At 54.3% G+C, this 230686-nt stretch carries 223 protein-coding genes, 3 tRNA genes, 1 pseudogene and 1 riboswitch (2 of these 228 cut by a window edge); of the genes and pseudogenes, 135 read left to right on the top strand and 92 right to left on the bottom strand.

Annotation, left to right across the window (positions count from 1 at the left end; translation table 11 throughout):
- Together fumA and ACN9MQ_RS14335 are read right to left on the bottom strand one after the other, a co-directional pair.
- A protein-coding gene (fumA, locus tag ACN9MQ_RS14340; RefSeq protein WP_426020960.1) for a class I fumarate hydratase FumA crosses the window boundary here: on the bottom strand, positions 1-1512 show its 5' portion. It extends 138 nt beyond the left edge of the window; the window shows 1512 of its 1650 coding nt (coding positions 1-1512); it begins with the start codon at positions 1510-1512; its stop codon lies beyond the left edge, outside the window.
- Between the two features lie 55 nt (positions 1513-1567).
- On the bottom strand, positions 1568-3076 hold the full coding sequence (locus tag ACN9MQ_RS14335) for an anion permease (protein ID WP_426020961.1): 1509 nt from the start codon (positions 3074-3076) through the stop codon (positions 1568-1570).
- Between the two features lie 611 nt (positions 3077-3687).
- Between ACN9MQ_RS14335 and ACN9MQ_RS14330 the strand changes: the two genes are divergently transcribed.
- Both ACN9MQ_RS14330 and ACN9MQ_RS14325 read left to right on the top strand, forming a co-directional pair.
- The gene (locus tag ACN9MQ_RS14330; protein ID WP_049023026.1) at positions 3688-6468 is read left to right on the top strand and encodes a flavocytochrome c; all 2781 of its coding nucleotides are present in this window, start codon (positions 3688-3690) and stop codon (positions 6466-6468) included.
- A 65-nt stretch (positions 6469-6533) separates the two neighbouring features.
- Complete coding sequence (locus tag ACN9MQ_RS14325) at positions 6534-7496, top strand: FAD:protein FMN transferase (protein WP_063924789.1); 963 nt, start codon at positions 6534-6536, stop codon at positions 7494-7496.
- Here ACN9MQ_RS14325 and dcuR read toward each other — a convergent pair.
- On the bottom strand, positions 7477-8196 hold the full coding sequence (dcuR, locus tag ACN9MQ_RS14320; RefSeq protein WP_014170753.1) for a two-component system response regulator DcuR: 720 nt from the start codon (positions 8194-8196) through the stop codon (positions 7477-7479). The genes ACN9MQ_RS14325 and dcuR overlap by 20 nt on opposite strands.
- Positions 8193-9809 carry a sensor histidine kinase gene (locus ACN9MQ_RS14315; protein ID WP_020883323.1) on the bottom strand — a complete coding sequence of 539 codons (1617 nt, stop codon included), beginning with the start codon at positions 9807-9809 and terminating at the stop codon, positions 8193-8195. Before ACN9MQ_RS14315 ends, dcuR begins: the two co-directional genes overlap by 4 nt.
- A gap of 164 nt (positions 9810-9973) precedes the next feature.
- Between ACN9MQ_RS14315 and ACN9MQ_RS14310 the strand changes: the two genes are divergently transcribed.
- Entirely contained in the window at positions 9974-10837 is an 864-nt protein-coding gene (locus ACN9MQ_RS14310) for an N-acetylmuramic acid 6-phosphate etherase (protein ID WP_422712545.1), read from the top strand.
- Between the two features lie 56 nt (positions 10838-10893).
- Here the strand turns inward: ACN9MQ_RS14310 and ompC are convergent, their stop codons facing one another.
- Positions 10894-12060, bottom strand: coding sequence for a porin OmpC (ompC, locus tag ACN9MQ_RS14305; protein ID WP_044867871.1), 1167 nt, complete (start codon positions 12058-12060; stop codon positions 10894-10896).
- 352 nt (positions 12061-12412) lie between these two features.
- Here ompC and ACN9MQ_RS14300 point away from each other — a divergent pair, with 352 nt between their 5' ends.
- From ACN9MQ_RS14300 to ACN9MQ_RS14290, 3 genes are all read left to right on the top strand, one after another.
- Entirely contained in the window at positions 12413-13114 is a 702-nt protein-coding gene (locus ACN9MQ_RS14300; protein WP_426021112.1) for a phosphohydrolase, read from the top strand.
- A 61-nt stretch (positions 13115-13175) separates the two neighbouring features.
- Positions 13176-14591 carry a DNA cytosine methyltransferase gene (locus ACN9MQ_RS14295; RefSeq protein ID WP_073396069.1) on the top strand — a complete coding sequence of 472 codons (1416 nt, stop codon included), beginning with the start codon at positions 13176-13178 and terminating at the stop codon, positions 14589-14591.
- Positions 14572-15063: a very short patch repair endonuclease gene (locus ACN9MQ_RS14290; RefSeq protein ID WP_073396068.1), complete on the top strand. Its 492-nt coding sequence runs from the start codon at positions 14572-14574 to the stop codon at positions 15061-15063. The genes ACN9MQ_RS14295 and ACN9MQ_RS14290 overlap by 20 nt, the downstream gene beginning before the upstream one ends.
- Here ACN9MQ_RS14290 and yedA read toward each other — a convergent pair.
- Positions 15035-15949, bottom strand: a complete 915-nt coding sequence (yedA, locus tag ACN9MQ_RS14285) for a drug/metabolite exporter YedA (RefSeq protein WP_020883329.1) — start codon at positions 15947-15949, stop codon at positions 15035-15037. The genes ACN9MQ_RS14290 and yedA overlap by 29 nt on opposite strands.
- Before the next feature lie 178 nt (positions 15950-16127).
- On the opposite strand from yedA, the gene ACN9MQ_RS14280 reads away from it, so the two are divergent.
- The 3 genes from ACN9MQ_RS14280 to dgcQ all read left to right on the top strand — a co-directional run bounded on the left by ACN9MQ_RS14280 (position 16128) and on the right by dgcQ (position 19074).
- Complete coding sequence (locus tag ACN9MQ_RS14280) at positions 16128-17039, top strand: DUF808 domain-containing protein (RefSeq protein WP_020883330.1); 912 nt, start codon at positions 16128-16130, stop codon at positions 17037-17039.
- A gap of 78 nt (positions 17040-17117) precedes the next feature.
- Positions 17118-17300 carry a YodC family protein gene (locus ACN9MQ_RS14275; protein ID WP_014170745.1) on the top strand — a complete coding sequence of 61 codons (183 nt, stop codon included), beginning with the start codon at positions 17118-17120 and terminating at the stop codon, positions 17298-17300.
- A 73-nt stretch (positions 17301-17373) separates the two neighbouring features.
- Positions 17374-19074: a cellulose biosynthesis regulator diguanylate cyclase DgcQ gene (gene dgcQ, locus ACN9MQ_RS14270; RefSeq protein ID WP_073396066.1), complete on the top strand. Its 1701-nt coding sequence runs from the start codon at positions 17374-17376 to the stop codon at positions 19072-19074.
- Here the strand turns inward: dgcQ and ACN9MQ_RS14265 are convergent.
- Together ACN9MQ_RS14265 and yodD are read right to left on the bottom strand one after the other, a co-directional pair.
- Positions 19059-19859 (bottom strand): mannosyl-3-phosphoglycerate phosphatase-related protein, encoded by an 801-nt coding sequence (locus ACN9MQ_RS14265; protein WP_073396065.1) that lies wholly within the window; start codon positions 19857-19859, stop codon positions 19059-19061. The two genes, dgcQ and ACN9MQ_RS14265, sit on opposite strands and share 16 nt — an antisense overlap.
- A 302-nt stretch (positions 19860-20161) precedes the next feature.
- Complete coding sequence (yodD, locus tag ACN9MQ_RS14260; protein WP_008500310.1) at positions 20162-20389, bottom strand: YodD family peroxide/acid resistance protein; 228 nt, start codon at positions 20387-20389, stop codon at positions 20162-20164.
- A gap of 129 nt (positions 20390-20518) precedes the next feature.
- On the opposite strand from yodD, the gene dsrB reads away from it, so the two are divergent.
- The gene (dsrB, locus tag ACN9MQ_RS14255; RefSeq protein WP_020883333.1) at positions 20519-20707 is read left to right on the top strand and encodes a protein DsrB; all 189 of its coding nucleotides are present in this window, start codon (positions 20519-20521) and stop codon (positions 20705-20707) included.
- Positions 20708-20811: 104 nt separating this feature from the next.
- Here the strand turns inward: dsrB and rcsA are convergent, their stop codons facing one another.
- From rcsA to fliF, 14 genes and pseudogenes are all read right to left on the bottom strand, one after another.
- Positions 20812-21435, bottom strand: coding sequence for a transcriptional regulator RcsA (gene rcsA, locus ACN9MQ_RS14250; protein ID WP_008500313.1), 624 nt, complete (start codon positions 21433-21435; stop codon positions 20812-20814).
- A gap of 278 nt (positions 21436-21713) precedes the next feature.
- Positions 21714-22515, bottom strand: a pseudogene (fliR, locus tag ACN9MQ_RS14245) (flagellar biosynthetic protein FliR).
- A 7-nt stretch (positions 22516-22522) separates the two neighbouring features.
- On the bottom strand, positions 22523-22792 hold the full coding sequence (gene fliQ / locus ACN9MQ_RS14240; protein WP_008500315.1) for a flagellar biosynthesis protein FliQ: 270 nt from the start codon (positions 22790-22792) through the stop codon (positions 22523-22525).
- Between the two features lie 9 nt (positions 22793-22801).
- Positions 22802-23539: a flagellar type III secretion system pore protein FliP gene (fliP, locus tag ACN9MQ_RS14235; protein ID WP_008500316.1), complete on the bottom strand. Its 738-nt coding sequence runs from the start codon at positions 23537-23539 to the stop codon at positions 22802-22804.
- Positions 23539-23913 (bottom strand): flagellar biosynthetic protein FliO, encoded by a 375-nt coding sequence (fliO, locus tag ACN9MQ_RS14230; protein ID WP_025203802.1) that lies wholly within the window; start codon positions 23911-23913, stop codon positions 23539-23541. Before fliO ends, fliP begins: the two co-directional genes overlap by 1 nt.
- Before the next feature lie 2 nt (positions 23914-23915).
- Positions 23916-24329 carry a flagellar motor switch protein FliN gene (gene fliN, locus ACN9MQ_RS14225; RefSeq protein ID WP_014170738.1) on the bottom strand — a complete coding sequence of 138 codons (414 nt, stop codon included), beginning with the start codon at positions 24327-24329 and terminating at the stop codon, positions 23916-23918.
- The gene (gene fliM, locus ACN9MQ_RS14220) at positions 24326-25330 is read right to left on the bottom strand and encodes a flagellar motor switch protein FliM (RefSeq protein ID WP_014170737.1); all 1005 of its coding nucleotides are present in this window, start codon (positions 25328-25330) and stop codon (positions 24326-24328) included. The genes fliN and fliM overlap by 4 nt, the downstream gene beginning before the upstream one ends.
- Before the next feature lie 4 nt (positions 25331-25334).
- Positions 25335-25805, bottom strand: coding sequence for a flagellar basal body-associated protein FliL (gene fliL, locus ACN9MQ_RS14215; protein WP_020883336.1), 471 nt, complete (start codon positions 25803-25805; stop codon positions 25335-25337).
- 106 nt (positions 25806-25911) lie between these two features.
- The gene (gene fliK / locus ACN9MQ_RS14210; RefSeq protein ID WP_025203803.1) at positions 25912-27156 is read right to left on the bottom strand and encodes a flagellar hook length control protein FliK; all 1245 of its coding nucleotides are present in this window, start codon (positions 27154-27156) and stop codon (positions 25912-25914) included.
- Complete coding sequence (fliJ, locus tag ACN9MQ_RS14205; protein WP_014170734.1) at positions 27153-27596, bottom strand: flagellar export protein FliJ; 444 nt, start codon at positions 27594-27596, stop codon at positions 27153-27155. The genes fliK and fliJ overlap by 4 nt, the downstream gene beginning before the upstream one ends.
- A 21-nt stretch (positions 27597-27617) precedes the next feature.
- Complete coding sequence (gene fliI / locus ACN9MQ_RS14200; RefSeq protein WP_032678467.1) at positions 27618-28988, bottom strand: flagellar protein export ATPase FliI; 1371 nt, start codon at positions 28986-28988, stop codon at positions 27618-27620.
- Positions 28988-29695, bottom strand: a complete 708-nt coding sequence (gene fliH, locus ACN9MQ_RS14195) for a flagellar assembly protein FliH (protein WP_063858311.1) — start codon at positions 29693-29695, stop codon at positions 28988-28990. Before fliH ends, fliI begins: the two co-directional genes overlap by 1 nt.
- On the bottom strand, positions 29688-30686 hold the full coding sequence (gene fliG / locus ACN9MQ_RS14190) for a flagellar motor switch protein FliG (RefSeq protein WP_014170730.1): 999 nt from the start codon (positions 30684-30686) through the stop codon (positions 29688-29690). Before fliG ends, fliH begins: the two co-directional genes overlap by 8 nt.
- Positions 30679-32358 carry a flagellar basal-body MS-ring/collar protein FliF gene (gene fliF, locus ACN9MQ_RS14185; RefSeq protein WP_014170729.1) on the bottom strand — a complete coding sequence of 560 codons (1680 nt, stop codon included), beginning with the start codon at positions 32356-32358 and terminating at the stop codon, positions 30679-30681. Before fliF ends, fliG begins: the two co-directional genes overlap by 8 nt.
- 228 nt (positions 32359-32586) lie before the next feature.
- On the opposite strand from fliF, the gene fliE reads away from it, so the two are divergent.
- From fliE to yedD, 3 genes are all read left to right on the top strand, one after another.
- Entirely contained in the window at positions 32587-32898 is a 312-nt protein-coding gene (fliE, locus tag ACN9MQ_RS14180) for a flagellar hook-basal body complex protein FliE (protein WP_014170728.1), read from the top strand.
- 244 nt (positions 32899-33142) lie between these two features.
- A complete protein-coding gene (locus ACN9MQ_RS14175; RefSeq protein WP_108648140.1) occupies positions 33143-33655 on the top strand; it encodes a DUF4823 domain-containing protein in 513 nt (170 codons plus the stop codon).
- A gap of 155 nt (positions 33656-33810) precedes the next feature.
- Positions 33811-34224: a lipoprotein YedD gene (yedD, locus tag ACN9MQ_RS14170; protein WP_020883340.1), complete on the top strand. Its 414-nt coding sequence runs from the start codon at positions 33811-33813 to the stop codon at positions 34222-34224.
- A gap of 64 nt (positions 34225-34288) precedes the next feature.
- On the opposite strand, the gene amyA is transcribed toward yedD, so the two are convergent.
- The 4 genes from amyA to fliD form a co-directional block, all read right to left on the bottom strand.
- Positions 34289-35776 (bottom strand): alpha-amylase, encoded by a 1488-nt coding sequence (gene amyA, locus ACN9MQ_RS14165; protein WP_113656023.1) that lies wholly within the window; start codon positions 35774-35776, stop codon positions 34289-34291.
- Between the two features lie 64 nt (positions 35777-35840).
- Positions 35841-36203: a flagella biosynthesis regulatory protein FliT gene (gene fliT, locus ACN9MQ_RS14160; protein WP_014170725.1), complete on the bottom strand. Its 363-nt coding sequence runs from the start codon at positions 36201-36203 to the stop codon at positions 35841-35843.
- A gap of 5 nt (positions 36204-36208) precedes the next feature.
- The gene (fliS, locus tag ACN9MQ_RS14155; RefSeq protein WP_113656022.1) at positions 36209-36613 is read right to left on the bottom strand and encodes a flagellar export chaperone FliS; all 405 of its coding nucleotides are present in this window, start codon (positions 36611-36613) and stop codon (positions 36209-36211) included.
- Between the two features lie 13 nt (positions 36614-36626).
- The gene (fliD, locus tag ACN9MQ_RS14150) at positions 36627-38045 is read right to left on the bottom strand and encodes a flagellar filament capping protein FliD (protein ID WP_020883342.1); all 1419 of its coding nucleotides are present in this window, start codon (positions 38043-38045) and stop codon (positions 36627-36629) included.
- 365 nt (positions 38046-38410) lie between these two features.
- On the opposite strand from fliD, the gene ACN9MQ_RS14145 reads away from it, so the two are divergent.
- From ACN9MQ_RS14145 to sdiA, 16 genes are all read left to right on the top strand, one after another.
- Complete coding sequence (locus tag ACN9MQ_RS14145; RefSeq protein ID WP_028013689.1) at positions 38411-39247, top strand: flagellin; 837 nt, start codon at positions 38411-38413, stop codon at positions 39245-39247.
- 163 nt (positions 39248-39410) lie between these two features.
- Positions 39411-40829 (top strand): hypothetical protein, encoded by a 1419-nt coding sequence (locus ACN9MQ_RS14140; RefSeq protein WP_073396060.1) that lies wholly within the window; start codon positions 39411-39413, stop codon positions 40827-40829.
- Between the two features lie 27 nt (positions 40830-40856).
- Positions 40857-44192 carry a bifunctional class I SAM-dependent methyltransferase/glycosyltransferase gene (locus ACN9MQ_RS14135; RefSeq protein ID WP_073396058.1) on the top strand — a complete coding sequence of 1112 codons (3336 nt, stop codon included), beginning with the start codon at positions 40857-40859 and terminating at the stop codon, positions 44190-44192.
- A 3-nt stretch (positions 44193-44195) separates the two neighbouring features.
- A complete protein-coding gene (locus ACN9MQ_RS14130) occupies positions 44196-45350 on the top strand; it encodes a DegT/DnrJ/EryC1/StrS family aminotransferase (RefSeq protein WP_032680748.1) in 1155 nt (384 codons plus the stop codon).
- Positions 45351-45362: 12 nt separating this feature from the next.
- Positions 45363-46061: a WbqC family protein gene (locus ACN9MQ_RS14125; protein ID WP_032680749.1), complete on the top strand. Its 699-nt coding sequence runs from the start codon at positions 45363-45365 to the stop codon at positions 46059-46061.
- 1 nt (position 46062) lies between these two features.
- Entirely contained in the window at positions 46063-47025 is a 963-nt protein-coding gene (locus ACN9MQ_RS14120) for a glycosylase (RefSeq protein WP_032680750.1), read from the top strand.
- Positions 47019-47984: a hypothetical protein gene (locus ACN9MQ_RS14115; protein ID WP_032680751.1), complete on the top strand. Its 966-nt coding sequence runs from the start codon at positions 47019-47021 to the stop codon at positions 47982-47984. The genes ACN9MQ_RS14120 and ACN9MQ_RS14115 overlap by 7 nt, the downstream gene beginning before the upstream one ends.
- Positions 47981-48433, top strand: a complete 453-nt coding sequence (locus ACN9MQ_RS14110) for a GNAT family N-acetyltransferase (protein WP_032680752.1) — start codon at positions 47981-47983, stop codon at positions 48431-48433. The genes ACN9MQ_RS14115 and ACN9MQ_RS14110 overlap by 4 nt, the downstream gene beginning before the upstream one ends.
- Positions 48430-49167 carry a class I SAM-dependent methyltransferase gene (locus ACN9MQ_RS14105; RefSeq protein ID WP_032680753.1) on the top strand — a complete coding sequence of 246 codons (738 nt, stop codon included), beginning with the start codon at positions 48430-48432 and terminating at the stop codon, positions 49165-49167. The genes ACN9MQ_RS14110 and ACN9MQ_RS14105 overlap by 4 nt, the downstream gene beginning before the upstream one ends.
- Before the next feature lie 148 nt (positions 49168-49315).
- On the top strand, positions 49316-50035 hold the full coding sequence (locus tag ACN9MQ_RS14100; protein WP_014170714.1) for an RNA polymerase sigma factor FliA: 720 nt from the start codon (positions 49316-49318) through the stop codon (positions 50033-50035).
- A gap of 54 nt (positions 50036-50089) precedes the next feature.
- A complete protein-coding gene (gene fliZ / locus ACN9MQ_RS14095) occupies positions 50090-50641 on the top strand; it encodes a flagella biosynthesis regulatory protein FliZ (RefSeq protein ID WP_008500339.1) in 552 nt (183 codons plus the stop codon).
- Between the two features lie 86 nt (positions 50642-50727).
- Positions 50728-51528, top strand: coding sequence for a cystine ABC transporter substrate-binding protein (tcyJ, locus tag ACN9MQ_RS14090; protein WP_020883350.1), 801 nt, complete (start codon positions 50728-50730; stop codon positions 51526-51528).
- Between the two features lie 107 nt (positions 51529-51635).
- On the top strand, positions 51636-52622 hold the full coding sequence (dcyD, locus tag ACN9MQ_RS14085; RefSeq protein ID WP_020883351.1) for a D-cysteine desulfhydrase: 987 nt from the start codon (positions 51636-51638) through the stop codon (positions 52620-52622).
- Positions 52623-52642: 20 nt separating this feature from the next.
- On the top strand, positions 52643-53311 hold the full coding sequence (gene tcyL, locus ACN9MQ_RS14080; RefSeq protein ID WP_014170710.1) for a cystine ABC transporter permease: 669 nt from the start codon (positions 52643-52645) through the stop codon (positions 53309-53311).
- Positions 53308-54060, top strand: a complete 753-nt coding sequence (gene tcyN, locus ACN9MQ_RS14075; protein ID WP_014170709.1) for an L-cystine ABC transporter ATP-binding protein TcyN — start codon at positions 53308-53310, stop codon at positions 54058-54060. Before tcyL ends, tcyN begins: the two co-directional genes overlap by 4 nt.
- Before the next feature lie 221 nt (positions 54061-54281).
- A complete protein-coding gene (gene sdiA, locus ACN9MQ_RS14070; protein ID WP_014170708.1) occupies positions 54282-55004 on the top strand; it encodes a transcriptional regulator SdiA in 723 nt (240 codons plus the stop codon).
- Positions 55005-55070: 66 nt separating this feature from the next.
- Here sdiA and ACN9MQ_RS14065 read toward each other — a convergent pair whose 3' ends face one another.
- Positions 55071-55295: a DUF2594 family protein gene (locus ACN9MQ_RS14065; protein WP_003859644.1), complete on the bottom strand. Its 225-nt coding sequence runs from the start codon at positions 55293-55295 to the stop codon at positions 55071-55073.
- Complete coding sequence (locus tag ACN9MQ_RS14060) at positions 55282-55362, bottom strand: hypothetical protein (protein WP_418251707.1); 81 nt, start codon at positions 55360-55362, stop codon at positions 55282-55284. Before ACN9MQ_RS14060 ends, ACN9MQ_RS14065 begins: the two co-directional genes overlap by 14 nt.
- A 399-nt stretch (positions 55363-55761) precedes the next feature.
- Between ACN9MQ_RS14060 and uvrY the strand changes: the two genes are divergently transcribed.
- The 6 genes from uvrY (at position 55762) to ACN9MQ_RS14030 (ending at position 59298) form a co-directional block, all read left to right on the top strand.
- Entirely contained in the window at positions 55762-56418 is a 657-nt protein-coding gene (gene uvrY / locus ACN9MQ_RS14055) for a UvrY/SirA/GacA family response regulator transcription factor (protein ID WP_013096026.1), read from the top strand.
- The gene (gene uvrC / locus ACN9MQ_RS14050; protein WP_426020963.1) at positions 56415-58247 is read left to right on the top strand and encodes an excinuclease ABC subunit UvrC; all 1833 of its coding nucleotides are present in this window, start codon (positions 56415-56417) and stop codon (positions 58245-58247) included. Before uvrY ends, uvrC begins: the two co-directional genes overlap by 4 nt.
- Before the next feature lie 56 nt (positions 58248-58303).
- Positions 58304-58852, top strand: coding sequence for a CDP-diacylglycerol--glycerol-3-phosphate 3-phosphatidyltransferase (gene pgsA, locus ACN9MQ_RS14045; RefSeq protein WP_014170706.1), 549 nt, complete (start codon positions 58304-58306; stop codon positions 58850-58852).
- Positions 58853-59004: 152 nt separating this feature from the next.
- A tRNA-Gly gene (locus ACN9MQ_RS14040) sits at positions 59005-59080 on the top strand.
- 46 nt (positions 59081-59126) lie between these two features.
- A tRNA-Cys gene (locus ACN9MQ_RS14035) sits at positions 59127-59200 on the top strand.
- A gap of 11 nt (positions 59201-59211) precedes the next feature.
- Positions 59212-59298: transfer RNA gene (locus tag ACN9MQ_RS14030), tRNA-Leu, on the top strand.
- A gap of 269 nt (positions 59299-59567) precedes the next feature.
- Here ACN9MQ_RS14030 and fucO read toward each other — a convergent pair.
- Both fucO and fucA read right to left on the bottom strand, forming a co-directional pair.
- The gene (gene fucO, locus ACN9MQ_RS14025; protein ID WP_073396050.1) at positions 59568-60716 is read right to left on the bottom strand and encodes a lactaldehyde reductase; all 1149 of its coding nucleotides are present in this window, start codon (positions 60714-60716) and stop codon (positions 59568-59570) included.
- A gap of 27 nt (positions 60717-60743) precedes the next feature.
- A complete protein-coding gene (gene fucA, locus ACN9MQ_RS14020; protein ID WP_020883353.1) occupies positions 60744-61391 on the bottom strand; it encodes an L-fuculose-phosphate aldolase in 648 nt (215 codons plus the stop codon).
- Between the two features lie 543 nt (positions 61392-61934).
- On the opposite strand from fucA, the gene fucP reads away from it, so the two are divergent.
- The 5 genes from fucP (at position 61935) to fucR (ending at position 67780) form a co-directional block, all read left to right on the top strand.
- A complete protein-coding gene (fucP, locus tag ACN9MQ_RS14015; protein ID WP_426020964.1) occupies positions 61935-63245 on the top strand; it encodes an L-fucose:H+ symporter permease in 1311 nt (436 codons plus the stop codon).
- Between the two features lie 30 nt (positions 63246-63275).
- Positions 63276-65051, top strand: coding sequence for an L-fucose isomerase (gene fucI / locus ACN9MQ_RS14010; protein ID WP_426020965.1), 1776 nt, complete (start codon positions 63276-63278; stop codon positions 65049-65051).
- Between the two features lie 101 nt (positions 65052-65152).
- Entirely contained in the window at positions 65153-66571 is a 1419-nt protein-coding gene (fucK, locus tag ACN9MQ_RS14005) for an L-fuculokinase (RefSeq protein ID WP_113656015.1), read from the top strand.
- Between the two features lies 1 nt (position 66572).
- Positions 66573-66995: an L-fucose mutarotase gene (gene fucU, locus ACN9MQ_RS14000; protein WP_020883358.1), complete on the top strand. Its 423-nt coding sequence runs from the start codon at positions 66573-66575 to the stop codon at positions 66993-66995.
- Positions 66996-67051: 56 nt separating this feature from the next.
- Complete coding sequence (gene fucR, locus ACN9MQ_RS13995) at positions 67052-67780, top strand: L-fucose operon activator (protein ID WP_113656014.1); 729 nt, start codon at positions 67052-67054, stop codon at positions 67778-67780.
- Positions 67781-67971: 191 nt separating this feature from the next.
- On the opposite strand, the gene ACN9MQ_RS13990 is transcribed toward fucR, so the two are convergent.
- Both ACN9MQ_RS13990 and ACN9MQ_RS13985 read right to left on the bottom strand, forming a co-directional pair.
- The gene (locus ACN9MQ_RS13990; RefSeq protein WP_014170703.1) at positions 67972-68199 is read right to left on the bottom strand and encodes a hypothetical protein; all 228 of its coding nucleotides are present in this window, start codon (positions 68197-68199) and stop codon (positions 67972-67974) included.
- A 57-nt stretch (positions 68200-68256) separates the two neighbouring features.
- The gene (locus ACN9MQ_RS13985; protein WP_044868437.1) at positions 68257-68451 is read right to left on the bottom strand and encodes a hypothetical protein; all 195 of its coding nucleotides are present in this window, start codon (positions 68449-68451) and stop codon (positions 68257-68259) included.
- 125 nt (positions 68452-68576) lie between these two features.
- Between ACN9MQ_RS13985 and ACN9MQ_RS13980 the strand changes: the two genes are divergently transcribed.
- Entirely contained in the window at positions 68577-68747 is a 171-nt protein-coding gene (locus ACN9MQ_RS13980) for a YnfU family zinc-binding protein (RefSeq protein WP_305961753.1), read from the top strand.
- 297 nt (positions 68748-69044) lie between these two features.
- Here the strand turns inward: ACN9MQ_RS13980 and ACN9MQ_RS13975 are convergent, their stop codons facing one another.
- Entirely contained in the window at positions 69045-69263 is a 219-nt protein-coding gene (locus tag ACN9MQ_RS13975; protein ID WP_014170702.1) for a cold shock domain-containing protein, read from the bottom strand.
- Between the two features lie 285 nt (positions 69264-69548).
- Between ACN9MQ_RS13975 and cspF the strand changes: the two genes are divergently transcribed.
- Complete coding sequence (gene cspF / locus ACN9MQ_RS13970; protein ID WP_426020966.1) at positions 69549-69761, top strand: cold shock-like protein CspF; 213 nt, start codon at positions 69549-69551, stop codon at positions 69759-69761.
- A 92-nt stretch (positions 69762-69853) separates the two neighbouring features.
- Here cspF and ACN9MQ_RS13965 read toward each other — a convergent pair whose 3' ends face one another.
- The 5 genes from ACN9MQ_RS13965 to ACN9MQ_RS13945 form a co-directional block, all read right to left on the bottom strand.
- Complete coding sequence (locus tag ACN9MQ_RS13965; RefSeq protein WP_014170701.1) at positions 69854-70570, bottom strand: ABC transporter ATP-binding protein; 717 nt, start codon at positions 70568-70570, stop codon at positions 69854-69856.
- Positions 70567-71442: an ABC transporter ATP-binding protein gene (locus ACN9MQ_RS13960; RefSeq protein ID WP_014170700.1), complete on the bottom strand. Its 876-nt coding sequence runs from the start codon at positions 71440-71442 to the stop codon at positions 70567-70569. Before ACN9MQ_RS13960 ends, ACN9MQ_RS13965 begins: the two co-directional genes overlap by 4 nt.
- The gene (gene livM, locus ACN9MQ_RS13955; RefSeq protein WP_020883360.1) at positions 71439-72713 is read right to left on the bottom strand and encodes a high-affinity branched-chain amino acid ABC transporter permease LivM; all 1275 of its coding nucleotides are present in this window, start codon (positions 72711-72713) and stop codon (positions 71439-71441) included. Before livM ends, ACN9MQ_RS13960 begins: the two co-directional genes overlap by 4 nt.
- A gap of 11 nt (positions 72714-72724) precedes the next feature.
- Complete coding sequence (locus tag ACN9MQ_RS13950; protein ID WP_025203827.1) at positions 72725-73639, bottom strand: ABC transporter permease subunit; 915 nt, start codon at positions 73637-73639, stop codon at positions 72725-72727.
- 100 nt (positions 73640-73739) lie between these two features.
- Entirely contained in the window at positions 73740-74861 is a 1122-nt protein-coding gene (locus tag ACN9MQ_RS13945; RefSeq protein ID WP_044858178.1) for a branched-chain amino acid ABC transporter substrate-binding protein, read from the bottom strand.
- A 425-nt stretch (positions 74862-75286) separates the two neighbouring features.
- Between ACN9MQ_RS13945 and ACN9MQ_RS13940 the strand changes: the two genes are divergently transcribed.
- Complete coding sequence (locus ACN9MQ_RS13940; RefSeq protein ID WP_121339408.1) at positions 75287-75955, top strand: YecA family protein; 669 nt, start codon at positions 75287-75289, stop codon at positions 75953-75955.
- A 31-nt stretch (positions 75956-75986) separates the two neighbouring features.
- Here ACN9MQ_RS13940 and tyrP read toward each other — a convergent pair whose 3' ends face one another.
- Positions 75987-77198 (bottom strand): tyrosine transporter TyrP, encoded by a 1212-nt coding sequence (gene tyrP / locus ACN9MQ_RS13935; protein ID WP_032678446.1) that lies wholly within the window; start codon positions 77196-77198, stop codon positions 75987-75989.
- 247 nt (positions 77199-77445) lie between these two features.
- On the opposite strand from tyrP, the gene ACN9MQ_RS13930 reads away from it, so the two are divergent.
- A complete protein-coding gene (locus ACN9MQ_RS13930) occupies positions 77446-77787 on the top strand; it encodes a hypothetical protein (RefSeq protein WP_333060673.1) in 342 nt (113 codons plus the stop codon).
- 53 nt (positions 77788-77840) lie between these two features.
- Here the strand turns inward: ACN9MQ_RS13930 and ftnA are convergent, their stop codons facing one another.
- The 3 genes from ftnA to ACN9MQ_RS13915 form a co-directional block, all read right to left on the bottom strand.
- Positions 77841-78338: a non-heme ferritin gene (gene ftnA, locus ACN9MQ_RS13925; protein WP_014170693.1), complete on the bottom strand. Its 498-nt coding sequence runs from the start codon at positions 78336-78338 to the stop codon at positions 77841-77843.
- Positions 78339-78540: 202 nt separating this feature from the next.
- The gene (gene yecR / locus ACN9MQ_RS13920; protein ID WP_086463542.1) at positions 78541-78879 is read right to left on the bottom strand and encodes a YecR family lipoprotein; all 339 of its coding nucleotides are present in this window, start codon (positions 78877-78879) and stop codon (positions 78541-78543) included.
- 103 nt (positions 78880-78982) lie between these two features.
- The gene (locus tag ACN9MQ_RS13915) at positions 78983-81136 is read right to left on the bottom strand and encodes an HD domain-containing phosphohydrolase (RefSeq protein WP_426262641.1); all 2154 of its coding nucleotides are present in this window, start codon (positions 81134-81136) and stop codon (positions 78983-78985) included.
- 249 nt (positions 81137-81385) lie between these two features.
- Here ACN9MQ_RS13915 and ACN9MQ_RS13910 point away from each other — a divergent pair, with 249 nt between their 5' ends.
- The 3 genes from ACN9MQ_RS13910 to ACN9MQ_RS13900 all read left to right on the top strand — a co-directional run bounded on the left by ACN9MQ_RS13910 (position 81386) and on the right by ACN9MQ_RS13900 (position 82619).
- Positions 81386-82024 (top strand): RpiB/LacA/LacB family sugar-phosphate isomerase, encoded by a 639-nt coding sequence (locus ACN9MQ_RS13910; protein ID WP_020883367.1) that lies wholly within the window; start codon positions 81386-81388, stop codon positions 82022-82024.
- A 150-nt stretch (positions 82025-82174) separates the two neighbouring features.
- Positions 82175-82258 carry a stress response protein AzuC gene (azuC, locus tag ACN9MQ_RS13905; protein ID WP_014832437.1) on the top strand — a complete coding sequence of 28 codons (84 nt, stop codon included), beginning with the start codon at positions 82175-82177 and terminating at the stop codon, positions 82256-82258.
- Positions 82259-82367: 109 nt separating this feature from the next.
- A complete protein-coding gene (locus tag ACN9MQ_RS13900; RefSeq protein ID WP_014170688.1) occupies positions 82368-82619 on the top strand; it encodes a DUF2766 family protein in 252 nt (83 codons plus the stop codon).
- A 49-nt stretch (positions 82620-82668) separates the two neighbouring features.
- On the opposite strand, the gene ACN9MQ_RS13895 is transcribed toward ACN9MQ_RS13900, so the two are convergent.
- Both ACN9MQ_RS13895 and ACN9MQ_RS13890 read right to left on the bottom strand, forming a co-directional pair.
- Positions 82669-84012 (bottom strand): anaerobic C4-dicarboxylate transporter, encoded by a 1344-nt coding sequence (locus ACN9MQ_RS13895; protein ID WP_020883368.1) that lies wholly within the window; start codon positions 84010-84012, stop codon positions 82669-82671.
- A 176-nt stretch (positions 84013-84188) separates the two neighbouring features.
- On the bottom strand, positions 84189-84692 hold the full coding sequence (locus tag ACN9MQ_RS13890) for a non-heme ferritin-like protein (protein WP_020883369.1): 504 nt from the start codon (positions 84690-84692) through the stop codon (positions 84189-84191).
- A gap of 506 nt (positions 84693-85198) precedes the next feature.
- Here ACN9MQ_RS13890 and ACN9MQ_RS13885 point away from each other — a divergent pair.
- The 6 genes from ACN9MQ_RS13885 to otsA all read left to right on the top strand — a co-directional run bounded on the left by ACN9MQ_RS13885 (position 85199) and on the right by otsA (position 92022).
- Positions 85199-85756, top strand: a complete 558-nt coding sequence (locus ACN9MQ_RS13885; RefSeq protein WP_032679709.1) for a DJ-1 family glyoxalase III — start codon at positions 85199-85201, stop codon at positions 85754-85756.
- Positions 85757-86072: 316 nt separating this feature from the next.
- Positions 86073-87062 (top strand): arabinose ABC transporter substrate-binding protein AraF, encoded by a 990-nt coding sequence (araF, locus tag ACN9MQ_RS13880; RefSeq protein ID WP_020883371.1) that lies wholly within the window; start codon positions 86073-86075, stop codon positions 87060-87062.
- A 71-nt stretch (positions 87063-87133) separates the two neighbouring features.
- Entirely contained in the window at positions 87134-88648 is a 1515-nt protein-coding gene (gene araG / locus ACN9MQ_RS13875) for an L-arabinose ABC transporter ATP-binding protein AraG (protein ID WP_426020968.1), read from the top strand.
- A gap of 14 nt (positions 88649-88662) precedes the next feature.
- Positions 88663-89643, top strand: coding sequence for an arabinose ABC transporter permease AraH (gene araH / locus ACN9MQ_RS13870; protein WP_014884358.1), 981 nt, complete (start codon positions 88663-88665; stop codon positions 89641-89643).
- A 176-nt stretch (positions 89644-89819) separates the two neighbouring features.
- Positions 89820-90623: a trehalose-phosphatase gene (otsB, locus tag ACN9MQ_RS13865; RefSeq protein WP_014170681.1), complete on the top strand. Its 804-nt coding sequence runs from the start codon at positions 89820-89822 to the stop codon at positions 90621-90623.
- Complete coding sequence (otsA, locus tag ACN9MQ_RS13860; protein WP_014170680.1) at positions 90598-92022, top strand: alpha,alpha-trehalose-phosphate synthase; 1425 nt, start codon at positions 90598-90600, stop codon at positions 92020-92022. Before otsB ends, otsA begins: the two co-directional genes overlap by 26 nt.
- A gap of 15 nt (positions 92023-92037) precedes the next feature.
- Here the strand turns inward: otsA and uspC are convergent, their stop codons facing one another.
- Positions 92038-92466 carry a universal stress protein UspC gene (gene uspC, locus ACN9MQ_RS13855; protein WP_014170679.1) on the bottom strand — a complete coding sequence of 143 codons (429 nt, stop codon included), beginning with the start codon at positions 92464-92466 and terminating at the stop codon, positions 92038-92040.
- A 796-nt stretch (positions 92467-93262) separates the two neighbouring features.
- Between uspC and flhD the strand changes: the two genes are divergently transcribed.
- The 6 genes from flhD (at position 93263) to cheW (ending at position 98692) form a co-directional block, all read left to right on the top strand.
- Positions 93263-93613, top strand: a complete 351-nt coding sequence (gene flhD, locus ACN9MQ_RS13850; protein WP_020883374.1) for a flagellar transcriptional regulator FlhD — start codon at positions 93263-93265, stop codon at positions 93611-93613.
- Between the two features lie 2 nt (positions 93614-93615).
- Entirely contained in the window at positions 93616-94194 is a 579-nt protein-coding gene (gene flhC / locus ACN9MQ_RS13845) for a flagellar transcriptional regulator FlhC (RefSeq protein ID WP_014170677.1), read from the top strand.
- Positions 94195-94317: 123 nt separating this feature from the next.
- Positions 94318-95205, top strand: a complete 888-nt coding sequence (gene motA / locus ACN9MQ_RS13840; protein WP_008500417.1) for a flagellar motor stator protein MotA — start codon at positions 94318-94320, stop codon at positions 95203-95205.
- Positions 95202-96131 (top strand): flagellar motor protein MotB, encoded by a 930-nt coding sequence (gene motB / locus ACN9MQ_RS13835; protein ID WP_014170676.1) that lies wholly within the window; start codon positions 95202-95204, stop codon positions 96129-96131. Before motA ends, motB begins: the two co-directional genes overlap by 4 nt.
- Before the next feature lie 4 nt (positions 96132-96135).
- The gene (gene cheA, locus ACN9MQ_RS13830) at positions 96136-98169 is read left to right on the top strand and encodes a chemotaxis protein CheA (RefSeq protein WP_309163794.1); all 2034 of its coding nucleotides are present in this window, start codon (positions 96136-96138) and stop codon (positions 98167-98169) included.
- A gap of 19 nt (positions 98170-98188) precedes the next feature.
- Positions 98189-98692, top strand: a complete 504-nt coding sequence (gene cheW, locus ACN9MQ_RS13825) for a chemotaxis protein CheW (protein ID WP_014170674.1) — start codon at positions 98189-98191, stop codon at positions 98690-98692.
- A 189-nt stretch (positions 98693-98881) separates the two neighbouring features.
- Here cheW and ACN9MQ_RS13820 read toward each other — a convergent pair whose 3' ends face one another.
- Positions 98882-100141 carry a dicarboxylate/amino acid:cation symporter gene (locus ACN9MQ_RS13820; protein ID WP_025203835.1) on the bottom strand — a complete coding sequence of 420 codons (1260 nt, stop codon included), beginning with the start codon at positions 100139-100141 and terminating at the stop codon, positions 98882-98884.
- Positions 100142-100571: 430 nt separating this feature from the next.
- Here ACN9MQ_RS13820 and ACN9MQ_RS13815 point away from each other — a divergent pair, with 430 nt between their 5' ends.
- The 16 genes from ACN9MQ_RS13815 to ACN9MQ_RS13740 all read left to right on the top strand — a co-directional run bounded on the left by ACN9MQ_RS13815 (position 100572) and on the right by ACN9MQ_RS13740 (position 119073).
- Positions 100572-101144, top strand: a complete 573-nt coding sequence (locus ACN9MQ_RS13815; protein ID WP_020883378.1) for a spore coat protein U domain-containing protein — start codon at positions 100572-100574, stop codon at positions 101142-101144.
- Between the two features lie 12 nt (positions 101145-101156).
- Complete coding sequence (locus tag ACN9MQ_RS13810) at positions 101157-101705, top strand: Csu type fimbrial protein (RefSeq protein ID WP_426020969.1); 549 nt, start codon at positions 101157-101159, stop codon at positions 101703-101705.
- A 16-nt stretch (positions 101706-101721) separates the two neighbouring features.
- Complete coding sequence (locus ACN9MQ_RS13805; RefSeq protein ID WP_014170669.1) at positions 101722-102483, top strand: fimbrial biogenesis chaperone; 762 nt, start codon at positions 101722-101724, stop codon at positions 102481-102483.
- Complete coding sequence (locus ACN9MQ_RS13800; protein WP_426020970.1) at positions 102459-104843, top strand: fimbria/pilus outer membrane usher protein; 2385 nt, start codon at positions 102459-102461, stop codon at positions 104841-104843. Before ACN9MQ_RS13805 ends, ACN9MQ_RS13800 begins: the two co-directional genes overlap by 25 nt.
- Positions 104840-105802 (top strand): Csu type fimbrial protein, encoded by a 963-nt coding sequence (locus ACN9MQ_RS13795; RefSeq protein ID WP_020883381.1) that lies wholly within the window; start codon positions 104840-104842, stop codon positions 105800-105802. The genes ACN9MQ_RS13800 and ACN9MQ_RS13795 overlap by 4 nt, the downstream gene beginning before the upstream one ends.
- Positions 105803-105886: 84 nt before the next feature.
- Positions 105887-107551, top strand: coding sequence for a methyl-accepting chemotaxis protein II (tar, locus tag ACN9MQ_RS13790; RefSeq protein ID WP_020883382.1), 1665 nt, complete (start codon positions 105887-105889; stop codon positions 107549-107551).
- A gap of 44 nt (positions 107552-107595) precedes the next feature.
- On the top strand, positions 107596-109197 hold the full coding sequence (gene tap, locus ACN9MQ_RS13785; protein WP_049023828.1) for a methyl-accepting chemotaxis protein IV: 1602 nt from the start codon (positions 107596-107598) through the stop codon (positions 109195-109197).
- 19 nt (positions 109198-109216) lie between these two features.
- Complete coding sequence (cheR, locus tag ACN9MQ_RS13780) at positions 109217-110083, top strand: protein-glutamate O-methyltransferase CheR (protein WP_014170664.1); 867 nt, start codon at positions 109217-109219, stop codon at positions 110081-110083.
- Positions 110080-111129, top strand: a complete 1050-nt coding sequence (locus tag ACN9MQ_RS13775) for a protein-glutamate methylesterase/protein-glutamine glutaminase (RefSeq protein ID WP_014170663.1) — start codon at positions 110080-110082, stop codon at positions 111127-111129. The genes cheR and ACN9MQ_RS13775 overlap by 4 nt, the downstream gene beginning before the upstream one ends.
- 17 nt (positions 111130-111146) lie before the next feature.
- Entirely contained in the window at positions 111147-111536 is a 390-nt protein-coding gene (gene cheY, locus ACN9MQ_RS13770; RefSeq protein ID WP_000763862.1) for a chemotaxis response regulator CheY, read from the top strand.
- Between the two features lie 13 nt (positions 111537-111549).
- Positions 111550-112194: a protein phosphatase CheZ gene (gene cheZ, locus ACN9MQ_RS13765; protein ID WP_013096065.1), complete on the top strand. Its 645-nt coding sequence runs from the start codon at positions 111550-111552 to the stop codon at positions 112192-112194.
- A 275-nt stretch (positions 112195-112469) separates the two neighbouring features.
- Entirely contained in the window at positions 112470-113618 is a 1149-nt protein-coding gene (gene flhB, locus ACN9MQ_RS13760; protein ID WP_014170659.1) for a flagellar biosynthesis protein FlhB, read from the top strand.
- Entirely contained in the window at positions 113611-115689 is a 2079-nt protein-coding gene (flhA, locus tag ACN9MQ_RS13755) for a flagellar biosynthesis protein FlhA (protein ID WP_014170658.1), read from the top strand. The genes flhB and flhA overlap by 8 nt, the downstream gene beginning before the upstream one ends.
- On the top strand, positions 115689-116081 hold the full coding sequence (gene flhE, locus ACN9MQ_RS13750) for a flagellar protein FlhE (protein ID WP_049023826.1): 393 nt from the start codon (positions 115689-115691) through the stop codon (positions 116079-116081). Before flhA ends, flhE begins: the two co-directional genes overlap by 1 nt.
- Positions 116082-116345: 264 nt before the next feature.
- Positions 116346-117929 (top strand): MFS transporter, encoded by a 1584-nt coding sequence (locus ACN9MQ_RS13745; RefSeq protein WP_426262640.1) that lies wholly within the window; start codon positions 116346-116348, stop codon positions 117927-117929.
- 4 nt (positions 117930-117933) lie between these two features.
- A complete protein-coding gene (locus ACN9MQ_RS13740; protein ID WP_032680772.1) occupies positions 117934-119073 on the top strand; it encodes a glycoside hydrolase family 88/105 protein in 1140 nt (379 codons plus the stop codon).
- 34 nt (positions 119074-119107) lie between these two features.
- Here ACN9MQ_RS13740 and argS read toward each other — a convergent pair whose 3' ends face one another.
- Complete coding sequence (gene argS, locus ACN9MQ_RS13735) at positions 119108-120841, bottom strand: arginine--tRNA ligase (RefSeq protein WP_014170653.1); 1734 nt, start codon at positions 120839-120841, stop codon at positions 119108-119110.
- Positions 120842-121080: 239 nt separating this feature from the next.
- On the opposite strand from argS, the gene ACN9MQ_RS13730 reads away from it, so the two are divergent.
- Positions 121081-121641 (top strand): VOC family protein, encoded by a 561-nt coding sequence (locus ACN9MQ_RS13730; protein ID WP_014170652.1) that lies wholly within the window; start codon positions 121081-121083, stop codon positions 121639-121641.
- A 76-nt stretch (positions 121642-121717) separates the two neighbouring features.
- The gene (cutC, locus tag ACN9MQ_RS13725; RefSeq protein WP_121339431.1) at positions 121718-122461 is read left to right on the top strand and encodes a copper homeostasis protein CutC; all 744 of its coding nucleotides are present in this window, start codon (positions 121718-121720) and stop codon (positions 122459-122461) included.
- 177 nt (positions 122462-122638) lie between these two features.
- On the opposite strand, the gene cmoB is transcribed toward cutC, so the two are convergent.
- The 5 genes from cmoB to ACN9MQ_RS13700 are packed head-to-tail and all read right to left on the bottom strand — an operon-like array spanning position 122639 to position 126219.
- Positions 122639-123610 (bottom strand): tRNA 5-methoxyuridine(34)/uridine 5-oxyacetic acid(34) synthase CmoB, encoded by a 972-nt coding sequence (cmoB, locus tag ACN9MQ_RS13720; RefSeq protein ID WP_020883389.1) that lies wholly within the window; start codon positions 123608-123610, stop codon positions 122639-122641.
- Positions 123607-124350, bottom strand: coding sequence for a carboxy-S-adenosyl-L-methionine synthase CmoA (gene cmoA, locus ACN9MQ_RS13715; RefSeq protein ID WP_020883390.1), 744 nt, complete (start codon positions 124348-124350; stop codon positions 123607-123609). Before cmoA ends, cmoB begins: the two co-directional genes overlap by 4 nt.
- A gap of 40 nt (positions 124351-124390) precedes the next feature.
- Positions 124391-124786: an MAPEG family protein gene (locus tag ACN9MQ_RS13710; protein WP_020883391.1), complete on the bottom strand. Its 396-nt coding sequence runs from the start codon at positions 124784-124786 to the stop codon at positions 124391-124393.
- Between the two features lie 51 nt (positions 124787-124837).
- A complete protein-coding gene (locus ACN9MQ_RS13705; RefSeq protein WP_040017790.1) occupies positions 124838-125656 on the bottom strand; it encodes a DUF72 domain-containing protein in 819 nt (272 codons plus the stop codon).
- The gene (locus tag ACN9MQ_RS13700; RefSeq protein ID WP_032678431.1) at positions 125653-126219 is read right to left on the bottom strand and encodes a hydrolase; all 567 of its coding nucleotides are present in this window, start codon (positions 126217-126219) and stop codon (positions 125653-125655) included. Before ACN9MQ_RS13700 ends, ACN9MQ_RS13705 begins: the two co-directional genes overlap by 4 nt.
- 264 nt (positions 126220-126483) lie before the next feature.
- On the opposite strand from ACN9MQ_RS13700, the gene aspS reads away from it, so the two are divergent.
- From aspS to ruvB, 6 genes are all read left to right on the top strand, one after another.
- Positions 126484-128271 (top strand): aspartate--tRNA ligase, encoded by a 1788-nt coding sequence (aspS, locus tag ACN9MQ_RS13695; RefSeq protein WP_032678430.1) that lies wholly within the window; start codon positions 126484-126486, stop codon positions 128269-128271.
- A gap of 1 nt (position 128272) precedes the next feature.
- The gene (gene nudB / locus ACN9MQ_RS13690) at positions 128273-128716 is read left to right on the top strand and encodes a dihydroneopterin triphosphate diphosphatase (protein ID WP_014170644.1); all 444 of its coding nucleotides are present in this window, start codon (positions 128273-128275) and stop codon (positions 128714-128716) included.
- A gap of 27 nt (positions 128717-128743) precedes the next feature.
- On the top strand, positions 128744-129484 hold the full coding sequence (locus tag ACN9MQ_RS13685) for a YebC/PmpR family DNA-binding transcriptional regulator (protein ID WP_014170643.1): 741 nt from the start codon (positions 128744-128746) through the stop codon (positions 129482-129484).
- Between the two features lie 34 nt (positions 129485-129518).
- The gene (gene ruvC, locus ACN9MQ_RS13680; protein WP_025203848.1) at positions 129519-130040 is read left to right on the top strand and encodes a crossover junction endodeoxyribonuclease RuvC; all 522 of its coding nucleotides are present in this window, start codon (positions 129519-129521) and stop codon (positions 130038-130040) included.
- 80 nt (positions 130041-130120) lie between these two features.
- The gene (gene ruvA / locus ACN9MQ_RS13675) at positions 130121-130732 is read left to right on the top strand and encodes a Holliday junction branch migration protein RuvA (RefSeq protein WP_020883395.1); all 612 of its coding nucleotides are present in this window, start codon (positions 130121-130123) and stop codon (positions 130730-130732) included.
- 8 nt (positions 130733-130740) lie between these two features.
- On the top strand, positions 130741-131751 hold the full coding sequence (ruvB, locus tag ACN9MQ_RS13670; RefSeq protein WP_014170640.1) for a Holliday junction branch migration DNA helicase RuvB: 1011 nt from the start codon (positions 130741-130743) through the stop codon (positions 131749-131751).
- 39 nt (positions 131752-131790) lie between these two features.
- Here the strand turns inward: ruvB and znuB are convergent, their stop codons facing one another.
- Positions 131791-132576, bottom strand: a complete 786-nt coding sequence (gene znuB / locus ACN9MQ_RS13665) for a zinc ABC transporter permease subunit ZnuB (protein WP_014170639.1) — start codon at positions 132574-132576, stop codon at positions 131791-131793.
- Positions 132573-133328, bottom strand: a complete 756-nt coding sequence (gene znuC, locus ACN9MQ_RS13660) for a zinc ABC transporter ATP-binding protein ZnuC (protein ID WP_014170638.1) — start codon at positions 133326-133328, stop codon at positions 132573-132575. Before znuC ends, znuB begins: the two co-directional genes overlap by 4 nt.
- A 77-nt stretch (positions 133329-133405) precedes the next feature.
- On the opposite strand from znuC, the gene znuA reads away from it, so the two are divergent.
- The 3 genes from znuA to lpxM all read left to right on the top strand — a co-directional run bounded on the left by znuA (position 133406) and on the right by lpxM (position 136776).
- A complete protein-coding gene (znuA, locus tag ACN9MQ_RS13655) occupies positions 133406-134350 on the top strand; it encodes a zinc ABC transporter substrate-binding protein ZnuA (RefSeq protein ID WP_025203849.1) in 945 nt (314 codons plus the stop codon).
- A gap of 15 nt (positions 134351-134365) precedes the next feature.
- The gene (gene mepM / locus ACN9MQ_RS13650) at positions 134366-135685 is read left to right on the top strand and encodes a murein DD-endopeptidase MepM (RefSeq protein WP_014170636.1); all 1320 of its coding nucleotides are present in this window, start codon (positions 134366-134368) and stop codon (positions 135683-135685) included.
- A gap of 119 nt (positions 135686-135804) precedes the next feature.
- Positions 135805-136776: a lauroyl-Kdo(2)-lipid IV(A) myristoyltransferase gene (lpxM, locus tag ACN9MQ_RS13645; protein WP_025203850.1), complete on the top strand. Its 972-nt coding sequence runs from the start codon at positions 135805-135807 to the stop codon at positions 136774-136776.
- Positions 136777-136832: 56 nt separating this feature from the next.
- Here the strand turns inward: lpxM and pyk are convergent, their stop codons facing one another.
- Positions 136833-138275 (bottom strand): pyruvate kinase, encoded by a 1443-nt coding sequence (gene pyk, locus ACN9MQ_RS13640; RefSeq protein WP_020883399.1) that lies wholly within the window; start codon positions 138273-138275, stop codon positions 136833-136835.
- 124 nt (positions 138276-138399) lie between these two features.
- A complete protein-coding gene (locus ACN9MQ_RS13635; protein ID WP_025203851.1) occupies positions 138400-139269 on the bottom strand; it encodes a MurR/RpiR family transcriptional regulator in 870 nt (289 codons plus the stop codon).
- Positions 139270-139626: 357 nt separating this feature from the next.
- Here ACN9MQ_RS13635 and zwf point away from each other — a divergent pair, with 357 nt between their 5' ends.
- From zwf to kdgA, 3 genes are all read left to right on the top strand, one after another.
- Positions 139627-141102, top strand: coding sequence for a glucose-6-phosphate dehydrogenase (gene zwf, locus ACN9MQ_RS13630; RefSeq protein ID WP_020883401.1), 1476 nt, complete (start codon positions 139627-139629; stop codon positions 141100-141102).
- Between the two features lie 234 nt (positions 141103-141336).
- Positions 141337-143148 carry a phosphogluconate dehydratase gene (gene edd, locus ACN9MQ_RS13625; protein WP_014170631.1) on the top strand — a complete coding sequence of 604 codons (1812 nt, stop codon included), beginning with the start codon at positions 141337-141339 and terminating at the stop codon, positions 143146-143148.
- A gap of 39 nt (positions 143149-143187) precedes the next feature.
- Complete coding sequence (gene kdgA, locus ACN9MQ_RS13620; RefSeq protein WP_020883402.1) at positions 143188-143829, top strand: bifunctional 4-hydroxy-2-oxoglutarate aldolase/2-dehydro-3-deoxy-phosphogluconate aldolase; 642 nt, start codon at positions 143188-143190, stop codon at positions 143827-143829.
- A gap of 41 nt (positions 143830-143870) precedes the next feature.
- On the opposite strand, the gene purT is transcribed toward kdgA, so the two are convergent.
- Positions 143871-145049, bottom strand: coding sequence for a formate-dependent phosphoribosylglycinamide formyltransferase (gene purT / locus ACN9MQ_RS13615; protein WP_426020971.1), 1179 nt, complete (start codon positions 145047-145049; stop codon positions 143871-143873).
- A 170-nt stretch (positions 145050-145219) separates the two neighbouring features.
- Here purT and ACN9MQ_RS13610 point away from each other — a divergent pair, with 170 nt between their 5' ends.
- The gene (locus tag ACN9MQ_RS13610; RefSeq protein WP_020883404.1) at positions 145220-145870 is read left to right on the top strand and encodes a tellurite resistance TerB family protein; all 651 of its coding nucleotides are present in this window, start codon (positions 145220-145222) and stop codon (positions 145868-145870) included.
- 85 nt (positions 145871-145955) lie between these two features.
- Positions 145956-148016 (top strand): oligopeptidase B, encoded by a 2061-nt coding sequence (gene ptrB / locus ACN9MQ_RS13605; protein WP_426020972.1) that lies wholly within the window; start codon positions 145956-145958, stop codon positions 148014-148016.
- Here ptrB and exoX read toward each other — a convergent pair.
- From exoX to ACN9MQ_RS13590, 3 genes are all read right to left on the bottom strand, one after another.
- Positions 148013-148675, bottom strand: a complete 663-nt coding sequence (exoX, locus tag ACN9MQ_RS13600; protein WP_014170626.1) for an exodeoxyribonuclease X — start codon at positions 148673-148675, stop codon at positions 148013-148015. The genes ptrB and exoX overlap by 4 nt on opposite strands.
- Before the next feature lie 24 nt (positions 148676-148699).
- Positions 148700-149350, bottom strand: coding sequence for a carbon-nitrogen hydrolase family protein (locus ACN9MQ_RS13595; protein WP_032680779.1), 651 nt, complete (start codon positions 149348-149350; stop codon positions 148700-148702).
- A gap of 109 nt (positions 149351-149459) precedes the next feature.
- Positions 149460-149690, bottom strand: coding sequence for a DNA polymerase III subunit theta (locus ACN9MQ_RS13590; protein WP_013096102.1), 231 nt, complete (start codon positions 149688-149690; stop codon positions 149460-149462).
- 138 nt (positions 149691-149828) lie between these two features.
- Between ACN9MQ_RS13590 and yobA the strand changes: the two genes are divergently transcribed.
- From yobA to ACN9MQ_RS13575, 3 genes are read left to right on the top strand one after another with little or no spacing between them, the layout of a single operon-like run.
- Positions 149829-150200: a CopC domain-containing protein YobA gene (gene yobA / locus ACN9MQ_RS13585; protein ID WP_020883407.1), complete on the top strand. Its 372-nt coding sequence runs from the start codon at positions 149829-149831 to the stop codon at positions 150198-150200.
- Position 150201: 1 nt separating this feature from the next.
- Entirely contained in the window at positions 150202-151071 is an 870-nt protein-coding gene (gene copD / locus ACN9MQ_RS13580; protein WP_032680780.1) for a copper homeostasis membrane protein CopD, read from the top strand.
- Positions 151072-151087: 16 nt separating this feature from the next.
- Positions 151088-151426: a YebY family protein gene (locus tag ACN9MQ_RS13575; protein WP_014170622.1), complete on the top strand. Its 339-nt coding sequence runs from the start codon at positions 151088-151090 to the stop codon at positions 151424-151426.
- A gap of 406 nt (positions 151427-151832) precedes the next feature.
- On the opposite strand, the gene ACN9MQ_RS13570 is transcribed toward ACN9MQ_RS13575, so the two are convergent.
- Positions 151833-152774, bottom strand: a complete 942-nt coding sequence (locus tag ACN9MQ_RS13570) for a VirK/YbjX family protein (protein ID WP_426020973.1) — start codon at positions 152772-152774, stop codon at positions 151833-151835.
- 167 nt (positions 152775-152941) lie between these two features.
- Here ACN9MQ_RS13570 and pphA point away from each other — a divergent pair, with 167 nt between their 5' ends.
- Positions 152942-153586: a protein-serine/threonine phosphatase gene (gene pphA / locus ACN9MQ_RS13565; RefSeq protein WP_181216027.1), complete on the top strand. Its 645-nt coding sequence runs from the start codon at positions 152942-152944 to the stop codon at positions 153584-153586.
- A gap of 34 nt (positions 153587-153620) precedes the next feature.
- Here pphA and ACN9MQ_RS13560 read toward each other — a convergent pair whose 3' ends face one another.
- The 4 genes from ACN9MQ_RS13560 to yebS all read right to left on the bottom strand — a co-directional run bounded on the left by ACN9MQ_RS13560 (position 153621) and on the right by yebS (position 159370).
- On the bottom strand, positions 153621-153860 hold the full coding sequence (locus ACN9MQ_RS13560) for a YebV family protein (RefSeq protein WP_020883412.1): 240 nt from the start codon (positions 153858-153860) through the stop codon (positions 153621-153623).
- Positions 153861-153965: 105 nt separating this feature from the next.
- On the bottom strand, positions 153966-155408 hold the full coding sequence (rsmF, locus tag ACN9MQ_RS13555) for a 16S rRNA (cytosine(1407)-C(5))-methyltransferase RsmF (protein ID WP_025203859.1): 1443 nt from the start codon (positions 155406-155408) through the stop codon (positions 153966-153968).
- A gap of 76 nt (positions 155409-155484) precedes the next feature.
- Positions 155485-158118, bottom strand: coding sequence for a PqiB family protein (locus tag ACN9MQ_RS13550; RefSeq protein WP_020883414.1), 2634 nt, complete (start codon positions 158116-158118; stop codon positions 155485-155487).
- On the bottom strand, positions 158087-159370 hold the full coding sequence (gene yebS / locus ACN9MQ_RS13545) for a membrane integrity lipid transport subunit YebS (RefSeq protein WP_020883415.1): 1284 nt from the start codon (positions 159368-159370) through the stop codon (positions 158087-158089). Before yebS ends, ACN9MQ_RS13550 begins: the two co-directional genes overlap by 32 nt.
- Before the next feature lie 132 nt (positions 159371-159502).
- Here yebS and ACN9MQ_RS13540 point away from each other — a divergent pair, with 132 nt between their 5' ends.
- From ACN9MQ_RS13540 to htpX, 4 genes are all read left to right on the top strand, one after another.
- The gene (locus tag ACN9MQ_RS13540) at positions 159503-160000 is read left to right on the top strand and encodes a GAF domain-containing protein (protein ID WP_014170613.1); all 498 of its coding nucleotides are present in this window, start codon (positions 159503-159505) and stop codon (positions 159998-160000) included.
- 96 nt (positions 160001-160096) lie between these two features.
- The gene (proQ, locus tag ACN9MQ_RS13535; protein WP_014170612.1) at positions 160097-160783 is read left to right on the top strand and encodes an RNA chaperone ProQ; all 687 of its coding nucleotides are present in this window, start codon (positions 160097-160099) and stop codon (positions 160781-160783) included.
- 19 nt (positions 160784-160802) lie between these two features.
- Positions 160803-162851, top strand: a complete 2049-nt coding sequence (gene prc, locus ACN9MQ_RS13530; RefSeq protein ID WP_020883416.1) for a carboxy terminal-processing peptidase — start codon at positions 160803-160805, stop codon at positions 162849-162851.
- A gap of 193 nt (positions 162852-163044) precedes the next feature.
- Positions 163045-163926 carry a protease HtpX gene (gene htpX / locus ACN9MQ_RS13525; protein WP_014170610.1) on the top strand — a complete coding sequence of 294 codons (882 nt, stop codon included), beginning with the start codon at positions 163045-163047 and terminating at the stop codon, positions 163924-163926.
- A 48-nt stretch (positions 163927-163974) separates the two neighbouring features.
- On the opposite strand, the gene ACN9MQ_RS13520 is transcribed toward htpX, so the two are convergent.
- A complete protein-coding gene (locus tag ACN9MQ_RS13520) occupies positions 163975-165348 on the bottom strand; it encodes an MFS transporter (protein WP_063858486.1) in 1374 nt (457 codons plus the stop codon).
- A 178-nt stretch (positions 165349-165526) separates the two neighbouring features.
- On the opposite strand from ACN9MQ_RS13520, the gene kdgR reads away from it, so the two are divergent.
- Positions 165527-166318, top strand: coding sequence for a DNA-binding transcriptional regulator KdgR (kdgR, locus tag ACN9MQ_RS13515; RefSeq protein WP_014170608.1), 792 nt, complete (start codon positions 165527-165529; stop codon positions 166316-166318).
- 64 nt (positions 166319-166382) lie between these two features.
- Here kdgR and ACN9MQ_RS13510 read toward each other — a convergent pair whose 3' ends face one another.
- Positions 166383-166622 (bottom strand): YobH family protein, encoded by a 240-nt coding sequence (locus ACN9MQ_RS13510; protein ID WP_020883418.1) that lies wholly within the window; start codon positions 166620-166622, stop codon positions 166383-166385.
- Positions 166623-166781: 159 nt separating this feature from the next.
- Here ACN9MQ_RS13510 and mgrB point away from each other — a divergent pair, with 159 nt between their 5' ends.
- The 7 genes from mgrB to rlmA all read left to right on the top strand — a co-directional run bounded on the left by mgrB (position 166782) and on the right by rlmA (position 172015).
- Positions 166782-166925 carry a PhoP/PhoQ regulator MgrB gene (mgrB, locus tag ACN9MQ_RS13505; RefSeq protein ID WP_014170606.1) on the top strand — a complete coding sequence of 48 codons (144 nt, stop codon included), beginning with the start codon at positions 166782-166784 and terminating at the stop codon, positions 166923-166925.
- Positions 166926-166999: 74 nt separating this feature from the next.
- A complete protein-coding gene (locus tag ACN9MQ_RS13500) occupies positions 167000-167290 on the top strand; it encodes a YebO family protein (protein ID WP_049023015.1) in 291 nt (96 codons plus the stop codon).
- Positions 167291-167313: 23 nt separating this feature from the next.
- The gene (locus ACN9MQ_RS13495) at positions 167314-168303 is read left to right on the top strand and encodes an MBL fold metallo-hydrolase (protein ID WP_426020974.1); all 990 of its coding nucleotides are present in this window, start codon (positions 167314-167316) and stop codon (positions 168301-168303) included.
- Positions 168304-168828: 525 nt separating this feature from the next.
- Positions 168829-168945 carry a DUF2627 domain-containing protein gene (locus tag ACN9MQ_RS13490; protein ID WP_032611517.1) on the top strand — a complete coding sequence of 39 codons (117 nt, stop codon included), beginning with the start codon at positions 168829-168831 and terminating at the stop codon, positions 168943-168945.
- 39 nt (positions 168946-168984) lie between these two features.
- Positions 168985-169194 (top strand): transcription antiterminator/RNA stability regulator CspE, encoded by a 210-nt coding sequence (gene cspE / locus ACN9MQ_RS13485; protein WP_001062678.1) that lies wholly within the window; start codon positions 168985-168987, stop codon positions 169192-169194.
- Between the two features lie 231 nt (positions 169195-169425).
- Positions 169426-171132, top strand: a complete 1707-nt coding sequence (gene ftsI, locus ACN9MQ_RS13480; RefSeq protein ID WP_252068424.1) for a peptidoglycan glycosyltransferase FtsI — start codon at positions 169426-169428, stop codon at positions 171130-171132.
- 67 nt (positions 171133-171199) lie between these two features.
- Entirely contained in the window at positions 171200-172015 is an 816-nt protein-coding gene (rlmA, locus tag ACN9MQ_RS13475) for a 23S rRNA (guanine(745)-N(1))-methyltransferase (RefSeq protein WP_426020975.1), read from the top strand.
- On the opposite strand, the gene mntP is transcribed toward rlmA, so the two are convergent.
- The 5 genes from mntP to manX all read right to left on the bottom strand — a co-directional run bounded on the left by mntP (position 172012) and on the right by manX (position 176164).
- A complete protein-coding gene (gene mntP, locus ACN9MQ_RS13470; protein WP_014170601.1) occupies positions 172012-172578 on the bottom strand; it encodes a manganese efflux pump MntP in 567 nt (188 codons plus the stop codon). The genes rlmA and mntP overlap by 4 nt on opposite strands.
- Before the next feature lie 10 nt (positions 172579-172588).
- Positions 172589-172778, bottom strand: a riboswitch (yybP-ykoY riboswitch).
- Between the two features lie 198 nt (positions 172779-172976).
- The gene (locus tag ACN9MQ_RS13465) at positions 172977-173435 is read right to left on the bottom strand and encodes a DUF986 family protein (protein WP_426020976.1); all 459 of its coding nucleotides are present in this window, start codon (positions 173433-173435) and stop codon (positions 172977-172979) included.
- 54 nt (positions 173436-173489) lie between these two features.
- Positions 173490-174341 (bottom strand): PTS mannose transporter subunit IID, encoded by an 852-nt coding sequence (locus ACN9MQ_RS13460; protein WP_006810994.1) that lies wholly within the window; start codon positions 174339-174341, stop codon positions 173490-173492.
- 12 nt (positions 174342-174353) lie between these two features.
- The gene (gene manY / locus ACN9MQ_RS13455) at positions 174354-175154 is read right to left on the bottom strand and encodes a PTS mannose transporter subunit IIC (RefSeq protein WP_014170599.1); all 801 of its coding nucleotides are present in this window, start codon (positions 175152-175154) and stop codon (positions 174354-174356) included.
- A gap of 47 nt (positions 175155-175201) precedes the next feature.
- Entirely contained in the window at positions 175202-176164 is a 963-nt protein-coding gene (gene manX, locus ACN9MQ_RS13450; RefSeq protein ID WP_014170598.1) for a PTS mannose transporter subunit IIAB, read from the bottom strand.
- Between the two features lie 265 nt (positions 176165-176429).
- Between manX and ACN9MQ_RS13445 the strand changes: the two genes are divergently transcribed.
- The gene (locus tag ACN9MQ_RS13445; protein ID WP_410172475.1) at positions 176430-176639 is read left to right on the top strand and encodes a protein YoaL; all 210 of its coding nucleotides are present in this window, start codon (positions 176430-176432) and stop codon (positions 176637-176639) included.
- Positions 176627-178186 carry a CNNM family cation transport protein YoaE gene (gene yoaE, locus ACN9MQ_RS13440; RefSeq protein WP_014170597.1) on the top strand — a complete coding sequence of 520 codons (1560 nt, stop codon included), beginning with the start codon at positions 176627-176629 and terminating at the stop codon, positions 178184-178186. Before ACN9MQ_RS13445 ends, yoaE begins: the two co-directional genes overlap by 13 nt.
- Positions 178187-178192: 6 nt before the next feature.
- On the opposite strand, the gene ACN9MQ_RS13435 is transcribed toward yoaE, so the two are convergent.
- The 4 genes from ACN9MQ_RS13435 to pabB form a co-directional block, all read right to left on the bottom strand.
- Positions 178193-179791: an EAL domain-containing protein gene (locus ACN9MQ_RS13435; protein WP_138013966.1), complete on the bottom strand. Its 1599-nt coding sequence runs from the start codon at positions 179789-179791 to the stop codon at positions 178193-178195.
- Positions 179792-179932: 141 nt separating this feature from the next.
- Entirely contained in the window at positions 179933-181297 is a 1365-nt protein-coding gene (sdaA, locus tag ACN9MQ_RS13430) for an L-serine ammonia-lyase (protein ID WP_032680789.1), read from the bottom strand.
- A gap of 184 nt (positions 181298-181481) precedes the next feature.
- Entirely contained in the window at positions 181482-182060 is a 579-nt protein-coding gene (locus ACN9MQ_RS13425; protein WP_014170594.1) for a CoA pyrophosphatase, read from the bottom strand.
- A 3-nt stretch (positions 182061-182063) separates the two neighbouring features.
- The gene (gene pabB / locus ACN9MQ_RS13420) at positions 182064-183413 is read right to left on the bottom strand and encodes an aminodeoxychorismate synthase component 1 (RefSeq protein ID WP_426020977.1); all 1350 of its coding nucleotides are present in this window, start codon (positions 183411-183413) and stop codon (positions 182064-182066) included.
- Between the two features lie 61 nt (positions 183414-183474).
- On the opposite strand from pabB, the gene ACN9MQ_RS13415 reads away from it, so the two are divergent.
- A complete protein-coding gene (locus ACN9MQ_RS13415) occupies positions 183475-183657 on the top strand; it encodes a YoaH family protein (protein ID WP_020883426.1) in 183 nt (60 codons plus the stop codon).
- Positions 183658-183663: 6 nt separating this feature from the next.
- On the opposite strand, the gene ACN9MQ_RS13410 is transcribed toward ACN9MQ_RS13415, so the two are convergent.
- Positions 183664-184008 carry a RidA family protein gene (locus ACN9MQ_RS13410; protein WP_014170591.1) on the bottom strand — a complete coding sequence of 115 codons (345 nt, stop codon included), beginning with the start codon at positions 184006-184008 and terminating at the stop codon, positions 183664-183666.
- 131 nt (positions 184009-184139) lie between these two features.
- On the opposite strand from ACN9MQ_RS13410, the gene ACN9MQ_RS13405 reads away from it, so the two are divergent.
- From ACN9MQ_RS13405 to rnd, 5 genes are all read left to right on the top strand, one after another.
- A complete protein-coding gene (locus ACN9MQ_RS13405; protein ID WP_014170590.1) occupies positions 184140-186050 on the top strand; it encodes an ATP-dependent DNA helicase in 1911 nt (636 codons plus the stop codon).
- A gap of 66 nt (positions 186051-186116) precedes the next feature.
- The gene (tsaB, locus tag ACN9MQ_RS13400; RefSeq protein WP_014170589.1) at positions 186117-186812 is read left to right on the top strand and encodes a tRNA (adenosine(37)-N6)-threonylcarbamoyltransferase complex dimerization subunit type 1 TsaB; all 696 of its coding nucleotides are present in this window, start codon (positions 186117-186119) and stop codon (positions 186810-186812) included.
- Between the two features lie 37 nt (positions 186813-186849).
- Complete coding sequence (locus ACN9MQ_RS13395; RefSeq protein ID WP_020883430.1) at positions 186850-187431, top strand: Slp family lipoprotein; 582 nt, start codon at positions 186850-186852, stop codon at positions 187429-187431.
- 202 nt (positions 187432-187633) lie between these two features.
- Positions 187634-189319 (top strand): long-chain-fatty-acid--CoA ligase FadD, encoded by a 1686-nt coding sequence (gene fadD / locus ACN9MQ_RS13390; RefSeq protein ID WP_032669980.1) that lies wholly within the window; start codon positions 187634-187636, stop codon positions 189317-189319.
- Positions 189320-189402: 83 nt separating this feature from the next.
- Positions 189403-190518 carry a ribonuclease D gene (gene rnd / locus ACN9MQ_RS13385; RefSeq protein ID WP_426021113.1) on the top strand — a complete coding sequence of 372 codons (1116 nt, stop codon included), beginning with the start codon at positions 189403-189405 and terminating at the stop codon, positions 190516-190518.
- Positions 190519-190596: 78 nt separating this feature from the next.
- Here rnd and minE read toward each other — a convergent pair whose 3' ends face one another.
- The 3 genes from minE to minC are packed head-to-tail and all read right to left on the bottom strand — an operon-like array spanning position 190597 to position 192413.
- Positions 190597-190866 carry a cell division topological specificity factor MinE gene (minE, locus tag ACN9MQ_RS13380; RefSeq protein WP_008500504.1) on the bottom strand — a complete coding sequence of 90 codons (270 nt, stop codon included), beginning with the start codon at positions 190864-190866 and terminating at the stop codon, positions 190597-190599.
- Positions 190867-190869: 3 nt separating this feature from the next.
- Positions 190870-191682 (bottom strand): septum site-determining protein MinD, encoded by an 813-nt coding sequence (gene minD, locus ACN9MQ_RS13375; RefSeq protein WP_014170584.1) that lies wholly within the window; start codon positions 191680-191682, stop codon positions 190870-190872.
- A gap of 23 nt (positions 191683-191705) precedes the next feature.
- Positions 191706-192413: a septum site-determining protein MinC gene (gene minC / locus ACN9MQ_RS13370; protein WP_020883433.1), complete on the bottom strand. Its 708-nt coding sequence runs from the start codon at positions 192411-192413 to the stop codon at positions 191706-191708.
- Between the two features lie 124 nt (positions 192414-192537).
- On the opposite strand from minC, the gene ACN9MQ_RS13365 reads away from it, so the two are divergent.
- The 3 genes from ACN9MQ_RS13365 to ACN9MQ_RS13355 all read left to right on the top strand — a co-directional run bounded on the left by ACN9MQ_RS13365 (position 192538) and on the right by ACN9MQ_RS13355 (position 194057).
- Positions 192538-192813 (top strand): YcgL domain-containing protein, encoded by a 276-nt coding sequence (locus ACN9MQ_RS13365; protein WP_020883434.1) that lies wholly within the window; start codon positions 192538-192540, stop codon positions 192811-192813.
- Positions 192814-192860: 47 nt separating this feature from the next.
- The gene (locus ACN9MQ_RS13360; protein ID WP_020883435.1) at positions 192861-193520 is read left to right on the top strand and encodes a fumarylacetoacetate hydrolase family protein; all 660 of its coding nucleotides are present in this window, start codon (positions 192861-192863) and stop codon (positions 193518-193520) included.
- A gap of 93 nt (positions 193521-193613) precedes the next feature.
- Positions 193614-194057 carry a YcgN family cysteine cluster protein gene (locus tag ACN9MQ_RS13355; RefSeq protein WP_020883436.1) on the top strand — a complete coding sequence of 148 codons (444 nt, stop codon included), beginning with the start codon at positions 193614-193616 and terminating at the stop codon, positions 194055-194057.
- Between the two features lie 27 nt (positions 194058-194084).
- Here the strand turns inward: ACN9MQ_RS13355 and dsbB are convergent, their stop codons facing one another.
- Positions 194085-194615, bottom strand: coding sequence for a disulfide bond formation protein DsbB (dsbB, locus tag ACN9MQ_RS13350; RefSeq protein WP_020883437.1), 531 nt, complete (start codon positions 194613-194615; stop codon positions 194085-194087).
- A 143-nt stretch (positions 194616-194758) separates the two neighbouring features.
- On the bottom strand, positions 194759-196297 hold the full coding sequence (nhaB, locus tag ACN9MQ_RS13345) for a sodium/proton antiporter NhaB (protein ID WP_426262639.1): 1539 nt from the start codon (positions 196295-196297) through the stop codon (positions 194759-194761).
- A 201-nt stretch (positions 196298-196498) separates the two neighbouring features.
- On the opposite strand from nhaB, the gene fadR reads away from it, so the two are divergent.
- Positions 196499-197218, top strand: a complete 720-nt coding sequence (fadR, locus tag ACN9MQ_RS13340) for a fatty acid metabolism transcriptional regulator FadR (RefSeq protein WP_025203875.1) — start codon at positions 196499-196501, stop codon at positions 197216-197218.
- Positions 197219-197285: 67 nt separating this feature from the next.
- On the opposite strand, the gene ACN9MQ_RS13335 is transcribed toward fadR, so the two are convergent.
- The gene (locus ACN9MQ_RS13335) at positions 197286-198818 is read right to left on the bottom strand and encodes a SpoVR family protein (RefSeq protein ID WP_020883440.1); all 1533 of its coding nucleotides are present in this window, start codon (positions 198816-198818) and stop codon (positions 197286-197288) included.
- A 321-nt stretch (positions 198819-199139) separates the two neighbouring features.
- On the opposite strand from ACN9MQ_RS13335, the gene ACN9MQ_RS13330 reads away from it, so the two are divergent.
- Together ACN9MQ_RS13330 and dadX are read left to right on the top strand one after the other, a co-directional pair.
- Positions 199140-200438: a D-amino acid dehydrogenase gene (locus ACN9MQ_RS13330; protein WP_020883441.1), complete on the top strand. Its 1299-nt coding sequence runs from the start codon at positions 199140-199142 to the stop codon at positions 200436-200438.
- Between the two features lie 9 nt (positions 200439-200447).
- Positions 200448-201518, top strand: coding sequence for a catabolic alanine racemase DadX (dadX, locus tag ACN9MQ_RS13325; protein ID WP_040017760.1), 1071 nt, complete (start codon positions 200448-200450; stop codon positions 201516-201518).
- Positions 201519-201578: 60 nt separating this feature from the next.
- Here dadX and ACN9MQ_RS13320 read toward each other — a convergent pair whose 3' ends face one another.
- Together ACN9MQ_RS13320 and ldcA are read right to left on the bottom strand one after the other, a co-directional pair.
- Positions 201579-203312: a potassium/proton antiporter gene (locus ACN9MQ_RS13320; RefSeq protein ID WP_014170573.1), complete on the bottom strand. Its 1734-nt coding sequence runs from the start codon at positions 203310-203312 to the stop codon at positions 201579-201581.
- 96 nt (positions 203313-203408) lie between these two features.
- Complete coding sequence (gene ldcA, locus ACN9MQ_RS13315) at positions 203409-204323, bottom strand: muramoyltetrapeptide carboxypeptidase (protein ID WP_138614230.1); 915 nt, start codon at positions 204321-204323, stop codon at positions 203409-203411.
- Between the two features lie 107 nt (positions 204324-204430).
- On the opposite strand from ldcA, the gene emtA reads away from it, so the two are divergent.
- Positions 204431-205042, top strand: a complete 612-nt coding sequence (emtA, locus tag ACN9MQ_RS13310) for a membrane-bound lytic murein transglycosylase EmtA (RefSeq protein ID WP_014170571.1) — start codon at positions 204431-204433, stop codon at positions 205040-205042.
- A 37-nt stretch (positions 205043-205079) separates the two neighbouring features.
- Here emtA and ycgR read toward each other — a convergent pair whose 3' ends face one another.
- Complete coding sequence (gene ycgR, locus ACN9MQ_RS13305; protein ID WP_020883443.1) at positions 205080-205811, bottom strand: flagellar brake protein YcgR; 732 nt, start codon at positions 205809-205811, stop codon at positions 205080-205082.
- Between the two features lie 207 nt (positions 205812-206018).
- On the opposite strand from ycgR, the gene ACN9MQ_RS13300 reads away from it, so the two are divergent.
- Positions 206019-206273: a GlsB/YeaQ/YmgE family stress response membrane protein gene (locus ACN9MQ_RS13300; protein WP_010432765.1), complete on the top strand. Its 255-nt coding sequence runs from the start codon at positions 206019-206021 to the stop codon at positions 206271-206273.
- A gap of 111 nt (positions 206274-206384) precedes the next feature.
- Entirely contained in the window at positions 206385-208487 is a 2103-nt protein-coding gene (locus tag ACN9MQ_RS13295; RefSeq protein WP_426020979.1) for a TonB-dependent siderophore receptor, read from the top strand.
- Between the two features lie 72 nt (positions 208488-208559).
- Here the strand turns inward: ACN9MQ_RS13295 and ACN9MQ_RS13290 are convergent, their stop codons facing one another.
- Both ACN9MQ_RS13290 and ACN9MQ_RS13285 read right to left on the bottom strand, forming a co-directional pair.
- Entirely contained in the window at positions 208560-210245 is a 1686-nt protein-coding gene (locus tag ACN9MQ_RS13290) for an alpha,alpha-trehalase (protein WP_426262638.1), read from the bottom strand.
- A 362-nt stretch (positions 210246-210607) separates the two neighbouring features.
- Positions 210608-211564, bottom strand: coding sequence for an AraC family transcriptional regulator (locus ACN9MQ_RS13285; protein ID WP_182269112.1), 957 nt, complete (start codon positions 211562-211564; stop codon positions 210608-210610).
- Positions 211565-211679: 115 nt separating this feature from the next.
- Here ACN9MQ_RS13285 and ACN9MQ_RS13280 point away from each other — a divergent pair, with 115 nt between their 5' ends.
- Positions 211680-212867, top strand: a complete 1188-nt coding sequence (locus ACN9MQ_RS13280; protein WP_032678410.1) for an MFS transporter — start codon at positions 211680-211682, stop codon at positions 212865-212867.
- A gap of 70 nt (positions 212868-212937) precedes the next feature.
- Here ACN9MQ_RS13280 and gap read toward each other — a convergent pair whose 3' ends face one another.
- Together gap and ACN9MQ_RS13270 are read right to left on the bottom strand one after the other, a co-directional pair.
- The gene (gene gap, locus ACN9MQ_RS13275; RefSeq protein ID WP_426262637.1) at positions 212938-213948 is read right to left on the bottom strand and encodes a type I glyceraldehyde-3-phosphate dehydrogenase; all 1011 of its coding nucleotides are present in this window, start codon (positions 213946-213948) and stop codon (positions 212938-212940) included.
- 78 nt (positions 213949-214026) lie between these two features.
- On the bottom strand, positions 214027-215007 hold the full coding sequence (locus ACN9MQ_RS13270; protein ID WP_014170563.1) for a GlxA family transcriptional regulator: 981 nt from the start codon (positions 215005-215007) through the stop codon (positions 214027-214029).
- Positions 215008-215172: 165 nt separating this feature from the next.
- On the opposite strand from ACN9MQ_RS13270, the gene ACN9MQ_RS13265 reads away from it, so the two are divergent.
- Together ACN9MQ_RS13265 and ACN9MQ_RS13260 are read left to right on the top strand one after the other, a co-directional pair.
- The gene (locus tag ACN9MQ_RS13265) at positions 215173-216144 is read left to right on the top strand and encodes a fatty acid desaturase (protein WP_426262636.1); all 972 of its coding nucleotides are present in this window, start codon (positions 215173-215175) and stop codon (positions 216142-216144) included.
- Positions 216137-216889, top strand: a complete 753-nt coding sequence (locus ACN9MQ_RS13260; protein WP_153852551.1) for a phosphate/phosphite/phosphonate ABC transporter substrate-binding protein — start codon at positions 216137-216139, stop codon at positions 216887-216889. Before ACN9MQ_RS13265 ends, ACN9MQ_RS13260 begins: the two co-directional genes overlap by 8 nt.
- Positions 216890-216906: 17 nt before the next feature.
- Here the strand turns inward: ACN9MQ_RS13260 and ACN9MQ_RS13255 are convergent, their stop codons facing one another.
- Both ACN9MQ_RS13255 and ACN9MQ_RS13250 read right to left on the bottom strand, forming a co-directional pair.
- On the bottom strand, positions 216907-217809 hold the full coding sequence (locus ACN9MQ_RS13255; RefSeq protein ID WP_153852550.1) for a LysR family transcriptional regulator: 903 nt from the start codon (positions 217807-217809) through the stop codon (positions 216907-216909).
- 23 nt (positions 217810-217832) lie between these two features.
- Entirely contained in the window at positions 217833-220121 is a 2289-nt protein-coding gene (locus ACN9MQ_RS13250; protein WP_426262635.1) for an FdhF/YdeP family oxidoreductase, read from the bottom strand.
- 1002 nt (positions 220122-221123) lie between these two features.
- Between ACN9MQ_RS13250 and ACN9MQ_RS13245 the strand changes: the two genes are divergently transcribed.
- The 8 genes from ACN9MQ_RS13245 to tssB form a co-directional block, all read left to right on the top strand.
- Positions 221124-221618: a hypothetical protein gene (locus ACN9MQ_RS13245; RefSeq protein ID WP_014170557.1), complete on the top strand. Its 495-nt coding sequence runs from the start codon at positions 221124-221126 to the stop codon at positions 221616-221618.
- Positions 221619-221641: 23 nt separating this feature from the next.
- A complete protein-coding gene (tssJ, locus tag ACN9MQ_RS13240) occupies positions 221642-222145 on the top strand; it encodes a type VI secretion system lipoprotein TssJ (protein WP_426262634.1) in 504 nt (167 codons plus the stop codon).
- Between the two features lie 28 nt (positions 222146-222173).
- Positions 222174-223517 (top strand): type VI secretion system baseplate subunit TssK, encoded by a 1344-nt coding sequence (gene tssK / locus ACN9MQ_RS13235; protein ID WP_020883454.1) that lies wholly within the window; start codon positions 222174-222176, stop codon positions 223515-223517.
- Between the two features lie 17 nt (positions 223518-223534).
- On the top strand, positions 223535-224773 hold the full coding sequence (locus tag ACN9MQ_RS13230; protein ID WP_020883455.1) for a DotU family type VI secretion system protein: 1239 nt from the start codon (positions 223535-223537) through the stop codon (positions 224771-224773).
- A gap of 2 nt (positions 224774-224775) precedes the next feature.
- On the top strand, positions 224776-228396 hold the full coding sequence (gene tssM / locus ACN9MQ_RS13225) for a type VI secretion system membrane subunit TssM (protein ID WP_221716816.1): 3621 nt from the start codon (positions 224776-224778) through the stop codon (positions 228394-228396).
- Positions 228397-228412: 16 nt separating this feature from the next.
- Positions 228413-229129, top strand: a complete 717-nt coding sequence (tagF, locus tag ACN9MQ_RS13220; protein ID WP_020883457.1) for a type VI secretion system-associated protein TagF — start codon at positions 228413-228415, stop codon at positions 229127-229129.
- Positions 229130-229140: 11 nt separating this feature from the next.
- A complete protein-coding gene (gene tssA, locus ACN9MQ_RS13215) occupies positions 229141-230157 on the top strand; it encodes a type VI secretion system protein TssA (RefSeq protein ID WP_020883458.1) in 1017 nt (338 codons plus the stop codon).
- Positions 230158-230232: 75 nt separating this feature from the next.
- On the top strand, positions 230233-230686 hold the 5' portion of the coding sequence (gene tssB, locus ACN9MQ_RS13210; RefSeq protein WP_008502644.1) for a type VI secretion system contractile sheath small subunit. Its footprint extends 71 nt past the window's final position; only the first 454 of its 525 coding nucleotides appear in the window; its start codon is at positions 230233-230235; the stop codon falls past the right edge of the window.

Below are 230686 nucleotides of genomic sequence, written 5' to 3'. Positions count from 1 at the left end.
GGCCACGCACTCCAGACGCTTGATGCTGTTTTGTGCCAGTACCGCCGCCGGGCCGCCGATGCTGCCGAGGTAGAAACCGCCGTGCTTATGACAGGCATCGGTCACCTGCTGGCTACGGTTGCCTTTCGCCAGCATGATCATGCTCGCACCGTGAGACTGCAGCAGGTCGACGTACGAATCCATCCGTCCTGCCGTGGTTGGGCCGAGAGAGCCTGATGCATAGCCTTCCGGAGTCTTGGCCGGGCCTGCGTAGTAGATTGGATGGTCTTTGACGTACTGCGGCAGTTCTTCACCGTTGTCGAGCAGCTCTTTCAGCTTCGCGTGGGCAATGTCGCGCGCCACGATGATGGTGCCGTTCAGTGACAGGCGGGTTGAGACCGGGTGCGCAGAAAGCTGGGCCAGGATCTCCTTCATCGGCTTATTCAGATTGATGCTGACCACGTCGCCTTCACCCTGTTGACGCAGGGATTCAGGAATATACTGGCCCGGATTGTGCTCCAGTTTTTCAATCCAGATACCGTCGCGGTTGATTTTGGCTTTGATATTGCGGTCAGCGGAGCAGGAGACGCCCATGCCGATTGGGCAGGAGGCGCCGTGGCGCGGCAGACGGATCACGCGGATATCATGGGCGAAGTATTTCCCGCCAAACTGCGCGCCCAGGCCGAGGTTCTGTGCTTCCTGAAGCAGTTCCTGTTCGAGCTGAACATCACGGAACGCCTGACCGTGTTCGTTGCCTTCGGTGGGCAGCGCGTCGTAATAGCGCGTTGAGGCGAGCTTAACGGTTTTCAGCGTCGCTTCAGCCGAGGTTCCCCCAATCACGAAGGCAATATGGTAAGGCGGGCAGGCCGCGGTACCCAGGGTACGCATTTTCTCAACCAGGTAGTTTTTCAGCTTCGCCGGGGTAATCAGCGCTTTGGTTTCCTGATAGAGATAGGTTTTATTCGCGGAACCGCCGCCTTTTGCCATGCACAGGAATTTATACTCGTCCCCGTCGACGCAGTAGAGATCGATCTGCGCAGGCAGGTTAGTGCCGGTATTGACCTCTTTATACATATCCAGCGCGGCATTCTGGGAATAACGCAGGTTATCTTCGATGTAGGTGTTATAGACACCCTGACTCAGCGCGGCTTCGTCACCGCCACCGGTCCAGACGCGCTGGCCTTTTTTACCCATGATGATCGCCGTGCCGGTATCCTGGCAGGTGGGCAGCACGCCTTTGGCCGCGATTTCAGAGTTGCGCAGGAACTGCAGGGCAACGTATTTATCATTTTCGCTGGCTTGTGGGTCGTTAAGAATAGCGGCAACCTGTTTCTGATGCGAAGGGCGCAGCATAAAGGCGGCATCGTGGAAGGCCTGCTGTGCCAGCAGCGTCAGCGCTTCGGGTTCCACTTTCAGGATCTCCTGACCCTCAAATTCGGCAACAGAGACATGTTCTTTGGTCAGCAGATAGTATTCGGTATCGTCGTGTGCAAGAGGGAAGGGGTTCTGGTAGTAAAACGGTTTGTTTGACATAGCGTATTGCTCCAAAAAAATAAAACCGCCGGAGGGGTAGTCCGGCGGTCAGGGATCAGAACATCATGGACATCCATGGATAACCAATCAGCAGCAGGGCCGCCAGGAAGATGGCACCAAAGATGGTGCCGAGGCGCCAGTAGTCTTTGGTTGGCAGGTAGCCGCTACCGTAGTAGATAGGGCTAGGGCCGGTACCGTAAGGGGTGATAATCCCCATGACACCCAGGGAGGTCACCATCAGCAGGACGAACACCTCCATATTCATGCCCGGAATGGTAGAGGCGATGGTCAGCATCGCTGGCAGCAGCGCCGTGGTGTGTGCGGTGGTGCTGGCAAACAGGTAGTGCAGCAGGTAGAACGCCAGCAGCAGTACGATGGTGGCAACACCCGGCGAGATACCGCTCATCAGCAGACCGCCTTCTTTACCCAGCCAGCTAATGAAGCCCGTGGAGGAGAGGCCATCCGCCAGTGCAACCAGGGTGGCGAACCAGACGAAGGTGTTCCAGGCGGCTTTATTCCCGGTGATATCGTTCCACTCCAGCACCCCGGTCCACAGCATCAGACCCACGATTAACAGTGCAGCCATTGCCGGTTCAATCCACGCGGCGGCGAAAATCCACATCAGCAGCGCGCAGCAGACGAAAATCAGCAGCAGGATTTCGTTACGGGACAGTTTGCCCAGTTTTTCCAGTTCACGGGTCGCCCACAGTGGCACTTCGTTGTTCACTTTAACTTCAGGCGGGTAGAACCAGTAGGCCAGCAGCGGCATGGTCAGAATCAGCAGCACGCCCAGCGGCAGGAATGCGATAAACCAGGTGCCCCAGGAGATGTCGATCCCCACGGTGCTTTTCACCAGCGCCAGCGCCAGCAGGTTCGGCGCGAGGGCAGACAGGAACATTGAGCTGGTAATACAGGCCGCGGTGATCGCCACCCACATCAGGTAAGAACCAATTTTACGCGCGCTTGGATCGTTTGGTTTCGAACCATACAGCGGCGGCAGGTTAGCGATAATCGGATAGATGGTCCCGCCACTACGCGCTGTGTTGGAAGGTGTAAACGGTGCCAGCAGCAGGTCCGCGAAGGTGATAGCGTAACCGAGCGTCAGGCTGCGACGACCCAGATATTTCACCAGAATCAGTGCCAGACGGCGGCCGAAGCGGGTTTTGTCATAGCCTGCGGCAAACATGAAGGCACCGAAAATCAGCCATACGGTAGAGTTACCAAAACCGCTCACGGCCCATTTAAAGGAGGCACCCGCCAGTTTGAATTTCGGGTCAGCCAGCTGTTCCGGGCTGAACAACACCCACTGGCTGCAGAGCGCAATCGCCACGACGCCGGTCAGGCCAATGACCGCGCCTGGCAGCGGTTCGAAGATCAAACCGACAATCACGCCGACAAAGATAGCGAAGTAGTGCCACGCGTAAGGAGGAAGCCCTTCCGGGACCGGAACAAACAGTAACAGCACGGCAATGACAACGGGCAATGCCATCATTAGCAGACGTTTTGCCTTTCCGTTTGATGCGTGACTCGCCACAGGGGGCGTTACAGCAGTTTTTGTATTCATAGTTTCGCGTCTTAAGTTGTCAGGAATTCGGTTATGCGCTGAAATATTCATTTGCTTTTTTTAGTTTGTTTTTATTTTCTTTAGTTGCTAAAGGTGCGAATTTGCTATTTCAGTAATAGCGATTTAACGCATTTTTGATGCGCTAAATTAAAAATTGATGATATTTATATATTGCGCCTTTGACTGTCTCGATGCTTGATCGCGATCAAGAAAATAGAGTTGCGGTGGTGTTTTTGTTCAACTGAGAATAACCACTCTGGCGTATGTGGGTATTATTTATTTTGATATGGATTTTACTCAATGTTGTTAACATTTCAAATAACCATTTCCATATAACTCTATGTTTTTAATGGTTTATTGTAGATTCATTAGATCGTGAAAAAATCATTGATACGTTAACAGTGTTTAAAGGATTGTGAATGGAGTAATTAATATTGCTAACACCAATGTGTTATTAATGTTATTGAAGGGATTAAATAGTTTTTTAACTAACGTAATGGCTTTAGAAACTAAAAAAATCATTATATTAGTATTATGACATCGGAATAAAAAATCGAAATAAAACTGAGCCCGATAACGAATTCTTAATTTTAAAGTTTGGAGTTTCTATTATGAGCACTAACGAACGTATTCTAAGCCCCTTCACATTACCGAATGGTACCGAACTGAAAAACCGTTTGTTAATGGCCCCTATGACGACCTGTACCGGTTATTACGACGGTACGGTGACCAGCGAGCTGGTTGAGTACTATCGCGCCCGCTCAGGCAGTATTGGTACCATTATTGTTGAGTGCTGCTTTGTTGACGATCTCGGTCTCGCCTTCCCGGGTGCGATTGGCATTGATAACGACGAGAAAATCGCCGGGCTGGCGAAGATCGCTGAGGCGATTAAGTCCAAAGGCTCTAAAGCGCTGCTGCAGATCTACCACGGCGGCCGCATGGTTGATCCGAAACTGATCGGTGGCCGCACGCCGGTGGGGCCAAGTGCCGTTGCCGCGCCGCGTGACGGCGCCGCCACGCCGGTTGCCCTGACGGGAGAAGAAGTCGAAGGGATGATTGGTAAGTTCGGTGAAGCAGTACGCCGTGCGATTCAGGCGGGTTTCGATGGCGTTGAAATCCATGGGGCCAACACCTATTTGATTCAGCAGTTCTACTCTCCAAACTCTAACCAGCGTGACGACGAGTGGGGTGGCAGCCGCGATAACCGCGCGAAATTCCCGCTGGCCGTGCTCGACATCACCCATAAAATGGTGCGCCAGTACGCCGATGACGCCTTTATCATCGGCTATCGCTTCTCCCCTGAAGAGCTGGAAGAGCCGGGCATCCGCTTTGAAGACACCATGTACCTGCTGGAAAAGCTGGCCGCGCGCGGTGTGGATTATCTGCACTTCTCCGTTGGTGCAACCCTGCGTCCTTCTATTGTCGACACGCAGGATCCGACCCCGCTTATCGAAAAATACCGCGCAATGCGTTCTGACACGCTGGCGCAGGTGCCGGTCATGGGCGTCGGTGGCGTGGTCAATGCCGCGGATGCGAACGAGGCGCTGGAACATGGCTACGATCTTATCGCCGTAGGCCGCGCCACTATCGCCTACCCGGACTGGACAGACCGCATCGCGGCGGGAGAAACGCTGGAACTGTTTATGGACAGCACCCGACGCGAAGCGCTAAGCATCCCTGAGCCGCTGTGGCGTTTCTCGCTGGTGGAGGCGATGATCCGCGATATGAGCATGGGTGAATCGAAATTTAAACCGGGCATGTTTAGTGAGAATGTTCGGGACGATAGCAACGAACTGGTGATTAACGTCAGCCTGGAGACCGACCGCATCGCCGACATTGAACTGGCTTCTGGCCCGACCCAGGACGTTGAGTTTGTCACCAGCTTCGAAGAGATCCGCACCCGTATTCTGGATGCAAACACCCCGCACGTGGATGCCATTACCGGTGCAACCAGCCAGAGTGAAGCGGTCAAAAAAGCGGTGTCCAAAGCCATGCTGAAATCCAGCAAAGCGCTGGCAGCCGAAGAGGGTGTCGACCCGAACGAGACCCGAAGCGTTGACGTTGTGGTGGTCGGTAGCGGTGGCGCGGGTCTGGCCGCAGCAATCCAGGCGCATGACGAAGGCGCAAGCGTGCTGATTGTCGAGAAAATGCCCTCCATCGGCGGTAACACCATTAAAGCGTCTGCGGGGATGAACGCCGCGGAAACACGCTTCCAGCGGGTGAAAGGGATTCAGGACAGCAAAGAGCTGTTCTATCAGGAAAGCCTGAAAGGCGGTAAAAACAAGAACAACCCGGAACTGTTGCGCCGCTTTGTGGAAAATGCCCCGCAGGCGATCGAGTGGCTGGCGACCCGCGGCATTATGCTCAACGACATCACCACCACCGGCGGGATGAGCATCGACCGTACTCACCGTCCAAAAGACGGTTCTGCGGTGGGCGGCTATCTGATTAGCGGCCTGGTGCGTAACGTCAACAAACGCAACATCGAGGTCATGCTCGATACGTCGGTCAGCGACATTCTCTTCGAGAACGGCGAAGTCACCGGCGTACGTCTGACCACGGAAGAAAACGAAACCCTTACCGTAGCAACCAAAAGCGTCATTGTGGCTACCGGCGGTTTCAGCGCCAATAGCCAGATGGTGGTTAAGTACCGTCCTGACCTGGAAGGTTTCGTGACCACCAACCACAAAGGGGCGACAGGGGGAGGTATCGCGCTGCTGGAGCGTATTGGCGCCGGTACGGTCGATATGGGGGAAATCCAGATCCACCCAACCGTTGAGCAGAAAACCTCGTACCTGATTTCCGAATCCATCCGCGGTGGCGGGGCGATTCTGGTGAACCAGCAGGGGAACCGTTTCTTCAACGAGATGGAAACCCGCGATAAAGTCTCTGCACAAATTATCGCCCTGCCGGAGAAATACGCTTACATCGTCTTTGATGAGCATGTCCGCGCCAAAAACAAAGCGGCAGATGAGTACATCGCCAAAGGGTTTGTCACCAGCGCCAGCTCACCTAAAGCGCTGGCTGAAGCCCTGGGTATGGATTACCACGCTTTCCTGGCGACCCTGGAGCGTTACAACGGCTTTGTTGAAAAACAGCATGATGACGATTTTGGCCGTACGACCGCGCTGCGTGCGCCAATCAACGAAGGGCCATTCTATGCCATTCAGATTGCGCCAGGCGTGCACCACACCATGGGCGGTGTGACCATTAACACCGAAACCTGCGTACTGGACAGCAACCACAACGTGCTGCCAGGGGCATTTGCGGCCGGTGAAGTGGTCGGTGGTATCCACGGTGGTAACCGCATTGGGGGTAACGCGGTGGCAGATATCATTATTTTTGGTACGCTTGCCGGACATCAGGCGGCGATGCGCGCGAAAAGGGCGTAAGTCAGCCGTAAGGGTATGCCGGATACGCACCGTGTATCCGGCATTTCAACCAGGGAGCTTGTACCATGTCTTCTGACCACCGCGTCTACAGTTACTCCGCCGTTCTGATGGGATCGCCCATTCTCCTGAAGCTTTTCTCTCATGATGAAGCCCTCGCTTCTCGCGTTTTTAGACTGATTAAACAGTATGAAGACCTGCTGACCGTCAACCGTGCCAGCTCGCAGGTGATGGATATCAACCATGCTGCCGGCCAGCATCCTGTCACCGTCAGTCGCCCGGTTTTTGAGCTTATCCGCTGTGCGAAAGCGGCAAGCCAGCTCAAGGACAGCGCATTTAACCTGGCCATCGGCCCGCTGGTGAAACGCTGGAAAATCGGTTTTCGGGGAGATAGCGTTCCGCCTGCCGATGAAATCGCGTCGTTGCTCGCCATTACCCATCCTGAGGATGTGCTCCTTGATGAGGCCAGCAGCAGCGTGTTCCTGACCCGGGCGGGCATGGAGATTGATCTGGGGGCCATCGCCAAAGGCTATATCGCAGACAGAGTGCGCGATTACCTGCGTAAAGAGGGTGCTCAACTGGGGCTTATTAATCTTGGCGGTAATATCCAGACGCTGGGTTCACCGGAAGGAGGCTGGAGCGTGGGGCTCAAAAAACCGTTCGCCGGGGAGGCGCTGATCGGTACGATGACCGTAGAGAACATGTCGGTGGTGACATCGGGTACCTACGAACGCTTTTTTGAGCAGAACGGCAGGCGTTATCACCACATACTTGACCCGCGTACCGGCTATCCGCTGGATAACGAACTGGACAGCGTCACCATCATTTCGAAAAACTCCATTGACGGTGATATCTGGACCACGCTGATGTACGGCATGGGCGTCAGTAAAGGCTGTTCAGCGCTGCGTGCACGACCCGACATTGAAGCAATCTTCGTGACCAAAACAAAAGAAGTGGTGCTCTCTTCAGCGCACCACTTCCGCTTTACCTTGCTGGATAACAGCTACCGCGTTACTGACAGTACTGCTTGAGCAGTGCCGTCTGCTCGGGCTGCAGGCGATAGCGATACACCGGCCGCCCGGTGGCACCGTAGTGAATGCTGGTGAACAGGATGTTGATTTGCGCCAGCCAGATCAGGTATTTGCGACAGGACACGCGCGAGATATTGACCGCGTTTGCCAGATCATCGGTGGAAAACTCCGTCTCCGGGTGAGCATCAATCCACTGACAAATCGTACGCAGCGTTTGCGGCGTTAACCCTTTCGGCAGTTTTTTACTGTCCGCCAGTTCCGGCGCACCGCCGTGGATCAATCTGTCGACGTCGGCCTGCTCATAGTACTGATGCGATCCCATTAGGCTGTGCTTTGCCTTCCAGCCGTTCAGCGCCTCTTCAAAACGCGGGAACTGGAACGGTTTAATCAGATAATCCACCACACCGTAATGGATGGAGGTCTGGATGGTGGCGGCATCGGCGGCGGAGGAGATCATAATGACATCGATCGGCCGGCCTGAGGCACGGATGACGGGAAGGAGATCCAGCCCGTTATCCTGCTGCATATAGACATCCAGCAGCACCAGATCGACAGGCTGGCTGGGGTCGTTAATGATGGCCCTGGCCTGGTTGAGCGTGGAGGCGACGCCGCAGCAGCTAAAGCCTTCAACACGGTTGACATACAGACGGTTGAGGTCGGCCACCATGGCGTCATCATCGACAATTAACACATTTATCACGCGATATTCCTCTCGCTATCCCAGGGGATGTGAACAAAAAATTGGGTAAATACGCCAGGCTCAGACTCGACGGTAATATCTCCGCCCAGGTTCTGGATCTGCTGACGAGCAAGGAACAGCCCAACGCCGCGATTTTCGCCTTTGGTTGAGAAGCCCTTTGTAAAAACAGCCTCGAGCTGAGCCGGATCAATACCGGGGCCATCGTCGCTGACTTCGCAACTGAGCCAGCCATTCTGATAATGTAGCAGCAGGCCAATTTCGCCTTCCTGCTGTCCTTCCATCGCGTCGAGCGCGTTTTCAATGAGGTTACCCAGCACGGTAATCAGCACCGCAACCTGCTCTTCGTTGGCGGTATCCGGTATCTGGCACTCATCGGCCAGCGTCAGGGCGATCCCTGCTTCCTTAGCCCGGTTGATTTTACCCAGCAGGAACCCGGCTATCACCGGAGATTTAACTTTGCTCTGAATGGTACCAATATCGGTCTGATAATTATGCGCCGTCTGGATGATGTACTCTTCAAGTTTGTCGTAGCGCTTCATATGCAGCAGCCCGAGGATCACGTGCAGTTTGTTCATAAACTCGTGCGTATGGGAGCGCAGGGCATCGACATAATTGACCATGCCATCGATGCGCTGCATCAGCTGGCTGATTTCCGTTTTATCGCGAAAAGTGGTGATGGCACCAATAACCCGCTCCTGGCTTTTAACAGGCACCATGTTGCACAGCAAGAGTCGCCCGTTGCAGCTGATTTCCTGATCCTTGCGCGCAATGCCACTCTTCGAGACTTCCCGCAGGCTTGCCAGCAGGGGAGCACTGGCATTTTCGGTCTGTTTGCCGGAAGGCAGAAGCAATATTTCTCTGGCGGTGTGGTTGATCATTGTCACCCGACCCTGAATATCCACGGCCAGTACCCCTTCGCGAAGCGACTGCAGCATCGCTTGCCGCTGTTCGAACAGCGCAGAGATCTCATACGGCTCAAGGCCGAACAGGATACGTTTGAGCACGCGAACCAGGCCCCAGATGGCCAGCGAGCTCATCAATATACTGAATAATATGGTCCAGACGGCGTTAAGCCGCCCGCGGGCAATCTGATCTTCCACTTTTTTTAGGGAGATACCAACCACCACCACGCCGATCTGCTCGTGCTGGCTATCAAAGACGGGAGTGAAGACGCGAAGCGCTTCGGCGAGGGCACCCCGGTTAACGGCGACATGCTCCTTTCCTTCCAGCGCGGGCGTCAGGTCATCGCCGATAAAGTGCAGACCTAACAGGGCTTCGTTCGGGTGCGAGTAACGAATACCGCGCATGTCGGTGACGACGGTGAAGAGCAGGTCGTTGCGCCTGGTGACCGCCTGGGCGATGGGCTGAATAATATCCGCCTGGGGAGCCTGCATCAGACCGCGTTGAATTTCGGGACTGTCGGCCAGCGTTCGCGCGATACCAAGGGCCGTATCCTTAACATCATCGCGGGTGGCGCGGGTGATTTGGACGGAATAGAGCGCAAATACCAACAGCAGCACAGAACCGATAATCGCGCACACCATTAACGTGACCAGGGTGTTCAGTTTCATGGGGCGCTTGCGCGTCAGGGGGAAGGGCTGCAAATCGCTCATCAAAACTCCGCGATGATTAAGAAAGGGGTAATTATCGCCGATGACGCGCGTTTCTTAAAGCCATGTAAAGGCATGGATTCGGTCCTCTTTTCGTGACCCTCCTCGCAGGTCACCTGTCTAAAACACTTTATAGTGTAGGGGTACTCATAATAAGGAGGTTGTTTATGAGCATTACGCTTACCGGTTCGGTCAAGGAAAGACGGCACGCCAGCACGATGAATATCGATAGATTGTCCACGCTGGACATGCTGAAAGTCATTCACCAGGATGATGCCCTCATCTCCGCTGCAATAACCCCATGTTTAACAACGATCGCCCACGTGGTGGATAACGCCGCTGCGACCCTGAGTCACGGTGGACGTCTGGTCATTGTTGGCGCCGGCCCGTCAGGCCGTGTCGCGCAGCAGGCAGCCGATGAGTATGCCCCGGGAAAAACGCCAGTGATCGCCATAACGGCGGGAGAGGAGGCGGGCAGCTACGAGCGCGGTGTCGCCGACCTGCAGGCCATCAAATTTGGTGAACAGGATATGATGCTGGCGGTCACCGTCAGCGGCAAAACACCGTGGGTCTGGGGCGCGATGCGCCATGCGTGGTCGTTGGGTTCCCCGGTCGCGGCTATTACGGATGACGCGCAAAGTGAAGCCGCGCAGCTGGCGAGCATGGTGATTGCCCCGGAGCTTGGCGCGGACGCGATCGCGGGTTATATCAATACCAAAGCCGGGATCGCACAAAAAATGATCCTGACCATGATAACCACCGGCCTGGCGGTTCGAACCGGACGCGTGTTCAGCAACCTGCGCGTGGATCTGGATGCCAGCAACACCAAATGGTCTGAACGGCAAATTGCCATCGTCATGGAAGCGGGGGGATGCACCCGGTCAGCGGCGAAAGCCGCGCTGGAGAGCTGCAACCATAACTGTAAAACAGCGGTGCTGATGGTGCTGACAGGGCTGGATGCCTGGAAGGCGCATGAACTGCTGGCGCAGAACAACGGCTTTATTCGTCTGGCACTGCAGGAAGCTCCGTAACATTTCTCTGTTGAATAAAAAAAGCCCGCGATGCGGGCTTTTATCATAGTGGGAAGTTAGAATTGGTACGTCATACCTACGCCAACGATGTCATCTGTAGAGATGCCGTTTGCTTCGTAGAAGCTTTCGTCGTTGTCCAGCATGTTGATTTTGTAATCAACATAGGTGGAGAAGTTTTTGTTAAAGCTGTAGGTCATACCGACGTCGATATAGTTAACCAGATCCATGTCGCCATGCTGGCCCTGTGGGTTACCCGCATTGCCAGGATAAGTCATGTCCTTGCCTTTGGAGTAAACCCATGCCAGGGACGGACGCAGGCCGAAGTCGAACTGGTATTGTGCCACGGCTTCAAAGTTCTGCGTCTCATCCGCAATCCCGGTATCGCCATATGGCGTCATATTACGGGTTTGCGCATACATCATCGCCAGATAAACGCTGTTGGCATCATATTTCGCGCCAACGGTCCACACTTCCGCAGTCTTACCGCCGGCGAAACGTGCGCTGTCTTGTATACCCTTCGCTTCCTGCTCATTGGTACGGTCAGAAGAGGAGTAGGCCGCGCCTAAGGTCAGGCCAGACAGATCGCCGGAGAAATCATAGCTAGTGGACATACCGAAGCCATCACCGTTCTGGAAACGCACGTCGTTATGACCGTTCTTGGTCCCTTCCTGATCTTCTGTTGCGTCCTGACCTTCGTTTGCCCCCTGATACTGCAGCGCAAAATTCAGACCCTCAACCAGGCCGAAGAAATCGGCATTACGGTAAGTCGCCACACCGTTTGCACGGCCGACCATGAAGTTGTCGGTCCAGGTATAAGAATCGCCCCCAAATACGGGCAGCATATCGGTCCAGGCTTCAACATCATACACGACGCCGTAATTACGACCGTAATCGAATGAACCGTATTCGCCATATTTCAGGCCAGCGTACGCCAGACGGTTAAATGAAGTATCACCGGCATCTTCGGTATTATTGGCGTAGGTTTTATATTCCCACTGGCCATAACCAATAACATCGTTAGTGATTTGTGTTTCGCCTTTGAAACCAATTTGTACATAGGTTTCATCGCCATCATCCCCAGGGTGATCAGAGAAGGTATGACGCGCATCGATCTTACCGTACAGATCAACTTTATTGCCGTTTTTGTTATACATTTCAGCTGCATGTGCTGCGCCGGCCATTAATAATGCGGGTACGAGAATTGCCAGAACTTTTCTTTTCATTATATATTCCCTTTAAAGATAATTAATATGAATATATGTAATCACTCTCTGTCATTACAGAATTGATACTATTCTACGCAATGTCATTTTGGTTCAAAAATAAATGTAATTAAAATCGTAGAAATATTACAAAACATTTCTATCTGTCGCTTTATTTTTCTGGTGAATTAGAGTTTAGGATATATAGAAATAAATTATCATTAAGTATTTAGCGGCAGTATTATTTAATATCTCCAATTGATATTAAATATATTTCCTCGGGAATGCAGGGTACACGCGTCCCTGTCAGGACAAGCCGTGATAGCGGCGGGGAAAGTTGCTATTGTAGCCGTTTTAACAACAGGACGTGATGATGGAACTTACACAGTGGCAGTCTCGCTTTGAGCGTTGGCTCGATGAAAACCACGCGACCCACGACGCCGCGCATGATATTTCGCACTTTCGTCGTGTCTGGATGACGGCGCAAAAAATCATGGCGAACCAGGCGGTCGATTCACTGGTGGTACTGACCGCCTGTTATTTCCATGACATTGTCAGCCTGCCGAAAAACCATCCCCAACGCAGCCAGTCATCACGTCTGGCGGCCAGCAAGACGCTCGACATTCTGCGTCGCGATTTTCCGGATTTCGCCTCTGAACGCTATGCAACCGTGGAGCATGCCATTGAAGCGCACAGTTTTAGAGCCGCTATTGTGCCGCACAGTCATGAAGCCAAAATTGTTCAGGATGCTGACCGGCTGGAAGCGCTTGGTGCTATTGGTCTTGCGCGCGTCTTTGCGGTATCGGGGGCGCTGGGCGTGGCGCTCTTTAACGCTGAAGACCCGTTTGCCGACGCGCGTACCCTTAATGACCGCGCCTTTGCCCTCGACCATTTTCAGACCAAGCTGCTGCGCTTGCCTGATACAATGCACACAGACGTGGGGCGCGAACTTGCGCAACACAACGCCGATTTTCTCATCCAGTTTATGGCGAAATTAAGTGCCGAATTACAGGGCGACTGCCTGGGGCTGGATAGCCAGGTGCTGAGCCGCTTCCGTCGCAGTTTGAGCGAGTGAACTGTGGTAATCTGTTTCCAGTCTTTATTCTCCGGTTAAAAGAATGCAGGAAAATCGATCAGTGAGTGAGCCCGCGCCAGAGCAGGCTGAGAAATCAACGGCAACGGTGCAGGCTTTATTGCACCAGCTGCTGGATATCTATGATGCTAAAACGCTGGCGAATCAGCTGGTGGCGCACGGTGAGAGCCACTGGAGCCCGGCAATCCTGAAGAGACTGCTGACCAGCGAGCGGGCAGGGCAGCGTCTGAGTGAGGGCGAGTTTCGTTACCTGCAAAACCTGCTTCCGCGTCCTTCAGCCGCGCACCCGAACTATGCCTTCCGTTTTATCGATCTGTTTGCCGGCATTGGCGGCATTCGACACGGGTTTGAGGCCATTGGCGGGCAGTGTGTGTTTACCAGCGAGTGGAACAAACATGCGGTCCGTACCTACAAAGCCAACTGGTACTGCGATCCCCATGAACACCGTTTCAACGCCGATATCCGTGATGTTACGCTGAGCCACAAAAGCGGCGTGAGTGATGAAGAGGCGGCTGAGCACATTCGCCAGTCAATTCCGGCCCATGATGTCCTGCTGGCGGGTTTCCCGTGCCAGCCTTTCTCGCTGGCCGGCGTGTCGAAAAAGAATGCCCTCGGACGCGCTCACGGTTTTGCCTGCGATACGCAAGGCACGCTGTTCTTTGATGTTGTCCGCATTATCGATGCCCGTCGTCCGGCGATTTTCGTGCTGGAGAACGTCAAGAATCTCAAGAGCCATGACGGCGGAAAGACCTTCCGCATTATCATGCAAACGCTTGATGAGCTGGGGTATGACGTAGCGGACGCTCAGCATATGGGCGCGGATGACCCGAAAATCATCGACGGTAAGCATTTCCTGCCGCAGCACCGCGAACGCATTGTGCTGGTTGGTTTTCGCCGCGACCTCAACCTGAAGGGGGATTTTACCCTGCGGGATATTCCCTCTTTATATCCTGCGCGTCGCCCAACCGTGGCCGACCTGCTGGAACCAGTCGTCGACGCGAAATTTATCCTCACCCCGGTGCTGTGGAAATACCTCTACCGCTATGCGAAAAAACACCAGGCCAAAGGCAACGGTTTTGGCTTCGGGATGGTTAATCCGAACGATCCGCACTGTGTGACGCGCACGTTGTCCGCTCGCTACTATAAAGATGGCGCAGAGATCCTGATCGACCGGGGCTGGGATAAAGCGCTGGGGGAGAAAGATTTTGACGATCCCGATAACCAGCGTCACCGTCCGCGCCGCTTAACGCCGCGTGAATGCGCTCGGCTGATGGGGTTTGAGACCCCGCAGGGTTATACCTTCCGCATTCCGGTGTCGGACACCCAGGCTTATCGGCAGTTTGGTAACTCGGTGGTCGTTCCCGCGTTTGCGGCGGTGGCAAAACTGCTGGCCTCCCGCATCAGACAGGCCGTGGCGTTACGTGAGAGTGAGGCCGTCAATGACGGATGTTCACAATAAGGCGACGCGCAGTAAAAACATGCGTGCCATCGGCACGCGTGATACCGCCATTGAAAAGCGGCTAGCCGGGCTGCTGACCGAGGCGGGGTTTGATTTCCGCGTGCAGGATGCCGCGCTTGCGGGCCGTCCTGATTTCGTTATCGATGCGTATCAATGCATCATCTTTACCCACGGCTGTTTCTGGCATCACCACGACTGCTACCTGTTTAAGGTTCCCGCGACGCGTACGGATTTCTGGCTGGAGAAGATTGGCAAGAACGTCGCGCGGGACAACCGTGACCTTAGCACGCTTCTCGCGCAGGGCTGGCGGGTGTTGATTGTCTGGGAGTGCGCGCTGCGCGGCAGATTAAGACGTAACGATGCCGACCTGACAGTACGGCTGGAAGAGTGGATCTGCGGCGGCGGGCAGGCCGCGCAGATCGACACCCAGGGTATTCACCCGCTTACGGTTTCTCCACCTCACACGGCGTAACAACCGGCTTCGCAGGAAGCAGATATTTCCCCAGCGTTACCAGCACAACGGCAAAGACAATCACGCCCAGCGCCAGCCATTCCACGGGAGATAACGTTTCGCCCGCAAAGCTGGTGCCCAGCAGTACGGCAACCACTGGGTTCACGTAAGCGTAGCTGGTCGCGATCGCCGGCGAGACATTGCGGATCAAGAACATATAGGCGTTAATGGCGATGACAGAGCCAAATAGAGCCAGGTAACCCACGGCCAGGAAGCCCGAAAGGTCCGGCATGGCTGTCAGTTTTTCGCCCGTCAGCGTTGAGGCAATCAGCAGCACAATTCCCGCCGCGAGCATCTCAATCGCGCCTGCCATCATGCCGGTCGGTAGCTCAATTCGTGAACCGTATACCGAACCAAATGCCCAGCTCATCGAGCCGATCAGGATAATCACTGCGCCCCACGGATTTCCGCTCAGGTTACCGCCGCTGTTGAGCAGGATGATCCCGGCAAGCCCGATCCCAATCCCTACCCATTCGAGCTTGCGGGTGCGGATGCCGAAAAGACGGCTAAAGCACAGGGTAAACAGCGGGACGGTCGCGACCACGACGGCAGCAATTCCGGACGGCACGTTCTGGTGCTCGGCGACCGTCACAAATCCATTCCCTATGGCCAGCAGCAGCAGGCCAATCAGGGCGGCATTGAGCATCGGGCGAAGCGGAGGCAGCTTATGGCCCCGTAACAGCAGGAAGGCCATCAGTAACACGCCCGCCGAGAGAAAGCGTACGCCCGCCATCATGAGCGGCGGCCAGCTCTCCACGCCGATACGAATGACAAAGTAGGTGGAACCCCAGATGATATACAGCGAAAAAAGTGCCCCAATGAGCGGTAGCAGTTGCCGGAAACGCATAATCCCTCGCGACAAAATGAAAAGGTCGCTGACAGTAAACGCCAAAACTATCGGCCTGGCGAGCGCTTTAATTGTGTAGTTGATGTGAATTTTTTGTTGACGTGAGGTGCCTGTTTCCGGGTTTACACTTTTGCTCCATACTATTCACTTAATTACCAAAAAAAGAAGGAATGAGATTTTGGCAGGAAGTAGCTTATTAACATTACTGGATGATATTGCCACCTTACTGGATGACATTTCGGTGATGGGGAAACTGGCGGCGAAGAAAACCGCCGGGGTTCTGGGAGACGATTTATCGCTCAACGCCCAGCAGGTGAGTGGCGTTCGGGCCAACCGTGAATTACCGGTGGTATGGGGCGTAGCGAAAGGCTCATTCCTGAATAAGGTGATCCTGGTGCCGCTTGCGCTGCTGATCAGCGCGTTTATCCCATGGGCGATCACGCCGCTGCTGATGATTGGCGGCGCATTTTTATGCTTCGAAGGCGCTGAGAAGATCCTGCACTCGTTCGCCGCACGTAAGAACAGCGACACGCCGGAAATGCGCCAGCAGCGTCTTGAGGCGCTGGCCGCGCAGGATCCTAAAACCTTCGAGCGTGATAAGGTGAAAGGTGCCATTCGTACCGACTTTATTCTGTCGGCGGAGATCGTGGCCATTACGTTAGGTATTGTCTCTGAAGCACCGCTTCTGAACCAGGTCCTGATCCTCTCAGGGATCGCCATTCTGGTCACGGTGGGGGTGTACGGGCTGGTGGGGCTTATCGTTAAGCTGGATGATATCGGCTACTGGCTGGAAGAAAAATCGAGCGCTATCGCCAAAGGTATCGGCAAAAGCCTGCTGGTGACCGCGCCCTGGCTGATGAAGAGCCTGTCAGTGGTTGGCACGCTGGCGATGTTCCTTGTCGGAGGCGGTATTGTGGTTCACGGTATCGCGCCGCTGCACCATGCTATTGAACATTTCGCCTCGGCGCAGGGCAGCATAGTGGCGGCAATTCTGCCCACGCTGCTTAATCTTGTGCTGGGCTTTATCATTGGCATTATCGTGGTTGGGGCCGTAAAACTGGTCGAAAAAATCCGCGGAACGTCGCACTAATTGTTACCTGTTGCGGGGTGCAAAAAGATCATTCCTCGTCTAAATTGAAAACGTTTCACCCTGATACAGGAGGCAGGTATGGTCTTTTTGGTCAGTGATGAAGTTAAGCCTAAGAAGGGCGGCCCACGTATGATTGTCACCGGGTATTCCAGCGGTATGGTGGAATGCCGGTGGCACGACGGTTATAGCATCAAGCGGGAAGCGTTCCGTGAAGATGAGCTTCAACCGGGAGACGGGCAGCGCAAGCGAGACAAGGCTTAATGACATAACGCCCGGCTTTGCCGGGCGTTTTTACCTTCCGTATCCGGCGTCGGGCAGTAATCAGGGAGTGTGTGTGCAGCGCGAGACCTTTGTTGTAAGACGATCTTTTCTGCAATGGCTGCATATGCGTAGCAATCCGGGGTTAATTGTTAATCTCTGTTTTCTCATCGTACTGATATTTTCCACGCTCCTGACCTGGCGAGAGGTGGTGGTACTGGAAGATGCGTATATCTCCAGCCAGCGTAATCATCTGGAAACGGTAGCCACTTCGCTGGACCGGCAGTTACAGTACAGCGTGGATAAAATGCTGTTTTTCCGCAAAAGCATGCGCGATGCCATCCAGACGCCGCTGGCCTTTGATGTCCTGTATGAAGCGATTTCACGCTTTAACGCCTTTCGCACGCGCCCCAGCTGGCAGCTCGCCGTTGATAAAAAACGTACTCTCCCCATTAACGGCGTGTCGGATGCGTTCGTCGAAAAAACCACGCTGTTGAATCGTGACCCTGAGCGTATCAGCAATGAAATTTCTGCCGCCCTCGAAGTGGGGTATTTACTCCGACTGGCGTCCTCGGTGGGGCAAAGTGAAGAGCGGGTTATCTATGCGTCACGCGCCGGGTTTTACCTTGCGACGGACACGTCTGAACAGACGAGTGATATTAGCCAGCGCTATTACTATCTGGTTACCCAGCCGTGGTTTACCCAGCAGTCTGAACGTAACAATCGCGCTCGCGCGGTGCGCTGGTTTATCTCCAGCCCGTCGCCCTGGACCGGTGGTGAACGGATGATCACGGCCAGCGTACCGATCTATTTTGACCATTACTGGTATGGCGTTGTGGCGATGGATTTCTCATTGAAGACCATGAAACATCTGCTGGAAGAGGCAACGCAAGAGCGTACAGAGGGGGAATATCAGCTGTACGACACCCGGCTGAATATGATTGCCACGTCAGAAGAGGCCGGCAGCCTGGTGAACCGGTTTGACGAACGCGAAACGGCGCAGATAGCGCACGCAATCGAGAACGATACCGGCGGGGGGATCCGCCTCGGAAGCCGCTTTATCAGCTGGGAGCGGCTCGATCACTTCGATGGTGTGATTTTACGCGTTCATACCCTGCATGAAGGGGTGAAGGGGGACTTCGGCAGTATCAGTATCGTGCTGGCGCTGCTCTGGGCACTCTTCACCGCCATGCTTCTTATCTCGTGGCTGGTTATCCGTCGGATGGTCAGCAATATGTATACGCTTCAGCACTCTTTGCAGTGGCAGGCCTGGCACGATCCGCTCACCCGCCTGAATAACCGTGGTGCCCTGTTTGAGCGTGCCAAAATGCTGTCGGAAAAATGTCGGCAGCAGTCGCTGCCGTTCTCGGTGATTCAAATCGATCTCGACCATTTTAAAAGCATTAACGATCGCTTTGGCCATCAGGCCGGGGACAAAGTGCTTTCCCATGCCGCGGGCCTGATTGGCAGCGCACTGCGCAAGAATGATGTTGCCGGACGCGTGGGTGGGGAAGAGTTCTGCGTGGTACTGCCCGGCAGCGGGCTTGAAGAGGCGAGGGGGATTGCGGAACGCATTCGCTCACGCATCAACAGTAAAGAGATCCTGGTGAAAAAGAGCACCACCGTGCGTATCAGTGCCTCACTGGGGGTAAGCAGCGCCCAGGAAAAGGACAATTACGATTTCGAACAGCTGCAGTCAGTGGCGGATGCCCGGTTGTATCAGGCCAAGCAGTGCGGGCGCAACCGGGTGTTCTGGCACGATCAGGATAAGAAGTGATCCAGCCCTTCCTGCCAGCCCGCGGGGCCGGGCTGTTGCGTGTGGTACACCCGGGCGGGGTTATCGTCACGTAACGTGATGCCCTGCCGGTTAATGCCCTTGATCACCACGGCGTAGTCCACGCTGTCCAGCAGCGGGGCATCATTTGGACCATCGCCGAGCCCCAGGGTAACCGGCACGATGCCTTCCCGCTCACGGTACTGCTCAATCAGCCAGTAAACCGCAACGTCTTTACCGCAGCGAGCATCCAGAACATGCCAGAAGCGGGCACCCTGCAGGCATTTCAGGCCGCACTGCGCCAGCGCCTCGTCAAATTGCGCCATTTTTTCATCGCTGTCGCGCCAGATGAGCGTGACGGAGGCTTCGTGTCGGCGCGCGAGGGTCGAACGATAGCGCGTCAGCCCCGTCCACTCGCTGATAACCCGTTCGTCGACGTCATCAAAGGTGGTGAATTTAAAGCCCCGCTGCTGGCGAATCTGGTCGATCAGCGGGCGAATGTCACGGTGCGTCATCCCCCTGATGTGGCGTTGACCTGTCTCCCAGCGCACGTCGGGCTGAATCACCGCGCCATTCTCAGCTATGAAGGGCAACCCCTCCAGACCCAGATCCTGCTGGATATCCAGCATTTCTGCCGCGGTCTTGCTGCTGCAGAGAATAACCGGCACCTGGTTATCCTGGAGGGTGTCCAGCCAGGGCATGGCCGGTTGCCACTCGTACGTATGAATATCGAGCAACGAGCCGTCGAGATCGGAAAAGATCAGCAGGCTATCCTGCAGTGAAGGCATAACGACTCCTGATAACTGACAAACTGCCACCTAAGAATATTCCTAAAAAAATTCCTAATGCTTAAGTGAGGCAAAAGGGTATCTCTCCTGCCAAACCCGCATGCGGCGCATGTTGTCCCTCATAACTAAATTTATTATGTACCAAATATTATATTCGCCATGAGAATATATGCTTGTCATACAAAATGGTTGAGGATAGTGTTTTGTGTACATCAGATTTCCTGGTGTAACGAATTTTCAAGTGCTTCTTGCATAAGCAAGTTTTGATCCCGGCCATCCCCATGACCGGGATTTTTTTCGTCCTAACGATTTGCTTCAGACACGCTAAAATCGTGTATATCAAGCTCGAAGGCCTCCGCCAGTTCACGGTAGGTGTGATAATCCCTTCCGTTCACAATGACCCTGTCGGAATTGTCGTCTGAACGACGGACTTCTGACTCACTGATCTCATTAATGGCGGCCAGCAGGGCATCGACATCCACCTCAACCTCGCGTTTGATGGTGTCGCTGTACTCTTTGTCGGTCTTCATTACGGGGTACCTCATTTTGCCGTCTCCAACCGTAAGTATAGACTGCGCACAAAAACGCCATTCACACCGGGCAGCGATGCCAGTTAAGGCGTTTTGTTCTACACTGGCTCAAAACCAGAGGAGGAACGTATGAAGGTCAACGATCGGGTAACCGTTAAAACGGACGGTGGACCGCGCCGCCCGGGTGTGGTCCTGGCAATTGAAGAGTTTAGTGAAGGCACGATGTACCTGGTATCACTTGAAGACTACCCGCTCGGCATCTGGTTTTTTAACGAACTGGGACACCCGGATGGCATCTTTGTAGAGAAAGCGCAATAGCATGGCGTCGGGTGGCGACTGGCGCGCCCGACACTGTCCACAGAAGCAAAAATCTCTGGCCAGGCCAGAGATCAAAGGTAGGGTGCAAAGGGTTTTTTTAGCGACTAACGCATGTTGACGAAAATCCCGTTCGTCACATTATCGGTGAGGCGTACCACGTGATAGATCACTTGCTTATTATGCGTTTTAATTTTCCTTTTAATATTTCCTTTATGTGACGAAACGGTTTTGGCTTTAATATTCATCTGGTCTGAGATCTGAATAGTCCCTTGGCCTGCCATCCACATTCGCAGCATGCTTGATTCAGTCCTGCTTAATGATAGGGTGGGTAAGTTAACCGCTCCTACATTTTTAACTTCTTTATTCAAATAATCACCCAGAATGTCATCCAGCGACTCTGGTTTAATCGATTTAGAACTGATCAATAAATTTTTACGAACCAACAAATACTCATCGAAATGGATATTCGCGATCGCCATAAAAACAATAAACAGGGTTTTTGGATGCTGATTAATGATTTGCTTAATGTGCTGACTGTTGGCTGGATCGTGAATGAAACAGTCCTCATTAATAAACACCACGCCTGGTTTAAGTTCGTCACAAGCGGCTGCGAGTTCGTCAACGGTGTGTGCATCGTTGATGTCTCTCTTTCTTACCCCTCTGCTTGCCAGGTACCCGGTTAACCCTAGCCGGGTGTAGCTGCATAAATCCATAATGATCGTTGACATGGCATACCCTCACTCAATGCGTAACGATAATTCACCATCTGCCTGAGAGCTCATAACAGCCATACGGGATGGAAAAAATTAATAAACCTGTGAGCATGACAAAGACTTTCAGGCGGACTCACTATCCCGTAAAGTTACGTATAATTTGCCAGGAATCTTCTTAAAGTAAAGTAAATATTAAGTATTGTGAGGTGGTTAGAAACAATTAAACCGCGTCAGATATATCCTGGAAGATGTTTTTCACGTTTTATTTTAGGAATATCCTCAGAAAGACAATATCAACTGTGAGGGCTATTATTTACGCGGTAGCTCACTGACAATATCTGCTAACAGATTGAATATCTCGCCGAATAAGTGCTCACAGAAGGGGGCGATAAGGGGCATCAGTAATGACATTAATAAAATACCGACCGTCAGCGTCAGCGGAAAACCAATGACGAACACCGAGAGCTGCGGTGCCATTCGGTTGAGTAACCCTAAGGCGAGGTTCACGGTCAGCAGCAGGGTGATGATCGGCAGCGCCAGCATCAGGCCGTTCAGGAAAACAAGCCCGGCCGCACGCGTAAGCGCCAGAAACGCGTTGCTGTTCACCGGGTTTTCCCCAATCGGCAACGTATGGAAAGTATCCACCAGCATGGAGATGAGCCACAGATGGCCGTTGAACGACAGGAACAGCAGCATGGCGAGCAGATCGATAATGCGCGCCAGCACCGGCATGTTGAGGTGGCTACCGGGATCCACAAACGTGGCGAATGATAAGCCCATTTGCAGGCCAATCAGTTCGCCGGCGGTCCGCACGGCCGCGAAGGCAAGCTGCATGGTAAAGCCTACGGCCACGCCAATCATCACCTGTTGCAGTGCAACCCACACCGCTTTCGCCGAGAAGATCGGAATATCCACGGGCGGGAGAGAAGGGGCGACGATAATGGTGATGATAATGCCCAGCCCCACTTTGACGCGCTTGGGTATCGTTTTCTCACTGAGAATGGGGGCCGTTGTAATCAGCGCCAGGATACGCAGCATCGGCCAGAAATAGACGCCAAGCCATTGAACCCACTGGTCACTGGTGAAGTGCAGCATCGTCGGGTCAGCCGATGATGTACGGCAGATTGGTAAACAGGTTGCGCATATAGTCCAGCAACAGGTTCAGCATCCACGGCCCGGCAACGATAATCGCCACGAACACGGCAATGATTTTTGGGATAAATGACAGCGTCATTTCGTTAATCTGCGTGGCGGCCTGCAGGATACTGATAATCAGACCGGTCACCAGTGCGACAAGCAGTAACGGCGCGGCAACGGCTATCGCGATTTTCATCGCTTCCGTGCCCATCATCATGACCGATTCTGGCGTCATTACGGCTCCTTAACTGTAGAAACTCTGCGCCAGCGAACTGACCAGCAGTTGCCAGCCATCGACCAGGACAAAGAGCATGATCTTAAAGGGCAGGGCAATGGTGGCCGGGGGCACCATCATCATCCCGAGCGCCATCAGAACGCTGGCGATCACCAGATCGATAATCAGGAACGGAATAAAGATGGTAAAGCCAATCTGAAAGGCCGTTTTCAGCTCACTGGTGACATACGCAGGCAGCAGAATACGCATCGGAACGGCTTCCGGTCCCTGAAGCTCGCCGGTATTGGACAGGCGGGCGAAGAGTGCCAGGTCCGCTTCCCGGGTCTGGCGGAGCATAAACTCCCGCAGCGGCTGAGCCCCTTTATCGAGCGCCTCCTGCATGGAGATTTTATCTTCGCTAAACGGCTGGTATGCGTCGGTATAAATCTTGTCGATAACCGGCGACATAATGAAAAAGGTTAAAAACAGCGCCAGACCCAGCAGTACCTGGTTAGGCGGCGCGGACGGGGTGCCCAGCGCATTGCGCAGCAGACCAAAGACGATGATGATTCGGGTGAAGCTGGTCATCATCAGCAGGATCGCCGGAATAAACGTCAGCGAGGTGATGAAAACCAGCGTCTGCACCGGCAGAGACCAGCTTTGCCCGCCGCCTGCAAGAGGGGTTGAGACCAGACCGGGCAGTTGCGCGTAAACCGCAGGGGCAAACAGGCCGACGCCCGCAAGCGTAAGGGATAACAAACGGCGCATCAGGATCTCCCGGAACGCTTAAGCAAACTCTTCATGACGGACTGAAAATCCGCAGGGACTTCTGCGCGCTCGTCACCCGTTGCCGGGGCTGGCGGCAGTTTATGCAAGACGTTGATGCTGGAGGCAGTCACGCCCAGCACCAGCCGTGCATCTTCCACATCGACAACGACCACGCGCTCGCGTGGCCCCAGTGTCGTGCTGGCGCTGACCTTCAGACCGCGGGTGCCGGCGGTTTTACCCGCCAGGCCGAAGCGCTTCGCCAGCCATGCGGCGATAAGAATAAAGGCAATAATACCGAGCAACGCGCCACTCACCTGGAGCAGCGGAGAGCCGGGAACGGCAGAGGGCTGTGATATTGTTGCCTGGGTTTTCATGCTTAACGGCTCAGACGACGCATACGTTCAGATGGCGTAATAATGTCGGTGATGCGCACGCCGTATTTATCGGCAACCACCACGACTTCACCCTGGGCAATGAGATAACCGTTGATCAGAATATCCAGCGGTTCGCCGGCGAGACCGTCAAGGGCCACCACGGAACCCTGCGTCAGACGCAGCAGCTCTTTAATGGTCATGCGGGTGCGGCCCAGTTCCACGGTCAGCTTAACCGGGATATCCATAATCAGATCAATATCCTGCAGCGTACCGCTGACATCGCCGCCGCCGAGCTGCTGGAACACAGCATCCGCTGCACTTTTGGCCGGAGTCGTTTTTTGCTCGTTTAACGCGTCAGCCCACAGATCGTCCAGTGCTCCGCTGTTTTCATCGGACGGATTGTTCATGTCACTCATTTGGGCTGTTCCTCATTCAGCGAATTCAATATCGGGTTGATCAAGTGCTCAACGCGTAACGCATACTGACCGTTAATTGTGCCGTACTGACTTGTCAGCACGGGGACACCATCCACATGGGCAATAATGCGGTCGGGTTTTTCTATCGGCAAAACATCGCCGGGTTGTAATTTCAGGATCTGGGATAAGCGCAGCGGGATATCCGCGAAGCTCGCCACCAGCTCAAGCTGAGAATGCTGAACCTGACGCACCAGGTTTTCACGCCAGTTCTGATCTTCGTTGCGTGAGTTCTCAAGCGGCGGGTTGACCAGCAGTTCACGCAGCGGTTCGATCATGCTGAACGGTAGGCAGATGTTGAACTCACCGGTCAGGTTACCGATCTCCACATGGAACGGGGTATTCACGACGATATCGTTCGGGGAGGTGGTGATATTGGTAAATTTCACCTGCATCTCAGAACGTACGTACTCCACTTCCAGCGGGTTAATCGCTTTCCACGCGTCGCTGTAAGATTCCAGCGCCAGCTTCAGCATGCGGTTGATGACGCGCTGCTCGGTGTGGGTAAATTCACGCCCTTCCACTTTGGTTGGGAAACGCCCGTCGCCACCAAACAGGTTATCCACCGCAATGAACACCAGGCTTGGCGAAAACACCACCAGACCTGTGCCGCGCAGCGGTTTCAGGTGGATCAGGTTAAGGTTCGTTGGCACCGGCAGGTTGCGGGCAAACTCATGATACGGCTGGATGCGGATCGCACCGACCGTGATATCCGGGCTACGACGCAGCAGGTTAAACAGCCCCATACGGAACTGACGTGCAAAACGTTCGTTAATGATCTCCAGCGCCTGCAGACGTTCACGTACTACGCGGCGCTGGGTATTGGGATCATAGGGACGAATATCGCTATCGCCGCCAATACCCGGTTGCGGATCATCGTTCTTATCGCTGTCGCCGTTAAGAAGCGCGTCGATTTCTGCCTGAGAAAGAATACTGTCGCCCATGTCGTTACCGCAGTATGAAGGCTGTATACAGAACGTCAGTGACTTCCTGCTTGGGTTGACCGTTTACCAGCGGGGTCGCCAGCGTCTGTTTAATGGCGTCGACCAGCTTTTGCTTACCGTCATCGGTAGCAAGTGTAGAGGCGTCCTGACGAGAGAACAGCAGCAGCAGACGGCTACGCACTTCAGGAAGATAATCATTCAGGCGCGCACGCGTGGCTTCATCTTTCAGGCGTAACGTAATACCCACATACAGCACACGATCCGCATCACCCAGATTCACGGTGAAGGTATCCAGTGGGAAGAATACCGGTGCCGGCGGAGGAGGCGGTTCGGCTTTGGCTGCAGCGGTAGAAGGTTCCTGCTGCATACGCCAGTAACTATAGCCCGCGGTAGCGCAGGCGGCGAGCGTGATTAACACCAGCAGCGGGATCCAGATGGAACGCTTGCTTTTTTTGGTGATCGCGGAGTCAGTCATCTGATACGAGCTTCCTGTTTCGGTACAGCTTAATAAGGTGATTATCCCGTGTCCTGCTGTCGTCAAAGCGTGGAAAAGACGGGGATAATCACGCTACCTCGGGCGTTTAGGCAAAGATGTCTACGGCACTGTTGCCACGCGCCGCGGATTGCAGGGCGGCAGGGGCAGGCAGTAACTCATCGCTCTCCTCATTAAAACCGCCGGTATTACCGGAACGTGAAGCCTGTTGCTGCTGTTGAGAGGAGGACTGCTGCTGTCCGGCAAAGCTCTCGCTGCTGACACTGCTTTGCGCGAGCTGAATGCCACTCTCAGCAAGCGACGTGCGCAGGACCGGCAGTGCAGCTTCCAGGGCCGCACGCACGTGGCTGTGCGCCGACACCATTTGCAGCTGTGCCTGGTTATCATCCAGTTTCAGGGTAATCTGGACCTGGCCCAGATCTTCCGGGTGCAGACGCAACTCTGCGGTCTGCTGGCCCTGTTTCGTGAACAACGTAATGTGCTGACTCAGGGATTGCTGCCACTCCTGGGTTCCCAGCGGCTGGCTCAATACCGGTGCCGTGGCAACGGTTGCGGCAGCGTGGCTGGTGACGTTGCTGGAAATGACGGGCGCAAGCGTTGCGGTCGGGGCTGTTGAAGAGGGTGAACTGGCGAGATCCTGCTTCTCAGCGGCGGCGGCCACGATCGGGGTCGCCGGTGCGTTGACCGGTTGAGACGGATCGGCGTTTTGCGCCTGCGCCTGCGCCTGATAAGTCGACGCTTGTTGCGCTTTTTCATGGCCCGCCAGCAGGGTGCTCATGGACTGTTGACCTGCACCATTTTGCGAAAGCGCGGCAGCGTTCAGCGTTGATTTCGCCGTCACGCCAATACCTGTCGCGCCAGAGGCCACCGGCGTTGCCGTCTGCTGGTGGGGCAGCATCGCCATCAGCGCGCTCAACCCTGCCAGCTCTTCTTCGCTCAGCTCGCTTTTGCTGTCATCCTGCGTTTTCACCGCGCTCAGGGTCTTCAGGGCATCACCTTTTGAAACCGGCACCAGCCCGGAAACGAGGGTGTCCAGCGGGGTGGCTGCTGTCGGTTCATCGCCTGTCAGGGCTGGCTGACGCGAGAGCAGGTTGGCTATTTTGGCCTGCAGGGTGTTCTCTCCCCCGGCTTCCTGAGCAACTTTTGACAGCTTACTGCCGGCTGCTTTCAGGTCAGCCAGCGTCAGCGGCGCATCGTTGCCCTGGCCTGTTGCGTCCGTCAGGGCGCCAGCCAGCAGAGAAAGAAAGTCTTGTGCACCGTCGGTGCCTTTCCCTGTTTGCATGCCGCCCGACAGGTCGCTGTCGGTCATCAGCAGTTGTTGCAATGTGATCATTCCGGTTTCCTCATTGATGCGCGCTGGGCAAACTCATCCATTTTCTTCTGATCCAGACGGTTTTCCGCCAGGGTCGTTGCCGCGATCTGTCGGTCCTGTAAGGTCTGCCAGGCCTGCAGTCGCTGCTTTTTCTCGCGCCAGAAATTCAGCGCGGTGTCGACTTTCTGGGTCCACTGGTTAAGCTGCTGGCGATGCTGTTCAATCGCCTTTTCCAGCGTCTGAATAAACTGCTGATAGTTAATCCAGCGCTGGCTTCCAATGCCTTGTGTCATATCGGTATTGAGGTTGGTGCGATATTCATGCTGATAGTCGATTAACATCTTCAACTGCTCTTCAGCCTGCTGGCACCCGCGTCGCATTGCGCCAAGCTGCAATGCGGCATCATCAACTTCTTTCTCAGCCAGATCTTTCAGCGTTGATAACGCGCTGTTTTGCGCCATGACCTTCGCCCTCCACCTGTGTTACACCTGCGGGAAAATCAGCTCCAGTGCCTGGAGTGAGTCTTCCCAGTCGGCGCGTTCAAAAATACCTTGTTGCAGAAACGCCTCCAGCTGCGGCCACAGGCTAATCGCTTTGTCGAGCATCGGGTCGCTGCCTTTGGCATACGCCCCCACGCTCACCAGATCGCGGTTGCGCTGGAAGCTGGAGAGGAGTTGTTTGAAGTTACGCACGCGGGCGTAGTGCTTCTCTGTGATCAATGCCGTCATTGCACGGCTGATTGATGCTTCGATATCAATTGCCGGGTAGTGACCGGCTTCGGCCAGACGGCGCGATAACACAATATGACCGTCGAGGATCGCACGCGCGGAGTCGGCAATCGGGTCCTGCTGGTCATCGCCTTCGGTCAGAACCGTATAAAAAGCGGTGATTGAGCCGCCGCCGCTGATGCCGTTTCCTGCACGTTCGACCAGCGCCGGGAGCTTGGCAAAGACCGAAGGCGGATAACCTTTGGTCGCCGGAGGTTCTCCGATGGCGAGAGCGATTTCACGCTGCGCCATCGCATAGCGGGTCAGTGAGTCCATAATGAGCAGCACGTGCTGGCCGCGGTCACGGAAATCTTCCGCGATACGGGTGGCATACGCAGCACCCTGCATACGCAGTAACGGTGAGACATCCGCCGGTGCGGCGATGACCACCGAGCGGGCACGGCCTTCTGCACCGAGAATGTTTTCAATAAAGTCTTTTACTTCGCGACCACGTTCACCGATCAGACCCACGACGATGACATCGGCCTGGGTGTAACGTGCCATCATGCCAAGCAGGACGGATTTACCCACCCCTGAGCCGGCAAACAGGCCCATACGCTGCCCGCGGCCTACGGTCAGCAGGGCGTTAATCGGGCGCACGCCGGTGTCGAGGACATGTTCGATGGCGGTACGCTGAAGGGGGTTAAACGGCTGGGTGATCAGCGCGCCGGTTTCGGTAGTGTCCGGTGAGGGCAGGCCGTCCAGCGGTTTACCGCTTCCGTCCAGTACGCGGCCAAGCAGGGCAGGGCCAAGCGGGAGCTGTTTCCCGCTTTGCAGTCCATCGCCGCTGATGTTTTTCGCATACACGCGCGCACCGGGCAGAATGCCTTCAACTTCTTCAAGGGGCATCAGGAACAGGCGCTGGCCATTAAAGCCGACGACTTCGCTCTCAACTTCACGCGTCTCTTGTCCATCCTGACGCTCAATCACGCAGGTGGCTCCCAGCGGAAGCTGCAGGCCAGTGGCTTCCAGCACCAGGCCGGTGGCCCGCGTGAGTCGTCCGTAACGGCGAACGGACGGCAGCTGCGTCATCTTCGCTTCAAAATTATCGAGCGTGTTGAGCCAGCGGGTGAGGCGTGCAGTCATCAGACGACTCCCGGTGCTGCCAGGCGGCACAGTTCCTGCCAGCGGGTCGCAACGCTGGCATCCAGGTCGCCTTCATCGGCAGAGACCTTGCAGCCTCCGTGATGCAGCGACGGGTCGCCGCGCAGACGCCAGCCGTGCAGGCTCAGCGTCGCGCCCAGACTCTCTTCCACGCGCTGGAGGTCGTCCGGATGCACGCGCAGCTGCGGTTTCCCACTGAACAGCGGCTCCTGCTGAAGCAGGCCCTGAATTTGTTTAATCAGCGCGGTGTTGTCCACCGCCGGCGCGTGGCCGATCACCTGACGGGCGGCTTCCAGCGCCATCTGCATCAGCCTTGAGGCAATGACGCTGTCCAGCGCATCCAGCGTGTGCTGAAACTCGCTGACCAGCTGCTGCATACGGGCGTGAAGTGGAGCCTGTTGCTGGCGCGCCTGTTCAATGCCGTGTTCTAACCCTTTGGCCAGACCTTCCTGATACCCCTGATCGTGGCCTTTCTGGCGTCCTTCGTTCAGGCCAGCCGTGTAGCCCTGCTCATGGGCCTGCATCTGCAGCTGGGCCAGCATCTGCGCGCGCTGCTCTTCTTCGCTCAGCTCAGGCTGCTCGATGTCCGGGTCGCCCTCTTCGGGCGACAGCACGGCGGGTGTGAACTCTGACAGGGGAGGCGCCAGATCGTCGGGCGTCCAGCGCTTCCACGGCAGTTCATTAGACATAGGTGTCGTCTCCGCTGCCAATCACCATCTCGCCGGTTTCCGCCAGACGACGAACGATAAGCAGGATGGCTTTCTGTTCGTTTTCCACCTGAGACAGACGGACCGGGCCACGGTTGGCAAGGTCGTCGCGCAGGATATCTGCCGCACGCTGAGACATGTTGCGCAGGAACTTCTCGCGCAGCGGCTGCTCGGCACCTTTGAGGGCGATAAGCAGCGACTCGGAGTCCACTTCCTGGAGGAGACGCTGGATGCTGCGATCGTCCACTTCGACCAGGTTTTCGAACAGGAACATCTCGTCGATAATTTTCTGTGCCAGCTCGCCGTCGAATTCGCGGACGGCGGTAATGACCGCCTCTTCCTGCTGCGTTTTCATCAGGTTGATGATCTCTGCCGCCGTTCTCACGCCGCCCATTTTGCTGCGCTTGAGGTTCTGGCCATCGAGCAGGTTGTTCAGCACTTCGGTCAGCTCCGCCAGCGCGGCTGGCTGGACACCACCGAAGGTCGCGATACGCAGCATCACATCGTGACGCAGGCGCTCTTCGAACAACGCCAGAATATCGGCCGCCTGGCCACGTTTGAGGTGGACAAGAATGGTGGCGATAATCTGCGGGTGCTCGTCGCGGATAAGGTCGGCGGCACTCTGCGGCTCCATAAAGTTGAGCGTCTCAATACCGCTGGCGGTATCGCGCGTTTCCAGAATGTCTTCCAGCAGGCTGGCAGCACGCTCTTCGCCCAGCGCCTTGACCAGCACGGAGCGCAGATAGTCGTTGGCGTTGACGTTGAGCGCGGCAAACTGTTCGGCTTCCTGCTCAAATTCAGACAGCACTTCCGTCAGCTGTTTGTTAGAGATCTGGCGTACGTTTGCCATTGCCGCACTGAGAATCTGTACTTCGCGCTGGGAGAGGTGTTTGAACACCTCGGCCGCACGGTCTTCGCCAATGGTCATCAGCAGGATGACGCTTTTATCGGTGCCTGAAAGCGTGTTACTCATGTTCGTTACCCATCCACTGGCGGATGACCAGCGCCACGACGCGCGGATCGTTATCTGACATTTCGCGAATGCGCTGGCTCATGACCTCGGCGCCCATACGCTGGTTAGCACGGCGTTGCTGCATCTGTTCGTCTTTGCTGAGGCGAACTTCAACCGCATCTTCCACTTCCTGACGGGTACTGACCTGTTCGCGCGCCGCTTTTTCAGCTTCAGCACGACGCTGGAGCTGAGGACGAATGCCCTTACGCCACAGCAGCCACGCGACAATCAGAACCAGCAGCCAGCGACCTGCGGACAGCAGCTGATCGATAAACGCCTGCTGTTGCCAGAACGGCAGTTCGCCACCTGACTCTTCAACCGAGTTGAACGGTGAGTTCACCACGTTGAGCGTGTCGCCGCGCTTCTCGGAGTAACCCATCGCTTCACGGGTCAGGTCTTCAATCTGTTTCATCTGCTCGGCGGTCAACGGCAACGGCTTGCCATCCGCCAGCGTCTTGTAGTTCACCACCACCGCAACCGACAGACGCTGTACATCGCCCACGTTCAGTTTGGTGTGGCGGATAGTACGGTCCACTTCGTAGTTGGTGGTTTCGTTACGACTGCTGGTACGCGGACCGGCGGTGCTGGCTGTTGATGTGGTCTGCTGATTCGTTTGCTGACCGTTCTGCTGATTAGCCGGTGGCGTTGAGATTGGCGCCGCGTTAGCCGGTGCTGGCTGGTTAGACAATGCGCCCGGCACACCGCCTGGGTATGCACCGCCAACCTGTTCGTTTTCATTGACCTGACGAGAGCGCATTACCGCCTGAGCCGGGTTGCCATTCGGGCTGTATTGCTCTTCGGTCTGTTCTTTATTAGAGAAGTCAATCTGCGCGGTAACCTGTGCATGCACGTTGCTGTTACCGACGACCGGGCCAAGGATGGCTTCGATGCGACGCTGCACGCGACCTTCCACATCCGCGGCATATTTCAGCTGCGCGTCATTCAGATCGCGGCCTGCGGTATTGGACTGGGTCAGCAGATGACCACTTTGATCAACCAGCGTCACGTTACCCGGCGGGAGACCGGCAACGGCGCTGGAGACCAGATGGGTCACCGCGCTGATTTGTCCTTCATCCATTGCACGGCCAGGCTGGAGGTTAACGGTGACGGAGGCCGACGGGGATTTCTGCTCGCGGACAAACAGGGAGGGCTTAGGCATGGCCAGGTGCACACGGGCACTCTTCACCGGACCCAATGTTTCAATCGTACGGGCCAGCTCACCTTCCAGCGCACGCTGGTAGTTCACCTGCTCGCTGAACTGGCTGATACCGAATTTTTCCTGATCCAGCAGTTCAAAACCTACCGCACCGCCCTTTGGCAGTCCCTGTTGCGCCAGGCGCAGACGAAGTTCGTGCACCTTATCAGCCGGTACCTCCAGCGCACCGCCGTTATCCGCAAAGCGATAAGGGATGTTCATCTGGGTAAGCTGGGTGACGATGGCACCGCCATCCTGATCGGAAAGGTTACTGTAAAGCGTGCGGTAATCAGGGCTTTTCGCCCACAAGACCATCGCTACAAGGATCGCAATTGCGGCAGCGCCTGCCACGATCAACGGGATTTTAGGATTCGCGCGAAGGCGGTTCATCCACTCGAGTGATTTATTTTGTGGCGCTGTCGATGCTGTTGCACTCATTGCGCACCTCTTAAATCCTGGTGGTTTACGTTATTCGTGTAGAGAAACAAAACTGACTCCCGGGTCGGCAAACACGACAAAAGTTCCATATTGATGGCCCTGCCATTATTTGATGATTCAGGATTTTCTATGCGTCAAATAACCTGGTTTTTTCACGCTATTTACCGCCATTATCTTATTGACAAGCTGTTAGTCTTGACCCCGTAAAAAACCATTCAGGGGAGAGTCATGGCTATACAGGGTATTGAAGGGGTGATCAGTCAGTTGCAGGCAACGGCGATGACGGCCCGTAATCAGAATGTGGCAGAACAACCGAGCATCAGTTTTGCAGGACAACTGCACGCCGCGCTTGACCGTATCAGCGATACCCAGACCGCCGCACGTACTCAGGCGGAGAAGTTCACCCTCGGCGAGCCGGGCGTGGCACTGAATGATGTGATGACCGATTTGCAAAAAGCCTCGGTTTCCTTGCAGATGGGGATTCAGGTGCGTAATAAGCTTGTGTCTGCTTATCAGGAAGTGATGGGGATGCAGGTTTAAGTTATCTAACCTGATTCTATTTATAGTTAATTATTGCCCTCATACATGTTGTGGGGCATGGGCGGGGCAAAGCTAATGACATTTCGTTTTGGACAGGCGTCTCATCCGGTCATTTTTCGTCTTCCAAAGCTGGGCCCTCCCCGACACATATCATCAGTTTTGTTACGTCTTCATGATGCAAACATGTGTTTCACCTGGACTGGCCTGATAAAATGTAACTCCTTTATTTTACAGGGATAGAAAAGTGAAAAGTTTGTTTCTGTTTTTTTCTGCAATTTTACTGGCAGGTTGTTCCGCCAAATACAGCACAAATAATATTCAGGAGCGCACAGAATCCCTGTCAAAAGATGCTCCAGTTGCGATCTCTCAGCCAACTGACGGCGTATATGAAACACACACTTATTCTGGTTCTAGCAAAGCAACGGCGGATGCTGTAAAAGCGGCATTTTTGCGGTATTCAGATAATGTGACAGTTTTTAGTGACTGTGATGATCTCGCATGTCTGAAAAACCGGCATACACTCAGCCGGGGATATTATGTGGTCCCACAGATACTGCACTGGGAGGATCGTGCAACTGAGTGGTCAGGCATTCCAGACAAGATTGAAGTGAAAATCACTGTTTATAATGCTGAATCCAATAATCGTGTTGCATCAACCATTATCAATGGCAAAAGCAAGTGGGCTACCTTCGGTGGCGATCACCCACAGGATTTGTTGCCAGAACCTGTAAGCGCGTTTATCTCGAGTCTGTATTAATTCTCCCTCAAACTTTCATATAAAACCCCGTCTCAACGGGGTTTTGACAGGCTTCAGTAAAGTCCTCTTTCCTTATGTTAAGACCCTTCGATCTTCGCTGGCAGCCTAAGCGCTTTAATGCCACAATATTTTTTTCTTCGAATGCAGGAAAGATGATGAAAAAAATAGCAATTGCTGGCGCGCTGCTGGCACTGACCGGGTGCGTTCAGGTGGATAACTATCAGGAAGTGATCAAACACCCCGTCCCGGCGCATCTGGCAGGGTACTGGCAGTCAAAAGGGCCGCAGAGCAAAATGGTGAGTCCAGAGGCGATTGCCACGCTGGTGGTGACGGAGGAGGGCGATACGCTGGACTGCCGTCAATGGCAGCGCGTGATCGCTGTACCGGGTAAAATCATGCTGCGTTCAGACAGTTATTATAACGTCACCCGCAAGCTGGATATTTATCCGCTGGAGCGCGATGGCTCTGTTCTTGAGTATGATGGTATGGAGCTACAGAAGGTCGATCGCCCGACGGTAGAGTGCGCAGATTATCTGAGCAAAAATCCGCTTGAGAGTAAACTTCCGTAGTGCATGTTGCCGGGTGGCAGCTTCGCCTGACCCGGCATTCAATTCACGTCAGATGCTTTTACAACTACAACGCATCCTCAATCACCCACACGCTGACGCTTCCACCTTTGCAGGTAAAGGTACCTTCGCCATCCGCTGCGGTAGTGACCGTTTCTTCGCGATTGCCGAGAAAATCACGCCACGTTTTGTTGCCGTAGTTTTCACCCAGACAAATCACTTTCTCGCCGTCATCGCCATTCGACATCACCACCACACAGCCAGGATCGTCTTCGGTGCCGCTGCGGCTGAAGGCGATACAGTTTGGGTGATCGAAGAACAGCGTCTGCACGCCGTGGGCAAAACGCTGGCGGGCGAGGATCAGCTCGTGAAGCTGCTCGATGACCGGCATATCAATATGGTAGGTTTCGCCGTCACCGCCCGTATCGTCATAGCTGGCACCGAATAAATCCGGATAAAAGACGCTGGGCACTCCGTTTTCACGCAGCAGGATCAGGGCATAGGCCAGCGGTTTAAACCACGCTTCGACCGGCGCTTCCAGCGCCTGCAAAGGCTGAGTGTCATGGTTGGCAACCAGAGTTACTGCATGGAACGGATCGGCTTCGACCAGGGTGCCGGTAAAGATTTGGCTCATGTCGTATTCCCGACCCTGGCGCGATGCTTCGTGGAATTTCATCTGCAGGGGGGCATCGAACAGCATCGTCTTGCCATCGACCTGGTCAATATAGGCCTGCAGTTTATCCACTTCGTGGGACCAGTATTCCGCCACGATAAACAACGGTTGCGTTGCGACTTCCTGAACGTGCTCAATCCACTCCTTATAAAACCAGGCGGGAATGTGTTTGACGGCGTCCAGACGAAAACCGGCACAGCCAGTTTGTTCCATGACCCAGCGGGCCCAGTATTTGATCTCCTCGGTGACGGCATGGTTGCGAAAATCAATGTTTTCGCCCATCAGGTAATCAAAATTACCCATCTCATCATCAACCTGGTCGTTCCAGCCTTCACCGGTGTAGTCGTTGACGATTTTAAAAATGCCGTCTTCATCGGGGTTTTCAATATGGTCGACGCCGCTGAAGCATTTGTAATCCCAGATAAACTGCGAATATTGCCCGGCACGGGCAGGGAAGGTGTAGCGTGTCCAGGCTTCACACTCAATGATCTCATCGTCGATCTGCGTGCGATCCTGTTCGTTGACGCGCTGAACGCGGACGGGTTCTTTCTCGTCTGCGCCCATTTTGTGGTTAACCACCACGTCCAGGAGGACGGCGATCTCATTACTTTTGAGTGCGTCGATGGCCTCCAGCAGCTGAGCTTTGTCACCGTACTTGGTGGCGACGCTGCCTTTCTGGTCAAACTCACCGAGGTCGAAGAGATCGTAAGTGTCGTATCCAACCGAGTACCCGCCGGATGCGCCTTTACAGGCTGGCGGCAACCAGATCATATTGATGCCGATTTCGTTAAGATTGGGGGCTAACGCCGTGACCTCTCGCCACAATTCACCGCCCGCAGGGTAATACCAGTGAAAACATTGTAACAGGGTGGGGTTTTTCATCGTCCGTGCTCCAGAAGCCGTTTGGCAGACTTCTGGAGTATGGATCAAGAATCGCTAATGTGAATTAATGATTCATCTCTCCGGGAAATAATATGTTACCTGACAACTTCCCGTAGGTAACGTTAACGTTTTTTTGCTTGTTGGTTTGGGCAATAAGACCGCTCAACTCACTCATTCTTTCCTGCAACAAATCCTTGAGGAGGAGCTCATTCTGCAGCACCTGATTCAGTATCACCATCGCCTGATCCTGGATGTGTTTGCTGTCGGGCGGAAAAGGAGTCGTGCTGATCTCTTCAACCAGCGAAACGTATGCAACCTCCTGTTCGATGAGCTCATCCCATTTCCCGGATTGAGCAAGGCTCAGCATTGTATTGCTAAGCGCATAAAGAGCATGCCACTTTTTAAGGGATAAGCTGGAGTCGTTCATTAAAGTTAATCCTGCTTGGGAGTATAACCCGGGCCGATTTGCTTCCAGGCGTCGGAAATATTGAGCAGCAGAGCCTCGACTTCGGTAATCGCCTCGATGTCATTGCGCAGATTGGCATGTAACAAACGGCGTACCATATAGTCATAAAGCGCAGAAAGGTTGCGGGGGAGTTCTCCTCCCACCTCCATATTTAACCCAGCCTTAAGGCCATTTTCGATAATATTAATGGCCTTAGACAGGGCCTCTCCTTTTGCCGGGATGTCCCCCTGCTCAAGGAAAAGGCGCGCCCGGATAAGCGCGCTATGGATACCGTCGAACAACATGACAACCAACTGGTGCGGGCTGGCACTCAAGACAGCAGATTCAAGACCTACCTGCTGATAGGCTTGTACACCAGATTTGCTATACATATCGTTTCCTTTCTTACTTACTGCTGAACTGTTGGGTCAAATAAGTGGCCGTGCCGTTGAATTTTGTGACCAGCTTATCTAAATCGTTAAATTGCTTTTTATAGCGCGCCATCGTGGCTTCAATCGTCAATTCCATCGCGTCGTAACGTTTGCCGATGGATTTGAGCGTGGCGTTAATACCGTCCTTCGCATTCTGAATAACGCCTTCTTTGCCGACAGACGTGCTCAGCATATCGGTTAGCTTGTTATTCATCTGGGTAGCGAAACCGGTCGTTTTCCCGTCACCCACAAAATAGGCCTGTACACCAGCCGGATCGTCCGTGAGGATCTTGGTTAATTTCTTATCATCAATTTTCAGGTTGCCAACCGCGCCGTCCGCGCCTTTGACCGGGTCCTGGGTGATGCCAAGTTGGGCCATAATGGCATAGGAACCGCTCTGCACATTGGTCAATAAAGCACGCAGATCGGATTGTACTCCGCGGATAGTACTGTCACCCATCAGTACGCCGTTATTCGAAGACTGGGCGGTTGCACCCACCGCAGGTGGCTCATATTTCGTCAATGAGGCAATGGTGGACTGCAGAGAGTTATAGGCAGTTACCCATTCTGTAATGGCTTTTTTGTTATCGTCAGTAGAGCGGGTTACGGTCAGGGTTTCATCGGCCGTGCTCTGTGCTTTCAGGGTTAATGTTACCCCTGGAATGGCGTCAGTGATGGTATTGGTCTGGCGGACAATCTGGATACCGTTGACGTTAACGACGGCATTTTGTGATTTTACCTGTTCGGTAAGTGCGCCACTGCCAATGATGCCTTTCAGCGTATCGTCGCCGGTCACTGTTACCGTCATATCAGAATCGGTACCGGTGGTTTTGGAGGTCAGCATCAGACGATAGTCGCCATCATCCGCTTTCACCACACTTGCCGAGACACCGCCGTTGGCAGCGTTAATGGCTTTAGCGATCCCGTTCAGGGAGGTATCGCCATCGGCCAGGGTTACCGTCAGTGGTTTACTGTCAGCGCCTGCCTGGGTAATGGTAATGGTTCGGCTGTTGGTGCCCGTGGTGCCACCTAACTGCTTAGTATTGCTGTCGATAGTGCCTGGCGTGGTTGTCAGCACCTGGCCTTTAGCAATCTTGCTCACGTTGACTGTCACATCACCAACGTTAGCGCCGGAGGTACTGATAGCCGAAAATGCAGTATTGGTGCTGCTAATGGAGGTTGAGTTCCACGTATCTGTTTTTGCGAGCTTAGCAGCTGCGGTTTGCAGATTCGTCAGGGCGCTTTGTAATTTGCCGTAACCGGTAATCTGCGCGTCGTAGGTGGTTTTTTGCTTGGCAATAGCCGTCAATTTTGTTTCTTCTGCTGCCTGCAGCTTATCGTACAGATCTGACAGGCCGGGCATGCCCACCCCGAGATTACTGATAGTCGCCATGTAGTGTTCCTTCTTAATGGATGTTTCAGTCGTTTATCGGCCCGTTCGACGAAAAGTTTACGGCAAGCTTAAAAAATATATCGCTGAATAAGCGACCTAAATGACGCGTTTTAAATCAACAGGGTGCATGACGAAGAAATATACCGAAGAGAATAAGACGGTGATTTTTTGCGTTAATCTTTTATTCATCATGCACTCTGTAGCCGCTTTAGAGCAAAATAAATCTTTATAAAACAAATAATTAAATATTTTCTTCGATATTTTCTAAAGTCTGCTGTTCGAGCGTCGATAACCTTGTTGACGGTGAGAGACGCCGTGAGTGTTAGGCACCGACCCTAGAAACCATTTTTGAAGGAATTAAAATTATGGCAGTTATCAATACTAACCTGTTGTCCCTGACCACTCAGAACAACCTGAACAAATCTCAGTCTTCTCTGGGCACTGCTATCGAGCGTCTGTCCTCTGGTCTGCGTATCAACAGCGCGAAAGATGACGCTGCTGGCCAGGCGATTGCTAACCGCATGACCTCCCAGATTAAAGGTATGACCCAGGCGGCGCGTAACGCCAACGACGGCATCTCCCTGGTTCAGACCGCTGAAGGTAACCTGAACGAAATCAACACCAACTTACAGCGTATTCGTGAGCTGTCTGTTCAGGCTGCTACCGACACCAACGGTTCTTCTGACCTGACTTCCGTCAACACTGAAATCAAACAGCGTCTGGCTGAAATCGACCGTATCGCGGGCTCAGCTAACTTCAACGGTAAAAAACTGCTGGACGGCTCTGTATCTACCGCGCTGAAAATTCAGGTTGGTGCTGGTACTTCTGCTAACGACACCATCTCTGTAGACAGCAACGCGCTGATCAACGCGACCTCTGGTACCCTGAGCGCTGGTCTGAGCACTGCAATCTCCGATAACGCCTCTGCACAGGCTGTTATCTCTGCTGCTGATGCTGCAATCGCGAAAATTGATACCGCGCGTTCTAACATGGGTGCGATTCAGAACCGTTTCGAATCTACCATCAACAACCTGAACAACTCTATCAATAACCTGTCTGCTGCTCAGTCCCGTATCCAGGACGCTGACTACGCTACCGAAGTTTCCAACATGTCTCGCGCGCAGATCCTGCAGCAGGCTGGTACTTCTGTACTGTCTCAGGCAAACCAGGTTCCTCAGGCTATGCTGTCTCTGCTGCGTTAATCGCCGCGTCTGTTTCATAAAGGTTGCTGGAGACAGCAACCTTTTTTTTTGCCCGCCAGACAATCTCCGAAATAAGCCATTATTACCGGGGGTGTTCCTTCCATTATCTCGAATATTCCCTTGTACGATGGGTAAGAATCGCAATCTTACTAAGAGAATCGGGATGAACAAGTTCGAGCGTACACGATCGCTGCATCAGTATTACCGTGATGAATTTTCACGGCTAATCTTTTTGCCAGAAACGGATGCATTGCCTGCGCATGTTGTAACCGAAATCCTGCACTATAAAAATTCTGATATTGCCACGCTCGAACCCCAGATCATGGACGCAACGACCGATCTGGATGCACAAAAAGAACTCGCTGTTAAGCGCATGCTGTGCGCGATCGCTGCAGCAAACGCCGCGTTTGATTTTAAAAACCAGGGCAAGCCGACACCCTTTTCGCAAGAGCTGAGTGAAACCATTACCGGTTGGGTCGTAGAGGCGCTTCAGCATGACGACAGCATAAATCTTCTGGTAGCGGGTATTCAGGTTTTCTTCCGTATTAACGAAATTGACGCCGCCTTATTCCTGATTTCAAACTACTACGCGGTGGTGAGTCCATCCCCAACCGTGATGAAAATATTGCTGTTAGTGTGCCTGATGGAAGATGATTTTAATCAGATGCAGACGCTTATCCAGCAGCTGACCGCCGATCCTGAACATATTGGTGAAGACGCGTTAACGATGCTAATGATCGTCACGGGGATTCATAAACTGGGTGGCTGCCCTGAAACGTTCATCGATTTCTCCGCCCTGAATATGCCTGATTATGAGCCTGATTTTTCGCACTACGAGTGGCTTCTTCCGGCAGAGGAAAACGGAAAAACAACGGTTCTGGTAGCGTGCGACAAACGCTATTACTTCGATCACGCCCTGACGCTGTTAGGTTCGATCTTCCATACCAACGGCGACCAGCTTAACGTTCACCTGCATCTTTATAACCCTGATGATGAGACAAAGGCGCACGTTCATTCGCTGCACCAGCATTTTCCGGGAATGGTGATATCGGTGACAGCCGAAAAGATTGCGCCCGTTTTTGGTATCAATGTCTGGTACGCCTCAAGACGTTTTGTTTTCCTCAGCTATGCACTGAGCGTGTTCACCTCTCCAGTTATTGTTCTTGATGCAGATTGTCTCGTTCGTAAGAACTGGGCTGATATTAAGCAATATCTTCCTGATAAGGAAATTGTCCTCTCTTACAGTAACGGCGCACCGCCATGGGAGCAGGTTCCCGCCGGCTTTGTCTATACGGCTCCGGGGACGCTTTCGCGTAAATACCTGTCGCTTGTTGCGACATTTATTGACTGGAATCTACGCCGCGGCAATGCGGAGTGGTTCCTCGACCAGGTCGCACTTTCTGTCGCGCTGGATGCACTGCCTGCGGTTGAGCAGATGGCCATTCATCGCGAGCCGCTGGAGAAACTGATCGATATTCGCTACACCGACGCCACGTTCAGCTGGACAGTGACCACGCAAAAATCAGGCGGCGAAGCGTACCAGAACTACAAAGCTGCGATGCAACAAACCTATTTTGGCTAACCACTGAACTCATGGAACTTTCTCTGTATGTTGTATCCAGATAATCGATTCACGCTATCGGGTCTGCAGGCCGCCGCTGCCCTGTATCAGTTTCCTGCCGGGGCACCTGAGAATGCACGCGTCCTGGATTTAGGTTGCGGACAGGGCGAGGTGTTGTTATCCGCTGCGCTGGCCTGGCCTGATTGTGTCGGGATAGGTATTGATATTAACGAAGACGCTATTGCAACGGGGCAGAGGCAGGCGCAGCGTCTGGGTATCGTCAGTATTGAACTGGTTGCGGCGGGTCTTAACGATGTGCTGAGCGTGTCACCGGGTGAGTTCGATTACATTCTTATTCGCGGGGACTTTATTCCTGCAGGCATGCCAGAGCGTGACGCGCTGTTGCAGTGGTGTCGTCGCCACCTGTCGGCGTATGGCATTATTGCCATCCACCAGATTTTTACCCCGCCTGAATCCGCGGCACAATACGTTCAGGATGCGTTGGCCTTCCACGCACGCCTTGCGGGCCGGTCAGATGAGAAGGTTGCTTTTGCTCGTGGTATGCTCAGCTATCTGGCATTGACCCAGCCGGAAGGGGAGATCAAAGACTATGTGCTCGCGATGGAGCGCGTTGACGACACGACCCTTATTGAGAGCCTGGCAAGCGCCACGCACATCTCCGGGCAGTTCCTTCAGTTCACCGATACTCTCTCATCCTGCGGGCTGCGCTACGTGGGGGATGCGCTGCCTCAGTACGAAACGGGTGAGAGCTTTAGCGAGCAAATTCATCAGCTGCACGCACTGGTCTCATCTGGGCAGGCATCGATTGCCGCGCAGCAATATCTCGATTTTGCCGTCAACCGTCGCGAGCGCGTCAGCCTGCTTTCCCGTGATGATACTGTTAACGCGGCGGCGCTGGATTTTACCCGGTTAAACACGCTGCACTGGGCCGGTGATTTCAGACGTTGCCGCAACGATCGCGGCGAGATCGTCAATGCTCACACCAACGCTGAAGGGAAATTTTTCTCGACGCAAAATACCACGACGCTGCATATTCTCGATCTGCTTGGCGGCGCATGGCCGCTGAGCCTGTCATTTGATCAACTGGTGAGCAACGCTCGTCTTCCCGAAAAAGAGGGGGATGTCTCCCAGAGCGTACTTGAATCTCTAAAAGATCTCTTTCTCAACCAAATTCCGGGGCTCCACTGGGCGGGTTCACCGGGGCCTTACAATGTTCAGCCTGAAAGTGAACTCACGTTAATTGCTCCTCTTCTGGTAGGGCAAGACTTTGACATCATGCTTAATCTCTGGGGGGAGCGTGTGACCCTCAGTGACGACGAACGGGAGTTCGCGATTGCCGGCATGGATGTGAATCAGGCCAGAAGCCGAGAGTGCTTTTCTGCACTGAAGGCGAAAGGACTATTGAAAGGTACCCCTGAAGCTTGGCGCAAAGCACTGCAGCGTTTTTTGCGTCTGGGGGATGTCGACTACCTTAAAAGCAACATTGATACGCTTTTACTGCTTAATGTCGGATCGCAACAGGGCGGTTTACTTGTTGACGCGCAGATTATGGCAGGGGAGAGGGATGAACAGGATCCTGGCATCGATCTCATTTACCAAAACGTAAACGCGCTGATTGCCGCAGGTCTGGCGAAAGACGCGCGCGATTACATTACGGGACAGATTGAAAACGATCCTCATAATCTGCATCTGCTTCGCTGCTCTTCCCGTGCAAGCCTGCTGATGGGCGACTGGGACGAGGCTCTGTTGGCACTCTGCCAGCTCATGAGCCGCTACTCTGCCGGGCAGGATATCTGGTTCGACCTGGCAACCGTGCTGCAGAAAAAAGGTGAGCTGCATTATGCCGCCCGGATCCTGCAGGCGCTGCTGCGGTTGAATAAACATAATGCGTCATTCTGGAATACGCTGGCGGTGGTTTATCATGCGCGTCGCAATATGGCCATGGCTGAACGCTGCGCCAGGGAATCGTTGCGCTATAACGCCACGAATCCGCTGCATCTCGCGATGATGGGCATTATTCTCAGTGATAATCAGAAACTGACGGAAGCACGCTATTTCCTCGAGAAATCGCTCGAGTTTGCGCCGGGTGATTTTGACTGTTTCACCAGCCTGCTGTTTGTTCTTACCCACGATTTTTCTGTCTCGCCGGAAGTGCTTTTCAATCGCCATCTTGCCTATGGTGAACTGGTGACCGAGTGGGCGACAAACTTCGACCTGGCGCTGCCGTGGCAGGGTAGTAAGGATCCTGAGCGGCCGTTGCGCGTCGGCTTTGTCTCCGGAGACTTCCGTAACCATCCCGTAAGCCGCTTCCTGCGCCCGTTCTGGGACGGCATGGATCGGGAGCGGTTTTCCCTCTACGGATATAGTACGCTGGATAAAGATGATGCCGTCACGGAGCACTTCCGTAACACCTCGACGAAGTGGTTATCTGTTACCCATCTCAATAACGTTGAGCTGGCAAAACAGATCCACAGCGACGGGATTGATATTCTTTTTGATCTCTCGGGTCATACCACCGGGACGCGTTTACCCGCGTTTGCCTTTAAGCCTGCGCCGGTGCAAATCACCTGGCTCGGTTACCCGGGCACGACCGGGATGCGGCAGATGGATTACCGCATTATCAGCACCGGGTTTGTCAGGAATGCTGCGATAGACGCTCAGTTCACTGAAAAGCTGATCGCGATTCCACTCGATAACTTCTTTGAGCCGGATGCTTCCAGCCCTGACGTCAATGCCTTGCCAGCCCTAACGAACGGCTGGTTTACCTACGGTAGTTTCAACCGCCCGAAAAAATTGAATGACCAGGTCTTTACGTTGTGGGCGCGCATTCTGCTGCATAACGCCACGTCACGTTTGCTGATTGGTTTTATGGATGACGATGCGATGATCGCCCGCTACCGCAAAAAGCTCAATGCGCTGGGCGTATCGGATGAGCAGCTTATCTTCCGTAAAACGACGGGACTGGAATCGTATCTTCATATGCATCATGAGGTAGACATGTTGCTTGATTCCTTCCCGTACAACGGGGGAACCACCACCAGTCATGGCATATGGATGGGCGTCCCGACGCTTACCCTGGCAGGCGCAACCTATCCCGCGCGGCAGGGGCTGGAGATCTTGCATATCTACGGGCTGGATGAGTTTGTGGCGGAAAGTCAGCAAGACTATTTCGACAAGGCCGTTAGCTGGCAAACCCGACTGGAAACCCTCAGCGCTTTGCGTCAGAGCATGCGGAGCACAATCCCACTCCAGAGCCAGAGCAATGTGGCGATTCCTTTCCAGCAGGCCCTGCGCGGGGCCTGGCGAAAATGGTGTGCTGATGAAGCACCCCGCAGTTTCCAGGTATCAGGTACTGAGGATTAACTTATGAAAAATGTCTACGTTACCAGTCCACTTCTTCCGCCCCTTGAGGAGTTCATCCCTTACCTGGAGACCTTGTGGGAAAGTAAAATTTTGACCAACAGCGGGCAATTCCATCAGCAACTGGAAGAGGCGCTGGCGGCGTATCTTGGGGTAAAACATGTCTGCCTGTTCTCCAACGGCACGCTCGCGTTGCTGACGGCGCTTCAGACATTGCGTATAACCGGTGAAGTGATCACCACGCCATACTCTTTTGTCGCCACGTCTCACAGCCTGCTGTGGAATGATTTAACACCGGTGTTTGCTGATATTGACCCCGCCACTTTTAATATCGATCCGGATCGCATTGAAGAACTGATTACGCCTAAAACGACGGCGATCATGCCAGTCCACTGCTATGGTATTCCGTGCGATATGGAACGCATCCAGAAGATTGCCGATACCTATGGACTGAAGGTGATTTACGATGCGGCCCACTGTTTCGGCGTCAAACAAGATAACGCCAGCATTCTCAATTATGGCGATCTGTCCGTACTGAGCTTCCATGCCACAAAGGTGTTTAATACCTTCGAAGGGGGGGCCATTATTTGCCATGATGCCAAAACCAAGCAGCGCATCGATTATCTTAAAAACTTTGGTTTTGCCGATGAAACCATTGTGATGGCGCCGGGTATTAACGCCAAAATGAATGAAGTGCAGGCGGCCATGGGGCTGCTGCAGTTAAAGTATATTGACAGTGCGCTGCAGGAACGCGCGGTTATTTATCAACGTTACGTTGAACTGCTCGATTCCGCTCTTCCGGCGCTGGAGTACATTAAACCTGCCAGTAATATTGAATGGAATTACTCCTACTTCCCGGTACTTATTCGCGAAGATTCGGCGGTCAGCCGGGATGCTATCTATTCGGAATTACGCAAGCATAATATCTATGCCCGCCGTTATTTCTATCCGCTTATCAGCGCGTTCCCGATGTATCGCCACTTCCCGACGGCGAATGCACAACATCTCCCGGTTGCCGATGAAATTTCTCATGCGGTGCTCTGCCTGCCCATCTATCCCGGACTACTGGTGGCCGATCAACGTCGTATTATTGAGATTATCCAGGAACTCTTTATCAATGCCGCCCGTGCGGCAGAGCCTGCGCTTGTGGTCAATGGATAGGAAAGAAAACCGATGAAGCTGGCGATCATGCAACCCTATTTTTTCCCGTATTGCGGCTATTTCCAACTGATGGCGGCAGTGGATGCTTTCGTGGTGTATGACAACATCAAGTACACGAAAAAAGGGTGGATTAACCGTAACCGTATTCAGGTTCGCGGTGCGGAGTCATTAATCTCGCTGCCACTAAAAAAAGACTCGGACTTTCTGGATATCAGGGAGCGGCAGCTCTCAGCAGCATTTGACCGCAATAAGCTGTGCAATCAAATTGTCGGTGCGTATCGCCACGCACCCTCATTTTCCGCGGTAATGCCGATCGTTGAGGAGATTATTCAGAACCCGGAGGATAATCTTTTTAATTATCTGTGGCTGGGCCTGAACCGGTTGCGGGACTATTTTGGCTTCTCGTGTGAGCTAATTGTCTCGTCTTCGTTACCGGCGAATCACGCGTTAAAGTCTCAGGATCGCGTCATCGATATTTGTCAGGTGATGAACGTCCGTACGTATATTAACCCCCCGGGGGGCATGGCGCTCTATTCCCGGCAGGATTTTGTCGAACGCGGGCTTCAGCTGCAATTTATCCAGCCGCAACCGTGGCACTACCCGCATTCTGACGCGGCGTTTATTCCCTGGCTGTCCATTATTGACGTCATGATGTTTAACTCTCGCGATGAGGTGGTTCGTCGCCTGCAACTTGGTTATGAGTTAATTTAATATGTTTACATGGAAAAAATTGGGTAAGGTCTTTACCCCGCAGGAGGTGACTCATCTCCCTTGGCTTAAAGAGTTTGCTCAGGCCCCTGCGACGCTGATCTTTGATGATTTCGTGCGCGTCTATTTCTCCTGCCGCCCGCCTGCTGATGAACAGGGGAAATATGTCAGCTATTCCGCTTGGGTGGATTTGGCTCGTGACGATCTCTTCCAGGTATTGCGCTTTGCCCGTGAACCGATTCTCCCGCTGGGTGGATACGGAGAATTTGACGAATTTGGTACCTATCCCGTCTCCGTGATGCGCGATAAGGATGTGGTAAAAGCCTGGTATGCAGGCTGGACTCGCTGCGAATCGGTGCCGTTCAACGTGGCAATTGGCATGGCAGTAAGCCATGACCAGGGGGAGACCTTTGTTAAAGCGGGTCCGGGGCCAGCAATCGGTTACTCTCCGGATGAGCCGTTTGTAATGAGTGGGCCGAAAATTCGAAGATTCAATAACCAATGGCAGCTTTTTTATATTGCTGGTCGCAAATGGAAATGGGTGGATGGCCGCGCAGAGCCGGTCTACAAGATTCGCATGGCGACATCTGAAGATGGCATCAACTGGACGAAGCTGAATAAAGATCTGATCCCCAGCCGTATCGAAGAGGACGAGGCACAGGCCAGCCCGGATGTCTTTTACGCCAACGGCAAATACCATATGTTTTTTTGCTACCGCTACAGCGCCCATTACCGCGGAAAGCAGAACGGTTACCGCATCGGCTACGCGTGGAGTCTGGATATGATGTCGTGGCACCGGGATGATAGCAAAGCTGGCATTGACGTTTCTGCTTCCGGATGGGATGCAGAGATGATCAGCTACCCACACGTTTTTGAACTCGATGGCAATATTTACATGGCTTATCTGGGGGATCAGGTGGGCCGCTATGGCTTTGGCCTGGCACAACTTGAGGGCAAATTATGCTGACCCTGAAATGGCGTAAGCACGGGCTTATCTATTCGCCGTCACAGGTTCCTCCTCTGGCAAATGGGGTGGGTTTTGCCCAGTCTCCGCAAGCGCTGGTGTTTGATGACTTTGTCCGAATCTACTTTTCCACGCGTGAGCGGGAGGCGAATTCAGCAAAGTTTATTAGCCGTGTCTGCTATGTGGATATGGATAAATCTTTGCGGGAGGTGCTTCGTATCAGTCCCGAGCCGGTGATAGCATCTGCTGAGTTGGGCACATTCGATGAGCACGGTATTTTCCCTTGTAACGTTCTGCGTCATGAAGGAAAAATCATGGCATGGACAACGGGCTGGAATCGTCGCGTTTCGGTCTCGGTTGATACAGCCATTGGTTTTGCGGTAAGCACAGACAATGGCGAACACTTCACCCGTTTCGGTACTGGGCCCGTGATGGGCCCCTCATTGCACGAGCCACACTTAGTGGGGGATGCCTTTGTTATACATACCCGTGAACGTTTCCACATGTGGTACATCTTTGGAACGGGCTGGAAGAAGCGCACATCGGATTCGGTTCCGGATCGCATCTATAAAATTGCCCATGCGGAATCACACGATGGCATCCACTGGCAGCGTGACAGCCAGCAAATTATCCCTTCCGTACTGGGGGACGATGAATGCCAAGCACTGCCGACGGTGATTGAAATCAATGGCCGTTATCATATGGTCTTTTGCTTCCGTGAGTGTTTCGATTTCCGCACAGAGCAGGGGCGCGGCTATCGTCTGGGCTATGCCTGGTCTGATGATTTACACCACTGGCATCGTGACGACAGCCAGATGGCGTCGCTCGCGTCCGTGAATGACTGGGACAGCGAAATGCAGTGCTATCCCCATCTGTTCCGCTGCGATGAGAAAGTTTATTTGCTTTATAACGGTAACGCGTTTGGCAAAGCAGGATTTGGCCTGGCGGAACTGGTGTTATGAATTGCTGGGCGTTTTGCCAGAATCGCGCCTCACCGGAGGAGATCGTCGAACACTTTAATCAGTGTGACCCGCTTTTTGTCGCGTCTATTACCGAAATAATCGCGTTGCAGGACTATGCCAAAAAAATAGCGGAGCGGGCATGGCGAACCGAAGCCTGGCATAACAACACGCTCACCGGACTGGTTGCAGCCTATTATAACGCGCAGCGTCAGCAGGGATATATTACTCATGTTTCCGTTTTGCCTGACGCCCAGCATTGCGGTGTGGGTAGCAAGCTATTAATTCAAAGCATTGAACATCTACAGTCCCTGGGTGTAACGGAAATTAATCTTGAAGTCGATAAGAATAACGTGTCGGCACAACATTTATATCTAAAGCATGGATTTATCTTCGGCAGATCAAACGCTTCAAAGATAACCATGACTTTGCACAGTGAGATAACAACATGACCCTTCGTGATTACAATCTGGAAATCAAAGATACTGCCGATCATCAGTATGCCTATAACTTTGATTTTGATGTGATGCACCCTTTTATGATCCGTGCGTTCACACCATTTTTTAAGCCGGGTAATTTACTTGAACTTGGTAGTTTTAAAGGTGATTTTACCGCACGATTGACCGAAAAATTCAGCGACATCACCTGCGTGGAAGCCTCGGCAGAGGCGATGAATATCGCCAGTAAGCGCCTGGGGGAAAATGTCTCGTTTGTGCATTCCCGCTTTGAGGATGTTGAACTGCCGGAGCGTTATGACAATATAATTCTCACCCATGTGCTGGAGCATATTGACGATCCCGTTAACCTCTTAAAACGCATTAATAATGAATGGTTAACGGATGAAGGCCACTTTTTTCTGGTTTGTCCAAATGCGCATGCCGCCTCCCGACAGATTGCCGTAAAAATGAACTTAATCTCGCATAACAGTGCGGTGACGGAGGCTGAGTTTCAGCATGGCCATCGTTGTACTTATTCTCTGGATACTCTTGAAAGAGATGCCCGTCTTGCGGGACTTAACGTTGTTTATCGCACGGGTATTTTTTTCAAGGCGCTCGCTAATTTCCAGTGGGACAAACTTTTACAGACAGATATCATCTCAAAGCAATATCTTGAGGGGTGCTACGAGTTAGGCCATCAATACCCTGATTTATGTTCAAGTATATTCTTGCTATGTAAAAAAGGCTGACGTTATCCTTACCACAGGATGCATGTTATCCCTGCATGCATCGGTAACCCCCAAATAACCCCTTATTTTACCCACTATTCATCCAATTGAACGCCCTGCAGAATCGGATAATCATGCCGATAACTCAACTAACGCAGGGCTGTTTATCGTGAATTCACTCTATACCGCTGAAGGTGTAATGGATAAACACTCGCTGTGGCAGCGTTATGTCCCACTGGTGCGTCACGAAGCATTGCGCCTCCAGGTGCGTTTGCCGGCGAGCGTGGAACTTGACGATCTGCTACAGGCGGGCGGTATCGGGTTATTGAATGCAGTTGACCGATACGACGCTCTGCAAGGAACGGCATTTACGACTTACGCAGTTCAGCGTATTCGTGGTGCGATGCTGGATGAGCTGCGCAGCCGCGACTGGGTGCCGCGCAGTGTTCGCCGCAACGCGCGCGAAGTGGCGCATGCGATGGGGCAGCTGGAACAGGAACTGGGACGTAACGCTACGGAAACAGAAGTGGCGGAACGTCTTGGCATTGCTGTTGAAGAGTATCGTCAGATGTTGCTCGATACCAATAATAGCCAACTCTTCTCTTATGACGAGTGGCGAGAAGAGCATGGCGATAGCATCGAGCTGGTGACGGATGAGCATCAGCAAGAAAACCCGTTACACCATTTAATGGAAGGTAATTTACGCCAGCGCGTAATGGAAGCGATTGAGGCTTTACCTGAGCGCGAACAGCTGGTGTTGACCCTCTATTATCAGGAAGAGCTTAATCTCAAAGAGATTGGCGCTGTTCTGGAAGTGGGGGAGTCTCGGGTGAGCCAGTTGCACAGCCAGGCCATTAAACGTTTACGCACAAAGCTGGGTAAGTTATAGGTGATTGATTCACCTGAAAAATGCCGCACAACGTATTGACAACCAGGAGTTATCATGACGGTGCAGCAATCTAAAAGACGGCCTTTAAGCCGCTACCTGAAAGACTTTAAACACAGCCAGACGCATTGCGCCCACTGTAACAAGTTACTCGATCGTATCACGCTGGTTCGTCGAGGCGAAATCGTTAATAAGATCGCGATTTCACGCCTCGACACGTTGATGGATGAAGCAGCATGGCTCGAAGAACAAAAAGAGTGGGTGGCGCTTTGCCGTTTCTGCGGTGATCTCCACTGCAAAGAGCAAAGCGACTTCTTCGACATTATCGGCTTCAAACAATTCCTGTTTGAACAAACGGAGATGAGCCACGGAACCGTACGCGAATATGTCGTCCGCCTGCGCCGTCTCGGACAACATCTCACCGTGAACAACATCTCCCGCGATCTGCTGAAGACCGGCTATCTGGATGAGAATCTTGAGCCGTGGCTGCCTGCGACCAGCACCAACAACTACCGCATTGCGCTGCGCAAGTATGCACAATATAAGGTACAAATGCCGGGTGCCATAAAGCAGAAAGCCCACGCTGGAACAACTTCTGATATATATTAAAAAAGAATAAGATGTAGCGCAGTCGCCTTTGACCTTGCAGGTGATTTCTCTACACTACTCAAAAATTCCACTATATCGGGGTATTTATGAAATTAGCACTTCTGGGTCGTCAGGCGCTGATGGGTGTAATGGCAGTCGCGCTGGTCGCGGGTATGAGCGTGAAAACGTTCGCCGCAGAAAATCTGCTGAATAAAGTGAAAGAGCGCGGTACGCTGCTGGTCGGGCTGGAAGGAACCTATCCTCCGTTCAGCTTCCAGGGCGATGACGGTAAACTCACCGGTTTTGAAGTGGAATTTGCACAGGAACTGGCGAAACACCTTGGCGTGAAAGCCTCCATCAAACCGACCAAATGGGACGGTATGCTGGCGTCGCTGGATTCCAAACGTATTGATGTGGTGATTAACCAGGTGACCATTTCTGACGAGCGTAAGAAGAAGTATGACTTCTCCACGCCGTACACCGTGTCTGGTATCCAGGCGCTGGTGAAGAAAGGTAACGAAGGCACTATCAAAACGGCCGCTGACCTGAAAGGCAAAAAAGTCGGTGTCGGTCTGGGGACCAACTATGAAGAGTGGCTGCGCCAGAACGTTCAGGGTGTAGATATCCGCACTTACGATGATGACCCGACAAAATACCAGGATCTCCGCGTAGGTCGTATTGATGCGATTCTGGTTGACCGTCTGGCCGCGCTGGATCTGGTGAAGAAAACCAACAATACCCTGGCGGTAGCTGGTGATGCGTTCTCTCGTCAGGAATCCGGTGTAGCCGTTCGTAAAGGCAACGACGACCTGGTTAAAGCGATTGACTCCGCGATTGCTGACATGCAAAAAGACGGCAGCCTGAAAGCCCTTTCTGAGAAGTGGTTCGGGGCAGACGTCACGAAATAAGTCTTTGACGTTAAAAAAAGGCGCTTTTAAAAGCGCCTTTTTTATTTCTTACGCGTCTGCGTGCATAATGAAAAATATCACCTTGAGTCTGTGTTACCGGAGAACCCATGTCACTACAGAATTTAACGCGCTTTCCCCGCCTGGAGTTTATCGGCGCGCCGACTCCGCTGGAGTATCTGCCGCGATTTTCTGACTATTTAGGACGCGATATTTTTATTAAGCGCGATGACGTAACGCCGATGGCGATGGGGGGCAATAAGCTGCGTAAGCTGGAGTTTCTGGCCGCTGACGCCCTGCGTGAAGGCGCGGATACGCTCATTACCGCAGGTGCCATTCAGTCTAACCATGTCCGCCAGACCGCCGCGGTGGCTGCAAAGCTGGGTCTCCACTGTGTGGCATTGCTGGAAAACCCAATTGGAACGCACGCAGAAAACTATCTGACTAACGGCAACCGTCTGCTGCTGGATCTGTTTAACGTACAAGTCGAAATGGTCGAGGCATTAACCGACCCGACCGCACAACTTGATGAACTGGCGACGCGTCTGGAAGCGCAGGGTTTTCGTCCCTACGTTATTCCTGTCGGCGGCTCGAATGCGCTGGGCGCGCTGGGGTATGTGGAAAGTGCGCTGGAGATTGCCCAGCAATGCGAGGGAGCGGTCAGCCTCTCTTCTGTCGTTGTTGCTTCCGGCAGTGCAGGTACCCACGCAGGGCTGGCCGTAGGTCTGGAGCAATTATTACCCGATGTCGAGCTTATTGGCGTGACGGTATCGCGTAGCGTCGCGGACCAGAAGCCGAAAGTGGTCACCTTACAGCAGGCGGTGGCAGAGCAACTGGCGTTGAAGGCAACGGCTGATATCCAGCTCTGGGACGACTATTTTGCACCAGGCTACGGCACGCCTAATGAAGAGGGGATGGATGCGGTGAAATTGCTGGCGCGCCTCGAGGGTATCCTGCTTGATCCCGTGTATACGGGCAAAGCGATGGCCGGTCTTATCGATGGCATTGAACAGAAGCGCTTTAAGGATGAAGGGCCGATTTTGTTTGTTCACACCGGCGGGGCACCTGCGCTGTTTGCCTACCATCCTCATGTCTAAAATCAGGTCGAAAAATAATAATGCAAGAAAGTATTCAACTGGTTATTGATTCCCTGCCGTACCTGCTTAAAGGTGCGGTATTTACGTTACAGCTCAGTATTGGCGGGATGTTCTTCGGTCTGGTACTCGGGTTTGTGCTGGCCTTAATGCGTATGTCACCCGTCTTACCAGTACGCTGGGTGGCGCGTTTTTATATCTCTGTGTTTCGCGGCACGCCGCTTATCGCCCAGCTCTTTATGATCTACTACGGTTTACCGCAGTTTGGTATTGAGCTGGATCCGATCCCCGCGGCGATGATTGGTTTGTCGCTCAATACGGCGGCATACACCTCTGAAACGCTGCGTGCGGCAATCTCGTCCATTGATAAAGGGCAGTGGGAAGCGGCGGCCAGTATCGGTATGACGCCCTGGCAAACGCTGCGCAGAGCCATTCTGCCTCAGGCGGCGCGTGTGGCGCTTCCGCCGCTCAGCAACAGCTTTATCAGCCTGGTGAAAGACACGTCGCTGGCGGCCACCATTCAGGTACCGGAACTGTTCCGTCAGGCGCAGCTTATTACCTCGCGCACCCTGGAAGTGTTCACCATGTATCTGGCGGCCTCGCTGATTTACTGGGTAATGGCGACAGTGTTATCCGCCTTGCAAAACTATTTCGAAAACCAGCTTAACCGCCAGGAGCGTGATCCAAAATGAGTGCTATCGACGTTAAAAACCTGGTGAAAAAATTCCACGGTCAAACGGTGCTCCACGGGATTGATCTGGAGGTTGAGCAGGGTGAAGTGGTCGCCATTATCGGCCCGAGTGGTTCCGGGAAAACAACGCTGCTGCGCAGCATCAACCTGCTTGAACAGCCTGAAGAAGGCACGATTCGGGTAGGGAACATTACGATTGATACCGGCAAATCCATCAGCCAGCAAAAAGGTCTGATTCGCCAGTTGCGCCAGCATGTGGGCTTTGTTTTCCAGAACTTCAATCTCTTCCCACACCGGACGGTGCTGGAGAACATCATTGAAGGCCCGGTCATTGTAAAAGGGGAAGCCAAAGAGGACGCGACGGTTCGCGCGCGCGAGTTGCTCGCAAAAGTCGGGCTGGCCGGTAAAGAAACCAGCTACCCGCGCCGCCTGTCAGGTGGTCAGCAGCAGCGTGTGGCGATTGCACGCGCGCTGGCGATGCGCCCGGATGTGATCCTCTTTGATGAACCGACCTCTGCGCTCGACCCTGAGCTGGTGGGAGAGGTGCTGAACACCATCCGCCAGCTGGCACAGGAGAAACGCACAATGGTTATCGTTACCCACGAGATGAGCTTCGCTCGTGATGTGGCGGACCGCGCCATTTTCATGGATCAGGGAAGGATCGTGGAGCAGGGGCCGGCAAAACACTTATTTGCCAACCCACAGCAGCCGCGAACCCGTCAGTTCCTTGAAAAATTCCTTATGCAGTAGAATTTTTGCACTAATTTGCTCCAGAAAATTCATCTGGGGCAAATTATTCTCCCCCTGCGCCCGACACCGTGTTTTTTTATTCCGCTCAGGCCCAATAAACCTTATCAAACGTAAAGTTAATTGTGCTGTTGCCGATATTTTGTAGTTAGAAATAAGTTTTATGTGTTAGGTTATATTCACCATAATAATGAATATCATTTCAGAGGCTTCATTTAGTAAGTATGAAGGATTCAGACTTTTTCACCTGGCGACGGGAATGCTCCCTCCGGTTTCAGAAATTGACCTGTGCCGACGAGGTATATCAGGAACTTCAGCGACAAACTCAGGCGCTAGAATTTGATTATTACGCACTCTGCGTACGCCATCCCGTGCCTTTTACGCGGCCTAAGATTTCTGTGCATACCACTTATCCGCCACAGTGGCAGGCGCAATATCAGTCGAAGAATTATTTCGCCATTGACCCGGTGTTAAAACCGGAGAATTTCATCCAGGGGCATTTACCCTGGACTGACGAATTATTCGCGGATGCTGAGGAATTATGGCATAGCGCACGGGAGCACGGCTTACGTACAGGAATAACGCAGTGTCTGATGCTGCCGAATCATGCTCTCGGTTTTCTGTCGGTTTCTCGTACTAGCATGCTGGAGAGCCCGCTAGACCACGAGGAAATAGAGCTGCGGTTACAACTGCTGGTGCAAGTGGCCTTAACATCGTTGATTCGATTTGAAGATGAGATGGTGATGCCGCCTGAGATGAAATTCAGCAAACGTGAACGGGAAATTCTTAAATGGACCGCGGAAGGGAAGACGTCGGCGGAAATTGCGATCATTCTCTCCATCTCAGAGAATACGGTTAACTTTCATCAGAAGAATATGCAGAAGAAATTCAATGCGCCTAACAAGACGCAGATCGCGTGTTACGCGGCGGCGACCGGGCTTATTTGAGTAGAGAGTACGTTCTGCGTGTCAGACGAGGCAACGGCTGAATGCACAGCATCCAGCCGTTTTTTATTACTGGCGGTAGGCTTGTTTAATTTGCTTAACGGTGTTGGCAAATACCGCGGATTCAGCCTGGTCTTCCATCTGCGCGATTTGTTTTTCCATTTTAATGATCACACGACCGGCGTCAGCCTGGCCCATCGCCTGTAGCATCAGCGTTAGCAGCGATTTCAGGCAGTTTACTTCCTGTGCCAGTTCCTGGTTATTCTCCGCAGTGGCAAATTCAGGTGTGCTCATTTATTTTCCTCATTATAAAACGGCGCTCGTGCGCGACGATGAAAGTCAAGGCGGCGGAGTATACCACAAGGCGCAGCAAAAAATGCAGCGGTTGTTTTTCGTACTTTTACACTGGATGTTTATTTGCGTAAACAACGCGTGCCGCCAAACTGTACGGCGTTAATAGCGACGAATTGTTTATACCCGGTTCGCTTGTCGTTAATTATTGTTACAAAAATTTAAGAGCTGTTTTTTTACGGACTCAGGCGACAGGTTTTTTGTAACTTTTTGAATACAGATGCTTAAAAAAAGCTGCACAAGCCCTGGTGGCGCGGGCTCTCTTTCCACGTTCTGTACAGCCTAATTTCCAAAAACGAGAGCGAAATCGAATAGCCGATTTTTTAACGTTTTAATCTTGTGAGGAAAACCGTTAATATAAACCAAATTATCACTCAGTAGCGTTATCCCTATTCTGGAGACATTTCCTTTGATCAACGTCCTTCTTGTTGATGACCACGAACTGGTGCGCGCAGGGATACGACGCATTCTTGAAGATATAAAAGGTATTAAAGTTGCTGGTGAGGCTTGTTGCGGCGAAGATGCCGTAAAATGGTGCCGCACTAATTCGGCCGATGTGGTGTTGATGGATATGAACATGCCCGGTATCGGTGGTCTTGAAGCAACTCGCAAAATCGCGCGTACCTTTGTTGATACAAAAGTCATCATGCTGACCGTGCATACTGAAAACCCGCTGCCCGCGAAAGTGATGCAGGCGGGCGCTGCCGGTTACCTGAGTAAAGGTGCCGCGCCGCAGGAAGTTGTCAATGCTATCCGTTCCGTGTTTGCCGGACAGCGTTACATTGCTTCCGACATTGCTCAGCAGATGGCCCTGAGTCAGATCGAACCCGAGAAAACGGAATCGCCGTTTGCCAGTTTGTCCGAGCGTGAACTACAGATTATGCTGATGATCACCAAAGGTCAGAAGGTAAATGAGATCTCGGAACAGCTGAATCTTAGCCCGAAAACGGTGAACAGCTATCGTTATCGCATGTTCAGCAAACTGAACATTCATGGTGATGTTGAACTGACTCATCTGGCCATCCGGCATGGTTTATGTAATGCGGAGACGTTGTTAAGTCAGTGAGTGATGTGTTCGATTCAAAAGCATTTCTGAAAACCGTAACCAGCCAGCCTGGCGTCTATCGTATGTATGACGCTGGCGGTACGGTTATCTACGTGGGGAAAGCGAAAGATCTCAAAAAGCGCCTCTCCAGCTATTTTCGCAGTAACCTTGCCTCCCGCAAGACCGAAGCACTGGTCGCACTCATACAGAATATTGATGTTACCGTCACGCATACCGAGACGGAGGCGCTGCTGCTTGAGCATAACTATATTAAGCTCTATCAGCCGCGCTACAACGTGCTGTTACGCGATGATAAATCCTATCCGTTCATCTTCCTGAGTGGCGATACGCACCCCCGGCTTGCTATGCACCGCGGTGCAAAACATGCCAAGGGTGAATATTTCGGCCCGTTTCCCAACGGCTATGCCGTCCGTGAGACGCTGGCGCTGCTGCAAAAAATCTTCCCTGTTCGCCAGTGTGAAAACAGTGTCTATCGCAATCGCTCGCGCCCGTGTCTGCAGTACCAGATTGGCCGCTGTCTGGGGCCATGCGTTGCCGGGCTGGTGAGTGAAGACGAGTATGCGCAGCAGGTCGAGTATGTGCGCCTGTTTTTAGCCGGGAAAGACGATCAGGTATTAACGCAGCTGATCGCCCGGATGGAGAAAGCCAGTGCAGCGCTGGAGTTCGAAGAGGCCGCGCGGATCCGCGACCAAATCCAGGCGGTGCGCAGAGTCACTGAGAAACAGTTCGTCTCGAACACCGGTGACGATCTCGACGTGATCGGCGTTGCCTTTGACGCCGGCATGGCCTGCGTGCATGTGCTGTTTATTCGTCAGGGTAAAGTGCTCGGGAGCCGCAGCTATTTCCCGAAAGTGCCGGGAGGGACGGAGCTGGGTGAGGTGGTTGAAACCTTCGTCGGCCAGTTCTATCTGCAGGGGAGTCAGATGCGCACGCTGCCATCTGAGATCCTGCTTGATTTCAATCTCGATGATAAAACGCTGCTGGCGGATTCGCTGTCAGAACTGGCTGGTCGTCGGGTTAACGTGCAGACCAAACCGCGCGGTGACCGCGCGCGTTACCTGAAGCTTGCCCGGACCAACGCGGCGACGGCGCTTACTACAAAACTGTCCCAGCAATCGACGGTCCACCAGCGTTTAACGGCACTGGCTACGCTCCTGAAGCTGCCGGAGGTTAAACGGATGGAGTGCTTCGACATCAGCCACACGTTGGGCGAGCAGACCGTGGCCTCCTGCGTGGTGTTTGATGCTAACGGCCCGCTGCGCGCGGAATATCGTCGCTATAACATCACCGGGATCACGCCGGGTGATGACTATGCCGCCATGAACCAGGTGCTGCGCCGTCGCTACGGTAAAGCCATCGAAGAGAGCAAAATCCCGGATGTGATACTGATTGACGGCGGGAAAGGGCAGCTCGGGCAGGCGAAAGCGGTCTTTGACTCACTTGATGTGAGCTGGGATAAAAACCATCCGTTGCTGCTGGGTGTGGCAAAAGGGGCCGATCGTAAAGCCGGTCTGGAGACGCTCTTCTTTGAACCGGAAGGGGAGGGCTTCAGTCTGCCGCCGGATTCTCCGGCACTGCATGTTATCCAGCATATTCGCGATGAGTCACACGATCACGCCATCAGCGGGCACCGGAAAAAACGGGCGAAGGTAAAAAACACCAGTACGCTTGAGACCATCGAAGGCGTCGGGCCAAAACGCAGGCAGATGTTGCTTAAATATATGGGCGGATTGCAAGGATTACTCAATGCCAGCATGGAGGAAATTGCAAAAGTGCCGGGTATTTCGCAAGCGCTGGCAGAAAAGATCTACTACTCGTTGAAACATTGAGGGCTCTGTAGCAACATAGAGCTAAATTTTACTGACAACAAACAGTTACCGTCATTATGCAATTTAATATCCCTACGTTGCTCACTCTTTTTCGCGTTGTGCTTATCCCGTTCTTTGTACTGGCATTTTACCTGCCAGTCGTCTGGGCCCCTTTTGCCTGTGCACTGATTTTCCTGGTGGCTGCGGTTACGGACTGGTTTGATGGTTATTTGGCACGCCGCTGGAACCAAAGCACCCGCTTCGGTGCCTTCCTCGACCCGGTCGCCGATAAGGTCATGGTCGCTATCGCGATGGTGCTGGTGGCTGAGCACTACCACACGTGGTGGGTAACGCTGCCTGCAGCAACCATGATTGGCCGTGAGATCATCATCTCTGCGCTGCGTGAGTGGATGGCGGAGCTGGGTAAGCGCAGCAGCGTCGCGGTATCGTGGATTGGTAAAGTGAAAACTACCGCGCAAATGGCCTCGCTGGTCTGGATGCTCTGGCGTCCAAACGCCTGGGTTGAGTGGGCGGGGATTGGGCTGCTGTGGGTTGCTGCGGTACTGACGCTGTGGTCTATGCTGCAATATTTAAACGCTGCCCGTGGCGATTTGCTTGATCAGTGATCGTTTCGACGTAATTTTCAGCAAACGATCCGGGGATGCAAAAAATAACGTTGACTCATACCGTCATATCAGTAGAATGCAACGCATCGAACGGCGGCACAGCTAGCCGGACGATAATGAAATCAAGTGGTTAGAAGTTAACTTGATGACATGCGGGAATAGCTCAGTTGGTAGAGCACGACCTTGCCAAGGTCGGGGTCGCGAGTTCGAGTCTCGTTTCCCGCTCCAGATTAAAGACATGCGCAATAGCGGGTGTCGCGTAAAAAAGTTTTACGGCGCGTTAGCAAAGCGGTTATGTAGCGGATTGCAAATCCGTCTAGTCCGGTTCGACTCCGGAACGCGCCTCCACTTTCTTCCCTGGCCGGATGGTGGAATCGGTAGACACAAGGGATTTAAAATCCCTCGGCGTTCGCGCTGTGTGGGTTCAAGTCCCACTCCGGCTACCATGGGAAAAAGCAGAATAATCAAAGCAATAAGCAGTGTCGTGAAACCACCGAAAGGTGGTTTTTTTGTGCCTGTTTTTCGCCGTATACCCTAGTTTCACCCTTCAACTTCGCCACAATAAGAGGGCAATCATGCCCAACAATGGCCATTAGCGATAGGATCTGTCGGCGTCGGTCGTCAGCTGCGAAATCACGGTTTTAAATACTGATGGCACTGTCTCTCTGCGTCACCCGGCCCAGAAGGGGCCTCTAAACCGGGTAACGCAGTCTCACTACCAGGCGGTATGGTACAGCTCGCTAATATCTGCCAGGCTCGCTTCCCGTGGGTTGCCGGCAGTACAGACATCATCATATGCCGCCTGGGCGAGCATCGGGATATCTTCTTTTTGTACTCCAGCCTCACGCAGATGGAGCGGGATGCCCACATCGTGATTAAGCCTGAAGACGGCATCCACGGCAGCATTGCGCGCGTCCGTAAGGCTCAGCCCTTCAACCTTCACGCCCATCGCCCGTGCAATATCGCGGAATTTATCGCCGGTAAAGTCAGCGTTGTAACGCATGATATGGGGCAGCAAAATGGCATTCGCCACGCCGTGCGGTGTGTCATAAAAAGCACCCAGCGGGTGCGCCATACCGTGAACCAGCCCCAGGCCAACGTTGGAAAAGCCCATGCCGGCAACATACTGGCCCAGCGCCATCGCCTCGACGGCATCTCGATCGCCCTTGACTGAATCGCGCAGTGCGCCGGCAATAATCTCAATCGCCTTGATGTGTAGCGCATCGGTCAAGGCCCATGCGCCCCGGGTGATATACCCTTCAATCGCATGGGTCAGCGCATCAACGCCGGTTGCTGCTTTCAGCACTGGCGGCATACCGTCCATCATATCTGCATCGATAAAAGCGACCTGCGGAATGTCGTGCGGATCGACGCAAACAAATTTACGCCGCTTCTCTTCATCAGTGATCACGTAGTTAATGGTCACTTCAGCCGCTGTTCCGGCTGTAGTGGGAATGGCCAGAACGGGTACGCTGGGGTTACGGGTTGGGGACAGGCCTTCAAGGCTACGAACATCCTTAAACGCCGGGTTATTGCTGATAATACCGATTGCCTTACAGGTATCCTGAGGCGAGCCGCCCCCGATAGCGATAAGGTAATCTGCGCCGCTGTTCTGAAAAACACCCAGCCCTTCCTGTACTATTCCGATTGTCGGGTTAGGAAGCACGCCGGAGTATATTTCCCAGGCCAACCCCGCTTCGTCCAGCTTATCCGTGACCTTCGCCACCACACCACACTGTATCAGCGTCCTGTCGGTGACAATCAGCGCTTTTTGATAGCCGCGACGCTTTACCTCATCGCAAAGCATCCCTGTCGCGCCCCGGCCAAACCAGGCCGTTTCGTTCAAAATCATTCTTTTCGCCATGGCATTTCTCCTGTTTGCTATGCGATGTCATTCTTCAATGCGCAGTCCGTAGGTTTTGAATTTTTCCAGTACAATGGCGATAGCATCGTCATCCAGTACCGGGACCGGATCCGTTATTGCCAGCGTGCAAAGGTACAGTTGTGCCAGTACTTCAACTTCATGCGCCAGCCACAGGGCTTTTTCCAGATTTGCTTCACAGGCAATTAAGCCGTGGTGCTGTAACAGCGTTGCTTTGCGGTTCCTGAGGGCAAAGGCGACATAATCGGACAGCTCGCGTGTCCCAAATGTGGCATATGGCGCGCAGGGTATGGAATTACCGCCTGCGGCGGCAATCATGTAATGAATGGCCGGGATAGGGCGGTTAAGAATAGACACGGCGGTACAGTGCACCGCATGGTTATGCACCACCGCCTGCGCATCCGGACGCGTCTGGTAGGCGGCCATATGGAAACGCCACTCGCTGGAAGGCAGTTTGCCCTGTTCATGCTGACCGTCGGCATCAATATAAACGATGTGTGACTCCGTCAGTTTTTCATAGGGGATCCCCGTTGGCGTTATCAATATCCCGTCCTGATAGCGCACGCTGACGTTGCCAGCCGTGCCCTGATTTAGCCCCAGGCGGGTCATTTCCAGGCAGGTATCAATAATCTGCCGCGCCAGTCTATTTCGTTCCATTTGTTACCTCTCTTGATGATCTAAAGCACCAGCAGAACAAGCCTGTTGTCCTGATGAATTAACCGTATATTTGCGCACCATCTTTATAGGGAATAACGCTAAAAAAAATCCGGTGGTTTCACTTTGTGATCACCGTCAATTAATAGTCTGGAATTGATCCTTATTCAATTAATTCATTTCGGTAAAAATGACCGATTCAGAAGATTTTTATTCAAACAGTCGTTTTGATGATTTTTACTGTGAAAATGCCCGTTTCCGGAGTAATACATTAAATCGGTCACTGGGGTTGTGGTTTTTAATGTTTATTTTCCCCGATGGGGGTTGTTTTTATTAAATTTAAAGTGATAACGATCACATAAAGATATCGCGTTGCCGTTAAATGTGATTGTCATCATATTCGCCCCCCTTTTTTACATGAAAATGCATTCACGAGATCATTCCGATCGCCAGATTCGCGCCAGTAAGAGTAAAGCACCTTTTTATTTTTACCGTCTGGCAAGAAAGGAAAGTCACATTCTGACGCTTCTGACTAACGAGGGTGTTATGGGAAATACAACAATACCAACGCAGAGTTTTCGTGCGGTCAATGCCGGGCAAGCCCAGCGTTACATTATTCCTTTCGCGTTACTCTGCTCACTTTTTTTTCTTTGGGCAGTCGCTAATAACCTGAATGACATTTTACTCCCCCAGTTTCAGCAAGCCTTTACCCTGACAAACTTCCAGGCTGGCCTGATACAATCTGCGTTCTATTTCGGCTACTTTGTCATTCCAGTTCCTGCCGGGATACTGATGAAAAAACTCAGCTATAAGGCAGGTATTATTACCGGGTTGTTTTTATATGCCATTGGTGCTGCATTATTCTGGCCTGCGGCTGAGTTAATGAATTATACATTGTTTCTAGTCGGTCTTTTTATTATAGCGGCGGGGTTAGGTTGCCTTGAAACTGCTGCTAACCCCTTTGTGACAGTGCTGGGGCCAGAGAGTGGTGGTCATTTCCGTCTTAATCTGGCGCAAACTTTTAATTCTTTTGGCGCTATTATTGCCGTTGTGTTTGGACAAAGCCTAATTTTGTCTCACGTGCCGCATCACTCTCAGGCGGTACTCGATAAAATGACGCCAGAACAGCTAAGCATTTATAAGCACAGCCTGGTGTTATCCGTACAAACGCCTTATATGATTATCGTGGCAATTGTATTGTTGGTCGCCCTGCTGATTATGTTGACCAAATTTCCGGTCCTTCAGAGCGATAATCACGTCGACGGCACACAAAGCACATTTTCTACCTCTCTTTCCCGTCTGGTCCGTATTCGCCACTGGCGCTGGGCGGTGCTGGCGCAATTCTGTTATGTCGGCGCGCAAACTGCCTGCTGGAGCTACCTGATCCGGTACGCTATTGAAGAGATCCCCGGCATGACGCCAGGTTTCGCCGCCAACTACCTGACCGGCACCATGGTGTGCTTCTTCATCGGTCGTTTTACCGGTACATGGCTAATCAGCCGCTTCGCACCGCATAAAGTACTGGCCGCTTATGCCCTGCTTGCCATGGTTCTATGCCTGGTCTCCGCCGTATTCGGCGGCCATTTCGGTCTACTGGCCCTAACGCTGTGCAGTGCATTTATGTCTATTCAGTACCCAACCATTTTCTCCCTTGGGATTAAGAACCTGGGTCAGGACACCAAATACGGCTCGTCATTCATCGTCATGACCATTATCGGCGGCGGGATTGTGACGCCGGTCATGGGCTTTGTCAGCGATGCTGCAGGCAATATCCCAACAGCAGAACTGGTTCCGGCAGTGTGTTTTGCCGTCATCTTCATCTTTGCCCGTTTCCGTTCGCAAGCGGCAACGAATTAAACCTGTATCCGAAAACGTGAGGGATCTGTCATGAAAAAAATCAGCTTACCGAAAATAGGTATCCGTCCGGTGATTGATGGTCGTCGTATGGGGGTTCGTGAGTCTCTGGAGGAGCAAACCCTGAATATGGCCAACGCCACCGCCGCGCTGCTCACTGAAAAGCTTCGTCACCCCAACGGCGAGCAAATTGAATGCGTCATTGCTGACGGTTGCATTGCGGGGATGGCCGAATCTGCCGCCTGTGAAGAAAAATTCAGCAGCCAGAACGTCGGCGTGACCATCACCGTGACGCCGTGCTGGTGCTACGGGAGCGAAACGATCGATATGGACCCCATGCGTCCGAAAGCCATCTGGGGTTTTAACGGGACTGAACGTCCGGGTGCCGTTTATCTGGCCGCCGCGCTGGCTGCACACAGCCAGAAAGGGATTCCGGCATTCTCTATTTATGGTCATGATGTCCAGGACGCCGACGACACCTCGATTCCCGAAGATGTTGCGGAAAAACTGCTGCGCTTTGCGCGTGCCGGTTTAGCCGTCGCCAGTATGAAAGGGAAAAGCTATCTCTCCATTGGGGGGGTGTCGATGGGGATTGCCGGTTCCATCGTCGACCCTAACTTCTTCGAATCCTGGCTGGGGATGAAGGTACAGGCAGTTGATATGACTGAACTGCGCCGCCGCATTGATCAGAAAATCTTCGATGAAACCGAACTGGAAATGGCGCTGGCCTGGGCGGACAAAAACTTCCGCTACGGCGAAGACCAGAACGCGCAGCAGTATAAGCGTAACGAAGCGCAGAACCGCGAGGTGCTGAAAGAGAGCCTGCTGATGGCGATGTGTATCCGCGACATGATGCAGGGCAACCCAGCACTGGCGGAAAAAGGGCGGGTGGAAGAATCGCTGGGCTACAACGCCATTGCGGCAGGCTTCCAGGGCCAGCGTCACTGGACCGATCAATACCCGAACGGCGATACCGCCGAAGCGTTGCTTAACAGTTCCTTTGACTGGAATGGCGTGCGTGAACCCTTTGTCGTCGCGACCGAAAATGACAGCCTCAACGGCGTAGCGATGCTAATGGGCCACCAGTTGACCGGCACAGCACAGGTGTTCGCCGACGTGCGCACCTACTGGTCTCCAGAAGCGGTAGCGCGCGTGACCGGTCAACCGCTCAGCGGTCTGGCTGAGAAGGGTATTATCCACCTGATCAACTCCGGCTCTGCGGCTCTCGATGGCTCATGCAAACAGCGCGGCAGCGATGGCAATCCAACAATGAAGCCATTCTGGGACATTAGCCAGCAGGAGGTTGATGCCTGCCTGGCGGCCACCGAATGGTGTCCGGCGATACATGAATATTTCCGCGGCGGCGGTTTCTCTTCTCGCTTCCTGACCGAAGGCGGCGTGCCGTTCACCATGACTCGCGTGAATATCATTAAAGGTCTTGGCCCGGTTCTGCAGATTGCAGAAGGCTGGAGCGTGGAACTGCCGAAAGAGATGCACGATCGGCTTGACGCCCGTACCAATTCAACCTGGCCGACCACCTGGTTCGCACCACGTCTGACGGGTAAAGGTCCCTTTACCGACGTTTATTCCGTGATGGCGAACTGGGGGGCAAACCATGGCGTGCTGACCATCGGCCACGTCGGCGCAGACTTCATCACCCTGGCATCAATGCTGCGAATTCCGGTCTGCATGCATAACGTGGAAGAGTCGAAGGTCTATCGTCCTTCCGCCTGGGCTGCGCACGGCATGGATAGCGAAGGCCAGGATTACCGCGCCTGTCAAAACTATGGCCCGCTGTACAAACGTTGAGTAACGTCTTTGCCCGGTAGCGTATGTTTACCGGGCCTGTAAAACACCGAATTGCAGGCCGGATAAGCGACACGTTAGCCGGCGACGTTTCAGGAGTTGTTATGAAACAAGAGGTTATTCTGGTTCTCGACTGCGGAGCGACCAATATCCGGGCCATTGCCGTTGACCGGCAGGGCAAAATTATCGCCCGTGCCGCTACGGCAAATGCCAGCGACATCGCCATAGAAAATAGCGCCTGGCACCAGTGGTCTCTCGAGGCCATTATGCAACGCTTCGCGGACTGTTGCCGCTCGCTGAAGACGAGTCTGGCAAACTGTCGCGTTCGCGGCGTCACGGTGACCACCTTCGGTGTTGATGGCGCGCTGGTCGATGAGCACGGCAGGCTGCTCTACCCAATCATCAGCTGGAAATGCCCACGCACTGCCGAAGTGATGAAAAATATTGGCCGCTTGCTGTCACCTCAGCGGCTTCAGGACATTTCCGGCGTGGGGGCATTTGGCTTCAATACGCTGTATAAGCTGGTGTGGCTAAAAGAAAATCACCCGCAGCTGTTGGAACAGGCACACGCCTGGCTGTTTATCTCGTCGCTGATTAACCACCGTCTGACCGGCGAATTCACCACCGACGTTACTATGGCAGGGACCAGCCAGATGCTGGATATTCAACAGCGCGATTTCAGCCATGAAATTTTGCAGGCGGCGGGTTTGCCGCGTCGGCTCTTCCCACGTCTGGTGGAAGCCGGTGAGCTCGTCGGTAATTTACAGTCTGATGCTGCCCAATGGCTTGACCTACCCGCCGGTATCCCGGTGATTTCCGCCGGACACGATACCCAGTTTGCGTTGTTTGGTGCAGGTGCCGCGGCGGATGAACCCGTCCTCTCCTCGGGAACATGGGAGATCCTGATGGTGCGCAGTGCGCAGGTCAACACGCCGCTGCTCAGTCGCTACGTCGGTTCTACCTGCGAACTGGACAGCCAGCCAGGGCTGTATAACCCTGGCATGCAGTGGCTGGCATCGGGCGTACTTGAATGGGTACGTAAACTGCTTTGGACCGAAGAGACGCCCTGGCAAACGCTGATTGAGACAGCCCGCCGCATACCCATGGGGTCCGAAGGGGTGAAAATGCACTGTGATCTCCTCGGCTGTCAGCATGCGGGCTGGGAGGGCGTCACACTCAACACCACTCGCGGTCATTTTTATCGCGCTGCGCTGGAGGGCCTCACCGGGCAACTGGCGCAGAATCTGCGCACGCTGGAAAAGATTGGTCACTTCAACGCGACTGAACTGCTGCTGGTCGGCGGTGGCAGCCGTAACATGCTGTGGAACCAGATCAAAGCCAATATGCTCGGCATCCCCATCAAGGTACTTGATGATGCAGAAACCACTGTCGCGGGGGCAGCCCTGTTTGGCTGGTACGGGATCGGAGAATTTACGAGCCCGGAACATGCCAGAGCGCAGATGCATTATCAGTACCGCTACTTCTTTCCGGAAACCGACTCTGCACCGATCGAGGGAGTTTGAGATGTTAAAAACGATTTCACCGTTAATATCACCTGAACTACTGAAAGTCCTGGCCGAAATGGGCCACGGCGATGAGATTATTTTTTCTGATGCCCATTTCCCCGCCCACAGTATGGGGCCGCAGGTTATACGCGCCGATGGGCTAAAGGTCAGCGAATTGCTGCATGCGATTATCCCGCTTTTTGAGCTCGACAGCTACGCGCCGCCACTGGTGATGATGGCTGCAGTTGAGGGTGACTCCCTCGATCCCCGTGTTGAGGCTCGCTATCGCGATGCGCTTTCACGTCAGGCACCCTGTCCGGCAATTACCCGCATTGACCGCTATGCGTTTTACGCACGTGCCAAAAAATCCTTTGCGATCGTTGTCACAGGGGAGTGTGCTAAATACGGGAATATTCTTTTAAAAAAGGGGGTAACGCCGTAATCTCATGCCGGTGCGCCCGCCAGCGCGGGCGTGTATCGAATGATGGGTGAGAAAAAATGAAAGAGGCACGTCAGCAAACGATAATCGACCTGTTGATTCAGCATCATAGTCTGACGACGGACGTTTTATCCACCCAGCTTAACGTCAGTAAAGAGACCATTCGCCGGGATCTCAGCGAACTGCAGGCGCAGGGAAAAGTGCTGCGCAACCACGGGCGGGCGAAATATATTCACCGGGAAAACCAGGACAGCGGCGATCCTTTTCATATTCGCCTTAAGAGCCACTTCACGCATAAAGCGGATATCGCCAGAGAGGCGCTGGAGTGGATTGAAGCCGGGATGGTCATTGCCCTGGATGCCAGCTCAACCTGCTGGTATCTTGCGCGTCAACTTCCTGACATCGATATTCAGATCTTTACTAACAGTCACCCCATCTGTCTGGAACTGGGCAAACGTGAACAGATTCAACTTATTAGCTCCGGCGGTAAACTCGAGCGTAAGTATGGCTGCTACGTTAACCCCTCGTTGATTTCACAACTTAAACTGCTGGACATCGACCTGTTTATCTTCTCCTGCGAAGGGATAGACAGTCATGGAGGGTTGTGGGATTCCAACAGGGTCAACGCTGGCTTCAAATCGCTGCTACTCAAGCGCGCTTCACAGTCTTTATTGTTGATAGATAAGAGTAAGTTTAATCGTTCAGGGGAGGCCAGAATTGGGCACCTGGATGAGGTAACGCATATTGTGTCTGACACACAACTGAATGAGTCAGGGCTGAGACAATAAGCCACCTGACACATTATGACGCAATTAAGTCTATTAGGGATGTGTTTGTTCGCGATAGCGTTAACGTATTATTCATTCCGTATAAGATTTTTAACGCGGGGAGGGTAAACAAAAGATGTTAGCAGCACAAATAAGAAGGGGATTACCCTTAAATAAGGGCATCTACAAGAACAGCCATACATTCAGAATAATTATAAATATTTCTTAGCCGCATCCAGAATTTCCTGAGAAGTCAGCTCCCTGTCCGACGCCACATATACCACTTCATGATCGCCGGTCAGAGAAGGAAAACCTGCGGACATTATCTGCAGGTTTATCGCTTCACCATTCGGATATTCCTGCCGTATGGATGTAATACCCTTAAGCACGGTGACAACATTGCTCGGTTTACCATTGAAAAAGACGATGACTTTCTTCATATCTCACCTTGTTGGTTGTTATCTGCTTAAGCACCTTCTCTGTGAAGGCGAGGGGGATCAGGACGGCGCGAAAATTTTTGTCTGGCCGTCAGGTCTGTCTGCGAATGTCATCGTCGATTTGCAGAAAATGCATTTAGCGCCATACGGATTTTTTTCAGACACATCAAAAATCGACGTTCTGTATTGGGAGCCATGACAACATGGGCATCTGAAGTGAATATTTAAGTTGATATCATTTACCTTTTTTAACATTAGCGGTATTTAATTTTCGAAAAAACGTTGCATTTGTACTTTCTTTGGTTTTTGCAATCATTCGGAAATAAAAGCAAGCAATCATCTTCGTGAACGTGTATGGTGACAGTCGTTTAAATCAGGAGATGCCTATGTCAGGACGTAAAAATACACAATTCCGTCGCAATTACTTAGTAAAATGTCCATGTCCAAACTGTTCAAAAGACTCTGAGCATAGTTTCAGCCGTGTACAAAAAGGGGCTCAACTTGTCTGCCCACACTGCAGCACTCTTTTCAAAACCGCTCAAAAATTCTAAAAATGCATTTGCCAGATGATGAATTTGCGTCTTTACAGACGATCTCATTTGGCAAAGCAACATTGAAGAAGTGATGCTTTTGGAGGTTGCCTGACCTCTTACGCACTTTGATATTTTACAAGCAGCTCGCTTCTGCTTTAAGACTCTTCGTGCAGCAGACCTGCACTTCATCACATCGGTCAGCACACTCTTTCTACGAGAAAAATATGCTGACCTGTTGCTCAGAAAAAGCCTTCTAATCCAGGACCCGTCTACTCAGGAAAAATCCATCATCGTGATCGCGGGTCCGTGATAACTTTATCTATCGCAAAGTATTACGCTTGCAGCAGCAGGGCCTTTTTCGCCACTCTGGATAGCAAATTCGACCTTCTGGCCTTCAAAGAGAGTTTTAAAATCATCACCCTGCAGAGCAGAAAAGTGCACAAACACATCTTTGCTACCATCGACAGGAGAGATAAAACCGAAACCTTTATCTTCGTTAAACCACTTAACCAAACCTATAATTCTTGAAGACATGCAGACTCCTTGTGAGTATTTGAAATGCTAAGAAACGTATAATATTAAACGTATGGACTCAAAAGGAGGGGATATCAGCGATAGCGCCTGGTTATGAGGACTGCCGGGTAAAATTTTTTACGCTCGTGTGTGGATTAAACCAACGACTTCATTAATGCATGAGGAGGGAGAATTAGCAATTTTTATTTTAGCCTTCCGGAAGGCTCACATAAAAAGTGTCACGCTGCATTAGCTTAAAATTAATTTGTGTGTATAGTTAATGCATGTTTTCTAAGAGGATCTTATTTGTCTCGTAAAATGACAGGAATTGTCAAAAGTTTTGATATGCACAGTGGCAAAGGCCTAATCATCCCTTCAGATGGTCGAAAGGACGTTCTTCTCCACATTTCAGCCTTTAATAACAACGAAAAAGAAACGCTCCTTCCCGGGATTCGCGTTGAGTTCTGTCGTATCAACGGACTCAGCGGACCGATGGCCGCAAATGTCTATCTTTCATAAATTATCAGCGAAGATGTTAATAGCGGTAAATTGAATCACCCGCGTCGTATCGCCTGACATATAGTTACATTTATGCGCGACACGCGTATGAATTACACTCCGCCTAAATAGGCTTTTCTTACCTCCTGGTTTCCCAGCAATTCCTCGCCGCTGCCGCTGAGGCGAATTTGCCCGTTGACCATGACGTAGCCACGGTCAGAAAGCTTCAGAGCATGATGCGCATTTTGCTCTACCAGAAAAATGGTCATGCCGTTGCGAGCCAGCTCGCGCAGCGTCTGGAAGATCTGCTTAACCACTATGGGCGCCAGACCCAGGCTGGGTTCATCCAGCAGTAGCAGTTTAGGGCGGCTCATTAGCGCGCGGGCGATGGCAAGCATTTGCTGTTCTCCGCCGGACATGGTCATGGCTCGCTGTTTACGGCGTTCTTTGAGGCGCGGGAACAATTCAAACATGCTCTGCATATCGTCGGCGGCAAATTGATTGCCGACAGGAATGGTCCCCATCAGCAGGTTCTCTTCAACCGTCATATCCGGAAAAATACGCCGCCCCTCGGGTGCCTGCGCTATGCCGCCGGAGGCCACATAGTGGGTAGATTTATGGCTGATGTCTTCGCCGCAAAACAGGATTTGCCCGTTACGAATACGCGGCTGGCCAAAAATAGACATCAGCAATGTCGATTTACCCGCGCCATTCGCGCCGATAAGCGCCACCGTTTCCCCTTTATGCACTTCGAGGGATACCTGCTTCAGCGCCTGAATCACGCCATAGAACACATCCACCTCGCGAAATGCCAGCAGCGGCTCATTCATAGAGTGACCTCGCTTTCATCGGTGCCCAGATAGGCGGCAATCACCTTTTCGTCATGCTGGATCTGCTCAGGTTTCCCCCGGGCAATCACATCGCCATGGTCGAGCACAATAATGTCGTCCGATATTTCCATCACCATCCCCATGTCGTGCTCAATCAGTAATACCGTTATGCCGTGGTTGTCGCGCAGAAAACGAATAATGTTACTCAGCTTATGTGTCTCTACCGGGTTCAGCCCGGCGGCGGGTTCATCCAGACAGATCATTTCCGGGCCGGTGCACATGGCCCGCGCGATCTCCAGGCGCCGTTGTTGACCGTACGACATCTCGCCCGCCAGGCGGTTGGCACACTCCACAAGATCGACCACCTCCAGCCAGTAAAAGGCCCTGTCCAGCGCGTCGTTTTCCGCCCGTCGGTACGCTGGCGTATTGAATACGCCAGCCAGCAGGTTGCGATTGACGCGCATGTGCTGGGCCACGAGCAGGTTTTCCACGACCGACATCTCGCGAAAAAGACGAATATTTTGAAAGGTGCGCGCAAGTCCGGCGCGGTTCACCAGGTGAGTGCCGCCGAACATTTTGTAGAACAGGCGTTGCCCAAACTGCGCAGGGTGGATCCAGTCTCCTGGCTGGAATTTTTGCCCGAGGATCTGAATGACGTTGGTCGTCTTATTGCGCGTATTGAAGAAAATATTGCCGCCGGAAGCCTTATAGAAACCGGTCAGGCAGTTGAAGACGGTGGTTTTTCCCGCGCCGTTTGGGCCAATAAGCGCAGTAATTGAACCGCGCTGCACGTCCAGGTTGACGTCGTTTAACGCCTTGATCCCGCCGAAATGCATCATCAGATGTTCAACGCTTAATATCGTTCCGTTCATGGCGCTACGCCCTTACGCACGGCAAACCCGCTGCGGTTAATGCGGATCAACCCGCGTGGACGCCAGATCATCATCACCACCATCAGCATGCCAAACAGTAAAACCCGGTACTCGGCAAAACTGCGCAGCAGCTCCGGCGTCACCGTGAGCACAAACGCCGCCAGCACCACGCCAAGCGTTGAGCCCATACCGCCGAGCACCACAATCGCCAGGATCAGCGCCGATTCAAAAAAGGTAAACGATGTCGGGTTGACAAAGCCCTGATAAGTGGCAAAAAACACCCCGGCGATGCCGGCAGTCGACGCACCCAGCGTAAAGGCCGAGAGCTTGACCAGCACATGATTTAATCCCATTGAGCGACAGGCGATTTCATCCTCCCGCAGGGCTTCCCATGCCCGACCAATAGGCATCCGCGTCAGACGATGCTTGATATACAGCACCAGCATCACCACCAGGAACAGGACCGTGTAGATAAAGATAAACTTCATGTTCGGGTTGTAGGTCAGATGGAAAAATTCGTGAAAGGGCACGCCTCCTTCTTTGGCACGGCGGCCAAACTCCAGTCCGAAAAAGGTGGGAGGTGGGGCAGAAACGCCGTTCGGGCCACCGGTGAAGGTCAGCCAGTTGTTGAGGATCAGGCGAATAATCTCCCCAAAGCCAAGCGTGACGATCGCCAGGTAATCACCGTGCATGCGCAGCACCGGAAAGCCGAGCAGGGCGCCGGCCGCGGCAGCCATAATTGCCGCCAGCGGCAGCATGCTCCAGAATCCTAATCCCAGATACTGATACCCCAGCGCCAGCCCGTAAGCGCCGATGGCATAAAAAGCGACATAACCGAGATCCAGAAGCCCGGCCAGACCGACCACAATATTCAGCCCGAGACCGAGAAGCACGTAGATAAGCCCAAGAATGGCGACGGTGAGAACGTACTTGGTGGCAACAAAGGGAAAGCAGATCGCAAGGGCGATAATCAGCGGGATTATCCAGCGCATGCGGCTTTTGTATTCCGGCGGCCGGACATAAACCCCCGCGCTGTCGGCTTCAAAACGTGCCTGGAAACGTGCACCCGGAGCGGTGCCTAAAAAAGCGCTCAGCAGAAAACGGCCCAGCATCACGATGCCGACTATCCATGCGAGCCGCTGTCCGGCGAAATTAAAGCTGTATCCGTCCAGCACCACGCCTGCAATCGGGCCAAAAATTATTAACGCAATCAGCCCGGAAAAAATGGCGTCCAGAATGCAGCGCTTAAGCGAAAAGCCGTGAGAGGTCATCGTATTCTCCTTCACACTTTGGCGACAATCGGGCGGCCAAGCAGACCCTGAGGACGAAAAATCAGGATCAAGACCAGCAAGCCAAACGAGAACACATCTTTATAATCTGAGTTCACCATGCCGGAAAATTGCGCCTCGGCGACGCCCAGAATCAACCCGCCGAGCATCGCACCGGGCAGGGAGCCAATCCCGCCGAGCACCGCTGCGGTAAACGCCTTGATGCCAATGACAAATCCGACGTAGAAATCGAAAGTGCCGTAATTCATGGTGATGAGCACACCCGCCAGACCGGCCATCGCCGCGCCAATCACAAAGACCAGCGAAATGATTCTGTCGGTGTTAATGCCCAGAATGGAGGCCATTTTGCGGTCCTGCTGCACCGCACGGCACATCCGCCCAAGCCGGGTATTGTTGATTATCCATGTCAGCAAGAGCATGCCGGCGAACGAGGCAACCAGAATAAACACTTTGGTGTAGGTTATCTGAACGAACCCCTCACCGATATGCAGGCGAAGTACGCCATCCAGCATCGTGGGCACCCCTTGCTGACGTGGCCCCTGGCTCAGCTGCGCGTAGTTTTGCAAAATCAGAGACATCCCGATGGCGGAGATAAGCGGTGCCAGACGGGTGGAGTTGCGTAGCGGCTTATAGGCAATGCGCTCGATAGTCCAGCCGTAAACACCGGTCACCACAATCGTGAAGATCAGCGTACCGAGGATAAGCAACGGGAACGACTGCAGGCCGAAGAAAGAGAGCAGCGCCAGGCCAATGGCGCAGAGGTAGGCGGAGATCATATACACTTCGCCGTGGGCGAAATTAATCATACCAATGATGCCATACACCATGGTGTAGCCGATGGCGATTAATCCATAGACGGAGCCCAGCGTTAAGCCATTTATTAACTGTTGCAGGAAGAATGTACTCATCATAGCGCGCTCGTTATTTTAAGCTGCGCGGCACGCGCAGCCTGATGTTTATTACGCGCCGACAGGCGAACCTGCCGGCGTTGAGCGTGACTCCGTCCCGTTACTGAACTTCCTTATATTTTCCGTTATCGTCCCACTGATACACCACGTAGTCAGACACTTTCAGATCGCCTTTGCTGTCCCAGGCTTTTTTGCCCATAACCGTGTCGACGGCATTGGCTTTCAGCCATTCGCTGGCCTTGGCCGAGTCTTTACCGCCCGTAGCCTTGAAGGCTGCGGCAATGGCCTGAACGGAGGCATAAGAGTAGAGGGTGTAACCTTCAGGCTCGAATTTTCCGGCGCGGAATTTCTCAATGACCGCTTTCCCATCCGGGATCAGACGCGGGTCTTTACCAAAAGTCATATAAATACCCTTGGTATATTGCGGTCCACCCGCCGCGGTCACCATCTCTTCGTTGACGATACAGTCGCCGGAGAAGAATTTCGCCTGCACGCCCTGTTCACGCATCTGGCGAACCAGCGGGCCGGCTTCCGGGTGACAACCGCCGAAGAACACCACATCCGGCTTTTGTGCGCCGATTTTAGTCACCAGCGCGTTAAAGTCTTTCTCACCACGGGATAAGCCCTCATACATCACATCCTGAACCCCGCGCTTCGCCAGCGCAGCTTTGGTGGCGTCTGCCAGCCCCTGACCGTAGGTGTCTTTGTCATGGATGATGACCACACGTTTGGCTTTCAGCTTATCGATAATGAAATCGCTGGCGACCTGGCCCTGCTGGTCATCGCGACCACACATGCGGAACATATCGGTCATGCCTCGTTCGGTAATGAGCGGGTTGGTCGAGCCGGGGGTAATGGCAAGGATCCCCGCGTCGCTGTACACCTCGGAGGCGGGCATTGTGGAAGAGGAGCAGAAATGGCCGACCACCGCGTTGACTTTATCCTGGTCGACCAGACGGTTGGCGACGGCCACGGCTTGTTTCGGCTCGCAGGCATCATCCCCCTGAACCAGCTTAATCTTCTCGCCGTTAATGCCGCCTGCGGCGTTAATGTCTTCAGCGGCCTGCGTTGCACCGTGCCAGTACTGATCGCCATAGGTGGCGTTTGGACCGGTAAACGGCCCGGCCACACCAATGACAATATCTGCATGCGCAGAAAATGCCGTCACCAGACAACCGGCCAGCACGATAGAAAGGGGAGTTCTGATAAATTTCAGCGACATTATTATGTTCCTTAGCAAAGAGGTTTTTGCACCACGGCGTAAACCCGGACGCCGACGGCGCAGCCAATCCAAAAACACGAGCAAGAACAAAATGCACTAAACGAACAAGATCCAGACAACGCCTGCGTAATACGGCGAGGTTTCCCTGCGCAGGTTCGCGCGAAGAACATTAAGCAAAATCGTTGCCAGAATGGTTAACCCATTGAGCGGGTTGTGACATGTTTGAGTATAGAGTGCGGTGATATGGCACCTTGTGGGACGCGATGAAATTACAGCGGAGATCACATATCGTTAACAACAAAGCCCATAAGTTGTGCAATGGTCACGATTTGCACGTTTTTGCAGCAATAAAGACCTAAACTTCAGATAGGAAAGCCGTGAGATATGTGTCAGGATCTTTTCCTTTTTTATCAGGAGTGTCAGCGATGACTGAAGGCCCATTGAATGAAAGCGAAATGGCGTGGCTTGAAGAGACATTAATGTCTTACGGTCATGACGATGCGTCCGTGATTGACGTGTCTGAACTGGACGGCATGCTTACCGCAGTCCTTTCCGGCCCTGTTGTCGTTGAGCCAGATATCTGGCTGGTGGCCGTGTGGGGTGGCGAGAAATACATTCCGCGCTGGAAAAACGATCGTGAAATGCACCGTTTTATCGATCTCTGCTTTAAGCATATGAACGACATTGCTGAGCGCCTGAGCGAATACCCGGATCAGTTTGAGCCGATGTTTGGTTACAACGATGTCGACGGCGAGAGCTATACCGTTGTTGAAGAGTGGTGTTATGGCTATATGCGCGGTGTGGCGCTGACGGACTGGTCAGCCTTACCGGAAGCACTGAAGGCCGATCTTGATGCGATTGCGCTGCACGGTACAGACGAGAACAGCGAGAAGCTGGATGAGCTGAGCGAAGACGAATATAAAGCCAGCATTGAGAGCATTCAGCCTGCGGCTCTGCGTTTGTACAATTACTGGGTGGACAACCCACAGCAGCCGGAAGCAAAAAAACCGATTGTTAACGGCACAAAGGTCGGGCGTAACGATCCGTGTCCGTGCGGCAGCGGTAAGAAGTTTAAGAGCTGCTGTTTGCACTAATAAAAAGGGGCTGATTTCAGCCCCTTTTTTGTTAACCCACTTCCGGCAGCATCCCTGCGGCTATCAAGCATTGCACCAGAATAATCATCACTCCGCAGGCAAACACCATGCACAGCAGCGGTTTGCCGCCCATGACGCGGTACCCTTGCTGAGGATGCTGCTGGCGGCTCTTCCAGGCCAGCAGGGAAGGGAGCAGCAGGGCCAGCACGGATAACGCCACACCTGCATACCCCAGCGCCATCACGAACCCACGCGGGTAAAACAGCGCGAACGCCAGAGGAGGCAGGAAGGTGACTGCCCCCGTCTGTAAGCGTCCTGCGGCAGTATTGCGACGCTGGAACAGATCGGCCAGGTAATCAAACAGGCCGAGCGCCACACCCAGGAATGAGGTGGCCAGCGCCAGGTCGGCAAACAGATGGACCGCCAGCTCAACGTGCGGGGAGGTGACAACCTCACGCAGTGCCAGCAGAAAGCCGTTAAGGCCAGCGTGTTCCGCCATCAGCCCGGTAAAGGTCGACGCGTCAATGCTCCCCAGCGTCACCAGTTGCCAGAAAATATAGGCAATCAGCGGGATGGCGCTCCCCACCATAAAGACGCGGCGTAGCTTACGGATATCGCCGTTCATATAGCTCACGATGCTGGGCACGCTGCCGTGGAAGCCAAACGAGGTGAAAATAACCGGGATCGCGGACAGCGCCAGCCCTTTTTCCAGCGGCAGCGTCAGCAGATTGACCTTGTGAACATGCGGTGCCAGCAGAACCAGCATCACAATCAGGAACAGTATCTTGGCGCTGAACAGAAAACGGTTAAACAGATCGACCAGCGAAGTCCCCACACAGACCACCCCCCCGCCAATAAGCGCAAAGAAGATAACGCCCGTTGAAGGCGTGATGTCAGCGTCGAACCAGTCGTTAACGCTGGAGGCGATTAACTCGCCGGCGCCGCTGATATAGGCCGCGGTCAGGGCGTACATCAGGAACATCATGCTAAAGCCGGTTATCCACTGGCCATAGCGTCCCAGGTAGCGTGCCGCAAGAGAACCCAGGCCGGTATCCGCGGGCACATGCTGATAAACCTCAAGCAACAGCAGGGCGGTGTAGCACATCAACGCCCAGAGTGTGCCAAGCAGCAGCAGTGTCATTCCAAATCCAACGCCTGCGGCAGCCAGAGGCATCGCCAGCATTCCTGCGCCAATCGTCGTTCCGGCGACGATAAAAATACTTCCCAGGGTTCTGTTTTTCACGCATTCCTCTACAACGATTCGTAATCGCGACAAATTCTGCGGCGCAGAGTAAGGGAAAAGCCCCGCTTCGTCAAATGACCGTTACAGTTGGTGTAATGAATTATTTACGATATTTTTCGACTTTAAGTGATTTACCCGCACCTGCCCCTTTGGGAGGGGATACCTACTTCGTAAGGGCACTATTTTTGCCGAAAAATCAGGCGTAATTTAAACAATAACTATAAGTTTTCAAATAAAGTGAGGGCAGATGGCGGAGAATAATCCCTTTACTGCGGCGTGGAGCCGGGGCGGTAATTTACTGTGCCATGGTCACTGGATAATCAGCTGGCAGAACCAGGCCCTGCAGCTTCCTGAATCGCGTCGTGAAAAGGATATGGGCACCTGGGCTATTTATTCGATCATCGATCCTGAGGACGACACCTTTGCGCAGGGGCTAAAAGAAGATGAGTGGATCATTGAAAACGTAGACTGGCTGACAGATGTTTTTTTTGATGCCGGTATTCCGCTGGAGACGGCTAACTACCGGTATTTTTACCAGGCGGTCAATGCGCAGGACTGGCGGTGTACAAGCTGTGCGGGGTGTATGTAAATCTGTGCGCGGAGAATAAAAAGTGCGGCGCTGAAAACAGCACCGCAGCAATATTATTTCTGTGTATCGAGGGTAGAAAGTTCTTTATCGATAAAGTAAAGACCTTCGCCTGTTTTCCCCACCAGAGACAATTTATCCAGCACGGATTTAAACAGTTTCTCTTCTTCGTGTTGCTCTGCCACGTACCACTGCAGGAAATTAAAGGTCGGATAATCCTGGCCGATCATAGCCGCATGAACCAGTTCGTTAATTTTTTGCGTAATCAGCTGCTCGTGCTCATAGGTCGCACGGAACAGCTCATCAAGCGAATTATACTCGGCAAACGGGGACGCAACGTTATCGATGCGCGGCAGGCTGCCCGTGTCAGTCAGATAATCAAACAGACGCTGCATGTGGGTCATCTCTTCCTGCGCGTGGCGGCGCAGGAAGGCGGCAGCGCCTTCAAAACTGTGGTAGCTGCACCAGGCGCTCATCTGCTGGTAGAGAAGGGATGAAAAAAGCTCAAGGTTCATTTGCGCATTGAGCTTGTCGATCATTTCAGTTTTCAGCATGGTGACGCTCCGGGTTATTAATTCTGGTTCACAATGAGCGACACTATAATTTGTTATTTAATTATTTGCAAAACGTAAAATAATTATTTCTTTATTTAAAATACGAATGGGAATAAAACGCATTGCCGATTTTATATTTTATTAATGAGAATTGTTTTTGTTCGTAATGAAATACACTGCCAGTCAATACTGGCAGCACAGATTAATACCACGGGTTATTTGCTTTAGGGTTTACTGCAAAGCCCATGCATTTATACTGGATCGTCACGCTCTCATTGAGACACAGAGAGCCGCTGGTCAGGGTGCAGGTTTTAATGGGCTGGCCATAGGCAGAGGCGGTGGCATACCCCATGCTCTGACACGCTTTAGCTGCGGTGCCGTTATTAACATACTCATCGGAATAGGCGTTTTGCAGCATTGCTTGCCCGTAGTCGAGGCGGACGATGCCGTTTGGCGCGTCCAGGGCGCTGACCTCAGCCTGGCGATTAATGTTACAGCCCGCCAGCAGCAGGATCGTACCGGCGACGAAGACTCTTTTCATGGTTCGCTCTGAGTGAGTGGAAATACGATATCGTACCTGCAGATGTGAGTCGCAATGCGAGGAATAGCCGGGCAATCTGCGCTTTCTCTTTGCGACGGGCCGTTTAGTCGGCCAGGCTGTCAAAAATGGTTTTAAACTTAAGATGATGCAGGCGAAACAGCGCAATAAGCTGCGGGTCAAAATGGCGGCCGTCACCTTCCAGAATGATTTTGCAGGCTTGCTCGTGCGTGAATCCCGGCTTATAGACCCGCTTTTGCCTCAGGGCATCATACACATCGGCCAGCGCCAGAATGCGGGCTTCCAGCGGGATCTGTTCTCCCCGCAGCCCCTGCGGATATCCGCTGCCATCCCATTTTTCATGATGGAAATGGATAATATTCTCCGCAACTGCGCCCAGCTCTAAGCCCTGAATAATCCGCCACCCTTTCACGGTATGAAGTTTCATCTCGGCAAACTCGTCCTGGGTCAGCGGGCCTTGCTTACGCAGAATACGCTCCGGCACGGCAATTTTTCCGACATCGTGAAGTGAGGCAAAATGTTCTATCTCACGGGTCATTTTGCGCGAAAGCCCAAGCTCACGCGCCATTAAGCCGCAATATCGGGCGACGCGCTGAATATGGCTGCCGGTCTCGTCATCGTGCGCGCGGTTTACCTTCTCCAGCGCCTGCACCATATTGCGGTTAACCATTCGGTTCTGGCGTAAATGGCGACGCATCATGATCAGCATACCGATGCTGAACAGGGCCACGATCAGCAAAATCACGCTGATAATCTTCAGCGTGTTTTTAGAAAAATCGGGTAAGTAACTCTGCTCATCCTGACGTTCTATTTGTGTGCGGTATTCTGACAGGCGATGAACCTGAGTCAGCAGATTAAAGAGCGGATGCTGCGGGTCCACCCACGGGCCAATAATAAATTCAGAGCGGGTGACCCCCGCGACTTTCAGCACCCCGCGAAACAGTTCGTTGCCGCGAAGCGTGGACTCCAGCGAACTGAGGTCGCCCAGAATATAGTCAATCTCATCGTTCTCAATCGCGTCGATAAGACCGTCAATGGTTGGCCGGGTCACGATGATCACATCGCTGCCAAAACGCTGGCGTAAATAGGCTGCGGCAAACGAACCGTCGAGTACGCCGACGCGCTGGCTGCGAATACTCTCTTCGTTCCACAAGAAGGGCTGACTGCTGCGATTGTAATAGGCGTTGTGCCAGGCGATGTCGGGGCCGATACGACCCTGTGCATGCGCACTGTCGCTTCGATCAACGATATCAATCAATCGAACCGCCCACTGCTGTCGCGGAAGACTCGAATAGTGATCGATAAAATTGACATCAACCTTCATGCCCAGTAAATCGCGCATGTCGTTAATCATATCAATGGCTGTGCCGTGGTAGCCCTTGCTGTCCCGCCAGATAAGCGGGGCAAAATTCTCGTTTTTGGGCAGGTTGATCTGCAGGCGGTTATGCGCGATCCAGGTTCGCTCCTCCTCTGACAGGGTGATACGGCTTAGCAGGTAATTGCGCTTGCTCTCTTCCAGCATCGTGTTGATTCCGCCGTTGCGATACCAGGTGCCAATCAGCGCATTGATTTTATCCCGCAGGGGAAGCAGATCAGGGCTGAAGGCGAGGACGACAGGAATGCGTAGCTCAGGAAAGGGCCGGGAGACCAGATAATAGCGCTGGGTATTCTCCATCTCCGGAGCGTCATTAATATAGAAATCAGCCTGGTTGTCGCTCAGCAAGCGAAAAGCTTCATCGCTGGTGGCGACGAGGCGCAGAGAACGAAATTTAAGGTCGGGATAACGTTGTTGCACGCTGTCGAGCGTCGCGTCGTCTTTACGGAACAGCACCCGGGCATGGCTGAGCTGTTCGGCTGTTGTCACCGTCATCGATGGACTGGCTGCCACCACGTCGTTATCAAACAAACGTGCTGAGAGAATTTTGGTTCTGGCTCGCTTCTCCGTGCGCAATACCCCGGCATACACGCCATACTCATTTTGTGCAAAACGCTGGCTAATATCGGCACCGGAGAGCGGCCGCAGCTGCAGCTGCGTACCCGCCTGTTTATTGATGGCCTTAATCAGTTCAGGATAAAAACCCTGCCACTCTCCTTGCGGTGTGCGCCAGAATTCGAAGTTGTTAGCATCAAAGATCCAGACCGGTACAGGCTCTTCTGCCCGGGCAGGGGGGCAAACAAGCAACAGACCCGTCAACGCGAGTAGAAAGAGGGAGCGAAGCATCCGGCAGCGCTGATTCACAGGTCAACCCCATACGGTTTTAGCGTGTACTTTTTTGCAGTCTAGCTAACGGGCTGAAGCGGCAACAGGTTTGCTTTAACTTTTTAATGCACGTTTGGCGTACGGTCTCATTCTCGCTAAATTGTGAACCTGTCTTTGTTTTTTAAAACAACCTTTCATTTAATTTGAAAGGTTGTTTGTTTGATAGTAGGGTGAACAGGTAAAGGTATCCATAGCGGGATCTCCCGCCACGCATTCAGGAGAGATGAAATGAAAATTGCACTGATGATGGAAAACAGCCAGGCCGCGAAAAACCCAGTGATACTGAAAGAGTTGAAAACGGTAGCCGATGAAAAAGGGTTCCCGGTTTATAACGTGGGCATGAGCGACGAGAATGACCATCACCTGACCTATATCCATCTGGGGATTATGGCGAGCATTTTACTGAATGCGAAAGCCGTTGATTTTGTTGTGACCGGCTGCGGTACGGGGCAGGGGGCATTGATGTCGCTGAACATCCACCCGGGCGTCATCTGCGGCTATTGCATTGATCCTGCGGATGCGTTCCTGTTTGCTCAGATCAACAACGGTAACGCGCTCTCCCTGCCGTTTGCCAAAGGCTTCGGTTGGGGGGCTGAACTGAACGTTCGGTTTATCTTTGAAAAAGCGTTCACTGGTCGAAACGGTGAAGGTTATCCGCCCGAGCGCAAAGAGCCGCAGGTGCGTAACGCCGGTATTCTGAACCAGGTTAAAGCGGCGGTCGTGAAAGAAAACTATCTGGATACGCTGCGCGCAATCGATCCCGAGCTGGTGAAGACGGCCGTTTCGGGTCAGCGTTTCCAGCAGTGCTTCTTTGAGAATTGCCAGGACAAAGAGATTGAAGCTTTTGTTCGCGGGATCGTAGGCTGACGCTTTCAGGTGCCGTGAGCCCCACTTTTCAGGTTTGGCACGAAGAATAAAATTGTGATGCGCGTCACAAAAATATTGATTTTTGTGACGATGGTCATATTATAAGCACATTGACGATAAAGTTGTATAACAAGTTAATGGAGCTACCTGATGAAACTTCGCAAAATCCTGAAAAGCATGTGGGCTAACTACTGCAACACTTTCAAAGACGTGCCACCGGGCGCAATGTTCTGATGAAAAAAACCTGCTTCGGCGGGTTTTTTTGTGCCCGTAAGCGACGAGAGGGAGATGAAAGGGCCTGCGTTTTGTTACTATGGCGGCCTTTAAATAAGGAGAAAGCCCCATGTCACAAAACCTGAGCGCCGATCAGGAGCTGGTGTCAGACGTTGTCGCCTGTCAGTTAGTTATCAAACAAATCCTTGATGTCCTGGACGTTATTGCGCCGGTTGAAGTGCGCGAGAAGATGTCCACGCAGCTGAAAAATATCGATTTCAACAGCCATCCCGCTGCGGCTGACCCGGTCACGCTTCGCGCTATTCAGAAAGCCATCGCGCTGATTGAACTGCGATTCACGCCGCAGGGCGAGTCTCACTAAAGCCCGCCTGACGCTAAAAAGGGCGACCGTTTGTCGCCCTTCGCTCACCTTAAAAGAACGTCTGTACCAGCAGATAGCTCGCCGCACACGCGCAGCTTACGCCAATTAATCCCGGCAGAATAAAGCTGTGGTTAATGATAAATTTGCCGATGCGGGTTGTGCCCGAACGGTCAAAGCCGATGCAGGCTAAATCGCTTGGGTAGGTCGGCAGGACAAAATAGCCGTAAGAGGCCGGGAAAAAGGCGATCAGCATTTTCGGGTCGATTCCCAGCATCAGTCCCATAGGCGCAACGGCCGTCAGGGCTGCCGCCTGGCTGTTTACCAGCTTCGATACCAGGAACAGCACAATCGCGTAGGTCCACGGATGACTTTTCACCACGCCTTCCAGCGCCAGCTTTAACTCATCAAGATGCGCCTGGAAAAAGGTATCGCTCATCCACGCCACCCCGAACACCGAGAAGATCGCGACCATACCTGCCTTAAACACCGCGCCGTTAGAAATGGCAGACGCATTGACCTTGCAGGCCATCAGCATTACGGCACCGGCAATTAACATCATCATCTGGATGACAAGGTTCATCGACAGCGCCGTCATTTTTCCTTTTATCTCAAATGCAGGGCGCAGGTCAGGGAATGCCCCCAACAGGACAACCACGGCAATGCCAGCGAAGAAAATCCACGTGGACCAGTAGGCCTGCTTTGGAAAACGTTGATTCATTAACGTTTCCGTCCCGCCGTAGATGAATTCACGCTGCTTCGGATCTTTGAGCTTTTCCTGAAACTCCTTATCGTCCGCTAACGCTTTCCCACGACGCAAACTCCACAGCGCAGCAATCGCCACACCAAACAGTGAGGCTGGAACCGAGACGGCGAGAATTTCCAGTATTCCCCACGCGTGGCCGAGCCCATGCTGCGCGCCCAGAATGGAGACCAGTGACACAACGGCCACGGAGACCGGCGAGGCCGTAATTGCCATCTGCGATGCCACTGATGCCACGGCCATTGGGCGTTCCGGGCGGATCCCTTTTTTCAGGGCGATATCCGCAATGATGGGAAACATGGTGTACACCACGTGTCCGGTCCCGCAGAGAAAGGTCAGCATCCAGGTGGTAAAAGGGGCGAGAAGCGTGATGTGTTGAGGATGTTTGCGCAGCAGGCGCTCAGCAAATTGCATCATGACGTTCAGGCCGCCTGCGGTCTGAAGCGTTGCGGCACATCCAATGACGGCGAGAATGGTCAGCATCACGTCAACCGGCGGTTTGCCGGGTTGCAGACCAAAGACAAAACATAAAATAAAAAGGCCAATACCGCTTATCAACCCAAGCCCCATGCCGCCGAAACGCGTACCTGTCAGCAGGCAGAGGAGGATGACAATAAACTCAATGGTGATCATGATGCTCCCTCGTCAATGATAATGTAATTAAATAAATCATTACATGTTGTGTGGTTAATCATTGAGAGCGAGATCTGATTTGTTAAATCTTAGCAAAAGCAGAAGGTTGGCGACGAGAAGGGGAACCTGCTCCCGGTAGGCCGAAAAGCGCGCCTGGCCGGGAGCAGGAAAAATGATCAGTGGTGCTGTACCGTCACAAGGTCAAGCAGATGACGGTCGGTTTGTTCCGGACATAAACCCGCCTGCTGCGCGTTGTGAATTTCGTCCGCCAGCGTTTTGAGCAGCATGCCGTCCTGCTGTTGCGCTTTATCCATATCGCGTAAGAATTTAAGGGTTTTGGTGTCGTGTTGTGCTCTGGCTTCATCGGCCAGCTTGTTAAGCGTGCTGCAACGCTGTTCGTACTGTTCCAGTGTTTTCTCAAACAATTCTTCCAGAGAAGAGTAGTTATCGTCGATCGTATCAAGCGCTTTTACGGTTGGGTTCGCCCCTGCGGCTTTCATGAAGTTAAAAACACGCATCATATGGGTGACGTTGCTTTGCGCCTGGCTGCGAAAAAAAGTGGCAGAGCCATTGAGACTGTTTTCGGAACACCACGAGCTGATATGCAGGTGCAGATTCGAGGCATAGAACTCGAGGTTCAACTGGGCATTGAGTTTTTGCATCATCGTTTGGGTAGTCATACTCATATCCTTATTGACTGTGGGACGTGATGTCCGCGGCTAACCTGACCCGGCAGGCACATCTAATGGAATGCAGAAATGGCATTTCTGCGGCGACAAAAGTCGATCGAATATTCACTTCCTGTGTTCGATATAAATAAGCATACCCTTGTATTCTGTCTAAGAAAACTCTTAATTAGGCTGTGTTTACCATACATTACAAAATTTAATATAGTACAGAAATGAAAACAGGTGGATATAAATTAACACATTAATAACTAATTGATTTTTATGTGTTTGTGTATTGTTTGTCTCGTTTTTTCAAGAGTGAAAATATTAAGGCAACAGAATCTTCTGTGACGATGTGAAAAACAGATCAATCAATCAGGATATATTATGAGGAATAAAATTGCGCTAAATCAATTTATCGCAAAAAGGCGAGTGTGTGATCGCCGTGCAAGATTGTTCTTAATGATTATGTAAAAATGAAATACTGTTTTATCTTGTTTCAAGCATTGAGGTCTATGATGGCAAAGGTTGCGGTGCTGTTGGCACCCGGTTTTGAGGAAGCAGAGGCGATTATCACCATTGATATTTTGCGCCGGCTGAACATCGACGTGGAAACTCTGGCCTGCGCGCAGTCGCGTGCAGTGGTCAGTTACCATAACATTCCCATGGTGGCAGACAGCACCTTATCAGAACGCAGCGATTCGCTTTACGATGCGATTGTTCTACCCGGGGGACCGCAGGGCAGCGCAAATCTGGCCGCGGATCCGCAGGTTATCCGTTTTATTTCTGCACATGACGCGCGCGGAAAACTGATTTGCCCTATTTGTTCAGCAGCGGCGCGCGTGCTGGGGGGAAATGGGCTGCTTCGGGGGCGTCGCTACGTCTGCTCCGGGGATTTATGGGAGACGGTAAAAGACGGTGAATATGTGGATGCACCGGTCGTCCAGGATAAAAACCTGCTCAGCGGCAAAGGTCTTGGTCATGCTTTTGACTTTGCGCTGGCCCTTGCTGCTCGACTGTTGGGTGACGAAACGCCCGTTCGCGATCACGCTGACCACATCTATTACGCCTGGTAAATTTCCCGCCGGATGCTAGAGCGTCCGGCGCTCAGGGACTTCTTAGCTGATCTTATGGATAATTCTGCTTAACCCCGTTTCATTTGTCCGACAATTCCTGCCGTTTTTATGTCATTTTCCGCTGAATTTATGTACGCAATTACTGTAATTCTGCGGTGTGATGGCGCTCTCTTATGGATGATTAATTTCCCGCTAAAACTATCACCAGCAATAACGCTTATGACGAGGTAAGCGCTAATGCCTTGTTTTAAGTCCGATTAAATAAGAAGCACGCAAATATTCCCTACAGAAAAGAATGCTAAAGCTGGAGTTTACCATGCACAAATTTACTAAAGCGCTGGCGGCCGTTGGTCTGGCTGCTGTTATGTCACAATCCGCTATCGCAGAGAATTTAAAACTCGGTTTTTTGGTAAAACAGCCAGAAGAGCCGTGGTTCCAGACTGAGTGGAAATTCGCCGATAAAGCCGGAAAAGATTTAGGTTTTGACGTCATTAAAATCGCCGTGCCTGACGGTGAAAAAACCCTGAACGCCATCGACAGCCTGGCGGCCAGCGGTGCGAAAGGTTTCGTTATCTGTACACCCGATCCAAAACTGGGGTCGGCAATTGCGGCTAAAGCGCGCGGTTACGACATGAAGGTTATTGCCGTTGACGATCAGTTCGTCAATGCCAAAGGCAAGCCAATGGACACCGTGCCGCTGGTAATGATGGCCGCGACCAAAATTGGTGAGCGCCAGGGTCAGGAACTCTATAAAGAGATGCAAAAGCGCGGCTGGGATGTAAAAGAGACGGGCGTCATGGCCATCACGGCTGATGAGCTGGATACTGCACGTCGTCGTACTACTGGTTCCATGGACGCTCTGAAAGCCGCCGGCTTCCCGGAAAAACAGATCTATAAAGTTCCTACCAAATCCAACGATATCCCCGGTGCGTTCGACGCCGCGAACTCAATGCTGGTTCAACACCCGGAAGTTAAACACTGGCTGGTGGTCGGTATGAACGACAACACCGTGCTGGGTGGCGTGCGTGCGACAGAAGGTCAGGGCTTTAAAGCTCCGGATGTGATCGGTATCGGTATCAACGGCGTTGACGCCGTCAGCGAACTGTCCAAAGCGCAGGCGACCGGCTTCTACGGCTCTCTGCTGCCAAGCCCGGACGTACACGGCTATAAATCCAGTGAAATGCTCTACAACTGGGTGACCAAAGGGGCTGAACCGCCGAAATTTACTGAAGTGACCGACGTGGTGCTGATTACCCGCGACAATTTCAAAGAGGAACTGGCGAAAAAAGGACTGGGCGGTAAGTAATACGCTGTGATTGCGCCCCTCATTCACCATGAGGGGCCAGACGTACACACTACAGGAATCACGGAGACGTTATGCGACAGTCTGATCCGTATCTCTCATTTCGCGGCATCGGGAAAACGTTCCCCGGTGTTAACGCGCTGACCGATATCAGTTTCGACTGCTATGCCGGCCAGGTTCATGCCCTGATGGGTGAAAACGGCGCGGGGAAATCCACGCTGTTGAAAATCCTCAGCGGCAACTATTCCCCTACGACCGGCACACTGGCCATTCGTGGCGAAGAGGTGGCTTTCGATGATACCACGGCGGCGCTTAATGCCGGGGTGGCCATTATCTATCAGGAACTGCACCTGATCCCAGAGATGACCGTGGCCGAGAACATCTATTTAGGACAGCTCCCGCACAAAAGCGGCGTGGTTAATCGTTCGCTACTTAATTATGAAGCAGGGCTGCAGCTTAAACATCTTGGGCTGGACGTCGATCCTCAGACGCCGCTGAAATACCTCTCCATCGGCCAGTGGCAGATGGTTGAAATTGCCAAGGCTCTGGCGCGTAACGCCAGAATTATTGCCTTTGATGAACCCACCAGTTCGCTTTCCGCACGTGAAATCGAAAACCTGTTCCGCGTGATCCGGGAGTTGCGCCAGGAAGGCCGCACGATTTTGTATGTTTCGCACCGTATGGAAGAGATATTTGCCCTGAGCGACGCCATCACCGTGTTTAAAGATGGCCGCTATGTGCGCACCTTTAGCGATATGGCGCAGGTGAACCATGACCAGCTTGTCCAGGCGATGGTCGGACGCGATCTGGGGGACATTTACCACTGGAAACCGCGTGAGTACGGCCCTGAACGCCTGCGACTGGATAATGTAAAAGCGCCGGGAGTACGCATGCCGGTTTCGTTATCGGTACGCAGCGGTGAAATCGTCGGACTGTTCGGCCTGGTGGGCGCAGGGCGTAGCGAGTTAATGAAAGGGTTGTTCGGCGGCACGCGCATTACCGCAGGCGTGGTGACTATTGACGGCGCAGCGGTGGATATTCAGAAGCCCGCCCACGCGATTAAGGCAGGCATGATGCTCTGCCCGGAAGATCGCAAAGCAGAGGGGATTATTCCGGTGCATTCGGTGCGTGACAACATCAATATCTCCGCCCGTCGCAAATTTATCCGCGCAGGATGCCTGATCAACGATAGCTGGGAATCGAGCAATGCCGATCACCACATTCGTTCACTCAATATCAAAACGCCGGGACCAGAACAGCTGATCATGAATCTTTCCGGGGGCAACCAGCAGAAGGCCATTCTGGGCCGCTGGCTATCGGAGGATATGAAGGTCATTTTACTGGACGAGCCGACGCGCGGTATCGATGTGGGGGCAAAACACGAGATTTATAACGTGATCTATGAACTGGCAAAACGCGGCGTGGCGGTGCTCTTCGCCTCCAGCGATCTGCCTGAAGTGCTTGGCGTCGCCGATCGCATTGTCGTCATGCGTGAAGGTGAAATTGCCGGTGAATTGCTTCATGAACAGGCGAATGAACAACAGGCGTTGAATCTCGCCATGCCTAAAGTCAGCCAGGCTGTCGCCTGAGTAAGGAGTTAATGATGTCCTCTGTTACTACATCCGGAGCGCCAAAGTCGGCGTTCAGTTTTGGCCGAATCTGGGATCAGTACGGCATGCTGGTGGTCTTTGCCGCCCTGTTTGTCGCCTGTGCGATCTTCGTTCCTAATTTTGCCACCTTTATTAATATGAAAGGGCTGGGGCTGGCCATTTCCATGTCCGGCATGGTGGCCTGCGGTATGCTGTTCTGTCTGGCCTCGGGCGATTTTGACCTGTCGGTGGCCTCGGTTATTGCCTGTGCCGGTGTCACCACGGCTGTGGTAATCAACATGACGGAGAGCCTGTGGATTGGCGTGCTGGCGGGTCTGTTACTGGGCGTGCTCAGCGGTCTGGTGAACGGCTTTGTCATTGCTCGTCTGAAGATTAACGCCCTGATCACAACGCTTGCGACCATGCAAATTGTGCGTGGTCTTGCCTATATCATCTCTGACGGTAAAGCGGTGGGGATTGAAGACGAGCGCTTCTTTACCCTCGGTTACGCTAACTGGCTGGGGCTGCCAGCGCCAATCTGGCTGACCGTGGCCTGTCTTATCCTGTTCGGGTTCCTGCTCAACCGGACCACGTTTGGCCGTAATACCCTGGCTATCGGGGGCAATGAAGAAGCCGCACGTCTGGCCGGTGTGCCGGTGGTGCGTACCAAGATTATTATCTTTGTTCTTTCCGGGCTGGTCTCTGCAGCCGCAGGGATTATTCTGGCGTCGCGAATGACCAGTGGCCAGCCAATGACCTCTATCGGTTATGAGCTGATCGTCATTTCAGCCTGTGTTTTGGGGGGCGTTTCCCTGAAAGGCGGCATCGGAAAAATCTCATATGTGGTGGCCGGTATCCTGATCCTGGGGACGGTAGAGAACGCCATGAACCTGCTCAATATTTCGCCGTTCTCTCAGTACGTCGTTCGTGGCCTGATCCTGCTGGCAGCGGTGATATTCGACCGTTACAAGCAAAAAGCGAAGCGTACCGTCTAAGGTTTTTCCTATCTTTATATTGCTCAACTAATAACCTTAGCTGACCCCCGAACCGCCTCGCCAGTTTTGCTGGCGGGGCGGTTGTCAAATGGCGAGCGACGTCACACTGTCTATACTTACATGGCTATGAAAGAGGTAAAGGCGTTTACCTCTCGTAAACCGTAAGGAGGAATAGGGTGGCTGACTTGTTAACTGCACCGCCTGTACTGCCCGGACACTATGCTTTCTTTTTTGATCTCGACGGTACGCTCGCCGAGATAAAGCCGCATCCTGACCTGGTGGCGATCCCCGCCACGGTTCTTCAGAAGTTGCATCAGCTCTCGCAGATGACTGAGGGAGCAGTGGCATTGATATCAGGGCGCTCGATGGCCGAACTGGACCAGCTTGCCAGGCCTTATCGCTTTCCGCTGGCCGGTGTACACGGAGCGGAGCGCCGCGACATCCATGATCAAACGCATATCGTTTCACTCCCCGACGCATTAATCCAGGCGCTACAGGTACAACTCTCGTCTGCGCTGGCAGAACTGCCCGGTACGGAGCTTGAAGCCAAAGGGATGGCCTTTGCCCTGCATTATCGCCAGGCGCCGCAGCACGAAGCGGCTGTGCTTGCGCTTGCGACCGCTATAGCAAATGCACATCCGGAGCTGGCGTTGCAGCCGGGTAAATGCGTGGTGGAGCTTAAACCTAAAGGGATCAATAAAGGCGCGGCGATTGCTGCGTTTATGGCGACACCGCCTTTTAACGGCAGGACGCCCGTTTTTATTGGGGATGACCTGACCGATGAGGCAGGGTTTCGTGTGGTGAATCAGGCCGGAGGGATCGCCATCAAGGTCGGGCCTGGTGAGACTGTCGCCGAATGGCGTCTGGCGGATGTCGCCAGCGTCTGGCAGTGGATATCTGACATCGCTAACCAGCAACAACAACAAATAGCGCAAAACAAAGGGGGAAACCATTATGGGTCGCTTAGTCGTCGTCTCTAACCGAATTGCACCGCCTGATGATAAAAAATCCAGTGCAGGTGGCCTGGCGGTTGGGGTATTAGGTGCCTTAAAAGCCGCCGGTGGGCTGTGGTTTGGCTGGAATGGTGAAATCAGTGAAGAACAGAAACCGCTCAAGAAAGTGACGCGCGGAAATATTACGTGGGCGTCGTTTGCGTTAAACGAAAAAGATTATGACGAGTATTACTCGCAGTTCTCCAATGCTGTGCTGTGGCCAGCGTTTCACTATCGTCTGGATCTGGTCAAATTCCAGCGCGAGTCCTTTGAAGGCTACACGCGGGTGAATTCGCTGCTGGCGGATAAACTGCTGCCTTTAATCGAGGAAGACGATATTTTATGGATCCACGATTATCACCTGCTGCCCTTCGCCAGAGAGTTGCGTAAAAGGGGAGTGAATAACCGGATTGGTTTTTTCCTGCATATTCCGTTCCCGACGCCGGAAATCTTTACCGCGCTGCCGCCGCATGAAGAGTTGCTGGATGCGCTGTGTGACTACGATCTGCTGGGCTTCCAGACCGAGAATGATCGACTTGCGTTCCTTGATTCTGTGTCCGGCAAAACGCGAGTGGTGACCAAAGGGGGGAAAACCCATACGGCCTGGGGCAAGACATTCCACACTGAAGTGTATCCCATCGGTATTGAACCTGAAGAGATTGCCGAGCAGGCTTCCGGTCCGCTGCCGCCCAAACTGGCGCAGCTTAAGAATGAACTCAAGCACGTGAAGAATATCTTCTCGGTGGAACGTCTTGATTATTCCAAAGGGCTGCCGGAACGTTTCCTGGCGTATGAAACGCTGCTGGAAAAGTACCCGCAGCATCACGGTAAAATCCGCTATACGCAGATAGCGCCCACCTCGCGCGGTGAAGTGCAGGCTTATCAGGATATTCGTCACCAGCTGGAGACGGAAGCAGGGCGCATTAATGGCCGCTACGGTCAGTTGGGCTGGACGCCACTGTTTTATCTCAATCAACACTTTGACCGTAAGATCCTGATGAAAGTGTTCCGCTATGCGGATGTCGGGCTGGTTACGCCATTACGGGACGGGATGAACCTGGTCGCGAAAGAGTACGTCGCCGCCCAGGACCCCGCCGATCCGGGTGTGCTGGTGCTTTCCCAGTTTGCCGGGGCCGCCAATGAATTGACGTCTGCGCTTATCGTCAACCCTTACGATCGTGACGACGTGGCGAATGCCCTCAACCGTGCGCTGACAATGCCGCTCACGGAGCGTATTTCCCGCCATGCCGAAATGATGGAAACGATCCGTAAGAACGATATTAACCACTGGCAGGCGCGTTTTATTCGCGATCTTCGTGATATTGCCCCGCAGAGTAATGAAGGCCATCTGCAAAAAAAGATCGCGACATTCCCTAAACTCGCCTGATTTTCCTCTGGGGGTTTAACGACCCCCAAGAGGCACTAACAACACATCCACCTGGCTTGACGCCACAATCGATTTCGCCGCACAGGCTGCGCGAGAAAAAAAGCTGTGGTTATGATTCCCGCATATTACTAAATCAATATTCTGCTTACTGCATATGCTGAGAATATGCGCATTAAGCTCCCCCGTCGCAATAATGGTGTCATATATGGGATATTGCGCCTTTTCTACCAGCTCTCGCATAAATTGCTGCGTTTCTTCCTGTAATACCTCACGAATATCTTCCAGCATGGGGGCAGCCAGTTGATTATACATCTCAGGCTCGGCCGCGAGGGTGATCAGGCTGATACGGGCATTGTGCGGTCTGGCAATGGAAACCGCCCGGGCGATGAGTTCATGGCTTTCGGGCGAAACCGCAACAGAAACAAGAAGATGGGAGTAACTCATAACGCACTCCTTAGGTGTCTGAAAGACAGCGTCTTAGTCACCATTACCGCGATTTCACCGGATCTGCAAGAGGTGTATACGACATAAGTGTGAAGCTAATCATAATTATTCATTAATTATTCTTATAAGAAGAATAACGGGAAAACGTGCCTAAATGAAAAAAATTAACAACTTAACCTGAATCACACTTTTTTACGTTTCTGGTGTTAAATCGTTTTAACGCGTTATAAACACATTTCTAATGATTACCATGTGAAACAATTGTTATGGGCGTTTTGCATAACTACATGTTTTTTATAGGTAATGAAAATGTGACCTTAAGATGGATTCGCTGTGACGCGCATCCGGTCGCTGACACGTTTCGAACCGCACATGTCATGCCACTTCTGCTCATACTCCTGCATGAGTATTCGCCCATAAAGAATAGAAAACAGTGTTGATCGTTCAAAAAATAACCAATTTACAAGTCATACTGATGGATTTATGGGAGATATTCACTTAAATTGTGTGACGTAGATCACATTTTTTTTAAATTTGGGGGTAGCTGCATTGTATGTGTCAAAACTGACGAGTAGAGTTTGCGTCGAATTAGGAAAAATCTTAGTTATTTGTAAGAAATGATAAAACGTGTAAGAGACGTAACCGCGTTTCAGCTGTTGCGCGTTTCAATGAATACAAACCTAAATTCGACTATGCATTTAGCCTTTTCTTTTTTATACCGGGTGATTTCCCGGCGACATCACGGGGTGCGGTCTTTCCGCATAAAAATAATAGTTGGTTATTCGGGATGGGAACAATGCATACATCCGAGTTGCTAAAACATATCTATGACATCAATTTGTCGTATTTACTGCTCGCGCAGCGTTTGATTAGTCAGGACAAGGCGTCCGCGATGTTTCGTCTGGGTATTAATGAAGAAATGGCAACCATGCTGGGTGGGTTAACCCTTCCTCAAATGGTTAAACTGGCGGAAACAAACCAACTGGTTTGCCAGTTCCGTTTTGACAATCCTCAGACTATCACGCGTCTGACGCAGGATTCCCGTGTTGACGATCTTCAACAGATCCATACCGGTATTCTTCTTTCCACTCGCTTGCTTACCGAAATCAGCCAGCCTGATGACGCAGCCCGTAAGAAAAGGGCCTAGCAATGAGCGAGAAAAGCATTGTTCAGGAAGCGCGTGACATACAGTTAGCAATGGAGCTGATTACGCTCGGTGCTCGTTTACAAATGCTGGAAAGCGAGACTCAGCTGAGTCGTGGTCGCCTCATCAAATTGTATAAAGAGTTACGTGGTAGTCCCCCGCCGAAAGGAATGCTGCCGTTTTCAACGGACTGGTTTATGACCTGGGAACAGAACATTCATGCCTCCATGTTCTGTAATGCCTGGCAGTATCTTCTCAAAACCGGTTTGTGTAGCGGCGTTGATGCCGTGATCAAAGCGTATAAACTTTACCTTGAACAATGCCCGCAGCAGGACGAGGGTCCTTTGCTGGCGCTCACCCGCGCATGGACGCTGGTGCGTTTTGTTGAAAGCGGAATGCTTGAGCTGTCGCGCTGTAACTGCTGCGATGGCAATTTTATTACCCATGCGCATCAGCCTGCAGGCAGCTTCGCCTGTAGTTTATGCCAGCCTCCATCCCGAGCAGTAAAAAGACGTAAACTTTCCCGGGAAGCTGCCGATATTATTCCACAACTGCTGGATGAACAGATCGAACAAGCTGTTTAACCCGAACGTGTGGGCAAGATTCCAGCAGCGGTAAGCAATTACCGCTGCTTTTTTTTACCCCGCAAACGGTAAACGCTACGAGCTGAACATCCTTGCCATAGTCACTAGCGGAAGGATGATGTCGTGCTTATCTTATTAGGTTACCTGGTAGTTCTCGGTACAGTTTTCGGCGGTTACATGATGACCGGCGGGCACCTTGGAGCACTCTATCAACCGGCTGAACTTATTATCATCGGCGGCGCAGGGGTAGGGGCTTTTATCGTTGGTAATAACGGTAAATCGATCAAGGGCACGCTGAAAGCTATTCCACTGCTGTTCCGTCGCTCTAAATACACCAAAAGCATGTATATGGATCTGCTTGCGCTGCTCTATCGTCTGATGGCGAAGTCGCGTCAGCAGGGCATGTTCTCGCTTGAGCGGGATATTGAAAACCCGAAAGAGAGCGAAATTTTTGCCAGCTACCCGCGCATTCTCGCTGACGCAATGATGCTGGATTTCATCGTCGATTACCTGCGACTGATCATCAGCGGCAACATGAACACCTTCGAAATCGAAGCGCTGATGGACGAAGAGATTGAAACGCATGAAAGCGAATCCGAAGTGCCGGCAAACAGCCTGGCGCTGGTGGGCGATTCCCTCCCTGCGTTCGGTATCGTCGCGGCGGTGATGGGCGTGGTACACGCGCTGGCCTCGGCGGATCGTCCTGCGGCAGAGCTGGGCGCGCTGATTGCGCATGCGATGGTGGGCACCTTCCTCGGTATTTTGCTGGCGTATGGTTTTATCTCTCCGCTGGCCAGCGTTCTGCGTCAGAAGAGCGCGGAAACGACCAAAATGATGCAGTGCGTGAAGATCACGCTGCTCTCTAACCTCAACGGTTATGCGCCACCTATTGCAGTTGAATTCGGCCGTAAAACGCTTTATTCCAGCGAGCGCCCGTCGTTTATCGAGCTTGAAGAACACGTGCGTGCGGTGAAAAACCCAAACCAACAGACGACAACTGAGGACGCATGAAAAATCAGTCCCATCCGATCGTCATCGTAAAAAAACGCAAGCACAAGGGGCATGGGCACGGCGCGCATGGCTCCTGGAAAATCGCGTACGCCGATTTTATGACCGCAATGATGGCATTCTTTCTGGTGATGTGGCTCATCTCCATCTCCAGCCCGAAAGAGTTGATCCAGATTGCCGAATATTTCCGAACGCCGCTGGCGACCGCCGTGACCGGTGGGCAGCGAATCTCTAACAGCGACAGCCCGATCCCTGGCGGCGGCGATGATTACACCCAGCAGAAGGGTGAGGTGAAGAAAGAGCCGAACATCGACGAGCTGAAAAAACGTATGGAGCAAGCACGCCTGAAGAAACTGCGCGGCGATCTCGATCAGCTGATTGAGGCGGATCCTAAACTGCGTGCCCTGCGACCACACCTGAAGATCGATCTGGTGCAGGAAGGTTTACGTATACAGATTATTGATAGCCAGAACCGCCCGATGTTCAAAACGGGCAGCGCGGAAGTTGAGCCATACATGCGCGACATTTTGCGCGGCATTGCGCCAGTGCTGAACGGTATTCCTAACCGTATCAGCCTGTCTGGACACACGGATGACTTCCCGTACGCCACGGGTGAGAAGGGATACAGCAACTGGGAGCTTTCTGCCGATCGTGCCAACGCCTCGCGTCGCGAGCTGGTGGCAGGTGGGCTTGATGATGGCAAGGTACTGCGCGTGGTCGGCATGGCATCAACCATGCGTGTCACTGACCGCGGGCCGGATGACGCCATCAACCGTCGTATCAGTCTTTTAGTGCTGAACCAGCAGGCGGAGCAGGCCATCCTGCACGAAAACGCCGAAAGTCAGAATGAGTCACTGGACGATTTAAAACAGCCTGGGGCCGTTCCTTCGGCTGCCGTTCCAACATCGCCACCAGCCAATCCGAGGTGATAGCGTGAGCATGGATATTAGCGATTTTTACCAGACATTCTTTGATGAAGCCGACGAATTGTTGGCCGATATGGAGCAACATTTGCTGGATTTGGTGCCTGAAGCACCGGACTCCGAGCAGCTCAATGCCATCTTCCGTGCGGCGCACTCGATTAAAGGCGGAGCCGGAACGTTTGGATTTACCATCCTGCAGGAAACGACCCATTTAATGGAAAACCTGCTGGATGAAGCACGACGCGGTGAGATGCAGCTCAATACCGACATTATCAACCTGTTTTTGGAAACCAAAGATATTATGCAGGAACAGCTCGACGCCTATAAAAGCTCGGCAGAGCCTGATGCCGCCAGCTTTGAATACATCTGCAATGCGCTGCGCCAGCTCGCGCTGGAAGCCAAAGGTGACGCAGCCGCAGCCGTTGTTCCGGCAGCCAAACTGAGCGTTGTTGATGCCGTTACCGCACAAGAGGCGGCCCCGGCCGCCGCTGCGAGTAAAGTGCGCGTGGTGCTGTCTCGCCTCAAAGAGAACGAAGTTGACCTTCTTGAAGAAGAGCTGAGTAACCTGGCGAAATTAAGCAACGTGGTGAAAGGCAAAGACAGCCTGAGTGCGACGCTGGAAGAGGGGATTAGCCAGGACGATATCGTGGCGGTCCTGTGCTTTGTTATCGAAGCCGACCAGATCGCGTTTGAAACCGAAACGGCGGCTGTTGACGTGCCAGCGGCAGAGGAAGAGGTGGCGGTTGTTCTTCAGGCGGCTGCGCCTGCCGTTGCGCCTGCGGCGCCGGTATTGAAAGCGGTGCCAAAAGATGCCGCTGCGCCAGGCCGTGGTGACAAACCGGCCGCGCGCTCCAGTGAATCCACCAGCATCCGCGTCGCCGTCGAGAAAGTTGACCAGCTGATTAACCTGGTGGGTGAACTGGTGATTACCCAGTCGATGCTGGCACAGCGGTCTAACGAACTGGACCCGGTGACCCACGGTGATCTGATCACCAGCATGGGACAGTTGCAACGTAATGCCCGCGACCTGCAGGAATCGGTGATGTCCATCCGTATGATGCCGATGGAATATGTCTTCAGCCGCTTCCCGCGTCTGGTGCGTGACCTGGCCAGTAAACTGAATAAACAGATTGAACTGACGCTGATGGGCAGCTCCACCGAGCTGGATAAAAGCCTGATCGAACGCATTATCGACCCGTTAACGCACCTGGTGCGTAACAGCCTCGACCACGGTATCGAACTGCCGGAAAACCGCATTGCCGCCGGAAAATCCCCGGTCGGGAATCTGATCCTCTCCGCCGAACACCAGGGCGGGAACATCTGCATCGAAGTGACCGATGACGGTGCGGGCCTGAACCGTGAGCGCATTCTGGCGAAAGCCATTTCGCAGGGAATGGCGGTCAACGAAAACATGACTGACGAAGAAGTGGGCATGCTGATCTTCGCGCCAGGCTTCTCGACCGCAGAGCAGGTGACGGACGTTTCCGGACGCGGCGTGGGAATGGACGTGGTGAAGCGTAACATTCAGGAGATGGGCGGCCACGTTGAGATCAAGTCTAAGCAAGGTTCCGGCACCACCATTCGTATCCTGCTGCCGCTGACGCTGGCAATCCTCGACGGCATGTCGGTGAAAGTGGCGGACGAAGTCTTTATTCTGCCGCTGAACGCAGTGATGGAATCGCTGCAGCCGCGTGAAGAAGATCTGCATCCGCTGGCGGGTGGTGAGCGCGTTCTTGAAGTGCGCGGTGAGTACCTGCCGCTGGTCGAATTGTGGAAAGTGTTCGAAGTGGATGGCGCGAAAACCGAGGCCACGCAGGGGATCGTGGTGATCCTGCAAAGTGCGGGTCGCCGCTACGCGCTGCTGGTTGATCAACTGATTGGCCAGCACCAGGTGGTCGTGAAGAACCTCGAAAGCAACTACCGCAAAGTGCCAGGTATTTCTGCCGCCACTATTCTGGGTGACGGTAGCGTGGCGCTGATCGTTGATGTGTCGGCGCTTCAGGGATTAAATCGTGAACAACGTGTGGCGTACACAGCCGCCTGATTAAGTAGAAGGTAATAACATGACCGGTATGAGTAATGTAACGAAACTGGCGGGCGAGCCATCAGGGCAGGAATTCCTGGTATTCACTTTAGGCGATGAGGAGTACGGCATCGATATCCTGAAAGTGCAGGAAATTCGTGGTTACGACCAGGTTACCCGCATCGCGAACACGCCTGCCTTTATTAAAGGTGTCACCAACCTGCGCGGCGTGATTGTACCTATCGTTGACCTGCGCGTGAAGTTCAGCCAGGGCGACGTGGACTATAACGAGAACACCGTGGTGATTGTCCTGAATCTGGGGCAGCGCGTGGTTGGGATCGTGGTGGATGGCGTATCTGATGTGCTGTCCCTGACGTCCGATCAAATCCGTCCGGCACCGGAGTTTGCGGTCACGCTGTCTACCGAGTATCTGACGGGGCTGGGAGCGCTGGGTGAGCGTATGCTGATTCTGGTGAATATTGAGAAGCTGCTGAACAGTGATGAGATGGCGCTGCTGGATATCGCGGCGAATCACGTGGCGTAATGTTTCTCTAAACGGTTCTGTGAGGCTTTCGTGGAACCGTTTCGTTCAGTCGGGCATTTCGGTTATCTGATTCGCCCGCTGCGGTGAACGTATTAAGGGGGCTATTGCAGCCCCCTTATCTTATTCACTTACTGCAGACGTAGTATTTTCTGCTGGTCTTATGGTGAACGAAACCATGCCGCCAACCCGTTATGCTTCCTGCTCTACCAGCTCAGTCTCCGCTTCACGCGCCCCTTCATTTTGCGACAGCATCGCAGTCGCAATACCGTTACCCAGCACGTTAATCGCTGAACGTCCCATATCCAGGAAATGATCGATCCCCATCAGCAGCAAAATACCCGCCACCGGAATATTGAAACTCGGGATGGTTGCCGCCAGCACCACCAGCGACGAACGAGGCACCCCCGCAATCCCTTTTGAAGCCAGCATCAGCGTCAGCATCAGCACGGTCACTTCGGTGAAGCTCAGGTGAATATTGTACGCCTGGGCGATAAACATCGAGGCGAAAGAGCAATACACCATAGAGCCCACCAGGTTAAAGGAGTAACCGATCGGCAAAACGAAAGAGGCGATATTGCGCGAGCAACCAAAACGCTCAAGCTGCTCCAGCGTTTTTGGATACGCCGCTTCTGAACTGCTGGTGGTAAACGCCACCAGCACTGGGTCCTTCAGCATGCTGACCAGGCGGAACACCTCTTTCTTCAGCACCATATAACCGACGGCCAGCAGCACCATGCAGGTGAGAAGGATTGCCACGTAGTAGCCGCCAATAAAGGAGGCGTAGTTCAGCAGAATGCCCAGACCCTGAGTGGCAATCACAGATGAGATAGCAGCGAAAATGGCCAGCGGGGCGACGTACATCACGTAACCCGTCACCTTCAGCATGATATGGGAGACCACATCCAGCGCGGCCACCAGCGGGGCATTGAATTTTTGCCCCAGCGACGCGCCGGCAATGCCGAAGAACATAGAGAAGACCACAATCTGCAGGATTTCATTGTTCGCCATCGCACCGGCGATACTGGTCGGAATGGTATGGGACAAGAACGCTTTCAGCGTCATCCCCCCCACCGCAAGGCCGGTGTCTACCGCCTCTTTCGGGATAGCCAGGTTCAGGCCGCTGCCCGGGCGCTCCAGCGTGACGATAAACAGTCCCACCAGAATGGAAAGCACGGATGAGCTAATAAACCACACCATCGCTTTGCCGCCCACGCGACCAATGGTGGAGGTTTCACCCAGTTTCATAATGCCCACGGTCAGCGTGCTGAAGACCAGTGGCGCAATAACCATTTTAATCAGACGCAGGAAAATATCGGTCAGCAGCGTGATGTTATCCGACCATGCTTTGATGGCATCCGCAGAGGCATACTCATGAATCGCCGCCCCTGAAAGAATACCCGCCAGCATGAATATCACGATGAAGAGTGTGAGTTTGTTTGCACTTGCCACGAAAAAAGACCCTCTATGCGCTTTGGTTGCCGTCTGCGCCGATGTATATAGATTTTTTATTACGACGCAGGAAATTATTCGGCACATAAATTGAAGTAAAGCGGAGGGAGATACAACTAGTTTTTAATTTTTATTAATTTTGTTGTTAACGCCTCGACGATATATTGTGATGCAGATCACATTTCGATGGATATATCCTCTGCATATACGAGAAATAAGGCATTCACAAAGTATTAACATCCTGTTTTATAAATAAATATTCAGTCAATAAGCCATTAGTCTTGCCCTCCGCGGCGCGGGTGGTCGAAGCGGTATCCATAAACTAAATTCTCAATAACCCCCGGAAGAGGAACGTTAAGTGGGGCTAACATCTTGAACAGCAAAAATAAAATGTGGCAAGCGAACGGAAATGTCTTCTGGAGGGTGGTAAATGAAAAGAAAACTCCTTTTGATCTGTGCAGGCACGTTGCTGACGGCGACAACAGCCCAACAGGCGCTGGCGGTGACCAGCAGCGGTACTATTGGCGCGACGTTAACCCTGACGAACGGTTGTCTGATAAACGGCTCGCCCACGCAAAATGGCATTAACTTCGGGACCCTGGATTTCGGCACCCATCCCGCAACGTTTTCCACCCTGACGACGCAGCTGACCGGTGCCAGCGGCGGTAACACGTTCACCATTCAATGTACGACCGCCAGCTATACGGTGGCGATCACCGGGAATACCAACTCCACCGCGCCGGGTACCGTTGTGGGGACGCCAGGCACGCCTGCGCGCTATCTGGTCAACACCACCAATGCTGCACAGGGTGTGGCTTACAGCCTGTATAGCGACAGCGGATTTAACAACGTCGTTGCCAACAACGCGGCACTGCCAATAGCGTCAACCGCCGGGGGCATCGACAGTTACACCCTTTACGGGCGCATTACCGGGGGCGGTAACAGCGTTACGGTCGTTCCGGGCACCTACACCGACACGATTAACGTCAGCGTCACCTACTAGTTTCACGCAGCCATGAAGGCATCCATTTTGCGTCTGCGCAACAGCGCGGAGGGGATCGTGCACCCTTTGTACGCGCTGATCGTCTCCCTGATGCTGGTGCCTGCGGCGGGGGCTGTGACGTCTCAGTCATTTAAGGTCAGCGCGACCATTGTGCCCGGGTGCGCGGTATCCACGGGCAGTGGAGGACTTTTCGGTACGCTCGATTTCGGTACCCACAACGGGGTGGAAAGTGCCCCGGTGAGCACCAGTTTTGTGCCTAACGGGGCCTTGTCCATCGCCTGCACGCCCGGCGTGGCGCTGAGTATGAGCATTAACGGCGGACAGAATTACTCCTCCGTTCGGCGTATGAAGCGCTCAGGGGGAACGGAAGTGGTGGGATATCGCCTTTACAGCAGCAGTTCGCTGGCGGCGAACAGCGAAATTGGCGTCAATCAGGCAATACCGGTGACCTATACCAACAGTAATAACATTGCGCTGCCGCTTTTTGGCGTGGCGCTGCTGACCGGGTTTAGCCCGGCAGGAACGTATTCTGATCAGCTCACCGTGACCTTGTCATGGTGATAAAGGGAGACAGTCGATGAAGCCATTTTTCAGACACCTTTGTCTGGTGAGTTTGTTGGGGGGAATGGCTGCGGCGACAGGCCAGGCGCAGGCGGCGGCAACCATTCTGTTGTGGCCCATCGATCCGTGGCTGTCAGCGGATGCCAAAGCCACTGAATTATGGATCCAGAATCAGGGGAACAGCGCAACGACAATGCAGGTCCGCATTGTGCGCTGGAAGCAGGAGGGCGGTTATGAACGCTACTCCGCACAGCAGGACGTGGTGGCCAGCCCGCCCATCGTCACCATTGGCAAAGGCAGTAAGCAGCTTATTCGTTTGATTAAGCAGGGTACGGTGCCGCTCGGCGTCGAACAGGCCTACCGCATTATTGTGGATGAAATCCCCCAGCCGGATGCCAAAGCCGAGCCGGCCATTGGCCTGAAATTGCAAATGCGCTACTCCATTCCTTTGTTCGTTTATGGACAGGGGATCCCGACCCTAAAAGAGGGGGCACATCATGCGCTGGTGGAGACCAAAAATCTGAGCTGGCGGGTGACGCAGGAGAAGGGACATCCTGCCCTGGAGGTCCGTAATCAGGGGGATGTGCACGTCAAACTCAGCCAGGTGGCGCTGGAGCAGGGCGGGCAGAAGCGGACGGTTGCAGACGGATTACTCGGGTATGTTCTTGCGGGCAGCACCCGCACCTGGTCAATCCCGGCCGGAATAGGTCAGCCAGACCGGCTGAGCGCGCAGATTAATGCCAGGGATACGCAATGGCAGTCGACGCCCGTCAACTGAAACCGGCGATGATGCTCCTGCTCTGCGTCAGTACCAGCACCTGGGCTGAGCCCGGCGATGACAGTTTACCGCCGCCGCCGCAGGCTCAGGCGTTGAACGGCGAAGCGGTCTTTCAGCTCTCGATTGTGTTGAATCACTACGACACCGGTATGGTGGTGCCCGTGACGCAGCGCGAGGGGGCATTCTTTATTTCCAGCGCCGACCTGCTGCGGGCAGGGCTTCCGCCGGAGCATGTGCCTGCCGGAGACGTGAACCTTTCTACCCTGCCGCAGGTGCGCGTAGAGTACGACAGCGCCGCGCAGCGTCTGCTGCTGGGCGTTCCGGCCGACTGGGTCGCCTCACGCGTGACCCCTTTCAGCGGACAAATGTCACAAAGCAAACCACACTTCGGGCGTGGAGCGCTGCTTAATTACGATCTCTACACCAACCATACGGAACATGTCGGCGGACAGGCCTCGCTCTGGCATGAATTCCGCTACTTCAATGAGAACGGCTCCTTTTCTTCAACCGGCTATGCCCGGGAAAATTTCACCGGAAACGACGGTCAGCAGGAAGGGTATGTGCGCTATGACACGACGCTTCTGATGACGAACGAGGACGAGGCCACGACCTGGACCGCCGGGGATGTGATCAGCGATGCCCTGAGCTGGAGCACCAGCGTGCGCATGGGCGGGATCAGCTACGGGCGGGATTTCTCCCTGCGTCCTGACCTCGTGACCTGGCCACTGCCAGAGTTCTCGGGCGAAGCGGCGGTTCCCACCTCGGTGGATCTCTTTATCAATGGCTATCGTTCCGGCTCGACCCAGCTTCAGCCGGGACCGTTCACCCTGACCAATCTGCCCTATATCAACGGAGCAGGGGACGCGGTACTGGTCACCACCGATGCGCTGGGGCGCCAGGTGAGTACCACGCTGCCGTTTTACGTCACCAGCGAATTGCTGAAACAGGGCCTGAGCGACGGGGCGGTGACGCTCGGCAGCCTGCGGCGTAATTACGGCATCAAGAATTTTGACTACGGCCCGGCGGCGGGTAGTGGGTCGTATCGCTATGGCGTTACGGACTGGCTGACGCTGGAGGGCCATGCCGAAGGAGCAGAAGCGCTGGCGCTGGGCGGGATGGGGACGGTGGTTAAATTGGGTCGGTTTGGCATCGTGAATACCGCGTATTCTCAAAGCCGCATGCGTGGAGATAATGGCGGGCAAATCAACTGGGGCTATCAGTACAGTACCAGTGAATTTAGTGTAGCGACACAGCATACGCGGCGCGATCGCGACTTTGGCAACCTCGCCCTCTACGACCAACCGACGGTCTATGACGAAAATGACCGGCCCATCGCCAGTTTTAGTCGCAACACCGACCAGTACTCTCTCACCTTTAACCTGGGCGAATATGGCAGTCTCGGTGCTGCCTGGATCGGCGTGGAGAGCTTTGACAACCAAAAAACCGAACTGCTGAATCTCTCCTGGAGCCGCAATTTGTGGGGGGCGAGCAGTATTTATCTGGCTGCAAGCCGCGATCAGCAGCGGGGAGACTGGACGGTGGCCATGTCGCTTCAGGTGCCGCTGGGAGAGCGTGACAGTGCCGCCGTAACCTATGAAAACACGCCAGATGCCGGCAGCACGCAGCGTATCAACTACAACCACTCCATGCCTTCCGACGGTGGCTTTAGCTGGAACATGGCATGGGCCAACCAGTCGAAAGCCAATGATTATCAGCAGGGAACGCTGGGCTGGCGCAATAACAACATCGAACTTCAGGGCGGTGGTTATGGCGAAAGGGGCATGATGACCTGGTGGGGAGAGGCGATGGGCGCGGTTGTGCTGATGGACGGCGAACTGTTTGCGGCAAACAAAATCAACGATGCGTTTGTGGTGATCAGCACCGACGGTCACCCGGACGTTCCCGTCAGCTATGAGAACCAGCCGGTCGGCAAAACGAACAATAACGGCTACCTGCTGGTCAGCGGGGTATCGGCTTATTACCCGGCCAGTTATCGCATTGATACCCTGAATCTGCCCGCGGATACCCGGCTGAAAGAGACAGAGCGGCGGATCGCTATTCGCCGCCACAGCGGTTATCTGGTCGATTTCCCGATGGAGCAGGAGCGGGTGGCAAGCGTTATTCTGCATGACAAGCAGGGGCAGGCTATCCCGGTGGGAAGCCAGGTTCGACGCGCCTCGCGCAACAATGCGGTGGTGGGGTATGACGGCATCGCCTGGCTGGAAAATCTCAGCGATGTGAACCCGCTTGAGGTGATTACGCCAGACGGAAAACACTGCTTGGCCACGCTGACCGTGGGGGCCAACCCGGAACATAAGCTGCAGACATACGGACCGCTGATTTGCCGGGAGGAACGGTGAAGCGCTTACTGCTGTTGATGCTGCTGCTGTTTTCCGGCGGCGGCTGGGCGGCGTGTACCGTCAGTACGGTAAATGCGTCATTTGGTAGCGTCACCTCGTTCGCGCTCAGCGGAACCGGGGAGGTCGAAACCACCGGCAGGCTGATTGTGGCATGCGACGCTGTGCTCAATCTTCTGACCAACGACTCGGTGACGCTGAACTACACCGCCGCGTCGGTTTCAGGCAACAGCCGTGCCACCATGAAACGCACCGACAATGCGGCCATCACGGATGTGATCCCCACCCGGTTGTGCGGGTTAACGGGGTGTTCGAGCAACAGCGAAGTGCAAATCAGCAAAGCTTATACTTGGAGCGGCAACACCCTGCTGGGATTACTGGGGTCAAAACAGTACAGCATTCCGCTTTATTTCCGCACCGTTGCCGGACAAAACGTCACGGCCGGGCCCTATCAGGTGCTGCTCACCTTCAGCATCAACTACAGCGTCTGTTCCGTGGGCGTGCTGGGCCTTTGCACCGTTCCCCAGACAGGCACGGCGACCACCAGTATTCTTCTCAACATGACCGTTACCAACGACTGCAGCGCCATGACCACGCCGGACGTCAACTTCAACAGTGCGCCGCTGGTGCAAAGTTTCCCCACTGTCTCGCAGGCGATTGCCGTCACCTGTACCAAAGGAAGCACTTACACTATCGGAATTAATAATGGTGCCAACGCGCTGAATAACGTTCGCCGCATGGTGAGCGGCAGTAACTACATGAGTTACGACATTTATAAAGAAGCCACGACCAACCGCTGGGGTGGCAGCGGTACCGAGCGCTGGACCAGCGCAACCTCCTCGCAGGTCAGTACCGACGGTTTATTGCGAACCTACAACTACACTGCCAAAGTCCTTACCAGCCAGTCTACGCCGCCTGCCGGCACCTATACCGATACGCTGATCGTTGACGTTGCGTTTTAACCCCGCGCTTTTCCCTTTCTCAAATGTAAAGTTCCTGTAGTCAGTGCCGATAACACCGTTAATAAATCTATGAGAAGGTGTTGTATGTTGAACCGTATCCGCGTTGTCACAATGCTTATGATGGTGCTGGTCATTTTCGCACTTCTTCAGCTTACCTCCGGCGGGCTTTTTTTCTCGTCACTTAAACAAAACCAGGACAGTTTCGCCGCCTCGAACGATCTCCGCGTACAGCAGAGTGAACTGACGTCAACGTGGGATCTGATGCTGCAAACGCGTATCAACCTGAGCCGCTCTTCCGCCCGCATGATGATGGATCCAAATAATCAGCAGAGCAGTGCGAAAACGGAACTGCTGAAAAATGCGCGGGCGACCCTTGCTGACGCCGCGAAACACTACGACGCCTTTAAGAAAATCACGCCACAGCCTGCCATGGCGCAGGTGAGCCAGAATATCGATGAAAAGTACAACGCCTACTATGCCGGTCTGACGGAGCTTATTCAGTTCCTGGAAAGCGGCAACATGGACGCGTATTTCGCGCAGCCTACCCAGGGGATGCAAAACGCCCTCGGTGCGGCACTCGGGGAATATGCCAAAGCCAGTGGCGACCTGTATCACTCGGCCTTTACGCAAAGCCAGAATGATTACCGCTTTGCCAAATGGCAGATGGCCGTCATGGCGCTGGCGCTGGTCATCGTGCTGGTGGGCGTGTGGTACGGCATTCGCCACATCCTGCTTAATCCTCTCGGTCGCGTCATTGCCCACATTCGCGAGATTGCCGGTGGTGACCTGACCAAAACGCTGACCGTCTCCGGGCGCAATGAAATTACCGAGCTGGCAAACAGCGTTGATCATATGCAGCGCTCGCTAATTGAGACCGTCGCCAACGTGCGTAACGGATCGGAAGCGATTTATACCGGTACCAGCGAAATTGCGATGGGCAACAACGATCTGTCGTCGCGCACCGAACAGCAGGCGTCGGCGCTCGAAGAGACCGCCGCCAGCATGGAGCAGCTTACCGCGACCGTGAAGCAGAACGCGGACAACGCCCGTCAGGCCTCACAGCTGGCAGAAAGCGCGTCCGAAACGGCGCAGCGAGGCGGTCGCGTGGTGGACGGCGTGGTGAAAACCATGCACGAAATCGCCGACAGTTCGAAGAAAATCGCCGACATCATTAGCGTTATCGACGGCATCGCTTTCCAGACCAATATCCTCGCCCTCAACGCCGCCGTTGAAGCCGCACGTGCGGGTGAGCAGGGACGCGGGTTTGCCGTGGTGGCCGGGGAAGTGCGCAACCTTGCCAGCCGCAGTGCCAACGCGGCGAAAGAGATCAAGGCCCTGATTGAAGACTCCGTTTCCCGCGTCGATACCGGCTCCGTGCTGGTAGAAAGCGCAGGGGAAACCATGAATGACATCGTGAATGCCGTTACCCGCGTAACGGACATCATGGGTGAAATCGCCTCTGCGTCTGATGAGCAGAGTCGTGGTATCGACCAGGTTGCTCTGGCGGTATCGGAAATGGATCGCGTGACACAACAAAACGCCGCGCTGGTGCAGGAGTCCGCTGCGGCGGCCGCTGCGCTGGAAGACCAGGCAAGCCGTCTGAAGATGGCCGTCTCGGCGTTTCGTCTCGCTTCACTCGCTGGAAACACGGTCACCCCGCAAGCAACGTATCTCGCGCCTGCCGCAGCAGCGGCAGCGACCCGTAAACCTGCAGCGACGACCGGACATGAAAACTGGGAAACATTTTGACTGACATTTAAACCGCGGCTGCTTGCCGCATGATGGGAGCGTGGATGTTAAATCGTATTCGTATCTCGACCACACTGTTTTTGATTCTGATCCTTTGCGGTGTGTTGCAGGTTGGCAGTAACGGGTTGTCTTTTTGGGCGTTTCGCGATGGCTATCAGAATTTGCAGGAAGTTGAGGCGAGTAACCAGCAGCGCGCCGCCGTGGCACAGACGCGCGCCGTACTGTTGCAGGCAAGCACGGCGCTGAACAAAGCGGGAACCTTAACCGCCCTGAGTTATCCGCCGGATGACATCAAGGCGTTGATGGTGACCGCGCGCGACAGCCTGAAGCTGGCTGACGCGCAGTTTAACGCCTTCGCGGCACAGGAAGCCGGCAGCGCGGAAGTGAAAGCGCTGAAAGTCGCGATGAAGAAGCGTTTTGATCAGTGGCACAGCGACCTGGATCACCAGGCGACCTGGCTTGAGAACAACCAGCTCTCGGACTTTATGACCGCGCCGGTCCAGGCGTCCCAGGCGGCGTTTGATGCGAGCTTTAATGCCTGGCAGCAGAACATTAACCAGTTTGTCCAACGCGCCGGGAATGACAGCCGTAAAAACTACCATATGTCAGGCGTGATTTTTGCCGTGGTGGTGATTCTGGCGGTGCTGCTGACCGGCGGTGCCCTGTACTGGTCGCGCAGAATGATTGTGCAACCGCTGGCGATCGTCAGCAGCCACTTCGACAGTATTGCGAAGGGTAACCTGGCGCGTCCGGTGGCGGTGTACGGCAAGAACGAAATTTCGGCGATTTTTGCCAGCCTGAAGGCGATGCAGGGCGCCCTGCGGGAAACGGTCTCCGATGTGCGACAGGGCAGTTATGCCATGCACACCGGGATCTCGGAGATTGCGGCAGGCAATAACGATCTCTCGTCGCGCACCGAGCAGCAGGCAGCTTCGCTGGCGCAAACGGCTGCCAGCATGGAGCAGCTCACCGCGACGGTAAGCCAGAACGCGGATAACGCGCGTCAGGCGTCTGACCTGTCCAGACAGGCGGCGATGACGGCGAAGAAGGGGGGCGATCAGGCCTCTCACGTGGCCAGTACCATGCAGGATATTGCCGCCAGTTCACAGAAAATTGGCGACATCATCAGCGTGATTGACGGTATTGCGTTCCAGACCAACATTCTGGCGCTGAACGCGGCCGTTGAAGCGGCACGAGCCGGTGAGCAGGGGCGTGGTTTTGCGGTTGTGGCCGGTGAAGTCCGTAATCTGGCGAGCCGCAGCGCCAACGCCGCGAAAGAAATTAAAGGACTGATTGAAGAGTCCGTTTCGCGCGTCCAGCAAGGCTCTGCCCTGGTGGACACGGCGGCGAAAACCATGCACGAAATCGTCACCTCCGTTACGCGGGTTAACGACATCATGGGCGAGATTGCTTCTGCGTCCGATGAACAGCGTCGCGGAATTGAGCAGGTGGCCCAGGCGGTAAGCCAGATGGATCAGGTCACGCAACAAAACGCCTCGTTAGTGGAGGAAGCGGCAGCGGCAACCGATCAGCTGGCCAGCCAGGCGGATCATCTGACCGGGCTGGTCGCGGTATTTAATGTGAAAGAGCACGTTGAAGCAGTAACAGAAGTCGGGCGGTCGCAGGCCGTGCCAGTTGTATCCTGAATGTAATTAAGAAGGCGCTATGACATCACCAATGCCCCCAGGGCAAACGTCATTACTGTTGCAGATGACACAGCGCCTCGCGCTGTCCGACGCGCATTTTCGTCGGATATGTCAGTTAATCTACCAGCGTGCGGGGATTGTGCTTGCCGATCATAAGCGAGACATGGTCTACAACCGTCTGGTGCGGCGCTTGCGTACGCTGGGGCTGGACGATTTTGGTCGCTATCTGAGCATGCTCGAAGCGAACCAGAACAGCGCAGAGTGGCAGGCTTTTATTAACTCGTTAACCACCAACCTGACCGCATTTTTCCGTGAAGCTCACCACTTCCCGGTCCTGGCGGAGCACGCGCGTCGCCGCAGCGGGGAGTATCGCGTCTGGAGTGCGGCCGCCTCAACCGGGGAAGAGCCGTACTCGCTGGCGATCACCCTTGCCGACACGCTGGGCATGGCGCCTGGACGCTGGAAAGTCTACGCCAGTGATATTGATACCGAAGTGCTGGAAAAGGCACGCAACGGCGTGTATCGCCAGGATGAGCTGAAAACGCTGTCACCTCAGCAGTTGCAGCGTTACTTCATGCGCGGAACCGGCCCGCATGAAGGCCTGGTGCGCGTGCGCCAGGAGCTGGCGAACTGTGTCGAATTCGCGCCCGTTAACCTGCTGGATAAGCAGTACAACGTGCCGGGGCCATTCGACGCTATTTTTTGCCGTAACGTCATGATCTATTTTGATAAAACGACGCAACAGGACATTCTGCGTCGGTTTGTTCCGTTGCTCAAGCCTGACGGTTTACTGTTTGCCGGGCACTCGGAAAACTTCAGCAACCTCGTGCGTGAGTTTAGCCTGCGTGGGCAAACGGTATATGCGCTGAGTAAGGAAAAAGCATGAGTAAAATCAGGGTGTTGTCTGTCGACGATTCTGCGCTGATGCGCCAGATCATGACTGAAATTATCAATAGCCACAGCGACATGGAGATGGTGGCGACAGCGCCTGATCCGCTGGTAGCGCGGGATTTAATTAAAAAATATAACCCCGACGTGTTAACGCTGGATGTCGAAATGCCGCGCATGGATGGCATTGATTTCCTGGAAAAATTGATGCGCCTGCGGCCCATGCCGGTGGTGATGGTCTCATCCCTGACCGGAAAAGGATCTGAAATTACCCTGCGTGCGCTGGAGTTAGGGGCGGTGGATTTTGTCACCAAACCTCAGCTTGGCATTCGTGAAGGGATGCTGGCGTACAGCGAAATGATCGCCGAGAAGATCCGCACCGCGTCACGTGCGAAGCTTGCCGCGCACAAACCGATGGATGCACCGGTAACGCTGAAGGCCGGTCCTTTACTCAGTTCAGAAAAACTGCTGGTGATTGGGGCGTCAACCGGGGGAACAGAGGCAATTCGTCATGTACTCCAGCCATTGCCGCTTTCAAGTCCGGGTATTCTAATCACGCAGCATATGCCACCAGGCTTTACCCGCTCGTTCGCCGAGCGTCTGAACAAGCTGTGTCAGATCAGCGTGAAAGAGGCGGAAGACGGTGAGCGCGTACTCCCCGGCCATGCGTATATTGCACCGGGTGACAAGCATATGGAGCTGGCGCGCAGTGGCGCTAACTATCAAATCAAAATTCATGACGGGCCGCCGGTAAACCGGCACCGTCCGTCGGTGGATGTGCTGTTTCATTCGGTGGCGAAACATGCGGGGCGCAACGCCGTTGGGGTGATCCTGACGGGGATGGGTAACGACGGTGCCGCCGGAATGCTTGCAATGCACCAGGCTGGCGCCTGGACGATTGCGCAGAATGAAGCAAGTTGTGTGGTGTTCGGCATGCCGCGCGAGGCCATCAATATGGGTGGCGTGAGCGAAGTGGTCGATCTTAGCCAGGTAAGCCAGCAGATGCTGGCGAAAATCAGTGCCGGACAGGCAATACGTATTTGACTCAGGAGTATTATTTTATGGCGGATAAAGAGCTTAAGTTTTTGGTTGTGGATGACTTTTCCACCATGCGTCGTATCGTACGCAACCTGCTGAAAGAGCTGGGCTTCAACAACGTTGAAGAAGCAGAAGACGGCGTTGATGCGCTGAACAAACTGCAGGCGGGCGGGTTTGGTTTTGTTATCTCCGACTGGAACATGCCAAACATGGACGGTCTGGAACTGCTGAAAACCATCCGTGCGGACGCGGGAATGGCGTCATTGCCGGTTCTGATGGTGACCGCAGAAGCGAAAAAAGAGAACATTATTGCCGCAGCACAGGCGGGCGCTAGTGGCTATGTCGTGAAGCCGTTCACTGCGGCCACCCTGGAAGAGAAGCTCGGTAAGATCTTCGAGAAACTCGGCATGTGAGGTGTTGGTTATGATGATGCAACCTGCTATGAAACCCGTTGAAGAACACTCGCCCAGCGATATCATTGCCCGCATCGGCAGCCTGACACGCATGCTGCGTGACAGCCTGCGTGAACTGGGGCTGGACCAGGCAATTGCCGAAGCGGCGGAAGCCATTCCGGATGCCCGCGATCGTCTGGACTACGTTGTGCAGATGACCGCTCAGGCGGCTGAACGTGCGCTGAACAGCGTTGAAGCGTCACAACCGCATCAGGATGCGATGGAGAAAGGCGCGAAAGCGCTGACCAAACGCTGGGATGAGTGGTTTGAGAATCCAATCGAGCTGGCGGATGCCCGCGAGCTGGTCACGGATACCCGTCAGTTCCTGGGCGATGTGCCGGGCCACACCAGTTTTACCAACGCGCAGCTGCTGGACATCATGATGGCGCAGGATTTCCAGGACCTCACGGGCCAGGTTATCAAGCGCATGATGGATGTGATTCAGGAAATTGAACGTCAGCTGCTGATGGTGCTGCTGGAGAACATTCCGGAACCGGCCGCTCGTCCAAAACGCGAGAACGAAAGCCTGCTCAACGGTCCACAGCTCGACGCCACCAAAGCGGGCGTTGTGGCAAGCCAGGATCAGGTAGACGACCTGCTGGACAGCCTTGGTTTCTGATTGAGGTGATGACCCTCAGGTTGCGCGCGCAACCTGAGGGTATGCCGCTTAATTTTGAGTGCATAACGCTGGGGTGGCTGGCCCTTGCTCACGCACTGCTTGCTGACAGTGTTGCCAAACGCTATCTCAAATTTTTTTTGCCGTTATTTACTCATCACCCGATTGCTCCGACGCTGAACTGGCTAAAAGAACCCGGTTATTGGGTTTTTTCAACCCATTGATGAAGGGTCAGGCTGGCATGATACCCGTGACTAAATGGGCTGCGAGCAGGCACTGTGGCAGAAGAGAACGACGACAAAACGGAAGCCCCCACACCCCACCGACTAGAAAAAGCGCGTGAGGAAGGGCAGGTCCCCCGATCCCGAGAACTGACATCCCTGCTGATCCTCATCGTAGGCGTGTGCATTATCTGGTGGGGTGGGGAGGCGCTTGCCCGCAAACTGGCGGGAATGCTCTCGGCTGGCCTGCGTTTTGACCACAGTATGGTCAACGACCCTAACCTGATCCTCAGCCAGATAATCCTGCTCGTTAAAGATGCCATGCTTGCGCTGTTGCCCCTGATTACCGGCGTCGTGCTGGTGGCGCTGGTCTCGCCCGTAATGCTGGGCGGTCTGGTGTTTAGCGGGAAATCGCTGCAACCCAAGTTTTCGAAACTGAACCCGCTGCCGGGGATTGCGAAAATGTTCTCGGCGCAAACCGGTGCGGAGTTGCTTAAAGCGATTCTGAAATCGGTCCTGATGGGCAGTACCGGCGGTTTTTTTCTCTGGCACCACTGGCCGGAAATGATGCGCCTTATCAGCGAATCGCCGTTAACCGCGATGAGCAATGCGCTGAACCTGGCCGGGCTCTGTGCACTGCTGGTGGTGCTCAGCATTATTCCCATGGTGGGTTTTGACGTTATCTTCCAGCTTTACAGCCACTTCAAGAAACTGCGCATGTCTCGTCAGGATATTCGGGATGAATATAAGCAGATGGAAGGTGACCCGCACGTGAAAGGGCGTATCCGCCAGATGCAGCGTGCTGCCGCCCGTCGGCGGATGATGGAAGATGTGCCAAAAGCCGACGTCATTGTGACTAACCCGACACACTATTCCGTTGCGCTGCAGTACGACGAAAACAAAATGAGCGCGCCGAAAGTGGTGGCGAAAGGGGCGGGGCTCATCGCTCTGCGTATTCGTGAAATTGGTACCGAAAACCGGGTGCCCATACTCGAAGCGCCTCCGCTGGCGCGCGCGCTGTATCGCCATGCGGAAATTGGACAACAGATCCCAGGACAACTCTACGCCGCGGTGGCGGAAGTGCTGGCCTGGGTATGGCAGTTGAAACGCTGGCGTCTGGCTGGCGGTCAACGGCCTGTGAAACCTGAGAACCTTCCGGTGCCTGACGCGCTGGATTTTATGAACGAGAAGGACACTGATGGCTAATCTGGTGGCAATGTTGCGCCTGCCCGGCAACCTGAAATCGACGCAATGGCAGATCCTTGCCGGACCGATTCTCATCCTGCTAATCCTGTCGATGATGGTTTTGCCGCTTCCGGCGTTCATCCTCGACCTGCTTTTCACATTCAACATTGCGTTGTCCATTATGGTTTTGCTGGTGGCGATGTTCACCCAGCGCACCCTTGAGTTCGCCGCATTCCCGACCATTCTGCTGTTTACCACCTTGTTAAGGCTGGCGCTGAACGTGGCGTCAACCCGTATCATCCTGATGGAAGGCCATACCGGTGCTGCTGCGGCGGGTAAAGTGGTTGAGGCATTCGGCCACTTCCTGGTCGGCGGTAACTTTGCCATCGGTATCGTGGTGTTCGTCATTCTCGTCATCATTAACTTTATGGTTATCACCAAAGGTGCCGGACGTATCGCGGAAGTGGGCGCGCGTTTTGTGCTTGACGGGATGCCGGGCAAGCAGATGGCCATCGACGCGGATCTGAACGCCGGGCTTATTGCCGAAGATGAAGCCAAAAAGCGCCGCTCGGAAGTGACGCAGGAAGCTGACTTCTACGGCTCAATGGACGGTGCGAGTAAGTTTGTTCGCGGTGATGCCATTGCGGGCATCCTGATCATGGTGATTAACGTGGTCGGCGGCCTGCTGGTGGGCGTGCTGCAGCACGGTATGGACATGGGCCACGCGGCGGAAAGCTATACGCTGCTGACCATTGGTGACGGTCTGGTGGCTCAGATCCCGGCGCTGGTCATCTCAACGGCGGCGGGGGTTATCGTGACCCGCGTCAGTACCGATCAGGATGTTGGCGAGCAGATGGTCGGGCAGCTCTTCAGCAACCCGCGCGTGATGCTGCTGGCCGCTGCGGTGCTGGGCCTGCTCGGTCTGGTGCCGGGAATGCCAAACCTGGTGTTCCTGCTGTTCACTGCGGCATTGCTGGGTCTTGCCTGGTGGATGCGTGGTCGTGAGATGACCCCGGCAGCGGAACCTGCTCCGGTAAAAATGCCGGAGAACACGCAGGCCGTGGAAGCGACCTGGAACGACGTTCAACTGGAAGACTCGCTGGGAATGGAAGTAGGGTATCGCCTCATCCCGATGGTCGATTTCCAGCAGGATGGCGAACTGTTGGGCCGAATCCGCAGCATCCGTAAAAAATTCGCCCAGGACATGGGCTTCCTGCCGCCGGTGGTTCACATCCGCGACAATATGGATCTGCCGCCTGCGCGCTATCGTATTCTGATGAAAGGCGTAGAGATTGGCAGCGGTGATGCTTATCCTGGCCGCTGGCTGGCCATTAACCCAGGCACCGCGGCGGGTACGCTGCCGGGCGAGCAAACCATCGACCCGGCCTTTGGCCTGGCTGCTATCTGGATTGAAAGCGCGCTGAAAGAGCAGGCGCAAATTCAGGGCTACACCGTGGTGGAGGCGAGTACCGTGGTGGCGACCCACCTGAACCATCTGATTGGACAATTCTCGGCAGAGTTGTTTGGTCGTCAGGAAGCCCAGCAACTGCTCGATCGCGTCACGCAGGAGATGCCGAAGCTGACGGAAGATCTCGTGCCAGGCGTTGTGACGCTGACCACGCTGCACAAGGTGCTGCAAAATCTGCTCGAGGAAAAAGTGCCGATCCGCGATATGCGTACCATTCTGGAAACCCTCGCCGAGCATGCACCGTTGCAAAGCGATCCGCACGAACTGACGGCGGTGGTGCGCGTGGCACTGGGGCGGGCGATCACGCAGCAGTGGTTCCCGGGCACCGGGGAAGTGCAGGTTATCGGCCTCGATACGCCGCTTGAACGTCTGCTGCTGCAGGCTCTGCAGGGCGGTGGAGGGCTGGAACCTGGCCTGGCCGACCGTCTGCTGGAGCAAACACAAGAGGCGCTGGCGCGTCAGGAGATGCTGGGTGCGCCACCGGTTCTGCTGGTGAACCATGCGCTGCGTCCGCTGCTGTCGCGCTTCCTGCGCCGTAGCCTGAACCAGCTGGTCGTGCTGTCGAATATGGAGTTGTCGGATAACCGTCATATCCGTATGACGGCGACGATCGGAGGAAAATAATGGGTAAGTGGTTATGGATCTTACTTTTTCCGCTGGTGGCCCAGGCCGCCGGGGAAGGGACCTGGCAGGCCAGCAGCATTGGCGTGACCCTCAGCAACCGCGGTGTCGCCATGTCTTCGCGACCGCTATCACCGACTGAGCCGGTGTCCGGTCTGATGACCCTGGTGGTCTGGAACTACACGCTTATTGGCCCAACGCCTGCAGGGCTTCGGGTACGGCTGTGCTCCCAGACACGCTGTACGGAAATTGACGGAGAGAATGGCACCACTCAGGCCTTCAACGGCGTGCCTGCTGTCGAACCTTTGCGCTTTATCTGGGAAGTGCCGGGCGGCGGACGCCTGATCCCTGCGCTGAAAGTTCAGCGTAATTCCGTTATCGTCAACTACCGCTAATACCCCGCTTTTTACGCCAGCCATCAGTCATTTCTGATGGCTGGCTCGCAAAAAATGACCTCCTCTTTTGATGTAAAAGAAACGCTGTTTTATAAATCAGTGACACGCGTAACGACACTCTTTGCATTTTTGCCAGCCGCTTGCCGGTGATGGCAAAAACAGAAAGGTATCACCAGGTCGATACTCTTACTGTAGCCGTGTAATAACTCCCGGATCAGATTTTGCTTACAGGGAGTCTCCCAAAACTGAGTAGGGTTGACGGCAATGAAAACACGAAAAATTGGACTCGCAAATTATCTTGCTTACGGGTCAGGCGATTTCCTCGGGGCGGGAACCACCGCCCTGACGGCGGCCTGGCTGTTGTATTTTTATACAACGTTCTGTGGACTCTCCCCGATTGAAGCAACCTTCATCTTTGCCGCCGCAAGGGTACTGGATGCCGTCGTCAGCCCTTTGATGGGCTTTTTGACCGATAACTTTGGCACGACCTGGCTCGGCAAGCGCTTCGGTCGGCGTAAGTTCTTTATTCTGCTGGGGATCCCGTGCGTGTTCAGCTACTCCCTGATGTGGGTGGGGGAGATGAGTTTCTGGTATTACCTGCTGACCTATCTGGTGTTCGATATCGTCTACACCATGATTCTGGTGCCGTACGAAACGCTGGTGCCGGAAATGACCGATGACTTTAAACAGAAAACCCGCTTCTCAGGTGCCCGTATCTTGATGGCGCAAATGTCTGCCATCCTGGCCTCATTCCTGCCGGGGATCCTGCTCACGCATTTCGGCAAAGACAACGCGGTCTCCTTTTTCTATGCAAGCCTGGTCTTCTCCGTGCTGTGCGCGCTGATGCTGATGCTCGTCTGGTTCTTCACCTGGGAGCGACCGCGGGAAGAGTGGAGCGAAGCCGCCCTGCGTGCCGAAGAAGAGAAGAAGAAACTGTCGCTCGGGCAGAGCCTCAACCGCCTGTTTGTGGAGTTGAGCTCTACGCTGCGCGTGAGAATTTTTCGTCAGCATCTGGGGATGTACCTTGGCGGGTATATCGCCCAGGACGTCTTTAATGCCGTGTTTACCTACTACGTGGTTTTCGTGCTGATGCAGGAAGCATCCATGGCCTCCAGCCTGCTGGGCACGATGGCTATCTTCCAGTTTATTGCGGTTATCGCCATGATCCCGCTGTGCATTCGCTTCGGACCCGCGCCGTCCTATCGGATGGTCGTGGTGCTGTTTGGCCTGGCATCGCTTTCCTACGCCGTGCTGTATTACGCGGGCCTGAGTGATATCTACTCTCTGTTATTGCTGGTCTCTGCAGTTGCCGGTCTGGGACGCGGTGGGATCAACTATGTACCGTGGAATACCTACACCTACATTGCTGATGTCGATGAAGTGATCACCGGCCAGCGCCGCGAAGGGATTTTCGCCGGCATCATGACGCTGACCCGTAAAGCCTCGCAGGCGGGGGCGGTAATGCTGGTGGGCATTGTGATGCAGATGTCCGGCTTTGTAAGCGGACAAAAGACCCAGCCCGCGGAAGTGAGCCACACCATTCTGCTGATCCTGAGCGTGGGAACGCTTCTGGTTCTGTTCTGCGGCTTCCTGGTTTCGCTGCGTTTCAAACTCAATTTGCACACCCACACCACGCTGCGTGAAGAGACCGCCAAAATGCGCGCGTCTGGCCGCGCCATTCCTGAGAGTGCGACACCAGAAGCCCGCGCCACCGTGGAGATGCTGGCCGGTATGCCTTATGCGTCGCTGTGGGGCAATAACAACATCGGTTATCTGAATCGTAATAAGCCTGCGGCACCTTCGCTGAAGGGGCGCGCGGTACTGAATTCGACATACAACAGAGGTTAAGATAATGAAAGTTTGGCCGGTCAAACACAGTCCACTCCTGCGTCAGCCTGCGCATTTCATCGCCCGGGACGAGCTGAAATCGCTGATTGAAAAGGTGACGCATAACCTCGTTAATATCCACGATACAACAGGTGAGTTTTTACTGCGCCTGGACGACGGGCGGGTCATTGACACCAAAGGATGGGCAGGCTGGGAGTGGACCCACGGCGTGGGGTTATACGGTATCTGGCAGTATTACTGCCAGACGGGCGACGAAGCGATGCGTGACATCATTGACCGCTGGTTTGCCGATCGTTTCAGGGAAGGGGCGACCACCAAAAACGTGAATACCATGTCACCGTTCCTGACGCTGGCATATCGTTATGAAGAGACCAGAAACCCGGCCTGGCTGCCGTGGCTGGAAAGCTGGGCGGAGTGGGCCATGAATGAGATGCCGCGCACCGACCATGGCGGCATGCAGCACATCACCCTGGCGGAAGAGAATTCTCAGCAGATGTGGGATGACACGCTGATGATGACGGTTCTGCCGCTGGCGAAAATCGGCAAACTCCTTAATAAACCGGAGTACGTTGAAGAGGCGGTGTATCAGTTTCTGCTGCACGTGCAAAACCTGATGGATCGTGAAACCGGCCTGTGGTTCCACGGCTGGAATTACGAAGGCCACCATAACTTTGCGAAGGCACGCTGGGCACGAGGCAACAGCTGGCTGACCATCGTGATCCCGGATTTCCTTGAGCTGGTGGATTTGCCTGAACATAACGCCGTTCGCCGCTACCTTGTGCAGGTGCTGAACGCGCAGATTGCGGCCCTCGCCAAATGTCAGGACGATAGCGGCCTGTGGCATACGCTGCTCGACGATCCGCACGCCTACCTTGAGGCGTCAGCCACGGCAGGCTTTGCCTACGGTATTCTGAAAGCGGTGCGTAAACGCTATGTCGGCGCGGAATATGCTGAGGTGGCGGAGAAAGCGATTCGCGGCATTGTGGAAAATATCTCGCCGGAAGGGGAGTTACTGCAGACGTCGTTCGGTACGGGGATGGGCAGCGATCTGGCGTTCTATCGCCAGATCCCACTCACGTCGATGCCCTATGGACAGGCCATGGCAATCCTGTGTTTAACGGAATACCTGCGCAAATATTTTTGAACATAAAAAACCCGGCGATGGCCGGGTTTTTTTATTACATGCGCTCTACGGTTTCGATACCCAGGGTATCCAGACCCAGCTTCAGGGTCTTCGCCGTCAGCTGAGCCAGCTTCAGGCGGCTGTTGCGGACCGCTTCGCTTTCCGCAGACAGGATAGGGCAGTGTTCGTAGAAACCGGAGAACAGACCCGCCAGATCGTACAGGTAAGAGCACATCACGTGCGGGGTACCGTCACGTGCGACAACGGCCAGCGTCTCTTCAAACTGCAGCAGACGTGCCGCCAGCTGGGCTTCGCGATCTTCGGAAATGATCACCTCAGCATTGGCCAGCGCGCTTTCATCGATACTGGCTTTACGGAACACGGAGAGCACGCGGGTGTAGGCGTACTGCATATACGGCGCAGTATTACCTTCAAAGGCCAGCATGTTATCCCAGTCGAAGATATAGTCGGTGGTACGGTTCTTGGAGAGATCCGCGTACTTCACTGCACCGATACCCACGGCGTTGGCGAGTTTTTCCAGCTCATCGGCAGGCATATCCGGATTCTTCTCGGCCACCAGACGGCGGGCGCGTTCCAGCGCTTCGTCCAGCAGGTCGGACAGCTTCACGGTACCGCCTGCACGGGTTTTGAACGGCTTACCGTCTTTACCCAGCATCATGCCGAACATATGGTGTTCAAGCGGCACGGAATCCGGCACGTAGCCTGCTTTGCGCACGATAGTCCACGCCTGCATCAGGTGCTGGTGCTGACGGGAGTCGATGTAGTACAGCACGCGGTCCGCATGCAGCGTTTCGTAACGGTATTTCGCACAGGCGATATCGGTGGTGGTGTAGAGATAGCCGCCATCCTTTTTCTGGATGATCACGCCCATCGGTTCACCTTCCTTGTTTTTATACTCATCAAGGAACACGACCGTCGCGCCTTCGCTCTCAACCGCCAGGTTTTTGGCCTTCAGGTCAGCCACAATGCCAGGCAGCATCGGGTTATAGAGGCTTTCACCCATCACATCGTCACGGGTCAGGGTAACGTTCAGACGGTTATAGGTGAGCTGGTTCTGGGACATGGTGATGTCAACCAGTTTACGCCACATCTCGAGGAAGTACGGGTCGCCGCCCTGCAGTTTTACCACGTAACTGCGCGCGCGCTCGGCAAAAGCGTCGTCTTCGTCGTAGTGTTTTTTTGCTTCGCGGTAGAACCCTTCCAGGTCTGCCAGGGCCATCTCACCCGCGTTTTCCTGCTGCTGTTTTTCCAGGTAAGCAATCAGCATCCCGAACTGGGTACCCCAGTCGCCCACGTGGTTCGCGCGGATCACTTTGTGACCGAGGAACTCCAGGGTACGCACGGCCGCGTCACCGATAATGGTGGAACGCAGATGCCCGACGTGCATCTCTTTCGCCACGTTTGGCGCTGAGTAGTCAATCACCACGGTCTGCGCTTCTGGCTGGGAAACACCCAGACGGTCAGATTTCAGCGCCGCGTCAACGTGGCGTGCCAGGAAAGCAGGCTCAAGGAAGATGTTGATAAATCCAGGGCCGGCGATTTCAGTTTTGCTGGCAATACCGGTGAGATCCAGATGAGTCAGCACCTGCTCGGCGAGTTGTCGCGGCGGCATACCCAGTTTTTTAGCCACTGCCATCACGCCATTAGCCTGATAGTCGCCAAACTGTACTTTTGCTGACTGACGAACCTGCGGTTCGCAATCCGCAGGCGCACCTGCGGCAATCAGTGCCTGACTGACTTTTTCGGAGAGAAGAGCCTGAATATTCACCTGGATACCTTACATTTTTGATGCGGGCAAATAACCGCCCGCGCCAGTTAAAGAATTTAGGGCGGGAGTATACTGCAAATGCCTTCTGGCGTCAGCATTGCGGGGGCCGAAGATTGCTCAGAATCCAGGCTAAGAAAGCATGCATAAACATGCAGTCGTAAAAACCGCTATTCAGAGGTTGGTCGAAAGAGGGCAACAGAGTAAATTAGCGGCTTTGCGACACGATAAGAGACTGACGTATGGCGAACTGGCACTCCATTGACGAACTGCATGATATTTCCGCAGATTTACCGCGCTTCACCCAGGCGTTCACAGAACTTGCCACCCGCCTTGGTCTGGATATTGCGCCGCTTGAGGCCGATCACATCTCCTTGCGCTGCCATCAGAACGCAACCGCCGAGCGCTGGCGTCGCGGGTTTGAACAGTGTGGCGAGTTGCTCTCAGAGAACATCATTAACGGTCGCCCCATCTGCCTGTTCAAACTGCATGAACCGGTGTGCGTGGCTCACTGGCAGTTCAGTGTGGTCGAATTGCCCTGGCCGGGCGAGAAACGCTATCCGCATGAAGGCTGGGAGCATATCGAAATTGTCCTGCCGGGTGAGCCCGAAACGCTGAATGCGCGTGCACTGGCGCTGTTGTCTGACGAGGGTCTGAGCAAGCCTGGCATTTTTGTGAAAACAAGTTCCCCGAAAGGCGAACGTGAGCGTCTGCCTAATCCTACTCTGGCCGTCACTGACGGACAGGTTACCGTGAAGTTCCATCCCTGGACGATTGAACAGATTGTTGCCAGCGAAGCATAAGATGTGACCGTACGCTGAGACCGGGCGTAGCCTGCGTGTCATGATGGTGCGTTAAGTGGATATTAAGGAGGATGTAATGGCGCTGCTGGAGATTTGTTGTTACAGCGTGGAGTGTGCCGTCACCGCGCAACAGCACGGGGCTGACCGCATTGAACTGTGCGCCGCACCCAAAGAGGGTGGGTTAACGCCTTCATACGGGATGCTGAAGTCTGCCCGTCAGGCTGTCACCGTTCCGGTACACCCGATTATTCGTCCTCGCGGCGGCGATTTCTGTTACACGCCGGGCGAGTTCAGTGCCATGCTTGAAGATATCACTCTCGTTGGCGATCTGGGATTCCCCGGCCTGGTTATTGGGTTGCTTGATGAAGACGGCAATGTCGATCTGCCGCGCATGCGTCAGGTCATGAACGCGGCAAAAGGGATGGCGGTCACTTTTCATCGTGCGTTTGATATGTGTAAAGATCCTCTGCAATCCTTTGATATTCTTGCTGAACTTGGCGTGGCGCGGGTCCTGACATCGGGTCAGCAGTCCTCTGCTGAAAAAGGACTGCAATTAATTACGGAACTAAAAGCACATTCCGGTGTTCCAATAATAATGGCGGGTGCGGGAGTGCGTGCCAGCAATATGGAACTGTTTTTAAACGCCGGGGTAGAGGAGCTTCACAGCTCTGCGGGCAAATGGATGCCATCGCCCATGCGTTATCGCAACACAGGGTTGTCAATGTCGACGGATGCTGAAGCGGATGAGTACTCACGCTACGGTGTAGAGGGAGAGTCGGTTGCGGTAATGAAATCGATGATTGAACGTCATCACGTGTAGCAACGTACCGATTTTTACCGCGCATCATGTCGCCCAATATGATGCTTGCTTGTACCAGGCCCCTGCAATTTCAACAGGGGCCTTTTTTTATGCCCCTAACCCTCTCCCCAAAGAGGAGAGGGACAGTACGGTGCGGTCTTTTCTCCCTCGCCCCTTTGGGAAGAGGACCGGGGGAATCTACGGTTTCGTCGCGATCAACACCGCGCGCATTGGCGCAGGATACCCTTCGACAGTCTTGCTGTGGTCTGCCGGGTCGAGGAATTCCGCCAGCGATTCGGTGATCATCCAGTCGGTGCGACGCTGTTCTTCAGTTGACGTTACGCAGACATCGGCAATACGGACATCCACAAAACCGCATTTCTCCAGCCAGTTTTTCAGCGCCGGCGCGGAAGGGATAAAGTAAACGTTCCGCATCTGCGCATAGCGATCGCCCGGCACCAGAACGGTATTTTCATCACCCTCTACCACCAGCGTTTCCAGCACCAGTTCGCCGCCGCTGACCAGCTGATCTTTCAGCTGCCACAGATGTTCGAGTGGGGAGCGGCGGTGGTACAGGACCCCCATCGAAAACACGGTGTCAAACGCCTTCAGGGCAGGGAGCTGCTCAATACCCAACGGCAGCAGGTGCGCGCGCTGGTCGTTACCCAGCAATTTACGCACCGCTTCAAACTGGCACAGGAACAGCTGCATAGGGTCAATCCCCACCGCCAGATGCGCCCCTGCGCCAATCATGCGCCACATGTGGTAACCGCTGCCGCAGCCAACATCCAGAATGGTTCGCCCGGTGAGGTCGGAAAGGTGAGGCAGCACGCGATCCCATTTCCAGTCAGAACGCCATTCAGTATTAATGTTAACGCCGTAGAGTGAGAACGGACCTTTGCGCCACGGCATCAGGTTACGCATCAGCGTTTCAATGCGGTTTATCTGCCCGGGCGGAAGCGGCGTTTCGCTTTGCGCGGTAACGCTGTGGAGCAGATCCAGACGGTGCGGGGTCAGTTCCGGCAGAAACTCCACCGCGTTGGACCACTGCTTTAACAGACCATGCTGCTGATCCCGCTGCCAGGCAGCAATTTGTGCCGGCAGCGTCTCCAGCCAGTGGGAGAGGTGGTTTTTGGCAATCAACTGATAGAAATTACTGAACTCGATCATGCGATGTCCCCACCTTTCAGCGCCACCAGCGAGCCGAAGTTGAAGCACTGGAACCACAGTTCGCTGTGCTCGAAGCCTGCCTGACGCAGGCGTGCTTTATGGGTTTCGACGGAGTCCGTCAGCATCACGTTTTCGAGCATGCTACGTTTCTGGCTAATTTCCAGTTCGCTATAGCCGTTGGCCCGTTTGAAGTCGTGATGCATATTGAACAGCAGCTCACCCACTTCGGCATCTTCAAAGCTGAATTTCTCGGACAGCACCAGCGCGCCACCGGGTTTCAGGCCTTTATAAATTTTGTCCAGCAACAGCTGACGGTCTTCAGGCACCAGGAACTGCAGAGTAAAATTCAGAACCACCAGCGACGCGTTATTGATGTCGATATCACGGATATCACCTTCCACAACCTCGACTGGCGTCGGGGCTTTATACGCGTCGATGTGGCGACGGCAGCGTTCCACCATGGCCGGGGAGTTATCAACGGCAATGATTTTGCAGCCTTCATGGTGAACGTTACGACGAACAGACAGCGTTGCCGCGCCGAGCGAGCAGCCCAGATCATATACCTGCGTGCCGGGTTGAACGAAACGCTCAGCCAGCATGCCGATCATAGAGATGATATTGGAATAACCGGGAACAGAGCGCTGGATCATATCCGGGAAGACTTCGGCTACCCGTTCATCAAAGGTCCAGTCGCCCAGGCTGGCGATAGGCGCGGAAAAAAGCGTGTCGCGATCTGACATAACGTAAAAATCCGGGAAAAATAAAGTGGCGTATTGTGCGCTAATGGAAGGAGAAAACCAACTCCCACGGCATATACCAAAGGTTAGCCAGCACCATCAGCAAAAGCGAACACCAGGTCGCGCTCATGCCGGAACGACGCCAGCGGAATAAGCGGTGGTGAAAGCCGTAATAATGCATTAACCGGCCGGCAATCAGAAGCAGGCCGCAGACGTGCACCATCCAGGTTTCCGCGCCGTTCATTTCCATAAACAGCAGCAAAATTAACGCAACGGGGATGTACTCAACCGCGTTACCGTGAATGCGGATAGCGCTCTGTAACTCCGAAAAACCGCCGTCACCGTAAGAAACACGGTACTGCATTCGCAGGCGCACAACATCAAATGAAAACTTAATCAGCAGTAATGCACCTAACACCGCATACAGCGCGCTGACCATACTAACTCCCTGTTTTTGGCAGATGGCACCTTCCTATGATAGGGGCTGATATCAGAAAAGAGAAGATTGTTGTGGGATAGAAGGGGCGCTGCCTACAGACGGAACCGCAGCCTGCAAGGCCTGCCAGAGAACATCGACCAGTTCGGGGGCGTGAGCGATATCCGGCGTATGGAGAAAGAGATACGGCGTGGTGGTTTGCTCCCATTTTGCTAATTTTTGCAGCCAGACGGCGAACATCTCCTGGTTTTGCTGCATATTATCGCTGCCGATAAACCTGACCATCGGGTTTTGCGCGGTGACCACGGCGTGAACAGGCACTCTGGGCTTTTTACGCTGGGCATCAATGATGGCCTCGTTATGCGGGATGGCGCTGTGCACGGGACGGCTGTCGAGAATCACCCGGTTCACCCCGCGCGCATGTAAGCCACGGTTAAGCGCCGTTTCAGCCTCTCCCTTGGCAAAAAACGCCGCATGTCTCACCTCAACGCCATAGGTAAAGTCCTTGGGCAGGGTATCAAGGAACTGCCATAGCGCAGGCAGGTCACGTGGGCTAAAGGTGGCCGGAAGCTGCAACCAGTACTGACCGATGCGGTTCGCCAGCGGTGACATCCGGCCAAAGAACTCGTGGGTCAAATCACCGCAGTTTCGCAGCGCAGCGGTGTGGGAGATCGTCGCCGGAAACTTGAAGCAGAAGCGGAAATCATCGGTCGTCTGGTCGCGCCAGCGCTCAACAATCTCTGCTCTGGGTAGCGCGTAGAGGGTGGTATTGCCCTCGACGCAGTTGAAATGACGGGCATATTCTTCAAGGCTGGTAATACCCAGGCGCACCCATTTCGGGTGCGACCACTGGGGCAGGCCAAGGTAGATCATAGGGCGCTTATAATGTCGTCCGTGCTTCGCACGCGGCCAATGCGCGGGAAGATGTGGGTCATACTGCCCTGGTGCTGCTCCGCAGACGCTGCGCTGCATGCATCTTCAGCAATCACCAGGTTAAAGCCCAGTTCCCAGGCGTTTCGGGCGGTGGATTCCACGCCAATGTTGGTGGAGATCCCACAGAGAATCAGGGTGTCGATACCGCGCCGACGCAGCTGCAGCTCAAGATCGGTGCCGTAGAATGCGCCCCACTGGCGTTTGGTCACTTCGATATCGCTGTCCCGTTTGCCGAGCGAAACCGGATAGGTCCACCAGTTTTCAGGTAGTGAATGTGCTGCAACCTGAGCATCGACAGGCTGTTTTAAGGCCTCAGCGAAATCCGCTGACCAGCCAACGCGCACCATGATCACAGGGGCCCCGCTGGCACGGCATTTTTCTGCCAGACGCGCGGCGCGGCTGACAACATCTTCGGCGCTGTGCGGGCCTCCGGCAAACGGCAGGATCCCTTCCTGTAAATCAATCACCACAAGCGCGGTTTTGCGGGCATTAAGTGTTAACATGGTAACTCCAGTGAAATGAGTCGCTTCCGCTACACCTTACGACGTAATGACCTGTTATCGGTCGGATAATTTTGTTAATTTTTGTGAGAATACGCAATAAGCGCGCAGCAAACGACCGTCTGGCCGTGGTTCGCTCTTATCGTCTGGCGGAATTTCCAGTATAATAGCCGCCTTTTTTCATCCAGTTGTGACATACAGAAAGCTGCGACATAGTAGCCTGCATTCCAGGCGACATTTAGCCTGCGGCTAATTAAGGGATATCTCATGCGTACAGAATATTGCGGGCAGCTGCGTCAGTCCCACGTTGGACAGCAGGTAACCCTGTGTGGTTGGGTCAATCGTCGTCGTGATCTTGGGAGCCTTATCTTCATCGATATGCGCGACCGCGAAGGTATCGTTCAGGTGTTCTTCGACCCAGATCGCGCAGATGCGTTGAAGCTGGCTTCTGAGCTGCGTAATGAGTTCTGCATTCAGGTCACCGGCACCGTACGTGCGCGTGACGAGAAAAACGTTAACGCAGACATGGCGACCGGCGCAATTGAAGTGCTGGCGTCGGATCTGGTTATCATCAACCGTGCTGAAGCGCTGCCGCTGGACTCCAACCACGTCAACACTGAAGAAGCGCGTCTGAAATACCGCTATCTGGACCTGCGTCGTCCGGAAATGGCTCAGCGCCTGAAAACCCGTGCGAAAATCACCAGCCTGGTGCGTCGCTTTATGGATGACCACGGTTTCCTCGACATCGAAACCCCAATGCTGACCAAAGCCACGCCGGAAGGCGCGCGCGACTACCTGGTTCCTTCCCGTGTACACAAAGGCAAATTCTACGCGCTGCCACAGTCTCCTCAGCTGTTCAAACAGCTGCTGATGATGTCCGGCTTCGATCGCTACTATCAGATTGTAAAATGCTTCCGCGACGAAGACCTGCGTGCTGACCGTCAGCCAGAATTTACCCAGATCGATGTGGAAACCTCCTTCATGACGGCCGAGCAGGTGCGTGAAGTGATGGAAGCCCTGGTGCGCAGTTTGTGGAATGACGTGAAAGGCGTGGAACTGGGTGATTTCCCCATCATGACCTTCGCTGAAGCTGAACGTCGCTACGGCTCTGACAAACCAGACCTGCGTAACCCGATGGAGCTGGTGGACGTTGCAGACCTGGTGAAATCCGTTGAGTTCGCGGTATTTGCCGGCCCGGCTAACGACCCAAAAGGTCGCGTGGCTGCCCTGCGTGTACCGGGCGGTGCGGCGCTGAGCCGTAAGCAGATTGACGATTACGGCAACTTCATCAAGATCTACGGCGCGAAAGGTCTGGCCTATATTAAAGTGACCGAACGTGCGAAAGGTCTGGAAGGCATTACCAGCCCGGTGGCGAAATTCCTGAACGCGGAAATCGTGGAAGCGATCCTCGAGCGCACGGGCGCACAGGATGGCGACATGATCTTCTTTGGCGCAGACAATAAGAAAATCGTTGCTGACGCAATGGGCGCGCTGCGCCTGAAGCTGGGTAAAGACCTGAGCCTGACGGACGAGAGCAAATGGGCTCCGCTGTGGGTAATCGACTTCCCAATGTTCGAAGACGACGGTGAAGGCGGCCTGACCGCAATGCACCACCCGTTCACCTCGCCAAAAGACATGACGGCGGCAGAGCTGAAAGCGGCACCGGAAGATGCGGTAGCAAACGCGTATGACATGGTTATCAACGGCTACGAAGTGGGTGGCGGTTCCGTGCGTATTCACAGCGGCGAAATGCAGCAAACAGTGTTTGGTATTCTGGGAATCAACGAGCACGAACAGCGCGAGAAATTCGGCTTCCTGCTGGACGCCCTGAAATACGGTACGCCGCCACACGCGGGTCTGGCATTCGGTCTTGACCGTTTGACCATGCTGCTGACCGGCACCGACAACATTCGTGATGTTATCGCCTTCCCGAAAACCACGGCTGCGGCCTGTCTGATGACGGAAGCCCCAAGCTTTGCCAACCCGGCCGCGCTGGCTGAGCTGGGCATTCAGGTGCTTCCGAAAGCTTCAAAAGAGATTTCGGAGAACGAATAATATGCAGTATAAGCGTCCCGTTTCGGTTCTGGTTGTCATTTATGCAGAAGATACGAAACGGGTGCTGATGTTGCAGCGGCGTGATGACCCTGATTTCTGGCAGTCGGTTACCGGCAGCCTGGAAGAGGGGGAGACCGCGTCGCAGGCCGCCGCGCGCGAAGTAAAGGAAGAGGTCACCATTGACGTTGCTTGCGAGCAACTGACCCTGAAGGACTGTCAGCGCACGGTGGAGTTTGAAATTTTTAGCCATTTACGTCATCGCTATGCGCCGGGTATTGAGCGCAATACGGAATCGTGGTTCTGTCTCGCGCTCCCCCATGAACGGGAGATCGTGTTTACCGAACACCTGACCTACCGCTGGGTGGATGCGGCGGATGCCGCTGCACTGACCAAATCGTGGAGCAACCGGCAGGCGATTGAAGAATTTGTAATTAACGTAGCCTGAAAAGGCGCGCTCTTTGAGGAAATTTTTATGGCAGGTCATAGTAAGTGGGCCAACACCAAACACCGCAAAGCGGCACAGGATGCCAAGCGCGGTAAAATCTTCACCAAAATTATTCGTGAGCTGGTTACAGCGGCACGTCTGGGCGGCGGCGATGCGGCGTCTAACCCGCGTCTGCGCGCGGCAGTGGATAAAGCCCTGTCCAACAACATGACGCGTGACACCCTGAACCGTGCTATCGCTCGTGGCGTAGGCGGTGATGAAGACGCGAACATGGAAACCATCATTTATGAAGGTTACGGTCCTGGCGGTACGGCGGTGATGGTTGAATGTCTGTCCGACAACCGTAACCGTACCGTAGCGGAAGTGCGTCATGCCTTCAGCAAATGCGGTGGTAACCTGGGCACTGACGGCTCCGTGGCCTATCTGTTCAGCAAAAAAGGCGTCATCTCCTTCGAGAAAGGCGACGAAGACGTAATCATGGAAGCGGCGCTGGAAGCCGGTGCAGAAGACGTTGTGACCTATGATGATGGCGCAATCGACGTCTACACCGCGTGGGAAGAGATGGGCGCAGTACGTGACGCGCTGGAAGCGGCGGGTCTGAAAGCCGACAACGCTGAAGTCTCCATGATCCCGTCAACCAAAGCGGACATGGATGCGGAAACGGCACCTAAACTGCTGCGTCTGATCGACATGCTCGAAGACTGCGACGACGTGCAGGAAGTGTATCATAACGGTGAAATCTCTGATGAGGTTGCAGCGACTCTCTGATGAGAGCGTATAAACCGTTTACGGGAGACGCGTGATGTCGATTATCCTCGGGATTGACCCCGGCTCGCGCGTCACCGGTTATGGCGTCATCCGGCAGGTAGGGCGCCAGTTAACCTACCTTGGCAGCGGCTGTATTCGGACCAAAGTGGACGATCTGCCGTCGCGCCTGAAGCTAATCTATGCTGGCGTGTCGGAGATCATCACCCAGTTTCAACCCGACTTTTTTGCCATCGAGCAGGTCTTTATGGCGAAAAACGCCGATTCAGCGTTAAAACTGGGTCAGGCACGGGGCGTCGCCATCGTTGCGGCGGTGAATCAGGATCTTCCGGTGTTCGAATACGCAGCCAGACAGGTCAAACAGACCGTCGTGGGGATTGGTAGCGCGGAGAAAAGTCAGGTGCAGCATATGGTGCGCACGCTCCTGAAGCTTCCCGCGAACCCGCAGGCAGACGCCGCCGATGCGCTGGCGATAGCCATTACCCACTGTCATATAAGCCAGAACGCGGTTCAGATGAGCGAATCGCGGCTTAATCTGGCGCGAGGCAGGTTACGATAATGACAAATCAGGCTGGATGTTTATCCAGCCTTTTTTTATTATGTCGGCAGTTAATTTCTTCCAGAACGCAGGAGCGTCACGTGATAGGCAGACTCAGAGGCATCATCATTGAAAAACAACCCCCGTTAGTGCTGCTGGAAGTCGGTGGCGTGGGCTATGAAGTCCATATGCCGATGACCTGCTTCTATGAGTTGCCGGACGCGGGCAAAGAGGCGATTGTCTTTACCCAGTTTGTGGTGCGTGAAGATGCCCAGTTGCTGTATGGCTTCAATAACAAACAGGAACGGATGCTGTTTCGCGAGCTGATCAAAACCAACGGCGTCGGGCCGAAGCTGGCGCTGGCAATTTTGTCCGGCATGTCCGCTCCGCAGTTCGTCAATGCCGTTGAGCGCGAAGATCCTGCTGCGCTGATTAAACTCCCGGGTATCGGCAAGAAAACCGCGGAGCGTCTGATTGTCGAGATGAAAGACCGCTTTAAAGGTCTGCATGGCGATCTGTTTACGCCTGCCGCTGATCTGGTGCTTACCTCGCCGGGCGCACAAGCCTCTGACGATGCTGAACAGGAAGCGGTTGCTGCGCTGGTGGCGCTGGGATATAAACCTCAGGAGGCCAGCCGGATGGTGAGCAAAATTGCCAAACCGGATGCCAGCAGTGAAACCCTGATTCGTGAAGCGCTACGCGCGGCATTGTGAGGTAAAGGATGATTGAAGCAGATCGCCTGGTATCGGCAGGCACCCTTCAGGCAGAAGACGTGGTGGATCGCGCCATCCGCCCGAAACTGCTTGATGAGTATATTGGCCAGCCGCAGGTTCGTTCTCAGATGGAGATCTTCATCCAGGCGGCAAAACTGCGCGGCGATGCACTCGATCACCTGCTGATTTTTGGCCCTCCCGGTCTGGGGAAAACCACGCTGGCGAACATTGTCGCCAATGAAATGGGCGTTAACCTGCGCACAACCTCTGGCCCGGTGCTGGAAAAAGCGGGCGATCTGGCGGCAATGTTGACCAACCTTGAACCGCATGACGTGCTGTTTATCGATGAGATCCACCGTCTGTCGCCGGTCGTGGAAGAGGTGCTCTATCCGGCAATGGAAGATTACCAGCTGGACATCATGATCGGTGAAGGTCCGGCAGCACGTTCCATCAAAATCGATCTGCCTCCGTTTACCCTGATTGGCGCGACGACGCGCGCCGGGTCATTGACCTCTCCGCTTCGCGATCGTTTTGGTATCGTTCAGCGTCTGGAGTTCTATCAGGTTGCGGATCTTCAGCATATCGTTGGCCGCAGTGCCCGCTATATGGGGCTGGAGATGAGCGAGGAAGGGGCGTTTGAGGTAGCGAAGCGCTCACGGGGGACGCCGCGTATTGCGAACCGCCTGTTGCGTCGCGTACGTGACTTTTCCGAAGTAAAGCACGATGGCACGATCTCGGCTGAGATTGCAGCGCAGGCGCTGGATATGCTGAATGTGGATGCTGAAGGCTTTGACTACATGGACCGTAAGCTGTTGCTGGCGGTACTGGATAAGTTCTTTGGCGGTCCGGTCGGACTGGATAACCTGGCGGCAGCGATTGGTGAAGAGCGCGAGACAATTGAAGATGTGCTTGAGCCGTATCTGATCCAGCAGGGTTTCTTGCAACGTACCCCGCGCGGTCGTATGGCAACGGTGCGGGCGTGGAACCATTTTGGTATTACCCCGCCAGCGATGCCGTAGCAGAGGTCCCCTCTCTAGGGTGGGAGAGGGGAGAGGCGATCAGCTTGCAGGCTTCTTCATCATACTGAAGATAAACAGCAGCGCCGCACACAGCACCACAGAAGGGCCTGCAGGGGTATCGTAGAACGCCGAGAAGGTTAACCCTCCCGTTACCGCAATCATCCCGATGATAACCGCGACACCGGCCATTTGCTCCGGCGTACGGGCAAAACGACGCGCAGTGGCCGCGGGGATAATCAGCAGGGAAGTGATGATCAGCGCGCCGACGAATTTCATCGCCACACCAATCGTTAACGCCGTCACCAGCATCAGCAATAGCTTCACGCGCTGCAGCTTCACGCCGTCGACAAACGCCAGATCCGGGCTGACGGTCATCGCCAGCAAATTACGCCACTGCCAGAGCAGAATACCCAGCACGACCACCACACCAGCGGCGATGGAGATCAGATCTTCAGGCGTCACGGCCAGCAGGTCACCGAACAGGTAGGCCATCAGATCAACACGAATGTTCGACATCAGGCTCACGACCACCAGACCCAGCGACAGGGCGCTGTGGGCCATAATACCAAGCAGCGTATCGATGGCGAGGTGAGGGCGCTTTTCCAGCCATACCAGCCCTGCGGCCAGCAGCAGCGTGACCACAATCACCGCGTAGAAGGGATTCACGTCCAGTAACAGGCCAAAGGCAACGCCCAGCAGAGATGCGTGTGCCAGCGTATCGCCAAAATAGGACATTCTGCGCCACACCACAAACGAGCCCAGCGGGCCCGCGGCGCAGGCAAGCATAATCCCGGCCAGCCAGCCGGGCAGTAACAGTTCAATCATGAGTGTCCATTTCCCCGGCGCAGGACAATTCGTCCCTGTAAATCATGGCGGTGATTGTGATGATGGCGATAAATTCCCAGCTGCTCAGCGCCGCGAGGGCCGAACATGGAGATGAATTCAGGGTGCATTGACACCACTTCCGGCGTGCCGGAACAGCAGATGTGATGGTTAAGGCACAGCACTTCGTCGGTCTTGGCCATCACCAGATGGAGATCGTGGGAAACCATCAGCACCGCACAGTTGAGTTCGCGGCGTAGCTGGTCGATTAAATCATAAAGTGCGACCTGACCATTGACGTCCACACCCTGCGTCGGCTCATCCAGCACCAGAAGCTGTGGGCTGCTCAACAGGGCGCGGGCAAGCAATACGCGCTGGGTTTCACCGCCGGACAGTTTCTGCAGTGGGGCATCAATCAGATGGCCTGCCTGCACGCGTTTCAGCGCCGGAAGAATATCGGCTTTATGTGTCCCGGGGCGCAGACGCAGGAAGCGGCTAACCGTCAGCGGCAGTGTGGCGTCGAGGTGGAGTTTTTGCGGCACATAGCCGATGCGTAATTTTTCCTCACGGCGGATAACCCCTTCGTCAGGTGTTACCAGACCCAGCACCACGCGCACCAGGGTGGATTTCCCTGCGCCATTGGGGCCGAGCAGCGTCAGAATTTTGCCGGGTTTCAGATCCAGCGACACGTCAGAGAGGACGCGGCGTTGGCCAAATGAGACCGAAATATTGTCGAGAGAAACCAAAGTCGTCATGTCAATTTAAGCTTGCAGAAGTCAACGAATGTTATAATATCACACCCCACGCATTCATTACGATGATTAGTCGCATTATGTTACATAAAAATACGCTTCTTTTCGCAGCATTATCCGCTGCCCTTTGGGGTTCAACAGCACAAGATGTTAACGCTGCTGTTGTCGCTTCGCTTAAACCGCTCGGTTTCATTGCTTCCGCGATTGCAGATGGGGTCACTGACACCCAGGTTCTGCTCCCTGATGGGGCTTCCGAGCATGATTATTCCCTGCGTCCATCTGATGTAAAACGCTTACAAAACGCGGACTTAGTTGTCTGGATTGGTCCAGAGATGGAAGCGTTTATGCAGAAGTCGGCAAAACAGGTGCCGGGCGAAAAACAGGTCGCCATTGCCGAACTCCCGGGCGTGAAACCGTTGCTCATGAAAGGGGCTGACGACGACGGTGATGAACATGATGCCGGACACGCCGACGGCGAAAAAGGTGATGGGGATCACCATCACGGCGAGTACAACATGCACCTTTGGCTATCCCCAGAGATAGCGCGGCTTTCGGCGGTTGCAATCCATGACAAATTAGTGGAACTTATGCCGCAAAGTCGAGCCAAACTAGACGCCAACCTGAAGGATTTTGAGGCACAATTAGCCGCAACCGATAAGCAGGTGGGTAATGAGCTCGCACCGTTGAAAGGAAAAGGGTATTTCGTTTTTCATGACGCCTATGGCTATTACGAGAAACACTACGGCCTGACCCCGCTGGGGCACTTTACCGTCAACCCTGAAATTCAACCTGGTGCGCAGCGTTTACATGAAATCAGAACACAGTTGGTTGAGCAGAAAGCGACATGCGTTTTTGCTGAGCCACAGTTCAGGCCAGCGGTCGTAGAAGCCGTGGCCAGGGGAACATCCGTGCGCATGGGAACCCTTGACCCGCTAGGAACGAATATCCAGTTGAGCAAAGCGAGCTATTCGCAGTTTCTCAGCCAACTGGCGAACCAGTATGCGAGCTGCCTGAAAGGAGATTAACGAGGAAGTGAATACGTGCAACAGATAGCCCGCTCTGTCGCCCTGGCATTTAACAATCTGCCTCGACCCCATCGCGTTATGCTGGGGTCTCTTACAGTTCTCACGTTAGCGGTCGCCGTCTGGCGGCCCTATGTTTACCATCCGAGTTCTGCCCCAATCATCAAAACCATCGAGCTTGAGAAGAGCGAGATTCGCTCTCTCCTCCCTGAGGCCAGTGAACCTATCGACCAGGCGGCTCAGGAAGATGAAGCCATCCCGCAGGATGAGCTGGACGATAAAACCGAGAATGAAGCGGGGATCCACGAATATGTCGTTTCGACGGGTGATACGTTAAGCAGCGTTCTGAACCAGTACGGTATCGACATGGGAAACATCAGCCAGCTGGCGGCGGCTGATAAAGATCTTCGTAACCTGAAAATTGGTCAACAGCTCTCCTGGACGTTAACCGCTGATGGCGATCTGCAACGCCTGACCTGGGAGATGTCCCGTCGCGAAACCCGCACCTACGATCGCACTGCAAACGGTTTCAAAATGACCAGTGAAATGCAGAAAGGCGACTGGGTGAACAGCGTGATGAAAGGGACCGTAGGCGCAAGCTTTGTCTCCAGCGCGCGCGATGCGGGGCTGACCAGCGCCGAGATCAGCTCGGTAATCAAAGCCATGCAGTGGCAAATGGACTTCCGCAAACTGAAGAAAGGCGATGAATTCTCCGTTCTCATGTCCCGTGAAATGCTTGACGGCAAGCGTGAGCAGAGCCAGCTGGTGGGTGTGCGTCTGCGCTCTGATGGCAAAGATTACTACGCCATTCGTGCCGAAGACGGTAAGTTCTACGACCGCAGCGGTACCGGGCTTGCGAAGGGCTTCCTGCGCTTCCCGACGGCTAAACAATTCCGTGTTTCATCCAACTTTAACCCGCGCCGTCTGAACCCGGTCACCGGGCGTGTTGCGCCGCACCGTGGCGTTGACTTTGCCATGCCGCAGGGGACCCCTGTGCTGGCTGTGGGTGATGGCGAAGTGGTGATTGCAAAACGTAGCGGTGCAGCCGGGTATTATGTCGCGGTGCGTCATGGTCGTACCTACACCACCCGCTATATGCACCTGCGTAAGCTACTGGTTAAGCCGGGACAGAAAGTGAAACGTGGCGACCGTATCGCGCTCTCCGGGAATACCGGGCGCTCTACCGGGCCGCATTTGCACTATGAGGTATGGATTAACCAACAGGCAGTGAACCCGCTTACGGCGAAACTGCCGCGTACCGAAGGCCTGACAGGTAAAGATCGTTCCGATTACCTGGCGCAGGTGAAAGAGGTGATTCCGCAGCTGCGCTTTGATTAAGCCCTCTGTTTTGTGAAAAAGCCGGCCTCAGTATGTGCCGGCTTTTTGTTTTGTGCGCGAGCGGCTGCCTCGCTACACTATCTGAATGAAATTTTGCGTCACCAGACCCTGGAACCAGCATGGAAACCCAAAAAAACAATATTGAGTACATTCCTGAGTTTGAAAAATCTTTTCGCCACCCGCGCAACTGGAGTGCCTGGCTTGGCGTTTACGCATTTGCGGGGATTGCGATGTTACCTGCCTCGGTTCGCGATCCGGTACTGGGAAAAATAGGCCGCCTGGCGGGTCGGTTTGGTAAAAGTGCCCGTCGCCGTGCGCAGATTAACCTCCTGTACTGTTTCCCGGAGAAGAGTGACGCCGAGCGTGAAGCGCTGATTGACGACATGTACACGACCGCGCCGCAGGCCATGGCGATGATGGCCGAACTGGCGCTCAAAGGGCCGGAGAAAGTTCAGACGCGTGTTGACTGGAAAGGGCTGGAAATCATCGAAGAGATGCGCCGCAACAACGAGAAGGTGATCTTCCTCGTTCCTCACGGCTGGGGCGTGGATATTCCTGCGATGCTGATGGCGTCACAGGGGCAGAAAATGGCGGCAATGTTCCATAACCAGGGCAATAAGATCTTTGATTACGTCTGGAACACCGTGCGGCGCCGTTTTGGTGGCCGTCTGCATGCGCGTAATGATGGCATCAAACCGTTTATACAGTCCGTGCGTCAGGGCTACTGGGGTTACTATCTGCCGGATCAGGACCACGGCCCCGAGCACAGTGAGTTTGTAGATTTCTTCGCGACGTATAAAGCCACGTTGCCGGCGATTGGCCGCCTGATGAAAGTCTGCCGTGCGCGCGTTATTCCGCTGTTTCCGGTATACGACGGGAAAACCCATCGCCTGAGCATTGAAGTGCGTCCACCGATGGATGATTTACTGACGGCGGACGATCACACCATTGCGCGCCGAATGAACGAAGAGGTCGAGATTCTGGTGGGACCGCATGCTGAGCAATACACGTGGATACTGAAGTTGCTCAAAACGCGTAAGCCCGGTGAAACAGAGCCGTACAAACGCAAAGAGCTTTACCCGAAGAAATAAGCAGAAATAAAAAAAAGCCCGCTTCGAAAAGAGCGGGCTTTTTAACAGGGGCGTACTTACTCGACGGTCAATACGCGAGTGGTATTGGTCGAGCCGATGGTGCTCATCACGTCACCCTGAGTCACAATCACGATATCACCGGAGACCAGATAGCCTTTGTCACGCAGCAGGTTCACGGCGTCGTGGGCAGCCGCGACACCGTCGTTGGTGCTGTCGAAGTGAACCGGCGTGACACCGCGATACAGCGCCGTCAGGTTCAGCGTACGCTCGTGACGGGACATGGCGAAGATGGGCAGACCGGAGCTGATACGAGAGGTCATCAGCGCGGTACGGCCAGATTCGGTCATGGTGATAATCGCCGTTACGCCTTTCAGGTGGTTAGCGGCGTACATGGCAGACATCGCAATTGCTTCTTCCACATTGTCGAACTGCACATCCAGACGGTGTTTAGAGACGTTGATGCTTGGGATCTTTTCAGCACCCAGGCAAACGCGTGCCATCGCGGCTACGGTTTCAGCAGGGTACTGGCCGGCAGCGGTTTCTGCAGAAAGCATTACGGCATCGGTACCGTCCAGCACGGCGTTAGCCACGTCCATCACCTCTGCACGGGTCGGCATTGGGTTGGTGATCATGGATTCCATCATCTGGGTTGCGGTGATCACGGCGCGGTTAAGCTGACGTGCACGGCGGATCAGGGCTTTCTGGATCCCCACCAGTTCAGGGTCGCCAATTTCCACGCCCAGATCGCCACGGGCAACCATCACCACGTCAGACGCCAGAATCACGTCATCCATCGCGTCCTGATCGCAAACGGCTTCCGCACGTTCCACTTTAGCAACGATTTTGGCATCACAGCCCGCATCACGTGCCAGACGGCGCGCGTAGTTCAGGTCTTCGCCACAGCGTGGGAAGGAGACGGCCAGATAGTCAACGCCAATCAGCGCAGCGGTCACGATATCCGCTTTGTCTTTATCGGTCAGCGCTTCGGCTGAGAGGCCACCGCCAAGTTTGTTAATGCCTTTGTTGTTTGAGAGCGGGCCGCCGACGGTGACTTCGGTGAAAACCTTCATCCCCTGAACTTCCAGCACTTTCAGCTGAACGCGACCGTCGTCGAGCAGCAGGATATCGCCAGGCACAACGTCAGCTGGCAGACCTTTATAGTCGATCCCAACTTTTTCTTTATCGCCTTCGCCTTTACCCAGGTTGGCATCGAGCAGGAATTTGTCGCCGATATTGAGGAAGACTTTACCTTCTTTGAAGGTTGAAACACGAATTTTTGGACCCTGCAGGTCCCCGAGGATAGCAACATGACGACCAAGTTTGGCCGCAATTTCACGCACTTTGTCGGCACGTAATTTATGGTCTTCTGGCGTACCGTGAGAGAAGTTCATACGCACCACGTTGGCACCCGCGGCGATAATTTTCTCGAGATTGTTATCGCGGTCAGTGGCCGGGCCTAAGGTGGTTACGATCTTGGTTCTGCGAAGCCTTCTGGACATGTAATACTCCGTTGACTGAAACAACTTTGGTGTTGCGTGAACATTAAATCGGCCTTCATCTGCTGCAAGGCAACAGAGAGAGGACCGAATGCCGTAAATCGTTACATCGTAGTTATTAAACTATTTAGGGAACATCGCTTTTCATAAGCAATTCTTTATCAAAACGCGATTCCTTAAGCGCTTCCTTGACACGCTTCAAGTTATCTCTGAATTTTGCACCACGGCGCAGGGTGAAACCGGTTGCCAGCACGTCAATCACCGTGAGCTGCGCCAGACGGGAGACCATCGGCATATACATGTCGGTGTCTTCCGGGACGTCAAGGGTGATGGCGAGCGTTGCTTCTCTTGCCAGCGGCGTGCCCGCCGTCGTGAGGGCAATAACCATGGCATCGTTTTCACGCGCCAGTTGCGCCAGCTCCACCTGGCTTTTGGTGCGCCCGGTGTGCGAAATGAGTACCACGACATCATCTTCACTGCAATTCATACAGCTCATGCGTTGCAGGACAATGTCATCGGAATAAATGACCGGGACGTTAAAGCGGAAGAATTTATTCATGGCGTCATGCGCCACGGCCGCCGACGAGCCGAGGCCAAAGAACGCAATGCGCTTGGCCTGGGTCAGTAAATCTACCGCGCGGTTCACGGAATTCATATCCAGGGACTGGCGAACGTGGTCCAGCGTAGCCATGGCCGACTCAAATATTTTCGCCGTATAGGCATCAACACTGTCGTCTTCATCCACATTGCGATTAACATAAGGCGTGCCGTTTGCCAGACTTTGTGCAAGATGCAGTTTAAAATCAGGAAAGCCGCGCGTTTCAAGGCTACGGCAGAAGCGGTTAACCGTCGGTTCGCTGACGCCTGCCTCCTGCGCCAGAGCGGCGATGCTTGAATGAATCGCCTGAGCAGGAGCGGCAAGAATGACTTCGGCCACTTTTCGCTCGGATTTGCTAAGGTGTTCCAGTTGGAACTGGATTTTTTCCAGCATGTTCATTGTTAACAGGGCGCTCATGGGTGGAAACGATTTCATTAATTCATGAAATCATGATTCGATTTAGCCGATATTACCCCTGTGGCTTCCATAAAGGGTAACAGTCGACAAGATAATGTTGTTGTTTTTTTTCATTACTTGATCGGTGTCGGGTTTTGTTATGACCCTGTAGTTCAAAGAATCAACGCTTTTTGCGTGATTCCGCCACCACACGCGTCTGACGGCGAAAAAATCGCGGTATCGCACGCGAGGTTAAGCGCTAATGGTTTCGGGAATGACGTAAAAGCAGTACAGTGCAACGTAATAAAATTACAACGATACCTGGCAGAAGTACCAGGTGATCCAACTGAGGAGAATGACATGGCGGTAACGCAAACAGCCCAGGCATGTGACCTGGTCATTTTCGGCGCGAAAGGCGATCTTGCACGCCGGAAATTGCTGCCTTCCCTGTATCAACTGGAGAAAGCGGGCCAAATTCATCCGGATACGCGTATCCTGGGCGTTGGGCGCGCCGACTGGGACAAGGAAGCTTATACCAAGGTCGTACGCGAGGCGCTCGAAACGTTCATGAAGGAAAAGATTGATGAAAGTTTGTGGGATACCCTGAGCGGACGTCTTGATTTCTGTAACCTGGACGTGAACGACGTCAGCGCGTTTAACCGTTTAGGCGCGATGCTGGATCAGAAAAACCGTGTCACCATTAACTACTTCGCCATGCCGCCAAGCACTTTCGGTGCAATCTGCAAAGGCCTGGGCGAAGCGAAGCTGAACGCTAAACCGGCACGCGTGGTGATGGAGAAACCGCTGGGGACCTCTCTTTCAACCTCCCGCGAAATTAACGACCAGGTCGGCGAGTACTTCGAAGAGTGCCAGGTCTACCGTATCGACCACTATCTCGGTAAAGAGACGGTACTGAACCTGCTGGCGCTGCGTTTTGCCAACTCCCTGTTTGTGAATAACTGGGACAACCGTACCATCGACCATGTGGAAATCACCGTGGCCGAAGAGGTAGGTATCGAGGGCCGCTGGGGTTACTTCGACCAGGCCGGTCAGATGCGCGACATGATCCAGAACCACCTGCTGCAAATCCTTTGCATGATTGCCATGTCTCCACCGTCTGACCTGACGGCGGACAGCATCCGTGACGCTAAAGTGAAAGTGCTGAAGTCACTGCGTCGCATCGATCGCTCAAACGTGCGTGAGAAAACGGTACGCGGCCAGTACACCGCAGGGTTTGCTCAGGGTAAAAAAGTGCCGGGCTACCTGGAAGAAGAGGGTGCTAACAAGGCGAGCAATACCGAGACGTTTGTGGCGATCCGCGTGGATATCGATGACTGGCGCTGGGCGGGTGTTCCGTTCTACCTGCGTACCGGTAAACGTCTGCCGACCAAATGCTCTGAAGTAGTCGTTTACTTCAAAAACCCTGAACTCAACCTGTTCAAAGAGTCCTGGCAGGAGCTGCCGCAGAACAAACTGACCATTCGTCTGCAGCCAGACGAAGGGGTGGACATCCAGATCCTGAACAAAGTGCCGGGCCTGGATCACAAACATAACCTGCAGACCACCAAGCTGGACCTGAGCTACTCCGAAACATTCAATCAGACGCACCTTGCCGATGCTTACGAGCGTCTGCTGCTGGAAACCATGCGCGGTATCCAGGCGCTGTTCGTGCGTCGCGATGAAGTGGAAGAAGCGTGGAAATGGGTCGACTCCATCACTGAAGCCTGGGCTGCGGATCAGGATGCGCCAAAACCGTATCAGGCGGGCACCTGGGGGCCTGTCGCGTCCGTCGCGATGATCACCCGTGATGGCCGCTCCTGGAATGAGTTTGAGTAAAATAATCAGCTGCCTCTTAGGTGTTATTTTACCGGTAACATGATCTAACACAGTTCGTGGCACAATTTATAAACTTTTAAGCTCCGCGTGGATTCACCCGCGGAGCTTTTTTTATTACACTGCCGGAAGTGATTTTGCCCCTGAGCTCCGGACAGCAAGCGTTTCAGCGTTGTTAATAATCGCCAGCGACTTTGTAAACTCCCGAGCCCGGACAGATAAATTAGAGGAGCTTTTATGAATCCGACATTGTTACGCGTAACACAACGCATTATTGAGCGCTCGAAAGAGACCCGTTCTGCCTACCTCGCCCGGATTGAACAGGCCAAAAGTAATACCGTTCATCGCTCACAACTCGCCTGCGGTAACCTGGCGCACGGTTTCGCCGCCTGCCAGCCCGACGATAAAGCCTCGCTGAAAAGCATGCTGCGTAACAATATCGCCATCATTACCTCCTACAACGACATGCTTTCTGCGCATCAGCCGTACGAAGTGTATCCGGAGATCATCCGTAAAGCGCTGCACAGCGTCAATGCGGTAGGCCAGGTCGCGGGCGGCGTGCCGGCCATGTGCGACGGCGTGACGCAGGGTCAGGATGGGATGGAGCTCTCTCTGCTGAGCCGCGAAGTGATTGCGATGTCGGCCGCAGTGGGCCTGTCTCACAATATGTTTGATGGCGCGCTGTACCTCGGCGTGTGCGATAAAATCGTCCCGGGGCTGGCCATGGCAGCGCTGTCGTTTGGTCATCTGCCTGCGATCTTCGTGCCGTCAGGTCCGATGGCAAGCGGCCTGCCAAACAAAGAAAAAGTGCGTATCCGTCAGCTGTATGCGGAAGGTAAAGCAGACCGTCAGGCGCTGCTGGAAGCGGAAGCCGCCTCCTACCATGCGCCGGGCACCTGTACTTTCTACGGTACGGCCAACACCAACCAGATGGTGGTGGAATTTATGGGGATGCAGCTTCCTGGGTCCTCTTTCATTCAGCCGGATGCGCCACTGCGTAAGGCCCTGACTGAAGCAGCTGCCCGCCAGGTAACGCGTCTGACCGGTAACGGCAACGCGTGGATGCCGCTGGGTAAAATGGTCGACGAGAAAGTGATCGTCAACGGTATCGTTGCGCTGCTGGCAACCGGCGGTTCAACCAACCACACCATGCATCTGGTGGCGATGGCGCGCGCGGCGGGCATCCTGATTAACTGGGATGATTTCTCGGATATCTCGTCTGTGGTGCCACTGATGGCGCGCCTGTACCCGAACGGCCCGGCTGACATCAACCACTTCCAGGCTGCCGGTGGCGTGCCGGTGCTGATGCGCGAGCTGCTGAAAGGCGGTCTGCTGCATGAAGATGTGAACACCGTGGCGGGCTTTGGTCTGCAGCGTTATACCCATGAGCCGTGGCTCAATAACGGTGAGCTTGACTGGCGTGAAGGCGCCACCGCCTCGCTTGACGCACAGGTTATCGCCACCTTTGAACAACCGTTCTCTCGTCACGGCGGCACCAAAGTGCTCAGCGGTAACCTGGGGCGTGCGGTGATGAAAACCTCCGCCGTACCGGAAGAGAACCAGATTATCGAAGCGCCGGCCGTGGTGTTTGAAAGCCAGCATGACGTTTTGCCTGCGTTTGATGCCGGTCTGCTCGACAAAGATTGCGTCGTTGTGGTGCGCCATCAGGGGCCAAAAGCGAACGGGATGCCAGAATTACATAAACTTATGCCGCCACTTGGTGTATTATTGGACCGCCGTTTCAAAATTGCGTTAGTGACCGATGGACGCCTCTCTGGCGCATCAGGTAAAGTGCCTTCTGCCATCCACGTGACCCCGGAAGCTTACGACGGCGGTTTGCTGGCGAAAGTTCGTGATGGAGACATGATCCGCGTCAACGGTCAGACAGGTGAGTTAACCCTGCTGGTGGATGACGCTGAACTGGCGGCACGTAAGCCACATATTCCTGACCTGAGCGCATCGCGCGTGGGAACCGGACGCGAAATGTTTGGCGCGCTGCGTGAGAAACTCTCCGGTGCGGAGCAGGGCGCAACCTGTATTACGTTTTAAGACGACTTGATTTTATCGATCTGGCGAGAGAAAACTCTGATGAAAAACTGGAAAACAAGTGCAGAAGCAATCCTGACCACTGGCCCTGTCGTGCCGGTAATCGTGGTGAACAAGCTGGAACATGCTGTCCCGATGGCGAAAGCCCTGGTCGCGGGTGGTGTTCGTGTTCTGGAAGTGACCCTGCGTACCGCCTGCGCGATGGACGCTATTCGCGCTATCGCCAAAGAAGTGCCGGACGCGATCATCGGTGCGGGTACCGTACTGAACGCACAGCAGCTGGCTGACGTGACCGAAGCGGGCGCGCAGTTCGCTATCAGCCCTGGCCTGACCGAGCCGCTGCTGAAAGCTGCAACCGAAGGCACGATCCCTCTGATCCCGGGTATCAGCACCGTATCTGAACTGATGATGGGTATGGATTACGGCCTGAAAGAGTTCAAATTCTTCCCGGCTGAAGCTAACGGCGGCACCAAAGCGCTGCAGGCTATTGCGGGTCCATTCTCTCAGGTTCGCTTCTGCCCGACGGGTGGTATCTCTCCGGCAAACTACCGTGACTACCTGGCGCTGAAAAGTGTCCTGTGCATCGGTGGTTCATGGCTGGTTCCTGCGGATGCGCTGGAAGCAGGCGACTGGGATCGCATCACTAAACTGGCTCGCGAAGCGGTTGAAGGCGCGAAGCAGTAATCGAAGACAGTATGAAAAACGGGCTTGCTGGCCCGTTTTTTTTATCCTGCAACCTTCACGTTCGCGGCGGCTGTTTTGGCTCTTGCCACAGCCTCATCCACGTTTTCACCGGTCGCTAGCGCCACGCCAAGGCGGCGCGTGCCGTCAATCTCCGGTTTCCCGAACAGACGAACCTGCAAGCCTGCACCCATAGCCCCTTCGACGTTATCAAAGGTGACGTTCTGGCTGGTTAATAGCGGCAGGATCACCGCCGAAGCCGCCGGGCCGTACTGACGAATGCCGCCAACGGGCAGGCCGAGGAAGGCACGCACATGCAGGGCGAATTCAGAAAGGTCCTGCGAAATCAGCGTGACCATCCCGGTATCGTGCGGGCGAGGGGAGACTTCACTGAAAATTACCTCATCGCCGCAGACAAACAGCTCCACGCCAAACAATCCGTAACCGCCCAGCGCCAGAACTACTTTACGGGCAATTTCCTGCGCACGTGCCAGCGCCAGATCGCTCATCTGCTGCGGCTGCCAGGACTCACGATAGTCGCCATCTTCCTGACGGTGGCCAATCGGATCGCAGAAATGGACGCCATCAACGGCGCTGACCGTCAGCAGCGTGATTTCGAAATCAAACTTTACGACGCCTTCGATAATCACGCGACCGGCACCGGCACGTCCTCCCTGCTGGGCATACTCCCACGCCTTATCCAGAGTGCTGCTGTCGCGGATAAAGCTCTGTCCTTTACCGGAGGAACTCATGACGGGCTTAATGATGCACGGGTAGCCAATTTCGTCGACAGCCTGCAGGAAAGCGGCTTTATCGCCGGCAAAACGGTAGCCTGAGGTAGGTAAGGCCAGCTCTTCAGCCGCCAGACGACGAATGCCTTCGCGGTTCATGGTGAGTTTGGCCGCTTTTGCGCAGGGCACCACGCGCTGGTCTTCCTGCTCAAGGGCGATCAGCGTATCGGTAGCAATGGCTTCAATTTCGGGTACCACGAAATCCGGTTTCTCCTGCGTAATGAGCGTACGCAGGGCATCGCCATCCAGCATATTGATCACATAAGAACGGTGGGCGACATGCATGGCAGGTGCGTCAGCGTAACGATCCACTGCAATGACTTCCACGCCCAAACGCTGGCACTCAATGGCGACCTCTTTACCCAGTTCACCCGATCCTAACAGCATCACACGCGTCGCCGCAGGTCGCAGCGCGGTTCCTAAACGAGTCATAACAATCCCCCTGAAAAAGTTGCGCGCATTATAAACGTAAACGTTTGCGTCTGTCTTGTTCAGGGCCCGAGAGCGGTCAAGAAATTTGCGCTTCTTTAGCCGTGGCAGACATTTCCTGACGCCTGCTCGCTTACGCTGGGAGACATATTCACCGTTAAGTGAGGGAAACCATGTCAGGCTGGCTAAATCAATTGCAATCCATGTTGGGGCAGAAAACGTCGTCATCCGGCGAGCAGGGGCTGAGCAAACTCCTGGTGCCGGGGGCGCTTGGCGGGCTGGCTGGACTGCTGGTTGCCAATAAATCCTCGCGTAAGTTACTGGCAAAGTATGGTACCGGCGCGCTGCTGGCGGGCGGCGGCGCTATTGCGGGTACCGTACTGTGGAACAAATACAAGGACAGAGTGCGGACCGCGCACAGCGACGAACCCCACTTTGGTGAGCAGACCTCGCCGCTGGATCTGCGTACCGAACGGCTCATCCTGGCGCTGGTGTTCGCGGCAAAAAGCGACGGGCACATTGATGACCAGGAACGATCGGCGATTGAGCAGCAACTGCGTGAGGCCGGTGTCGAAGAAAGGGGCAGAGCGCTGGTGGCGCAGGCCATCGAACAGCCACTCGAACCGCAGCGTCTGGCGCAAAGCGTGAAAAATGAGGAAGAGGCGCTTGAACTCTATTTTCTGAGCTGTGCCGCCATCGATATCGATCACTTTATGGAGCGCAGCTATCTCAATGCGCTGGGTGATGCCCTGAAGATCCCACAAGATGTCCGGGACGGGATCGAGAAGGATATTCAGGAGCAAAAACGGGCGTTACAAGGCTAACTGCCGCCGTCGCAGCCATGTTTCGCTTGCATCATGCGTGGGTTTTGCCAACCTTATAGGGTGTAAAACTCAAAAGAATGATGACATGCCACCGAAAGCCCGACGTACTCCTTATTCGATCACCACGCATGGCGATACGCGTATAGATAACTATTACTGGTTGCGGGACGACTCCCGTTCCCGGCCAGAAGTGCTCGACTACCTGCACGAGGAAAACGACTATGGCCGCAAGGTCATGTCCAGCCAGCAGGCGTTGCAGGATCAGCTGTTAAAAGAAATGGTGCAGCGTATCCCCCAGCGCGATATTTCCGCGCCCTGGACCAAAAATGGCTATCGATATCGCCATATCTACGAACCTGGCAACGAGTATCCCATCTACCAGCGACAGTCGGTGTTATGCGCCGAATGGGATGAGTGGGACATCCTGCTGGATGCCAACCAGCGCGCCGCCCATAGCGAGTTTTATACCCTCGGCGGCATGTCTATTTCCCCCGATAACACCATTATGGCGCTGGCGGAGGATTACCTCTCCCGTCGTCAGTACGGTTTGCGTTTTCGCAATCTGGAAACCGGTAACTGGTATCCGGAAATGCTGGATAATGTTTCGCCGGACTTTGTCTGGGCGAATGATTCCGAAACGGTCTACTACGTCAAAAAGCATGCCTCCACGTTGTTGCCTTACCAGGTGTGGCGCCACACCGTTGGGACGGATTCTGCTGACGACGAACTGGTTTACGAAGAGAAAGACGAAACGTTTTATGTCAGCCTGCACAAAACCTCGTCTCGCCACTATGTGATTATCTTCCTGGCCAGCGCCACAACCTCTGAAGTTCTGCTTCTGGACGCCGAGCTACCTGATGCGCAGCCGCTGTGCTTCCTGCCGCGACGTAAAGATCATGAATACAGCCTCGATCACTTCCAGCACAGCTTTTACCTGCGCTCTAATCGGGAGGGTAAAAACTTTGGCCTCTACAAAACCAAAGTACGCGATGAACGGAAGTGGGAAGTGTTAATCCCCGCCCGGGAGCAGGTAATGCTCGAAGGGTTTACGCTGTTCACCGACTGGCTGGTGGTTGAGGAGCGCCAGCGGGGGCTGACCAGCCTTCGGCAAATTAACCGCAAAACGCGGGAAGTGATCGGGATTGCGTTTGACGACCCGGCCTATGTTACGTGGATAGGGTTTAATCCTGAGCCGGAATCGTCGCGTCTGCGCTACGGCTACTCGTCTATGACCACGCCCGATACGCTCTTTGAGCTGGATATGGACACCGGGCAACGTCAGGTGCTTAAACAGTCCGAAGTGAAAGGGTTCGATTCCGACAACTACCGAAGCGAACACCTGTGGGTTACCGCCCGCGATGGCGTCGAGGTGCCGGTCTCGCTTGTTTATCATCGGGCGCATTTCCAGAAAGGTAAGAATCCGATTCTGGTTTACGGCTACGGCTCCTACGGCTCAAGCATGGACGCTGATTTCAGCAGCAGCCGGTTAAGTCTGCTGGATCGCGGTTTTGTGTTCGCCATTGCGCATGTTCGCGGCGGCGGGGAGTTGGGTCAGCACTGGTATGAAGACGGGAAATTCCTGAAAAAGAAAAATACCTTCAATGATTATCTCGACGTCTGCGATGCGTTGATTGAGCAGGGCTATGGCGATCCTGGGCTTTGCTTTGGTATGGGCGGCAGCGCGGGAGGATTATTGATGGGGGCCGTCATCAATCAGCGTCCCGAACGCTTTAAAGGGATTATTGCGCAGGTGCCGTTTGTCGATGTGGTAACGACCATGCTGGATGAATCCATCCCGCTGACGACCGGAGAGTTTGAAGAGTGGGGCAACCCGCAGGATGAGATCTACTATCGCTACATGAAAGAGTACAGCCCGTACGACAATGTGGAAGCGAAAGCGTATCCGCACATGCTGGTAACCACCGGATTGCACGATTCACAGGTGCAATACTGGGAGCCTGCAAAATGGGTGGCGAAACTGCGGGAACTGAAAACCGACGACAACCTGCTGCTGCTGTGCACGGATATGGACTCCGGTCACGGCGGGAAATCGGGACGATTTAAATCTTACGAAGGCGTGGCTCTGGAGTATGCGTTTTTGATTGGCCTGGCACAGGAGACGCTGCCAGGCCGTGCGGAGCGTTAAGCTTCGCCAAGATAGTGCTTAAGCGTTAAACGCAGTTCCGGGCTCATCTTATCGAGGTTGTTATAGAGCCAGCGCAGATAGCCCGGATCTTTATCCGCAATATCGGAAACCGCCCGACCGCGGTATTTGCCAAAGGTGAAGGTAGTCAGCAACGCCGGACGCCCGGTAATGGTCGCCATATCATCTGGGGTCCAGCCGGAGTTATTCATAATATCAATGAGTAACGCGGCGGTGATGTAGCAGTCATACAGGGCGCGGTGATGGTGCAGACCCTCCGGCGTTCTGACGCTCAGCTTACGGGATTTGTACAACGCCATATTGCTGTACTTAATCCCGGGCCAGAGACGACGCGCCAGTTTCATCGTGCAAATCCATTCTCCGGGCATGTCGGGGAGCACCCGGCGGTCAAAACTGGCGTTGTGCGCGACGTACCACGGGCTACCGTAATAATGGGGTATCACCTCTTCTATCCACGGTTTGTCCGCCACCATCGATTCTGTAATACGATGAATAGCCATTGCCTGCGGGCTGATCGGGCGGTCGGGACGTACCAGATGGCTCATTGGGTTGACTATTTTTCCATCAATCACGTCGACAGAAGCCACTTCCACTATTCCGCCCTGAAGATCGCAGGTTTCGGTATCGATGACGCGCAGCATTGAACTCTCCTGAGCCTAAAACGCCTAGCCTAAAGGAATGATATCGCCTTGCCAACCCTGTCTGCCAAGAGATCCGGTCAATAGCAGTTCACCTTTGTCCGCGCGGACGATCAGCTGACCTTTTTCATCCCATAACGCGCTGCCGCCGCGCGCGTTCGCCATTAACACCGCAATGGCATATTTGTGTGCGAATCGCTGCAGGGTACTGATGGATTGCCGCCAGCGGCTATCTCCCACTGACTGGCAGCTGGTAAACAGCGTCGCCTGTGGGTCGAGATTTGGCGAATCAGCATGTGCATCGATGATCGTCAGCTGTTTATCACCCGGGATCAGGCTTGCACCACGACCCTGAGGGTAGCGCAGGATGCTATGGCGAGAAGGGGTAAACAGGGCAAGGCCTTTCTGACGACGGCCATTCACGTCGAGCGGAAGCCCGGCAATAATAGTGATCCGGTATAATTTCGCGGCGTTTAGCAACGGGGCCAGCTGTTTATCATGGGGAGGGGCAGGGAGCGTCGTTGTCCCTGGGCCAGTTAATGAGAGCTCCGGGAATACCAGCAAATCGCACTGCTGTCGTGCCGCTTCGGCAATGAAACGGAGATGGTGCGCGACATGTTCATCTACACTGTGGTGCAGCCCGGCATACTGGGCCGCAGCAATATTCCATTGTGACATCGTGACTTCCTTTACACAGAGTCGCAGTGATTTAAGAATACACCTAATTTAATCAGGGTTTTCTTATCCTGCCATATTCCGCGTAAGGAAGTGTAACGACTCGTTAAGCTTATTTAACTTTAGGTTCGTACGGTAAACGAGAAAGGTTAACTGAGGCGAGACGATGCGCAATTAAGCGTTCGCGAAACCAGTCGCGCAGATGAGCAGGTTGCTCACGTTCAACCACTTCAGCCACGATGGGCATGTTGTAACGCTCTTTAAATGCGACGCCAGCGGCAGCGAGATCGACATTCACTTTATCCATCTCGTCCTGAGGAAGGGCGGCCAGATTGATCTTCATTACCTTCTCCTTTTTTAGACGGCGGCAACGTTACCGCGATTGCTCGACGATGACAAGCAGAGGTGGGATGTTCCTCGACTCGCTTATTATACAGAGTTATTCTTTGCCATACAGGCATAACAAAAAGGAATGATTGCGATGGGTTTATCCTCTTCCCGCGCGGCAGGCGCACTGGTCTTTTTGGCCTCCTGCGTGATGTCACCCTCCGTGCTGGCGCACGCTCACCTTAAACAACAGACTCCGGCAGCAGATAGCCTCGTGACGGCACCGCGTACGCTGACGCTGACGTTTTCAGAAGGTATTGAGCCCGGTTTTAGCGGTGTGGTGGTGACGGATGCACAAAAGCAGACCATCAGGACCGGTGCCGTTAAACGCGACGAGAAAGACAAGACGCAGCTGAATGTGCCGCTGGATCGCGAGTTGACGCCCGGAACCTACCAGGTTGACTGGCATGTGGTGTCGGTAGACGGCCACAAGACAAAAGGCAGTTATCACTTTAGCGTGAAATAGCATGCTGGCGATGTGCTACGTAGGGCTGCGCTTTCTCCATTTCGGCGCGTTAATGCTTATTTTTGGCAATGCGCTGTATAGCGTCTGGTTTGCTCCTTCCTCTCTGCAACGGCTCATGTCCCGGCGTTTTCAGTTGCAGCAGAGAATGGCGGCGTTAATCAGCCTGGTGACAGCGCTCCTGATGTTTACGCTTCAGGGCGGGTTAATGGGGAATGGCTGGGGCGATGTCGTCAACCCCGACATCTGGCATAGCGTGCTGGGGACGCAGTTTGGAAGTGTCTGGCTGTGGCAAATCATTCTCGCGGCCCTTACTGCCGGTACAGCATGGCTGGCTCCGCATAAAGGCTCACGGCTGTTACTGCTCGCCATGGGACAGTTCGTCCTGCTGGCGGGAGTGGGGCATGCAACAATGAACGAAGGCGCGGTGGGCGCATTACAGCGCCTTAATCACGCTCTTCATGTGTTATGTGCCGCAACCTGGCTTGGGGGATTACTGCCGCTGCTGTTTTGCATGCGTCTGGCGAAAGGGCAGTGGCAGCCTGCCGCAATCTACACCATGATGCGCTTCTCACGCGTGGGGCATTACGCCGTAGCAGGCGTGGTGCTTACCGGCGTTTTCAATGCGCTGTTTATCCTGGGTATCGATATTCCCTGGCAGGCCCGTTACGTGCAATTTTTGTTGTTCAAATGTGCGCTGGTGGCTTTGATGGTGGTAATTGCGCTGGCAAATCGGTATTTTCTGGTGCCACGGTTTCGTGCGCAAAGCGGGCGAGAACAACAAATATTTATCAGAATGACACAAGCAGAAGTGGTGCTGGGTGCGCTGGTGCTGGCTACAGTCAGTCTGTTCGCGACCTGGGAACCCTTCTGACAAGGTTAACTATCCTATGAAAAAGACATTACTTTCTCTCATCTTGCTGGCCTGCACGGGGAGTGCCTTGGCCGCACCACAGGTCATTACCGTCAGCCGTTTTGAAGTGGGTAAGGACAAATGGGCGTTTAATCGTGAAGAGGTGATGCTGACCTGCCGTCCGGGGCACGCCTTGTATGCGATTAACCCAAGCACGCTGGTGCAATACCCTTTAAATGATGTCGCAGAGCAGCAGGTCGCCAGCGGCAAAAGCAGTGGACAGCCAATCAGCGTTATTCAGATTGATGATCCCGCGCATCCAGGGCAGAAGATGAGCCTGGCACCGTTTATCGAGCGTGCAGACACGCTTTGTTAATCTTCGGGTTTCCAATAAAAAACCGCAGATGCTTGCGAAAGCACTGCGGTTTTTCACTTTTAATGATGCTCATACGCTTTTTTTCCGGCCGCTTTAACTGAGGACTGGAAAACCTGGCGTCGTCATCTATTCTTAAAAGGCAAGGCGACTTAGCCTGCATTAATGCCAACTTTTAGCGCACGGCTCTCTCCCAAGAGCCATTTCCCTGGACCGAATACAGGAATCGTATTCGGTCTCTTTTTATCTGATTGAAAGCAAACGATTTATTCCTTTCACCGGCTCTCTCAGAAGGGACACGTTCAGTGATCCGCCTTCAACCATATCACAAAACGGCAGGCGTAAGTCCAGCCCTTTTTGCCGGTTTTGTTAAATTTTTGTGCAGAGTTGAAGAAAGCTCTCAGCGCGCTTAAAAGCGTGATTTCACCTCAGCCTCAATGCAGTCAAGCAGTTCAAAGCGACGGCGATATTCCGCCCGTTTTTTACTGGCGATATCTTCCAGCGATTTACGCTCCATCTGTAACGGCAGTTGCCAGCAGAAAGAGGATATTTTTTTACCGTCCAGACTTGCCCAGAATTCGTCATAGCTGGCGTGGAAATGACGGCCTTTGCTCAGGCGGTAACGCAGTGCGCGGAAAACGTGCCCCTCATCACCAACAGCAAAAATTGCCCGGACGGATGAATGTGCGGCCAGCTGGAAAATCACTTCCATCAGCACGCGTTTTGGAAACAGGCCATGGCAGGCGCGGGTCGCCAGTTTAATGGCGTCATGCGAGACGTTGCGACGTGGCCCCTGAAGCCCACCAATCACCAGCACTCGCTGCCCATTGCTGCGGGCGACGCTAAACGTCAGGCTTGCTAGCACGCTATTCTCGCTGTCGCGCAGCCACAGCGTGCTTTCACCTTCCCGCTCGGCTTTGCCGGCAGAGGAGGCGCTCACGGTATACGTCGCGTCGTTTTTTGCCTGAAATTGCACTATCGTCTGCTCTTGCGGGCTGGTCAGCGCGTTGGCGAGGGTGATATTTTTCAGGCTATCGACCCAGTGATAATGGCTGATGATAGCGTCAGCCCGATCGCCGGCCGTCAGGCCACGCATCAGATACTGTCGATGGGTTTTACTCGGTAAGGTAATTTGAGAGGCCAGCAGACGGTCAAAATCATCACGTCCTGAGAGCGTTTCCAGCACGCGATGGGTGGAAGACCAGAACAGGAGCGAGCGCAGCAGGAACTTCAGACGATACTCGCGCTTCTGCCAGATTGGACCCGGAACGCGTTTTCCTTTCACCAGCTCGGAAATGATATTTGTGCGATGCGGATAGAACACATCGTCGTGCAGGTGCATATTAGACACGTTAAGACCTCTCGTTTAATTCATGCCTTATTCTAAAGAGTCAGCAAAAAGGGATTAATAGCGCGCGGATCTTTATTTCCATTTGGTTTACCGTTCGTTTGGCTTTGTGAATGCTGCGCGTGTCAGCTGCAATTTCTGCTGCGTCTATACTTAAGCAAGGAGGTTTTATGTATCAGCGAATCGATGGTGGGAAGTGGCGGCACGTCTGGGTTGTCAGCGACATACATGGTTGTTATCAGTGGCTCATGGATGAACTGAAACGCCGGCATTTTAATCCTTATGAGGATTTGCTTATTTCCGTAGGGGATGTAATTGACCGTGGCCCTGACAGTATTAAATGTTTACAGCTCATCAATGAAAAATGGTTTCGTGCAGTACGCGGCAACCATGAACAAATGGCTATTGACAGCCTTGATAATAATGATTTTGCACTCTGGACAATGAATGGTGGAATTTGGTTTACCCGCCTTGAGCACACACAGCAGCAGCTGGCGCTGACGTTACTTAATGCGTGTCGGGAACTGCCGCACATTATCGAGATAACCTGTGCAAACGGTTTGAATGTGATTGCTCACGCTGACTATCCCGCTGCGGAATACCGCTGGCAAAAACCCGTAAGCGCCCAGCACGTACTATGGGATCGCGATCGGCTGATGGGGTTTATGGTCGGGAAAGGGCAGGGCATCGGCGGTGCGGACCATTTCTGGTTCGGACATACGCCACTTGACCGGCGGTATGATTTTAATAACCTGCACTATATTGATACCGGCGCCGTTTTCGATGGTTACTTTACGCTGGCGCAACTTCAGTAATAAATAACCCGCCTTCGGGCGGGTTCTCTTTAGGTCAGGCAAGACGCATGACCCAGGCATCGGATTGACTATCGTAATGCTCACGGTAAAGGACTGAGTGTTCGCCATCAAGTATTGCCGGTACGCTGGTATCGGCATCCCAGGCATCCAGTTGCATGCACAAATCCGGATCGGATTTGCAGGGAATACTTAACGTTCGTTCGCCCTGTGCTTCGCCGCGCAATTCTGCGTCGTCGATTTCGAAAGCGCCAATACGCACGCTGGTTTTCGTCATATTGCTCTCCGGGTGTGTTATCAAAATCTGGTATGACCAGTATGGGCATCCATTTTTGATCGTAGACAAGGAGAGCAAAATCGCCAGTAAAAAAATGCGCTTTTTTCAGCCGGTGCGATCGTTACCGGTAAACAATCGCCCATCACGAACCAGCTCTCGCGGATAGCTGTTTTTCAGTCGCGAACCCACCTTTTTCGCCAGCCCTAACGGATAACCCTGATAGGTCACCACCACTTCATCATGCGATGGCGTGTTGTCCGGATATACATCACGGCCCCGGTACCACTCTTCGGCTTCCTGGTGCGTCAGGGCGAACGTATTCTCGCTGCCGGCGAGGGCGATAACAGCCTCATGCTGCCAGCGATAGCCTTTATTGTGCACTTCCGCGAGGCGGATCCCGATGCGGGAAAAACGTACCTTGCCGATAAGCGGCTCAATATTTGCCGGGAAAAGCCAAATCTCTTTATCGCGAATCCAAAGATGGCATGTCTCATCCCAGGCCAGCCCGACCTTAGCGGCGGCGGTAGTGACTTGCTCCGCCTCACGCCTTTTCATGGGGGCGAAGGGGAAATTGCCGACCTTAAACGTCGGGGCTGGCAGTGGCTCAACCGCCTGCGTTTTACGCAACCGTGCGACAAAAAAACCTTCGCAGTCATAAATCTGGGGGAAAACGTGCAGAAATCCTTCAGGCGTGACGGCTTCATTGGCTGAAGCGAACAAGCCGTTTAACGGCAGGAACTCGACGGCATCAGGGTATTGCGCCTTGAGCCACAGACAGACGTCCTCGTTCTCGTCACGGTTTAAGGTGCAGGTCGAATAAACCAATGTGCCACCGGGACGCAGGGCATGGAAGGCGCTGTCGATCAGTTCGCGCTGGGTGGCGGCAATCTCAAGGTTACTCTCTACAGACCAGTTTTTTAACGCATCAGGATCTTTACGCACCACCCCTTCGCCGGAGCAGGGCGCGTCCAGCAGGATGGCATCAAACGCTTCTGGCAGGGCTGCGCCAAATACGCGGCCATCGAAGTGCGTCAGGGCAACGTTATGGATCCCGCAGCGGCTGATGTTAGCGTGCAGAACTTTAACGCGACTGGCTGAAAACTCGTTGGCGAGAATGGCCCCGCGATTCCCCATCCTGGCGGCAATCTGCGTGGTTTTGGAGCCCGGCGCGGCAGCGACATCCATGACGCGTTCTGGCGCATTATCATCCGCAAAGAGGGCGGCAACCGGCAGCATCGAGCTGGCTTCCTGGATATAAAACAGACCACTCAGATGTTCTGCGGTACTGCCCAATGGCAACGACGCTTCGTCATCCCGTTCAATCCAAAAACCCTCTGCACACCACGGTACTGGCGTCAGTTGCCAGTTATACGGCGAGACCAGCACCAGAAAATCGGCGACGCTTATTTTCAGCGTGTTGACGCGAATACTCCGGCGCAACGGCCGCTGACAGGCGGCGATAAAATCGTCTAACGAGAGGTGAGAAGGAAGCGCCTCGCGCATCTGCGCCAGGAATTGTTCAGGAAGAAATACGGAGTTTTGAGCCACGTGCACACCACAGGGAAAAGTTCAGGGGCGCAGTGTAACATAAAGGCTCCGGTGCGTTGACACCGGAGCCCTGAGATTAACGCGGCAGGGCAGTGCCCCATTCACGCCACTCTTTCGGCTCGCTTTCGAGCAGCAGGAAGTGTTTGCCCGGTTGCGCTTTCGGCGCCAGCGGCGTCCCCGGTGGTGTAGCGAAAGCAATACCGCCACGAATGAACTGGTTGAAGGTGCCGGTTTTCACCACCCCGCCCGTCAGACCGAAGTCCAGTGAATAGCCGGAGGCCAGCCAGAACACCGAGTTATTACGCACCAGGTGCTGGTAACGATCGCTGATGCGTAATGCCACCATCACGCGGTCAGAGAGCGTACCGAGCGTCAGGCCCGTCACTGTGCCCACCTCAATCCCGCGGAACAGCACCGGTGTGCCGATGTTCAGCGAGCCCGCTTCCGGCACTTCCACCACAATGCTCAGGCCATCCAGATAGCGAGAGTCAGTGATCGTGGCTTCCTGCAGTTCAAAGTCACGGCGAGCATTCCCTTTACCGGGTTCGACGTTGATATAAGGCTGCAGGATGGTGTCGAGGTGCTCAACGCCAGCGGCCGAAATCTGTGGCGTCACCACCGAGAAGCGGGAGCCTGAGCGGGCGAAGGTTTGAACATATTCCGGGTAGAGCACGGCGGTGGCCTGCACCTCGTTACGGGCGGTGATAAGCGTCAGCTTCTGGATCTGTCCGATATCAATACCCAGATAACGGATAGGCATCCCTTCCGCCAGCTTCCCTGCATCAAAAGCATGCAGGGTAATCTGTCCGCCAACGGCACGGGCAGCGGTTTCAGACGGGAAGAGAATACGCTTATCGCCTTTGCGCAGGTTTGCACCCGCACCGCTGAGGTTATCGAAGCTGATCGCTCCGCGCAGCGCACGTGAAAGCGGGGAGGCCTGCACGGTCAGCCCGTTACCGTTAAGCTGCACTTTCGCACCACCTTCGGCCCAGAACACGCTATTCGGGGTCAGCAACTTGCGATACTCCGGTTTGATATGCAGTTCGATATCAAACGCGTCCGCATGAGGGCGTACGGCAATCACTTCCCCGACCTCAAACTTACGGTACAGCACAACGGAGCCAGCCTGGACATCAGGAAGCGTCTCGGCGCTTAACGTCAGTGTCGTGGTTGGGAGATCGCTCATGCTGTTTTCAATCGCTTTGTCCAGGTTGGCATACAGCGGATAACTGTCGCGCACCGGGCCTTTATTGCCCGGTAAAATGCGGATCCCGCCGTTAACCCATTCGCTGGCGCTGGCACCGAGGAACTCAACGCCGTCGAGGCCAACCTTCACGTCGACGCGGCTGTTCACCACAAATTTACTGTCGCCATGGACAAGGTCGCTGTATTGCGGATCGATAGCCACCGAGAAGCTCACGCCGTTTTCAGAGAGCGTACGCTCCAGTACCTGGCCCACCTGGACGCCATGCAGAATCAGCGGCTGGCCGGCTTCGATACCGTAACTTTCAGGCGCGGTCAGTTTTACCGTTACGACGCCCGGTTTTTGCAGCAGCGCTTTATCTGCCGGCGCAACAACGAAACTGTTGCTGGGTTGACCTTCACCGGGGATCAGTTCAAACGTATTGCCGGTCAGAAGATTGCTCAGGCTGGTATCGTTCAGAGACAGTTTTGGGCTGCGCATCTCGATACGCGTTTTTTCACGCAGGAGATCAACCACGCTCGGGTCGACGGTCATCTCACCGGTCACGGAACCGCCTGGATTGAGCGTCATTTTGGTGAGCTGCCCAACCTGCAATCCCTGATACATAAGCGGTGTGGAACCCGCTTTCAGCCCTTTAGCATCGGGCAGGGCGAGTTTGACGATCACGCCGCGCTGGCTGTGCGCCAGGTCAGCATACAATCCGAAGGTGTCATCTGCCGTGGCCGGGCTGGAGTTTTCCGGAGAGTCGAAGGCAACGGCGCCGTTGACCAGTGCGGCCAGGCTCTCGAGCTTCACTTTGGCACCGCTCAGGCTGAGATCGGCATCCACGCCGGAGACGTTCCAGAAACGGCTGCCTTTTTTCACCAGGTTAGTGAAGCGGCGATCGATTAACACATCAATCGTCACGCCCTGCTTATTAGGGTTGATGGCGTAATCATAAACGCGACCTACCGGAATTTTACGGTAATAAACCAGTGAGCCACTGTTGAGGGAACCCAAATCCGGTGCCTGCAGATGGATCATCAGATCGCCGTTATTCAGTCGGTATTTTGGTTGGGTATCCAGCGCAACAAAGTGATCCTGCGGTTCACCTTTACCCGGCATCATGCCGATGTAGTTACCGCCAACCAGTGCATCCAGCCCTGAAACACCCGCCAGAGAGGCCTTAGGCGTTACCAGCCAGAACTGCGTTTCGCTGCGAAGCGCATCCTGCATATCGGACTTAATGCTGGCGCGGACCTGAATTTTATTCAGCCCTTTTCCCAGGCTGATGTCCTGAACGGTACCCACCTCAACCCCCTGGAAGCGGACAGGGGTTCGCCCGGCCACAATGCCGTCGGCAGACTGGAAGTCAATGGTGATGGTGCTTCCGCGATCTTCATAGCTCGTCCAGATAAGCCAGCCTGCAATCATCAGGGCGATGACAGGCAGCAACCAGAATGGAGAAATGCGGCGTTTTGTTTTAATTCTCGCTTCAGTCGGCGAAGCGGGCGTTTCCTGACTCATGTGCATCCCAAAGTAAGCGGCTATCCAGCCATTCCACAGCAAGAATAGTCAATATCACCGCGGAGCCGAAATAAAAAGCTGCGGGTCCCATTGTAAAAGCTAATAACTGGTCGCGATTGATCAGCGACATCATCAACGAAATCACGAACAGATCCAACATCGACCAGCGGCCAATCCAGGTGACGAATCGCAAAAGCAGAATTCGGGTACGTAAACCTTGCTCACATTTGAAGTGAATACTCAGGAGCAGGGTAAACATCACCACCACTTTGGTAAACGGCACCAGAATACTGGCGATAAACACAATTGCCGCCACCCCCACGTTGCTGTGGGCGAGAGAGATGATCCCGGAGAGGATGGTATCCTCCTGGCGCCCACCATTCACGTAAATGATGGAAATCGGCAGCATATTGGCCGGGATCAAAAAGACCAGCGAGGCAATCAGCGCGGCCCAGCATTTTTGCAGACTGTTGTTGCGCCGCAGTCTCAGGGGAATATGACACCGCGGGCAACGGCCACGTGGGTCGGGCAAGCCAGTATAGTGACACCCCAGACAGACCCGGAGACTTTCATCCGGTCGCGTGGCCGGGCGCTGAGGGTAAAAGCGCTCCCAGAGCTGTTCGACGTTCAGATGAATGAGTGTGAGGATGCTGAGCAAGACCAGACAAATAAATGCAAAGAGTCCGACCCCGGGCTGCAAGAATGCATAGTCCTGCACTTTTATGGACGCCACGCCGACGCCTACCAGGTAGATATCCAGCATGACCCACTCTTTCAGTTTGTCCAGCATCAGCAACACGGGGCGGAGATTCATCCCCAGAATGTTACCAAACCAAAGATAGGCAATGGCGGCGACCAGCACCAGCGGCGCGCCGACCGTACAGAACAGCACCATGGCGGCGGTGAGCGGGTCACCCTGGCGCGTCATCTGCCAGATCCCCTGCAGTACGTTGGCATCAATACGCACACCAAGCAGGTACAGCTTCAGCAGCGGTTCGCCCCAGGCAAACGGCATAAGAAGCAGCATGGTGATGGCCATCGCGGCGAGACGGGTCAGCGACCAGTCGCGGCCGTCGCGAATTTTAGCGTCGCAGCGGGGGCAAAAAGCACTTTCATGCGATTTCATCTTCGGCAACATAAAAAGCGTATCGCACTGCGGGCAACGCTGATAATGTGCACGAGGCAAAGCTTCGCTTACCGTATGGACAGTTATCTTTTTTGTCGGCGTAATTTTGGTTGTTTTTAAGGCCATCAGCTGCGCACAAATAAGTATTGTTGAACGTTATATTAACTCATGAACGGATTCATCTTGAGCATGAGCGCATTTAATGCTTATTTTAATAGGCTATGCGGTAATTTTGTAAGACAACTAAGTGATTGAATAATGAACAAAACAGAATTCTACGCGGATCTTAACCGCGATTTTAAGGCATTGATGGCGGGTGAGACCAGCTTCTTAGCCACTCTGGCAAATACTAGCGCATTGCTGTTTGAACGGCTATCAGACGTTAACTGGGCCGGCTTTTACCTTCTGGAAGGTGAAACGCTGGTGCTTGGCCCGTTCCAGGGGAAAATTGCCTGCGTGCGTATTCCCGTAGGACGCGGCGTTTGTGGTACAGCGGTCGCGACTAATCAGGTACAGCGCGTCGAAGATGTCCATGCGTTTGACGGACACATTGCCTGTGACGCAGCCAGTAATTCTGAAATCGTTCTGCCTCTGGTGGTAAAAAATCAGATTATTGGCGTTCTGGATATCGACAGCACGGTCTTCAGTCGCTTCACAACCGAGGACGAACAAGGGCTGCGCGAGCTGGTGGCGAACCTCGAAAACGTTCTCGCCGCAACCGATTATCAAAAATTCTTTGCGAGCGTAGCAGGATAATCAACGGATAACGTAGCATTTACTGATAGCGTCATTATAATGACGCCTGTTCATGCCTGCGCTTGTTGGCAACGTCCGTTGTAATCAGGAAATTTCATGGAAAATCAACCTAAGTTGAATAGCAGTAAAGAAGTTATCGCATTTCTGGCCGAGCGTTTCCCACAGTGCTTCAGTGCTGAAGGTGAAGCTCGTCCCCTGAAAGTCGGTATTTTTCAGGATCTGGTGGCACGCGTTGAGGGGGAAATGAACCTCAGCAAAACTCAGCTTCGTTCCGCCTTACGTCTTTATACTTCGAGCTGGCGTTACCTGTACGGTATCAAAGCGGGCGCGACGCGTGTTGATCTTGACGGCAACCCTTGTGGTGAGCTGGACGAGCAGCACGTTGAGCACGCACGTAAACAGCTGGAAGAAGCCAAAGCACGCGTTCAGGCACAACGTGCAGAACAGCAAGCGAAAAAACGCGAAGCCGCAGCGGCAAACGGCCAGGAAGAAGCGCCTCGTCGTGAGCGTAAACCACGCCCAGCGCCGCGTCGTAACGATAATAACGATCGCAAACCGCGTGCTGACAAACCAGCAGCTAAAGCCCCGCGCGCCCCTCGTGAAGAGCCGCGCCATACGCCGGTTTCTGACATTAACGCCCTGAGCGTGGGTCAGGCACTGAAGGTGAAAGCGGGTAACAACGCAATGGACGCCACCGTACTGGAAATCACCAAAGATGGCGTTCGTGTACAGCTGACTTCTGGTATGTCAATGATTGTACGCGCAGAACACTTGTTGTTCTGAAACGGAGGCCAAGCCTGGCATGAACACTTTTTTTAAGCTCACCGCGTTGGCGGGCCTGTTTGCTATAACGGGCCATGCTTTCGCAGTGGACGATATCACGCGTGTTGATCAAATTCCGGTCCTCAAGGAAGAGACGCAGCACGCGACGGTGAGCGAGCGTGTGACCTCACGCTTCACCCGTTCGCACTATCGTCAGTTCGATCTCGATCAGGCCTTTTCGGCCAAAATCTTTGACCGCTATCTGAACTTGCTGGATTACAGCCATAACGTACTGCTCGCCAGCGATGTCGAGCAGTTCGCTAAGCGTAAATCCGGGGTGGGTGACGAGTTGCGTTCAGGCAAGCTGGATCTGTTCTACGATCTCTATAACCTGTCGCAAAAGCGCCGCTTTGAACGCTATCAGTATGCGCTGAAAGTGCTGGAACGTCCGATGGACTTCACCGGCAACGACACCTTTAATCTGGACCGCAGCAAAGCGCCCTGGCCGAAAGACGAAGCCGAGCTGAATGCGCTGTGGGATGGAAAAGTAAAATACGACGAGCTGAGCCTTAAGCTGACCGGCAAAGATGAAAAAGAGATCCGTGACACGCTGACGCGTCGTTACAAATTCGCTATTCGTCGTCTGGCTCAGACCAACAGTGAAGATGTTTTCTCACTGGCAATGACCGCTTTCGCTCACGAAATCGATCCGCATACCAATTATCTCTCGCCTCGCAATACCGAACAGTTTAATACCGAAATGAGCCTGTCTCTGGAAGGTATCGGTGCGGTGCTGCAGATGGACGATGATTACACCGTGATCAACTCAATGGTGGCCGGTGGCCCGGCGTCGAAAAGCAAAGCGATAAGCGTAGGCGATCGCATTGTTGGTGTGGGTCAAACCGGACAGAACATGGTCGATGTGATCGGCTGGCGTCTGGATGATGTGGTTGCGCTGATCAAAGGCCCGAAAGGCAGCAAAGTTCGCCTTGAAATTCTGCCAGCCGGTAAAGGCACCAAAACCCGTATCGTTACCCTGACGCGTGAGCGTATCCGCCTGGAAGACCGCGCGGTGAAAATGTCGGTGAAGACCGTGGGTAAAGAGAAGGTGGGTGTTCTGGATATCCCGGGCTTCTATGTCGGGCTGACTGATGATGTAAAAGTCCAGCTGCAGAAGCTTGAAAAGCAGAACGTGAGCAGCGTCATCATCGACTTGCGCAGCAACGGTGGTGGGGCGCTGACCGAAGCGGTTTCACTGTCCGGGCTGTTTATCCCGTCTGGTCCGGTGGTTCAGGTGCGCGATAACAACGGTAAAGTACGTGAAGATGCCGACAACGATGGTGTGGTCTATTACAAAGGCCCGCTGGTGGTCTTAGTCGATCGCTTCAGTGCTTCCGCGTCTGAAATCTTTGCCGCCGCTATGCAGGACTATGGCCGTGCGCTGATTGTCGGTGAGCCGACATTTGGTAAAGGCACCGTACAGCAGTATCGTTCTCTGAATCGTATCTACGATCAGATGCTGCGTCCGGAATGGCCTGCACTGGGTTCGGTTCAGTACACCATTCAGAAATTCTATCGTGTAAACGGTGGCAGTACGCAGCGTAAAGGCGTGACGCCGGATATCATGATGCCGACAGGCACGGAAGAGACTGAAACCGGCGAGAAGTTTGAAGATAACGCATTGCCGTGGGATAGCATTAACGCCGCGACCTACGTGAAAGCGGGTGATATGACGCAGTTTGGTCCTGAACTGCTGAAAGCGCACAACGATCGCATCGCCAAAGATCCGGAATTCCAGTACATCATGAAGGACATTGCCCGTTTCAATGCCCTGAAAGATAAGCGGAATATTGTTTCTCTCAACTACGCTCAGCGTGAGAAAGAGAACAACGAAGATGATGCAACGCGTCTGGCGCGTATCAACGATCGCTTCAAGCGTGAAGGTAAGCCTCTGCTTAAGAAACTGGACGATCTGCCAAAAGATTACCAGGAGCCGGATCCTTACCTCGACGAGACGGTGCATATCGCTCTTGACCTGGCGAATCAGGAAAAGGCGAAGCCCGCCGTGCAACCCGCACCGGCAAAATAATCCCCCAACAGGCACAAGAAATTGTGCCTGTTTCTTTTTGTTCCGCATTCTCCCGTCAGGCAAATTTCCAATTGTGTAAAGTTGTGTCTTTCTGGTGACTTACGCCCGATGGATGCTTGAAAATAGCCGTAATACCCATACGATGTGGGTAATCGCATAGTGCGCTTTGTTAAACTGAGGTTAAAAGAAAATTATGATGCGAATCGCGCTCTTCCTGCTCACCAACCTTGCGGTGATGGTGGTTTTCGGGCTCGTGCTAAGCCTGACAGGAATTCAGTCGAGCAGCGTTCAGGGTCTGTTGATTATGGCGCTGCTGTTTGGTTTTGGTGGCTCATTCGTTTCGCTCCTGATGTCGAAATGGATGGCACTGAAATCGGTAGGTGGTGAAGTCATTGAGCAACCGCGTAACGATATGGAACAGTGGCTGATGAATACCGTGGCTCAGCAATCGCAGCAGGCGGGTATCGCCATGCCGCAGGTGGCCATTTACCACGCGCCAGATATTAACGCCTTTGCTACAGGTGCCCGTCGTGATGCGTCGCTGGTTGCCGTCAGCACCGGGTTGTTGCAGAACATGAGCCGTGACGAAGCCGAAGCGGTTATCGCTCACGAAATCAGCCATATCGCGAACGGCGACATGGTCACCATGACCCTGATCCAGGGCGTAGTGAACACCTTTGTTATCTTCATCTCCCGTATTCTGGCGCAGATCGCCGCAGGCTTTATGGGCGGGAACCGCGATGAAGGGGAAGAGAGCAACGGCAACCCGCTGATCTACTTCGCGGTTGCGACGGTGCTGGAGCTGGTATTCGGTATTCTGGCCAGCATCATCACCATGTGGTTCTCCCGTCACCGTGAGTTCCATGCGGATGCCGGCTCGGCGAAACTGGTTGGCCGTGAGAAGATGATTGCCGCGCTGCAGCGTCTGAAAACCAGCTATGAACCGCAGGAAGCGACCAGCATTATGGCATTCTGCATTAACGGTAAATCAAAATCGCTGAGCGAGCTGTTTATGAGTCACCCGCCGCTGGATAAACGTATTGAAGCGCTGCGCAGTGGTGAATACCTGAAGTAACGCTAAGAAGAGCAATGAGCCGGGCTGGAGATATCCGCCCGGCTTTTTTTATGCCTGTACTCTGGGCTGGGTAATGCGCAGCCCGCTGATGATGGCGGCGAGGGTGGCAAGGGCGCCTGCGGTGAAAAGTGCAACGTGGTTGCCATTTTGCCCGGCAAGATTAAACATCAGCGCGACCAGGGCCGCGCCGGTGCTTTGTCCCAGCAGACGTGCGGTGCCCAACATACCGCTGGCACCACCGCTGCGATGGCGCGGCGCTGAGGTGATGATGGTGTGGTTGTTAGGCGACTGGAACAGACCGAACCCTGCACCGCACAGGATCATGCGCCAGATGATATCCAGATCGGTGGGTGATGAGGGGAGTAGTGCGAGTGCGAACAGCCCCGTGGCCATGACGGCAAGCCCCAGCGCGCCAAGCAATCCGGCGTGGACGCGCTCAATCAAATACCCTGCCAGCGGCGCCATTACCATCGTCGCCAGTGGCCACGGCGTTAACAGCAGTCCGGTCTCGACTTCAGTACGTCCCACCACACTTTGCAGGAAGAAGGGCAGAGAGACCAGGGCCAGCATCTGAGCGCAGAATGAGCAAACAGAAGTACAAATCGAGAGAGAAAAAAGAGGTATACGCAGCAGGTCGACAGGCAATAAAGGGACAGGGAGCGCGAGCTGGCGGCGTACAAAGAAGAAGCCAATCACCAGCAGCGCAATGAGCTCCGCGGCGGTAAGTATAAGGGACTGACCTTGTGCAAAGCCGCTCAGGGCAGTAATCAGCAGGCCAAAGGTCAGGGCATTCATCACTGCGCTGATAAGGTCAAAACGTGGCATCGTGCTTTTGGGACCGTTCGCGGGAAGATAGCGCAGAGCAAAGAAGAGGGCCACAATACCCAGCGGTACGTTAATGGCGAATAACCACTGCCAGGACGCGACAGAGAGTATGGCCGCCGCAAGGGTTGGCCCGGCCGCAGACGAGACGGCGACAATAAACGAGTTTATCCCCATACCGCGTCCCAGATGACGCTGCGGATAGATTAAGCGGATCAACGCCGTGTTGACGCTCATCAGTGCCGCCCCCCCAAAGCCCTGCGCTATACGCGCAAGCGTCAGAGTATGCAGCGAATCAGAAAGGGCACAGAAAAGTGAAGTAAAGGTGAACACCAGCAGGCCGCATTGATACACCCGTCGGTAACCAAACATATCGCCCAGGAAAGAGAACGAGAGCAGTGAAACCACGATCGCTATCTGATAGGCATTGACTATCCATATAGAACTGGCAGGGGAGGCATGCAGGTCGCTGGCAATGGTTGGCAGGGCAACGTTAGCGATTGCACCGTCAAGGACGGCCATTGAAATACCGATAACAATCGTGGCGATAGCGCCATACCGCTGGGGCAAAGGCAGGCCATCGGACAGGTTTTTTTCCATTAGGGATGAAAAGCTCAGTGTGAAATTATTCTCAGGGTAACTATTTTAGCATCGTTATTTCAGTTTTATGTCGCAGATTTGTAACGAAGTAAACGAGGATCGATTGCAGGTAACATGACGGGAATTTATAATAAAAACCGGTTCTGATTTTTATAAAACACTCTCTATGAGGTGGTAAATGGCAATTGCAGATTTGGATAAACAGCCAGATTCTGTTTCTTCCGTGCTGAAGGTGTTTGGCATCTTACAGGCGCTCGGAGAAGAGCGTGAAATTGGTATTACAGAGTTGTCGCAGCGTGTGATGATGTCGAAAAGCACCGTTTATCGCTTTTTGCAAACCATGAAGTCACTGGGTTACGTCGCACAGGAAGGCGAGTCTGAAAAGTATTCTCTGACGCTGAAACTGTTCGAGCTCGGGGCCCGTGCGCTGCAAAACGTGGATTTGATCCGCAGCGCAGATATCCAGATGCGTGAGATCTCTCGCCTGACCAAAGAGACTATCCACCTGGGGGCACTGGATGAAGACAGCATTGTCTACATCCATAAAATCGACTCCATGTACAACCTGCGCATGTATTCACGTATCGGTCGTCGTAATCCGCTTTACAGTACCGCGATTGGCAAAGTGCTGCTGGCGTGGCGCGATCGCGAAGAAGTGAAGCAGATCCTTGAAGGCGTGGAATATAAGCGCAGTACTGAACGCACTATTACCAGCACTGACGAGTTATTGGCCGTGCTCGACAAAGTACGTGAGCAGGGGTATGGCGAAGATAACGAAGAGCAGGAAGAAGGGCTGCGCTGTATCGGTGTGCCGGTATTTGACCGCTTTGGCGTTGTCATTGCCGGGCTGAGTATCTCTTTCCCGACCCTGCGCTTTTCTGAAGAACGTCTGCATGAGTATGTGGCGATTCTCCATACAGCCGCACGCAAGATTTCTGAACAAATGGGCTATAACGACTACCCGTTCTGATCCTTACGGGCACAAAAAACGCCGCACACAGTGCGGCGTTTTTTGTCAGTATCAATCGGGGTGATTAGCCGTTATCAATGACGACGGATGTTTTACGCAGAACCGGGCAGTTGGTTAAACCAATGATCCCGCTGTCTGAATGAATATATTGTGCCGTGCTCATGCCCTGCGCGGTCATGTATTTGCATTGAATCCCTAATCCAGCGGCGTTTTCGGTGCTTCCCACAAGCACGCCATAGCCGGTTAACAGAAGGCCAACCCATACTACGGCCAGTGCAATAATTGTACGAATGATTAAATGCATCATTGCCTCTTTATCTTTGTTGTCATGCAGTAAGCCTAAACGGTTTACTCTATGAAACAAGTGCATGATTCTGAAAACGACCAGATGGCGGTACAGTTAGTCCTTGTTTAAGATAGCCGTGATAACCTGGTTATATCGGGCCTTTAGACGGAGTGTGGAGTGAAAAAAATACGCTGGGTGATTCTGATTATTGTGCTGGTAGCCTGTGTGGTGTTGTGGACGCAGACTATCAATGTGATGTGCGATCAGGATGTACAGTTTTTTAGCGGCGTTTGCGCAATCAATAAGTTTATTCCGTGGTAACACGCATTTTTTCTCAAGGTGATTTCCTTCCTTCGCACCAGTGGTAAGATAGACGTTTTTATTGAGGTGGTGAAATGGGTGAGTTACTGAATTCAGGGCTGCTAAATATGGCATCCCTGATGATCTCGTTGGTTGTTCTGCTGGTGGGGCTTGTCATTTGGTTTTTCGTAAACCGTGCCAGTTCCCGTACAAACGAGCAGATCGAACTGCTGGAAGCGCTGCTTGACCAACAAAAACGTCAGAATGCGCTGTTACGTCGTCTGTGTGAGGCTAACGAACCAGAAGAGAAAGCGTCGGCGAAAGACGCAGTTGCTGAAGACAACACTGACCAGGATGACTTTATCCGCCTGGTGGCTGAGCGTTAATTTGTCTTATCCGGGAGGTGGCTGTGGTCTGGAAAAATCCCTGGTATGACCCCTCCCTGAAACATCACACACCGAACGGTTTTCGTAATACTGACCCCGTCGGGCATCAGCCCGGTGACGTTGATCGCTGGCGAAAAGCGCGCAAAGAAGCTGGCTTACCCCGCCCCCCGGCAAACGGATATGAGGACTTTATCCGCCACTGGTGGCAGCCGGCAACGCTTAAGCAGCCGCAGGAAAATGGGGTATGGTGGCTCGGACACGCAAGCCTGTTGTTGCACATTGATGGCAACACCCTGCTGACCGACCCCGTTTTTTCTCGCCGCGCCTCTCCCTTACCTTTCCTCGGACCACAACGTAGAACGCCTCCCGCTCTGTCTGTCGAACAGCTCCAGCAGCTCGATGCAGTGGTTATCTCCCATAATCATTACGATCATCTGGATGACGCGACCATTCGCCGGATCCTTAAACGCTTCCCGGACGTCACTCTGTTTGTTCCCTTAGGTCTGGGAGACTGGTTTCGCCGCCGTGGGGCAAGACGCATTGTTGAGCTCGACTGGTGGCAGAGTTTCACCTGGCAGGGGATAACGCTGTCCGCCGTACCGGCGCAGCACTGGAGTATGCGCACGCTCTGGAACCGCAATCGCTCCCTGTGGTGTGGCTGGGTGTTTGAAGGGCGGCATCATCGTTTCTGGTTTAGCGGCGACACGGGCTATTCACCTGAACTGCTGCGAATACCGGAAAGGCTGGGTAAAATTGACGCCGCGGCGTTGCCCGTTGGCGCTTATGCACCACGGTGGTTCATGGCCATACATCATATGGATCCGCAATCTGCCGTTGCGTTGTGGCAACAGTTGGGATGCCCACTGGCGTTTCCCATTCACTGGGGCGTGTTTGAACTGGCTGATGAATCGCTTGATGACCCCGTGCGAGAGTTAACTGCAGTCCTCGATAATTTAGCACCGGTTAATAATTCCTTCAGGATACTGAAAATTGGTGAATATTTATCCTTATAAACGAAGCGCTGGATTGTTGCATATATTCTGTATGTCTAAGGTCTAAAGAATGTTTTATTTTTATCGAAACGTTTTGCTTGCCTTGTTTTGATGCAGAGTCATAAAAATTTCATTATTTTGGTGCATAACATTCTTTATTAGCTGGTGCTTTTTAATACAGTTTAGCGTGAAGGATTAACATTGTATTTCCACTGTAACAATACAGGGGCGTTACAATGATTTAAGCATAAGTTTTCACAAATTGTTCTAACTCAATCAATGTAGGGGTTTTTCTTAGCGGGTTGCTGGACGCACTGGAATGATTGAGCTATGTTAAAAAAGTCTTAGATAACAGCGGTTGTGAAAGCAACGGCGAGTCTGTGTAAGTGAGCAGGGCTGTCCATATGTCATGCGCATAATTGTGCAAAAGCATACCGGCACAGTTCGAATTTGTGCGGCGGATCGAGACATGTTTAAAAATGGCTTGCCATATTAAACATAGTGTGTGATAACACGTTTTGGGTCAAACGAGGTACAGTTCTGTTTATGTGTGGCATTTTCAGTAAAGAAGTCCTGAGTAAACACGTTGTCGTTGAATACCGCTTCTCTGCCGAACCTTATATTAGTGCCTCATGCAGTAATGTCTCAGTTTTATCTCAGTAATGCCTGCGGGCTAAGAAAACACTCTAAGGAATTTTGCAAATGGCAAAGATTAAAGGTCAAGTTAAGTGGTTCAACGAGTCTAAAGGTTTTGGTTTCATTACTCCTGCTGACGGCAGCAAAGACGTGTTCGTACACTTCTCTGCAATCCAGGGTAACGGCTTCAAAACTCTGGCTGAAGGCCAGAACGTTGAGTTCGAAATTCAGGACGGCCAGAAAGGCCCAGCTGCAGTTAACGTAACTGCTATCTGATCGAACCACTGCTGACTGAAGCACGTAGTACTTCACTCTCAGACATAAAGCCTCGCATATAGCGGGGCTTTTTTATGTGCCTTATCTTTCAAAATATTACCATCCCCGCTCTTGTTAGTAACTTGTTGCAAAGCTACGAGGTTAGTAGCACTGTTTTCCCTCCCTCTGGCCGTCTTTTCCCGTTAAATCAGGGCGTTGTTTAACAGTCCTGGGGTTCAGGTGAAGAAGAAAATGATAACGACCGCCGGCAATTTCACGCCGGCGCGTTTTGCGCTGCTCTGTTTAGCCATTTTTTGCAGTCTGGCGTTTTTGCTGGGCCGCGTTGCCTGGCTGCAAATTATTAAACCTGACAACCTGGTCAAGCAGGAGGATATGCGATCGCTGCGCGAACTGCCGATTGATGCTCCCCGCGGAATGATCATGGATCGTGAGGGCCGGCCGCTGGCGGTCAGTGTCCCGGTCAGGGCCGTGTGGGCCGACCCAAAAACGGTGCTGGCAAAAGGGGGCGTGGGCTTTGACGATCGCTGGCAGGCACTGGCGAATGCGTTACATCTCTCCCTGAACACCCTGTCATCACGGATTAACGCGAATCCACAGGGGAGATTCATCTACCTTGCCCGGCAGGTGGATCCTGCTCAGGCAAAATGGATCGATAAGCTGAATTTGCCGGGTATCAATTTACGCGATGAATCACGCCGTTTTTATCCTGCCGGGCATGTGGCGGCAAACCTGATTGGTTTCACCAATATTGACGGTCAGGGCATTGAGGGGGTAGAGAAAAGTTTCAACACCCAGCTAACAGGCAAGCCGGGCGTCCGGCAGGTCAGGGAAGACCGTTACGGTCGCGTGGTGGAGAATCTAACGGAAGTCGCGCCGGTGCCTGCGCACAATATTCAGCTCAGTATTGATGAGCGCCTGCAAACCATCACCGAAGATGCGCTAGATAACGCAGTGGCCTGGAACAAGGCGGAGTCGGGGGCATCAGTGCTCATTAATATCCCCACCGGTGAAATCCTCGCGATGGCGAGCTATCCGGATTTCAACCCCAATAACCGCCAGGGCGCGACAATAGACGATTTTCGTAACCGTGCCATCAGCGATACGTTCGAGCCAGGTTCAACCGTGAAGCCGCTTGTGCTGATGACGGCATTGCAACAGGGGCTGGTGCAGCCTGACAGTGTCATTGACACCCATCCGTATATGCTTGACGGGCACCGCATTCGGGATGTGGGTTACTACCCTGAACTCTCGATGACCGGGATCCTGCAAAAATCGAGCGACACTGGCGTATCTCGCCTCTCGCTGGCGATGCCTGTTCAGCACCTGATTGATACCTACCGGAACTTTGGTTTTGGTACAAACACCGGGCTTGGCTTAACCGGCGAGAGCGCCGGTCTGTTACCCCAGCGTAAATACTGGAGCCAGCTCGACAGGGCGACCTTCGCCTTTGGCTATGGCCTGATGGTTACCCCCCTCCAGCTGGCGCACGTCTATGCCACCATCGGCGGCTTCGGGCTGGAACGGCCCCTCTCAATTACCCGTATCGATCCGCCCGTTATCGGGCACAGAGTCATGCCGGAAGAGATTGCTCATCAGGTCGAGCATATGATGGAGAGCGTTGCGCTGCCGGGCGGGGGCGGCGTTAAGGCTGCGGTGCGTGATTACCGTGTGGCGGTGAAAACCGGTACGGCGAAGAAAATCGATGAAAGCGGCAAATATGTCGATAAATATGTCGCCTATACCGCGGGTGTCGCGCCTGCCAGCGATCCGCGTTTTGCGCTGGTGGTCGTGATTAACGATCCTCAAAACGGGGCGTACTATGGCGGCGCCGTCTCCGCACCGGTATTCAGCGAGATTATGGGTAACGTATTGCGTCTTGAGAACGTCAAACCCGATGGTCTGGCGCCTGATTCCTCGCACCTTATCGTCATGCGTTAACCCAGGCGTTTTATACCGGGGCGAATAGCGGTACACTTCGCCCTTTGATTTACGCCCCGGAGCTGCCATGTCCTTCAGTTGTCCCCTTTGCCACGCGCGTCTGACGCGATCAGAAAAAAGTTATGCCTGTCCGCAGGGACATCAGTTTGATATGGCAAAAGAAGGCTACGTGAATCTTCTGCCAGTGCAGCGTAAGCGCTCGCGCGATCCGGGTGACAGTGCTGAGATGATGCAGGCACGCCGGGCATTTCTCGACGCCGGGCACTATCAGCCACTCAGAGAGGCCGTCGCGCAATTGCTGGAAGATAATCTGACTGACAGTGCAGCAGGCGTGCTGGATATTGGCTGCGGGGAAGGGTATTACACCGCGCGGTTTGCTGAGGTTGCACAAGAGAAGGGTGCGCAGACATTTGGTCTGGATGTTTCCAAAGTGGCTATCCGCGCGGCGGCAAAACGCTACTCCGGCGTGACGTTCTGCGTGGCATCGAGCCACCGGCTGCCGTTTGACGATGCCAGCATGGATGCGGTTATCCGCATCTATGCGCCCTGTAAGGCGCAGGAGCTGGCACGCGTTATCAAACCGGGCGGATGGGTCATTACCGTCACGCCTGGTCCCCGACATCTGATGGAGCTTAAAGGGCTTATCTATGATGATGTTCGGCTGCATGCGCCACATTCTGAGCAACTGGCGGGCTTTACGCTGAAGCAGGTGCAGACGCTGGCCTACGAGATGAACCTGGCAGGGGAAGAAGCTGTAGCGTTGTTGCAGATGACGCCATTTGCATGGCGGGCGAAACCGAACGTGTGGGAAACCTTAGCGGAGCAAACAACGTTTCGCTGCCAGACGGATTTCAGTATCCACTGCTGGCAGCGCGAAGATTAACCGGCGAAGTGTGCCCAGAGGATCTGGGCACCAATGCCAATCAGCACGATACCGCCCAGGATCTCGGCGCGTTTGCCCAGCAGAGGGCCAATAAACCGGCCAACCATCATTCCCAGCGTCGACATAATCAGCGTGGCACAACCAATGGCCAGCGCGGTCGCAATAATATTGACCTGCAGGAATGCCAGGCCCACACCGACGGCCATGGCGTCGAGACTGGTGGCGATGGCGGTGGTCACCAGCAGCCAGAAACCGTGGCGGTGCTGCGGCTCGTCTTCCTCATCGCCATTACCGCGAAAACCTTCAATCACCATTCGGCCCCCCAGAAATACGAGCAGCACGAAAGCGATCCAGTGGTTCCACTCCAGTATGAACTGGCTTGCCAGCATACCAAGACCCCAGCCGATGAGCGGTGTCAGCGTTTCGATAGCACCAAAGATAAGGCCTGTGCGTAGCGCTTCAGAGAATTTGGGTTTGTGCAGCGAGGCACCTTTACCGATGGAAGCGGCAAAAGCGTCCATGGACATACCGAAAGCAAGAAGAAGGGTTGCGGAGATATTCATTAAAGCGTCCAGACCGGGAGATATCCATATGACACATCACTGCCCCCAGTAAACAGCAGTTGATGTATCTATGGTCTCGCCTGACCGCCTTGCACAAATCTGTGCGGCAAACGGTCCGTACGTGCCACGTTTTTCAACGAGTATGTTGACACGTACATTTCCTGCGAACAGGAAATCAGCTACTCCCCAACGACGGGCGCAACCTTAACATATTTTGAGAATATAAAACAACAATGAAACGGCATTATTTCGTCAAGGTGTTGATAACGATTTTCATTTAGATTTATGCGTGAAAATAACGTTAATAAATATAAGAGAAATGACAGAATGGAATATAGCTTTGGCTATATCAGGTGCGCAAAATAAATGCAGAATATAGCCAAAGCTATGTGATTAACCTACTGAGTTTTAAGCATAAGTTTGTATATTCCTTCCAGATCGTCAATATTCTTGACCCGAATAAGCAGCCGGCGTTGTTCTAATTGCATCACCAGTACACCGTCTTCCGATAAATTCATCTCTTTAATACGGTTATATTCTATCCATACATTGGCAAAGAAAAACCCGCGGCTTTTAAAAATGATTTTCGGAACACGGATCCAGAACAGATAAATCGCCATTAATGCCAGCGCACATAATAACCATGTGGTTAATATTGCACCATGACCGGTCACGTTGTTGTATATAAGAATGACGATGAGACCGGCGAAGATAAACGCATCCACGCGGCCGCGTCGCAGAAGGGGCAGGGAGAGCAGCGTTTCGCCGTGGCGGCGGGGCATGATGAACTCGTCATAGATCGCATATGCCAGAAGGGCCACAATAAAAAAAACCAGTACGATGTCCGTGACAGTCATTCATCCTCCAGATAAAAAAACCGGGGGCAAGCCCCCGGCGTATTACGTGATGTCTTACAGGCCCAGCAGACCGACAGCGTAGCCCGCGATACCGATGACGAAGAAGCCAACAATGATCCACAGCGGGTTAACTTTCTTACGCAGCAGCCACATACAGGCGAAGGTCAGCAGCAGCGGTACCAGACCCGGCATCAGCTGGTCCAGAATCGTCTGCACGGTGGTAACACGGGTCTGACCATCCTGACCGGTGATGGTGGACACCACCAGCGGGATGTTCACGTGCGTCCACTTGTTAACCAGTGCCCCCATGACAAACAGGCCGAGGATTGACGCCCCCTCAGTCAGTTTCTGCAGGAAGCCGCCGCCCATATCCTTAACGATGTCCACCCCTTTACGGTAACCGTAAGCCACACCGTAGTAACGGGTCAGCAGACGTACCGCATTGAACAGGATGAAGAACAGCAGTGGCCCAAGCAGGCTTCCGCTCATGGCGATACCGGCACCCAGCGCCGCGAAGACCGGACGCACGGTACCCCAGAAGATCGGGTCACCGACGCCTGCCAGCGGACCCATCAGACCGACTTTGATACCGTTGATGGCACCATCGTCAATCTCTGCGCCGTTTGCACGCTGCTCTTCCATCGCCAACGTCACGCCCAGAACCGGAGCCGCCACATAAGGATGGGTGTTAAAGAATTCCAGGTGACGCTTAATCGCCTGACGGCGCGCTTCGTTGTTTTCCGGATACAGGCGTTTGATAGCCGGTACCATGGAGAAACAGAAGCCCAGCGCCTGCATACGTTCGAAGTTCCATGAACCCTGAAACAGGTTAGAACGGATGAACACGCCACGAATATCACCCGGAGTGAGTTTTTTCTCGGTGGTAGTTTTTGTCATATCAACCATTTCGCTCACCTGCTAGTCCAGTTCGTTATCGAGATCGTTATTACCAGCAGCCTGCGCTGGGGCACCCGCAACGCGGTTATATTTCGGGCTGAGCTGGATGTAGAGAATCGCCATCACTGCACCAATCACACCCAGCGCAACCAGGTTGAAGTTGGTGAACGCAGCAGTAACGAAGCCGAGGTAGAAGAACGGCATCAGGTAGCCTGCGCGCATCATATTGATAACCATCGCATAACCAACCACCACAATCATACCGCCTGCGATGTTCAGACCGCCGGTGACCACTTCTGGAATGGCGTTCAGCATGCTCTGTACCTCGCTGGTACCGACGGAGATCGCAACGATAACGGCCGGGATCGCGATACGCATCGCCTGCAGGAACAGGGACGAGACGTGGATCCAGGAGAGCGCCGTCAGGTTGCCATTTTCGGCCGCCTTATCCGCCGCGTGCTGGAAAGCCACGGTGATAGTACGCACGATGATGGTCAGTACCTGACCTGCTGCTGCCAGCGGGATGGCCAGGGCAATACCTGCACCGATACTCTGGTGACCGGCAATAACCAGAACCGTAGAAATGATGGACGCCAGCGCGGCATCAGGCGCAACTGCCGCACCGATGTTCATCCAGCCCAGGGCGATCATTTCCAGGGTACCACCGATGATGATCCCGGTTTTCATATCACCCAGAACGGCACCAATCAACGTACAGGCCACCAGAGGGCGGTGGAACTGAAATTCATCAAGTACGGATTCCATACCCGCAATACACGCGACGATGAACACCAGCACAATCTGAAGAGTGGTAATCTCCATTGTACTTCTCCTATTACATAAGCTTTATGTGAAAAACCGGCGCGGGCTTATTTCCCAACTTTACCGATCAGATCCATCATTTTCAGTTTCTGATCCGTGGAAACCTTACGGGCTTCCAGTTCGATACCGCGTGCATTCAGCTTGTTGAATGCCTCGATATCTTTCGCATCGACTGAAATGGCGTTGTTGACCTGCGTTTTGCCCTGACGGAATGCCATACCACCAATGTTTACGGAGGTAATTTTCACGCCGCCTTCAACCAGGCGTTCAACGTCTGTCGGGTTTGTGAACAGCAGCATCACGCGCTCACCCGCATATTTCGGGTTGTTATAAACGCGGATCATTTTGGCGACATCCACCACGTGCGCGGTAACGCCAGGAGGAGCAACCTGTGTCAGAAGGGTTTTACGTACGGTATCAGCAGCAACTTCATCGCTGACGACAATAATGCGTCGAACGTTGGTCTCTTTGGTCCAGCGCGTTGCCACCTGGCCGTGGATTAAACGGTCATCGATACGGGCAAGGCCGATCACCATGTAATCATTCGGGCCCATGGGCTTCGCCGGGGCTGCGGCTTTCGGCGCCGCGGCCACTGGAGCAGGCTTCTCAACCGGTTGTGCTTTCAGCGCTTTCACGCCTTCGCGACCGGTTTCAACTGCCAGAGCGACCAGTTCATCGAAACTCGGATTGTCGTCGCGTGCCATGAAGGTTTCCACCAACATGGGGATATTCACCCCGGCGACAACTTCATAATGCTCTTTATCGACGACAATGCGGCTGGCAGCATTGAACGGACTGCCTCCCCATGTATCAACGAGAAACAGCACGCCTTTGCTGGTATCCAGTTTCTGCAGTTGAGCAGTGTACTTCTCAATCAGCGTTTCAGCGTTTTCACCGGGAACGAAATCGATCCAGCCGACGTTTTCCTGCTCACCCAACAGCATCTCTGCTGTTTTGAGTAACTGCTCTGCAGCCCAACCATGTGTGCCTATGACAATAGCAATGGTCACTTGCTACCTCCTTTTATTATCATTAATACGCCTGCCAGGCAGTCGCACTGTGAATCGTATCTGGCCAACCGAATCGATTCAGAAAAGGGTTAGAGTTAAAAAACTAAGACTTCCGCGAATTATTTTAGATAGTGAAAAAATAATTTATGTGATGAAGATCCGTAATTTAGCTATGGGTTACAGAATTATCTGTAAGGTAAAGCAGCTGTGTTACAGATCTTTGCAAAGGAACGTAAATCTTTGCTAAAAACGCATTGTCTCTGATATGTTTAGCCTCCGTTTAATTGTTCAGGAGTATAGGGCTAAAGCCCACTATATGGACCGTCACCGACGTCAGTCATCCTCCAGGCCATTCCGCGCCTGTTTCACCGGCGATCCTCGCCACGTATCGACTCTGTCTACCTCTGTTTTGCCCACGTTGAGTGGGGCACCGTTTGGTCATTCCGTAAGCAGGAGCGTTTCATGGAATTCTTAATGGACCCGTCAATCTGGGTGGGATTGCTCACGCTGGTCGTGCTTGAGATTGTTCTCGGCATTGATAACCTGGTGTTTATTGCCATCCTTGCGGACAAACTGCCGCCAAAACAACGTGATAAAGCGCGTCTGATCGGCCTCTCTCTGGCACTGGTCATGCGTCTGGCACTGCTGTCCGTGATCTCGTGGATGGTTACGCTGACGAAGCCGCTTTTTTCCGTCATGGATTTCACTTTCTCCGGCCGTGATTTGATCATGCTGCTCGGGGGGATATTCCTGCTTTTCAAAGCGACGACAGAGCTTCACGAGCGGCTGGAAAATCGCCAGCACGATGATGGACACGGTAAAGGCTATGCCAGTTTTTGGGTCGTGGTACTGCAGATCGTGGTGCTTGATGCGGTCTTCTCACTGGATGCGGTGATCACGGCTGTCGGCATGGTGAACCACCTCCCGGTGATGATGGCTGCGGTGGTTATCGCGATGGCGGTGATGCTGCTGGCGTCTAAGCCACTGACGCGCTTTGTGAATCAGCATCCGACGGTCGTGGTGCTCTGCCTTAGCTTCCTGTTGATGATTGGTCTGAGCCTGGTGGCGGAAGGTTTTGGCTTCCATATACCAAAAGGCTACCTGTACGCAGCCATTGGCTTCTCGATCCTCATCGAGCTGTTTAACCAGATTGCACGACATAACTTTATCAAGCAGCAGTCTACCCAGCCGCTGCGTGCGCGTACGGCTGATGCGATTCTGCGTCTGATGGGCGGTCGCCGTCAGGTCAACGTGCAGAATGACAATGAAAGCCGTAACCCGGTTCCCGTCCCGGAAGGGGCATTTGTGGAAGAAGAGCGCTATATGATTAACGGCGTGCTCTCCCTGGCCTCCCGCTCGCTGCGCGGCATCATGACCCCGCGCGGTGAAATCAGCTGGGTCGATTCCCGCCTGAGCGTTGATGAGATTCGCCAGCAGTTGCTCTCTTCACCGCATAGCCTGTTCCCGGTATGCCGGGGTGAACTGGACGAAATCATCGGCGTGGTGCGTGCGAAAGAGATGCTGGTGGCGCTGGAAGAGGGGATTAACGTCGAAGCCGTCGCCGCCGCATCACCGGCGATTGTGGTGCCGGAAACGCTGGATCCTATCAACCTGCTTGGCGTCCTGCGCCGCGCACGCGGTAGCTTTGTTATTGTCACCAATGAATTTGGTGTGGTGCAGGGTCTGGTGACGCCGCTCGACGTGCTTGAAGCCATTGCCGGTGAATTCCCGGATGCGGATGAAACCCCGGAAATTGTCTCCGACGGTGACGGCTGGCTGGTGAAAGGCACCACCGATTTGCATGCGCTGCAGCACACGCTGGGTCTGGAAAACATCATCAACGATGAAGAGGACATTGCGACCGTGGCTGGGCTGGTTATTGCCGTCAACGGACAAATCCCGCGGACCGGCGATATCATCGAACTGCCTCCGCTGCAGATCACGATAATCGAAGCGAATGACTATCGCGTCGATATGGTGCGCATTGTTAAAGAGCAGTCGGCCCACGACGAAGAAGAGTAACTGAGCCTAGCGTAACGGCATCAGCGGAACGATATGCCCGTTACGCGGTGCTGGCGGAGACGAACTCTCCGCCAGCCATTGCGGAAATTCCCTCAGCGGCATAGGCTGCGCAAACAAAAATCCCTGCAGTACCTCTACCCCGTGATGACGCAAATACCGCGCCTGCTCGGGCGTTTCTACCCCTTCAGCCACCAGCTCAATGCTAAGCCGTTGTCCGAGCGCAATGATGATGTCCGTCACCGTGGAGTTCACGGCATCAGTGCCGATAGCGCTGGTAAAAGACTTATCAATTTTCAGCACGTCCGGATGCAGCTTTTCCAGCCACGAGAGAGAGCTATTGCCGGTGCCAAAATCATCAATGGCCAGCTTCACGCCCTGACGGTGTAACTCTCTTACAATGCGATAATCCACGTCCTGCAGCGCGTCACGCTCCGTCAGCTCAACAATCAGCTGCTGGGTGGGATGCGCACTGAACCAGTAGCGGTTCAGGTCCTGAATGAGCGTTCCATGCCGGAAATGGCTGGCGGCGGCGTTGATGCCAATGTGGAAGCCGGGCGTTGCCGGAAAATAGCCAATCTGACTCACCGTCTCGTTAATGACGTAACGTGTGAGGGGGATAATCAGGTTGTGCTCTTCGGCGAGCGGAATAAAAACGTCCGGGGAGATCCATCCCTGACGGGGGTTGTTCCAGCGCAGCAGGATCTCCACCCCCACGCATTTCTGCGTGCGGGCATTCAGCAGCGGCTGGCAAAACAGCTCGAATTCACGCGCGGCCAGGCCAAGGTTAATTTCCCAGGTAAAGCTCATGCGGTTCGCGGTCGCAAGCCAGGCGACGTAACCCATCAGGAGACTGAGCATCAGCGCCAGCGGCAGCTGAGAGGGCAAATATATCAACGCCAGCTCGCTGGCTCCCGGGCCACTGACGGTAATGGTGAACGGGAAATGGCTGGATTGCTGGCGCAGAACCCTCTCATCATCGTTTATTGTCAGCGTGTCGGAGACATTTTCACCGTAGCGCAGGTATTTATCCCCTACGGTCAGGGCCACGTCGGTGATAAGCGGGCGCTGTGGCTCCAGCATCAGGCGAGTGATGAGATCGATATTCACAATCTGCATCACACCATCTTCTCCGCTATCAGAAACCGGATACCACTGAATCAGGATCGGGCTTCCCTTAAGCAAGGATTTGTCGGTGGAGAGCACCAGCTTTGTTTCGGCGGAGGGCAGGGCAGGCTGAATCTCTCGCAACGGGACGTCGCGATTGCCGAAAATACTTGAACAGTAAAGGATACCGTCTTTGACCAGTGCAATTGAGCGCACCGTTTGCAGTGAGGCCGCCTGTTTTCGTAACACTAAATGCGCCTGCGAGCAGGGCGCTCCGACCAGCGCCAGCAGCGGGTTGCGCCCTTTTTCCAGCGGCAATAAGACGTTATCCAGCACGTTGACGGAGTGCGCCGCAAAGTTCAGGGTGTTTTGCTGATTTACGTTACGCTGTGAAATAAAGCGTATACCCAGCGTAATGATGAGCGTAAGAAGCGCAACCATCACGCAGACGATGACGCGTTTTCGGCGATACTTTTTTATGATCCTCTGTGCTGTTTGCATGGGAGGCCGCCCAATACGCCTTCAGCACCAAAAGCCGAGGCAACACAGCAAGTGTAGTGGGGAAATATTAAGTCGACGAGAAAGGGATAAAAATTCGCCCATCCGTGGAAGATGGGCGAGAGAGGCGTTGAGGTGAAACGGTTAGTCGCACTGCACCTTTATCGCCAGACCGCCGCGGGAGGTCTCACGATATTTGGCGTTCATGTCTTTACCGGTTTCGTACATAGTCTCGATAACCTTGTCCAGCGAAACGCGTGGCTCGCTGGTACGGCGCATGGCCATACGCGTGGCGTTGATCGCTTTTACCGACGCGATAGCGTTACGTTCAATGCACGGTACCTGCACCTGACCCGCAACCGGATCACAGGTGAGACCGAGGTTATGTTCCATACCGATTTCAGCCGCCACGCAGACCTGCTCCGGGCTGGCACCCAGCAGCTCTGCAAGACCGGCCGCGGCCATAGAACAGGCCACGCCCACTTCACCCTGACAGCCCACTTCAGCGCCAGAGATAGACGCATTCATCTTGTACAGCGCACCAATCGCCCCTGCTGCCAGGAAGTAGCGAATGTAGATATCAGGCGTTACGGGTTCAATAAAGTGATCGTAGTAGGCCAGTACCGCCGGAACGATACCGCACGCGCCGTTCGTTGGTGCAGTCACCACCCGGCCACCCGCGGCGTTTTCTTCGTTCACCGCCAGCGCAAACATGTTCACCCAGTCGACCACGTTCATCGGGTCGTTAGAGAATTTGTCTGTGGTGACCAGCATACGGCGCAGCGCAGAGGCGCGACGCGGTACGCGCAGTGGCCCAGGCAGTACGCCTTCGGTGTTCATGCCGCGATCGATACAGGCCTGCATGGTTTGCCACACGTTCGCAAAATAGTCTTCAATCTCTTTTTTGCTGTGCAGCGCCAGTTCGTTCTGCATCACCATGCCGGAAAGTGACAGACCGGTTTCATGGCAGTAGTCCAGCATCTCTTTGGCGGACTTGAACGGGTAAGGTACGTTCACATCACCCGTTGTATCTTTGCCGAAGTGTTCCTCATCAACGATGAAACCACCGCCAATGGAGTAATAGGTTTTGCTGTAGATCACTTTGTCGCCGCTAAAGGCGTGGATCTGCATACCGTTTTCATGCAGGGAGAGGTTATCGCTACGAAAACGCATGCCGTCATCATGCGGGAAATCCACTTCATGCTGACCGTTTGCCAGCAGCAGGCGGCCGCGCGTTTCCACGTCGCGGATAAATGCCGGAATGGCATCAATATCTACGGTATCCGGCATATTGCCCGCCAGACCCATAATAATGGCGATATCGGTGTGGTGGCCTTTACCCGTTAATGACAGTGAGCCGTAAACATCCACGGCAACACGGGTAACGCTTTCCAGTAATCCTTTTTCGACCAGATCATCGACGAACTGTTTACCGGCCTTCATCGGGCCAACAGTATGGGAAGACGAAGGGCCAATTCCCACTTTGAACATGTCGAATATACTAATCACTTTCACACTCCTGACAGGGTTACCGGGGTTCCAGTAACGATGTTATAACTGCGCATAGTGTAAGAGGGAAGACCGACCTCGGCTTAACTATTCACATGAATTAAACTAATGGTTAACGATGGTTTTGCTAATAGCGCGACGCCGATCGCAAACCTGGCAGAAGAGGGTGGAATGTAAAGTATAGTCAAGGCTTCAGGCCGATTTGCAGCGCCAGTTCACGAATGATGCCCGCCGTCATGCCCCAGACAAAATAATGCTGATACCAGGACAACCACACCCGGTGCGCATGACCCCGACGCTGGATATCCAGCGGATGATAACGCCCGAGCCGAAGGGCCTCTTCCAGCGGCATCTCAAACACCGCAGACACTTCATCGACGCTGGCGTGATATTGCAGATCCGGCGGGATAATGCCGACCACCGGTGTGACCTGAAAACCGGTCACGCTGTCGACCGGCGGCAGCACGCCAATGATCTCAACCGCTTCAGGCGGAATGGCGACCTCTTCCTGGGCTTCGCGCAGCGCGGCAGCAATCAGCGAGGCGTCAGAACTGTCCACGGCGCCGCCCGGAAAGGCGACCTGACCGGCGTGCTTACGTAAATGTGGCGAACGCTGGGTGAGCAGCAGACCCGGCTGCTCACGACGGACCACCGGGATCAACACCGCTGCCTGACGTTGATTGAGGGCTTCGCGGCTCACGTTGGGCCGCAAAAGCTGAAAGCGCGACAGAAAATCATCCAGCGTCAGGTTCTCTTTTTCCACCCGTCATAACTCCAGTTGTTTCAGGATACGGTTAACTTTATCAAAGGTTTCCTGATATTCCGCATCGACCTGGCTATCCGCAACAATTCCGCCCCCTGCGGAACAGTACAGATTCCCGTTACAGGCGGTCAGCGTTCGAATGGTGATGCTGGTATCCAGCGTACCGCAGAGACTGATATAGCCAATGCTGCCGCACCAGGCGTTTCGACGATGCGGTTCCAGCTCATCGATTATTTCCATTGCCCGCACTTTAGGCGCGCCGGTTATCGAGCCCCCCGGGAACGCGGCGCGAAGCAGATCGCAGGCCGTGCGCGAGGCGGGCAGTTGCGCGGTAATGGTGCTGACCAGGTGATGCACCGCGGGGAACGGCTCGACGATAAACAGTTCAGGGACACGCACGCTTCCCGGTACAGCGACCCGGCCAATGTCGTTACGCATGAGGTCGACAATCATCAGGTTTTCAGCGCGATCTTTTAACGAGGCCGCCAGTTTTTCCGCCTGCCGGCGGTCGGCAACAGGATCGGCCAGCCGGGGAAGCGTGCCTTTAATCGGTCGCGTCTGAATAGTGCCATCGGCAAGATGAATAAAACGCTCGGGCGAGAGGCTCAGGATAGCGCCCTGTTCCAGGCGCAGAAATGCACTGAACGGTGCCCGGTTACTGGCGTTGAGGCGGGTAAATGCCTGCCACTCATCGCCTTCACAGGTTGCCTGAAAACGCTGGGCAAGGTTGACCTGATAGCAATCACCGCTCTGCAGATAGCCCTGAACCCGCTCAAACTTCGCGGCGTACTCCCGCGCGGTCATGTTGGCGCGCCACGAAGAGGTCAGGTGGAAATCCGCTGTTGCGACGGGGACCTGTGCCTCAAGCCAGGCAAGCCGGGCGGACACATCCTGATGGCTGAGCAGAGAGACCGCCTGCTTGTGGTGATCGACGATTATTGCCCAGTCATAAAGCCCCACCGCCATATCCGGCAGCGGAATGTCGTCCTGTGCAGTCTCCGGCAAGGTTTCGAAGCGGCGACCTAAATCATAGCCGAACAAGCCCAGCGCACCCCCCTGGAAGGGAAGGTCGGGATTTTGCGGAACGGTTAAGCCCAGCGCGTCCAGCGCCTGCTGAAGTAATGACAGCGGATCGTCCGTTGACTGCGTTTCGCCTGTCGTAGTCACATTCCCTTGTGTAATTAGGGTCTGCAGAGGGTCGGCAACCAGAATATCAAAGCGGCTGTAGGGATGATCCGCATATCCGGAGTGCAGCAACATCGCAAAAGGAAGATGGCTGAGGCGGGCAAACCAGAATTCCGCGGCGTCTGAACGCCAGGGTAATGAAATGACTGTAGGGGGTAACGGGTTCATGTGTGGCATACTACCGGGCAGCGTGAAATAATTAGCGCGGATAATTTAGCAGGAGTTGACAATGTTTGCAGGTTTACCTTCTCTGAGCCATGACCAGCAGCAGAAAGCGGTTGAGCGTATTCAGGAACTGATGTCCCAGGGGATGAGCAGCGGACAGGCGATCACGCAAGTTGCTAATGAACTTCGCGCCACCCACACCGGCGAGCGGATCGTGGCGCGTTTCGAGGATGATGAAGAGGAGTAATCCGGCTTAAACCGCCGCGATAATCTTAATTTCGACTTTGTATTCCGGCTTCATCAGCGTCGCCTGTACGGTACACCGTACGGGCGCATGTCCCGCCACAACCCAGGCATCCCAGGCTTTATTCATCGCCGCAAAATCGTCTTTACTGGCAAGAAAAATGGTCGCATCCAGAATGCGTGATTTGTCGCTGCCTTGCTTTTCCAGCACGGCGTCAATCTGCGCCAGCGTATTCGCCGTCTGTTCGAAGGCATCTGCGTCGAGATTTTCCGGTACACCGGTGTAGTAGAGCGTCTGGTTATGGATGACCACATCAGACCAGCGTGCTTCGGCATCAATGCGCACAATTGTCATAAACGTTTCCTCGTTATTTTCATGTCAGTCGGCAAGACTGCCATATTGTGTTCCCCTCGTCACTATTTGGGGTGGCACTGGAGAGGATGGGCTGACATAATCCCTGTGCAAAAATACAGTGAGAGAGCAACGTGGCAGACGATTTTTCCCCAGAAGGTCAGTTAGCACAGGCGATTCCCGGTTTTAAACCGCGTGAACCCCAGCGGCAGATGGCGCATGCCGTGGCCCGCGCAATCGACACCGCGCAGCCGCTGGTGGTGGAAGCCGGTACCGGCACGGGCAAAACCTATGCCTACCTGGCGCCAGCGCTGCGGGCTAAAAAGAAAGTGATCATCTCCACCGGGTCTAAAGCGCTGCAGGACCAGCTTTACAGCCGCGATCTGCCCACGGTTGCCAACGCCCTGAAGTATAAAGGCCGCCTGGCGTTGCTGAAAGGGCGCTCCAACTACCTCTGCCTGGAACGGCTTGAGCAGCAGGCGCTGGCGGGCGGTGATCTGCCGGTGCAGACGCTCAGCGATGTCATTATTCTTCGCGCCTGGGCCAATCAGACAGAGGAGGGGGATATCAGCACCTGCGCGAGCGTGCCGGAAGACTCTCCCGCCTGGCCGCTGGTCACCAGTACCAACGACAACTGCCTGGGGAGCGACTGCCCGCTGTATAAAGATTGTTTTGTGGTGAAAGCGCGTAAAACCGCCATGGATGCGGATGTCGTGGTGGTCAACCACCATCTCTTCCTTGCCGATATGGTGGTTAAAGATAGCGGCTTTGGCGAACTGATCCCGGAAGCGGACGTGATGATCTTCGATGAAGCCCACCAGCTTCCTGACATCGCCAGCCAGTATTTTGGCCAGTCGCTCTCCAGCCGCCAGCTGCAGGACTTAGCGAAAGATTTCACCATTGCCTACCGCACCGAGTTAAAAGATACCCAACAGCTGCAGAAGTGTGCTGACCGCCTGGCGCAAAGTGCGCAGGATTTTCGCCTGCAACTGGGTGAGCCGGGCTATCGCGGTAATCTGCGTGAGCTGCTGGCAGACAAAAATATCCAGCGCGCGCTGTTGCTGCTCGATGATGCCCTTGAGCTTTGTTACGACGTGGCGAAACTATCGCTCGGCCGTTCCGCACTGCTGGATGCCGCCTTTGAGCGCGCCACGCTCTATCGGGCACGCCTCAAACGGCTGAAAGAGATAAACCAGCCGGGGTTCAGCTACTGGTATGAATGCACCTCCCGCCATTTCACGCTGGCCCTGACGCCGCTGACGGTGGCGGATAAATTCAAAGAGGTGATGGCGCAAAAACCGGGAAGCTGGATCTTCACGTCGGCAACCCTTTCGGTGAATGACGATCTACACCACTTTACCGGGCGTCTGGGGATTGAGGAGGCGGAGTCGCTGCTGCTGCCCAGCCCGTTTGATTATGAAAAACAGGCGTTGCTCTGCGTTCCGCGTAATCTGCCTCTGCCTAACCAGCCCGGCGCGGCGCGCCTGCTGGCGGCAATGCTCAGGCCGATGATCGAGGCCAACAACGGCCGCTGTTTTATGCTCTGCACCTCCCACGCGATGATGCGCGATCTGGCGGAGCAGTTCCGCGCCACCATGACTTTGCCGGTTCTGCTTCAGGGCGAGACCAGCAAAGGGCAACTGTTACAGCAGTTTGTCAGTGCCGGTAACGCCCTGCTGGTAGCCACCAGCAGCTTCTGGGAAGGGGTGGACGTGCGGGGAGATACCCTGTCACTGGTGATCATCGATAAACTGCCGTTTACTTCGCCGGACGATCCGCTGCTGAAGGCACGTATGGAAGATTGCCGTTTGCGCGGCGGCGATCCTTTTGATGAGGTCCAGCTACCGGACGCGGTGATCACCCTTAAACAAGGGGTAGGACGCCTGATTCGCGACACAGACGACCGCGGCGTGCTGGTCATATGCGATAACCGGCTGGTGATGCGCCCTTACGGTGCGACCTTCCTTGCCAGCTTGCCGCCCGCGCCGCGCACGCGGGACATTAAACGCGCGGTTCGCTTCCTGGCAAACCCAACGGCGGAGTAATTTGCCCGTGAGTATGCTAAGATGCGCGCCATTTTGTGACTGACCATTGCGAGAGCGCGACGACTGATGCGAATTCTGGCTATTGATACCGCGACAGAGGCCTGTTCTGTTGCTCTGTTGAACGACGGTGCTATCTCTGCTCATTTCGAAGAGTGCCCACGAGAACACACCCAACGCATTCTGCCTCTGGTTAAAGAGATTTTAACCCGGGGCAACACCACCTTAACCGACCTCGACGCACTGGCCTTTGGCCGTGGCCCCGGCAGCTTTACGGGCGTACGCATTGGAATTGGCATTGCGCAGGGGCTGGCGCTGGGCGCAGAACTGCCGATGATCGGTGTTTCTACGCTGGCAACCATGGCGCAGGGCGCATGGCGCATGACCGGGGCAACGCGCGTTCTGGCGGCCATTGACGCCCGAATGGGAGAAGTTTACTGGGCAGAATACACCCGCGATGAAAACGGCATCTGGCACGGTGAAGAGACCGAGGCAGTCCTCAAGCCGGAAGCGGTGACCGAGCGGCTGAAACAGCTGTCCGGCGAGTGGGCGACAGTAGGCACCGGCTGGCCGGCATGGCCAGAGATGGCTAACGGTACCGGGATCACGCTGACAGACGGCAACATGCTTCTGCCCGCCGCAGAGGATATGCTTCCCATCGCCTGCCAACTGCTTGAGGCGGGCAAAACCGTGGCCGTTGAGCATGCGGAGCCGGTTTATTTGCGAAACACCGTCGCGTGGAAGAAACTTCCAGGCCGGGAATGAATCTCAGTAACAGGAACTGAGAAAAAGGAGTCGCATCATGGCGGTTCAGACTAAAGTTGTACGCCTTTTTATGGCAGGCGCAGTGGCCATAGCACTGAGCGGATGCGTTTCCGTTCCTGATGCGATTAAGGGCAGCAGCCCCACGCCACAGCAGGATCTGGTTCGCGTGATGAATGCGCCTGAGCTTTACGTCGGCCAGGAAGCGCGCTTTGGCGGCAAGGTTATCGAGGTGCAAAACCAGCAGGGGAAAACCCGTCTGGAGATTGCCACCGTTCCGCTGGATAGCGGTGCGCGGCCGATCCTTGGCGAACCTTCCCGCGGGCGTATTTATGCCGACGTTGGCGGTTTTCTCGACCCGGTCGATTTTCGCGGACAGCTGGTCACCGTCGTCGGCCCGATTACCGGTTCGGTAGAGGGCAAAGTCGGCAACACGCCGTATAAATTTATGACCATGCAGGTCAACGGGTATAAGCGCTGGCGGCTGACACAGCAGGTCATCATGCCACCTCAGCCGATGGATCCGTGGATGTGGGGTCCACATCCTTATCGGTATGGCTACCCGGGCTGGGGCTGGTATAACCCGGGGCCTGCACAGGTTCAGACAATCGTTACTGAGTAACTCCCTGTAATTGTTAGAAAAGAGACAGCGGCTCAGCCGCTGTCTCTGTTTTTTACGAATAAAACGAAAAAAAAGAGTGACGCGCTTCGCAACCTTAAATCTGAACAATTAATAAACTGGTACGCTGAGTTAATATAATGTTAACAAACTGTTTATTATCGGGGTTGTGATGACGACGAACACTCATTTCAGAGGTGATGCATTGAAGAAGGTTTGGCTTAACCGTTATCCCGCAGATGTTCCTGCCGAGATCAATCCTGACCGTTATCAATCCCTGGTTGAATTGTTTGAACACTCGGTGAGGCGTTACGCAGACCAGCCTGCTTTTGTGAATATGGGCGAGGTCATGACGTTCCGTAAACTTGAGGAGCGTAGTCGGGCGTTCGCCGCCTATCTGCAGGAAGGGCTGGGGCTGCAAAAAGGGGACCGCGTCGCGCTGATGATGCCGAACCTGCTGCAATACCCGGTGGCGCTGTTCGGTGTCCTGCGTGCCGGGATGATTGTTGTCAACGTTAACCCGCTGTATACGCCGCGGGAGCTGGAGCATCAGCTCAACGACAGCGGTGCCGCCGCCATTGTGATTGTCTCTAACTTTGCCCACACGCTGGAAAAAGTGGTCGACAAAACCCAGGTTAAACACGTTATCCTGACGCGTATGGGGGATCAACTCTCTACCGCCAAAGGCACACTGGTTAACTTTGTCGTCAAATACATCAAACGTCTGGTGCCGAAATACCACCTGCCGGACGCGATCTCCTTCCGCAGTGCGCTGCAGGCGGGCTACCGCATGCAATACGTTAAACCGGAAGTGGTATCAGAAGACCTCGCGTTTCTGCAGTACACCGGCGGCACAACGGGTGTGGCTAAAGGTGCCATGCTGACCCACCGTAACATGCTGGCAAACCTTGAGCAGGTGAATGCCACCTACGGACCGTTGCTGCACCACGGAAAAGAGCTGGTGATCACCGCGCTTCCGCTTTATCACATCTTCGCGCTGACCATGAACTGTCTGCTGTTTATTGAGCTGGGCGGTCAAAACGTATTGATCACAAACCCGCGCGATATTCCGGGGCTGGTGAAAGAGCTGGCGAAATATCCGTTCACCGCCATGACCGGGGTGAATACGCTGTTTAACGCGCTGCTCAACAACAAAGAGTTCCAGAAGCTCGATTTCTCCACGCTGCACCTCTCTGCGGGTGGTGGTATGCCGGTTCAACAGGCCGTTGCCGAACGCTGGATGAAACTGACGGGTCAGTATTTACTGGAAGGCTATGGCCTGACGGAGTGCGCCCCGCTGGTCAGTGTGAACCCGCACGATATCGACTATCACAGCGGAAGCATTGGCCTGCCGGTTCCGTCGACGGAAGCCAAACTGGTTGATGATGACGATAACGAAGTGGCGCCAGGTGAACCGGGCGAACTCTGTGTCAAAGGACCGCAGGTGATGCTGGGCTACTGGCAACGTCCCGATGCGACCGATGAAATTATCAAAGACGGCTGGCTGCACACCGGTGATATCGCCGTGATGGATGAAGAGGGCTTCCTGCGTATTGTCGATCGTAAGAAAGACATGATCCTGGTTTCCGGTTTCAACGTCTACCCGAATGAAATCGAAGATGTGGTGATGCAGCACAGCGGCGTGCTCGAAGTGGCTGCCGTAGGCGTCCCTTCCGGGAGCAGCGGCGAGGCGGTGAAGATTTTTGTGGTCAAAAAAGATCCTTCTCTTACGGAGGAGGCGCTGATCACCTTCTGTCGTCGTCAGCTGACTGGCTACAAGGTGCCGAAGCTGGTTGAGTTTCGCGAGGAACTGCCGAAATCGAATGTCGGAAAGATATTACGACGAGAATTACGTGACGAAGCCCGTGGCAAAGTAGACAATAAGGCCTGAGCTTCACGCTAATCGCCCAGACGCCGGTTAAGCCGGCGTTTTTTATGGGCGCAAACAAAAGAGAATCCGTTTTGAATTACCAGATGATCACGACCAACGACGAGCTGGCTTCGCTGTGCGAAGTGACGCGCGACTTTCCTGCCATTGCCCTGGATACCGAGTTTGTCCGCACCCGGACCTACTATCCGCAGCTGGGGTTGATTCAGATGTACGACGGTAAACACGTGTCGCTGATCGACCCGCTCGGCATTACCGACTGGACGCCGATGCGTGACCTGCTGCTCGATACTGCGGTAACGAAATACCTGCACGCAGGCAGTGAAGATCTGGAAGTCTTTTTGAATACTTTTGGCGTCATGCCACAACCGTTGATTGATACGCAGATCCTCGCGGCCTTCAGTAATCGACCGCTCTCATGGGGCTTTGCCGCCATGGTTGAGGAGTATACGGGCCTGACGCTGGATAAAAGCGAATCCCGCACCGACTGGCTGGCACGCCCATTAACCGAGCGTCAACTGGAATACGCGGCGGCAGACGTGTTTTACCTCCTGCCGATTGCCGGCCAGCTGATGAAAGAGGCGGAAGCGTCAGGCTGGTTGCCCGCCGCGCTGGATGAGTGCCGAATGACGCAGCAGCGTCGTCAGGAAGTGGTTGATCCGAAACAGGCCTGGCGCGATATCAGTAACGCCTGGCAGCTGCGTACGCGTCAGCTGGCGTGTCTGCAGCTGTTAGCGGAGTGGCGTTTGCGTAAAGCACGCGAGCGCGATCTGGCCGTTAACTTTGTGGTACGCGAAGAACACCTCTGGGCGGTCGCGCGGTATATGCCGGGCAGCATGGGCGAACTGGACAGCATCGGGCTTTCCGGCAGCGAGATCCGTTTCCACGGTAAAACCCTGCTTGCGCTGGTGGCAAAAGCGCAGGAAATGCCGGACGAAGCACTGCCGGAGCCACTGCTGAATCTGATGGATATGCCGGGCTATCGCAAGGCGTTCAAGGATATCAAAGCGCTGGTGCAGGACGTCGCGACGCAAAGCAAACTGGGCGCGGAACTGCTGGCGTCACGCCGTCAGATTAACCAGCTGCTGAACTGGCACTGGAAGCTGAAACCTCAGAATGGTTTGCCGGAAATGATGGCGGGCTGGCGCGGGGAATTGATGGCCGATCGCCTGAATACTGTGCTGGAAGGTTATCCGCGATAATGAAAATGCCGGGTCATGCTGACATGCCCGGCACATTTCCCCGGCGGCATACGCTTACCGGGGATACACAATCCCGAACTACGGACGTGACTCTTCGGCTTCCGGGAGCGTAACGTTCAGCTCCAGAATCGAAATATCCCCGTCTTTTTGCTCCAGCTGCACCGTGACCATCTCCGGGTCAATCTGCACATACTTACAGATCACTTCCAGGATGTCCTTACGCAGCTGCGGCAGGTAGTGTGGCTCGGCGTCACTACGACGACGCTCCGCAACGATGATTTGCAGTCGTTCTTTTGCGATGTTGGCGGTGTTCTTTTTCCGCGAGAGAAAAAAGTCCAGTAATGCCATAACTTATCCTCCGAACAGGCGTTTGAGGAAACCTTTCTTCTCTTCTTCAATGAAGCGGAAAGGACGTTCTTCTCCCAGCAGACGGTCAACGGTATCCGCGTACGCTTTACCTGCATCTGCCATTGTATCCAGGATCACTGGCTCGCCCTGGTTAGAGGCGCGCAATACGGATTGATCTTCCGGGATCACGCCGACCAGTTTGATGCGCAGGATCTCCAGCACGTCTTCCATGCTAAGCATGTCACCTTTGTTCACGCGACCCGGGTTATAGCGGGTCAGCAGCAGGTGCTCTTTAATGGGTTCTTCGCCATTTTCCGCACGACGCGATTTGGAGGCGAGGATCCCCAGAATACGGTCCGAGTCACGCACGGATGAGACTTCAGGGTTGGTGGTGATGATGGCTTCATCAGCGAAGTAGAGTGCCATCAGGGCGCCCGTTTCGATGCCGGCAGGGGAGTCACAGACAACGAAGTCGAACTCCATTTTTTTCAGCTCGTCGAGCACCTTTTCCACGCCTTCACGGGTCAGGGCGTCTTTATCACGCGTCTGAGAAGCCGGAAGGATGTAGAGGTTTTCGGTGCGCTTGTCTTTAATCAGCGCCTGGTTCAGTGTGGCGTCGCCCTGAATGACGTTCACGAAGTCATAGACCACGCGACGTTCACATCCCATGATCAGGTCGAGGTTACGCAGACCGATATCGAAATCGATAACGACGGTTTTCTTTCCCTTCTGGGCCAAACCAGTAGCGATGGCCGCGCTGGAGGTGGTCTTGCCAACGCCTCCTTTACCCGAAGTAACAACAATAATGCGTGCCATAGAAATTCCTTGTTAAAAAGGGATCAATTCAACGGTTGAACGGTCAACGCGTCGTCTGCCAGTCGCAGACGAGCCGCTTTGCCATAAAATTCGGCTGGGATCTTGTCGCTCAGCCAATATTCACCTGCGATGGACACCAGTTCCGCCGTCAGATGAGTACAAAATATTTGCGCATCCCTGTCACCACTTGCACCCGCGAGCGCACGCCCACGCATCATACCGTATACGTGAATATTGCCATCTGCAATCAGCTCTGCGCCAGCGCTGACGTGGCTTGTAACAATCAGATCACAGTTTGGTGCATAAATGCGCTGACCGGAACGAACCGGCACATCAATCAATCGCGTTTTTGTGACAGGTGTAACGTTTTGCACCGGAGGAGGAGGCGTTTGGACTGCCGCAGGGGCAGGACGCGCGGCTTTTTCTTTGCCTTCGGTCAGAATGGGCAGACCCGCACGGTCAATTTCTGCTTTCAGCTCAGCATCTTTGCAGCCGCTGATACCGACGATACGCAGCCCGGTCGCGGCCACGGCTTGCTGGAGAAGTTTCCAGTTAACCGGTGCATCCAGACCACTGACATTCACGACGACGGGGGCATGTTTCAGAAAAGCGGGAGCCTGCGCAATTTTGTCTTCTAACGCCTGACGAATAACCTCGGGTTTTGCATCATGCAAATGTACCACTGATAAGGTGAAGCTACTGCCTTTAAGCTCGATTGGCGTGTTTGACATCCTGGCCTTACTCAATTTGCTATTAACCGCAACACCGCCGTTGCGATATTCCGAAGAGTATCAGGCATGTTATAGTCAGGAGTATATTGAGGCAAGCAACCACCCATTAATTCAGAGTAAAAACATGTTTTGTGTGATCTACAGAAGTACAAGTCGTGACCAGACCTATCTTTATGTCGAAAAGAAAGACGATTTTTCGCGCGTACCTGAAGAATTAATGAAGAACTTTGGCCGACCTCAGCTGGCGATGCTGCTGCCGCTGGATGGCCGTAAGAAACTGGTCAACGCCGATCTGGAAAAAGTGAAAACCGCATTAGCGGAGCAAGGCTATTATTTACAACTCCCGCCACCACCCGAGAATTTATTAAAACAGCATCTTGAGGTGAACGGGAAAAAATAGTCCCGGCTGTTTTCGGGGTTAACACATCAACCGTTTAGGGGTCGTACATGTATCAACATCATAACTGGCAAGGTGCATTACTGGATTATCCCGTCAGCAAAGTGGTCTGCGTAGGCAGTAACTATGCCAAACATATTCAGGAGATGGGCAGCGCGACGCCAGACGAGCCGGTCCTGTTCATCAAGCCAGAAACCGCGCTGTGCGACATTCGCCAGCCGCTGGCGCTGCCGCAGGGGTTGGGGTCGGTGCATCATGAAGTGGAACTGGCCGTGCTGATTGGCGCGACGCTGCGTCAGGCCTCCGAAGAGCATGTGCAAAAGGCGATTGCCGGATACGGTGTCGCGCTCGACCTGACCCTGCGTGATGTTCAGGGCAAAATGAAGAAAGCGGGGCAGCCGTGGGAAAAGGCCAAAGGGTTTGATAACGCTTGCCCGATCTCCGGTTTTATTCCGGTAAGTGAATTTACCGACGATCCGCAGAACACCCCGCTCAGCCTGAAGGTTAACGGCGAGATCCGCCAGCAGGGCACCACGGCAGATATGATCCATAAAATTGTGCCGCTGATTGCCTACATGAGCCGCTTCTTTACCCTGAAACCGGGCGATGTGATCCTCACCGGTACGCCAGAAGGTGTCGGCCCGCTGCAGGCCGGTGACGAACTGGACGTCAGTTTTAACGGCCTGTCACTGAAAACTCGCGTGCTGTAAAAGCATCTTGCCGCCTGAAGAGGGCGGCAAAACTTGCAACAACGTGCCAGACTCGTTATAAGGTGCGCTCTCTTTTGACGTGTGGACATCCTGATGAACAACATTCCTTTCTGGCAAAGCAAAACTCTCGACCAAATGACAGACGTGGAGTGGGAATCGTTGTGTGACGGTTGCGGGCAGTGCTGCCTGCATAAACTGATGGATGAAGATTCGGACGAAATCTATTTCACCAACGTTGCCTGCAAGCAGCTGAACATCAAAACCTGCCAGTGTCGCAACTATGAGCGTCGCTTCGAGTACGAGCCGGATTGCATCAAGCTTACCCGTGAGAACCTGCCCACCTTCGAATGGCTGCCGCATACCTGCGCCTATCGTCTGCTGGCGGAAGGCAAAGACCTGCCAAAATGGCACCCGCTGCTGACGGGCTCCAAAGCGGCGATGCACGGTGAACGCATCTCTGTGCGTCATATTGCGGTGAAAGAGTCAGAGGTGCAGGACTGGGAAGATCACATCATGAATCATCCCAACCGTGGATAAGAAAAAACCCGCCGAAGCGGGTTTTTTTTACCTGCCAAACAGGTCGCGTTTCTTGGGTTTGAACGGCTGTGCGATGAGCACCAGTAGCGCCACAATGAAGTAGGCCACAAAAATCCCCACCAGCCACTGCGGCATCTCAAGGCTCAGGAATTCCCACTGGCGCACAGAGCAGTCACCGGAAGCAACAAACACCTGCGGCAGCCATTTATCAAGCGGCAGCCAGCTCGGGAAGCGGGCGGCGAAATCACAGGTCATAAAAGGTGACGGATGCAGTTGCATCATGGTGTGCTGCCAGGAGAGCTCAATACCTTTCCAGGCGCTGTACAGCCAGATGGCAATTGCGGCATAGCGTAACGGCGATTTAGGGGCAATCGCACCCACCAGACCCGCACCCATAATGCCGAACAATGCACAGCGTTCGTAAATACAGAGTACGCAAGGCTGAAGTCCCATCACATGCTGGAACCACAGCGCGACCATTTCCAGCGCAAAGGCGGTCAGGGCCATTAACAACCACGCTCCGCGACCGCGAGAGCACTGGTTTAAAAATCTCAACATAATCATTTCCCTGGAACATGCTTAGAAAGCGCAGTGTAAACGAATTCGTTTTTCGCGCCACCTGTACCTGACGAAATAAAACGTAATTGGATGTTTATCGTGCGAAAAGGTAAACGGGCAGCAAGCTGCCCGATATATCAGGTTTACTGCGCGGCAAGTATACCCGCTTGTATCAACCATTGCGTACAGGGAATAAGGGTAATTTTGACGCAAAGCAATCCTACAAGCGTGAGCACCAGCGTATAGGGAAGCGCCATCCAGACCATTCGCCCATAAGAAAGACGTATGAGTGGAGCCAGCGCAGAGGTCAGCAGGAACAGGAACGCCGCCTGACCGTTGGGCGTCGCCACCGACGGCAGGTTGGTCCCGGTGTTAATTGCCACCGCCAGCAGTTCGAACTGTCCGGCGCTGATGACGCCTTGCTCTATGGCCGTTTTGGCCTCGTTGATGTAGACCGTGCCAACAAACACGTTATCCGAGATAGACGACAGCAGCCCGTTAAACAGATAAAACAGCGAAAACTGAGCATCCGGTGCCGCCTGCAAGACAAAGGTAATGATCGGCGCGAAAAGTTTCTGGTCGATGATCACCGCGACGACCGCAAAAAAGACGGCCAGCAGGGCGGTAAAGGGCAGGGCTTCCGTAAAGGCTTTGCCAATCGCATGCTCATCCGTCACGCCGGTAAAACTGGTGGCGAGAATAATCACCGACAGGCCAATTAAACCGACTTCGGCAAGATGAAACGCCAGCGCGGCGATAAGCCAGACGCCAATGACGCCCTGTGCAATAAGACGCAGTGTCTCCTGCCGTGTCCGCTGGCTACGGCTTTGCTGGTCGAATTTCTGCAGCTCCTGACGCACGGGCGCCGGAATATGCGCACCATAGCCAAAGAGGCTGAATTTCTCCACCACTACACAGGTCGCCAGACCGCACACCAGAACCGGTATGCTCACCGGTGCCATTCGCAGGAAGAAATCACCGAAATGCCAGCCCGCAGCTTTAGCAATGATCAGGTTTTGCGGTTCACCCACCATCGTCATCACGCCGCCCAGGGCGGTCCCGACGCCGGCATGCATCATCAGGCTGCGCAGGAAGGCGCGGAACTGTTCCAGTACCTCGCGGTGGTCATTATCCACCTGGCTGTCATCAAGCAGGTCATCGCCGGGACGTGAAGAGGCCACCCGGTGATAAATACCATAAAACCCGACCGCGACGCTTATCACCACGGCGACCACCGTCAGCGCATCCAGGAAGGCTGAAAGAAATGCCGCAGCCACGCAGAAAGCCAGCGACAAAAGCGTTTTTGAAGGAATGCTCAGCAGCAGGCGGGTAAAAATAAACAGCAGCAGCTGTTTCATAAAGTAGATGCCGGCCACCATAAACATCAGCAGCAGAATCACTTCAAGGTTTGAGGCCAGTTCTGCTTTTACATGCTCGGCGCTGGTCATCCCAATGACAACCGCTTCAATGGCCAGCAAACCGCCAGGCAGCAGGGGATAGCACTTCAGCGCCATGGCCAGGGTGAAGATAAACTCCGCGACCAGCAGCCACCCGGCAATAAACGGGTGCACAATAAAGATGAGAGGATTAACAACCAGGAACACCAGAAGTATCAGCTTGTACCAGTCGGGAGACTGGCCTAAAAAATTGCGCCACAACGCGCGCCCAAAAGAAATTTCCACGACAGACGTTCTTCCCCGTGAAGTAAAACAAAACATCAGTATACGCAAAAATCACGGCCTGGAGGGGGATTCGGCTGCAATGTAAATTTCATAAAAATGAAACGGCGATCCCTCTTTTCTCTCACTGCTGCGCTATCTGCCTCTGCGAGCCTCTGGTATGATGAGTGCAATTTGCTAAAGCTGTATAATGGAAATCTCACTATGGTCATTAAGGCGCAGAGCCCAGCGGGTTTCGCGGAAGAGTACATCATTGAAAGCATCTGGAATAATCGTTTCCCTGCAGGGTCCATTCTTCCGGCTGAACGCGAACTCTCTGAACTGATTGGCGTCACTCGCACCACGCTTCGGGAAGTGCTCCAGCGACTGGCGCGTGATGGGTGGTTGACGATTCAGCATGGCAAGCCAACAAAAGTAAACAATTTCTGGGAAACCTCCGGGCTGAATATTCTTGAAACGCTGGCGCGCCTCGATCATGAAAGCGTGCCGCAGCTGATTGATAATCTGCTCTCCGTGCGTACCAATATCGCCACCATCTTTATTCGTACGGCTTTCCGTCAGCACCCGGAAGATGCGCTCCAGGTTCTGGCCAGTGCCAACCAGGTGGAAGATCATGCGGATGCGTTTGCTACCCTTGATTACAACATCTTCCGCGGCCTGGCGTTTGCCTCCGGTAACCCGATTTACGGCCTCATCCTTAACGGCATGAAAGGGCTCTATACCCGTATCGGTCGTCACTACTTTGCCAATCCGGAAGCCCGCAGTCTGGCGCTGGGCTTTTACCACAAGCTGAGCGAGCTCTGCTCCACCGGTCAGCACGATCAGGTGTATGAAACCGTGCGCCGCTACGGCCGCGACTCCGGTGAAATCTGGCACCGGATGCAAAAAACGCTGCCGGGTGACCTGGCCATCCAGACCCGCTAAAAGAAAAAACCTCTCAGCTGAGAGGTTTTTTTTCGCCCTGACGCGGGCGTTTCGGTTCAGGCAGGCACTACAGCGTATTCATCCGCGTCGGGCAGCGCTCCAGCAGCTCCACGCTACCGTCTTCATTCTGCTGCTCCAGCAACACGTCAAAGCCCCACAGGCGATGCACATGCTTCAGCACCTCTTTGCGCCCTTTATCCAGCGGGGCACGGTTGTGCGGGATGTAGCGCAGCGTCAGAGAGCGGTCACCGCGGAGATCCACGTTCCATACCTGAATATTGGGTTCAAGATTGCTCAGGTTGTACTGGGAAGAGAGGCGAGAGCGGATCTCCCGGTATCCCTCTTCATTATGAATCGCTGAAATTTCCAGGAAGTTGTTACGGTCATCATCCAGCACGGTGAAGAAGCGGAAATCGCGCATGATCTTCGGCGACATAAACTGGCTAATAAAGCTCTCATCCTTGAAATCGCGCATCGCAAAATGCAGCGTTTCCAGCCAGTCCGAACCGGCAATATCCGGGAACCAGTATTTGTCCTCTTCCGTTGGCGACTGACAGATACGTTTGATGTCCTGGAACATCGCAAAGCCGAGAGCATACGGGTTGATGCCGCTGTACCACGGGCTGTTGTAAGGCGGCTGGAACACCACGTTGGTATGGCTGTGGAGGAATTCCATCATAAACCGTTCGGTGACTTTCCCCTCGTCATACAGATGGTTGAGGATGGTGTAATGCCAGAATGTCGCCCAGCCTTCGTTCATCACCTGCGTCTGTTTTTGCGGATAGAAGTACTGGCTGACCTTACGCACAATGCGCAGGATCTCACGCTGCCATGACTCCAGCAGCGGCGCATTCTTCTCCATAAAGTAGAGCAGGTTTTCCTGTGGCTCAGACGGGTAGCGGCGCGCCTCAGCGACAGCTTTCTCTTCTTCACGCTTAGGCAAGGTGCGCCACAGCATATTCACCTGGCTTTGCAGATACTCCTCGCGGCTTTTCTGCCGGGCTTTCTCCTCCTGCAGGGAAATTTTCTGCGGCCGTTTGTAGCGGTCTACGCCGTAGTTCATCAGCGCATGGCAGGAGTCGAGCAGTTTCTCCACTTCATCGACGCCGTAGCGCTCTTCGCAGTCGGTAATGTATTTACGGGCGAAGATCAGATAATCGACGATCGAGCTGGCGTCCGTCCAGCTGCGGAAAAGATAGTTATTCTTGAAGAAAGAGTTGTGCCCGTAGCAGGCATGCGCCATCACCAGCGCCTGCATGGTAATGGTGTTCTCTTCCATCAGGTAAGCGATACACGGGTTGGAGTTGATGACGATTTCATACGCCAGCCCCTGCTGGCCGTGTTTATACAGCCGTTCCGTTTCAATAAATTTCTTACCAAACGACCAGTGCGGATAATTGATCGGCATCCCGACGCTGGAATAGGCATCCATCATCTGTTCGGAGGTTATGACTTCAATCTGGTGAGGATAGGTATCCAGGCGATAGAGTTTTGCTACCCGGTCGATTTCAGCGAGGTAGACATCCAGCAACTCAAAGGTCCAGTCGGGTCCATCGCTGAGACGTGTGTTGTCCTTGTTCAGGGAATCAATAGTAGCCATTAGCGCGCCCTCGTTGTGGGTGCTCTCTCTGTCTGGAGAGCCTCCTTTCAAGCATAGATCAACGTGTTAAAAAGCGTGCTGGAGCAGAAATTTTTTCTTTACGATTTCCCGTTTTCAATACGGTAAAAAAAGCGGTTCATGCAGAGTTTTATGCTGGTTAAAAATAACGCGCAGCAGGAGATCCCAAATAAGTCCTTTCCCCGCCAGTAGGGGAAGATGTGAGATAAGTCACCATAAAAAAGTCGTATGTTGAATAATATTTTCAACTAGGTTATCAATCTGTAATTAGAAGATTGTTCTTTTGCACATTATGGAGTGGCTATGCGTGTTGTCATACTGGGAAGTGGTGTGGTTGGCGTAACCAGCGCCTGGTATTTAAGTCAGGCGGGGCATGACGTAACCGTTATCGATCGTGAGCCAGGCCCTGCGCTGGAAACCAGCGCGGCGAATGCCGGGCAAATCTCTCCGGGCTATGCGGCACCGTGGGCGGCTCCCGGCGTGCCACTGAAGGCGATTAAATGGATGTTCCAGCGCCATGCGCCGCTGGCCATTAGCCTCGACGGCACGCAGTTCCAGCTTAAGTGGATGTGGCAGATGCTGCGCAACTGCGACACCCGCCATTACATGGAAAACAAAGGGCGTATGGTGCGTCTGGCGGAATACAGCCGTGACTGCCTGAAAACCTTGCGCGCCACCACCGGCATTGAGTACGAAGGCCGTCAGGGCGGTACGCTGCAGCTGTTCCGCACGGCGCAACAGTACGAAAACGCCACCCGCGATATCGCCGTGCTGGAAGATGCCGGTGTTCCGTATCAACTCCTCGAGGCCAGTCAGCTGGGACAGGTTGAACCGGCGCTGGCGGAGGTGTCCCACAAACTGACGGGCGGCCTGCGTTTACCCAACGATGAAACCGGCGACTGTCAGCTCTTTACCCAGCGTCTGGCGCAGATGTGCGAGCAGGCAGGGGTAACATTCCGCTTTAACACGCCCGTCGATAAATTGCTGTCGGAAGGCGGTAATATTTACGGCGTGAAGTGCGGCGAAGAGGTGATCAAAGCGGATGCCTACGTCATGGCCTTTGGCTCTTACTCCACCGCCATGCTGAAGGGCATTCTGGACATTCCGGTCTATCCGCTGAAGGGGTACTCCCTGACCATCCCGGTGAAAGAGGACAGCGGCGCCCCCGTCTCCACCATTCTGGATGAAACCTATAAAATCGCCATTACCCGCTTCGATAACCGTATCCGCGTAGGCGGCATGGCGGAGATTGTCGGCTTCAACACCGAGCTGCTGCAGCCGCGTCGTGAAACGCTGGAGATGGTCGTGGGCGATCTCTTCCCGCGCGGCGGTTTTGTCGAGCAGGCCACGTTCTGGACCGGTCTGCGTCCAATGACGCCAGACGGCACGCCGATTGTGGGCCGCACCCCGTTCAAAAACCTGTGGACGAATACCGGACACGGCACCCTCGGCTGGACAATGGCCTGTGGCTCAGGTCAGCTGTTGAGCGACTTGATTTCCGGGCGCACCCCGGCAATTCCGTTTGACGATTTAAGTGCCGCGCGCTATCAATCTGGGTTCACCCCCTCGCGTCCACAGCACCTGCACGGCGCGCATAACTAAGGAGTTGTCATGTCCCGTCCTGTTCTGGCTCAGCTGGACTTGCAGGCCCTGAAGGATAACCTGCAGATTGTTCGCCGTGCTGCGCCAGGTTCACGCGTCTGGTCGGTGGTGAAAGCGAACGCCTACGGCCACGGTATTGACCGCATCTGGAGCGCGCTCAGCGCGACCGACGGTTTTGCGTTACTGAATCTGGAAGAGGCCATTCTGCTGCGCGAGCGCGGCTGGAAAGGCCCTATCTTATTGCTGGAAGGGTTCTTCCATGCCGACGATCTGCCGTTGCTGGATAAGTACCGGCTGACCACCAGCATTCACAGCAACTGGCAGGTTAAAGCCCTGCAGGACGCCAGACTGCATGCCCCGCTCGACATTTATCTCAAGGTGAACAGCGGCATGAACCGCCTGGGCTTCCAGCCCGAGCGGGTACATACGGTATGGCAACAGCTGCGCGGCATCAGGAATGTGGGCGAAATGACGCTGATGGCGCACTTTGCCGACGCGGAAAAACCCGATGGCATCGCCGAGGCGATGGTGCGGATTGAGCAGGCGGCTGAAGGTCTGGCGTGTTCGCGCTCGCTCTCTAACTCGGCGGCCACGCTGTGGCACCCGGAGGCGCACTACAGCTGGGTACGCCCGGGGATCATTCTGTACGGCGCGTCACCGTCAGGGCAGTGGCAGGATATTGCTAACAGCGGCCTGAAACCGGTGATGACCCTGCGCAGCGAAATCATCGGCGTACAAACGCTGAAGGCCGGTTCCACGGTGGGCTACGGCAGCCGTTACCGGGCGACAGGCGAACAGCGAATTGGCATTGTGGCGGGAGGCTATGCCGACGGCTACCCGCGCATCGCTCCGACCGGCACGCCGGTGTGGGTGGATGGCGTGCGTACGGGTACCGTGGGGACGGTCTCAATGGATATGCTGGCGGTAGACCTCACGCCGTGCCCGCAGGCGGGGATTGGTTCACCGGTTGAGCTGTGGGGAAATGAAATTAAAATTGACGATGTGGCCGCTGCTGCAGGGACCGTTGGCTATGAGCTGATGTGCGCTCTGGCGCCGCGCGTACCGGTTGTGACGGTGTAACTATGCGATGTGCCGGGGGGCGATAACGCCTTCCCCGGCCAGTAAGACACGAAACCTAAACTACTCTGACTCTTCTTCCATCGGCCTTACGCCGACTTTGCGTACCGCGTTATCTTCTTTCTCGGCCACCGTCCAGATCATCCCGGCAAACTCGACCTGGTCACCGACAACGGGTGCTGCGCCAAGCAGTTGCTGGATAATTTCCCCCAGCGTTTGCTGCTTATCGCGATACTCCAGCCCTTCATCCAGACCGTAAATCAAGGCAACATCTGCAAATTTGGCGCTCGCTTCCAGAATAAAATCGCCGAAGAAACGCTGATCCAGCGCCACCGGTGGCGACTGGCTGAACAATTTACCCAGCGCGGGCAGGTCGCGCTCGCGGCCAATCACGCACAAAATATCCCCTTCACGCAGACGGGTGCTGCCGGTAGGGTGAAGCAGAACATTGTCGCGGAACAACGCGGCAATCCGCGTTTCGGCGGGCATATGCAGATCGCGCAGCGACGCGCCCACGCACCATTTGTCTTCGCTAAGCTGATACACAAACTGTTCCCACGGGTTTTCCGGATGAATATCCAATCCGACGCGGGAGACGGGCCAGCCAACGGGGGGGATCACCACTTTTGCCTTTTTCGCCGCCCAGCCGAGTGACGTGCCCTGGAACAGGAGTGAAATCAAAACAACGAAGAATGCGACGTTGAAGAACAGTCGGGCGTTATCCAGGCCCGCCATCATCGGGAACACGGCAAGGATAATCGGCACCGCGCCGCGCAGACCCACCCAACTGATAAAGATACGCTCGCGCAGGTTAAAGCCGCGAAACGGCAGCAGGCCTGCAAACACCGACAGTGGACGGGCGAAGAAGATCATCCACGCCGACAGCATCAGCGCCGGCACGGCGATAGGCAGCAGGTCTGAAGGGGTAACCAGCAGGCCAAGCACCAGGAACATGCCAATCTGCGCCAGCCAGGCCAGTCCGTCGAAGTTCTGCAAAATGGCGTGACGGTTGCGAATAGGGCGGTTACCCATCAGGAAGCCGCAGAGGTAGACGGCAAGAATGCCGCTGCCATCCAGCGCGGTGGTGACGGCAAAAATCAGAATGCCGCCGCTCAGCGCCAGCAGAGGGTAAAGCCCGGCGGGAAGTGAAATCCGGTTGATCATCTGCTGCAGCAGATAGCCGCCGCCGAGGCCAAGAATAATCCCCAGACCAAACTGCTGCAGGATATGCCAGGCAAACATCCAGCTCAGCCCGCTTTCGTGCTGCTGGATCATCTCAATCAGCGTGATGGTGAGAAACACCGCCATGGGATCGTTACTGCCGGATTCAATCTCAAGCGTGGAGCCAACACGTTCGTTAAGCCCTTTACCGCCAAGCAGGGAAAAGACCGCCGCCGCATCGGTTGAACCGACAATAGCGCCAATCAGCAAGCCTTCCATGATATTGAGATGGAACAGCCAGGCGGCCATCATCCCGGTCAGGCCGGATGTGATTAATACGCCTACGGTCGCGAGCGACAGCGCCGGCCCTAAGGCGACGCGGAACGAGCTCGCCTGAGTGCGCATCCCGCCGTCCAGCAGGATCACTGCCAGCGCGAGGTTACTCACCATGTAGGCGAAAGGGTAGTTATCGAAAGGAATACCGCCGATGCCATCGATGCCAGCCAGCATGCCGATAGCAAGGAAAATAACGAGAATAGGTATGCCGAGACGCGATGAAAATGAACTTAATAATATACTACAGGTTACAAGCACAGAACCCAGAATGAAAAGGCTGATTATCGCTGCGGCATCCAATGTTGTCTTACTCCCACCTCAATGTTAACGCTGTTACTAAAACCCTAACATATTAACCACGGCAACAGCGTTTTATTAAGGGGTTTAACGGCTTTTTTATGCCTTTATGACCGGATGACCGCTTATTGTTAACCGACTGCCTGAATCATCATGTATCAGGGACGCATGTGCCCCCAGCGCAAGGGTTACGGTTTGTTGCTCATGACCAAAATCCAGACCAGTGATAACCGGGATATCGAGACGGGAACGGATGAAATCAACCATCGTTTCAAGGGAGTAACCGGCGTCGTAATCATTGGGTGCCGCACCGCTAAAACTGCCCAGCACGATTGCTGACTGACGTTCAAGGATCCCGGCATGATAAAGCTGCAATAACATGCGCTCGACGCGGAACGGATGTTCGTTAATATCTTCCAGCACCAGAATGCCGTCTTCGATGTCCGGCAGCCACGGCGTACCGATGAGCGAGACCAGCATTGCCAGGTTACCACCCCAGAGTTGGCCTTCACAGGTCCAGTGCGGCCCCTGGCCTTGCCACGTAATGCTGTAGGTTGGGTTTCGCAGGGCGCGCCAGAAATGCTCAAGGGTAAACGCATCGAGTGCCGGCGCACCAAAATTTCCGGCCAGCATCGGGCCGCTGAAGGTAATGACGTTATGCAGCGCCAGCAGCCCAAGCTGGATCACCGTGAAGTCGCTGTGGCCGCATATCAGCAGCGGGTCCTTCTGTTGACGCTGTGCCAGACCTTGCCAGTCAATGCTCTCCAGTAACCGGCTCGCGCCATAGCCCCCCCGCACCGCAAGCACGATCCGATCCTCACCCTTCAGGTTCACCAGGCTGTTGATATCATTCAGTCTCTGGGCCTCGGTTCCGGCAAAACGCTGCTGGCGGCGAGGGATAATCGTCTGATTTTCTACCTGGTGGCCGAAGCCCAGTAAGCGCTGAACGCCCCGTTGTGCCGCGTCCTGATTGATGCAGTAGCCCGACGGTGCGATAAGATGAAACTGAGACATGGCAATTCCTTGCTGAATGAGAAACTAATTGTCTATATCATGCCGCTTATACGCTGCCCGCTTCAAGGGGCGGCGCACTGCGATGACCGGCTATAAGGATAGATGACGTGAAATTGAGATGGTTTGCTTTTTTGATTGTGTTGCTTGCGGGCTGTAGTTCCAGACATGACTATCAAAATCCGCCCTGGAACCCGGAAGTGCCGGTGAAACGGGCCATGCAGTGGATGCCGATCAGCGAGCAAGCCGGGAAGGCATGGGGCGTCAGTCCGCGTCTTATCACCGCGATCATTGCCGTTGAATCCGGCGGTAATCCCACGCTTGTCAGCAAATCAAACGCAGTGGGGCTGATGCAGCTCAAAGCGTCTACCGCAGGTAAAGAGGTCTACCGCTACATGGGCTGGAGCGGTCAGCCGTCGACCAGTGAGCTGAAGAACCCGGAGCGTAATATCTCCATGGGGACAGCCTATCTCAGCATTCTGGAGCATGGCGTACTGAAGGGCATCGACGACCCGGAAGTGATGCAATACGCGCTGGTGGTCTCTTACGTCAACGGGGCCGGGGCGCTGTTGCGAACCTTCTCCTCTGACCGTAAAGAGGCGATAGAAGAGATTAACGGCATGGACAAAGATGAATTCGTTGAACATGTGGCTAAAAATCATCCGGCACCACAGGCTCCGCGTTACATCTGGAAAGTACAGAAAGCGATGGATGCCATGTAATGCCGCAGGCGGGCGGCGGTCACGCTGCCCGTTTTCCTCACAGAACTTTATTCGCACGTTCCCGTGCTTCGCGCTCCAGTGCAAAGATAATGCGCTGCAGTTCGCGCTCTGAACCGGGTCCGACGTTCAGGAAGCGGAAACTCAAACGCGGCGTGGTAATCGTTTCGTTTTTGCTGTCCACCACCTTACGCTCGCTGATGGCAATCAACTGGGCATCAAAATAAAACCGTCCCCAGCCGGCCATATCCAGTTCAATTTGCGAGAATCGCATGCCTTCGACCAGTCCGTCAGGTTTCGGCGTATCCATCAGCGCGCCCATACCGCCCAGCGACAGGTCGAAGAGGCGGAAGCGGAGCTCTTTTTTGTCCGGCATTTTAGCCTTACAAAAATAGGCAGGGTGAAGGGGAGCGCTGATGCGGAAATATTCCCGGCGCTGTACAAACCACAGATTGGCAGGCAGCGGTGTGACAAATGCGGGAAGACCCTGGTATTCGCTCATCTCAAGGCGCGGGAGCACAAATTCCACTTTTGCACCGTGGGTCTCTGCCATCACCGCGAGTTTCTCTGCTTTCAGTGCGGCGCGGTTTTCATACTCCTGACTGCCCAGATCGATAACCAGTCGCTCCTGCGAGACGTCGAGGATCTTGCTGATGAACTGATTGTTTGACCAGCTGATGCGCAGCGGCACTTCACCTTTTTGCAGGTCACGCAATACCCCTAATACAGCCAGCGGATTTTGCTTGAGGAACTGCTCACTGTAATTACTCACGCCGGATGGCTCCTTGATAGATGACAGACTGTCTTTGCGTTATCGGCACTGCACAATGAAACTTAATACAAACCGATGAGTTTTTTTTCAGATTGCAGAGAAGATAAGTCGGTGAGATGAAATTAGTTTTCCAGGGATGACCTATACTTAAGTTACCTGCGCAGAAGGTTTTCTGCGCATGCATTAAACCTGCAAGAGGGCATCGCTATGGGTATTATCGCCTGGATTATCTTTGGTCTAATTGCTGGCGCTATCGCTAAACTTATCATGCCGGGAAATGATGGCGGCGGCTTCATACTGACGTGTGTGCTCGGTGTCGTGGGGGCGGTTGTAGGCGGCTGGCTGGCGACGATGTTTGGCTTTGGTGGCAGCATCAGCGGTTTTGACCTGCACAGTTTCCTGGTGGCTGTCGTGGGTGCCATTGTGGTGCTGGGCATTTTCAGGTTACTGCGACGGGCATAACTTCACTAAAACGGCTCTCAAGGAGGGCCGTTTTTTTACGTGCATATTGATTTGCTAATCGAAATGATAATAATTGTCGTTCCTGATTACATTTAATCACAAGACGACTTTATGAACCCCTCTCGTTTCACGTTATGCGCGTTGGCAGGAGCCGTGACGCTGGCATTGCAGGTACAGGCGTTTGCCGAAGAATCAACCATCGTAGTTACGGGCTCAGAGCAGGGCAGCGTACTGCCCGGCTGGACGAACAGCGCAACCAAATCAGCCGTTGCCGAGAGTAAAACCCCGCAGGTGATCAATACCCTGTCGGCACAGGAAATCGATAAGCGTCACGCGAACTCCGTGAATGAGATCCTGCGCTATGCACCGGGTGTGTCGACCGAGGTGCGCGGAAACACCTCCTACATGAGCGAATATAAAATTCGCGGATTTACCGTCGATCAGGAGTTCTACAACGGGCTGCAGTTACCCTATAACGTCACCGGCAATACCAAAGCCCGTATCGATCCGCTGTTGGTTGAGAGCGTTGATATCCTCAAAGGTCCCTCATCGGTACTGTACGGCGGAGCCTCGCCGGGTGGGCTGGTGAATATTCAGAGTAAAAAACCGCAACAAGCCGCCCGGACCGAACTGGGTTTTAACACCGGCAACCGTAACCTGAAAGAGGGGTATCTGGATTCGACCGGGCAAATTGCCGATAGCGACTGGAACTACCGTCTGCTGGGGAAAGCGACGGAGAGTGACGATCAGCCGCACACCTCCCGGTATGAAAACTACCTGGTTGCGCCGTCTGTCACCTGGCAACCGGACAACAAAACGCGCCTCACCCTTGATGCGCTGGCGCAAAACTCCCCAAGCCTGACACCGTCTAACCCGCTGCCGCTCGCCTGGCTGCGTTCGAAATATGCGGGCAAGCGAGATTATGCCGGCGACGAATGGAGCGGGTTTAAACAGCGCCAGTGGATGCTGGGTTACAGCTTTGAACATGAGTTTGACAGCGGCTGGGGCTTTAACCAGAAGGCACGCTATTTTGACATCGATACCCACCAGCGCAGTATTTATGCAACCGGGCCGGGCAGTGAAGTCAATCAGCTTAACCGCTTTGCCTACACCACGGATGAAGATCTCCGGAGCTTCAACATTGATAATCAGGTGACCAAAACCGTTGCGCTGGGTGAGTGGAAACACCATCTGCTGGCCGGGTTTGATTACCAGAAGCTGAATTCCCACTTCCACTACCGCTATGCCTCGACAACACCGGGGATTGATATGCGCAATCCGGACTATTCACAGGTCCATGAGGATGCGCTGGGGCTGTATACCGCGCAGAAAAACCGTCTGAGCTATCAGCAGAATGGGTATTACCTGCAGGATCAGGTGGAGTTTGGCGGCTTAAATCTGTTGGGCAGCCTGCGCTATGATGATTATCGCTCCGTCACCACCGATTATCTGCATAACGGCGACAAGGCGTGGGTATCGCAGGATCGCGTTACCAAACGACTGGGCGCGCTCTACGCCTTCGACAACGGTCTCTCTCCGTTTATCAGCTATTCAGAAGGGTTTGCCCCGGTCTCGCCGCAGGGAACCCTGACGGCGAAAGAAGTCAAGCCGACCACCAGCAAGCAGGTGGAGGGCGGGGTGAAATATATGCTGGCAGAGTACGCCACCACCTTTACCGCCTCAGTGTTTACTATTCGCCAGAAGAATGTCGTTACCTCCGATCCCGGCTTCCTGAACTATCGTCAGACCGGCGAAGTGGAGTCTAAAGGGGCGGAGTTGTCTGTGATTGGCCGTCCGACAGACAATCTGAACCTGATTGCCAACTACGCATACACTCACGCCATCAATACGCAGGACGATAAGTATCAGGGCAAACGCCCTACGCAGGTGCCGGAAAATGCATTCAACCTGTGGGGGGATTACACCTTTGAGAATACGCCACTGAAAGGATTGATGCTGGGGGCCGGGGCGCGCTACACCGGGCCGATGGAGATTTCACCGGCGAACGACGCGGGTAAACTCGGTGGCACCACGCAGTACGATCTGGCGGCATCCTATCGGATGGGCGAAATTCTGCCTTCGCTTGAAGGGCTGACCCTGAAAGCGAGCGCGCAGAACATCACCAATAAAGAGACGTTGACCTGTTACGATGCGACCAACTGCTGGATTGGACGTGACCGAACCTATCAGTTAGGCGCGAGCTACAGCTTCTGACGCCCTGTTAAACCCCGTAAGACGGCCCATTCACCCTCTCCTGGTGGGAGAGGGTGAGGGAATGCGGCCGCTTTATTGCGCCGTACTTTTCGCCGGCGCGACAGCATCGTTTGCCGCCGGCTGATTCTCCGGCACGCTGTCGCACGGTTTCTCTTTCGGACACACCAGATCCAGCATTTTCAGCGTCACGCCGTTGCTCCAGCCGAAGCCATCCTGCAGCGGATATTCGCCGCCGCCGCCCCCTGTACCGGTACTCGAAACGTCATACTTCTCTACCAGCTTCTGTTCGCGGTCATAGGTATGCTGAACATTTTTCAGGAAGCGCCAGGTCACATCCATTGCCACCTTATCCTGCCCGTAATTCTGCAACCCCTCCGTCGCCACCCATTGCAGCGGTGCCCAGCCGTTAGGTGCATCCCACTGCTGGCCGCTGTTGATGGTGGTGGTGGAAATGCCGCCCGGTTTGAGCAGGTGTGACGATGCCGCTGCAGCGACCTTATCAGCGCGATCCTGCGAAGCCGCCTTCACATAGAGCGGATAAAGTGCGGCTGCCGTAAGCTGATTACGCACCTTTTTGCTCTTAAGATCGTAATCCGCGTACCAGCCCTCTTTATCATTCCACAGATGGCTCTCAATCGCTTTCTGACGCGCGGTCGCCAGCGCGTCATACTTGCTGGCAGCGGAGGTATCGCCGGATGCCTGGCTTGCCCTGGCCAGCAGTTTTTCCATCTTAAACATCAGGGCGTTAAGATCGACAGGCACAATGCTGGTGGTGCGGATCGTGCCCAGTTTTTGCGGATCGTCCATCCAGCGGGAGCTAAAGTCCCACCCCGAGGCGGCCGCTGAGCGTAAATCGCGGTAGATCTCCGTGGCCGGTCGGTTAGGATTGCTTTTAGCGGTGGTAATATCATCGAGCCAGGATTCAGGACGCGGCGTATCGCGGTCATCCCAGTAGCGGTTGAGCACTGAGCCATCGTCCAGCTTCACCACACGTTTGTTGGCTTGTCCGGCCTGCAGCGTGTCGGCCCCCTCCATCCAGTAGGCGTACTCTTTCTCCATTTGCGGACGGTATTTCTTCAGCGCATCGCTGTCATGGGTCGCCAGCAACTCGACCATCAGCGCGAAGAACGGAGGCTGGGAGCGGCTCAGGTAGTAGCTGCGGTTGCCGTTCGGGATATGTCCCCAGCTGTCCAGCTCGTAAGCGAAGTTGTCGACCATATCGCTGATTTTGTCCCAGTGGCCACTCTCAGCCAGCCCTAACATGGTGAAATAACTGTCCCAGTAGTAGACCTCGCGAAAACGTCCGCCAGGCACGACATAGGGTTTAGGCAGCGGCAGAAGGGAATCCCACTTATTACTCGCTTTATCGGTGGTGCGGGTCAGTACGGGCCAGAGGTCATCAATGTGTGCACGTAAAGTTTGCCCGGCAGGCGGGACGTATTTTTCCCCTTCCGCTGGCAGCGTAAAGTTCATTTCCACAAAGTGCTTCAGATCGAAGCCAGACTGGGTGCGCTGCATCCGATAATCCGCCAGAATCATCAGCGGATCGCTTTTCGGCACGGCGTCAGCAAAGGTCTTTTGATCGGGAAACAGTTTGGCACTTTGCACATCATTAAAGAGAGGACCAAGTAAAATATCGGGGGAGCTTGTCTGGGTGGTGAGGTGTTCTTCCGCATAACCCCATGTTGTCACACCGAGTAACGCGCCGCCCAAAGCCAGGTGCAAAAGAGCAGGGCGTAGTGTACGAGGTCTTATCATCGGTTCATCTCCTGTATTCGCTGAGCAGCGTTGCCGCTGTTATCAATCACCTGAAAACCTTAGACGAATATTGGCCGCTTCGCGTGTCGAATATCCCATTTTGCGCATAACCAGACAATTTACCGTCTGGTTATGCGCCGGAAGGGATTGGGAGAATTTGCTATCTCAATGAAAGGTAATTCTTTTTTATGATAAATAATTATATTGCTTTTAATTTAATCAACGGGCGCAAATCATGGCGCGATAATAATATACGCGGAATGCTCTTTTATTCTGTAATAGCGCCAGGTGCTCCCTTAGCACGCCCCATAATTAAATCGCGAAAGGCGACTGGCAAAAAATACGCAGCGCTAACGCCTGGCTCAGACCTCTTCCGGGGTCTGGTTGGTCTCGCGCAACGTGCCCGGCGCATGCCCAATAATGCGCTTAAATGCCCGACTGAACGCGGCCAGTGAACCGTACCCCAGACGCAACGCGACGGTTTCAATGGGCTGATTTTCGTGGCGGATGTACTGAATGGCCAGCCGCATCCTCAGTTCGCTGAGATATTTTGCCGGTGTGGTTCCCGTGGCCGCCAGAAAACGTTCAGCAAACACGGAGCGGGAAGTGCCCGCTTCTTTCGCCAGATCCGCCACGCTCCAGTTCAGGCCTGGCTGCTGATGCATGGCGTAAATGGCCCGGCTCAAACGCGGGTCGCGCAATACCTGCACCCAGCCGGTAGCTTTGCCGCAGCCTCCTTCAACCCAGCCACGCACGATCAACGCGGCCACCACGTCGGCAAGTCGCGCGAGGATCCCGGCGAAACCGGCCTGGCGGGTCATTGATTCCCGCTCCATCGCTGCCAGCAGCGGATGAATTTCCGGCCATGTGGACATCAGCCGGCTCACCATCATCACTTCCGGCATCGCCTTGATCAGCGGCTGCATCCCACCCAGTTCAAAATCCATGCATCCACTGAAAATGATGGTGTTCTCGCTTTCCGGACACGGCTCACAGGTGATCGCGCAGACCGAACCGCAGATAGGCTCGCTGGGGAATGCACTGACCGGGGTAATGCTGGCGTGCTCGTCAGAGAGCAGGGCATGGGCGTTGCCGTTTGGGATAAAAAGGGCGTCGCCGCCATTCAGCGTGAAGGTGGCGCCACTCTCCATACGCAACAGGGCGCTACCGTGGCTGACAAAATGGAACTGGGCTTTGCCGGGCGCCTGGTGAAACGCCACGCCAAACGGCGCGCTGGCCTCAATCCGACGGTATTTCACGCCCGACAGGCGCATGCCCCGCAAAAGTTCGCTAATCAAATCGGGTGACTGAGCGGTCATGACGCAACTCCGGACGAATAATCAATAAGTGGAGATTATATGTCATAGATCGTCCAGGGTGAACCCACTATGCTTTTGCGACAGTTGTCACATTTTTATAACGGGAGAACAACAGATGAATTCATGTGTCGTGGCGAGAGAGGCGGTCACGCCTGCAAAACCCGCCTGGCGAGCCGTCTACTCACTGGGGCTCGGCGTATTCGGCCTGATCACAGCAGAATTCCTGCCCGCCAGTTTGCTGACGCCGATGGCCGCGAGTCTGGGGGTGTCCGAGGGGATGGCCGGACAAGCGGTGACGGCCACTGCGCTGGTGGCGCTGGTCACCGGGTTGCTCATCACGCCGGCCACCAAAAATATCGACCGTCGCTGGGTATTGATGTTCTTCTCGGTGCTGCAGATCATCTCCAGCCTGCTGGTGGCCTTTGCGCCCACGCTGCACGTCCTGCTGATGGGCCGGCTGTTGTTGGGTGTGGCGATCGGGGGATTCTGGGCGATGTCGACCGCCACGGCGATGCGCCTGGTGCCTGCCGATAAAGTGCCGAAAGCGCTGGCGGTGATCTTCTCCAGCGTCTCGATTGCGACGGTGGTGGCGGCGCCGCTGGGAAGCTATCTGGGTAGCCTGATTGGCTGGCGTAACGTCTTTATTCTCTGCATTCTGCCGAGCATGCTGGCGCTGCTGTGGCAGCTCTGGGTACTGCCGTCCATGAAGCCGGAAAGCAGCGGTAGCCTGAGTACGCTGTTCCGCGTGCTGCGTCGTCCGGGGATGATTGGCGGCATGCTGGCGACCATTCTTATCTTCAGCGGCCACTTTGCCTTCTTTACCTACCTGCGTCCGTTCCTTGAAACGGTGGGGCAGGCGAGCGTGGAGAGCATCTCGCTGATCCTGCTGGGCTTTGGGATTGCCAACTTCATCGGCACCTCCGTCGCCGGGCATCTGCTGGCGCGTAATCTGCGCCTGACGCTGGCACTGGTACCGTTCGCGATGGGCGTGCTTGCTCTCACCATGGTGGCGTTTGGTCATCTGGCGATGCTGGACGGGTTACTGGTCGCGCTGTGGGGCTTTGCGTTTGGTCTGGTACCGGTGGGCTGGTCAACGTGGCTTGCCACCACCGTGCCGGATGAAGCCGAAAGTGCGGGTGGTTTGCTGGTGGCCTCTATCCAGCTGGCGATAAGCGCCGGTGCGGCAGTGGGCGGGGCGGTATTCGACCTCAACGGTGCCAGCGGCGTCTTCGCGGGCAGCGGTTTCCTGCTGGTGACGGCCATGGTAATTGTGTTTATGGGCGTGAAAGTCAAAGCAGAGTGACGAGCGCGTGCCCGGTCAGCGAAAGGCTACCGGGCAGCGACACCCACTCAGAGTGGGAACGGGGGGAAGGTTACAACCCTTTCTTATCCATCAGCACCGCCAGATCCACCAGACGGTTTGAGAATCCCCACTCGTTGTCATACCACGCCAGGATCTTCACCATTTTGCCGCCAATCACGAGGGTGGAGAGCCCGTCGATAATTGACGAGCGCGGGTCGCCCTGATAATCACTGGAAACCAGCGGTTCATCGCTGTAACCCAGAATGCCTTTCAGGGGGCCACTGGCAGCGGCTTTCCGGAAGGCGTCATTCACCTCCTCGGCGGTAACGTCACGGTTCAGGGTTACCGTCAAATCCACAATCGACACCACCGGAACCGGCACGCGCAGGGAATACCCGGTCAGTTTACCGTCAAGTGAGGGGATCACTTTCCCCAGCGCTTTCGCCGCACCGCTGGAGTAAGGCACAATCGACAGCGCTGCCGCACGTGCACCGCGCAGATCCTTCTCTGGCTGATCGTGCAGTGCCTGACTGTTGGTATAAGCGTGCGTGGTGTTCATCAGGCCATGCTCAATACCGAACTGCTGATGCAAAACCTGAGCGGCGGGGGCCAGACCATTGGTCGTACAACTGCCGTTACTCACTACGTAATGCTGAGCCGGATCGTACTGTTCATGGTTGACGCCCATGACCACCGTCAGGTCATCGTTTTTGCCGGGGGCAGAGATGATGACGCGCTTAGCCCCACCGTGCGTGATATGCACGGCTGCTTTTTCCCGCTCCGTAAAGAAGCCTGTGGCTTCTATAACCACGTCAACGCCGGCATCACGCCACGCGATATTCGCCGGATCGCGTTCGCTAAAGACGACGATCCGCTGGCCATCGACCTGCAGCGCACCGTCCGCGGCTTCAACGGGAGCCGGCAGCGTGCCGAGAAGGGAATCATGTTTGAGCAGATGGGCGAGGGTTTTGCTGTCCGTCAGATCGTTAATTGCCACAATCTGCACATCCGGGTTACCCAGCGCCGCGCGCAGGAAATTACGTCCGATACGGCCGAAACCGTTAATGCCGACCTTAACCATAGTGCACTCCTTATCTCTGTTGTCTGGCGTCACTGTAGGCGTCAGGCTGGATGGCGTAAACGACAAAAAAGGATCACATTATGCCATTTTGCGACAGTGGAAGCGCTGACGATACTCGCCAGGCGTGAGGTGGAGTTGTTTCTCAAAGACGCGACGCAAATTGATGCTGCTGCCAAACCCGCTCTGCTCAGCAATGCGTTCGAGAGGGTCGCTGGTCTGTTCAAGCAGTTGCCGGGCGGCGGCAAGGCGTGCTTCGGTGACATAACGCGCCGGAGAGGCGCCTGTTTCACGGGTGAACACACGGGTGAAATTGCGTGGGCTCATCGCCGCTTTTTGCGCCAGATTTTCCACGCACAGGTCAGCGGTCAGGTTCTCCAGGATCCAGGTTTGCAGGTCGCTTATCGGGCCGGAGGTGCCTGGCTGCTGAAGATTATAGCGACTGAACTGCAGCTGCCCGCCGGGGCGGCGCAGATACATCACCATATCCTGCGCCACCTCGCGAGCGAGAGTAAAACCGTAATCGTCTTCCACCAGCGCCAGGGTCAAATCAAACCCGGAGCTAACCCCACCGGAGGTCCAGATGGGACCGTCCTGAATATACAGCGGGCCACCTTCCACATGGATGGCCGGGTACTGGGTTTGCAGGGTCTCCAGCAGCCGCCAGTGGGTGGTTGCCCGGCGTCCATCAAGCAGGCCGGTCTGGGCCAGCAGCATCGCGCCGCCGCAAATGGAGGCTATCCGCCGCGCGTGTGGCGCAGCCAGGTGCAGCCAGTCCACCACCGCCGTGCTCTCCTGCTCGTTCATTCCGCGGCCGGTGATAATAATCGTATCAAGCGGTTCACGCGGATCCAGCTCCGGCAGGCGATAATCCGCCAGCAGATTGAGGCCGGACTGGCCGTGGATCACCTGGTGAGGCTGGGTGGTGGCGATGATAATGCGGTAACAGGGATGGGCTAGGCCTTCCGGATGCAGCCGGTTCGCCTGCATCAGAATGTCTGCGATACCGGCGGCTTCAAACAGCATGCCGCCGTCAGGGACGATAATCAGGATCTTCTTCATGTCCTGAAAAGTACCTTTATTGCAAAATAAGTCAAGCTACGAACGAGAGGGATATCTCGCGCTGCCCGCGTTTCTGGCAAAGCAAAGCGATATAAGTTCTTTGTTATTTCAGGCGTTTTCCCCGATCGTCAGGGCATTCTCTCTGGCGAAACGGCGTCTGAAGGCATGGGTAAACGAAGCTCCCTCTATTTACATCCGCAACAACGCGATCAAATTCATCACCGCGCCTCGGGGTTTTTGTGGCGAAGCGAACTGCCCACGTGGATCGTTATCATCACCCTTTACAGTGGCTGGTTTGCAACGCTGGCGTACTGGAAAACGCTGGGATTGCTGCCCGCCACGCTGCTGCTCATCGGATTTACCACCTGGTATATGTCACTCCAGCATGAACTGATCCACGGCCATCCCACGCGGTTTGCCTGGCTTAACGCGCTGTTTGGCACGCTTCCGCTGGCGGTGTGGTATCCGTATGGTCTGTACCGGGACTCTCATCTTGCCCATCATCGCCACGATAGCCTGACGATCCCGGTGGATGACCCGGAGTCGTACTATTTTACCGAGGAGAGCTGGGCACGCTTTTCGCCCTGGCACAAGCGCGTGATCCATGCACGAAATACCTTCTGCGGCCGGCTGTTGCTGGCACCGCTGCTGGATATCCTGCAGACGCTGGCCAGCGCCGTGACGGCGTTTCGCCATTTTCACCTGCGCGCAATGGCAATGTGGCTCGTCCACGCGTCGCTGCTGGCAGCGCTGTTTGCCTGGATGATGCACAACGGTTTCTCACCCGTCTGGTTTGTGCTGGCGGTAAGTTATCCGGCGCTGGCGTTGACCAAAGTGCGCTCCTTTTATGAACATCGCGCGGCGGATGATCCGCTGGCGCGTTCTGTCATCAACGAAGCAGGGCTGTTCTGGCGGGTGCTGTTTTTAAATCTTAACTACCATTCAGTCCATCACGATTTACCGGGTGTTCCGTGGTATGGGCTAAAAAGCGTCTATCTGCAAAACCGGGCGGCGTACCAGAAGCGTAACCATGGTTTTGTGGTCAGGGGTTATAGTGAATGGATGCGACAGTTTTGGGGGCGGGCGGTCAACGTCACCGCTCACCCAGGGCGTCAACACGAGGGAAGTCATGAGTAACCCGCTGGCGTTTCCGATGTATGCCATCAATCGCGCCGACACGGATGCCCTCTGGCGAGCGGTACAGCACCTGCTTGCCGAACGCGGCGTGCCGGTGAGCGAAGGCGTACCCGATGATTCTCTGCTGGCCCACTGGCAGCAGCCCGGGCTTGTCCTCAGCCAGACCTGCGGCTACCCGCTGATGACGCAATTGCCGGACGTACAGGTCGTGGGCTGTTTTCACTACCAGGCGCCGGGCTGCGAAGCGTTTTATTACCGTAGCCTTCTGGTGACGCGCGCCCAGAAGCGCTCCCGGACACTGGCTGATTTTCGCGGCCGATGGGCGGTATGCAATTCTGCGGATTCGCAGTCCGGTTATCACGCGCTGCGAAAAAAAGTGGCGCCACTTGCACCCGATGGCCATTATTTTGCCCGGACGACCTTTAGCGGCAGCCATCGTCAGTCGCTGATTGATCTAAAAGAGGGTAAGGGCGATATCGCCGCTATCGACTGCGTGACGTACGCGTTACTGCAGCGTCATGAACCGGCGTTGCTCGACGGGCTGGCGGCGATCGACAGTACTCCCCTGACACCCGGGTTACCGCTGATTACCGCGCACAACACATCCCCTGAAACGCTTAGCGCTATCCGTGATGCGCTGAACACGCTGGTGAATGCCCCGCAATACCGGGACGTTTGCAAGGCGGTGCTGATCGGCGGGTTCAGTGTGGTGACGCGTCAGTCTTATTCGGTGTTGCTCGACTGACGCGTTATCACATGACCTCACTCACTACCGTTGTTCTCTGCAAGATAAAGCGCCTGCGCGTCGGTGAAACAGCGCAGTGCCAGTGAGGAGACGGGGGCCTGTCGACGCATGATCAGGCCGATCGGGGCTTCGATGTTCGAGTCGGTTATGGGGGTTATCCGGAAGTGGTTGTTCAGGTTCTCCAGCCCGTTGTTCAGCGGCATCACGGCACAGCAGACGCCGCTTTGTACCGCCTGAATGATCTGGAAAGTGGAATCGCTTTCGAAGACAGACTCGGGATTAATGCCGGCAGATTTAAAGCTCACCTCCATATGCTCACGATAATGCATCCCCTTGGTCAGAAACCCCAGCGGAAATGCCATCAGTTCCTGCCAGGTCAGCGTCTCCTGATCCAGCTGGAAATGGCGGATATCGTGCAGCAAACCCATTTCGGTTTTTGGCAGCTGGATAATGTCAAACGGACGGGTGTCGATGCTGTTCAGGTAGCAAATCCCCAGTTCAAGCTGATTCCGGCTGACGCCGTCGGCAATTTGTTGCGAGGACATTGAGTAGAGGCTGTAGGTCAGCTCCGGGTATTTTTGCGTCAGCTGGCGGATGAAGATCATCGGATCCACGCTGGCCAGTGGCACCATTCCCAGACGCAATTCACCCACCACTTGCCCTTTGCACAGCGAGGCTTCGGCCTGCAGGCCGTCGTGAGCGGCCAGTACCGCGCGCGCCCATGCCAGAATGCGTTCGCCTTCGGGCGTAAAGCCTTCAAAACGTTGCCCGCGAGTAATCAGCACCAGCCCCAGCTCCTCTTCCAGGCTGCGAATACGCATGGAGAGGGTCGGCTGGGTGATGTTGCACTGCGAGGCTGCTTTACCAAAATGCCGGGTCTGATCGAGTGCGATTAAGTACTTTAACTGTTTTATATCCATCGTATTTCTCTGCGCGGAAAGCCTTACAGCACGCGGATCTCTTTCGAACGTAGGATGAGGCGGACCGGAACCGATTTATAAGACGGCGTACCGCTGTCCTTATCCAGATAATCAAGCGGAACCAGTACGTTGGCCTCCGGGTAGTAGGCTCCGACGGAACCCGGCGCAATGCTGTAGGCCACAACGGTAATGTCTTCCAGACGCTGAACGCTCCCCGGCAGGGCGGTTTCGATATCCACGCGATCGCCATGCTCCAGGCCTGACTGCGCCATATCGTCTTCATTCATAAACAGCACATCGCGACGGCCAAAGACGCCGCGGTAGCGGTCATCAAGGGCGTAAATGGTGGTGTTGTACTGGTCGTGGCTGCGCAGCGTGATCAGGCGCAGCACATTATCGCCTTCACCACTGGCGTTCTCATTGACGCCGTCGAAAACCGAAAACATCGCTTTGCCCGTCGCCGTTGGCCAGATGCGTTCTGTGGGCGGCAGCGGCATGCGAAAACCACCGGGAATGCGGATCCGTTCATTGTAATTCTCGAAGCCCGGAATGGTCTGCTCAATCAGGTTGCGGATACGGTCATAATCCTCAACCAGCGTCATCCAGTCCACGCGGGTCTCCCGCAGGGTGGCTTGCGCCATTCCGGCGACAATGGCCGGCTCAGCGCGCAGGCGCGGAGAGGCGGGTTTCAGCTTGCCGGAAGAGGCATGCACCATCGACATCGAGTCTTCCACGGTAATGGACTGGCGTCCGGTGGCCTGGACATCCAGCTCGGTACGACCGAGGCACGGTAAAATGAAGGTCTCTTTCCCCACCAGCAAATGGGTGCGGTTGAGCTTGGTACCGATGTGCACGCTCAGATCCAGCGTATTCATTGCCGGAAAACCGTTCTCGTGATCGGGCATCGCTACCGCAAAATTTCCCCCCAGACAGATCAGCGCTTTTGCACGTCCGTCGATCATGGCCTGCGTTGCCTGCACCGCATCATGGCCGTGGTGGGCAGGAGGCTCAAAACCGAATACCTCCTTCAGGCGGTTGAGAAATGCCGGTGTCGGTTTCTCGCTTATACCCACGGTGCGGTTACCCTGAACGTTCGAGTGGCCGCGCAGTGGGCATATCCCCGCGCCGGGTTTGCCAATGTTACCGCGCAGCAGCAACAGATCAGCGATCAGGCGGACATTCGCGGTGCCTTTATTATGCTGGGTGATGCCCATCCCGTAGGTGATGATGGTGGCATTCGATTTTGCGTAGGCCTCGGCCACGGATTTGAGCGCTGCCCGGCTCAACCCGGACTCACGCTCAATGGCCTCCCAGTCGGTTTGCGCAATGTCCGCAGCAAACGCCTCAACGCCCTGGGTGTGTTCAGCAATAAAGGCGCGATCGAGCACGTTTCCGCGTTCGTTCTCCATCTCCAGCAGGTGTTTTGCGATCCCTTTTAACGCAGCGGCATCGCCCCCGGCTTTCACCTGGAAATAGGTGGAGGCGATATCGGTAGAGCTGTAGGTTGCCATCTCAATAACGCTTTGCGGATCCGCGAAACGTTCCAGCGCGCGCTCGCGCAGGGGATTAAAGACGATAATCGGTACGTTGCGGCGAGCCAGCTCATGCAGCGTGCCCATCATCCGCGGATGGTTGGTACCAGGGTTATGACCCATGGAGATAACCAGCTCCGTTTTATCGAAGTCATCAAGTGAGACGGTCCCTTTCCCGATACCAATGGAACGGGGTAAACCGACGCTGGTGGCTTCATGGCACATATTCGAGCAGTCGGGGAAGTTATTGGTACCGTATTCGCGGGCGAACAGCTGGAACAGATACGCTGCTTCGTTCGAGGCTCTGCCGGAGGTATAAAATTCGACCTGGTCAGGCTTAAGCCCGCGCAGCACCTCACCGATACGCTGGAAAGCGTCGTCCCATTCCACTGGCTGGAAGGTATCACTTGCCCGGTCATAGCGCAGGGGATGGGTCAGACGACCATAACCTTCAAGCTCAAAGTCAGATTTAGCCAGCAGCGAGGACACGCTGTTTTTGGCGAGAAAATCCGTGGTGACGCGTTTATTGGTGGCTTCCCAGGTGACGGCTTTCGCCCCGTTCTCACAGAACTGGAACGTGGATTTGTGTTCTTTATCGGGCCACGCACAGCCAGGGCAGTCAAAACCGTCAGGCTGGTTTGTGCGCAGCAGGGTTGCGGGGGCATCCAGCGTATCCATTTGGGTACGTACCGCAATGGCCGTCGCCTTTAACGCCCCCCAGCCACCGGCTGGGCCGTCATAGTGCCTGATACCGGGAACTGAGCGTCTTTTCTTATTCATACCAACTCCTGACTTGTGCGGTCATGACATCACCTGCGCCTATAAACCACCGGGTTTGCCAATAAGCGAAAACAATGATGGCGTCTGTTACCAGAGGCCAGAGCAAAGTTAAATGCATTGAATTTAATGGCGATATTTTACAGTGGCTTACATGCTAATCGGTGTAAACTTTTAAAGAAATTATAACGAAATTTTATCATTTTTATAATAAATCTTATCTATCACCTGTTCACTCTGCGCTATGGCGAAAGCGAAGCGATGATGAAGTCAGCGTTAAATTTCAGATGAAGGTGGCTGAAGGGCAGGGCGACGAAGACCCCTGCAGGCAGGAGGAATCGGTGCAAATTAATCGTCGCTTTAACCAGGAATATGTAGCTGTGCTTAATTGTTAATAGCGGAAAATTACCAGATTAAATCCGAAAGGGAGATTAAAAGACAAACTTATTTTGAGGTGTAAAATTAACTTTTCTCAGTTTCCCTGAAACAATTTCATATATTGAGACAGGTCTGGCTGAAATTGAAAGTTATCTCGATAATGCAACAAATAATTCATATTGGATATATTTTCTTCGCCCCGCATAAAGCCAGATTCTACTAATTATGGTAGTAGCAGTAATAGGGTTATTGCGTTAATGAAAGTGATTCTCTTTTGTGGAATTTCATTTTAAATCAGATGGATATGTGATTTTGGCTTGAGGGGAATAGACGATTTTAGCTAAATCGTATTTTTTTCTCAGATTAATCCTATAATGTCTCGAGTGCTTCATTAACCATCAGTTATGAAGCGGTAAATATTGAATTGGTGGCAAGCTCATGTAAACTTGCTTACCGTTTGTCAAAATATGTCAGGAAGACGCTGGGCCTTATTCTGAAGGGCTCGTGCGGTAGCTATGCCCTTAAATAGTAACGCCCCGAAAATATACTGACTATTTTAACAATAGCACCTAAGTCAAACTTCATCCCCTTTATCTCCATCATCGAAATATCGCTACGGAAAAGCATATGAAAATGCGCGTACTGTTTTCACTTCTGTTTGTAATGGCGGTGGCGGGCTGTAAAGCGCCGCAGAAACCTGTGATCAACGACGACACGATCGTGACCAGCCAGGTCAATGGCGTCACGTTAACCCACCGTCATGCTGTTTTACCTCCAGCAGAGTTTACTCAGCTCAATGAGCCGTATCGTGCCATGTATCCGGCCTCGCTGATGAGCCGTCCTGACTTTGGCGGAAAGGTTATCCGTACCCTGGAAACCGGTAAAACGTATGTGGTCCTGGGTCAGGTTGAGCACTACTGGATGGCGCTTGCCGATGAGGGAAATGATCAGCTGATTGGCTACGTCCCGATGCGCGCAGTGATCAAAGCCGATCAGTACGAAGCGACCGTCCGTAAGCAGGCCCAGCGTGCGAAAGTGCGTAAGAAGGCAACATGTGTTGATGTGGACGGTAACAGCAAAGCCTGCAAAGACAGCGCTAACGGTACCTGGATCCTGAACTAAACCGCGTCCCTGAGCGTATTTTTATGAATAATAAAAATTTTCATTGGTTGTGGTCCGTCTTTTACGCGGCGATTTTCGTCCTTGTCAGTGGTTGTACGTCGTCTTCACACAGCGACCCTTCCCGCTACAATCTGCAGTTTCAGGCTCATCCACAAATCAATGAATCTGCGCCGCTAAAAGTCAGAGTGCTGTTGCTGAAATCCGATGCGGATTTCATGTCCAGTGACTTCTATTCCCTGCAGAACAACGCGTCAGCCACGCTTGGCGCGAATCTGCTGAACAGCGATGTTTTCTTCCTGATGCCGGGTCAGCTCTCGAAAACCCTGAGTGGACAGAGCTCTCCCGACGCCCGCTACATTGGTGTGATGGCGGAATATCAGATGCTGGATGGCAAAAAATGGCGCGTTTCACTCCCTCTGCCTGTGCCAGGCGAAAACCATATCTACCAGTTCTGGAAATGGTCAGCGGATGAACTCCAGGCCAACGTGTTTCTCGACGTGAATGGCATCCGGGTCATCAGCCAGTAACGCGCTTCATAACAGGAATTACATCATCATGACGAAAGCAGAAAAGGTCGTCTGGACCGAAGGCATGTTCCTGCGCCCACACCATTTTCAGCGGACTGAAAGCTATCTGCTCAACCACGTTCGTGAATGGGGTGCGCTGCAGCGTTCATACCTTTGGGGCTTTCTCGACGTTGAGCTGGACGAAGCGATGCTGCGCCAGGGATGCATTGCCCTGAGCTACTGCAGCGGGCTGCTGCCTGACGGAACCTTTTTCCAGGTGCGCAACGGCCGCAATGGTCCGGTGCCGCTGAAAATCCCTGACAATCTCACCAATGAAAAGGTGGTGCTCGCCCTGCCGGTTCGCCGTGGAGAGAGAGAAGAGGTGATCTTCAGTGAAGAGCCGGCCTCGCTGGCGCGCTTCATCGCCTTTGAGCAAGAGGTGGAAGACGACAACGCCATGTCGGTAGGCGATGCCACCGTACAGTTTGGCCGCCTGCGTCTGACCCTGATGCTGGAAAAAGATGTAACGGCAGAGTGGACCGCTATCGGCGTGGCGTTTGTGACCGAGAAACGCAACGATAACCACGTGCGTCTCGATAGCAGCTACATTCCGCCGATGCTGAACGCCAATAACAGCCCGCAGATCTACAGCATGATTAACGATCTGCACGGCTTACTGGTGCAGCGCAGCCAGCAAATTGGCGGTCGTCTGCGCCAGCCTGGCCGCTTCAATACCTCGGAACTGATTGAATTCACGCTGCTCTCACTGGTGAACCGTCATCTGGGCGAGGTTTCGCATTTAAAAACGCTTCCGCTGCTGCATCCGGAAACACTCTGGCGCAGCTGGCTGCCGTTTGCGACCGAGCTCGCCACCTGGGCGTCTCAGCGTACCGCTGAAAGCGTGCTGCCAATTTACGATCACGACGACCTCGCGGGTTGCTTCAGCAAACTGATGATGCTGCTGCGTCAGGGGCTGTCTCTGGTGATGGAAGACCATGCCATTCAGCTGCCGCTTAACGAGCGTTCCCACGGTCTGAACATCGCGACCGTGCCGGAAACCAGCATGGTGCGTGAGTTCGGCTTCGTGCTGGCGGTCAAAGCCAACGTGCCGGGCGAACACCTGCAAACCCATTTCCCTGCCCAGATGAAAGTGGCACCGGTCTCGAAAATTCGCGATCTGGTTCAGCTGCAACTGCCTGGCATTATGCTGCGCGCCATGCCGGTCGCACCGCCGCAGATCCCCTGGCATGCAGGCTACAGCTACTTCGAGCTGGAGAAGGGGAGCGAGCTGTGGCACGAGATGGATAAGTCCGGCGCTTTCGCCCTGCATCTCGCAGGCGAGTTCCCGGGACTTGATATGGAGTTTTGGGCCATCCGTAGCCCGACTGAATAATAAAGCGAGCGCTTAATATGCAGGAACGACAGGATACCGGCAGTGATGCCGCGTTTACCGGAGCCAGTAGCAACAATCAGCTGGTGGCGGCCGCCAATCCGCTGCTCAATGCGATTCCGCAAATCCGTCATTCGGTATCACATGACGATCAGGTGGCGTTGCGCCAGCGCCTGATCGATGAGATCCGCCGGTTCGAAGTGCGCTGTCAGCAGGCCGGTCTGGCCTATGAGGTGATCGTCGGGGCACGTTACTGCCTGTGTACGGCACTTGATGAGGCTGCCGCGCTCACCCCCTGGGGCAGCAGCGGCGTCTGGTCCAGCAATGGTCTGCTGGTGACGTTTCATAACGAAACCTGGGGCGGCGAAAAGTTCTTCCAGCTGCTGGCGCGTCTGTCGCAAAACCCGCGCGAACATATTCTGCTGCTGGAGATGATCAACTACTGCCTGCTGCTCGGCTTCGAGGGGCGCTATCGGGTGCTGGATAATGGCCGCACCCAGCTTGAAACCATCAAGCAACGGCTGTGGCAGATGATTCGCGGCGTGCGTGGCAGTTACCCGCCACAGCTCTCTCCGCATCCGGAAGATCGTCCGGTACTGCGCAAGCTATGGCGACCCATGGTACCTCTGTGGGCCTGTGTGGCGCTGGCCGGGTTTATCGCCTGCCTGTTCTATATCGTGCTTAACTGGCGGCTTGGCGATAACACCAACCCGGTATTAGCAAAAATTTATCAGTCACAGCTTCCCGAAACGACTATCCAGCAACCTGCCCGCCAGCTGCCTGCGGTGCTGAACCTGCGTGGTTTCCTGAAGCCGGAAATTGAAGCCGGTCTGGTTGCGGTAAAAGATGAAGCCGACCGTAGCGTGGTGATCCTGAAAGGGGACGGCCTGTTTGCTTCCGCCTCAACCGTGGTACGTGACCGTTATGAGCCGGTGATAAACCGTATTGCACAGGCCATGAATAACGTCAGCGGTAAAATTCTGGTGGTGGGCTACAGCGACAACGTGCCAATTCGCAGCGCGCGCTTTGCCTCTAACTATGAACTGTCGCTGGAACGTGCCCGGTCAGTTCAGAAAATGCTGCAGGGAAGCCTCTCTCAACCTGAACGTGTGAAAGCGGAAGGCCGCGGCGAGATTAATCCAGTGGCACCTAACAATACGCCGGAAAACCGTGCCCGTAACCGCCGGGTGGAAATTACTCTGCTGGTGTCGCCTGAAAATACCCAGGCTGAGCTGAACGGATTGCCGCAAGGAAACTAAGGATGCTGACTACTCTTCTTTCCATTTTGACCAATCGCATTCTGTGGAGCTTCCTGGGCGTCACTGCGCTTGCGGCGGTTATCTGGATGATTGGCCCATTGTTGTCCATCGTGGACACCCGACCGCTCGAATCTGAACAGAACCGCATCATCAGTATTGCGGTGGTTTATCTGCTCTGGGCGCAGGGCCACATTCTGCCGCGGCTGTACAATGCCTGGCTGAACCGCAAGCTGATGGACAAACTCAATGAGAACACCACCAGCCCGGAAGCAGCGGATCCGCAGAAGCGACTGAACAACGAGGAGCAGATCCTCGCCAGCCGTTTTGACGAAGCCGCACAGATGCTGAAAAAAGCGCACTTCAGCAAAGCGGGACAGGGTGCCCAGTGGACGCAGCGCTTTAGCACGCAATATCTGTATCAACTGCCGTGGTACGTCATCATCGGCGCACCGGGCAGCGGTAAAACCACGGCGCTGGTCAATTCCGGACTGCAATTCCCGCTGGCCGACCGTTTCGGTAAGACCGCGCTGCGCGGGATCGGCGGCACGCGTAACTGCGACTGGTGGTTCACCAACGAAGCCGTACTGCTGGACACCGCGGGTCGCTATACCACCCAGGAGAGCGAACAGGTTCAGGACGCCGGTGAATGGCTTGAGTTTATGGGGTTACTGCGTAAGTATCGCCGTCGCCAGCCGATCAACGGTGTGATTATTACCATCAGCATTTCTGACCTGCTGACGCTCTCGCCTGAAGCGTCACGCCAGCAGGCGGTCAACCTGCGCCAGCGTCTCTCTGAGCTTCATGAGCAGCTGGGTATTCGCTTCCCGGTGTATGTCATGGTGACCAAAGCTGACCTGCTTAAAGGCTTCCGTGCCTGGTTTGCCGATTATGACAAAGCGCAGCGCGACCAGATCTGGGGCTTCACGCTGCCGTGGGAGCAAACCAAACACGCTGATTACGACCTGATGGGTAACTTCCAGCAGGAATTTTCCCTCTTACAGCAGCGCCTGGATGCCGGACTGCCGGAAACCCTGCTGCAGGAGCATGATGCAAAAGCGCGCGCGGAAGCGTATCTCTTCCCGCAGGAGTTTGCCGCACTGCGTCCGCTGCTGGCTGACTACCTGAGCACGGTCTTTGCCCGCTCTAACTTTGAAACCGAATTCTCCCCGCGCGGGATCTATTTCGCCAGTGGTACCCAGGAAGGTATGCCGTTTGACCGGGTGATGGGTGAACTAAACCGTGCGCTCTCCTTGCCGGAAGGTGAAGAGGGAAATCGCTGGGACTCCGTCAGCAAAGAGGCTCCGATTCCGGGGGCGAAAGGGCAGAGCTTCTTCATCAAGAACCTGCTGCAAAACGTCATTTTCCAGGAAGCCGGCATCGCCGGGGAAAACCGCTGGTGGGAACTGCGTAACCGCGCCGTCATTTGGTCCGGCTATGCGGCGCTGCTGGCCCTGCTGGTGATCCTCGGTGGACTGTGGCTGACCAGCTATGCCAGGAACAAGGCTTATCTGGAAGAGGTGGACGCAAAGGTGCCGCTGCTGGATCAGCAGAGCAAGGCGCTGCAGAATCAGCCTCAGCGCGATCTGTTTGACCTTCTGCCCTTGCTGAATGGCCTGGTCGATCTGCCGAAAAGTGACGCGTTTGATGTTAACGATCCGCCTGTCTCACGCCGTATGGGGCTCTATCGTGGGGATGACGTCAGCGATGCATCGCAGTCTCTGTACCAGAAAGCGCTGGACCAGATGCTGCTCCCTGCCGTGGCGATGCACATCACCACCTGGCTGCGCAACGATAACGGCAGCGATGTGGAATACAGCTATGAAGCGCTGAAGGCCTACCAGATGCTCTATCAGCCGAAGCACTATGACGGCAAATTCCTGCACTCCTGGGTGATGCTTAATCTGCAGCGCAACCTGCCGCAGAACGTGACTCAGGCGCAGCTTCAGCAGCTTGAGTGGCACCTGACACAGCTGCTTGAGCCGAAAATTCAGGCCTCGCCGTACGCGCAGGATGAATCCCTGGTCGCGCGTGAAAGGGCGCTAATCAACCAGCAGCCGCTTTCCACCCGGGTGTATGGTCGTCTGAAGCGTCTGCTGGAGCATGATGAAAACCTGAAACCGGTATCGCTCTCCGACCTGGGCGGTCCGCAGAGCGAGCTGGTGTTTTCACGCAAAAGCGGCAAGCCGGTGAGTGAAGGCGTACCGGGTCTTTATACTCCGGACGGTTACTGGAAAAGCTTCAACGGCCAGATTGACAGCGTCACCACTGCTCTGCATGAAGACGATGCGTGGGTGCTGGGGGCGACCTCAGCCCAGGAAGATAAACAGCAGATCGATAACGCCGTGCGTCAGCTCTACATGCGCGACTTTATCGCCAACTGGGAGCGCTTCCTCGCCGACATTCAGCTTAATAACAGCGCCGATCTCTCCCAGCGCATCAATACCGCGCGTCTGCTCTCCGGGGCAAACTCGCCGCTGCGCCGTCTGGTGCTGAACCTGAGCCAGGTCCTGACGCTTTCACGTAATGCGCCAGCCCCGGATGATGCCGGTAAAGCGCAAGCGCAAAGCAACCGTGCCACCCGCACGCTCGAAGCGTTATTCAGTAATAATGACAATGCCCCGACGCAGGCCGCGGTGGTCACTCAGGCACCTGAACAGCTGGTAACCGATCACTATGCTCCAATGATTGAGCTGGCGCAGCCGCTGGAGAAAGGCGGGAAGACCATCGTCTTTGATGATTTTCTCAAGCAGGTTGATGAACTTTACCGCTACCTGACTGCCGTTCAGGACGCGGCCAACAGCGGCATGCCTGCTCCGGGAGGCGAGGCGATTAGCCGTCTGCAGGCCAGTGCCGGTCGTCTGCCGGGCGGTCTGCAAACCATGTTCAGCAATATGGCGGTGGGGGCCAGCAGTGATACCCAGCGTCGCGACCTCGAAAACGTGCGTAAGCGGATTAACGTCGAAGTCGGTGGTTTCTGCCGTCAGGCAATCGCTGGCCGTTACCCGCTGGTGCGCAGCGCCAGTACGGAGGTCACGCCGGACGATCTCGCGCGCATGTTTGCGCCAGGCACCGGGCTGATGGACACCTTCTTTCGTGACAACCTGACCAATAAAGTTGATACCACGCAGGCGAACTGGCGCTTTATGCCGGGCATTGATGGAAAAACGCTGCCGGGAAGTGAAGGGCTCCTGAGACCGTTCCAGCAGGCGCAGTCCATTCGCGATGCTTTCTTTGCTAACGGTGCCACCACGCCATCTTACAAAGTGACGGTGCGCACCGTCAGAATGGATAACACAATCCTTAACCTGACGCTGGATGTTGACGGTCAACTGCTGCGCTACAGCCACGGTCCACAGGCTGTGCAGATCATGAACTGGCCGGGGCCGGGCGGGACTAACCAGGTGCGTATGCAGCTGGGTCTGGCTAATGGCAGCACGGCTACGCTGGTGACGAACGGTTCCTGGGCGCTGAACCGCTTTTTCGATAAAGCGCGTACCAGCCCCGGGGCGGGAAGTCTGAGTCGCCAGGCGACCTTTAACGTAGACGGACATCAGGTTACGCTGGAATTTGCGCCAAACAGTATTCGTAACCCGTTCCAGCTTCCCCGTTTCTCATGCCCATAACCGCAAGGACAGCCGTATGACGAATACCCCTGCGATGAACCGCTACAGCTGGTATGGCAAACTGCCCAGCGCCGGAGATTTTTTGCAGCGTCGCTTTCCTGACACCCTGCAACGCCAGTGGTCACACTGGTTCCAGGTCGGCCTGCTGGCCTGGCAGCAGGAAGAGCAGCGCAGCGGTGAGCGCCCGTTTAACAAAGCGCCGGTCTGGAATTTTGTCGTACCGCCGATGCTGGGCAGCCAGATGATTCAGATGGGCTGCCTGCTGCCGGGACGTGACAGCGTTGGTCGACAATATCCGGTCTGCATTCAGCTCAGCTTTGCCCCCGCGGACTGGTCATCACGTCTGCTCAGTCAGGCTGAAAGCTGGTATCAGCAGATTGGCCGTCTGGGCCTGCATGCGGTACGTAACAGTTTTTCTGCCTCACAGCTCGATGACATGTTGATGTCCATTCCGGCACCGCAGCCCGTCGAGCCGCAAAAGCGCTCAGATATTCTCGACGTGATTGGTTATGACGAAGACGGCCAGAGCACGCTGGGCTGGCCTCAGGCAGCAGAGTGCTTTGACCCGCTTCGCCAGACCAGCTACTGGTGGACCAACCGCTGCGACGGCTACCCGCTCTACACCCATGTTCACAGCGGGAACTTCACCGGGCAGCTCTTTACGCTGCTGTTCGACCCGGCAGGTGGCGCCCGCCCGGGCCGTCACGGTCTCTATCCGCCTATGTTTGAATAAGCAGGGATCTTATGAATATCGAAGAATTTCTCGCGCCAATAAGCCCCGACAAGCCCTGTGGCGAAAACCTGGAGTATGACGCTGATTTCCAGCTCATGAATCAGGCCAGCCAGGGCAAAGCAGAGCAGCAGTTTGGCGACACCATCATTCCGGCAGAACCTGCTGACTGGAATACGGTGGAAAAATTCGCCACCAGCCTGCTGAGCCGCACCAAAGATCTGCGCGTCATGCTGGCGTTAACGCATGCATGGACACGTCGCCGCGGCCTTGCGGGCTATGCCGACGGGCTGTTACTGGTGCAGGAAGCGATCACGCGTTACTGGGAGCCGCTCTATCCGCTGCTGGAAGAGTATGGCGAAACCGACCCGTTTTACCGCATTAACGCCCTGGCCGGGCTGAGTGATAAGTCTGACCTGACCGTCGCCGTGCGTAACGCCTCACTGCTGCGATCAAATGGCGATGAAATTTCACTTCGCGACGCTCAGGCACTGCTGGATGGCAGTAAAACCGAATGTCCGGATTACCCCGGTGGCCGTCCAAGACTGATTGACGAGCTGGCCCGCGGCGATCAGCCGGGCACGTCGGCGGTGATAGTGATTAACGAACGGCTGCTGGCCATTCGTGAGTTGCTCACCGGCCATCTTGGTGAAAGCGGCGTTCCGGAGATGGAACAGCTGCTGAAAACCGTCGGGCTGGTCGCCAGCGCCTGCCAGGTGACCGACATCAGCAAGCTGCTGCCCAACCGGGAGGCACAGGCTGAGCTCAGCGCTGAACCTCAACCGGCGGTCGCACAACCCGTTCAGCAGGTTACAGACTGGCGCAGCGTGCAGGTCACCAGCCGCGCCGATGCACAGCTGATGCTGGAGAAAGCCAAACAGTATTTTGCGCAGTACGAACCGAGCCACCCCGCACCGTTGATGATTGAACGGGTGCAGCGGCTGTCAGAACTTAACTTTATGGACATTATTCGCGACCTGGCGCCAGACGGCGTTAACCAACTGGAAAACATCTTTGGACGCCGCGAATAACGCGTCCTGGCATTATGACGACAGGCATGGAGCCTGCCGTTTCACCTTCACCGCGCATCTTTGATGGAGAACATCATGGCAATGAGTAACAGTGGGCAGAAATTCATCGCACGTAACCGTGCCCCCCGCGTGCAGATCGAGTACGACGTAGAGATCTACGGTGCAGAACGTAAAATTCAGCTGCCGTTTGTGATGGGCGTCATGGCCGATCTGGTCGGCAAACCGGTGGAAAACCTGCCGGCAGTCGACGAGCGTAAATTCCTCGAAATCGACATTGATAACTTTGACGAGCGCATGAAAGCGCTGAAACCTCGCGTGGCGTTCCAGGTGGATAACACGCTGACCGGCGAAGGTAAGCTCAACGTTGATCTGACTTTCGACAGCATGGACGACTTCCTGCCGGACGCGGTAGCCCGCAAGGTTGAGCCGTTGAACAAGCTGCTGGAAGCACGTACTCAACTCTCCAACCTGCTGACCTATATGGATGGCAAAAACGGCGCGGAAGAGCTGATCGCTAAAATTCTGCAGG

It is taken from the genome of Enterobacter sp. R-25, from assembly GCF_049913205.1.
Classification (GTDB): Bacteria; Pseudomonadota; Gammaproteobacteria; order Enterobacterales; family Enterobacteriaceae; genus Enterobacter; species Enterobacter ludwigii.
This window is presented reverse-complemented; position numbering and strand designations above follow the sequence as displayed.

Bases quoted from the DNA above. Each gene is read 5' to 3' on its own strand.
- araH (WP_014884358.1), top strand. From the start codon at position 88,663: ATGTCCTCTGTTACTACATCCGGAGCGCCAAAGTCGGCGTTCAGTTTT.
- sdiA (WP_014170708.1), top strand. From the start codon at position 54,282: ATGAAGGATTCAGACTTTTTCACCTGGCGACGGGAATGCTCCCTCCGG.
- ACN9MQ_RS14145 (WP_028013689.1), top strand. From the start codon at position 38,411: ATGGCAGTTATCAATACTAACCTGTTGTCCCTGACCACTCAGAACAAC.
- tagF (WP_020883457.1), top strand. From the start codon at position 228,413: ATGACGAATACCCCTGCGATGAACCGCTACAGCTGGTATGGCAAACTG.
- edd (WP_014170631.1), top strand. From the start codon at position 141,337: ATGAATCCGACATTGTTACGCGTAACACAACGCATTATTGAGCGCTCG.
- fliG (WP_014170730.1), bottom strand. From the start codon at position 30,686: ATGAGTAACACGCTTTCAGGCACCGATAAAAGCGTCATCCTGCTGATG.
- ftsI (WP_252068424.1), top strand. From the start codon at position 169,426: ATGATAACGACCGCCGGCAATTTCACGCCGGCGCGTTTTGCGCTGCTC.
- pgsA (WP_014170706.1), top strand. From the start codon at position 58,304: ATGCAATTTAATATCCCTACGTTGCTCACTCTTTTTCGCGTTGTGCTT.
- yedA (WP_020883329.1), bottom strand. From the start codon at position 15,949: ATGCGTTTCCGGCAACTGCTACCGCTCATTGGGGCACTTTTTTCGCTG.
- fucO (WP_073396050.1), bottom strand. From the start codon at position 60,716: ATGGCGAAAAGAATGATTTTGAACGAAACGGCCTGGTTTGGCCGGGGC.
- ACN9MQ_RS13360 (WP_020883435.1), top strand. From the start codon at position 192,861: ATGTATCAACATCATAACTGGCAAGGTGCATTACTGGATTATCCCGTC.
- ACN9MQ_RS14310 (WP_422712545.1), top strand. From the start codon at position 9,974: ATGAGCATTACGCTTACCGGTTCGGTCAAGGAAAGACGGCACGCCAGC.
- cmoB (WP_020883389.1), bottom strand. From the start codon at position 123,610: ATGATCGAGTTCAGTAATTTCTATCAGTTGATTGCCAAAAACCACCTC.
- ACN9MQ_RS13500 (WP_049023015.1), top strand. From the start codon at position 167,000: ATGGGTGAGTTACTGAATTCAGGGCTGCTAAATATGGCATCCCTGATG.
- ACN9MQ_RS13590 (WP_013096102.1), bottom strand. From the start codon at position 149,690: ATGAAGATCAATCTGGCCGCCCTTCCTCAGGACGAGATGGATAAAGTG.
- ACN9MQ_RS13365 (WP_020883434.1), top strand. From the start codon at position 192,538: ATGTTTTGTGTGATCTACAGAAGTACAAGTCGTGACCAGACCTATCTT.
- fucA (WP_020883353.1), bottom strand. From the start codon at position 61,391: ATGGAACGAAATAGACTGGCGCGGCAGATTATTGATACCTGCCTGGAA.
- fliH (WP_063858311.1), bottom strand. From the start codon at position 29,695: ATGTCTAATGAACTGCCGTGGAAGCGCTGGACGCCCGACGATCTGGCG.
- ACN9MQ_RS13800 (WP_426020970.1), top strand. From the start codon at position 102,459: ATGGCAGTCGACGCCCGTCAACTGAAACCGGCGATGATGCTCCTGCTC.
- exoX (WP_014170626.1), bottom strand. From the start codon at position 148,675: ATGCTGCGCGTCATCGATACCGAAACCTGCGATCTTCAGGGCGGAATA.
- ACN9MQ_RS13960 (WP_014170700.1), bottom strand. From the start codon at position 71,442: ATGAACGGAACGATATTAAGCGTTGAACATCTGATGATGCATTTCGGC.
- ACN9MQ_RS13700 (WP_032678431.1), bottom strand. From the start codon at position 126,219: ATGTTAACACTTAATGCCCGCAAAACCGCGCTTGTGGTGATTGATTTA.
- ACN9MQ_RS13550 (WP_020883414.1), bottom strand. From the start codon at position 158,118: ATGAGTCAGGAAACGCCCGCTTCGCCGACTGAAGCGAGAATTAAAACA.
- tssA (WP_020883458.1), top strand. From the start codon at position 229,141: ATGAATATCGAAGAATTTCTCGCGCCAATAAGCCCCGACAAGCCCTGT.
- manY (WP_014170599.1), bottom strand. From the start codon at position 175,154: ATGGAGATTACCACTCTTCAGATTGTGCTGGTGTTCATCGTCGCGTGT.
- ACN9MQ_RS14330 (WP_049023026.1), top strand. From the start codon at position 3,688: ATGAGCACTAACGAACGTATTCTAAGCCCCTTCACATTACCGAATGGT.
- ACN9MQ_RS13885 (WP_032679709.1), top strand. From the start codon at position 85,199: ATGGCAAAGGTTGCGGTGCTGTTGGCACCCGGTTTTGAGGAAGCAGAG.
- azuC (WP_014832437.1), top strand. From the start codon at position 82,175: ATGAAACTTCGCAAAATCCTGAAAAGCATGTGGGCTAACTACTGCAAC.
- fliF (WP_014170729.1), bottom strand. From the start codon at position 32,358: ATGAGTGCAACAGCATCGACAGCGCCACAAAATAAATCACTCGAGTGG.
- ACN9MQ_RS13490 (WP_032611517.1), top strand. From the start codon at position 168,829: ATGTGTGGCATTTTCAGTAAAGAAGTCCTGAGTAAACACGTTGTCGTT.
- rcsA (WP_008500313.1), bottom strand. From the start codon at position 21,435: ATGTCAACGATCATTATGGATTTATGCAGCTACACCCGGCTAGGGTTA.
- znuB (WP_014170639.1), bottom strand. From the start codon at position 132,576: ATGATTGAACTGTTACTGCCCGGCTGGCTGGCCGGGATTATGCTTGCC.
- ACN9MQ_RS13950 (WP_025203827.1), bottom strand. From the start codon at position 73,639: ATGAGTACATTCTTCCTGCAACAGTTAATAAATGGCTTAACGCTGGGC.
- gap (WP_426262637.1), bottom strand. From the start codon at position 213,948: ATGGTTAAGGTCGGCATTAACGGTTTCGGCCGTATCGGACGTAATTTC.
- ACN9MQ_RS13230 (WP_020883455.1), top strand. From the start codon at position 223,535: ATGCAGGAACGACAGGATACCGGCAGTGATGCCGCGTTTACCGGAGCC.
- nudB (WP_014170644.1), top strand. From the start codon at position 128,273: ATGCAGTATAAGCGTCCCGTTTCGGTTCTGGTTGTCATTTATGCAGAA.
- ACN9MQ_RS13255 (WP_153852550.1), bottom strand. From the start codon at position 217,809: ATGGATATAAAACAGTTAAAGTACTTAATCGCACTCGATCAGACCCGG.
- motB (WP_014170676.1), top strand. From the start codon at position 95,202: ATGAAAAATCAGTCCCATCCGATCGTCATCGTAAAAAAACGCAAGCAC.
- znuA (WP_025203849.1), top strand. From the start codon at position 133,406: ATGTTACATAAAAATACGCTTCTTTTCGCAGCATTATCCGCTGCCCTT.
- cspE (WP_001062678.1), top strand. From the start codon at position 168,985: ATGGCAAAGATTAAAGGTCAAGTTAAGTGGTTCAACGAGTCTAAAGGT.
- flhA (WP_014170658.1), top strand. From the start codon at position 113,611: ATGGCTAATCTGGTGGCAATGTTGCGCCTGCCCGGCAACCTGAAATCG.
- ACN9MQ_RS13730 (WP_014170652.1), top strand. From the start codon at position 121,081: ATGGCGAACTGGCACTCCATTGACGAACTGCATGATATTTCCGCAGAT.
- fliI (WP_032678467.1), bottom strand. From the start codon at position 28,988: ATGACTGCACGCCTCACCCGCTGGCTCAACACGCTCGATAATTTTGAA.
- ACN9MQ_RS13270 (WP_014170563.1), bottom strand. From the start codon at position 215,007: ATGAAGAAGATCCTGATTATCGTCCCTGACGGCGGCATGCTGTTTGAA.
- lpxM (WP_025203850.1), top strand. From the start codon at position 135,805: ATGGAAACCCAAAAAAACAATATTGAGTACATTCCTGAGTTTGAAAAA.
- ACN9MQ_RS14130 (WP_032680748.1), top strand. From the start codon at position 44,196: ATGAAAAATGTCTACGTTACCAGTCCACTTCTTCCGCCCCTTGAGGAG.
- cheY (WP_000763862.1), top strand. From the start codon at position 111,147: ATGGCGGATAAAGAGCTTAAGTTTTTGGTTGTGGATGACTTTTCCACC.
- tar (WP_020883382.1), top strand. From the start codon at position 105,887: ATGTTGAACCGTATCCGCGTTGTCACAATGCTTATGATGGTGCTGGTC.
- flhE (WP_049023826.1), top strand. From the start codon at position 115,689: ATGGGTAAGTGGTTATGGATCTTACTTTTTCCGCTGGTGGCCCAGGCC.
- zwf (WP_020883401.1), top strand. From the start codon at position 139,627: ATGGCGGTAACGCAAACAGCCCAGGCATGTGACCTGGTCATTTTCGGC.
- ACN9MQ_RS13265 (WP_426262636.1), top strand. From the start codon at position 215,173: ATGGGTAAACGAAGCTCCCTCTATTTACATCCGCAACAACGCGATCAA.
- ACN9MQ_RS13410 (WP_014170591.1), bottom strand. From the start codon at position 184,008: ATGACAATTGTGCGCATTGATGCCGAAGCACGCTGGTCTGATGTGGTC.
- ACN9MQ_RS14325 (WP_063924789.1), top strand. From the start codon at position 6,534: ATGTCTTCTGACCACCGCGTCTACAGTTACTCCGCCGTTCTGATGGGA.
- ACN9MQ_RS13900 (WP_014170688.1), top strand. From the start codon at position 82,368: ATGTCACAAAACCTGAGCGCCGATCAGGAGCTGGTGTCAGACGTTGTC.
- fliK (WP_025203803.1), bottom strand. From the start codon at position 27,156: ATGATCACATTGCAACAACTGCTGATGACCGACAGCGACCTGTCGGGC.
- ACN9MQ_RS13965 (WP_014170701.1), bottom strand. From the start codon at position 70,570: ATGAATGAGCCGCTGCTGGCATTTCGCGAGGTGGATGTGTTCTATGGC.
- fliN (WP_014170738.1), bottom strand. From the start codon at position 24,329: ATGAGTGACATGAACAATCCGTCCGATGAAAACAGCGGAGCACTGGAC.
- ACN9MQ_RS14125 (WP_032680749.1), top strand. From the start codon at position 45,363: ATGAAGCTGGCGATCATGCAACCCTATTTTTTCCCGTATTGCGGCTAT.
- ruvB (WP_014170640.1), top strand. From the start codon at position 130,741: ATGATTGAAGCAGATCGCCTGGTATCGGCAGGCACCCTTCAGGCAGAA.
- ldcA (WP_138614230.1), bottom strand. From the start codon at position 204,323: ATGTCTCAGTTTCATCTTATCGCACCGTCGGGCTACTGCATCAATCAG.
- yecR (WP_086463542.1), bottom strand. From the start codon at position 78,879: ATGAAAAGAGTCTTCGTCGCCGGTACGATCCTGCTGCTGGCGGGCTGT.
- proQ (WP_014170612.1), top strand. From the start codon at position 160,097: ATGGAAAATCAACCTAAGTTGAATAGCAGTAAAGAAGTTATCGCATTT.
- fliP (WP_008500316.1), bottom strand. From the start codon at position 23,539: ATGCGCCGTTTGTTATCCCTTACGCTTGCGGGCGTCGGCCTGTTTGCC.
- minC (WP_020883433.1), bottom strand. From the start codon at position 192,413: ATGTCAAACACGCCAATCGAGCTTAAAGGCAGTAGCTTCACCTTATCA.
- araF (WP_020883371.1), top strand. From the start codon at position 86,073: ATGCACAAATTTACTAAAGCGCTGGCGGCCGTTGGTCTGGCTGCTGTT.
- fliO (WP_025203802.1), bottom strand. From the start codon at position 23,913: ATGAAAACCCAGGCAACAATATCACAGCCCTCTGCCGTTCCCGGCTCT.
- fliL (WP_020883336.1), bottom strand. From the start codon at position 25,805: ATGACTGACTCCGCGATCACCAAAAAAAGCAAGCGTTCCATCTGGATC.
- ACN9MQ_RS13940 (WP_121339408.1), top strand. From the start codon at position 75,287: ATGACTGAAGGCCCATTGAATGAAAGCGAAATGGCGTGGCTTGAAGAG.
- ACN9MQ_RS13560 (WP_020883412.1), bottom strand. From the start codon at position 153,860: ATGACGAAAACCAGCGTGCGTATTGGCGCTTTCGAAATCGACGACGCA.
- fliQ (WP_008500315.1), bottom strand. From the start codon at position 22,792: ATGACGCCAGAATCGGTCATGATGATGGGCACGGAAGCGATGAAAATC.
- ACN9MQ_RS13595 (WP_032680779.1), bottom strand. From the start codon at position 149,350: ATGTCACAATGGAATATTGCTGCGGCCCAGTATGCCGGGCTGCACCAC.
- fucK (WP_113656015.1), top strand. From the start codon at position 65,153: ATGAAACAAGAGGTTATTCTGGTTCTCGACTGCGGAGCGACCAATATC.
- cheZ (WP_013096065.1), top strand. From the start codon at position 111,550: ATGATGCAACCTGCTATGAAACCCGTTGAAGAACACTCGCCCAGCGAT.
- yobA (WP_020883407.1), top strand. From the start codon at position 149,829: ATGGGTTTATCCTCTTCCCGCGCGGCAGGCGCACTGGTCTTTTTGGCC.
- tssJ (WP_426262634.1), top strand. From the start codon at position 221,642: ATGAATAATAAAAATTTTCATTGGTTGTGGTCCGTCTTTTACGCGGCG.
- ACN9MQ_RS13460 (WP_006810994.1), bottom strand. From the start codon at position 174,341: ATGGTTGATATGACAAAAACTACCACCGAGAAAAAACTCACTCCGGGT.
- ACN9MQ_RS13285 (WP_182269112.1), bottom strand. From the start codon at position 211,564: ATGACCGCTCAGTCACCCGATTTGATTAGCGAACTTTTGCGGGGCATG.
- yodD (WP_008500310.1), bottom strand. From the start codon at position 20,389: ATGAAGACCGACAAAGAGTACAGCGACACCATCAAACGCGAGGTTGAG.
- ACN9MQ_RS13710 (WP_020883391.1), bottom strand. From the start codon at position 124,786: ATGGTCAGCGCGCTGTATGCGGTGTTAGGTGCATTACTGCTGATTAAG.
- ACN9MQ_RS13415 (WP_020883426.1), top strand. From the start codon at position 183,475: ATGTTTGCAGGTTTACCTTCTCTGAGCCATGACCAGCAGCAGAAAGCG.
- ACN9MQ_RS13395 (WP_020883430.1), top strand. From the start codon at position 186,850: ATGGCGGTTCAGACTAAAGTTGTACGCCTTTTTATGGCAGGCGCAGTG.
- fliE (WP_014170728.1), top strand. From the start codon at position 32,587: ATGGCTATACAGGGTATTGAAGGGGTGATCAGTCAGTTGCAGGCAACG.
- cheR (WP_014170664.1), top strand. From the start codon at position 109,217: ATGACATCACCAATGCCCCCAGGGCAAACGTCATTACTGTTGCAGATG.
- ACN9MQ_RS14315 (WP_020883323.1), bottom strand. From the start codon at position 9,809: ATGAGCGATTTGCAGCCCTTCCCCCTGACGCGCAAGCGCCCCATGAAA.
- pphA (WP_181216027.1), top strand. From the start codon at position 152,942: ATGTATCAGCGAATCGATGGTGGGAAGTGGCGGCACGTCTGGGTTGTC.
- kdgR (WP_014170608.1), top strand. From the start codon at position 165,527: ATGGCAATTGCAGATTTGGATAAACAGCCAGATTCTGTTTCTTCCGTG.
- fadR (WP_025203875.1), top strand. From the start codon at position 196,499: ATGGTCATTAAGGCGCAGAGCCCAGCGGGTTTCGCGGAAGAGTACATC.
- dsbB (WP_020883437.1), bottom strand. From the start codon at position 194,615: ATGTTGAGATTTTTAAACCAGTGCTCTCGCGGTCGCGGAGCGTGGTTG.
- copD (WP_032680780.1), top strand. From the start codon at position 150,202: ATGCTGGCGATGTGCTACGTAGGGCTGCGCTTTCTCCATTTCGGCGCG.
- tcyJ (WP_020883350.1), top strand. From the start codon at position 50,728: ATGAAATTAGCACTTCTGGGTCGTCAGGCGCTGATGGGTGTAATGGCA.
- pyk (WP_020883399.1), bottom strand. From the start codon at position 138,275: ATGTCCAGAAGGCTTCGCAGAACCAAGATCGTAACCACCTTAGGCCCG.
- ACN9MQ_RS13890 (WP_020883369.1), bottom strand. From the start codon at position 84,692: ATGACTACCCAAACGATGATGCAAAAACTCAATGCCCAGTTGAACCTC.
- ptrB (WP_426020972.1), top strand. From the start codon at position 145,956: ATGCCACCGAAAGCCCGACGTACTCCTTATTCGATCACCACGCATGGC.
- ACN9MQ_RS13740 (WP_032680772.1), top strand. From the start codon at position 117,934: ATGAAAGTTTGGCCGGTCAAACACAGTCCACTCCTGCGTCAGCCTGCG.
- dadX (WP_040017760.1), top strand. From the start codon at position 200,448: ATGTCCCGTCCTGTTCTGGCTCAGCTGGACTTGCAGGCCCTGAAGGAT.
- tap (WP_049023828.1), top strand. From the start codon at position 107,596: ATGTTAAATCGTATTCGTATCTCGACCACACTGTTTTTGATTCTGATC.
- ACN9MQ_RS14300 (WP_426021112.1), top strand. From the start codon at position 12,413: ATGGAACTTACACAGTGGCAGTCTCGCTTTGAGCGTTGGCTCGATGAA.
- purT (WP_426020971.1), bottom strand. From the start codon at position 145,049: ATGACTCGTTTAGGAACCGCGCTGCGACCTGCGGCGACGCGTGTGATG.
- kdgA (WP_020883402.1), top strand. From the start codon at position 143,188: ATGAAAAACTGGAAAACAAGTGCAGAAGCAATCCTGACCACTGGCCCT.
- znuC (WP_014170638.1), bottom strand. From the start codon at position 133,328: ATGACGACTTTGGTTTCTCTCGACAATATTTCGGTCTCATTTGGCCAA.
- fliM (WP_014170737.1), bottom strand. From the start codon at position 25,330: ATGGGCGACAGTATTCTTTCTCAGGCAGAAATCGACGCGCTTCTTAAC.
- rnd (WP_426021113.1), top strand. From the start codon at position 189,403: ATGATCACGACCAACGACGAGCTGGCTTCGCTGTGCGAAGTGACGCGC.
- fliJ (WP_014170734.1), bottom strand. From the start codon at position 27,596: ATGGCGCAAAACAGCGCGTTATCAACGCTGAAAGATCTGGCTGAGAAA.
- ACN9MQ_RS13465 (WP_426020976.1), bottom strand. From the start codon at position 173,435: ATGACTGTCACGGACATCGTACTGGTTTTTTTTATTGTGGCCCTTCTG.
- ACN9MQ_RS14335 (WP_426020961.1), bottom strand. From the start codon at position 3,076: ATGAATACAAAAACTGCTGTAACGCCCCCTGTGGCGAGTCACGCATCA.
- ACN9MQ_RS13510 (WP_020883418.1), bottom strand. From the start codon at position 166,622: ATGCATTTAATCATTCGTACAATTATTGCACTGGCCGTAGTATGGGTT.
- ACN9MQ_RS14265 (WP_073396065.1), bottom strand. From the start codon at position 19,859: ATGCCTTCACTGCAGGATAGCCTGCTGATCTTTTCCGATCTCGACGGC.
- ACN9MQ_RS13335 (WP_020883440.1), bottom strand. From the start codon at position 198,818: ATGGCTACTATTGATTCCCTGAACAAGGACAACACACGTCTCAGCGAT.
- fucR (WP_113656014.1), top strand. From the start codon at position 67,052: ATGAAAGAGGCACGTCAGCAAACGATAATCGACCTGTTGATTCAGCAT.
- yebS (WP_020883415.1), bottom strand. From the start codon at position 159,370: ATGGCCTTAAAAACAACCAAAATTACGCCGACAAAAAAGATAACTGTC.
- ACN9MQ_RS13930 (WP_333060673.1), top strand. From the start codon at position 77,446: ATGGCGGAGAATAATCCCTTTACTGCGGCGTGGAGCCGGGGCGGTAAT.
- ACN9MQ_RS13805 (WP_014170669.1), top strand. From the start codon at position 101,722: ATGAAGCCATTTTTCAGACACCTTTGTCTGGTGAGTTTGTTGGGGGGA.
- tcyL (WP_014170710.1), top strand. From the start codon at position 52,643: ATGCAAGAAAGTATTCAACTGGTTATTGATTCCCTGCCGTACCTGCTT.
- dsrB (WP_020883333.1), top strand. From the start codon at position 20,519: ATGAAGGTCAACGATCGGGTAACCGTTAAAACGGACGGTGGACCGCGC.
- ACN9MQ_RS13685 (WP_014170643.1), top strand. From the start codon at position 128,744: ATGGCAGGTCATAGTAAGTGGGCCAACACCAAACACCGCAAAGCGGCA.
- ACN9MQ_RS13520 (WP_063858486.1), bottom strand. From the start codon at position 165,348: ATGGAAAAAAACCTGTCCGATGGCCTGCCTTTGCCCCAGCGGTATGGC.
- fliT (WP_014170725.1), bottom strand. From the start codon at position 36,203: ATGAACGACTCCAGCTTATCCCTTAAAAAGTGGCATGCTCTTTATGCG.
- araG (WP_426020968.1), top strand. From the start codon at position 87,134: ATGCGACAGTCTGATCCGTATCTCTCATTTCGCGGCATCGGGAAAACG.
- ACN9MQ_RS14065 (WP_003859644.1), bottom strand. From the start codon at position 55,295: ATGAGCACACCTGAATTTGCCACTGCGGAGAATAACCAGGAACTGGCA.
- htpX (WP_014170610.1), top strand. From the start codon at position 163,045: ATGATGCGAATCGCGCTCTTCCTGCTCACCAACCTTGCGGTGATGGTG.
- cheW (WP_014170674.1), top strand. From the start codon at position 98,189: ATGACCGGTATGAGTAATGTAACGAAACTGGCGGGCGAGCCATCAGGG.
- ACN9MQ_RS13330 (WP_020883441.1), top strand. From the start codon at position 199,140: ATGCGTGTTGTCATACTGGGAAGTGGTGTGGTTGGCGTAACCAGCGCC.
- tsaB (WP_014170589.1), top strand. From the start codon at position 186,117: ATGCGAATTCTGGCTATTGATACCGCGACAGAGGCCTGTTCTGTTGCT.
- tssM (WP_221716816.1), top strand. From the start codon at position 224,776: ATGCTGACTACTCTTCTTTCCATTTTGACCAATCGCATTCTGTGGAGC.
- livM (WP_020883360.1), bottom strand. From the start codon at position 72,713: ATGACCTCTCACGGCTTTTCGCTTAAGCGCTGCATTCTGGACGCCATT.
- ACN9MQ_RS14275 (WP_014170745.1), top strand. From the start codon at position 17,118: ATGGTCTTTTTGGTCAGTGATGAAGTTAAGCCTAAGAAGGGCGGCCCA.
- ACN9MQ_RS13245 (WP_014170557.1), top strand. From the start codon at position 221,124: ATGAAAATGCGCGTACTGTTTTCACTTCTGTTTGTAATGGCGGTGGCG.
- ACN9MQ_RS13300 (WP_010432765.1), top strand. From the start codon at position 206,019: ATGGGTATTATCGCCTGGATTATCTTTGGTCTAATTGCTGGCGCTATC.
- ACN9MQ_RS14135 (WP_073396058.1), top strand. From the start codon at position 40,857: ATGTTGTATCCAGATAATCGATTCACGCTATCGGGTCTGCAGGCCGCC.
- cmoA (WP_020883390.1), bottom strand. From the start codon at position 124,350: ATGTCAGATCGCGACACGCTTTTTTCCGCGCCTATCGCCAGCCTGGGC.
- ACN9MQ_RS13910 (WP_020883367.1), top strand. From the start codon at position 81,386: ATGAAAATTGCACTGATGATGGAAAACAGCCAGGCCGCGAAAAACCCA.
- fliD (WP_020883342.1), bottom strand. From the start codon at position 38,045: ATGGCGACTATCAGTAATCTCGGGGTGGGCATGCCCGGCCTGTCAGAT.
- ACN9MQ_RS13250 (WP_426262635.1), bottom strand. From the start codon at position 220,121: ATGAATAAGAAAAGACGCTCAGTTCCCGGTATCAGGCACTATGACGGC.
- rlmA (WP_426020975.1), top strand. From the start codon at position 171,200: ATGTCCTTCAGTTGTCCCCTTTGCCACGCGCGTCTGACGCGATCAGAA.
- ACN9MQ_RS13980 (WP_305961753.1), top strand. From the start codon at position 68,577: ATGCCTATGTCAGGACGTAAAAATACACAATTCCGTCGCAATTACTTA.
- ACN9MQ_RS13540 (WP_014170613.1), top strand. From the start codon at position 159,503: ATGAACAAAACAGAATTCTACGCGGATCTTAACCGCGATTTTAAGGCA.
- tcyN (WP_014170709.1), top strand. From the start codon at position 53,308: ATGAGTGCTATCGACGTTAAAAACCTGGTGAAAAAATTCCACGGTCAA.
- otsA (WP_014170680.1), top strand. From the start codon at position 90,598: ATGGGTCGCTTAGTCGTCGTCTCTAACCGAATTGCACCGCCTGATGAT.
- ACN9MQ_RS14115 (WP_032680751.1), top strand. From the start codon at position 47,019: ATGCTGACCCTGAAATGGCGTAAGCACGGGCTTATCTATTCGCCGTCA.
- ACN9MQ_RS13280 (WP_032678410.1), top strand. From the start codon at position 211,680: ATGAATTCATGTGTCGTGGCGAGAGAGGCGGTCACGCCTGCAAAACCC.
- ACN9MQ_RS13610 (WP_020883404.1), top strand. From the start codon at position 145,220: ATGTCAGGCTGGCTAAATCAATTGCAATCCATGTTGGGGCAGAAAACG.
- tssK (WP_020883454.1), top strand. From the start codon at position 222,174: ATGACGAAAGCAGAAAAGGTCGTCTGGACCGAAGGCATGTTCCTGCGC.
- fucU (WP_020883358.1), top strand. From the start codon at position 66,573: ATGTTAAAAACGATTTCACCGTTAATATCACCTGAACTACTGAAAGTC.
- cutC (WP_121339431.1), top strand. From the start codon at position 121,718: ATGGCGCTGCTGGAGATTTGTTGTTACAGCGTGGAGTGTGCCGTCACC.
- fucP (WP_426020964.1), top strand. From the start codon at position 61,935: ATGGGAAATACAACAATACCAACGCAGAGTTTTCGTGCGGTCAATGCC.
- ACN9MQ_RS14105 (WP_032680753.1), top strand. From the start codon at position 48,430: ATGACCCTTCGTGATTACAATCTGGAAATCAAAGATACTGCCGATCAT.
- amyA (WP_113656023.1), bottom strand. From the start codon at position 35,776: ATGAAAAACCCCACCCTGTTACAATGTTTTCACTGGTATTACCCTGCG.
- aspS (WP_032678430.1), top strand. From the start codon at position 126,484: ATGCGTACAGAATATTGCGGGCAGCTGCGTCAGTCCCACGTTGGACAG.
- ACN9MQ_RS13705 (WP_040017790.1), bottom strand. From the start codon at position 125,656: ATGATCTACCTTGGCCTGCCCCAGTGGTCGCACCCGAAATGGGTGCGC.
- ruvC (WP_025203848.1), top strand. From the start codon at position 129,519: ATGTCGATTATCCTCGGGATTGACCCCGGCTCGCGCGTCACCGGTTAT.
- pabB (WP_426020977.1), bottom strand. From the start codon at position 183,413: ATGAACCCGTTACCCCCTACAGTCATTTCATTACCCTGGCGTTCAGAC.
- ACN9MQ_RS13745 (WP_426262640.1), top strand. From the start codon at position 116,346: ATGAAAACACGAAAAATTGGACTCGCAAATTATCTTGCTTACGGGTCA.
- ACN9MQ_RS14290 (WP_073396068.1), top strand. From the start codon at position 14,572: ATGACGGATGTTCACAATAAGGCGACGCGCAGTAAAAACATGCGTGCC.
- ACN9MQ_RS13290 (WP_426262638.1), bottom strand. From the start codon at position 210,245: ATGATAAGACCTCGTACACTACGCCCTGCTCTTTTGCACCTGGCTTTG.
- prc (WP_020883416.1), top strand. From the start codon at position 160,803: ATGAACACTTTTTTTAAGCTCACCGCGTTGGCGGGCCTGTTTGCTATA.
- ACN9MQ_RS13985 (WP_044868437.1), bottom strand. From the start codon at position 68,451: ATGTTAAAAAAGGTAAATGATATCAACTTAAATATTCACTTCAGATGC.
- ACN9MQ_RS14110 (WP_032680752.1), top strand. From the start codon at position 47,981: ATGAATTGCTGGGCGTTTTGCCAGAATCGCGCCTCACCGGAGGAGATC.
- ACN9MQ_RS14140 (WP_073396060.1), top strand. From the start codon at position 39,411: ATGAACAAGTTCGAGCGTACACGATCGCTGCATCAGTATTACCGTGAT.
- ACN9MQ_RS13295 (WP_426020979.1), top strand. From the start codon at position 206,385: ATGAACCCCTCTCGTTTCACGTTATGCGCGTTGGCAGGAGCCGTGACG.
- ACN9MQ_RS13895 (WP_020883368.1), bottom strand. From the start codon at position 84,012: ATGATCACCATTGAGTTTATTGTCATCCTCCTCTGCCTGCTGACAGGT.
- ACN9MQ_RS13815 (WP_020883378.1), top strand. From the start codon at position 100,572: ATGAAAAGAAAACTCCTTTTGATCTGTGCAGGCACGTTGCTGACGGCG.
- ACN9MQ_RS13775 (WP_014170663.1), top strand. From the start codon at position 110,080: ATGAGTAAAATCAGGGTGTTGTCTGTCGACGATTCTGCGCTGATGCGC.
- ACN9MQ_RS13945 (WP_044858178.1), bottom strand. From the start codon at position 74,861: ATGTCGCTGAAATTTATCAGAACTCCCCTTTCTATCGTGCTGGCCGGT.
- yedD (WP_020883340.1), top strand. From the start codon at position 33,811: ATGAAAAAAATAGCAATTGCTGGCGCGCTGCTGGCACTGACCGGGTGC.
- ACN9MQ_RS14120 (WP_032680750.1), top strand. From the start codon at position 46,063: ATGTTTACATGGAAAAAATTGGGTAAGGTCTTTACCCCGCAGGAGGTG.
- ACN9MQ_RS13810 (WP_426020969.1), top strand. From the start codon at position 101,157: ATGAAGGCATCCATTTTGCGTCTGCGCAACAGCGCGGAGGGGATCGTG.
- ACN9MQ_RS13355 (WP_020883436.1), top strand. From the start codon at position 193,614: ATGAACAACATTCCTTTCTGGCAAAGCAAAACTCTCGACCAAATGACA.
- ACN9MQ_RS13975 (WP_014170702.1), bottom strand. From the start codon at position 69,263: ATGTCTTCAAGAATTATAGGTTTGGTTAAGTGGTTTAACGAAGATAAA.
- ompC (WP_044867871.1), bottom strand. From the start codon at position 12,060: ATGAAAAGAAAAGTTCTGGCAATTCTCGTACCCGCATTATTAATGGCC.
- ACN9MQ_RS13260 (WP_153852551.1), top strand. From the start codon at position 216,137: ATGAGTAACCCGCTGGCGTTTCCGATGTATGCCATCAATCGCGCCGAC.
- yoaE (WP_014170597.1), top strand. From the start codon at position 176,627: ATGGAATTCTTAATGGACCCGTCAATCTGGGTGGGATTGCTCACGCTG.
- ftnA (WP_014170693.1), bottom strand. From the start codon at position 78,338: ATGCTGAAAACTGAAATGATCGACAAGCTCAATGCGCAAATGAACCTT.
- fucI (WP_426020965.1), top strand. From the start codon at position 63,276: ATGAAAAAAATCAGCTTACCGAAAATAGGTATCCGTCCGGTGATTGAT.
- ACN9MQ_RS13445 (WP_410172475.1), top strand. From the start codon at position 176,430: ATGTTTAGCCTCCGTTTAATTGTTCAGGAGTATAGGGCTAAAGCCCAC.
- fliS (WP_113656022.1), bottom strand. From the start codon at position 36,613: ATGTATAGCAAATCTGGTGTACAAGCCTATCAGCAGGTAGGTCTTGAA.
- flhC (WP_014170677.1), top strand. From the start codon at position 93,616: ATGAGCGAGAAAAGCATTGTTCAGGAAGCGCGTGACATACAGTTAGCA.
- flhD (WP_020883374.1), top strand. From the start codon at position 93,263: ATGCATACATCCGAGTTGCTAAAACATATCTATGACATCAATTTGTCG.
- minD (WP_014170584.1), bottom strand. From the start codon at position 191,682: ATGGCACGCATTATTGTTGTTACTTCGGGTAAAGGAGGCGTTGGCAAG.
- uspC (WP_014170679.1), bottom strand. From the start codon at position 92,466: ATGAGTTACTCCCATCTTCTTGTTTCTGTTGCGGTTTCGCCCGAAAGC.
- ACN9MQ_RS13635 (WP_025203851.1), bottom strand. From the start codon at position 139,269: ATGAACATGCTGGAAAAAATCCAGTTCCAACTGGAACACCTTAGCAAA.
- mntP (WP_014170601.1), bottom strand. From the start codon at position 172,578: ATGAATATCTCCGCAACCCTTCTTCTTGCTTTCGGTATGTCCATGGAC.
- minE (WP_008500504.1), bottom strand. From the start codon at position 190,866: ATGGCATTACTGGACTTTTTTCTCTCGCGGAAAAAGAACACCGCCAAC.
- fliZ (WP_008500339.1), top strand. From the start codon at position 50,090: ATGACGGTGCAGCAATCTAAAAGACGGCCTTTAAGCCGCTACCTGAAA.
- ACN9MQ_RS13435 (WP_138013966.1), bottom strand. From the start codon at position 179,791: ATGCAAACAGCACAGAGGATCATAAAAAAGTATCGCCGAAAACGCGTC.
- ACN9MQ_RS13575 (WP_014170622.1), top strand. From the start codon at position 151,088: ATGAAAAAGACATTACTTTCTCTCATCTTGCTGGCCTGCACGGGGAGT.
- ACN9MQ_RS13990 (WP_014170703.1), bottom strand. From the start codon at position 68,199: ATGAAGAAAGTCATCGTCTTTTTCAATGGTAAACCGAGCAATGTTGTC.
- dcyD (WP_020883351.1), top strand. From the start codon at position 51,636: ATGTCACTACAGAATTTAACGCGCTTTCCCCGCCTGGAGTTTATCGGC.